The organism is Pseudoxanthomonas sp. PXM01 (genome assembly GCF_014851815.1).
GTDB lineage: Bacteria > Pseudomonadota > Gammaproteobacteria > Xanthomonadales > Xanthomonadaceae > Pseudoxanthomonas_A.
In genome coordinates this window covers 275,926-501,530 of sequence record NZ_JACVAJ010000002.1, presented here as the reverse complement: position 1 = coordinate 501,530, position 225,605 = coordinate 275,926, and the positions used below count along the sequence as shown (strand labels likewise).

The 225,605-nt window shown below is 67.3% G+C and carries 218 protein-coding genes and 2 pseudogenes (2 of these 220 only partly in view); 136 read left to right on the top strand and 84 right to left on the bottom strand.

Annotation, left to right across the window (positions count from 1 at the left end; translation table 11 throughout):
* Positions 1–1,319: the 5' portion of a translational GTPase TypA gene (typA, locus tag IB230_RS11725; RefSeq protein ID WP_192272421.1), read on the bottom strand. 511 nt of this gene lie to the left of the window's left edge; the window shows 1,319 of its 1,830 coding nt (coding positions 1–1,319); it begins with the start codon at positions 1,317–1,319; its stop codon lies beyond the left edge, outside the window.
* 359 nt (positions 1,320–1,678) lie between these two features.
* Between typA and IB230_RS11720 the strand changes: the two genes are divergently transcribed.
* The 6 genes from IB230_RS11720 to prpE all read left to right on the top strand — a co-directional run bounded on the left by IB230_RS11720 (position 1,679) and on the right by prpE (position 8,487).
* On the top strand, positions 1,679–2,176 hold the full coding sequence (locus IB230_RS11720) for a peptidylprolyl isomerase (protein WP_192272419.1): 498 nt from the start codon (positions 1,679–1,681) through the stop codon (positions 2,174–2,176).
* Between the two features lie 52 nt (positions 2,177–2,228).
* Positions 2,229–3,005 carry a hypothetical protein gene (locus IB230_RS11715; RefSeq protein WP_192272417.1) on the top strand — a complete coding sequence of 259 codons (777 nt, stop codon included), beginning with the start codon at positions 2,229–2,231 and terminating at the stop codon, positions 3,003–3,005.
* A gap of 129 nt (positions 3,006–3,134) precedes the next feature.
* A complete protein-coding gene (locus IB230_RS11710) occupies positions 3,135–4,337 on the top strand; it encodes a pyridoxal phosphate-dependent aminotransferase (protein ID WP_192272415.1) in 1,203 nt (400 codons plus the stop codon).
* A 79-nt stretch (positions 4,338–4,416) separates the two neighbouring features.
* The gene (locus IB230_RS11705; RefSeq protein WP_192272413.1) at positions 4,417–5,403 is read left to right on the top strand and encodes a malate dehydrogenase; all 987 of its coding nucleotides are present in this window, start codon (positions 4,417–4,419) and stop codon (positions 5,401–5,403) included.
* A 207-nt stretch (positions 5,404–5,610) separates the two neighbouring features.
* Positions 5,611–6,468: a hypothetical protein gene (locus IB230_RS11700; protein WP_343227311.1), complete on the top strand. Its 858-nt coding sequence runs from the start codon at positions 5,611–5,613 to the stop codon at positions 6,466–6,468.
* A 117-nt stretch (positions 6,469–6,585) separates the two neighbouring features.
* Positions 6,586–8,487, top strand: coding sequence for a propionate--CoA ligase (gene prpE / locus IB230_RS11695; protein ID WP_192272409.1), 1,902 nt, complete (start codon positions 6,586–6,588; stop codon positions 8,485–8,487).
* A 6-nt stretch (positions 8,488–8,493) separates the two neighbouring features.
* Here the strand turns inward: prpE and IB230_RS11690 are convergent, their stop codons facing one another.
* Both IB230_RS11690 and IB230_RS11685 read right to left on the bottom strand, forming a co-directional pair.
* Positions 8,494–9,897 (bottom strand): M14 family zinc carboxypeptidase, encoded by a 1,404-nt coding sequence (locus IB230_RS11690; protein WP_192272406.1) that lies wholly within the window; start codon positions 9,895–9,897, stop codon positions 8,494–8,496.
* Between the two features lie 87 nt (positions 9,898–9,984).
* Positions 9,985–11,211 (bottom strand): citrate synthase family protein, encoded by a 1,227-nt coding sequence (locus tag IB230_RS11685; RefSeq protein WP_192272404.1) that lies wholly within the window; start codon positions 11,209–11,211, stop codon positions 9,985–9,987.
* Positions 11,212–11,346: 135 nt separating this feature from the next.
* Here IB230_RS11685 and prpB point away from each other — a divergent pair, with 135 nt between their 5' ends.
* The 3 genes from prpB (at position 11,347) to IB230_RS11670 (ending at position 14,069) form a co-directional block, all read left to right on the top strand.
* The gene (gene prpB / locus IB230_RS11680; RefSeq protein ID WP_192272402.1) at positions 11,347–12,231 is read left to right on the top strand and encodes a methylisocitrate lyase; all 885 of its coding nucleotides are present in this window, start codon (positions 11,347–11,349) and stop codon (positions 12,229–12,231) included.
* Positions 12,232–12,245: 14 nt separating this feature from the next.
* Positions 12,246–13,400 carry a 2-methylcitrate synthase gene (gene prpC / locus IB230_RS11675; RefSeq protein WP_192272400.1) on the top strand — a complete coding sequence of 385 codons (1,155 nt, stop codon included), beginning with the start codon at positions 12,246–12,248 and terminating at the stop codon, positions 13,398–13,400.
* Between the two features lie 171 nt (positions 13,401–13,571).
* Positions 13,572–14,069: a hypothetical protein gene (locus IB230_RS11670; RefSeq protein ID WP_192272398.1), complete on the top strand. Its 498-nt coding sequence runs from the start codon at positions 13,572–13,574 to the stop codon at positions 14,067–14,069.
* Positions 14,070–14,085: 16 nt separating this feature from the next.
* Here IB230_RS11670 and IB230_RS11665 read toward each other — a convergent pair whose 3' ends face one another.
* The 3 genes from IB230_RS11665 to IB230_RS11655 all read right to left on the bottom strand — a co-directional run bounded on the left by IB230_RS11665 (position 14,086) and on the right by IB230_RS11655 (position 17,693).
* Positions 14,086–14,697 carry a glutathione binding-like protein gene (locus IB230_RS11665; protein ID WP_192272396.1) on the bottom strand — a complete coding sequence of 204 codons (612 nt, stop codon included), beginning with the start codon at positions 14,695–14,697 and terminating at the stop codon, positions 14,086–14,088.
* 105 nt (positions 14,698–14,802) lie between these two features.
* Positions 14,803–15,258: a cell wall hydrolase gene (locus IB230_RS11660; protein WP_093296426.1), complete on the bottom strand. Its 456-nt coding sequence runs from the start codon at positions 15,256–15,258 to the stop codon at positions 14,803–14,805.
* A gap of 392 nt (positions 15,259–15,650) precedes the next feature.
* Positions 15,651–17,693 carry an NADPH-dependent 2,4-dienoyl-CoA reductase gene (locus tag IB230_RS11655; RefSeq protein ID WP_192272394.1) on the bottom strand — a complete coding sequence of 681 codons (2,043 nt, stop codon included), beginning with the start codon at positions 17,691–17,693 and terminating at the stop codon, positions 15,651–15,653.
* Between the two features lie 170 nt (positions 17,694–17,863).
* On the opposite strand from IB230_RS11655, the gene IB230_RS11650 reads away from it, so the two are divergent.
* Genes IB230_RS11650 through IB230_RS11640 form a run of 3 tightly spaced genes read left to right on the top strand, consistent with a single transcriptional unit; the run spans position 17,864 to position 22,687 of the window.
* A complete protein-coding gene (locus IB230_RS11650) occupies positions 17,864–19,183 on the top strand; it encodes a hypothetical protein (RefSeq protein ID WP_192272392.1) in 1,320 nt (439 codons plus the stop codon).
* Positions 19,180–19,887, top strand: coding sequence for a hypothetical protein (locus IB230_RS11645; protein WP_192272390.1), 708 nt, complete (start codon positions 19,180–19,182; stop codon positions 19,885–19,887). Before IB230_RS11650 ends, IB230_RS11645 begins: the two co-directional genes overlap by 4 nt.
* On the top strand, positions 19,880–22,687 hold the full coding sequence (locus IB230_RS11640; RefSeq protein ID WP_192272388.1) for an ATP-binding protein: 2,808 nt from the start codon (positions 19,880–19,882) through the stop codon (positions 22,685–22,687). The genes IB230_RS11645 and IB230_RS11640 overlap by 8 nt, the downstream gene beginning before the upstream one ends.
* A gap of 110 nt (positions 22,688–22,797) precedes the next feature.
* On the opposite strand, the gene IB230_RS11635 is transcribed toward IB230_RS11640, so the two are convergent.
* Complete coding sequence (locus tag IB230_RS11635; protein ID WP_192272386.1) at positions 22,798–23,814, bottom strand: zinc-binding alcohol dehydrogenase family protein; 1,017 nt, start codon at positions 23,812–23,814, stop codon at positions 22,798–22,800.
* An 82-nt stretch (positions 23,815–23,896) separates the two neighbouring features.
* The gene (locus tag IB230_RS11630; RefSeq protein WP_225589499.1) at positions 23,897–25,105 is read right to left on the bottom strand and encodes an MFS transporter; all 1,209 of its coding nucleotides are present in this window, start codon (positions 25,103–25,105) and stop codon (positions 23,897–23,899) included.
* 99 nt (positions 25,106–25,204) lie between these two features.
* On the opposite strand from IB230_RS11630, the gene IB230_RS11625 reads away from it, so the two are divergent.
* On the top strand, positions 25,205–26,125 hold the full coding sequence (locus tag IB230_RS11625; RefSeq protein WP_192272384.1) for a LysR family transcriptional regulator: 921 nt from the start codon (positions 25,205–25,207) through the stop codon (positions 26,123–26,125).
* On the opposite strand, the gene IB230_RS11620 is transcribed toward IB230_RS11625, so the two are convergent.
* On the bottom strand, positions 26,126–26,932 hold the full coding sequence (locus IB230_RS11620) for a class III extradiol ring-cleavage dioxygenase (protein WP_192272382.1): 807 nt from the start codon (positions 26,930–26,932) through the stop codon (positions 26,126–26,128).
* A gap of 319 nt (positions 26,933–27,251) precedes the next feature.
* Between IB230_RS11620 and IB230_RS11615 the strand changes: the two genes are divergently transcribed.
* From IB230_RS11615 to IB230_RS11600, 4 genes are all read left to right on the top strand, one after another.
* Positions 27,252–28,328, top strand: coding sequence for an OmpA family protein (locus IB230_RS11615; RefSeq protein ID WP_192272380.1), 1,077 nt, complete (start codon positions 27,252–27,254; stop codon positions 28,326–28,328).
* 198 nt (positions 28,329–28,526) lie between these two features.
* Positions 28,527–29,030, top strand: coding sequence for a hypothetical protein (locus IB230_RS11610; RefSeq protein ID WP_192272378.1), 504 nt, complete (start codon positions 28,527–28,529; stop codon positions 29,028–29,030).
* 44 nt (positions 29,031–29,074) lie between these two features.
* Positions 29,075–29,869: a pseudouridine synthase gene (locus IB230_RS11605; RefSeq protein ID WP_192272376.1), complete on the top strand. Its 795-nt coding sequence runs from the start codon at positions 29,075–29,077 to the stop codon at positions 29,867–29,869.
* A 74-nt stretch (positions 29,870–29,943) separates the two neighbouring features.
* Positions 29,944–30,234 carry a hypothetical protein gene (locus tag IB230_RS11600; RefSeq protein ID WP_192273978.1) on the top strand — a complete coding sequence of 97 codons (291 nt, stop codon included), beginning with the start codon at positions 29,944–29,946 and terminating at the stop codon, positions 30,232–30,234.
* Between the two features lie 24 nt (positions 30,235–30,258).
* Here IB230_RS11600 and kbl read toward each other — a convergent pair whose 3' ends face one another.
* Entirely contained in the window at positions 30,259–31,458 is a 1,200-nt protein-coding gene (gene kbl, locus IB230_RS11595) for a glycine C-acetyltransferase (RefSeq protein WP_192272374.1), read from the bottom strand.
* 172 nt (positions 31,459–31,630) lie between these two features.
* Here kbl and IB230_RS11590 point away from each other — a divergent pair, with 172 nt between their 5' ends.
* The 6 genes from IB230_RS11590 (at position 31,631) to IB230_RS11565 (ending at position 37,910) form a co-directional block, all read left to right on the top strand.
* Complete coding sequence (locus tag IB230_RS11590; RefSeq protein WP_192272372.1) at positions 31,631–33,097, top strand: porin; 1,467 nt, start codon at positions 31,631–31,633, stop codon at positions 33,095–33,097.
* A gap of 16 nt (positions 33,098–33,113) precedes the next feature.
* Positions 33,114–34,130 carry a sulfate ABC transporter substrate-binding protein gene (locus tag IB230_RS11585; protein WP_192272370.1) on the top strand — a complete coding sequence of 339 codons (1,017 nt, stop codon included), beginning with the start codon at positions 33,114–33,116 and terminating at the stop codon, positions 34,128–34,130.
* 1 nt (position 34,131) lies between these two features.
* On the top strand, positions 34,132–34,992 hold the full coding sequence (gene cysT / locus IB230_RS11580) for a sulfate ABC transporter permease subunit CysT (protein WP_343227310.1): 861 nt from the start codon (positions 34,132–34,134) through the stop codon (positions 34,990–34,992).
* Position 34,993: 1 nt separating this feature from the next.
* Entirely contained in the window at positions 34,994–35,953 is a 960-nt protein-coding gene (gene cysW / locus IB230_RS11575; RefSeq protein WP_192272366.1) for a sulfate ABC transporter permease subunit CysW, read from the top strand.
* An 11-nt stretch (positions 35,954–35,964) separates the two neighbouring features.
* On the top strand, positions 35,965–37,032 hold the full coding sequence (locus tag IB230_RS11570; RefSeq protein ID WP_192272364.1) for a sulfate/molybdate ABC transporter ATP-binding protein: 1,068 nt from the start codon (positions 35,965–35,967) through the stop codon (positions 37,030–37,032).
* A 173-nt stretch (positions 37,033–37,205) separates the two neighbouring features.
* Positions 37,206–37,910, top strand: a complete 705-nt coding sequence (locus IB230_RS11565) for a TorF family putative porin (RefSeq protein ID WP_192272362.1) — start codon at positions 37,206–37,208, stop codon at positions 37,908–37,910.
* Positions 37,911–37,982: 72 nt separating this feature from the next.
* Here IB230_RS11565 and tdh read toward each other — a convergent pair whose 3' ends face one another.
* Positions 37,983–39,017 carry an L-threonine 3-dehydrogenase gene (tdh, locus tag IB230_RS11560; protein ID WP_062354788.1) on the bottom strand — a complete coding sequence of 345 codons (1,035 nt, stop codon included), beginning with the start codon at positions 39,015–39,017 and terminating at the stop codon, positions 37,983–37,985.
* Positions 39,018–39,198: 181 nt separating this feature from the next.
* On the opposite strand from tdh, the gene IB230_RS11555 reads away from it, so the two are divergent.
* The 9 genes from IB230_RS11555 to IB230_RS11515 all read left to right on the top strand — a co-directional run bounded on the left by IB230_RS11555 (position 39,199) and on the right by IB230_RS11515 (position 49,186).
* Positions 39,199–41,367, top strand: coding sequence for a S46 family peptidase (locus tag IB230_RS11555; protein ID WP_192272360.1), 2,169 nt, complete (start codon positions 39,199–39,201; stop codon positions 41,365–41,367).
* 110 nt (positions 41,368–41,477) lie between these two features.
* Positions 41,478–42,122, top strand: a complete 645-nt coding sequence (locus IB230_RS11550; RefSeq protein ID WP_192272358.1) for a histidine phosphatase family protein — start codon at positions 41,478–41,480, stop codon at positions 42,120–42,122.
* 76 nt (positions 42,123–42,198) lie between these two features.
* Complete coding sequence (locus IB230_RS11545; protein ID WP_225589498.1) at positions 42,199–42,960, top strand: energy transducer TonB; 762 nt, start codon at positions 42,199–42,201, stop codon at positions 42,958–42,960.
* An 80-nt stretch (positions 42,961–43,040) separates the two neighbouring features.
* Entirely contained in the window at positions 43,041–43,865 is an 825-nt protein-coding gene (locus tag IB230_RS11540; RefSeq protein WP_192272356.1) for an energy transducer TonB, read from the top strand.
* Positions 43,866–43,887: 22 nt separating this feature from the next.
* Positions 43,888–45,165 carry a bifunctional tetrahydrofolate synthase/dihydrofolate synthase gene (gene folC, locus IB230_RS11535; RefSeq protein WP_192272354.1) on the top strand — a complete coding sequence of 426 codons (1,278 nt, stop codon included), beginning with the start codon at positions 43,888–43,890 and terminating at the stop codon, positions 45,163–45,165.
* A 67-nt stretch (positions 45,166–45,232) separates the two neighbouring features.
* Positions 45,233–46,240, top strand: a complete 1,008-nt coding sequence (locus IB230_RS11530; RefSeq protein WP_192272352.1) for an SPOR domain-containing protein — start codon at positions 45,233–45,235, stop codon at positions 46,238–46,240.
* 43 nt (positions 46,241–46,283) lie between these two features.
* Positions 46,284–46,895 carry a CvpA family protein gene (locus IB230_RS11525; protein ID WP_192272350.1) on the top strand — a complete coding sequence of 204 codons (612 nt, stop codon included), beginning with the start codon at positions 46,284–46,286 and terminating at the stop codon, positions 46,893–46,895.
* A gap of 7 nt (positions 46,896–46,902) precedes the next feature.
* Complete coding sequence (gene purF / locus IB230_RS11520; protein WP_192272348.1) at positions 46,903–48,372, top strand: amidophosphoribosyltransferase; 1,470 nt, start codon at positions 46,903–46,905, stop codon at positions 48,370–48,372.
* Between the two features lie 16 nt (positions 48,373–48,388).
* Entirely contained in the window at positions 48,389–49,186 is a 798-nt protein-coding gene (locus tag IB230_RS11515; RefSeq protein WP_192272346.1) for a ferritin-like domain-containing protein, read from the top strand.
* 110 nt (positions 49,187–49,296) lie between these two features.
* Here IB230_RS11515 and lpxH read toward each other — a convergent pair whose 3' ends face one another.
* On the bottom strand, positions 49,297–50,034 hold the full coding sequence (lpxH, locus tag IB230_RS11510) for a UDP-2,3-diacylglucosamine diphosphatase (protein WP_192272344.1): 738 nt from the start codon (positions 50,032–50,034) through the stop codon (positions 49,297–49,299).
* An 89-nt stretch (positions 50,035–50,123) separates the two neighbouring features.
* Between lpxH and gltX the strand changes: the two genes are divergently transcribed.
* A complete protein-coding gene (gltX, locus tag IB230_RS11505) occupies positions 50,124–51,530 on the top strand; it encodes a glutamate--tRNA ligase (protein WP_192272341.1) in 1,407 nt (468 codons plus the stop codon).
* Positions 51,531–51,543: 13 nt separating this feature from the next.
* Positions 51,544–52,032, top strand: a complete 489-nt coding sequence (locus tag IB230_RS11500; protein WP_192272339.1) for a Fur family transcriptional regulator — start codon at positions 51,544–51,546, stop codon at positions 52,030–52,032.
* 164 nt (positions 52,033–52,196) lie between these two features.
* Here IB230_RS11500 and IB230_RS11495 read toward each other — a convergent pair whose 3' ends face one another.
* The 3 genes from IB230_RS11495 to IB230_RS11485 form a co-directional block, all read right to left on the bottom strand.
* The gene (locus IB230_RS11495) at positions 52,197–53,432 is read right to left on the bottom strand and encodes an MFS transporter (RefSeq protein ID WP_225589497.1); all 1,236 of its coding nucleotides are present in this window, start codon (positions 53,430–53,432) and stop codon (positions 52,197–52,199) included.
* Positions 53,429–53,884, bottom strand: coding sequence for a MarR family winged helix-turn-helix transcriptional regulator (locus tag IB230_RS11490; RefSeq protein ID WP_192272337.1), 456 nt, complete (start codon positions 53,882–53,884; stop codon positions 53,429–53,431). The genes IB230_RS11495 and IB230_RS11490 overlap by 4 nt, the downstream gene beginning before the upstream one ends.
* Positions 53,885–53,993: 109 nt before the next feature.
* The gene (locus tag IB230_RS11485) at positions 53,994–56,165 is read right to left on the bottom strand and encodes a TonB-dependent receptor (protein WP_192272335.1); all 2,172 of its coding nucleotides are present in this window, start codon (positions 56,163–56,165) and stop codon (positions 53,994–53,996) included.
* A gap of 89 nt (positions 56,166–56,254) precedes the next feature.
* Here IB230_RS11485 and IB230_RS11480 point away from each other — a divergent pair, with 89 nt between their 5' ends.
* Positions 56,255–56,662: a MerC domain-containing protein gene (locus tag IB230_RS11480; protein WP_192272333.1), complete on the top strand. Its 408-nt coding sequence runs from the start codon at positions 56,255–56,257 to the stop codon at positions 56,660–56,662.
* A gap of 140 nt (positions 56,663–56,802) precedes the next feature.
* Positions 56,803–56,979: a 30S ribosomal protein THX gene (locus tag IB230_RS11475; RefSeq protein ID WP_055941418.1), complete on the top strand. Its 177-nt coding sequence runs from the start codon at positions 56,803–56,805 to the stop codon at positions 56,977–56,979.
* Positions 56,980–57,044: 65 nt separating this feature from the next.
* Here the strand turns inward: IB230_RS11475 and hutI are convergent, their stop codons facing one another.
* On the bottom strand, positions 57,045–58,289 hold the full coding sequence (gene hutI, locus IB230_RS11470) for an imidazolonepropionase (protein ID WP_343227309.1): 1,245 nt from the start codon (positions 58,287–58,289) through the stop codon (positions 57,045–57,047).
* A complete protein-coding gene (locus IB230_RS11465; protein ID WP_192272331.1) occupies positions 58,279–58,500 on the bottom strand; it encodes a hypothetical protein in 222 nt (73 codons plus the stop codon). Before IB230_RS11465 ends, hutI begins: the two co-directional genes overlap by 11 nt.
* Before the next feature lie 66 nt (positions 58,501–58,566).
* Here IB230_RS11465 and IB230_RS11460 point away from each other — a divergent pair, with 66 nt between their 5' ends.
* The 4 genes from IB230_RS11460 to IB230_RS11445 all read left to right on the top strand — a co-directional run bounded on the left by IB230_RS11460 (position 58,567) and on the right by IB230_RS11445 (position 63,586).
* Positions 58,567–59,823 carry a formimidoylglutamate deiminase gene (locus tag IB230_RS11460; RefSeq protein ID WP_192272329.1) on the top strand — a complete coding sequence of 419 codons (1,257 nt, stop codon included), beginning with the start codon at positions 58,567–58,569 and terminating at the stop codon, positions 59,821–59,823.
* Positions 59,824–59,967: 144 nt separating this feature from the next.
* Positions 59,968–61,599, top strand: a complete 1,632-nt coding sequence (locus IB230_RS11455; RefSeq protein ID WP_192272327.1) for a serine hydrolase — start codon at positions 59,968–59,970, stop codon at positions 61,597–61,599.
* On the top strand, positions 61,596–62,828 hold the full coding sequence (locus IB230_RS11450; RefSeq protein WP_192272325.1) for a histidine kinase: 1,233 nt from the start codon (positions 61,596–61,598) through the stop codon (positions 62,826–62,828). The genes IB230_RS11455 and IB230_RS11450 overlap by 4 nt, the downstream gene beginning before the upstream one ends.
* Complete coding sequence (locus IB230_RS11445; protein WP_192272323.1) at positions 62,825–63,586, top strand: LytTR family DNA-binding domain-containing protein; 762 nt, start codon at positions 62,825–62,827, stop codon at positions 63,584–63,586. Before IB230_RS11450 ends, IB230_RS11445 begins: the two co-directional genes overlap by 4 nt.
* A 5-nt stretch (positions 63,587–63,591) precedes the next feature.
* Here IB230_RS11445 and IB230_RS11440 read toward each other — a convergent pair whose 3' ends face one another.
* From IB230_RS11440 to IB230_RS11430, 3 genes are all read right to left on the bottom strand, one after another.
* Positions 63,592–64,089: a methylated-DNA--[protein]-cysteine S-methyltransferase gene (locus IB230_RS11440; RefSeq protein ID WP_192272321.1), complete on the bottom strand. Its 498-nt coding sequence runs from the start codon at positions 64,087–64,089 to the stop codon at positions 63,592–63,594.
* 77 nt (positions 64,090–64,166) lie between these two features.
* Positions 64,167–65,663 (bottom strand): DNA-3-methyladenine glycosylase 2, encoded by a 1,497-nt coding sequence (locus IB230_RS11435; RefSeq protein WP_192272320.1) that lies wholly within the window; start codon positions 65,661–65,663, stop codon positions 64,167–64,169.
* Between the two features lie 49 nt (positions 65,664–65,712).
* The gene (locus IB230_RS11430; protein WP_192272318.1) at positions 65,713–66,978 is read right to left on the bottom strand and encodes an ectonucleotide pyrophosphatase/phosphodiesterase; all 1,266 of its coding nucleotides are present in this window, start codon (positions 66,976–66,978) and stop codon (positions 65,713–65,715) included.
* Between the two features lie 57 nt (positions 66,979–67,035).
* On the opposite strand from IB230_RS11430, the gene IB230_RS11425 reads away from it, so the two are divergent.
* A complete protein-coding gene (locus tag IB230_RS11425) occupies positions 67,036–67,557 on the top strand; it encodes a nuclear transport factor 2 family protein (RefSeq protein ID WP_192272316.1) in 522 nt (173 codons plus the stop codon).
* Between the two features lie 87 nt (positions 67,558–67,644).
* A complete protein-coding gene (locus IB230_RS11420; protein WP_192272314.1) occupies positions 67,645–67,986 on the top strand; it encodes a hypothetical protein in 342 nt (113 codons plus the stop codon).
* Positions 67,987–68,037: 51 nt separating this feature from the next.
* Here the strand turns inward: IB230_RS11420 and IB230_RS11415 are convergent, their stop codons facing one another.
* Positions 68,038–68,766: a ThuA domain-containing protein gene (locus IB230_RS11415; RefSeq protein WP_192272312.1), complete on the bottom strand. Its 729-nt coding sequence runs from the start codon at positions 68,764–68,766 to the stop codon at positions 68,038–68,040.
* Between the two features lie 107 nt (positions 68,767–68,873).
* Between IB230_RS11415 and hutU the strand changes: the two genes are divergently transcribed.
* Positions 68,874–70,541: a urocanate hydratase gene (hutU, locus tag IB230_RS11410; RefSeq protein ID WP_192272310.1), complete on the top strand. Its 1,668-nt coding sequence runs from the start codon at positions 68,874–68,876 to the stop codon at positions 70,539–70,541.
* Positions 70,542–70,754: 213 nt separating this feature from the next.
* Here the strand turns inward: hutU and IB230_RS11405 are convergent, their stop codons facing one another.
* Entirely contained in the window at positions 70,755–71,483 is a 729-nt protein-coding gene (locus IB230_RS11405; RefSeq protein ID WP_192272308.1) for a glutathione S-transferase family protein, read from the bottom strand.
* Positions 71,484–71,616: 133 nt separating this feature from the next.
* Between IB230_RS11405 and IB230_RS11400 the strand changes: the two genes are divergently transcribed.
* A complete protein-coding gene (locus tag IB230_RS11400) occupies positions 71,617–72,510 on the top strand; it encodes a LysR substrate-binding domain-containing protein (protein ID WP_192272306.1) in 894 nt (297 codons plus the stop codon).
* A gap of 8 nt (positions 72,511–72,518) precedes the next feature.
* Here IB230_RS11400 and IB230_RS11395 read toward each other — a convergent pair whose 3' ends face one another.
* Positions 72,519–73,025, bottom strand: coding sequence for a MarR family winged helix-turn-helix transcriptional regulator (locus tag IB230_RS11395; protein WP_192272304.1), 507 nt, complete (start codon positions 73,023–73,025; stop codon positions 72,519–72,521).
* An 89-nt stretch (positions 73,026–73,114) separates the two neighbouring features.
* Between IB230_RS11395 and IB230_RS11390 the strand changes: the two genes are divergently transcribed.
* Together IB230_RS11390 and IB230_RS11385 are read left to right on the top strand one after the other, a co-directional pair.
* Positions 73,115–74,410, top strand: coding sequence for an alpha/beta hydrolase (locus tag IB230_RS11390; RefSeq protein WP_225589496.1), 1,296 nt, complete (start codon positions 73,115–73,117; stop codon positions 74,408–74,410).
* 50 nt (positions 74,411–74,460) lie between these two features.
* On the top strand, positions 74,461–75,015 hold the full coding sequence (locus IB230_RS11385; protein WP_225589495.1) for a GNAT family N-acetyltransferase: 555 nt from the start codon (positions 74,461–74,463) through the stop codon (positions 75,013–75,015).
* A 52-nt stretch (positions 75,016–75,067) separates the two neighbouring features.
* Here the strand turns inward: IB230_RS11385 and IB230_RS11380 are convergent, their stop codons facing one another.
* A complete protein-coding gene (locus IB230_RS11380; protein WP_192272300.1) occupies positions 75,068–75,517 on the bottom strand; it encodes a DoxX family protein in 450 nt (149 codons plus the stop codon).
* Positions 75,518–75,730: 213 nt separating this feature from the next.
* On the opposite strand from IB230_RS11380, the gene IB230_RS11375 reads away from it, so the two are divergent.
* On the top strand, positions 75,731–78,682 hold the full coding sequence (locus IB230_RS11375; RefSeq protein WP_192272298.1) for a TonB-dependent receptor: 2,952 nt from the start codon (positions 75,731–75,733) through the stop codon (positions 78,680–78,682).
* A 45-nt stretch (positions 78,683–78,727) separates the two neighbouring features.
* Here the strand turns inward: IB230_RS11375 and IB230_RS11370 are convergent, their stop codons facing one another.
* Positions 78,728–79,465: a LytTR family DNA-binding domain-containing protein gene (locus IB230_RS11370; RefSeq protein ID WP_192272296.1), complete on the bottom strand. Its 738-nt coding sequence runs from the start codon at positions 79,463–79,465 to the stop codon at positions 78,728–78,730.
* Positions 79,462–80,535, bottom strand: coding sequence for a histidine kinase (locus IB230_RS11365; protein ID WP_192272294.1), 1,074 nt, complete (start codon positions 80,533–80,535; stop codon positions 79,462–79,464). The genes IB230_RS11370 and IB230_RS11365 overlap by 4 nt, the downstream gene beginning before the upstream one ends.
* Positions 80,536–80,780: 245 nt before the next feature.
* Between IB230_RS11365 and IB230_RS11360 the strand changes: the two genes are divergently transcribed.
* The 4 genes from IB230_RS11360 (at position 80,781) to IB230_RS11345 (ending at position 84,554) form a co-directional block, all read left to right on the top strand.
* Positions 80,781–81,683 carry an AraC family transcriptional regulator gene (locus IB230_RS11360; RefSeq protein ID WP_192272292.1) on the top strand — a complete coding sequence of 301 codons (903 nt, stop codon included), beginning with the start codon at positions 80,781–80,783 and terminating at the stop codon, positions 81,681–81,683.
* On the top strand, positions 81,680–82,666 hold the full coding sequence (locus IB230_RS11355; protein WP_192272291.1) for an alpha/beta hydrolase: 987 nt from the start codon (positions 81,680–81,682) through the stop codon (positions 82,664–82,666). Before IB230_RS11360 ends, IB230_RS11355 begins: the two co-directional genes overlap by 4 nt.
* A gap of 84 nt (positions 82,667–82,750) precedes the next feature.
* Entirely contained in the window at positions 82,751–83,047 is a 297-nt protein-coding gene (locus IB230_RS11350; protein WP_192272289.1) for a DUF6506 family protein, read from the top strand.
* Positions 83,048–83,165: 118 nt separating this feature from the next.
* Positions 83,166–84,554 carry an amidohydrolase family protein gene (locus IB230_RS11345; RefSeq protein ID WP_192272287.1) on the top strand — a complete coding sequence of 463 codons (1,389 nt, stop codon included), beginning with the start codon at positions 83,166–83,168 and terminating at the stop codon, positions 84,552–84,554.
* A gap of 121 nt (positions 84,555–84,675) precedes the next feature.
* On the opposite strand, the gene IB230_RS11340 is transcribed toward IB230_RS11345, so the two are convergent.
* From IB230_RS11340 to IB230_RS11315, 6 genes are all read right to left on the bottom strand, one after another.
* Entirely contained in the window at positions 84,676–85,116 is a 441-nt protein-coding gene (locus tag IB230_RS11340; RefSeq protein ID WP_192272277.1) for a hypothetical protein, read from the bottom strand.
* Positions 85,117–85,491: 375 nt separating this feature from the next.
* Entirely contained in the window at positions 85,492–86,484 is a 993-nt protein-coding gene (locus tag IB230_RS11335; protein ID WP_192272276.1) for an alpha/beta hydrolase, read from the bottom strand.
* 60 nt (positions 86,485–86,544) lie between these two features.
* Positions 86,545–87,381 (bottom strand): alpha/beta hydrolase, encoded by an 837-nt coding sequence (locus tag IB230_RS11330; RefSeq protein ID WP_192273905.1) that lies wholly within the window; start codon positions 87,379–87,381, stop codon positions 86,545–86,547.
* A gap of 311 nt (positions 87,382–87,692) precedes the next feature.
* Complete coding sequence (locus tag IB230_RS11325) at positions 87,693–88,073, bottom strand: helix-turn-helix transcriptional regulator (RefSeq protein WP_192272273.1); 381 nt, start codon at positions 88,071–88,073, stop codon at positions 87,693–87,695.
* Between the two features lie 41 nt (positions 88,074–88,114).
* Entirely contained in the window at positions 88,115–90,019 is a 1,905-nt protein-coding gene (locus tag IB230_RS11320) for a S8 family serine peptidase (protein ID WP_192272271.1), read from the bottom strand.
* A gap of 58 nt (positions 90,020–90,077) precedes the next feature.
* Positions 90,078–92,375: a hypothetical protein gene (locus tag IB230_RS11315; RefSeq protein ID WP_192272269.1), complete on the bottom strand. Its 2,298-nt coding sequence runs from the start codon at positions 92,373–92,375 to the stop codon at positions 90,078–90,080.
* Positions 92,376–92,601: 226 nt separating this feature from the next.
* Between IB230_RS11315 and IB230_RS19940 the strand changes: the two genes are divergently transcribed.
* Positions 92,602–94,014 (top strand): ATP-binding protein, encoded by a 1,413-nt coding sequence (locus tag IB230_RS19940; protein ID WP_192272267.1) that lies wholly within the window; start codon positions 92,602–92,604, stop codon positions 94,012–94,014.
* Here the strand turns inward: IB230_RS19940 and IB230_RS11305 are convergent.
* Both IB230_RS11305 and IB230_RS11300 read right to left on the bottom strand, forming a co-directional pair.
* Positions 94,004–94,708: a response regulator transcription factor gene (locus IB230_RS11305; RefSeq protein WP_192272265.1), complete on the bottom strand. Its 705-nt coding sequence runs from the start codon at positions 94,706–94,708 to the stop codon at positions 94,004–94,006. The genes IB230_RS19940 and IB230_RS11305 overlap by 11 nt on opposite strands.
* Before the next feature lie 52 nt (positions 94,709–94,760).
* The gene (locus IB230_RS11300; RefSeq protein WP_192272263.1) at positions 94,761–95,666 is read right to left on the bottom strand and encodes a LysR family transcriptional regulator; all 906 of its coding nucleotides are present in this window, start codon (positions 95,664–95,666) and stop codon (positions 94,761–94,763) included.
* Between the two features lie 98 nt (positions 95,667–95,764).
* Here IB230_RS11300 and IB230_RS11295 point away from each other — a divergent pair, with 98 nt between their 5' ends.
* Complete coding sequence (locus IB230_RS11295) at positions 95,765–96,601, top strand: SDR family oxidoreductase (protein WP_192272261.1); 837 nt, start codon at positions 95,765–95,767, stop codon at positions 96,599–96,601.
* A gap of 15 nt (positions 96,602–96,616) precedes the next feature.
* On the opposite strand, the gene IB230_RS11290 is transcribed toward IB230_RS11295, so the two are convergent.
* Positions 96,617–97,522 carry an AraC family transcriptional regulator gene (locus IB230_RS11290; protein ID WP_192272259.1) on the bottom strand — a complete coding sequence of 302 codons (906 nt, stop codon included), beginning with the start codon at positions 97,520–97,522 and terminating at the stop codon, positions 96,617–96,619.
* Between the two features lie 89 nt (positions 97,523–97,611).
* Between IB230_RS11290 and IB230_RS11285 the strand changes: the two genes are divergently transcribed.
* Positions 97,612–98,589 (top strand): SDR family NAD(P)-dependent oxidoreductase, encoded by a 978-nt coding sequence (locus tag IB230_RS11285; protein ID WP_192272257.1) that lies wholly within the window; start codon positions 97,612–97,614, stop codon positions 98,587–98,589.
* An 84-nt stretch (positions 98,590–98,673) separates the two neighbouring features.
* Here IB230_RS11285 and IB230_RS11280 read toward each other — a convergent pair whose 3' ends face one another.
* Positions 98,674–99,153, bottom strand: a complete 480-nt coding sequence (locus tag IB230_RS11280; RefSeq protein ID WP_192272256.1) for a carboxymuconolactone decarboxylase family protein — start codon at positions 99,151–99,153, stop codon at positions 98,674–98,676.
* A gap of 206 nt (positions 99,154–99,359) precedes the next feature.
* On the opposite strand from IB230_RS11280, the gene IB230_RS11275 reads away from it, so the two are divergent.
* From IB230_RS11275 to IB230_RS11245, 7 genes are all read left to right on the top strand, one after another.
* Positions 99,360–100,988 (top strand): alpha/beta hydrolase, encoded by a 1,629-nt coding sequence (locus IB230_RS11275; RefSeq protein ID WP_192272254.1) that lies wholly within the window; start codon positions 99,360–99,362, stop codon positions 100,986–100,988.
* A 106-nt stretch (positions 100,989–101,094) separates the two neighbouring features.
* Positions 101,095–101,748 (top strand): hydrolase, encoded by a 654-nt coding sequence (locus tag IB230_RS11270; RefSeq protein WP_192272252.1) that lies wholly within the window; start codon positions 101,095–101,097, stop codon positions 101,746–101,748.
* A 12-nt stretch (positions 101,749–101,760) separates the two neighbouring features.
* Entirely contained in the window at positions 101,761–102,219 is a 459-nt protein-coding gene (locus IB230_RS11265) for a DoxX family protein (RefSeq protein WP_192272250.1), read from the top strand.
* 88 nt (positions 102,220–102,307) lie between these two features.
* Complete coding sequence (locus tag IB230_RS11260; RefSeq protein ID WP_192273903.1) at positions 102,308–104,164, top strand: amidohydrolase; 1,857 nt, start codon at positions 102,308–102,310, stop codon at positions 104,162–104,164.
* Positions 104,161–105,798 (top strand): MFS transporter, encoded by a 1,638-nt coding sequence (locus tag IB230_RS11255; protein ID WP_192273904.1) that lies wholly within the window; start codon positions 104,161–104,163, stop codon positions 105,796–105,798. Before IB230_RS11260 ends, IB230_RS11255 begins: the two co-directional genes overlap by 4 nt.
* Complete coding sequence (locus tag IB230_RS11250; RefSeq protein ID WP_192272248.1) at positions 105,795–106,025, top strand: XapX domain-containing protein; 231 nt, start codon at positions 105,795–105,797, stop codon at positions 106,023–106,025. Before IB230_RS11255 ends, IB230_RS11250 begins: the two co-directional genes overlap by 4 nt.
* Complete coding sequence (locus tag IB230_RS11245; protein WP_192272246.1) at positions 106,022–106,177, top strand: DUF1427 family protein; 156 nt, start codon at positions 106,022–106,024, stop codon at positions 106,175–106,177. The genes IB230_RS11250 and IB230_RS11245 overlap by 4 nt, the downstream gene beginning before the upstream one ends.
* Here the strand turns inward: IB230_RS11245 and IB230_RS11240 are convergent.
* Positions 106,174–106,797 (bottom strand): response regulator transcription factor, encoded by a 624-nt coding sequence (locus IB230_RS11240; RefSeq protein WP_192272244.1) that lies wholly within the window; start codon positions 106,795–106,797, stop codon positions 106,174–106,176. The two genes, IB230_RS11245 and IB230_RS11240, sit on opposite strands and share 4 nt — an antisense overlap.
* 210 nt (positions 106,798–107,007) lie before the next feature.
* Between IB230_RS11240 and IB230_RS11235 the strand changes: the two genes are divergently transcribed.
* From IB230_RS11235 to IB230_RS11205, 7 genes are all read left to right on the top strand, one after another.
* Positions 107,008–107,523 carry an AraC family transcriptional regulator gene (locus IB230_RS11235; protein WP_192272241.1) on the top strand — a complete coding sequence of 172 codons (516 nt, stop codon included), beginning with the start codon at positions 107,008–107,010 and terminating at the stop codon, positions 107,521–107,523.
* A gap of 152 nt (positions 107,524–107,675) precedes the next feature.
* Positions 107,676–108,437 carry an SDR family oxidoreductase gene (locus IB230_RS11230; RefSeq protein ID WP_192272239.1) on the top strand — a complete coding sequence of 254 codons (762 nt, stop codon included), beginning with the start codon at positions 107,676–107,678 and terminating at the stop codon, positions 108,435–108,437.
* Positions 108,438–108,455: 18 nt separating this feature from the next.
* The gene (locus IB230_RS11225; RefSeq protein WP_192272237.1) at positions 108,456–108,875 is read left to right on the top strand and encodes a cupin domain-containing protein; all 420 of its coding nucleotides are present in this window, start codon (positions 108,456–108,458) and stop codon (positions 108,873–108,875) included.
* Positions 108,876–108,930: 55 nt separating this feature from the next.
* Positions 108,931–109,320 (top strand): DoxX family protein, encoded by a 390-nt coding sequence (locus IB230_RS11220; protein WP_225589494.1) that lies wholly within the window; start codon positions 108,931–108,933, stop codon positions 109,318–109,320.
* A 158-nt stretch (positions 109,321–109,478) separates the two neighbouring features.
* Positions 109,479–110,222 (top strand): hypothetical protein, encoded by a 744-nt coding sequence (locus IB230_RS11215; protein ID WP_192272235.1) that lies wholly within the window; start codon positions 109,479–109,481, stop codon positions 110,220–110,222.
* An 18-nt stretch (positions 110,223–110,240) separates the two neighbouring features.
* Positions 110,241–110,651: a Rid family hydrolase gene (locus IB230_RS11210; protein ID WP_192272233.1), complete on the top strand. Its 411-nt coding sequence runs from the start codon at positions 110,241–110,243 to the stop codon at positions 110,649–110,651.
* Between the two features lie 169 nt (positions 110,652–110,820).
* Positions 110,821–111,156, top strand: coding sequence for an AraC family transcriptional regulator (locus IB230_RS11205; protein WP_192272231.1), 336 nt, complete (start codon positions 110,821–110,823; stop codon positions 111,154–111,156).
* Positions 111,157–111,235: 79 nt separating this feature from the next.
* On the opposite strand, the gene IB230_RS11200 is transcribed toward IB230_RS11205, so the two are convergent.
* Together IB230_RS11200 and IB230_RS11195 are read right to left on the bottom strand one after the other, a co-directional pair.
* A complete protein-coding gene (locus IB230_RS11200) occupies positions 111,236–111,862 on the bottom strand; it encodes a response regulator transcription factor (protein WP_192272229.1) in 627 nt (208 codons plus the stop codon).
* A complete protein-coding gene (locus tag IB230_RS11195) occupies positions 111,855–114,890 on the bottom strand; it encodes a sensor histidine kinase (RefSeq protein ID WP_192272227.1) in 3,036 nt (1,011 codons plus the stop codon). The genes IB230_RS11200 and IB230_RS11195 overlap by 8 nt, the downstream gene beginning before the upstream one ends.
* 139 nt (positions 114,891–115,029) lie before the next feature.
* Between IB230_RS11195 and IB230_RS11190 the strand changes: the two genes are divergently transcribed.
* Positions 115,030–115,419 carry a hypothetical protein gene (locus IB230_RS11190; protein ID WP_192272225.1) on the top strand — a complete coding sequence of 130 codons (390 nt, stop codon included), beginning with the start codon at positions 115,030–115,032 and terminating at the stop codon, positions 115,417–115,419.
* A 364-nt stretch (positions 115,420–115,783) separates the two neighbouring features.
* Positions 115,784–115,927, top strand: a complete 144-nt coding sequence (locus IB230_RS11185) for a hypothetical protein (protein ID WP_192273977.1) — start codon at positions 115,784–115,786, stop codon at positions 115,925–115,927.
* 72 nt (positions 115,928–115,999) lie between these two features.
* On the opposite strand, the gene IB230_RS11180 is transcribed toward IB230_RS11185, so the two are convergent.
* The 8 genes from IB230_RS11180 to IB230_RS11145 form a co-directional block, all read right to left on the bottom strand.
* Positions 116,000–116,527 carry a lipocalin family protein gene (locus IB230_RS11180; protein ID WP_192272223.1) on the bottom strand — a complete coding sequence of 176 codons (528 nt, stop codon included), beginning with the start codon at positions 116,525–116,527 and terminating at the stop codon, positions 116,000–116,002.
* 1 nt (position 116,528) lies between these two features.
* Positions 116,529–117,608 carry a cyclopropane-fatty-acyl-phospholipid synthase family protein gene (locus tag IB230_RS11175; RefSeq protein WP_192272221.1) on the bottom strand — a complete coding sequence of 360 codons (1,080 nt, stop codon included), beginning with the start codon at positions 117,606–117,608 and terminating at the stop codon, positions 116,529–116,531.
* On the bottom strand, positions 117,605–118,402 hold the full coding sequence (locus IB230_RS11170) for a DUF1295 domain-containing protein (protein ID WP_192272219.1): 798 nt from the start codon (positions 118,400–118,402) through the stop codon (positions 117,605–117,607). Before IB230_RS11170 ends, IB230_RS11175 begins: the two co-directional genes overlap by 4 nt.
* Positions 118,399–119,652, bottom strand: coding sequence for a cyclopropane-fatty-acyl-phospholipid synthase family protein (locus IB230_RS11165; protein WP_192272217.1), 1,254 nt, complete (start codon positions 119,650–119,652; stop codon positions 118,399–118,401). The genes IB230_RS11170 and IB230_RS11165 overlap by 4 nt, the downstream gene beginning before the upstream one ends.
* Entirely contained in the window at positions 119,649–120,425 is a 777-nt protein-coding gene (locus IB230_RS11160; RefSeq protein WP_192272215.1) for a DUF1365 domain-containing protein, read from the bottom strand. Before IB230_RS11160 ends, IB230_RS11165 begins: the two co-directional genes overlap by 4 nt.
* Positions 120,422–121,708 carry an FAD-dependent oxidoreductase gene (locus IB230_RS11155; protein WP_192272213.1) on the bottom strand — a complete coding sequence of 429 codons (1,287 nt, stop codon included), beginning with the start codon at positions 121,706–121,708 and terminating at the stop codon, positions 120,422–120,424. Before IB230_RS11155 ends, IB230_RS11160 begins: the two co-directional genes overlap by 4 nt.
* A 2-nt stretch (positions 121,709–121,710) precedes the next feature.
* Positions 121,711–122,664 carry an acyl-CoA desaturase gene (locus IB230_RS11150; protein ID WP_192272211.1) on the bottom strand — a complete coding sequence of 318 codons (954 nt, stop codon included), beginning with the start codon at positions 122,662–122,664 and terminating at the stop codon, positions 121,711–121,713.
* A 67-nt stretch (positions 122,665–122,731) separates the two neighbouring features.
* Positions 122,732–123,523, bottom strand: coding sequence for a hypothetical protein (locus IB230_RS11145; RefSeq protein WP_192272209.1), 792 nt, complete (start codon positions 123,521–123,523; stop codon positions 122,732–122,734).
* A gap of 246 nt (positions 123,524–123,769) precedes the next feature.
* Between IB230_RS11145 and IB230_RS11140 the strand changes: the two genes are divergently transcribed.
* The 5 genes and pseudogenes from IB230_RS11140 to IB230_RS11120 all read left to right on the top strand — a co-directional run.
* The gene (locus IB230_RS11140; RefSeq protein WP_225589573.1) at positions 123,770–124,294 is read left to right on the top strand and encodes a sigma-70 family RNA polymerase sigma factor; all 525 of its coding nucleotides are present in this window, start codon (positions 123,770–123,772) and stop codon (positions 124,292–124,294) included.
* The gene (locus IB230_RS11135) at positions 124,291–124,962 is read left to right on the top strand and encodes a ChrR family anti-sigma-E factor (protein WP_192272205.1); all 672 of its coding nucleotides are present in this window, start codon (positions 124,291–124,293) and stop codon (positions 124,960–124,962) included. Before IB230_RS11140 ends, IB230_RS11135 begins: the two co-directional genes overlap by 4 nt.
* 220 nt (positions 124,963–125,182) lie before the next feature.
* Positions 125,183–126,100: a TIR domain-containing protein gene (locus IB230_RS11130; protein WP_192272203.1), complete on the top strand. Its 918-nt coding sequence runs from the start codon at positions 125,183–125,185 to the stop codon at positions 126,098–126,100.
* A 154-nt stretch (positions 126,101–126,254) separates the two neighbouring features.
* On the top strand, positions 126,255–127,505 hold the full coding sequence (locus tag IB230_RS11125; RefSeq protein WP_192272201.1) for a putative DNA modification/repair radical SAM protein: 1,251 nt from the start codon (positions 126,255–126,257) through the stop codon (positions 127,503–127,505).
* Between the two features lie 9 nt (positions 127,506–127,514).
* A pseudogene (locus IB230_RS11120) lies at positions 127,515–128,309 on the top strand (TIGR03915 family putative DNA repair protein); the annotation flags it as partial.
* Between the two features lie 55 nt (positions 128,310–128,364).
* Here the strand turns inward: IB230_RS11120 and IB230_RS11115 are convergent.
* Together IB230_RS11115 and IB230_RS11110 are read right to left on the bottom strand one after the other, a co-directional pair.
* Positions 128,365–129,375: an aldo/keto reductase gene (locus IB230_RS11115; protein WP_192272196.1), complete on the bottom strand. Its 1,011-nt coding sequence runs from the start codon at positions 129,373–129,375 to the stop codon at positions 128,365–128,367.
* Positions 129,376–129,421: 46 nt separating this feature from the next.
* Entirely contained in the window at positions 129,422–130,519 is a 1,098-nt protein-coding gene (locus IB230_RS11110; protein ID WP_192272194.1) for an alkene reductase, read from the bottom strand.
* Between the two features lie 154 nt (positions 130,520–130,673).
* On the opposite strand from IB230_RS11110, the gene IB230_RS11105 reads away from it, so the two are divergent.
* Positions 130,674–131,591 carry a LysR family transcriptional regulator gene (locus IB230_RS11105; RefSeq protein ID WP_192272192.1) on the top strand — a complete coding sequence of 306 codons (918 nt, stop codon included), beginning with the start codon at positions 130,674–130,676 and terminating at the stop codon, positions 131,589–131,591.
* Positions 131,592–131,639: 48 nt separating this feature from the next.
* On the opposite strand, the gene IB230_RS11100 is transcribed toward IB230_RS11105, so the two are convergent.
* The 3 genes and pseudogenes from IB230_RS11100 to IB230_RS19710 all read right to left on the bottom strand — a co-directional run.
* Positions 131,640–134,210: a TonB-dependent receptor gene (locus IB230_RS11100; RefSeq protein ID WP_343227308.1), complete on the bottom strand. Its 2,571-nt coding sequence runs from the start codon at positions 134,208–134,210 to the stop codon at positions 131,640–131,642.
* 493 nt (positions 134,211–134,703) lie between these two features.
* Positions 134,704–135,093: a DUF1428 domain-containing protein gene (locus IB230_RS19715; protein ID WP_225589571.1), complete on the bottom strand. Its 390-nt coding sequence runs from the start codon at positions 135,091–135,093 to the stop codon at positions 134,704–134,706.
* Positions 135,082–135,441, bottom strand: a pseudogene (locus IB230_RS19710) (DUF1428 domain-containing protein); the annotation flags it as partial. The pseudogene IB230_RS19710 and the gene IB230_RS19715, both read right to left, overlap by 12 nt.
* Before the next feature lie 138 nt (positions 135,442–135,579).
* Between IB230_RS19710 and IB230_RS11090 the strand changes: the two are divergent.
* Complete coding sequence (locus IB230_RS11090) at positions 135,580–136,311, top strand: hypothetical protein (RefSeq protein ID WP_192272186.1); 732 nt, start codon at positions 135,580–135,582, stop codon at positions 136,309–136,311.
* Positions 136,312–136,318: 7 nt separating this feature from the next.
* Here the strand turns inward: IB230_RS11090 and IB230_RS11085 are convergent, their stop codons facing one another.
* Entirely contained in the window at positions 136,319–137,419 is a 1,101-nt protein-coding gene (locus IB230_RS11085) for a DUF1615 domain-containing protein (protein ID WP_192272184.1), read from the bottom strand.
* An 82-nt stretch (positions 137,420–137,501) separates the two neighbouring features.
* Between IB230_RS11085 and IB230_RS11080 the strand changes: the two genes are divergently transcribed.
* Together IB230_RS11080 and IB230_RS11075 are read left to right on the top strand one after the other, a co-directional pair.
* On the top strand, positions 137,502–138,182 hold the full coding sequence (locus tag IB230_RS11080; protein WP_192272182.1) for a GNAT family N-acetyltransferase: 681 nt from the start codon (positions 137,502–137,504) through the stop codon (positions 138,180–138,182).
* Between the two features lie 95 nt (positions 138,183–138,277).
* Positions 138,278–138,667, top strand: coding sequence for an STAS/SEC14 domain-containing protein (locus IB230_RS11075; protein ID WP_192272180.1), 390 nt, complete (start codon positions 138,278–138,280; stop codon positions 138,665–138,667).
* Between the two features lie 193 nt (positions 138,668–138,860).
* Here the strand turns inward: IB230_RS11075 and IB230_RS11070 are convergent, their stop codons facing one another.
* The 7 genes from IB230_RS11070 to IB230_RS11040 all read right to left on the bottom strand — a co-directional run bounded on the left by IB230_RS11070 (position 138,861) and on the right by IB230_RS11040 (position 143,756).
* Positions 138,861–139,418, bottom strand: coding sequence for a redoxin domain-containing protein (locus IB230_RS11070; protein ID WP_192272178.1), 558 nt, complete (start codon positions 139,416–139,418; stop codon positions 138,861–138,863).
* 53 nt (positions 139,419–139,471) lie between these two features.
* A complete protein-coding gene (locus tag IB230_RS11065) occupies positions 139,472–140,230 on the bottom strand; it encodes a hypothetical protein (protein ID WP_192272176.1) in 759 nt (252 codons plus the stop codon).
* A gap of 91 nt (positions 140,231–140,321) precedes the next feature.
* Positions 140,322–140,963 (bottom strand): MarR family transcriptional regulator, encoded by a 642-nt coding sequence (locus IB230_RS11060; RefSeq protein ID WP_192272174.1) that lies wholly within the window; start codon positions 140,961–140,963, stop codon positions 140,322–140,324.
* Positions 140,964–141,037: 74 nt separating this feature from the next.
* Complete coding sequence (locus IB230_RS11055) at positions 141,038–141,571, bottom strand: hypothetical protein (protein WP_192272172.1); 534 nt, start codon at positions 141,569–141,571, stop codon at positions 141,038–141,040.
* A gap of 21 nt (positions 141,572–141,592) precedes the next feature.
* Positions 141,593–142,099, bottom strand: a complete 507-nt coding sequence (locus tag IB230_RS11050) for a hypothetical protein (RefSeq protein WP_192272170.1) — start codon at positions 142,097–142,099, stop codon at positions 141,593–141,595.
* Between the two features lie 10 nt (positions 142,100–142,109).
* Positions 142,110–143,198: a hypothetical protein gene (locus tag IB230_RS11045; RefSeq protein ID WP_192272168.1), complete on the bottom strand. Its 1,089-nt coding sequence runs from the start codon at positions 143,196–143,198 to the stop codon at positions 142,110–142,112.
* A 144-nt stretch (positions 143,199–143,342) separates the two neighbouring features.
* Positions 143,343–143,756: a DoxX family protein gene (locus tag IB230_RS11040; protein ID WP_192272166.1), complete on the bottom strand. Its 414-nt coding sequence runs from the start codon at positions 143,754–143,756 to the stop codon at positions 143,343–143,345.
* A gap of 113 nt (positions 143,757–143,869) precedes the next feature.
* Here IB230_RS11040 and IB230_RS11035 point away from each other — a divergent pair, with 113 nt between their 5' ends.
* Entirely contained in the window at positions 143,870–144,766 is an 897-nt protein-coding gene (locus tag IB230_RS11035; protein WP_192272164.1) for a LysR family transcriptional regulator, read from the top strand.
* Between the two features lie 21 nt (positions 144,767–144,787).
* On the opposite strand, the gene IB230_RS19935 is transcribed toward IB230_RS11035, so the two are convergent.
* Positions 144,788–147,991 (bottom strand): bifunctional diguanylate cyclase/phosphodiesterase, encoded by a 3,204-nt coding sequence (locus IB230_RS19935; protein ID WP_192272163.1) that lies wholly within the window; start codon positions 147,989–147,991, stop codon positions 144,788–144,790.
* 319 nt (positions 147,992–148,310) lie between these two features.
* On the opposite strand from IB230_RS19935, the gene IB230_RS11025 reads away from it, so the two are divergent.
* Both IB230_RS11025 and IB230_RS11020 read left to right on the top strand, forming a co-directional pair.
* Complete coding sequence (locus tag IB230_RS11025; RefSeq protein ID WP_192272161.1) at positions 148,311–148,700, top strand: MAPEG family protein; 390 nt, start codon at positions 148,311–148,313, stop codon at positions 148,698–148,700.
* Between the two features lie 339 nt (positions 148,701–149,039).
* Positions 149,040–149,975, top strand: a complete 936-nt coding sequence (locus IB230_RS11020) for a hypothetical protein (protein ID WP_225589569.1) — start codon at positions 149,040–149,042, stop codon at positions 149,973–149,975.
* Positions 149,976–150,235: 260 nt separating this feature from the next.
* Here the strand turns inward: IB230_RS11020 and IB230_RS11015 are convergent, their stop codons facing one another.
* From IB230_RS11015 to IB230_RS11005, 3 genes are read right to left on the bottom strand one after another with little or no spacing between them, the layout of a single operon-like run.
* Positions 150,236–150,457, bottom strand: a complete 222-nt coding sequence (locus tag IB230_RS11015; protein WP_192272157.1) for an RNA-binding S4 domain-containing protein — start codon at positions 150,455–150,457, stop codon at positions 150,236–150,238.
* A 20-nt stretch (positions 150,458–150,477) separates the two neighbouring features.
* The gene (locus IB230_RS11010; protein WP_192272155.1) at positions 150,478–151,149 is read right to left on the bottom strand and encodes a serine/threonine protein kinase; all 672 of its coding nucleotides are present in this window, start codon (positions 151,147–151,149) and stop codon (positions 150,478–150,480) included.
* Between the two features lie 30 nt (positions 151,150–151,179).
* Positions 151,180–151,695 carry a sigma-70 family RNA polymerase sigma factor gene (locus IB230_RS11005; protein ID WP_192272153.1) on the bottom strand — a complete coding sequence of 172 codons (516 nt, stop codon included), beginning with the start codon at positions 151,693–151,695 and terminating at the stop codon, positions 151,180–151,182.
* Positions 151,696–151,873: 178 nt separating this feature from the next.
* On the opposite strand from IB230_RS11005, the gene IB230_RS11000 reads away from it, so the two are divergent.
* The 6 genes from IB230_RS11000 to IB230_RS10975 all read left to right on the top strand — a co-directional run bounded on the left by IB230_RS11000 (position 151,874) and on the right by IB230_RS10975 (position 160,576).
* Positions 151,874–153,772 carry a DEAD/DEAH box helicase gene (locus IB230_RS11000; protein WP_192272151.1) on the top strand — a complete coding sequence of 633 codons (1,899 nt, stop codon included), beginning with the start codon at positions 151,874–151,876 and terminating at the stop codon, positions 153,770–153,772.
* Between the two features lie 141 nt (positions 153,773–153,913).
* Positions 153,914–155,572, top strand: a complete 1,659-nt coding sequence (locus IB230_RS10995; protein ID WP_343227307.1) for a diguanylate cyclase — start codon at positions 153,914–153,916, stop codon at positions 155,570–155,572.
* Positions 155,573–155,707: 135 nt separating this feature from the next.
* Entirely contained in the window at positions 155,708–158,143 is a 2,436-nt protein-coding gene (locus IB230_RS10990) for an EAL domain-containing protein (protein WP_192272149.1), read from the top strand.
* A 37-nt stretch (positions 158,144–158,180) separates the two neighbouring features.
* Positions 158,181–158,900 (top strand): pseudouridine synthase, encoded by a 720-nt coding sequence (locus tag IB230_RS10985; RefSeq protein WP_192272147.1) that lies wholly within the window; start codon positions 158,181–158,183, stop codon positions 158,898–158,900.
* An 89-nt stretch (positions 158,901–158,989) separates the two neighbouring features.
* Positions 158,990–160,060, top strand: a complete 1,071-nt coding sequence (locus tag IB230_RS10980) for a sensor domain-containing diguanylate cyclase (protein ID WP_192272145.1) — start codon at positions 158,990–158,992, stop codon at positions 160,058–160,060.
* Between the two features lie 93 nt (positions 160,061–160,153).
* Positions 160,154–160,576 carry a universal stress protein gene (locus tag IB230_RS10975; RefSeq protein ID WP_192272143.1) on the top strand — a complete coding sequence of 141 codons (423 nt, stop codon included), beginning with the start codon at positions 160,154–160,156 and terminating at the stop codon, positions 160,574–160,576.
* Between the two features lie 21 nt (positions 160,577–160,597).
* On the opposite strand, the gene IB230_RS10970 is transcribed toward IB230_RS10975, so the two are convergent.
* The gene (locus IB230_RS10970; protein WP_192272141.1) at positions 160,598–161,545 is read right to left on the bottom strand and encodes a DMT family transporter; all 948 of its coding nucleotides are present in this window, start codon (positions 161,543–161,545) and stop codon (positions 160,598–160,600) included.
* Positions 161,546–161,845: 300 nt separating this feature from the next.
* Between IB230_RS10970 and IB230_RS10965 the strand changes: the two genes are divergently transcribed.
* Positions 161,846–163,147 (top strand): MFS transporter, encoded by a 1,302-nt coding sequence (locus tag IB230_RS10965; protein ID WP_192272139.1) that lies wholly within the window; start codon positions 161,846–161,848, stop codon positions 163,145–163,147.
* A gap of 9 nt (positions 163,148–163,156) precedes the next feature.
* Here the strand turns inward: IB230_RS10965 and IB230_RS10960 are convergent, their stop codons facing one another.
* Positions 163,157–163,981: a DUF72 domain-containing protein gene (locus IB230_RS10960; RefSeq protein WP_192272137.1), complete on the bottom strand. Its 825-nt coding sequence runs from the start codon at positions 163,979–163,981 to the stop codon at positions 163,157–163,159.
* Positions 163,982–164,050: 69 nt separating this feature from the next.
* Between IB230_RS10960 and rraA the strand changes: the two genes are divergently transcribed.
* The gene (gene rraA / locus IB230_RS10955) at positions 164,051–164,533 is read left to right on the top strand and encodes a ribonuclease E activity regulator RraA (protein ID WP_192272135.1); all 483 of its coding nucleotides are present in this window, start codon (positions 164,051–164,053) and stop codon (positions 164,531–164,533) included.
* Between the two features lie 76 nt (positions 164,534–164,609).
* Here the strand turns inward: rraA and IB230_RS10950 are convergent, their stop codons facing one another.
* A complete protein-coding gene (locus IB230_RS10950; protein ID WP_192272133.1) occupies positions 164,610–166,421 on the bottom strand; it encodes a DUF885 domain-containing protein in 1,812 nt (603 codons plus the stop codon).
* A gap of 113 nt (positions 166,422–166,534) precedes the next feature.
* Between IB230_RS10950 and IB230_RS10945 the strand changes: the two genes are divergently transcribed.
* Both IB230_RS10945 and IB230_RS10940 read left to right on the top strand, forming a co-directional pair.
* A complete protein-coding gene (locus tag IB230_RS10945) occupies positions 166,535–166,885 on the top strand; it encodes a GFA family protein (protein WP_192272131.1) in 351 nt (116 codons plus the stop codon).
* Positions 166,882–167,664 (top strand): DUF4349 domain-containing protein, encoded by a 783-nt coding sequence (locus IB230_RS10940; RefSeq protein WP_343227306.1) that lies wholly within the window; start codon positions 166,882–166,884, stop codon positions 167,662–167,664. Before IB230_RS10945 ends, IB230_RS10940 begins: the two co-directional genes overlap by 4 nt.
* Positions 167,665–167,686: 22 nt before the next feature.
* Here the strand turns inward: IB230_RS10940 and IB230_RS10935 are convergent, their stop codons facing one another.
* Positions 167,687–168,631, bottom strand: coding sequence for a LysR substrate-binding domain-containing protein (locus IB230_RS10935; protein ID WP_192272129.1), 945 nt, complete (start codon positions 168,629–168,631; stop codon positions 167,687–167,689).
* A gap of 125 nt (positions 168,632–168,756) precedes the next feature.
* Between IB230_RS10935 and IB230_RS10930 the strand changes: the two genes are divergently transcribed.
* Positions 168,757–169,635 carry a DMT family transporter gene (locus tag IB230_RS10930; RefSeq protein WP_192272128.1) on the top strand — a complete coding sequence of 293 codons (879 nt, stop codon included), beginning with the start codon at positions 168,757–168,759 and terminating at the stop codon, positions 169,633–169,635.
* A gap of 89 nt (positions 169,636–169,724) precedes the next feature.
* Here IB230_RS10930 and IB230_RS10925 read toward each other — a convergent pair whose 3' ends face one another.
* On the bottom strand, positions 169,725–170,630 hold the full coding sequence (locus IB230_RS10925) for a peptidylprolyl isomerase (RefSeq protein WP_192272126.1): 906 nt from the start codon (positions 170,628–170,630) through the stop codon (positions 169,725–169,727).
* 83 nt (positions 170,631–170,713) lie between these two features.
* Positions 170,714–172,024 (bottom strand): MFS transporter, encoded by a 1,311-nt coding sequence (locus IB230_RS10920; protein ID WP_192272124.1) that lies wholly within the window; start codon positions 172,022–172,024, stop codon positions 170,714–170,716.
* Between the two features lie 158 nt (positions 172,025–172,182).
* On the opposite strand from IB230_RS10920, the gene cyoA reads away from it, so the two are divergent.
* The 9 genes from cyoA to IB230_RS10875 all read left to right on the top strand — a co-directional run bounded on the left by cyoA (position 172,183) and on the right by IB230_RS10875 (position 180,418).
* Positions 172,183–173,244, top strand: a complete 1,062-nt coding sequence (gene cyoA, locus IB230_RS10915) for a ubiquinol oxidase subunit II (RefSeq protein WP_225589493.1) — start codon at positions 172,183–172,185, stop codon at positions 173,242–173,244.
* Positions 173,245–173,322: 78 nt separating this feature from the next.
* Positions 173,323–175,296: a cytochrome o ubiquinol oxidase subunit I gene (gene cyoB / locus IB230_RS10910; RefSeq protein ID WP_343227341.1), complete on the top strand. Its 1,974-nt coding sequence runs from the start codon at positions 173,323–173,325 to the stop codon at positions 175,294–175,296.
* Entirely contained in the window at positions 175,289–175,921 is a 633-nt protein-coding gene (gene cyoC / locus IB230_RS10905; RefSeq protein WP_192272118.1) for a cytochrome o ubiquinol oxidase subunit III, read from the top strand. The genes cyoB and cyoC overlap by 8 nt, the downstream gene beginning before the upstream one ends.
* Positions 175,921–176,322 carry a cytochrome o ubiquinol oxidase subunit IV gene (gene cyoD, locus IB230_RS10900; protein ID WP_192272116.1) on the top strand — a complete coding sequence of 134 codons (402 nt, stop codon included), beginning with the start codon at positions 175,921–175,923 and terminating at the stop codon, positions 176,320–176,322. Before cyoC ends, cyoD begins: the two co-directional genes overlap by 1 nt.
* Positions 176,319–177,116 carry an SURF1 family protein gene (locus IB230_RS10895; RefSeq protein ID WP_343227305.1) on the top strand — a complete coding sequence of 266 codons (798 nt, stop codon included), beginning with the start codon at positions 176,319–176,321 and terminating at the stop codon, positions 177,114–177,116. Before cyoD ends, IB230_RS10895 begins: the two co-directional genes overlap by 4 nt.
* A 31-nt stretch (positions 177,117–177,147) precedes the next feature.
* Positions 177,148–178,443, top strand: a complete 1,296-nt coding sequence (locus tag IB230_RS19930) for an ATP-binding protein (protein ID WP_343227304.1) — start codon at positions 177,148–177,150, stop codon at positions 178,441–178,443.
* Positions 178,430–178,969 (top strand): response regulator transcription factor, encoded by a 540-nt coding sequence (locus IB230_RS10885; protein ID WP_192272112.1) that lies wholly within the window; start codon positions 178,430–178,432, stop codon positions 178,967–178,969. The genes IB230_RS19930 and IB230_RS10885 overlap by 14 nt, the downstream gene beginning before the upstream one ends.
* A gap of 166 nt (positions 178,970–179,135) precedes the next feature.
* Positions 179,136–179,501, top strand: coding sequence for a PadR family transcriptional regulator (locus IB230_RS10880; RefSeq protein ID WP_062355736.1), 366 nt, complete (start codon positions 179,136–179,138; stop codon positions 179,499–179,501).
* A complete protein-coding gene (locus tag IB230_RS10875; RefSeq protein ID WP_192272110.1) occupies positions 179,498–180,418 on the top strand; it encodes a sensor domain-containing protein in 921 nt (306 codons plus the stop codon). Before IB230_RS10880 ends, IB230_RS10875 begins: the two co-directional genes overlap by 4 nt.
* Before the next feature lie 134 nt (positions 180,419–180,552).
* Here the strand turns inward: IB230_RS10875 and phaZ are convergent, their stop codons facing one another.
* Both phaZ and IB230_RS10865 read right to left on the bottom strand, forming a co-directional pair.
* A complete protein-coding gene (gene phaZ, locus IB230_RS10870) occupies positions 180,553–181,800 on the bottom strand; it encodes a polyhydroxyalkanoate depolymerase (RefSeq protein WP_192272108.1) in 1,248 nt (415 codons plus the stop codon).
* 80 nt (positions 181,801–181,880) lie between these two features.
* Positions 181,881–182,489, bottom strand: a complete 609-nt coding sequence (locus IB230_RS10865; protein ID WP_192272106.1) for a class I SAM-dependent methyltransferase — start codon at positions 182,487–182,489, stop codon at positions 181,881–181,883.
* A 99-nt stretch (positions 182,490–182,588) separates the two neighbouring features.
* Between IB230_RS10865 and IB230_RS10860 the strand changes: the two genes are divergently transcribed.
* Complete coding sequence (locus IB230_RS10860; protein WP_192272104.1) at positions 182,589–183,005, top strand: CopD family protein; 417 nt, start codon at positions 182,589–182,591, stop codon at positions 183,003–183,005.
* Positions 183,006–183,042: 37 nt separating this feature from the next.
* Here IB230_RS10860 and IB230_RS10855 read toward each other — a convergent pair whose 3' ends face one another.
* Positions 183,043–184,737: an alkaline phosphatase gene (locus tag IB230_RS10855; RefSeq protein ID WP_192272102.1), complete on the bottom strand. Its 1,695-nt coding sequence runs from the start codon at positions 184,735–184,737 to the stop codon at positions 183,043–183,045.
* Between the two features lie 140 nt (positions 184,738–184,877).
* Here IB230_RS10855 and IB230_RS10850 point away from each other — a divergent pair, with 140 nt between their 5' ends.
* Together IB230_RS10850 and IB230_RS10845 are read left to right on the top strand one after the other, a co-directional pair.
* Positions 184,878–186,155, top strand: coding sequence for a dicarboxylate/amino acid:cation symporter (locus IB230_RS10850; RefSeq protein WP_192272100.1), 1,278 nt, complete (start codon positions 184,878–184,880; stop codon positions 186,153–186,155).
* On the top strand, positions 186,152–186,589 hold the full coding sequence (locus tag IB230_RS10845; protein WP_192272098.1) for a GNAT family N-acetyltransferase: 438 nt from the start codon (positions 186,152–186,154) through the stop codon (positions 186,587–186,589). The genes IB230_RS10850 and IB230_RS10845 overlap by 4 nt, the downstream gene beginning before the upstream one ends.
* On the opposite strand, the gene IB230_RS10840 is transcribed toward IB230_RS10845, so the two are convergent.
* From IB230_RS10840 to IB230_RS10830, 3 genes are all read right to left on the bottom strand, one after another.
* Positions 186,586–187,440 carry a bile acid:sodium symporter family protein gene (locus IB230_RS10840; protein WP_225589492.1) on the bottom strand — a complete coding sequence of 285 codons (855 nt, stop codon included), beginning with the start codon at positions 187,438–187,440 and terminating at the stop codon, positions 186,586–186,588. The two genes, IB230_RS10845 and IB230_RS10840, sit on opposite strands and share 4 nt — an antisense overlap.
* A gap of 188 nt (positions 187,441–187,628) precedes the next feature.
* Positions 187,629–188,408, bottom strand: a complete 780-nt coding sequence (locus IB230_RS10835; RefSeq protein ID WP_192272094.1) for a C40 family peptidase — start codon at positions 188,406–188,408, stop codon at positions 187,629–187,631.
* 119 nt (positions 188,409–188,527) lie between these two features.
* Positions 188,528–189,085, bottom strand: a complete 558-nt coding sequence (locus IB230_RS10830; RefSeq protein WP_192272092.1) for a C40 family peptidase — start codon at positions 189,083–189,085, stop codon at positions 188,528–188,530.
* An 83-nt stretch (positions 189,086–189,168) separates the two neighbouring features.
* Here IB230_RS10830 and IB230_RS10825 point away from each other — a divergent pair, with 83 nt between their 5' ends.
* The 6 genes from IB230_RS10825 (at position 189,169) to IB230_RS10800 (ending at position 195,492) form a co-directional block, all read left to right on the top strand.
* A complete protein-coding gene (locus IB230_RS10825) occupies positions 189,169–189,648 on the top strand; it encodes a peptidylprolyl isomerase (RefSeq protein ID WP_142124432.1) in 480 nt (159 codons plus the stop codon).
* 113 nt (positions 189,649–189,761) lie between these two features.
* On the top strand, positions 189,762–191,009 hold the full coding sequence (locus IB230_RS10820) for a DUF418 domain-containing protein (RefSeq protein WP_192272090.1): 1,248 nt from the start codon (positions 189,762–189,764) through the stop codon (positions 191,007–191,009).
* A gap of 74 nt (positions 191,010–191,083) precedes the next feature.
* Positions 191,084–192,334: an FAD-dependent oxidoreductase gene (locus tag IB230_RS10815; RefSeq protein WP_192272088.1), complete on the top strand. Its 1,251-nt coding sequence runs from the start codon at positions 191,084–191,086 to the stop codon at positions 192,332–192,334.
* Positions 192,331–193,686, top strand: a complete 1,356-nt coding sequence (gene gorA, locus IB230_RS10810; RefSeq protein WP_192272086.1) for a glutathione-disulfide reductase — start codon at positions 192,331–192,333, stop codon at positions 193,684–193,686. The genes IB230_RS10815 and gorA overlap by 4 nt, the downstream gene beginning before the upstream one ends.
* Before the next feature lie 35 nt (positions 193,687–193,721).
* The gene (gene hutG / locus IB230_RS10805; protein ID WP_192272084.1) at positions 193,722–194,498 is read left to right on the top strand and encodes an N-formylglutamate deformylase; all 777 of its coding nucleotides are present in this window, start codon (positions 193,722–193,724) and stop codon (positions 194,496–194,498) included.
* Between the two features lie 106 nt (positions 194,499–194,604).
* A complete protein-coding gene (locus tag IB230_RS10800) occupies positions 194,605–195,492 on the top strand; it encodes a DMT family transporter (RefSeq protein WP_192273898.1) in 888 nt (295 codons plus the stop codon).
* An 8-nt stretch (positions 195,493–195,500) separates the two neighbouring features.
* Here the strand turns inward: IB230_RS10800 and IB230_RS10795 are convergent, their stop codons facing one another.
* The 3 genes from IB230_RS10795 to IB230_RS10785 all read right to left on the bottom strand — a co-directional run bounded on the left by IB230_RS10795 (position 195,501) and on the right by IB230_RS10785 (position 199,369).
* Positions 195,501–196,637, bottom strand: a complete 1,137-nt coding sequence (locus tag IB230_RS10795) for a carboxylate-amine ligase (protein WP_192272082.1) — start codon at positions 196,635–196,637, stop codon at positions 195,501–195,503.
* Positions 196,638–196,750: 113 nt separating this feature from the next.
* Positions 196,751–198,640 (bottom strand): DNA topoisomerase IV subunit B, encoded by a 1,890-nt coding sequence (gene parE / locus IB230_RS10790; protein ID WP_192272080.1) that lies wholly within the window; start codon positions 198,638–198,640, stop codon positions 196,751–196,753.
* 15 nt (positions 198,641–198,655) lie between these two features.
* A complete protein-coding gene (locus IB230_RS10785) occupies positions 198,656–199,369 on the bottom strand; it encodes a hypothetical protein (RefSeq protein WP_192272078.1) in 714 nt (237 codons plus the stop codon).
* Between the two features lie 162 nt (positions 199,370–199,531).
* Here IB230_RS10785 and IB230_RS10780 point away from each other — a divergent pair, with 162 nt between their 5' ends.
* The 9 genes from IB230_RS10780 (at position 199,532) to IB230_RS10740 (ending at position 206,724) form a co-directional block, all read left to right on the top strand.
* Positions 199,532–199,786 (top strand): hypothetical protein, encoded by a 255-nt coding sequence (locus IB230_RS10780; RefSeq protein ID WP_192272076.1) that lies wholly within the window; start codon positions 199,532–199,534, stop codon positions 199,784–199,786.
* Positions 199,787–199,926: 140 nt separating this feature from the next.
* On the top strand, positions 199,927–201,588 hold the full coding sequence (locus IB230_RS10775; RefSeq protein ID WP_192272074.1) for a CTP synthase: 1,662 nt from the start codon (positions 199,927–199,929) through the stop codon (positions 201,586–201,588).
* Positions 201,589–201,641: 53 nt separating this feature from the next.
* Positions 201,642–202,475, top strand: coding sequence for a 3-deoxy-8-phosphooctulonate synthase (kdsA, locus tag IB230_RS10770; protein ID WP_192272072.1), 834 nt, complete (start codon positions 201,642–201,644; stop codon positions 202,473–202,475).
* Positions 202,476–202,492: 17 nt separating this feature from the next.
* Positions 202,493–203,779, top strand: coding sequence for a phosphopyruvate hydratase (gene eno / locus IB230_RS10765; protein WP_192272070.1), 1,287 nt, complete (start codon positions 202,493–202,495; stop codon positions 203,777–203,779).
* Positions 203,780–203,782: 3 nt separating this feature from the next.
* Complete coding sequence (gene ftsB / locus IB230_RS10760; protein ID WP_192272068.1) at positions 203,783–204,127, top strand: cell division protein FtsB; 345 nt, start codon at positions 203,783–203,785, stop codon at positions 204,125–204,127.
* Positions 204,124–204,822 (top strand): 2-C-methyl-D-erythritol 4-phosphate cytidylyltransferase, encoded by a 699-nt coding sequence (ispD, locus tag IB230_RS10755; protein WP_192273897.1) that lies wholly within the window; start codon positions 204,124–204,126, stop codon positions 204,820–204,822. The genes ftsB and ispD overlap by 4 nt, the downstream gene beginning before the upstream one ends.
* Before the next feature lie 18 nt (positions 204,823–204,840).
* On the top strand, positions 204,841–205,332 hold the full coding sequence (gene ispF, locus IB230_RS10750) for a 2-C-methyl-D-erythritol 2,4-cyclodiphosphate synthase (RefSeq protein WP_192272066.1): 492 nt from the start codon (positions 204,841–204,843) through the stop codon (positions 205,330–205,332).
* The gene (truD, locus tag IB230_RS10745) at positions 205,329–206,384 is read left to right on the top strand and encodes a tRNA pseudouridine(13) synthase TruD (RefSeq protein ID WP_192272064.1); all 1,056 of its coding nucleotides are present in this window, start codon (positions 205,329–205,331) and stop codon (positions 206,382–206,384) included. Before ispF ends, truD begins: the two co-directional genes overlap by 4 nt.
* Before the next feature lie 115 nt (positions 206,385–206,499).
* A complete protein-coding gene (locus IB230_RS10740) occupies positions 206,500–206,724 on the top strand; it encodes a hypothetical protein (protein ID WP_192272062.1) in 225 nt (74 codons plus the stop codon).
* Between the two features lie 45 nt (positions 206,725–206,769).
* Here the strand turns inward: IB230_RS10740 and IB230_RS10735 are convergent, their stop codons facing one another.
* Positions 206,770–207,312, bottom strand: coding sequence for a Smr/MutS family protein (locus IB230_RS10735; protein WP_192272060.1), 543 nt, complete (start codon positions 207,310–207,312; stop codon positions 206,770–206,772).
* An 89-nt stretch (positions 207,313–207,401) separates the two neighbouring features.
* Here IB230_RS10735 and surE point away from each other — a divergent pair, with 89 nt between their 5' ends.
* From surE to IB230_RS10715, 4 genes are read left to right on the top strand one after another with little or no spacing between them, the layout of a single operon-like run.
* A complete protein-coding gene (gene surE, locus IB230_RS10730; protein ID WP_192272058.1) occupies positions 207,402–208,181 on the top strand; it encodes a 5'/3'-nucleotidase SurE in 780 nt (259 codons plus the stop codon).
* Positions 208,178–208,855, top strand: coding sequence for a protein-L-isoaspartate(D-aspartate) O-methyltransferase (locus IB230_RS10725; RefSeq protein ID WP_192272056.1), 678 nt, complete (start codon positions 208,178–208,180; stop codon positions 208,853–208,855). Before surE ends, IB230_RS10725 begins: the two co-directional genes overlap by 4 nt.
* Before the next feature lie 5 nt (positions 208,856–208,860).
* The gene (locus tag IB230_RS10720) at positions 208,861–209,517 is read left to right on the top strand and encodes an exopolysaccharide biosynthesis protein (protein ID WP_343227302.1); all 657 of its coding nucleotides are present in this window, start codon (positions 208,861–208,863) and stop codon (positions 209,515–209,517) included.
* Between the two features lie 39 nt (positions 209,518–209,556).
* Positions 209,557–210,357 carry a peptidoglycan DD-metalloendopeptidase family protein gene (locus tag IB230_RS10715; RefSeq protein ID WP_192272054.1) on the top strand — a complete coding sequence of 267 codons (801 nt, stop codon included), beginning with the start codon at positions 209,557–209,559 and terminating at the stop codon, positions 210,355–210,357.
* A gap of 24 nt (positions 210,358–210,381) precedes the next feature.
* Here IB230_RS10715 and IB230_RS10710 read toward each other — a convergent pair whose 3' ends face one another.
* From IB230_RS10710 to yhbY, 3 genes are read right to left on the bottom strand one after another with little or no spacing between them, the layout of a single operon-like run.
* Positions 210,382–211,002 carry a D-Ala-D-Ala carboxypeptidase family metallohydrolase gene (locus tag IB230_RS10710; protein ID WP_192272052.1) on the bottom strand — a complete coding sequence of 207 codons (621 nt, stop codon included), beginning with the start codon at positions 211,000–211,002 and terminating at the stop codon, positions 210,382–210,384.
* Between the two features lie 16 nt (positions 211,003–211,018).
* A complete protein-coding gene (locus IB230_RS10705) occupies positions 211,019–211,396 on the bottom strand; it encodes an Mth938-like domain-containing protein (RefSeq protein ID WP_192272050.1) in 378 nt (125 codons plus the stop codon).
* A 23-nt stretch (positions 211,397–211,419) separates the two neighbouring features.
* A complete protein-coding gene (gene yhbY / locus IB230_RS10700) occupies positions 211,420–211,725 on the bottom strand; it encodes a ribosome assembly RNA-binding protein YhbY (RefSeq protein ID WP_192272048.1) in 306 nt (101 codons plus the stop codon).
* A 101-nt stretch (positions 211,726–211,826) separates the two neighbouring features.
* Here yhbY and rlmE point away from each other — a divergent pair, with 101 nt between their 5' ends.
* The 4 genes from rlmE to folP all read left to right on the top strand — a co-directional run bounded on the left by rlmE (position 211,827) and on the right by folP (position 215,604).
* Positions 211,827–212,459: a 23S rRNA (uridine(2552)-2'-O)-methyltransferase RlmE gene (gene rlmE / locus IB230_RS10695; RefSeq protein WP_192273895.1), complete on the top strand. Its 633-nt coding sequence runs from the start codon at positions 211,827–211,829 to the stop codon at positions 212,457–212,459.
* A 49-nt stretch (positions 212,460–212,508) separates the two neighbouring features.
* A complete protein-coding gene (gene ftsH / locus IB230_RS10690; protein ID WP_192272038.1) occupies positions 212,509–214,440 on the top strand; it encodes an ATP-dependent zinc metalloprotease FtsH in 1,932 nt (643 codons plus the stop codon).
* 67 nt (positions 214,441–214,507) lie between these two features.
* On the top strand, positions 214,508–214,705 hold the full coding sequence (locus tag IB230_RS10685; RefSeq protein WP_192273976.1) for a hypothetical protein: 198 nt from the start codon (positions 214,508–214,510) through the stop codon (positions 214,703–214,705).
* Positions 214,705–215,604 carry a dihydropteroate synthase gene (gene folP / locus IB230_RS10680; protein WP_192272029.1) on the top strand — a complete coding sequence of 300 codons (900 nt, stop codon included), beginning with the start codon at positions 214,705–214,707 and terminating at the stop codon, positions 215,602–215,604. The genes IB230_RS10685 and folP overlap by 1 nt, the downstream gene beginning before the upstream one ends.
* Positions 215,605–215,687: 83 nt before the next feature.
* Here folP and IB230_RS10675 read toward each other — a convergent pair whose 3' ends face one another.
* On the bottom strand, positions 215,688–218,129 hold the full coding sequence (locus IB230_RS10675; RefSeq protein ID WP_192272027.1) for a PD40 domain-containing protein: 2,442 nt from the start codon (positions 218,127–218,129) through the stop codon (positions 215,688–215,690).
* A 489-nt stretch (positions 218,130–218,618) separates the two neighbouring features.
* Here IB230_RS10675 and miaA point away from each other — a divergent pair, with 489 nt between their 5' ends.
* From miaA to IB230_RS10635, 8 genes are all read left to right on the top strand, one after another.
* A complete protein-coding gene (gene miaA / locus IB230_RS10670; RefSeq protein WP_192272024.1) occupies positions 218,619–219,575 on the top strand; it encodes a tRNA (adenosine(37)-N6)-dimethylallyltransferase MiaA in 957 nt (318 codons plus the stop codon).
* A 166-nt stretch (positions 219,576–219,741) separates the two neighbouring features.
* Complete coding sequence (gene hfq, locus IB230_RS10665) at positions 219,742–220,020, top strand: RNA chaperone Hfq (RefSeq protein WP_192272022.1); 279 nt, start codon at positions 219,742–219,744, stop codon at positions 220,018–220,020.
* 34 nt (positions 220,021–220,054) lie between these two features.
* Positions 220,055–221,395, top strand: a complete 1,341-nt coding sequence (gene hflX, locus IB230_RS10660) for a ribosome rescue GTPase HflX (protein ID WP_192272013.1) — start codon at positions 220,055–220,057, stop codon at positions 221,393–221,395.
* 231 nt (positions 221,396–221,626) lie between these two features.
* Positions 221,627–222,751: an FtsH protease activity modulator HflK gene (gene hflK, locus IB230_RS10655; RefSeq protein WP_192272005.1), complete on the top strand. Its 1,125-nt coding sequence runs from the start codon at positions 221,627–221,629 to the stop codon at positions 222,749–222,751.
* On the top strand, positions 222,748–223,611 hold the full coding sequence (gene hflC, locus IB230_RS10650; protein ID WP_192272004.1) for a protease modulator HflC: 864 nt from the start codon (positions 222,748–222,750) through the stop codon (positions 223,609–223,611). Before hflK ends, hflC begins: the two co-directional genes overlap by 4 nt.
* Before the next feature lie 96 nt (positions 223,612–223,707).
* A complete protein-coding gene (locus IB230_RS10645) occupies positions 223,708–223,893 on the top strand; it encodes a DUF2065 family protein (protein ID WP_192272002.1) in 186 nt (61 codons plus the stop codon).
* 191 nt (positions 223,894–224,084) lie between these two features.
* On the top strand, positions 224,085–224,468 hold the full coding sequence (locus IB230_RS10640; protein ID WP_225589490.1) for a DUF559 domain-containing protein: 384 nt from the start codon (positions 224,085–224,087) through the stop codon (positions 224,466–224,468).
* Positions 224,469–224,802: 334 nt separating this feature from the next.
* Positions 224,803–225,605, top strand: the 5' portion of a protein-coding gene (locus IB230_RS10635) for an adenylosuccinate synthase (RefSeq protein WP_192271998.1). Its footprint extends 490 nt past the window's final position; only the first 803 of its 1,293 coding nucleotides appear in the window; the start codon lies at positions 224,803–224,805; the stop codon falls past the right edge of the window.

Here is a 225,605-nt window from a genome sequence, read left to right as displayed (position 1 = left end):
CCCTTGCCGTCCGGCTCCATGTTCTTCAGCTGACCCTTGCGGACGCCGAGCTTCTCCATCACGCCGCCCTGGTGGTTTTCTTCCACATCGACGACGAGCTGCTCGATCGGCTCCATCTGCTGGCCGTCGATCTCCTTGATGATCACTTCCGGGCGCGATACGGCCAGTTCATAGCCCTCGCGACGCATGTTCTCGATCAGCACCGACAGGTGCAGTTCGCCACGGCCGGAGACCAGGAACTTGTCCGCGTCTTCCAGCTGTTCGACCTTCAGCGCCACGTTGTGCACGGTCTCGCGCTCCAGGCGCTCCTTCAGCTGGCGGCTGGTCAGGAACTTGCCGCCCGACAGGTCCTTGTTGCCGGCGAACGGCGAGTTGTTGACCTGGAAGGTCATCGAGATCGTCGGCTCGTCGACGGTCAGCGCCGGCAGCGCTTCCGGGGTGTCCAGCGCGCAGACGGTGTCGGAGATCGTCAGGTCCTGGATGCCGGAGATGGCGACGATGTCGCCGGCCTCGGCGCTGTCCTGCTCGATGCGCTCCAGGCCCAGGAAGCCCAGCACCTGCAGCACCTTGCCCTGGCGCTTCTTGCCTTCGCGGTCGATGACGGCGACCGGCATGTTCTTCTTCAGCGTGCCGCGCTGGATGCGGCCGATGCCGATGACGCCGACGAAGTTGTTGTAGTCCAGCTGGCTGATGCGCATCTGGAAGGCGCCTTCCGGATCCACTTCCGGCTTCGGCGCGTGCTGCATGATCGCTTCGTACAGCGGGGTCATGTCGCCACCGCGCACGCTGTCTTCCAGGCCGGCGTAACCGTTCAGCGCCGAGGCGTAGACGATCGGGAAGTCCATCTGCTCGGGCGTGGCGCCCAGGCGGTCGAACAGGTCCCACACCTGCTCCACGACCCATTCCGGACGCGAGCCGGGGCGGTCGACCTTGTTGATCACCACGATCGGCTTGAAGCCCATCGCGAACGCCTTCTGGGTGACGAAGCGCGTCTGCGGCATCGGGCCGTCCATCGCGTCGACCAGGATCAGCACGGTGTCGACCATCGACAGCACGCGCTCGACCTCGCCGCCGAAGTCGGCGTGGCCCGGGGTGTCGACGATGTTGATGCGGTTGCCCTGCCAGGTGATGGCGGTGTTCTTGGCCAGGATCGTGATGCCACGTTCCTTTTCCTGGTCGTTGCTGTCCATCACACGCTCGGCCAGCACGGTGCGCTCGGAGAGGGTGCCGGACTGCTTCAGCAGCTGGTCGACGAGGGTGGTCTTGCCATGGTCGACGTGCGCGACGATCGCGATATTGCGGAGGTTTTCGATGGACATGGATTCTGGGATCGGAAAAGCGCACCCGGATACCCCCTTGCAAAGGGGCAGGGCGCGAGGACGTGGGCGGAAAGAAGCGGCGTATTATAGCGGGCTGCGGTGCGCTAAGCACCTGATTTATCGAAAAACGCCAGAATGAACGCCGCCGTGGGGGCCAGCCCTTGAAATCCCGGTCCGGCGCCGTGATCTGGCAACAGGGCCGGACCTGCCTGGCAGACCCGGCGCTCCCCCTTCGCCATCCCGGTCGTCGCCGACCGGGCTGACGGGCCCGCTGCATCCGCCCCGCGAGTGCCCCGCGCACGCAGGAGGCTGCCGGCAGTGCCCCGCCGTTCCCTCAATCACCCCTGGAGAACCGTTCCATGAGTCAGCTGACCGCCACCTTCGACACCTCGCACGGCCCGATCACGATCGAGCTTTACCCCGACAAGGCCCCGCTGACGGTGGCCAATTTCGTCAACCTGGCCAAGCGCGGCTTCTACGACGGCCTGAACTTCCACCGCGTGATCCCGGACTTCATGATCCAGGGCGGCTGCCCCGAGGGCTCCGGCCGCGGCGGTCCGGGCTACCGCTTCGAGGACGAGACCAACAACGGCGTGCGCCATGAGCGCGGCGTGCTGTCGATGGCCAACGCCGGCCCGAACACCAACGGCAGCCAGTTCTTCATCACCCACGTGCCCACCCCGCACCTGGATGGCCGCCACACCGTGTTCGGCAAGGTCCTGGAAGGTCAGGACGTCGTGGATTCGGTCAAGCAGGGCGACCTGATCACCAAGGTGACCATCGCTGGCGACGCCGATGCCGTGCTGGCCGCCAAGGCCGAGCGCGTGGCGGAGTGGAACCGCTTCCTGTCCGCGTGATGGAATGAAAGGGCCGGCCACTGACCGGCCCTTTTTCTTTGGGAGCACCATCTTGAAGGATCGCTGCCTGCGCTTCGTGCGCCTGGCCCTGCTGCTCATGGCTGTCATGATGCTGGCGTCCTGCCGTCAGGACACCGATATCGACCCCATCGAGGCGGCGCCGGAAGTGGAGCCGCCGTCGGCGGAAAGCTTCCAGCGGAGCCTGGAAGGTCTGTGGAGCACGGAAGAAAGCGAGGGGGACGACGCGGAAACGCTCTATCTCTTCGAGTGGCAGGCGAGTGGAGGGCTGCGCGTGGTGCGTGACGGCGTCTGGCTCAACGGTACCGTCGAGGATGTCGACCTGGACAACGGCACGCTGGCCCTGCACGTGACCTCGGACAGCGGGCCGAGCGAGACCGTCACGGTGCGCAAGGTGCCGGACTCGACGACGGAAGGCGCCTTCACCCTGCGGATTACCTGGGGTGGCGGTCAGACCGAGGACCTGGGTTTCGTGCGCCGTCTGACCGCGCGCGACCGCGAGGGCGTGGCCGAAGCGATCCGCGCCGCCGGGCAGGATGAGGGCGGTCCCTGCGAGACCGATGCGCCCGCCGGCAGCGTGCGTGCCGCGCTGGTCTGCGGGCACGAGGAGTTCGGTGCGCTGGATGCCGGCATGCGCAAACAGTTCAAGGAACTGGCGGACCGCTATCCCGACGGCGACAGGACGGTGGCCGCGGCGACCCGCCAACTGGATGCCTGCGACTCGCCGTCCTGCCTGCGCGCGGCCTATGCCCAGTGGCAGGCCTATTTCGACGAGAACTACGACCTGGGCGACGTCGTCGACTACCAGTGACCGGGCGCCGGTGATGCCCGCGGCCTAGACCATGGGCTAGTCGGTCGCGGCGGGGTGCCGTGATACCATTTTGCGCCGCAAAAACGACGGCGACGACGCTCCCTAACCGTTCCCACGCGAGGTTGTGCAATGCCCCTGCTTGCCCGGCGCATCGGTCGCGCCAAGCCAAGTGCGATCATGGCGGTGGCCGAGAAGGCCAAGAAGCTGAAGGCCGAAGGCCGCGACATCATCAGCTTTTCGATCGGCGTTCCGAATTTCCTGCCCGGTGACCACGTCTACCAGGCTGCGCGCGACGCGCTGGCGAAGGACTCCGGCCAGTACGGCAGCAACCGCGGCACCGATGCGCTGCTGGATGCGTTCCTGCAGCACATCGAAGCGCTCGGCCTGACCGGCTACACCCGCGCCAACCTGTCCACCGGCATCGGCGCCAAGCACATCCTGTACAACCTGGCCGAGTCGCTGCTGGACGAAGGCGGCACCATCGCCTATCCGTCGCCGTACTGGACCACGTACGCCGACATCGCCGACATCGTCAACGCGAAGGCCGTGCCGCTGCCGTGTCCCGCCAGCCAGGACTACAAGCTGACACCGGCGCAGCTGGACGATGCGCTGGCGACGCACAAACCCAAAGTCTTCCTGTTCAACAACCCGTCCAATCCGACGGGCATGGTCTACACGCGCGACGAGATCGCTGCGCTGGCCGACGTGCTGGTGAAGTATCCGGACACCTGGATCATCACCGACGACATCTACAACCGCATGCTGTTCGACGGCCTGGCCTACACCAACTTCGTGCAGGCGCGGCCGGAACTGCGCGAGCGCACGGTGTTCGTCGACTCGCTGTCGAAGACCTACGGCATGCCGGGTTGGCGCGTCGGTTTCATGGCCGGTCCGGAGTCGGTCGCGAAAGCGCTGACCACGATGAACTCCAACCACATCACCAACGTGCCGGAAGTGGTCACCGCCGCGGCGATTGCCGCGCTGACCGGTCCGCAGGACGTGCCCGCGCAGAAGAACGCCGAGTTCCAGGCCAAGCGCGACCAGGTGCTGGCGGCGATGGAAGCGATCCCGGGCGTGGTCTGCCCGCGTCCGCAGGGCGCGTTCTATGTGTTCCCCGACATCAGTTGCGCATTCGGCAAGTCGCACAACGGCGTGAAGATCGAGAACGACGTCGACTTCTGCAGCGTGCTGCTCGATGCCAAGGGCGTGGCCTGCGTGCCGGGTTCCGCGTTCGGCGAGCCGCGCGCGCTGCGCATCAGCTACACCTGCCCGACGCCGCAGCTGGCGCCGGGCCTGCAACGCTTCCAGGAATTTTTCGCCGAGTTGAAGTAATCGCACTGTGGGCCACGGCCCACGCTGTCCCCACGCGGCGGGCCGACGCCCGCCCTACGAAACCCCGAGGATCCGCATCATGAAAACCCCCGTCCGTGTTGCCGTCACCGGCGCTGCTGGCCAGATCGGCTACGCGCTGCTGTTCCGCATCGCCTCCGGCGAAATGCTGGGCAAGGACCAGCCGGTCATCCTGCAGCTGCTCGAGCTGCCGCTGGAGAAGGCCCAGGCCGCGCTGCAGGGCGTGATCATGGAGCTGGAAGACTGCGCGTTCCCGCTGCTGGCTGGCATCGTCGGCACCGATGATCCGGAAGCCGCGTTCAAGGACGTCGACGTGGCCCTGCTGGTCGGCGCGCGTCCGCGCGGCCCGGGCATGGAGCGCAAGGACCTGCTGCTGGAGAACGCCAAGATCTTCACCGCCCAGGGCGCCGCGCTGAACAAGGTCGCATCGCGCAACGTCAAGGTGCTGGTGGTCGGCAACCCGGCCAACACCAACGCCTACATCGCGATGAAGTCGGCGCCGGACCTGCCGGCCAAGAACTTCACCGCCATGCTGCGCCTGGATCACAACCGCGCGCTGTCGCAGCTGGCCAACAAGGCTGGCGTGGCCGTCGGCGACATCGAGAAGCTGGTCGTGTGGGGCAACCACAGCCCGACCATGTACCCGGACTACCGCTTCGCCACCGTCAACGGCCAGTCGCTGAAGGACAAGATCAACGACGCCGACTGGAACGCGAACGAGTTCATCCCGAAGGTCGGCAAGCGTGGTGCCGCGATCATCGAGGCGCGCGGTCTGTCGTCGGCCGCTTCGGCCGCCAACGCCGCCATCGACCACGTGCGCGACTGGGTGCTGGGCAGCAACGGCAAGTGGGTGACGATGGGTATTCCGTCCGACGGCAGCTACGGCATCCCGGAAGGCGTGATGTTCGGCTTCGCGGTGACCACCGAGAACGGTGAGTACACGATGGTGAAGGACCTGCCGGTCGACGCCTTCAGCCAGGCCGCGATCGACAAGACGCTGGGCGAGCTGGAAGAAGAGCGCAGCGGCGTGGCGCACCTGCTGGGCTGATCCGCCGGCATCTGCCGTGAGTCCAGGAACGCCGGGCATGTCCCGGCGTTCTTGTTTCGATCCGTCCAGTTGAAGGGAGTCGACATGATCGTTCCGAAATATTGGGCCGAAGGACGGCTCCAACACCGCGCGAAGGGAAGGCAGGTCACGGTCCGTCGCTTTGGCTGGTCCGACCTGAGCCTGGATGATGCGCAAGCATTAGCGGATGTGCGTACGCGCGAAGCGTTCGAGCGTGTGCTGGCAGGCGAGCCGCTGCCGCGCCGCGAAGGCAAGCAGCCGTACAACGGTGCCGTGGGCGTGCCGATCCGCGAGGAGATCGTCGCGCGGGAAGGCGACTGCGTCATCACGCGCAACTCTTATGGCGCGCTTTGCCTCAACACGCCGAGCGCATTGTTCGTGGACATCGACCTGCACGATCCAGGGCCGGAGCCGGCGCTCAAGCGCAAGGTCCGATGGCCGCTGCTGGCCTTAGCCCTGTTGGTCGGTCTGGCAGCTTCGTCGTGGATGGTCGGCATCGTGGCGGTCACCTTTGCGCTGTGGCTGGCCGCATGGATCAGTCGTCGCATCCACGCATCACGCATGGGCAGGGACGGTGGTCCGGAGGCACGGGCGGATCGTCGGATAGAGACCTTTGTCGAGCAGCATCCGGACTGGCAGCTGCGTCAGTACCGCACCCCCGCGGGTATCCGGCTGCTGGCGATGCATCGCGCGTTCGATCCGCACGAGCCGGCGGTCGAAGCCTGTTTCACCGCGTTGCAGACCGATCCGGTGTACGCCGTGATGTGCGTGCGCCAGCATTGTTTCCGCGCACGCGTCAGCCCGAAGCCGTGGCGCATCGGCATCAACCGGCATATGCGGCCACGTCCGGGCACCTGGCCGATCAACCCGGAGCGCATGGCCGACCGCATGCAGTGGGTGGCCGACTACGAGCGGCGTTCAGATGGCTTCGCGGCGTGCCGCTACGTACGCACGCTGGGCGACGGGCGCACCGACGCCGGCATCGACACCGTGCGCACCCTGCACGACCGCCTGTGCCGCGCGGACAGCGCGTTGCCGCTGGCGTGATGGACGGCCGGCCGCCGCGCCTGCATGCGACCGCGTGTCCCATGCGACCAAGGTAGGAGGGCCGCTGCCACAGCGCGGGACTATGCTCGTCCCAGTCGCTGCATCTGGGAGGATCGCATGGCATACGAAGACGTCTATCGGCGCTCGATCGAGCAGCCCGAGGCCTTCTGGGGCGAGGAGGCCAAGGCGATCCACTGGCACGTCCCGCCGCAGCAGATACTGGACTATTCGACGCCGCCGTTCCGCCGCTGGTTCGTCGGTGGGCAGACCAACCTCTGCTACAACGCGGTCGACCGTCATCTCGCCGAGCGCGGCGATCAGTTGGCGCTGGTGGCGGTATCCACCGAAACCGACGTCACCCGCGAGCTGACCTACCGCGACCTGTATCGCGAGGTGAATGCGTTCGCGGCGGTGTTGAAGAAACTCGATGTCGGCCGCGGCGATCGTGTCGTCATCTACATGCCCAACATGGCCGAAGCGGTTTTCGCAATGCTCGCCTGCGCGCGCATCGGTGCGGTGCACTCGGTGGTGTTCGGTGGGTTCGCTGCGCACAACCTGGCGCTGCGCATCGACGACGCACAACCGAAACTTCTGATCGCCGCCGATGCCGGCAGCCGGGGCGGCAAGGTCATTCCCTACAAGTCGCTGGTAGACGAGGCCTGTGCACAGGCGGTGACGCCGCCACCGAAGGTGTTGATCGTGTCGCGAGGGCTGGATCCCGCCGAACCGAAGGTCGCCGGGCGCGACGAGGACTACGCCACGCTGCGCGCCGAGGTTGGCGATGCGGAGGTGCCGGTGGAATGGCTGGAGTCGAACGAACCCAGTTACCTGCTCTACACCTCCGGCACCACCGGCAAGCCGAAGGGCGTGCAGCGCGATGTCGGCGGCTATGCGGTGGCGATGGCGCTGTCGATGCGCACCGTGTTCGATGTCGGGCCGGGGCAGGTGATGTTCTCCACCTCCGACGTCGGCTGGGCCGTCGGCCATTCGTACAACGTGTACGGGCCGCTGATCGTCGGTGCGACGTCGGTGCTGTACGAAGGTCTGCCGATCAATCCCGACGCCGGCATCTGGTGGGCGCTGTGCGAGCAGTACGGCGTGCGCACGATGTTCTCGTCGCCGACGGCGGTGCGTGTGCTGAAGAAGCACGACATCGATTTCATCAAACGCCACGATCTGTCCGAACTGAAATACCTGTTCCTCGCCGGCGAGCCGCTGGACGAACCGACCGCGCACTGGATCACCGATGCGATCGGCAAGCCGGTGATCGACAACTACTGGCAGACCGAAACGGGTTGGCCGGCGCTGACGCTGCTGCCCGGCCTGGACATGAAGCCCGTGCGGTTCGGCTCACCCGGCTTCCCGAATCTCGGCTACCGGATGAAGGTGATCGACGAGGCGTCCGGTGAGGAAGTCGGTCCCGGACAGAAGGGCGTGCTGGTGATGCAGCCGCCGCTGCCGCCGGGCTGCATGACCACCATCTGGAACGACGATGCGCGTTTCCTGTCCAGCTACTTCAGCCACTTCAAGGAGCTGCTGTACAGCTCGCTGGACTGGGCGATCCGCGACGAGGACGGCTACACCTTCATCCTCGGCCGCACCGATGACGTCATCAACGTCGCCGGCCACCGCCTGGGCACGCGCGAGATCGAGGAGTCGGTGTCGGGTTTCGCCGCCGTCGCGGAAGCGGCCGTCATCGGTGTTGCGGATGAGCTGAAGGGACAGGTGCCGGTGGTGTTCGCCACGCTGCGCCAGGCGACGGAAGAGCCACACGAGCGCGTACAGGCCGCCGATGGGATGCGTCGCACGGTCGAGCAGCGCCTGGGGGCGGTGGCGCGGCCTGCGCGCGTCTACATCGTCAACGCGCTGCCGAAGACCCGCTCGGGCAAGCTGTTGCGACGCTCGCTGCAGGCGTTGGCGCAGGGCGCCGATCCTGGCGATCTGTCGACGCTGGACGATCCCAACGCGCTGGAGGAAGTGAAGCGCGCGCTGCTGCGCGGACCAGAGGTCGGCAGCTGAGACGCGTCAGCGGACCGGCGGCGAGGGCGTCGCCGGATCCACGTCGCCGTCCAGCGTCCACACCACGTCGCGGCCTTGCGGGTCGCGGCTGAGCACGAAGCGCGCCGAAGCGCCTGGCGTAAGCGGCATCGGCGAGCCTGCGTCTTCATCGTTGTCGTCATTGGCTTCGATGACGGTGCGTTCGCCCGCATGTCCTGCAATCGGCACGATGAACAGGCCGCGTGCATCGATGGTGCGGCGCGCCTTCTTCGTGCCGAGGTCGCCGACGTCTGCGATCGCACCACCGGTCTCGGTCAGCGGATTGCGGAAGTTGACCAGCAGGTCGGCGCGCGTCGGCGGATGGCCGGGCACGGAAAGGGTGCCGCCGCGCAGCGCCAGGTCCGGCCAGACATCGCCGTTCTCCGGCAGGTCGCGATACAGCGCGGGCGAAACGCCCGCATGCTTGCCGGTGGCGATGCTGTCCAGTGCCGCCACCAGACCGAGGAAGTAGAGCTTGCGCAGGCGCTGCTTCTGCACGTCGCCTTCGATGCCGCCCGCTTCGATCAGCACGGTGCTGGCGCCCCACTGCGTGGTCAGGTCGCCGAACGCGCGCGGGTCGAACTCCTCGTCCCAGCGCGCGATGTGGCCGGCGAGGTAGGGCTCCAATGCCGTGCGGATGACGCCGGCCACTTCGATGGCGCGCGTGCGCACGTCGTTGACGTCGGCGGCGTGGTTGTAGGGCGGCGACAGCAGCGCGATGGCCGTGCCGCGATCCGAGTTGCCTGCGCGGTAGCCGACGCGCTGGTCGTGCAGGTTGAAACCGTAGGTCGGCTTCACCTGGTCGAACAGGGCTTTCAGCGTGCGAGCCTCGGGCGTCGCCAGCATCCGCGCATCACGATTGAGGTCGATGCCTTGCGCGTTGCGGCGCTGGAAACGCGCGGCACCGTCGGGGTTCACGATCGGAAAGATGTGCAGCGTGGTGTTCGCGTGCAGTTGTTTCACCAGCGGATGGTCCGCGTGTTCGCCAAGGAAGCGGAACAGGTCGGCCAGCGCCATTGACGCCGTGCTCTCGTCGCCATGCATCTGCGACCACAGCAGCACGGAGGTCTTGCCGGTTCCCCAGCGCACGTGGCGCAGTGGACGGTCCTCGACGCTGCGTCCGATCTCGTCGATGCGGAAGCCATGATGTTTGTCCAGCAGTGGCGTGGCGACCGACCACCAGTGCTCGGCATTGAACGTGCGGTCGTCCAGGCCGACCGCACGCAGGTCGGTGTCGTACAGCGCATCCAGATCGGACAGCCAGCTCGGTGGCGGTGGAACGGGCGTCGTGGCGCGCGACGTCGCGGTCACGTCGGGCGCGTCGGTGTCCCGGGCGATGGTGGTGGGGGTCATCATCGTCAGCAGCAGGCACAGGGCAAGGGCAGGGCGCATTGCAGCAGCAGGAGAAAGACGGGCCCGGGCAGGGTCCCTGCATGCGTCGGTGATGTCAAACCCACGCATCCGCGGGATGCCAGTCAATCACGCCGATGTTGCAGGCGGCGTCACGCCCGTATAGCTCGCCCGCGGACGGATCAACCGGCCCTGCGCCTGCTGTTCCAGCGCATGCGCCAGCCATCCCGCGAGACGGCCGGCGGCGAACATCACCAGTGCCGGTGTCGCCGGCAGGCGGTTGAGGTGGCAGATGGCGGCAAGCATGAAGTCGATGTTCGGCCGCAGGCCGCTGATGTCTTCCGTCGCGGCGATCAGTGTCTCCAGCGCGGCCATCTCGCGCTCGCCGGCGTGGCGCGCACGGGCACGCGCCAGCAGTTCGGCGCCCCGCGGATCGCCTTGTGGATACAGCGCATGTCCGAAGCCGGGCAGGTCGTCGCCACGCTGCCAGCGCTGCGCGATGAAGGCGCGCGGCGAGCGTGCTTCGCTGGCGTCGGCGATCAGGGCGTAGGCGCGCGCGGTGGCGCCGCCGTGGCGCGGGCCGGACAGCGCCGCCAGGCCGCTGCAGACGGTGGCGTGCAGATGCGCGCCGGTGGAGGCGACCACGCGCGCGGCGAACGCGGAGACGTTGAGTTCGTGGTCCGCGCAGACCACCAGGGCGGCACGCACGAGTTCGGCGAAACCGTCGTCATCGGGATGCCAGGCCTGCGCCAGCACGCGATGCACCGGCGCGTCGGAGGGTGGTCGGGCGACGAGCAGTGCTGCGTTGTGGCGCAGCAGCCCCGCCGCGATCTCATGACGTACGCGCGGCGCCGAGCTGAAGGAATGGCGCACGTCGAGTGCGAGCAACGGAATGGCCGCCATCGCGCGTTCCAGCGGCGGCAGCGAGGCGTCACTGGCGAGCGGTGCGACGACCGTCGGCCATTGCGTCAGTGACGGCTCGGCGAACGGGTCGTCCTCGCCGCCGCCCCACAGCTGCCGGGCGACGTCTTCCAGCGTGGCGCCGTCCTGCACCATCGCGATCGCCGAGCGGCCGCGGTAGTAGGGTCCATCGGGACGGATCAGCGAGATGCGCGTTTCCAGCACCGGCAGCCCACGGTCCAGGCTCTGCGCCGCGCCACGGGCCGCCCCGCGCCCCACCTGTTTGCGCTGCGCCAGCCGCTCCACGTCCTGCAGCAGGTACAGGCGGCTGCGTTGGTCCTTGCCCGGACGCGACTCCAGCAGGCCGCGGCTGACATAGGCGTACAGCGTGGCCTGGCTGATGCCCAGCAGGCGGCAGGTCTCGCGCGCGGTCAGCAGGTCGGTGGAGGACGCCATGCGAAAATATTGATTGATTCGATCAAGATTGATCAACCCTGCGGATAGTGCCAGATTTGCGACCCGAAGAGGGGCGTACCCTTCACGCACCTCCGGCGGCCGGCACGTCCGGGCGCCAGATCGACAGGAGTTCCCATGAGTTCCGTTTCCGCAGGTGCGAAATTCCGCGCCGCCCTCGCCGCCGAATCGCCGCTGCAGGTGATCGGCGCCATCAACGCCAACCATGCCCTGCTGGCCAAGCGCGCCGGCTACAAGGCGATCTACCTGTCGGGCGGCGGTGTCGCCGCGGGCTCGCTGGGCCTGCCCGACCTGGGCATCAATACGCTGGAAGACGTGCTGATCGATGTCCGTCGCATCACCGATGTTTGCGACCTGCCGCTGATGGTCGACATCGACACCGGCTTCGGCCCCAGTGCGTTCAACATCGAGCGCACGGTGAAGTCGTTGATCAAGGCCGGCGCGGCCGCCTGCCACATCGAGGACCAGGTCGGCGCCAAGCGCTGTGGCCATCGTCCCGGCAAGGAGATCGTGTCGGCCGGCGAGATGGTCGACCGCGTCAAGGCCGCCGCCGATGCCAAGACCGATCCGGACTTCTTCCTGATCGCGCGCACCGACGCCATCCAGGTCGAGGGCGTCGATGCTGCCATCGAACGCGCCATCGCCTGCGTCGAGGCCGGCGCCGACGGCATCTTCGCTGAAGCCGCCTACGACCTGCCGACCTACCAGCGCTTCGTCGACGCGGTGAAGGTGCCGGTGCTGGCCAACATCACCGAGTTCGGCAAGACGCCGCTGTTCACCCGCGACGAGCTGGCCTCGGTCGGCGTGGCGATCCAGCTGTATCCGCTGTCCGCATTCCGCGCCATGAACAAGGCCGCCGAGAACGTCTACCAGGCGATCCGCCGCGACGGTCACCAGCAGAACGTGGTCGATACCATGCAGACGCGCGAAGAGCTGTACGACCGCATCGGCTACCACGCCTTCGAGCAGAAGCTCGATACCCTGTTTTCCGCAAAGAAGTGAGTAGGGAGTCCACCATGAGCGAAACCACGCCTGCCCCCGGCTTCAAGCCGAAAAAATCCGTCGCGCTGTCGGGTACCGCCGCCGGCAACACCGCGCTGTGCACGGTCGGCCGCAGCGGCAACGACCTGCACTACCGCGGTTACGACATCCTCGACCTGGCCACGACCAGTGAGTTCGAAGAAGTCGCCTACCTGCTGGTGCACGGCAAGCTGCCCAACCGCGCCGAACTGGCCGGCTACAAGGCCAAGCTGAAGTCGCTGCGCGGCATCCCGGCCGCAGTGAAGGCCGCGCTGGAAGAACTGCCGCCGTCGGCGCACCCGATGGACGTGATGCGCACCGGCGTGTCCGTGCTCGGCTGCGTGTCGCCCGAAAAGGACGACCACAACCATCCCGGCGCACGCGACATCGCCGACAAGCTGATGGCCTCGCTGGGCTCGATGCTGCTGTACTGGTACCACTGGAGCCACAACGGCCGCGCCATCGACGTGGAGACCGACGACGATTCCATCGGCGGTCACTTCCTGCATCTGCTCCACGGCGAGAAGCCGAAGGACAGCTGGGTGCGCGCGATGCACACCTCGCTGATCCTGTACGCCGAGCACGAGTTCAATGCCTCGACCTTCACCTGTCGTGTCATCGCCGGCACCGGCAGCGACATGCACTCGGCCATCGCCGGCGGCATCGGCGCGCTGCGCGGTCCGAAGCACGGCGGCGCCAACGAGGTCGCGTTCGAAGTGCAGAAGCGCTACGAAACGCCGGACGAAGCCGAGGCCGACATCAAGGCGCGCGTGGAGCGCAAGGAAGTGGTGATCGGCTTCGGTCATCCGGTCTACACCACCGGCGATCCGCGCAACGACGTCATCAAGAACGTGGCGAAGGAGCTGTCGGTCGAGCAGTCGAGCACGAAGATGTACGACATCGCCGAGCGGCTGGAGTCGGTGATGTGGGACATCAAGAAGATGTTCCCGAACCTCGACTGGTTCAGTGCGGTCAGCTACCACATGATGGGCGTGCCGACGGCGATGTTCACGCCGCTGTTCGTGATCGCCCGCACCAGCGGCTGGAGCGCGCACGTCATCGAACAGCGCATCGATGGCAAGATCATCCGTCCCAGCGCCAATTACACGGGCCCGGAAGACCTGGCCTTCGTGCCGATCGACCAGCGCTGAGCCGCGCCGACAGGTGTCCGCGGGGCCGCTTCGACGAAGGTCGGGCGGCCCCGTGTCGTTTGTGTGACCCGCGTGGCAGCCCGGAACGGGTCCGGCGCGGTACTACTGGCGGACGCTAGGGGTGCATCGCGACCGTCGGGAGAGGCCCGTCGTGCGATGCAGGGGGACGCCATGCAGACGATGTGGTGCAAGACCGAGGCCGGACGCAACGAGATCCAGCAGCGCACGCGCAAGCTGCCGGCGGTGCTGCGTTCGATCCTGTTGCTGGTGGATGGCCAGCGCAACGACGATGAACTGCGGACGATGATGAGCGGGCTGCATGCGCCCGACGACGCCCTGCAACAACTGGAAGCGGAAGGACTGATCGAACGGCGTTCGGGCGCGGCGTGGGTGCTGGCCGCCGTGTCCGCCCCCAAGCCGGGCGATACGCTGCAGGCGGCCACGCGCACGGCGGCCGACCGCTACAACCTGCTCTACGCACGCATCACCGACGACATCCGCTCACATATCGGGTTGAAGGGATACTTCCTGCAGCTCAAGGTCGAGCGCTGCGCCGATGCCGACGAGCTGGTGGCGCTGCTGCCCGACGTGGCCACCGCGCTGACGAAGGCGCGCGACCACACTTTCGCCACCCGCTGGCTGGAGGAAGTGCGCGCGTCGGTGGCCTGACGCGCGCGCATCGCGGTCAGCTCAGGCCTTCGGCCTTCAGGGCGGCCTGCACACCGGCATCGGCCTCCATGCGCTGCGTGAACGCTGCGATGTTCGGCAAGCCGGAAAGATCGACGCCGGTGCGCGCCGCCCAGCGCAGCGTGATGTAGAAGTACGGATCGGCGAAGCTGCGGAAGCCGGCCAGCCAGTCGCGGCCTTCCAGCTGTTTTTCCGCGCTTTCGAACAGGCCGCGCAGCCGCTTGCGGGCGGCGTCCTTCACCGCGTCGAACTGCGTTTCGTCGCCGATGAAGCGTGCCGGCCCGAACAGCGGGTGGAACGCCGGATGCAGGTCCGAATTGACGAACGCCAGCCACTTGGCGGCCAGCGCGCGCTGCTGCGGCGAACCGTCGCCGGCGAGATGCGCCTGAGGATACGCGTCGGCGATGTAGCCCATGATCGCGGCGTTCTGCGTGAGCACGAAGTCGCCGTCGACGATGGCCGGCACGGCGCCGGTCGGATTGATCGCCAGGTAGGCGGGTTCCTTCATCTCGGTCGCCGTCATCACCTGCACATCGAACGGTTGTCCGGTCCACTGCAGTGCGATGTGGTCGGCGGTCGAGCAGGCGCCGGGCTTGGTATAGAGCTTCATGCAGTGTCCCCTGGAAAAAGAAAGGCCCGCGATTATCGCGGGCCTCGAATGTTTCCAGCGTGATGCGCGGTGCAACGGACCGTCGCATCATCACGACTTGCCGTCTCAGGAACGCGGCTTGAGCTTCTGCACGCGCAGGAACGTGTGGTCGCCGATGGTGGCCACGTGATACGCGTTGCGCCAGCTCGGGCTGGCGATCTGGTGCGCCATGAAGTGGCTGGCGCCCGGCACGATCTCCTTGCGCTGGCCGGGCGGCAGGGCCCAGTTGCGCTCGGCGTTCAGGGCGACGCTGACCGACTTGGCCCAGGCGTCCGGGTTCTTCAGGCGGGTGTTCGGGCCCACGATGGTCGGGGCGAACTGTTTGCGGGCGGTGACCACGGAGCAGACGGAATCGCCCCACAGGCCGCTGTCGCGACGGCGCAAGGCTACTTCGGCGACGGCTTGCTGGCCGCGCAGGGTCTGGTCGCGGGCTTCCAGGTAAACGGTGGTGCTGAGGCAAAGCGAATCGGCGGCCGGCTGCGGCAACATCTGCGACAGCCATAGGATCCAGGCCAGTTTCATGGGAACTCCTTGCTCCGTCTTTCCCGCACCCCTGCCTCTCCCGTCACGATGGGAGCGGCAAACCTGGGACATGCGGCAGGGCGTCATGGGGAGGCAGCCTTCACACGGGCTGCCCGGGGACCGGCAAGGCCGGACCAAGAGGGGGTCCGAGCGCCGGGCTCAGCCCGCCTGAACTGGGCGGCGGGCCGGAAAGTCGGCGCAAGGTAGGGGGGGCAGTCCCAACTCGGCCTGAACGGGTCGGCTTGACGCCGGGGGTGTCCGTCTGGCTGGAAACTGTGAGGAACGTCGCAGCCGCAAGGGCAAATCGACGCCCGGAACAGGGTCGTAGAGCGGAGCTTGCTCCGCTGTTTTGAGTGGCTCACCCACCCGTGCGGCGTCGAGCAAGCTCGACGCTACAGCCTCGCTGCCAGCCGGCTGCCCTGGTCGATCGCGCGCTTGGCGTCCAGTTCCGCGGCCACGTCGGCGCCACCGATCAGGTGCGGCGTCTTGCCGGCGGCGATCAGGTCGGCCTGCAGGTCGCGGCGCGGCTCCTGGCCGGCGCAGACCACCACGTGGTCGACCGGCAACAGCTGCTCGGCGCCCTCCACCTTGATGCGCAGGCCGGTGTCGTCCACGCCCAGGTACTCCACGCCGCCCAGCATCTTCACCTGCTTGGCCTTCAGCGTGGCCCGGTGGACCCAGCCGCTGGTCTTGCCCAGGCGGGCACCCGGCTTGCCGGCACTGCGCTGCAGCAGCCAGACCTCGCGCACCGGCGGCTCCGGCTGCGGCTTCACCAGGCTGCCGCGGGCTTCGAAGGTCGGGTCCACGCCCCATTCGGCCATCCAGCGGGCGGGGTCCAGCGAGGGCGAATGGCTTTCGTGGGTCAGGTACTCGGCCACGTCGAAGCCGATGCCGCCCGCGCCGATCAGCGCCGCGCGGGCGCCCACGGTGACGCGACCCGACAGCACATCCACATAGCTGACGACCTTGGCGTGGTCGGCGCCGGGGAAGGCGACCTTGCGCGGGGTGATGCCGGTGGCCAGCACGACCTCGTCGAAGCCGGTCAGCTCGGCGGCCGTCACCGGCGTGGACAGCTTCACGTCGACGCGCGTTTCCTCCAGCCGCTGGCGGAAATAGCGCAGCGTCTCGTGGAACTCCTCCTTGCCCGGGATCCGCTTGGCGTAGTTGAACTGGCCGCCGATCTCGTCCGCCGCATCGAACAGGGTCACCCGGTGGCCGCGCTCGGCGGCGACGGTCGCGCAGGCCAGGCCGGCCGGGCCGGCACCGACGACCGCGACCGTCTTCGGTGCGAACGTCTTCTTGTAGAGGAGGTCGGTCTCGTGGCAGGCGCGCGGATTGACCAGGCAGCTGGCGAGCTTGTTCTCGAACACATGGTCCAGGCAGGCCTGGTTGCAGGCGATGCAGGTGTTGATCGCCTGCGGCGTGCCGGCGCGTGCCTTGGCAGCCCACTGCGGGTCGGCCAGCAGCGGGCGCGCCAGCGACACCATGTCGGCCTTGCCTGAGGCGAGGATGCCCTCGGCCACGTCCGGCATGTTGATGCGGTTGGTCGCCACCAGCGGCACGCGCACATGCGGCTTGAGCTTGGCGGTGACGTCGACGAAGGCCGCGCGCGGCACCGAGGTGACGATGGTCGGTACGCGCGCCTCGTGCCAGCCGATGCCGGAATTGATGATCGTCGCGCCGGCCGCTTCCACAGCCTTGGCCTGCTGGACGATTTCCTCCCACTGGTTGCCGTCCTCGACCAGGTCCAGCAGCGACAGGCGGTAGATGATGATGAAGTCCGGACCGACCGCCTCGCGCACGCGGCGGACGATCTCCACCGCGAAGCGCATCCGCTTCTCCGGCGTGCCGCCCCAGGCGTCGTTGCGCTGGTTCGTACGCGGGGCGGTGAACTCGTTGATGAAGTACCCCTCCGAACCCATGATCTCGACGCCGTCGTAGCCGGCATCGCGCGCCAGCTTCGCCGCGTTGGCGTAGGCGCTGATCTGGCGCTCGATGCCACGGGCGGACAGCGCGCGCGGGGTGAAGGGGTTGATCGGGGCCTTCAGCCTCGACGGCGCCACGGTCAGCGGGTGGTAGCCGTAGCGGCCGGCGTGCAGCAGTTGCGCGCAGATCTTCACGCCGTGCTCGTGCACGGCCGTCGTCACGAACTTGTGCGGGCGCGCTTCCCACGGCCACGACAGCTTGCCGCCGAACGGTTTCAGCCAGCCCACCAGGTTCGGCGAGAACCCGCCGGTGACGATCAGCCCCACGCCACCGGCCGCGCGTTCGGCGAAGTAGGCCGCCAGTCGGGGGAAATCCTTCGCCCGGTCTTCCAGTCCAGTGTGCATCGACCCCATCAGCACGCGGTTGCGTACGGTGGTGAAGCCCAGGTCCAGCGGGGTGAACAGGTGCGGGTAGGCGGAAGAGTCGGTGGCGGCGGCGGTCGACGTCATGCGGGCTGTGGATACGCGTGCGTATGGAAGGAGCGAACGATGCCGCGCCCGGGCGTCCGGCGCAAGCGGCATCCGCGGCGCGAAGCAGGGCACAGACCCGCCCGCCTTGCAAGAGTTGTCCGGCGCGGGCGGCTCGGGGACCATGGGGGCACCCAGGTTCCCGGCCTTTCATGGACACCGCCTCACCGCCCCTGCACGACTACCTGCGCGCCGGCTTCGCCGCCGCCGACCTGCCGGACCTCCACCCCCTGCTCAACGCCCGTGACCTGCTGCGGGCCTTCTCGACGCTGTTCCATGGCGGCGAGGAGAGCGTCATGGTGCGCCTGCTGGTCCTGCGCACCCTCGGCGAGCGCGGCGAAGCGCCGGACTGGTCGCCGCAGGAGCTGCGTGACCAGTTCGCCTACCTGGACCCGGTCAAGTTCGACACCGTGCTCGGCCGCCTGCGCGAGAACGGCCTGCTGCTGTGGGACGCCGCCAGCCAGCGCTACCGCATCAGCCCGGTCGGCCGCCAGGCGCTGGCCTCGATCGGCCTGCTGCTGCAGTTCCAGCGCGAGGGCGACGAACTCGCCTACGTCACCGCCCAGCTCGCCGCCGGCCAGGCCGTCGGCCGGGTCAAGGCGGACGACCTGCAACACCTGCTGTCGCGATTGAACGAGCTGCGCGAGGACTTCGACCAGGCCGTGCTCAGCGGTTCGGAACACCGCATCCAGCGCGCCGCCGACACCCTGCAATCGGTCTGGCAATGGGTGGAGAAGGGCACCGAGCTGATCCGCGATATCGCCGCCGACGGCGACCTCGATACCGCCACCCACCGCGTCGCGCAGCAGATCGGCCGCGCGCAGAGTGCGCTGCTGCGGCAGGCGTCGGTGTTCCAGCGCGCGCTGAACCAGCTGGACCGCCACCGCGTGCACCTCGGCGCGAGCGGATTGTCGTCATCCGACGTCAACCGCTATTTGCGCGTGCTCGACACCGCGGCACTGACCGCGCTGGCCGACGACGTGCTGGCGCGCATGCCGCAGCCGGCGTTCGCGCTGGGGCCGATCGCACTGGACGTGGCCGAATACGAACTGGTCGAACGCGAACGTGCCGCGCAGGACGACGCCTCGCTGCCGCCGTCGCAGGCCGCGCCGACCGAGACGCAGGCGCCGGTCGTGCAGAACGACTACGGCCATGCCGAACGATGGTTCGACCAGCTCGCCGCGCTCGACACCGAAGCGCCGCTGTCGGACTGGGTGCCGCAGGACGGCTTCGCGGTCAGCGCCTACCGCCTGTCGCTGCTCGGCCTGATCGGTGATGCCGGTGCGGAGAACCGCAACGGCGTGGCGGCCTCGCTGGCGCAGCTGCCGATGCAGTGGCATGTCGATGCCGAATTCGAATCCGTCCAGCGCGCCGGCGTGGCCTACATGAGCCGCGGCCGCCTGCTGCCGCAGACCCCAGAGACGCAGGCTGCGCCTGCGCCTTCCCGCAAGAAGAAAGCCCGTACCGCATGAATGACCCCATCGCTTCCCTGATCGCGCGGCTGCTGGCCGAGCGCTGGCTGCCGCGCGACGACCGCGCCGTGCGCCAGGTGCTTGTCGACGCCGAACTGCGCGACGACCTCGACCGCCGCCTCGCTGCCGCCGGCCTGCGCCTGCTCGAACACCCCTACGCCGCCCACGTCGCCGTCGGCATCGCGCGCGCGCAGGAGAGCGAGGTGTTCGGCCATGGCGACGCCTGGGCTGCCAGCAACCTGTCGCTCGGCCGCGACACCATCGCGCTGCTGGTCGTGCTGTGGGCGCTGCTGGTGCTGCCGAAACGCCAACGCCAGATCGCACGCCAGGAGGGCGATCGCCAGCACGAGCAGGAGCAGATGTTCGCCGAGCTGAAGCCGGTGCCGGTCGGGTCCGAACTGATCGAACCGATCAACGAGCGCACGCTGCTGGCCGACTTCGCCGACAAGCTCGGTGGCAAGGGGCGTTTGCAGATGAATCTCGGCACGCTGCAGCGGCACGGCTTCATCGTGCGCCGCCGCGAGCGCATCCAGGAAGGCCCGCTGCTCGACCTGGCGTTCGACTACGAACGCATCGCCAGCCGCGTGATGGACGGTGCGCTGGCGTACGTGATCGAGGAGGCGCGCGCCTCGCAGGCGAATGCCCCTGCGTTGCCCGCGGACGACAGCCTGGACGAAGTGAACGAGGAGCCGGCCGATGTTTGAGTTCCGCAGCCTGGAAGTCGTCCACTGGGACTACTGGCAGCGCTACACGCTGCCGCTGGACGCGTCGGTCATCACCGTGGTCGGGCCGAACGGGTCCGGCAAGACCACCCTGCTTGATGCGCTGCGCACGCTGCTCGCCATCGACGACCGCGACATGGCGCGCGACTACAAGACCTACCTGCGCCACAACGGCAAGCCGTACGCCTGGCTGCGCGCGGTGGTCAGCAATCCGGTCGACCGCCGCGGCAAGCGCGCGTTCTTCCCGCACATGGACGAGCAGGTCACCATCGCCTGCCGCATTCGCAAGCGCGGGGGCGACTGGTCGCGCGACTACCAGATCGTCGCCGGCGACGTGCCGGTCGAAACGCTGGACCAGGGCGGCGATTGGCTGGGCGTGCGCGACTACCGCGTGCGCCTGGCGGGTGCCGGTCTGAGCCGCGCGATCTGCCGCGTGCTGACGCTGGAGCAGGGCGCGACCGACAAGCTGTGCCAGTTGTCGCCGCGTGAGCTGCTGCAACTGGTGTTCGACGTGTTCGAAGACAAGGCGGTGCTGGACGACTACCAGCGCGCCCGCAGCGAGCAGTTCGACGTGGAGAAGGAGATCGGTCAGCTGCAGCAGGGCTTGGCCGAGTTGCACGTGAAGCTGGAGTCCGCACGCGCCGACGTGCGCTCGTTCGAGGATGGCCTGTCGCTGCGCTCGCAGCGCAACCGTCTGCAGACCGAGATCGCGCCCAAGGTGGAACTCGCCGACCTGCGCGCCACCGTCGAAGGCGCGCGACCGCGCCTGACTGGCCTGCGCCGCGCGCTGCGTGAGCGGGAACGCGCGCATGCCAGCCTGCTGGCGCAGGAAGTGGCCGCCCAGTTGCAGCGCGATCGCGCCGGTTCCGATCTGGTCGACACGCGCGCGCAGCTCAAGCAGGCCGAAGCCGCCTTCACCCAGGCGCGCGACCACGCGCGCGATGCCGAATCGCTGGTGCGCCGCCATGATGAACTGGCGAAGCTGCAGGCCGAACGCGGCGGCGCCGATGTCGACGCCCTGAGTCGTGAACTGGAGGACGGTCGCCGTCGCCAGGCCGAACTGAAGCTGGAAGCCGAGCGTGACCGCCAGCGAACCGGCGAGATCGTCGCGCAGGTCGCTGCGCTCAGCGGCGGTGGCCGGGTGATCGAACCGTTCGAGCGCGACTTCCGCGCTGCGCTGGACCGGCAGGGCATTGCGCATCGGGTACTGACCGAGCTGGTCGACGTGGTCGATCCCGACTGGGCGACGGCCGTGGAAGCGGTGCTGGCGCCGTACCGTCACCTGGTGCTACTGGAACATCCGAAGGACGCGCGCGAGGCGTGGCGCCTCGGCGAGCAGCTGCAGTACCGGCATTTCGTCGTCGCCGACCGCGCACCCGTCGAGAAGGCGACCCGGGGTTCGCTGCTCGAAGTCGTGCGCTTCTCCGACGATCCGCCCGCGTGGCTGCCGCGCCATCTGGACCGCATCCAGCGCGTGGCCGACGTCGAGGCCGGTCATCGCTTGTCGAAGGGCCAGGACTGGATCACCGCCAAGGGCTACCTGCGCGAACAGCGCGGTGGCCGCCACATCGGCGGTGGCGCGCATCACTTCGGCGCCGGTGCGCGTCAGGCGCATCTGGCATCGCTGCGGTCGGAGCAGGCCATGCTGCAGGACCGTGCGCAGGTTCGCGAGGACGCCCTGGCGACCTTGCGCCGACAGCTGGACGGGGCGCAGTCGCGCCTGCTCGGTCTGGACGCCGGTCAGGAACTGGTCACGCGCGCGGCGGAGTTCGCCGATGCCGCCGAGCGCCTGCCTGCCTTGGCGGATGCCGCCGCCGAGGCGGCCGCGGCACTGGCAGAGGCACGTCAGCGGCTGGATGGTCTGGAAGCGCTCGACAAGGCGGAAGGCATCGCGGCCGCCAGCCGTGCCGGCGAAATCAAGGCGCTGGCCGGCGAGCTGAAGGAGCGTGGCCAGCAGATCGGGCAGGAACGTCTGGCGCTGGCGCAGCGGATCGTCGACTTCCGTCGCCGTCGTGCGCAGATGCCGGCGGCGTGGCGCAGCGCCGCCGTGCTGCGCGCGGCACGCGAGGAATACGAAAGCAGCAGTGCCGTGCGCCGTGAACTCGAGCGCATCGATGAGCGCATCGCACGCGGTGGTTATGTCGAGGACGAAGGCTGCGTCGCCCTGCGCGACAAGTTCGGCGCCGACCATGCGGGATTGGAAGCCGCCATCGGCAAGCGCGAAACGCATCTGCATCGTGCCCGTCGTCTGACCGAGGAGGCGCGTGGCGCGTACATCAACGTGCTGCGCGCTACGGTACGTCGCTACAAGCGCAACCTGGCCGCCCTGGGCGATCTCGCCGGCATCGGCGTGGACGCGGAACTGCCCGAACTGGTGAACGAGGATACGGCGCTGGCGCAGGCCGGCCTGACCGTGCGCTTCGACTTCGACCGCAAGGGCTGGATCGGCCTGGACGACGGCGAAGCCTCGGGTGGCCAGCAGGTCATGAAGTCGCTGCTGCTGCTGGTGGCGCTGCTGCGCGACGAGGAGCAACCGGGCGGCTTCGTCTTCATCGACGAACCGTTCGCGCACCTCGACGTCGCCAACATCGAGAAGGTCGGCCGCTTCCTGCGCTCGACCGATGCGCAGTACATCCTGACCACGCCGATCACGCACAACGTCAACGTGTTCGAGCCGTCCGACCTGGTGCTGGCGACCAGCAAGCGCCGCGCGGCGAGCACGTGGGCCGAGCCGGTCGCGGTGCTGAAACGCGACCGCAGCGGGGATGCCGCAGCCGCGTAAGGCAACATAATGCTGTGGGAGCGACGTAAGTCGCGATGGAGTCGTCAGGAGATGAAGATGTCTCCGCCGTCCAGTCGCGACTTACGTCGCCCCCACAGCTCTTTTCGCCTTTACCAGCCGGCGAGCACCAGCTTGCCGATGGTGGTGCCGGATTCGAGACGGCGATGTGCTTCGCGCAGGTTCGCCGCGTCGATCGGTGACAACGTGTCGGTGAGCGTGCCGCGCAGCTGACCGGCATCGATCAGGTCGGCGACGCGATCCAGCAGTGCGCCCTGTTCGCCCATGTCGGCGGTGCGGAAGCGCGGGCGGGCGAACATCATTTCCCAGTGGATGCCGATGCTCTTGGCCTTGTAGGGGTCGCCGATGCGCAGCTCGCCGCGCGGTTCGACGATCAGGCCGACATGGCCGAGCGGCGACAGCAACTCGCCCAGCTCGGTCCAGTAGCGGTCGGTGTCGGCGAGATTGAGCGCCGCGTCGATGGTGTCGAAGCCCAGCGCCTTCAGCTGCGGGCCGAGCGGTTCGCGATGGTTGATCACGTGGTCGGCGCCGAGCGCCTTGCACCAGTCGATGGTGTCGTGGCGCGAGGCGGTCGCAACGACGGTGAAGCCCGCGCGCTTGGCCAGCTGGATCGCGATCGAGCCGACGCCGCCGGCACCGGCGATCACCAGCAGCGACTTGCCGTTGCCGCCGCCATCGATGACGTACGGCATGCGGTCGAACAGGAGCTCCCAGGCGGTGATCGTGGTCAGCGGCAGCGCGGCGGCCTGCGCGAAATCCAGCGAGGCGGGCTTGCGGCCGACGATGCGTTCGTCGGCCAGCTGGAACTGCGCATTGCTGCCGGGACGGGTGATGTCGCCGGCGTAGTACACGGTATCGCCGGGCTTGAAGCGGGTGACGGCATCGCCGACCGCTTCGACCACGCCGGCGGCGTCGTAGCCCAGCACCTTCGGCTGCGCTTCGACCTGCGGCTTGGGCGAGCGGACTTTGGTGTCGACCGGATTCACCGACACGGCTTCCACGCGCACGAGGATGTCGTGGCCGGTGGCGGTGGGTGTCTCGAGTTCGACATCGACCAGTGACTGCGGATCGTCGATTGGCAGGTAGCGGGTGAGGGCGACGGCTTTCATGGTGGATCCTCGTGGGAGAGTCGGGAGGCGTGCCGCGATGATGCGGCGCGCGCAGTAAAGAGGCGATGCGACGAAGGGCGGATCAGGCGCAGTCCGCTTCCGGAACCAGCGGGAAACGCTGGCGACGCTCGAGCGCCAGCGCCCAAAGCGCGACGGCGAAGGCTGACGCAGGCACCAGCGCGGCGACCCAGGGCAGCGCCGAGAGGCCCAGGCCTTGCGAGATCACCACGCCACCGAGCCAGGCGCCCAGTGCATTGCCGAGATTGAAGGCGCCGATGTTGAGGCTGGACGCCAGGCTCTGGGCATCGCTGGCCTTCTGCAACACCCAGAGCTGCAGCGGCGAGACCGTGGCGAATGCAGCCGCGCCGAGCAGGCCGGTGAACGCGATCATCGTCCACTGACTGTGCAGCACGAAGGTCATCGCGCCCATCACCAGCGCCAGCAGCGCGAGCGTGCCGAGCAAAGCAGGTGCCAGGCGACGGTCGGCGAAGCGGCCGCCGAGCAGGTTGCCGACGATCATGCCGACGCCGAACACCAGCAGGATCGGCGAGACCGCCGCATCGGCGAAGCCGGTGACCTGCGTCAGCAATGGCTGGATATAGGTGTACACGGTGAACATGCCGCCGAAACCGAGCACGGTCATCAGCAGTCCCAGCACTACCTGCGGACGCGCGACCACGCGCAGCTCGTCGCGGAACGGCAGTGGCGCGGGCGCGCTGCGGTCGGCTGGCACCAGGGTGGCGATGATGATCGTGGCCAGCACGCCGATGGCGGTCACCGCCCAGAACGTCGCGCGCCAGCCGAACTCCAGGCCCAGCCACGCGCCCGCCGGCACACCGAGCAGGGTGGCGACGGTCAGGCCGGTGAACATGATGGAGATGGCCGAGGCCTTGCGGTCTTCGCTGACCATGCCGGTGGCGACCACGGCGCCAACGCCGAAGAAAGTGCCATGCGCGAGCGAGGTCACCACGCGCGCCGCCATCAGCAGTTCGTAGTTCGGCGCCAGCGCGCAGGCCAGGTTGCCGAGGGTGAATACGATCATCAGTGCCACCAGCACCGCCTTTCGCGGCATGCGGCTGGTCGCGGCGGTCAGCAGCGGCGCACCGACGAACACGCCCAGCGCATAGCCGGAGATCAGCAGGCCGGCGGCGGCGATGGAGACCTGCAGGTCGGCGGCGACCTGCATCAGCAGGCCCATGATGACGAACTCGGTGGTGCCGATGCCGAAGGCGCCGGCGGTCAGGGCGTAAAGCCCCAGCGGCATCCGGGAAGAGGAGGAGACGGGCGACATGGAAGAGGGCGGGGTGGGAAAGAAGGCGTGCAGCGTGCCCCTTCCCCCGCAGATGAAAAACCGAGAAGATGACGAATCACTTTCAATGAATTATTGAAAATGGATCGTGTCGGTGACCTGACCCTGTTCCTGCGCGTGCTCGACCTCGGCTCCATCACGGCGGCGGCCCACAGCCTGGACCTGTCGGTGGCGGTGGCCAGTCAGCGCCTGAAGCGGCTGGAGAAGGAGCTGGGCGTGCGGCTGCTGCACCGGACCACGCGTAGTCTGCATCCCACGCCTGAAGGCCTGGCCCTGGCGCAGCAGGGGCGGGTACTGGTCGAGGAGCTGGAGTCGCTGGGCAGCGGCCTGCGCGAGGCTGCCAATGAGGTTGCCGGCACGCTGAGGGTCACCATGTCGGCCTCGTTCGGGCGCCAGTACGTGTCGCCGCTGCTGCCGGCCTTCCTGGCGCGCCACCCGAAGGTGCGGCTCAGCGTCCACCTCAGCGACAACGTGGTGGATCTGGTGAGTGAGGGCTTCGACCTCGCCATCCGCATCGGGGCGCTGGACGACTCACGGCTGGTCGCGCGGCGCATCGCCCCCAACCGTCGCGTGCTGTGCGCGTCGCCGGACTACCTGCGCAGGCACGGCACCCCCCGGACGCCCGAAGAGCTGGCCGACCATGATTGCCTGTTGCTGTTCGGCAGCGGTGGACGCCAGGACGTCTGGCGGCTGAGCACGCCGGAGGGCGGCGAGGTCGCGGTTCGCGTGCACGGGCGCTTCGAAAGCAACTTCGGCGAGGTGCTGCGCGATGCGTCGCTGGCGGGGGAGGGCATCGTCGTGCATTCGCTTTGGCACGTGGCGGACGACCTGCGCACCGGGAGGCTGCAGGTCGTGCTGCCGGACTTTCCGCTGGCCACGACCGCGATCAGTGCTGTCATGCCGCAGCGCCGGCTGGTGCCGCCGCGGGTGCGTGCGTTCGTGGAATTCCTGACCGACCAGTTCGGTGACGATCCGCCGTGGGAACGCGGACTGGCGGTGTAGTCAGGCTGTGTCGAACGCGAAGGCGTCCAGCGCCAGTCCACCCATTTCCACGTCGCGATGGAGCAATCGTCCCTTCGCGCCCTCGCCGCCCGCACCGAGCGCCACGTAGAGCGGATAGAGGTGCTCGGTGGTGGGATGGTTCTGGGCCGCATGCGGCAGCGAGATCCAGTCGAGCGCGGCGGCCGCGTCGCCTTCCAGCAGCGCAGCGCGCAACGGATCGGTGAACGCCGTCACCCACGGGTATGTGTTGGCTCGCGCGTGCTGCCAATCCAGTGCGCGCAGATTGTGGGAAAAGCCGCCGGAGCCGACCATCAGCACGCCCTCGTCCCGCAACGGCGCAAGTGCCCGGCCCAGCCGGTAGTGCCACTCGGCGCTTTGGGAGGGGTTTACGGACAGCGCGACCACCGGGATGTCCGACGCTGGATACATCCGCCTCAACGGGACCCAGACGCCATGATCCAGTCCATGGTGGTCGTCTTCGTGCGCTTCGAATCCGGCGGCGTTCAGGCGCGCTGCGATGTCGTGGGCGAGTGTCGGCGCACCGGCCGTCGGATACTGGATCCGGTAAAGCGGTGCCGGGAACCCGCCGAAGTCGTGGATCGTCTTCGGCGCAGGCGTGGCCGTGAGCGTCGGGCGCGCGTGGACGAAATGCGCAGAGGCCACCAGGATGGCGCGAGGCCGGGGCAGGAGGCCTCCCAGCTGGTCGAGGAATCGGCCGGTGGGCGAGTCCTCGATCGCCAGCATGGGGGAGCCATGCGACAGGAACAGGCTCGGGAGACGGTGTACGGCGGGAGCAGGCAGGTTCATGATGCGAGCATCGGCCCCCGAGGGAGACTTACCAAGGGTCTTGGATGGACCGGTGTGTTGCCGTTACTGGACTTGCCCGGCTGCTGTGATGGTCGGCGGCCACGGCGCTTGGAACAGGGCGGATCTGCGCGAGTTCTCTTACAGAGTGTTAACCTTGGCCAACTTGTTATGGTACCGTTAACACAGTCTTCACATACCCCCGCATAATCTGTTCAGCAAGGCGACGGCAGCCTGTCGCCTCGAATAACAACTAGAACTGCCGTAAGCGAAGCACTTCGGTTTCTCTACTACTGAACTTTTACAAGGAAAGGAGCTGCAAATGAACAAGAAGATTCTCTGCGCCGCGCTGCTGGGCGGCCTGAGCCTCGCGAACCACGCGATGGCGCAGGAGTTCGATGACCGCTGGTACCTGACGGGTTCGGCTGGCTTCAACCTGCAGGACGATGACCGCACCACCCGCAATGCCCCTTTCCTGGGCCTGGGCCTGGGCAAGTTCATCAGCCCGAACTGGTCGCTGGACGGTGAGCTGAACTATCAGAACCCGAAGTTCGAAGACAACCGTGATGCGCTGTGGAGCCAGTACGGCATCTCGCTGGACCTGCGTCGCCACTTCGTCCAGGAAGGCCGCGGCTGGAACCCCTACATCGTGGCGGGCCTGGGCATGCAGCGTTCGGAAGAAGAGTCGCTGATCAACGCGTCCAACCAGCGTCGTGACAACAACCTCGCCGCCAAGCTGGGCGTCGGTCTGCAGACCACGCTCGACAAGCGCGTCGGCGTGCGCGCCGAAGTTGCCTATCGTGCCGACTTCGACGACCAGAGCGCTGCCGCTCCGCAGGAAGACTGGTTCGGCGACGTGCTGGCTTCGGTTGGCGTCGTGATCCCGCTTGGCCCGAAGGCCGAAACCGCTCCGCCGCCGGCCCCGCCGCCGGCTGCCCCGAGCTGCGCCGACCTGGATGACGACGGCGACGGCGTCAACAACTGCGACGACAAGTGCCCCGGTTCGCAGGCTGGCCAGACCATCGGTCCGGACGGCTGCCCGGTGCAGGTCTCGATCGACCTGAAGGGCGTGAACTTCGACTTCGACAAGTCGACCCTGCGTCCGGACGCGATCGCGATCCTCAGCGAAGCCGCCGAGATCCTGAAGCGCTACCCCGACCTGCGCGTCGAAGTGGCCGGCCACACCGACCTGTGCGGTGCGGACGCCTACAACCAGTCGCTGTCGCAGCGTCGTTCGCAGACCGTGTACGACTACCTGACCAACAATGGCGTCAGCGCCTCGCGTCTGGTGGGTCCGATCGGTTACGGCGAGAGCCGTCCGCTGGAGCCGACCGCGCAGACCCTGCCGGGCTGCAAGAGCGAGCGCAACCGTCGTACGGAACTGAACGTCCAGAACTGATCGGACGCTCTTCCCGCAACACCCGAAGCCCGGCCTCGCGCCGGGCTTCTTTTTTACGGCACGGTGCGCGGGTTTTGCGTGACCGCGCTTCCGTCTTTCCGCATTGACGCGTCACGCAACGGGCAATTTCTTGCCATGCCCTGGCGCGCTGCCTACACTCCGGGCACGTCCAGCTGTAAACCGTCAGGAGTTGTGCCGATGCGTCGTCATGTGTTCGCCAGTGTGCTGTGCATCGCCGCGATTCCCGCCGCCCATGCGGCCCCGGACTGCAGTGGCAGCCTGGTGCCGCCGCCGCTGAAGACGCCCGCCACGGTGATCGCACCGGTCGCACCGGAATTCACCGCTGCCGCCACGCAACTGGGTGCGCCCTCGGGCGTGCTGGCGTCGCATGCCTTCGACGAATCGCAGTCGGTCGAGCGCGTGCTGATGCGACTGCGCATCGAAGGTTGCCGCAACATCGCCAAGGCATTGCCGGCCGCGCCGTCGGCTGCGGCCGCCACGTCCAGCTCGGCGGCGTACCAGCCGAAGACCGCGCACGACAACACGCCTTGGCGCTTCGATATGAGCCAGAACGGCAAGCGCATGACGGCCGACGAATTCGATGCGTGGATGAAGTCGCGCGGCGTGCGCGTGGTGAAGGCGCCGGGTACTCCGGCGGCAGCGCCCGCACCGGCACCTGCCGAGCCTGCCAAGAAGAACTGATCCACGAACGGCCGGTCTCCCGGCCGTTCTCCTGTCGGTCCCCGATGAGTACGCGCAGACCTCCTTTTCGCGAAACCTCGCGTGCCGCGCGCTCCCGTGTACCGTCCGGGCAGGGAGTGCGTCATGGCCTGGCCCGCGTGCTGTCCAAGCAGGGCGTGTGTTCGCGTAGCGAAGCCGCGCGCTGGATCGTCGAAGGGCGGGTGTCCGTCGATGGGCGCATCGTGCGGGATCCCGAGTTTCCGGTGGTCGTCGGCCGGGCCGTAATCCGCGTGGATGGCCTGGCGAGCGCTGCGCCGGAGCGCTGCTACCTGATGCTCAACAAACCGCGTGGCCTGGTGACCACGGCACGCGACGAACAGGGACGCGACACGGTGTACCGGTGCCTGGATGGCGCGGAACTGCCCTGGGTCGCGCCGGTCGGCAGGCTCGACAAGGCCAGCGAAGGCCTACTGCTGTTCACCAACGATCCCGAGTGGGCGGCCCGCATTACCGATCCCGCGCTGGGGCCGGAAAAGACGTACCACGTGCAGATCGACACGCTGCCGGATGATGCGCTGATACACCGATTGAAGACCGGCGTAAGCGCAGATGGCGAACACCTTTCCGCCCGTTCGGCACAGGTGCTCAGGAGCGGCGAGCGCAACGCATGGCTGGAAATCGTGCTGGACGAGGGGCGCAACCGGCAGATCCGACGCCTGTTGGCCGCGTTCGACATCGGGGTTCTGCGGCTCGTACGCGTCGCCATCGGACCACTGGCGTTGGGGGGGCTGGGCAAGGGCGCATGGCGCATGCTCGAACCGCACGAGCGTGACGTGCTCGCGCCGACGACCGGCCGCTGATTGCGAGACGGCGGTCCGGGTTCGTGGCGAGGGGCCTGCCTACACTCGTCCGCGCTGACCTTGGGGAAATCACCATGCACCGTTCGATCCCGCGCCTGCCGTTGTGCTGCGCCGTGCTGCTCGTCTTTGGCCTGACGACAGGCTGCGCTACAAAACCCTCATCCACTGCAGCGAAGCAGGCCGCCACGGACGAGGTGGTCACCGTCAAGGTCGGTCCGCACGGACACCGTTTCGACATGCAGCAGAACGGCCGCAGCATGACGGCCGAGGAATTCGATGCGTGGATGAAGGCCCGCGGCATCCGCGTGGCCAAGGGGGCGCCGGCGAAGCCGAAGACCGCCAGCACCGCCAAGCGCGCCCGCTGATACGCAGGCGCGCCGGCGTCGCGATCAGGCCTTCACCACGCCCAGTTCGCGGCCGATGCGGATGAAGGCGTCGATCGCACGGTCCAGGTGTTCGCGCGTGTGCGCGGCGCTGATCTGCGTGCGGATGCGCGCCTGTTCCTTGGGCACCACCGGGAAGAAGAAGCCGATCGCATAGATGCCTTCTTCCAGCAGACGCTCGGCGAAGCGCTGCGCCAGCGGTGCGTCGTACAGCATCACCGGGCTGATCGGGTGCACGCCCGGCTTGATGTCGAAACCGGCGGCCGTCATCTTCTCGCGGAAGTAGCGCGTGTTCTCCTGCAACTGCTCACGCAGGTGGCCGGCGGCGGACAGCATCTCGAACGCCTTGATGCCCGCAGCCACCACGTGCGGCGGCAGCGAGTTGGAGAACAGATAGGGCCGTGAGCGCTGGCGCAGCAGTTCGATCACCTCCCTGCGCGCCGTGGTGAAGCCGCCCAGCGCGCCGCCCATCGCCTTGCCCAGCGTGCCGGTGATGATGTCGATGCGGTCCAGCACGCCCTTCACCTCGGCCGACCCGCGGCCGGTGGCGCCGAGGAAGCCGGTGGCATGGCATTCGTCGATGTGCACCAGGGCGTTGTACTTCTTCGCCAGCGCGGTGATCTCGTCCAGGGGCGCAATGAAGCCATCCATCGAGAACACGCCGTCGGTGGTGATCAGCTTGGTCTTGCAGCCTGCTGCGTCGGCCGCCTGCAGCTGCGCCTCGAGGTCGGCCATGTCGCAGTTGGCGTAGCGGAAGCGCTTGGCCTTGCACAGGCGCACGCCGTCGATGATCGAGGCGTGGTTCAGTGCGTCGGAGATGATGGCGTCGTCTTCGCCCAGCAGCGGCTCGAACAGGCCGCCGTTGGCGTCGAAGCAGGCGGCATAGAGGATCGTGTCTTCGGTGCCGAAGAAGTCGGCGATCGTCTGCTCCAACTGCTTGTGCAGGTCCTGCGTACCGCAGATGAAGCGCACCGACGCCATGCCGAAGCCATGCGTGTCCAACGCGTCCTTGGCCGCCGCGATGATGTCCGGATGGTCGGCCAGGCCCAGGTAGTTGTTGGCGCAGAAGTTCAGCACCGTCCGTCCGTCGGCCAGGGTGATCTCTGCCGACTGCGGGCTGGTGATGATCCGCTCGGCCTTGAACAGGCCTTGTGCGCGGATCTCATCGAGGGTGGTGGCGTAATGGGCGGTCAGCGGGTTGGCCATGGCGGTGCAATGAGCGGGAAAGGCGCCATTCTACCCGTCGCTCGCAACACCCCTGCCGCGTCATGCGGATACGGCATAAGCGACCCCAGTTTCGTCATTTCCCTGCTTGGATGTGCGCACGCAGCATCGCGTCTCCGGCCCACGACGGGCCTTCACGCGGGGAAATGCGGTCATGCGGACACACTCGGGCCCACGCAAGCGGAAAGGCAGCGGCGTCGCCATCCTCGGCGCGTTGGCCTGTTCGCTGGCCCTCCCCGTATCCGCACAGAGCCAGCCCAGCGTGCAGGAACTGCTGCAACGACTGGAAGCCCTGGAGCGCCGCGTCGGCGACGCGCCGGCGCCCGTGGCGGCGGAGGGCGAGTCGGGTCCTGCGACCCTGGGCGACCTGGACCAGCGCCTGCGCATCCTGGAACGTCGTCTCGAACTGCAGCAGGAGGAAACCGCCGCCAAGGCCAAGGACGCGCCGGTGGTCGCGGTGAACGACAAGGGTGCATCGCTCAGGTCGGCCAACGGCGAGTTCGAGTTCAAGCTGCGCGGGCTGGTGCAGGGTGACGCGCGCTTCTTCCTCGACGACGACGCTTTGCCGCAGAACGACACGTTCCTGTTCCGTCGCATCCGCCCGACCATCGAGGGTTCGCTGGGCAAGCTGGTGTCGTTCCGCCTGACGCCGGAGTTCGCCGGCGACAGTGCGACGATCGTCGACGCCTACGTCGACGTGAAGCTGGATCCGGCCTTCACGCTGCGCGCGGGCAAGGTCAAGGGCCCGATCGGGCTGGAACGGCTGCAGTCCGGCAGCGCGATCGGCCTGATCGAGCGCAGCTTCCCCACCGAACTGGCGCCCAACCGCGACCTGGGCATCCAGGCGCAGGGCGAGTTCGCCGAAGGACGGGTGAGCTACGTGGCGGGCGTCTACAACGGTGCGCCCGATGGCCGCGATGCCGCGACCACCAATCCGGACAACGAGTTCGAGTACGCCGGTCGCATCTTCTTCGAGCCGTTCAAGAACACCAGCAGTTCGTGGTCCGGCCTTGGCTTCGGCATTGCCGGCAGCATCGGCGACAAGCAGGGCGCGGGCAACAACTTCCTGCCGCGCTATCGCACGCAGGGACAGGCGCAGTTCTTCAACTACCGCAGTGCGATCGCGGCGGATGGCGAGCACAGCCGCTTCTCGCCGCAGGGGTATCTCTATCGTGGCCGTTTCGGCCTGCTGGCCGAGTACATCGCCTCGAAGCAGGAACTGCTGGTCACCAGCGGTGCGGCGGCAGGCACGCGTGCGGACCTGGAGAACACGGCGTGGCAGGCAACTGCCAGCTGGGTGCTTACCGGCGAAGACGCCAGCTATCGCGGTGTGGTCAAACCGTCGAGCCCGTTCAGCCCCGGCGGCGGTTGGGGTGCATGGGAACTGGTAGGCCGTTACGGCGAACTCGACATCGACGATGGCGCATTTCCGCTGTTCGCTGATCCCGCGGTGTCCGCCCGTCGAGCAAAGGCGTGGACGGTCGGCGTCAACTGGTACCTCACCAGCAACCTGAAGCTGGTCGTCAACTACCTGGACACGCAGTTCGAGGGCGGTGCCGCGGCAGGCGCGGATCGCGAAGACGAAAAGGCCGTGTTCTCGCGACTACAGGTCGCCTTCTGATTCCCGGAGACATCGCATGAAGACTTCCATCCGACGCCATACACGCAACGCACTGCTCGCTATCGGCCTGACCCTGGCGGCGGCGGCGGGCGCCAAGGACATCAAGCTGCTCAATGTATCGTACGACCCGACGCGCGAGTTCTACCGCGAGTTCAATGCCGCGTTCGCCGCCGACTGGCAGAAGACGAAAGGACAGAAGGTCAGCATCGAGACCTCGCACGGCGGTTCGGGCAAGCAGGCACGTTCGGTCATCGACGGCCTCGAGGCCGACGTGGTCACGCTCGCGCTGGCGTACGACGTCGACTCCATCGCCCAGCGCGCCAAGCTGTTTCCGGCGAACTGGCAATCGCGGTTACCGGAGAACAGCGCGCCGTACACGTCGACGATCGTGTTCCTGGTGCGCAAGGGCAACCCGAAGAAGATCCGCGACTGGCACGACCTGGTGAAGCCGGGCATTTCGGTGATCACGCCGAATCCGAAAACCTCCGGTGGTGCGCGCTGGAACTACCTGGCGGCATGGGCCTACGGCCTGAAGATATTCAAGGGCGACGAGGCGAAGACGCGCAACTTCGTGCGTGGGTTGTTCCGCAATGTGCCGGTGCTCGATACCGGGGCACGCGGCTCGACCACCACCTTCGTGCAGCGCGGGATCGGCGACGTGCTGCTGGCGTGGGAGAACGAAGCCTTCCTGTCGATCGAGGAACTGGGTCCGGACAAGTTCGACATCGTGGTGCCGTCGCTGTCGATCCTCGCCGAGCCGCCGGTGGCCCTGGTCGACCGCAACGTAGACAAGCACGGCACGCGCGAGGCGGCGCAGGCCTACCTGAAGTACCTGTATTCGCCCACGGGCCAGCGCCTGGCCGCCAAGCACTACTACCGTCCGCGCCATCCGCAGTACGCCGCGCCGGAAGACATCGCGCGGTTCCCCAAGCTGGAGCTGGTGACGATCGATGGCGTCTTCGGCTCCTGGGCGAAGGCGCAGGCCACGCATTTCGCCGACGGTGGCGTGTTCGACCAGATCCAGGCGAAGTAACGTGGCGGCAGTGCATCCCTGGCCGGGAAAGGCGCGCGCCAAGCGCGTCATTCCCGGTTTCGGCCTCAGCCTGGGCTATACGCTGGCCTGGCTGGGGCTGATCGTCCTCATTCCCCTGGTGGGGGTGTTCGCCAAAGCCAGCGGGCTGGGGCCGGCCGGCATCTGGTCCATCTGGACCGAGCCGCGCGTGCTGGCGGCGTTGCGCATCAGCTTCGGCACCGCATTGGCGGCGGCCGCGTTCAACGCAGTGATGGGTACGCTGGTCGCGTGGGTGTTCGTGCGCTATCGCTTCCCGGGCAAGCGCCTGTTCGATGCGATGATCGACCTCCCGTTCGCGCTGCCCACGGCGGTGGCCGGCATCGCGCTGACGGCGCTGTACGGGCCGACCGGCTGGATCGGGCAGTGGCTGGAGGCCGCCGGCGTCAAGGTCGCTTACACGCCGCTCGGCATCAGCGTGGCGCTGGTGTTCATCGGCCTGCCGTTCGTGGTGCGGGTGGTGCAGCCCGTGCTGGCCGAAATCGAAACCGAACTGGAGGAAGCGGCCGCCACGCTCGGCGCGAGTCGCTGGCAGGCGGTGCGCCATGTGGTGTTGCCGACGTTGTGGCCTGCCGTACTGGCGGGTTTCGCGCTGGCGTTCGCGCGCGGCGTGGGCGAGTACGGCTCGGTGATCTTCATTGCCGGCAACTTGCCGGGCGTCTCGGAGATCGCGCCTCTGCTGATCACCATCAAGCTGGAGGAGTTCGATTACGAAGGCGCCACCGCGATCGCCGCGGCGATGCTGCTGCTCTCGTTCGCGCTGCTGCTGCTTATCAACACCCTGCAAGCGCGCCTGCAGCGCACCGGCAAGCGGGCAGGGGGCTAACATGGGCGACACCATCTCCGCCGTCATCGCCATTCCCCCGGAGTCGTCCGCCGTGGAAGTGCCCGCACGTCCCGTCCGTCGCCATGCCGCCACCACCGAGCCTGTGTGGGTGCAGGTGCTGCTGGTGCTGGGTGCGCTGGGGTTCCTGCTGTCGTTCCTGCTGCTGCCGTTGGCACTGGTGTTCGTGGAAGCGCTGCGCGGCGGTTGGACCGCGTTCGTCGCCGCCATTCTCGAAGCGGATGCGCTGGCGGCGGTACAGCTGACGCTGCTGGTGACCGCCATCGTCGTGCCGCTCAACCTCGTCTTCGGCGTGGCCGCCGCCTGGGCCGTCAGCAAGCACGAGTTCCGCGGCAAGCGCTGGCTGGTGACGCTGATCGATCTGCCGTTCGCGGTGTCGCCGGTGGTGGCGGGCCTTATCTACGTGCTGATCTTCGGTGCGCAGGGCTGGGCGTACTCGTTGATCGACGAGGGCTGGCATGTCACCTTGCCGCTGCTGGGCGATCTGCACCTGCAGCTGCCGAAGATCATCTTCGCGCTGCCGGGCATCGTGCTGGCGACGATCTTCGTGACGTTCCCGTTCATCGCGCGCGAACTGATGCCGCTGATGGAGCAGCAGGGCACCGACGAGGAGCTGGCTGCGCTCAGCCTGGGCGCCAACGGCTGGCAGACGTTCTGGCGGGTGACGTTGCCGAACATCCGCTGGGCGCTGCTGTACGGCGTGCTGTTGTGCAGTGCGCGCGCGCTGGGCGAGTTCGGCGCCGTATCGGTTGTGTCCGGCCACATCCGCGGGCGCACCAATACGCTGCCGCTGCACGTGGAGATCCTTTACAACGAGTACGCGTACAGCGCCGCGTTCGCGGCCGCGTCGCTGCTGGCGCTGACCGCGCTGCTGACACTGGTATTGAAGACTTGGCTGGAATGGCGCCACGGCGAAGCGCTGGCCGCCAACCACCGTCACTGACAGGGCATTTCATGGGCATCAAGATCGAACACCTGGTCAAGCGCTTCGGCAGCTTCGCCGCCTTGGACGATGTATCGCTGGACATCCGCAAGGGCGAGCTGCTGGCGTTGCTCGGCCCGTCGGGCTCCGGGAAGACCACGCTGCTGCGTGTGATCGCCGGCCTTGAGCAGGCGGACAGCGGGCGCGTGCTGTTCGATGGCGAGGATGCGACACGCCTCACTGTGCAGGCGCGTCGCGCAGGCTTCGTATTCCAGCATTACGCGCTGTTCCGTCACCTGACGGTGGAGGAGAACGTCGCGTTCGGCCTGCGTGTGCGCAAGGGGCGTGACCGCGTGCCCGACGCGACCATCCGTACGCGCGTTGCCGAGTTGCTCTCGCTGGTGCAGCTGGAAGGCTTCGGCACCCGCTATCCGGCGCAGCTCTCCGGCGGCCAGCGGCAACGTGTGGCATTGGCCCGCGCGCTGGCCATCGAGCCGCGGGTCCTGCTGCTGGACGAACCCTTCGGCGCACTCGATGCGCAGGTGCGCCGCGATCTGCGCCGCTGGCTGCGCGAACTGCACGACCGCACCGGACTGACCACGATCTTCGTGACCCATGATCAGGAAGAGGCGTTGGAACTCGCCGACCGGGTGGCCATCCTCAACCGCGGCCGCATCGAACAACTGGGCAGTCCCGCCGATGCCTACGATATGCCGGCGTCCCCCTTCGTGTACTCGTTCGTGGGCGCGGTGAACCGCGTGCCGGCGCAGTGGGACGGAGGAGCCCTGCATGTTGCGGGACTGCCCCTGCGGCCGCGTGGCCAGGCAGGGCGGGGGGAGGCGGAGGTCTACGTGCGTCCCGAGGATCTCCACCTGGTGGATGCGACCCATCCTGAAGCGTGGCCGGCGACGATCATCGGCGCCCAACGCACCGGGCCCCGTCTGCGTCTGCGCACACGTGTCGCCGGCAGTGAGGTCGAGCTGGATGTCGAGCTGCCGGCCGAGCGCGAGGGACCCACCACCGCGCCGGGGCAGACGGTCCGCTTGGCACCAAAACGGTTCGGCTGGTTTCCCCGCGACGGTGCAACGGCACCAGCGTGATGCGACGTAACCTGCTGAATTAATTGAAAAAGAAACCAATTTCAGGGGAAGTCAACCAGCACTTGACGCGAGCGATTGGTGCGGCGCACTATCGGGGCGCAGTTAAAAAACCGTGAAGTCGTGATGACGGTTTAACTCACGGCCAACGCCCCAACCGCCCAGGAGAACCCCGGATGACGCCCGCCAAGCTCTGCACCGCCCTTGCCACCGCCCTGCTGCTGTCCCTGCCCATGGCGGCCTTTGCTCAGGACGCGGAAGAAGAAACCCCGCTGATCAACTGGTCGCTCGCGGCGACGTCCGACTACGCCTGGCGCGGCGTGTCGCAGTCGGACGAGAACCCGACCGCCCAGGCCGGTCTGACCTTCAACATCCCCGGCGGTTTCTATGCGGGCGCGTGGGCTTCGGGTGTCGATTTCGGTGGCAACAAGCCGGACTTCGAAGTCGACTACTTTGTCGGCTATAACGTGGATTTCAGCGAGAACGTCAACTTCGACGTGATGGTCAATCGCTACACCTATCCGGATGCGGCCGATCTCAACTTCGCCGAGCTGATCACCAAGACCACGTTCGCCGAGACCTACAGCCTGACCGTGGCCTACAGCGACGACTTCGGCGGTACCGATGAAGACGCGTGGTACTTCAATGCCGGTGGCGAGTGGGGCCTGCCGAACGACTACAGCTTCAACGCCGGCGTGGGCTACAACAAAACCGAAGACGCGCTGGGTGAGAACTACGTGGACTGGAACCTGGGCTTCAGCAAGAGCTGGGGCGCGGTGTCGGCTTCACTCGGCTACGTCGGCACGAACGGCAAGGGCGACGACCTGTTCGGCAAGTTCGCCGACGATCGCGTGGTGCTGACGCTCAGCGTCGGCAATTGATCGCAGCCGCATAGCAACGGAAAAGGGCGCCGCAAGGCGCCCTTTTCTTTTCGCCGCGGGGGGCGTGCGGAATCAGTTCCAGCTCAACACGACCTTGCCGGCCTTGCCCTGTTCCATCAGGTCGAACCCCTTCTGGAAATCGTCGATCGGCAGCTGGTGGGTCAGCACCTTGCCCAGCGGGAAGCCGCTCAACACCAGCTGCGTCATCTTGTACCAGGTCTCGTACATCTTGCGGCCGTAGATGCCCTGCACGGTGAGACCCTTGAAGATGATCTTGTCCCAGTCGCAGCCGGCGCCCTTGGGCATGATGCCGAGCATCGCGATCTTGCCGCCGTGGTACATGCAGTCGAGCATGTCGTTGAAGGCGCGCGGGTTGCCGCTCATCTCCAGGCCCACGTCGAAGCCTTCCATGTGCAGGTCGGCCATCACGTCCTTCAGTGAGGTGTTGGCGACGTTGACCACGCGCGTGGCGCCCATGTCGGCGGCCAGCTTCAGGCGGAAGTCGTTGACGTCGGTGACCACCACATTGCGCGCGCCGATGTGCTTGCAGATGCCGGCGGCGATGATGCCGATCGGACCCGCGCCGGTGATCAGCACGTCTTCGCCCACCACGTCGAACTCCAGCGCGCAGTGCGCCGCGTTGCCGTAGGGGTCGAAGAAGGCGGCCAGTTCGGACGGGATCTGGTCGGGAATCGGCCACAGGTTGCTGGCCGGCATCACCATGTATTCGGCGAAGGCGCCGTTGCGGTTCACGCCGATGCCGACGGTGTTCGGGCACAGGTGCTGGCGACCACCGCGGCAGTTGCGGCAATGGCCGCAGACGATGTGGCCTTCGGCGGACACGCGCTGGCCGACCTCGTAACCGGTGACGGCGGAGCCCAGCTGCGCGATGCGCCCCACGAACTCGTGGCCGATGGTCAGGCCGGGCTTGATGGTGCGCTGGCTCCACTCGTCCCACAGGTAGATGTGCAGGTCGGTGCCGCAGATGGCGGTCTTCTCCAGCTTGATCAGCACCTCGTTGGGGCCGGGCTGAGGGACGGGCAGTTCCTCCATCCAGATGCCTTTGCCGGCCTCGCGCTTCACCAGCGCCTTCATCGTCTGTGCCATCGGGCGTCGATCCAGGGAATGAGGGCGCGGATTATACGCCCCGCCTCCACGGCGCCCTGTTGCAGGGCGCCTTGACACGCCGGACCCTGCGGGCGTCCGTCTTCCTAGGACGAAAGTCATGGGTCGGCCGCGGTGACAGGTTCATTACAATCGGAACTTTCCTGCCAGACCCGGGGTTTCCATGCGTCCGAACCTGCTCGCCGCCGCCATCGCGGTTCCCTTGTCCCTGCTCGCCGCCCAGTTCGCCCATGCCGGCGAGGGCATGTGGGTGCCGCAGCAGCTTCCCGAAATCGCCGGGCCGCTGAAGAAGGCGGGCCTGAAGCTGTCGCCGCAGCAGCTGGCCAACCTGACCGGCGATCCGATGGGCGCGGTGGTCGCGCTGGGCGGCTGCACCGCCAGTTTCGTGTCGCCCAACGGCCTGGTGGTGACCAACCACCACTGCGCCTACGGTGCGATCCAGCTGAACTCGACCGCCGAGAACAACCTGATCAAGAACGGGTTCAACGCGCCGGCCACCACGGACGAAGTCAGCGCCGGTCCGAATGCGCGTGTGTTCGTGCTTGATGACATCACCGACGTGACCAAGGATGCGCAGGCCGCCATCGCGGCTGCCGGCGACGACGCACTGGCGCGCACGAAGGCGCTGGAAGCGTTCGAGAAGAAGCTGATCGCCGACTGCGAGGCCGATGCCGGCTTCCGCTGCCGCCTGTACAGCTTCTCCGGCGGCAACACCTACCGGCTGTTCAAGAACCTGGAGATCAAGGACGTGCGCCTGGCGTACGCGCCCCCGGGCAGCGTGGGCAAGTACGGCGGCGACATCGACAACTGGATGTGGCCGCGCCACACCGGCGACTTCGCCTTCTACCGCGCTTACGTCGGCAAGGACGGCAAGCCGGCGGCGTACTCGAAGGACAACGTGCCGTACCAGCCGAAGCACTGGCTGAAGTTCGCCGACCAGCCGCTGGGCGAGGGCGACTTCGTGATGGTCGCCGGCTATCCGGGTTCGACCAACCGCTACGCACTCGCGGCGGAATTCGACAACACCGCCGCGTGGACCTACCCGACCATCGCGCGCCACTACAAGAACCAGATCGCGATGGTGCAGGACGCCGGCAAGAAGAACGCCGACATCCAGGTGAAGTACGCCAACACGATGGCCGGCTGGAACAACACCAGCAAGAACTACGATGGCCAGCTGGAAGGCTTCAAGCGCATCGACGCCGCCGGCCAGAAGCAGCGCGAGGAAGCCGAGGTGCTGGCCTGGCTGAAGGGGCAGGGCGCCAAGGGCCAGCCCGCGCTCGACGCGCACGCCAAGCTGCTGGCGCTGCTCGAGCAGAACAAGACCACGCGCGAGCGCGACCTGACGCTGGCGATGTTCAACAACACCGCGGTGGTCGGTTCCGCCGCTCAGCTGTACCGGCTGTCGATCGAGCGCGAGAAGCCGAACGCCGAGCGCGAGTCGGGTTACCAGGAGCGCGACCTGCCGTCCATCGAGGGCGCGCAGAAGCAGCTCGAGCGCCGTTACGTGGCCGCGATGGACCGCCAGCTGCAGGAATACTGGTTGAACGAGTACCTCAAGCTGCCGGCCAACCAGCGCGTGGCCGCCATCGATACCTGGCTGGGCGGCAACGATGCCGCCGCGGTGAAGCGCGCGCTGGATCGTCTCGCCGGCACCCAGCTCGGCAGCACCGAGGAGCGGCTGAAGTGGTTCGCCGCCGACCGCAAGGCGTTCGAGGCCAGCAAGGATCCGGCCATCCAGTACGCGGTGGCGGTGATGCCGACGCTGCTGCAGCTGGAGCAGGAGCGCAAGACGCGCGCCGGCGAGAACCTGGCCGCGCGCCCGGTGTTCCTGCAGGCGCTGGCCGACTACAAGAAGAGCCAGGGCGAGTTCGTCTATCCCGACGCCAACCTGTCGCTGCGCATCACCTTCGGCAACGTCATGGGTTACGCGCCGAAGGACGGCGTGGAATACACCCCGTTCACGACGCTGGAAGGCGTGGTCGCCAAGGAAACCGGCGAGGATCCGTTCGATTCGCCGAAGGCGCTGCTCGATGCGGTGGCCGCCAAGCGCTACGGCGGGCTGGAAGACAAGCGCCTCGGTTCCGTGCCGGTGAACTACCTGTCGAACCTGGACATCACCGGCGGCAATTCGGGCTCGCCGGTGCTCGACGCGCACGGCAAGCTGATCGGCCTGGCCTTCGACGGCAACTGGGAATCGGTGAGCTCCAACTGGGTGTTCGATCCGAAGATGACCCGCATGATCGCCGTGGACGGTCGCTACCTGCGCTGGATCATGCAGGAGGTCTACCCGGCGCCGCAGTTGCTGACGGAAATGGGCGTCGGCAAGTAACACCTGCAACTTAGCGGCAGGCACGGGACGGGAGCGGGTATCATCCGCTCCCGTCTTCGTTTCCGGCTGCCGGAAGCAGGACCGCTTACCCCGAATGGACACACTGACGCATGCGCATCCTGCTTGCCCGCCATGGCGAAACGCCGTGGAACGCTGAAGGCCGTTACCAGGGCCAGATCGATATCCCGCTGTCGCCGGTCGGCGAAGGCCAGGCCAAGGCGCTGGGCCAGCGTTTGGAGGAGGTTCGCATCGACCGGGCGGTGGCGTCGCCGCTATCGCGTGCGCAGCTCACCGCGAAGCTCGCCCTGGGCGATGCGCGCGCAGAGATGCTGCAGACCGATCCGGATCTGCAGGAGATCGCGCACGGCGAATGGGAAGGCCTGCTGGCCAGCGAGATCCAGGACAAGGATCCCGCACGCCTGCTCGCCTGGCGCGAAGAGCCTGACACCGTGCTGATGCCGGGCGGCGAATCGCTGCGCCAGGTGCTCGACCGCTCGTGGCGCGGCCTCGCGCGTGCCGCCGAAGGCCTGGGCGACGACGATACGTTGCTGATCGTCGCGCACGATGCGGTCAATCGCGTCCTGCTGTGCCGCATCCTGGGCCTGCCGATCGCCAAGCTGTGGACGTTCCGTCAGGCGCCGACCACGCTCAACCTGCTGGAAGGCCCGTCGGTGGACCAGCTTGAAGTCGTGCGCCTCAACGACTGCGCGCACCACACGCCGTTCTTCGGCGAAGCGAAGCATCGGGCGCTGTAAGGGCGTCGGGGTTTACGGTCCACGGGGAATGACGATGAGGCGACTGGCGATGCATCGCCTGCTCCTGCTGGCCGCCATGCTGACCGCCGTGCCGGTGGCGTGGGCGGTCGAAGACGTCTTCCCGGCGGTGATCGAATCGCCACCGCCGCGGTATCCCGCCGAGGAGTTTTATCTCGGCATCACCGGCACCGTGGTGCTGATCATGGACGTCGGCCTGGATGGCGCGGTTGAGCAGGTGTTCGTCGAGCAGAGTTCACGCAACCGCGCGCTCGACAAGGCGGCTATCGAAGCCGCCAGGACATGGCGCTTTTCGTCTGCGGTCGTGAATGGCGTTCCAGCGCGGGGCAGGGTACGTATTCCCGTGTCGTTCGCGTGGGAGCCCGGCGATGCCGAGGATGAAGCAATGCGGGAGCGCGCGCTCACCCTGCCGTCGCGGCTGCAGATGCCTGCATCGTCGGTGGAGCTCGATGCCGATGGTACGGTGCCGGGATACATCGAGGATCCGGTTCCGCTTGAGGTGGGCAACGTGGCGGATGCCATCGCCATGCTGAAGGCACGCGGTAGCCAACGCAGTACGGCAGGCATGCCGCCTGGCGTCGCCATCTACACGCTCGATGGCGAGAACGACAGGACCCGTTGGCTCGTATACGAAGGCGCGCACTACTATGCGCCGGCCCTGGTCCGTAAGCGCGTGGCGCACGACGGGCGCCATGCCTATCTGGTGACGCGTGTACTGTGCGAGGCGATGGAGGCCGACGTATGCGCGCGCCTTGACCGGGGCGTGCAGCGCCCTTACCGGCAACGTGCTGTTCCGCTGGAGCCCGGACCCGGGCGATGAGGCACGCATCGCGCCGTTCCTCGGCGCAGTGCTGAACGGACTACGTTGCGAAGCTTGTCGCGTCACTCCAGGGGAAAGGAATGAAGATCGCTGCACCGGTGTGTCTGGGTCTCGTGCTGATGTTCGGGCGGGTGGCGTGCGCGACGGCCGAGGCGTTGCCGCCTCTGCCAGCGGAATGCGCCGGCCGCGAGATAGTCGAGCCGCGTCCGCCTTCGCTGCCCGAGGGCCTGAAGGAAGGCGACCGCGGCATCGTCACGCTGGTGATCGACCACGACGCATGCGGCATGGCGACCCGGGTGATGGTCGAAAAGAGTTCGGGCATCCCTGCGCTCGATGCCGCCGCCAGTGAAGCGGCCCGTACCTGGCGGTTCACTCCTGCGGTGCGCGACGGCAGGGCGGTGGCGGGCAGGGTGCGTATCCCCGTCGACTTCAACACCGATGCGACGTACTCGCACTCGCCCTCGCGTTCGGCCGGTTTCGAGCGCGATCTGGAGCAATGGCGTCGCATGCAGGTGCCGGAGGTCCAGGCCGACGCGGATGCGACCGTACCGTCCTACTTGCCGGATCCCCAGGCGATGCCGATGGACAGCGTAGATGAAGCCGTCGCGCTGCTGTCGTCCAAGGGCGAGCAGGTACAGGCGCCATCGAACGGCGTCAGCGTCTATCGGCTCCACGATGGCCTCGATATCTCGACCTGGGAACTGCATCAGGCCGGTTCTGCGCTCGCGCCGTCGGTGATCCGGCGCAGGCTCGTCAGCGACGGCAAGAAGGCGTTCTGGGTCAGCAGTGGGCTCTGTGGCTCGCAGGAGGCGTCGGTATGCGAGCGTTTCGACGCCGCGATGCGTGCCGAAGGCAGGCAGCGCATCATCCCGCCACCGCCGACACCGCCGGGCGAACACCGCTGATCCGGACCCGCCGTAGGGGATAATGCGCGCCATGCGCACTCTCGACGACTGGCTCTCCCATATCGAGCAGCAACACACCAGGTCCATCGAGATGGGCCTGGACCGCGTGCGCGCGGTCGCGACGCGGTTGCCGCTGGGCAGGCCGGGTGCCCGCGTCATCATGGTCGGTGGCACCAACGGCAAGGGCTCGACCGTGACCTTCATCGACGCCATCGCGCGCGCCGCCGGCTGGAAGGTGGGCGCCTACACCTCGCCGCACCTGCTGCGCTACAACGAGCGCGTGCGCATCGATGGCAAGGAGGCCGATGATGCATCGCTGGTGGCCGCATTCGAATCGGTCGAGGCCGCGCGCGGCGACACGCCGCTGACCTATTTCGAGTTCGGCACGCTGGCGGCGCTGTGGTTGTTCGAACGTGCCGGGCTGGACCTTGCGGTGCTGGAGATCGGCCTGGGCGGGCGCCTGGATGCGGTGAACATCGTCGACCCCGATGTCGCCGTCATCACCACCGTCGACATCGACCACACCGACTGGCTGGGCAACGACCGCGAAGCCATCGGGGTCGAGAAGGCCGGCATCGCCCGCGCGTGGAAGCCCCTGGTGCTGGGCGAAGTGGACTCGCCGTCCAGTGTGCTGCGGCATGCCTACACGCTGGGTGCGAACGCATTGCGGCTCGGCAGCGACTTCTTCCACGAGCCGATCGACAGCCAGCGCTGGCGCTGGCGTGAAGTCGGCGCCGAACTCGAACTGCCGTCGCCGGCATTGTCCGCGCCGTCGCAACGCGCGAACGCGGCGACGGCGATCGCCGCGCTGCGCGCCTTGCCGGGCGAGCCGGTGCCCGACGGCGCGTTCGCAGAAGGCGTAGCCGGGGCGGCATTGCCAGGGCGGCTGCAGCGGTTGGAACGCGACGGCGTGGACGTGGTGCTGGATGTCGGCCACAACCCCCAGGCGGCACGCGAACTAACCGCGTGGTTGCAGACGCACCCGATCGCGGGCGCGACCCGCGTGGTGTTCGCCGCGCTTGCCGACAAGGACGTGGTCGGCGTGGTGGAAGCATTCGCCGGTGTGCCGGTGCACTGGTTCCTCGCTGGCCTGGCGATCGGACAGCGCTCGCAGACCGCCGAACAACTAGCCGCCCGCCTGGAAGGCGCATTCAAGCAAGACGCGCCGGACCTGCACGCCACCGTGTCCGACGCATTGCAGGCGGCGCGCGACGCGTCGGTGCCGGGCGACCGCGTGCTGGTGTTCGGCTCCTTCCACACCGTGGCCGACGCAATGCGGGTCCTGCATTCAGGTCGATGACGGAAAGCGCGCGAGGGCGCGCCGTATAATCGCCGCGGCATTCCCGCCGCAGCAGCCGTGGACCTGGATGGATACTGCCCTGAAACAGCGCCTGATCGGCGCGGTCGTGCTGGTGGCGCTGGCCGTCATCTTCCTGCCCATGCTGGTCAAGGGACCCGCGCCCGACAGCGGCGTGTCCGACGTGCCACTGGACGTACCGCCCGCTGCCGGCGGCGAGTTCGAGACGCGCGAGCTGCCGCTGGTGACACCGGGCAATGCGCCCGCCACCGGTGCGGTGGGCCTGCAGGGCCAGGTCGCTGCGCCTGCCGCGGAGCCGGCACCTGCCGACGGCGTGCTGCAACCGGCCGCCACCGCGGGGGGCAACTTCGCTGTCAGCTTCGGCGCCTATGCCACGCAGTCCGACGCGGACGCCGTGCTGGTCCGCGTGAAGCAGGCGAAGCTCCCGGGCTTCGTCGAGCCGGCGACCATCAATGGCAAGCCGGCCTTCCGCGTTCGCGTCGGCCCCTACGTCGACCGGCCGCAGGCCGAAGCCGCGCGCCTGGACGCGATCAGGGTCCGTAGCGACGTCAACGCGCAGGTGGTGACGCTGGACGTTCCCGCCGCGGCGCCGACGGCGACGGCGCCCGTGCCTGCGGCGTCTGTCGCCGCGCCCGCCGCACCGGCGGTCACCACCCAGGCGCTGCCGCCGGAGCCGGCCAAGCCCGCACCGAAGCCCGCCGCAACCGAAGCCAAACCCGTCGCCACGACGACGGCCGAGACCAGGCCGGTACCGCCGCCCGCCGTCAAACCTGCAGCCCCGGCGCCCAAGCCGGCTGAAACCGCCAAGCCGGCAGCCTCCGGTACCGGTTTCGCGGTGCAACTGGGCGCCTTCTCGAATGCTGCCGATGCCAACGCCTTGCGCGATCGTGCACGTGGCGCCGGGTTCAGCGCCTTCGTCGAGCAGGTCCGCACCGACAAGGGCACGCTCAGCCGCGTGCGCATAGGCCCGGTCGCCAGTCGTGCCGATGCGGACCGGTTGAAAACGCAGGTCGCGTCGAAGATCGGCGTCGACGGCATGGTGCGCCCGCACCCTTGATGGCATCGCCCGAGCGCATGACGGATAGCCCCGGGCGCGCTGCGTGAGCGCGCTCGACCTGACGCTGCTGGCCATCGTCGGCGTGTCGACCCTGTTCGGCCTGATGCGCGGCTTCATCAGTGCGCTCGCCTCGATGGTCGCCTGGCTGCTGTCGGGCTGGGTGGCGTTCCATTACGGCGGCGATGTCGCGCACCTGCTGGCCAGCGACGGCCAGCCATCGGCGAGCGAGCTGCTGGGCGGCTACGTGCTGAGCTTCGTCGGCGTGATGATCTTCGTCGGGCTGACCGGATGGGCCATTCGCCATCTGGTCACATCGGTCGGCCTGTCGGGCCTGGACCGTGTGCTGGGACTCGCGCTCGGGCTGGCGCGTGGGGTACTCGTCGCCTGCATCGTGCTGCTGCTGACCGCATTCACCGATCTGCCACGCGAACCTGAATGGCAGCGTTCATCCGTCGTGCCCGTCCTGCTGCCTGGCGCGCAGTGGCTGTCGCAATGGCTGCCGGAATGGACTGTGCAGGAACTGGACTTTGGCAACGGCCGGCCGGCGGGCGATAATGCGCGCCTGCAAAACCTCTTGCCCCTGCCGCTGGACGACTCCGGCGCACCGCAGGAGCACGTCCCACCGCCCGCCTCGCCCGCGTCGAAACCGGAGTAGATCCCCCATGTGCGGCATCGTCGGAATCGTCGGCAACCAGAACGTTGCCGGCCAGCTTTATGACGGGCTGACCGTCCTCCAGCATCGCGGACAGGACGCCGCCGGCATCGCCACGGCCGACGGCACGCGCCTGCGCGTGCACAAGGACAACGGGCTGGTGCGGGACGTGTTCAACGCCAAGGCCATGAGCGTGCTGGAAGGCCGCGTGGGCATCGCCCACTGCCGTTATCCGACCGCCGGCTCCGAAGGCATGGACGAGGCGCAGCCGTTCTACGTCAATTCGCCGTACGGCATCGCGCTGGCGCACAACGGCAACCTGATCAATACCGAATCGCTGCGGCAGGACGTGTTCGCGCAGGACCGCCGCAACATCAACACCGACTCGGACAGCGAAGTGCTGCTGAACGTGTTCGCGCACGAGCTGGACCTGCAGCGCACGCTGACGCCGGAAGCGGCGATCCGCGCCGTCGCCGGCGTGCACCGTCGCGTGAAGGGCGGCTATGCCGTCGTCAGCGTCGTGCTGGGCCTGGGCCTGGTGGCGTTCCGCGATCCGCACGGCATCCGTCCGCTGGTGCTGGGCAAGCGCGAGCACGGCGAGGGCACCGAATACATCATCGCGTCGGAATCCGCCGCGCTCGACATCCTCGGTTTCGTGCGCATGCGCGACGTGCAGCCGGGCGAAGCGATCGTGATCACCGCGCGCGGCGAACTGTTCAGTGAGATCGTCGCCGACGCGCCCGAGCATGCGCCGTGCATCTTCGAATACGTTTACTTCGCGCGCCCGGACTCGATGATCGACAACGTGTCGGTGCACAAGGCGCGCATGCGCATGGGCGTGAAGCTGGGCGAGAAGATCCTGCGCCTGCGTCCCGACCACGACATCGACACCATCATCCCGATCCCGGATACCTCGCGCGACGCCGCGCTGGAGATCTCCAACGTGCTGGGCGTGAAGTACCGCGAGGGGTTCATCAAGAACCGCTACGTCGGCCGGACGTTCATCATGCCGGGGCAGGGCGAGCGCGTGAAATCCGTGCGCCGCAAGCTCAACCCGATCAACCTGGAATTCCGCAACCGCGTCGTGCTGCTGGTCGACGACTCCATCGTGCGTGGCACCACCTCCAAGCAGATCGTGCAGATGGCGCGCGATGCCGGTGCGCGCAAGGTCTACCTGGCCAGCGCCGCGCCGCCGGTGCGTCACCCGAACATCTACGGCATCGACATGCCGGCCGCCGACGAACTGGTCGCGCACAACCGCACCGTCGAGGATATCGAACGCGAACTGGGCTGCGACTGGCTGATCTACCAGGACCTCGAGGATCTGGAAGCGGCCGTGCGCGAGGGCAACCCGAACCTGGCGGAGTTCGATTCGTCGTGCTTCGACGGGAAGTACGTCACGGGCATCGAGCCGGGGTACTTCGAACGTATCGAGCAGGCCCGCTCCGACGAAGCCAAGCGCAAGCGCCGCGTCGGCTGACGCGGTTCGCGCCGGCATGACCACGCTGTTCGAGGCCGCCCGCATCTGCCTGGATGCGGCGGAGGTCGACACCAAGGTCGCGCTGACGCAGCAGTACGCCGCCGCATTCGCGCGTGGCGAGTTACTGATTCCTGACGACGCGCCGTTGCCTGATCCCATCCGGATGCCGGGGCGACCGACGAAGCCCACGCTGGTGCATCCACGCGACCTGCCGCGCCGTGGCCTGGGCAGCGTGCAGGGCAGGGCGGCCTTCATCCATGCCATCGCGCACATCGAACTGAACGCCATCGACCTGGCCTGGGATGCGGTGTACCGCTTCCGTGGACTGCCGGCGGCGTTCTACGCCGACTGGGTGCAGGTGGCGCACGATGAGTCGCGCCATTTCGTGCTCTTGCGCGATCGCTTGCGTGAGCTGGAGCACGACTACGGCGACTTCGACGCCCACAACGGCCTGTGGGAAATGACCGAGAAGACCGCACATGACGGCCTGGCGCGAATGGCGCTGGTGCCGCGCGTGCTGGAGGCGCGCGGCCTGGACGTGACGCCCGGGATGATCGTCAAGCTGCGTGACCTGGGTGATGAGGCCACTGTGGCGATCCTCGACCTGATCCTGCGCGAGGAAGTCGCGCATGTCGCCGCCGGTTCGCGCTGGTACCGTTGGTACTGCGCCCAGCGGGGCATCGAACCGCGCGCACGCTTTCGCGAACTGCTGAAGGAATACGCCGGCGGCTACCTGCACGGGCCGTTCAACATCGAAGCGCGCCTGCTGGCCGGCTTCGACGAGGACGAACTGGCGGCGCTCGAGGCGCCATGACGTCGACGGTGGGGTCGGTGTGGGAGCGACGTAAGTCGCGATGAACTGCCGCGGCGCCCTCATCGCGACTTACGTCGCTCCTACAGACGACATTCCTTCCGAGCCGGCGCTCAGAGCGAGTCCAGCGCCATCCCGTCCGGCTCCACGCGCAGCACCGATCCCTGTTCGTACCAGTCGCCCAGCACAATGCGCCGACAGGCATGGGTGCCGACCGTGAGGTCGTGGATCGCGGGCCGATGCGTATGGCCATGGATCATCGTGTCGATGCCGAACTGCGCGAAGGTTGCGTCCACGGTGGCCGGCGCCACGTCGGTCAGCGTCTCGAACTGCGTCCTGTCGTTCTGCTTCATGCCGCCCTGGTGGGCGGCGCTGGCCGCACGTGCCTGGGCCGCGAAGGCCAGTCTGGCGGCGAGTGGCTGCGACAGGAACTGCGCCTGCCAGGCCGGGTTGCGGGTCTGTGCGCGGAACGCCTGGTAGGCGGTGTCGCCGGTACACAGCAGGTCGCCATGCATCAGCAGGACCGGCTTCCCGTACAGCATGACCACGGCCGGATCGGGCAGGATGCGCATGCCGGCGCCTCGCGCGAACGCATCGCCCAGCAGGAAATCGCGGTTGCCGCGGATGAAGAACACCGGTACGCCAGCGTCGGCGACCTCACGGATGCGGGCGGCCACGTAGGCGCCGGTATCGGACGGATCGTCGTCGCCGACCCAGGCCTCGAACAGGTCGCCGAGGATGTAGAGCGCGTCGGCCTGCGTGCCTTCCTTCTGCATGAACGCACCAAACAGTTCGGTCACGGCCGGCCGTTCGGCGTCCAGGTGCAGGTCGGAGATGAAGAGCGTGGTCATGGCCGAATTCTAAGCCCTGCCCCGGAACGGGCAGGGAAATACGGCCCATGCAGGTTAAAATTGGCGTCATACCGTTCATCGAGTCCACCATGGCCTGCCGCACCCGCTTCGCCCCCAGTCCCACCGGCTACCTGCATATCGGCGGCGCCCGCACGGCGCTGTATTGCTGGCTGGAGGCGCGCCATCGAGGCGGCGATTTCATCCTGCGCATCGAGGACACCGACCGCGAGCGCAGCACGCAGGCCGCCATCGACGCGATCCTCGATGCGATGGACTGGCTGGGCCTGGGATACGACGAAGGCCCGGTCTATCAGACGCAGCGCATCGATCGCTACCGTGAGGTCGCGGAGCAATTGGTCGCATCGGGCAAGGCCTATTACGCCTACGAAACGCGCGAGGAGCTGGATGCCATGCGCGAGGCCGCGATGGCGAAGCAGGAGAAGCCGCGCTACAACGGCGCCGCGCGCGAGCAGAACCTGCCGCACCGCGACGATCCGAACCGGGTGATCCGCTTCAAGAATCCGCTCGACGGCGTGGTCGCCTTCGACGACCTGATCAAGGGTCGCATCGAGATCGCCAACAGCGAGCTCGACGACATGGTGATCTTCCGTCCGGACGGCTACCCGACCTACAACTTCGCCGTCGTGGTCGACGACTGGGACATGGGCATCACCGAGGTGATCCGCGGCGACGACCACATCAACAATACGCCGCGCCAGATCAACATCTACGAGGCGCTGGGCGCGCCGGTGCCGAAGTTCGCGCACATGCCGATGATCCTGGACGAGGAGGGCGCCAAGCTGTCCAAGCGCACCGGCGCGGCCGACGTGATGCAGTACAAGGACGCCGGCTATCTGCCGCATGCGCTGATCAACTATCTGGCGCGCCTGGGTTGGTCGCACGGTGACCAGGAGCTGTTCTCGCGGCAGGAGCTGATCGATCTGTTCGACGTGAAGGACGTGAACTCCAAGGCCGCGCGCCTGGACATGGCCAAGCTGGGCTGGGTGAACCAGCACTACCTGAAGACGGATGCGCCTGCGGACATCGCGCCGCACCTCGTCTTTCAGTTGGAGAAGCTGGGTATCGACCTGACGATGGGTCCGGCGCCGGCCGATGTGGTGGTCGCGCTGCGCGACCGCGTGCAGACGCTGAAGGACATGGCTGAGAAGGCCGTGGTCTGGTTCCAGCCGCTGACCGCGTACGACGACGCGGCCGTGGCGAAGCATCTGGGGGCTGCCGCCCAGGCTCCATTGGCCAAGGCCCGCGAGTGCCTGGCGGCGCTGGCGGAGTGGACCGCGGAGAACGTGTCGGCGGCGCTGCACGAAGCCGCGGCGGCGCTGGAACTCGGCATGGGCAAGGTGGCACAGCCGCTGCGCGTGGCCATCACCGGTACCCAGGTCAGCCCCGACATCTCGCAGACCGTCTACCTGGCCGGTCGCGACGAGGCCTTGAAACGCATCGACGCCGCACTCATCAAAGTAGGCACGTCCGCCTGATTCCGGATCGCCCATGCCGCACGCCCATACCTGCACCGACCCGCACCACCATGTCCACGACGCTCAGGCGTTCGTGGCCGCGGTGGAACACGCGTGCCAGGAGCGCGGCCTGCGGCTGACGCCGATCCGCGCGCGCGTGCTGCAGCTGATTGCCGAAGCCGGAAAGCCAGTGAAGGCGTACGAGCTGCTGGAATGGGTGCGCGCCACCAAGGGTGTCGGCGCCGATGCGCCGCCGACCGTCTATCGCGCGCTCGACTTCCTGATGGCCAACGGCTTCGTGCACAAGCTCGAATCGGTGAACGCCTTCGTCGCCTGCCATCACCCCAACAGCGCCCAGCATTCGGTGCCGTTCCTCATTTGCGACCGCTGCCACAGCGCGGTGGAGCTGGAGGACCGCGAGGTGGTCGCGGCCCTCGATGCGCGCGCGAAGGCGCTGGGCTTCCAGCCGCAGGCGCAGACACTGGAAGTGCATGGGCTGTGCGCGCGGTGCGCGGCTGCATAAGGCTGCTGCTGTAGGAGCGACGTAAGTCGCGACTGCTGACTTGTAGCGTAGTGAATCGTTGTCTCGCGAAGGATGAGGCAGCTTTCGTCAATGGCCTCTTATTGGTGTATCCGGCGCCGGATGGCGTGCGGTCGCGACTTACGTCGCTCCTACAGGGGCACCGCTCAAGCCGTTGCTGGCACCGCCTTGGGTGAACGTTCGCGGATCGGCAGGTTGGCGACCGCGGCGATCAGCGCCAAGCCCATGTCGAGATACCACATCCACGTGTAGTCGCCGGAGCGTTCCAGCGCCAGGCCGCCAAGCCAGGCGCCGAAGAAGCCGCCGATCTGGTGCGACAACAAGGTCAGTCCGAACAGTGTGCCCAGGTAGCGCGGGCCGAACAGTTTTCCGACCAGGCCCGCCGTCGGCGGGACGGTCGCCAGCCAGGTGAAGCCCAGCGCGGCCGCGAAGATGTAGAACGTCAGCGGGGTAGGGGGCGCCATCAGGTACAGCGCGATCATCACCGCGCGGCTGGCGTACATCACCGCCAGGATCCACTTCATCCGCACACGCTGGCCCAGTGCACCTGCGATCAGGCTGCCGGCCACGTTGAACAGGCCGATCAGCATCAGCGCAGCCGCCGACACGCTGGCTGGCAGGCCGCACAGCGCGACTTCGCCCGGCAGATGCGTGACCAGGAAGGCGATGTGCACGCCGCAGGTGAAGAAGCCGAGATGCAGCATCCAGTAACTGCGATCGCGCAGGGCGATGGCGATCTGTTGCTTCAGGCTGATGTCGCCGATCGCGGTGGCCGTCGGCGTGCCGGATGCCGCCACGGCCTTCTTGCGCAGTGGAAAAGCGAGCGGGATCGCCAGCAGCGAGGCGACCGCCAGCGTATACATGGCGCTGGCCCAGCCGGCGAACGCGATGACCGCCTGGACCAGCGGTGCGAACACGAACTGTCCCAGCGATCCGCCCGCGTTGATGAAGCCTGCGGCGAAAGAACGTTTCTCCGGTGCGAGCTGTTGCGCCGTGGCGCCGATCAGGATGGAGAAGCTGCCGGCGCCCGCGCCTGCGGCCGTCAGCAGGCCCAGTGTGAACATCAGACCCCAGGGCGAGGTCAGCTGCGGCGTCAGCGCGAGGCCAAGCGATAGCAGGATGGCCCCGAATACCAGTACGCCCGTGGAGCCGCGCTTGTCGGCAAGCGCGCCGAACACCGGCTGCACCGCTCCCCAGGTGAACTGGCCGATGGCGAGCGCGAAGCTGATCGCCGCGATGCCGATGCCGGTGTCCTGGTGGATCGGCGCCACGAACAGGCCGGTGGTCTGCCGAGCACCCATGGTGATCATCAGCGTGGCCGAGGCTGCAAGCAGGAGGCCCCAGTGCATGCGTGGGGCAGGCGCGGCAACAGTGGCGTTCATGGGGCCTCTCCCAGATGCTGGCGCAGCCGTTCGTCCAGGCGATCGAGATCTCCATGCAGGGTCTGGATGCCGGTTTCACCCAGCATCGTGTCGATGAGGTCCTGTGCACGCCGCCAGTACGGCTTCGCGGCGGCGAGTCGGTCGCGACCGGCCTGGGTGAGACCGATCATGCGCTGGCGGGCATCGCGGCCGCGGACCGTTTCCACCAGGCCAGCGTCGACCAGTGGCGACAGGTTGCGGGTGAGCGTGGTGCGGTCCATGCCCAGCTCATCCGCCAACCCGCCGAGCACGCGGGACTCGCGCTCGGTGCGGCGCAGGATCGAATACTGGTTGAGGCTCAGCCCGACGGCGGCAAGTTCATGGTCGTACACCTGGGTCACCCGGCGACTGGCGCGGCGCAGGCGGAAGCAGGTGCACAGGCTGGGCGTGACGGGGGCGGCAGGCGGCGTCATGGGGGAGGGTGGGTGATGGCGTGGTGATTATGTGTATATGCACATAATTGTTGTCAAGAAGGGCGGCTGCCATGCCGGCCAGCCGCCCCGGGGGGAGGAACTCAGGGGATCAGAAGTAGGCGCGGATGCCGAACGCCACGCCGCGACCCGGCAGCGGTGCATAGTCGCGCAGCAGCGAGGTGTGCGGGCGCGCTTCTTCGTCGGTCAGGTTGCTGCCGTCCAGGAACACCTCCCAGCTCGATGCCGTGCGATCCCAGCGGTAGGCCATGTGCGCATCGACCAGCGTGTAGCCGTCGCTGGCGTGCTCGTTCTGCGCCACGTCGTCCTGCTTGCTGTAGCGCACCGCGCCGAGCGAAGCGCGCCAGCCACCCAGCGACCAGCCAAGGTCGGCGCCCACGCGCATCGGCGAGATGCGGGGCAGATAGCCGCCCTGGGCGACATCGACCTCATAGCCATGCGTGTGGTCGCCGTGCGGGACTTCGAACGCGACCGTGCGCAAGCCGTTGCCGTCGAGCTTCGCCCGCACGTAGTCACCATAGAGGCGAAGGTCCCACGCGCCGGCCGCCGTGTCGGCGAGCTGGATCTTTGCCTCGGCCTCTGCACCGGTGAAGGTCGCATCGTCCTGCGTCCACAGGCGTACCGGGTAGCCGTGCTCTTCCACGCCGGTGTCGGTGAGGTAGATGAAGTCCTTGAACTTCGTCTGGTACACCGCGAGCTTCAGGTCCACGCGGTCGGTATGCCAGTGCGCGCCAATCTCAGCACGCACGCCCTTCTCAGTATCGAGCGTGGTATCGCCGATCTCGATCGACTGCGTGGCCACGTGCGTGCCGCCCGCGAACAGTTCCTCGTTCGTCGGCGCGCGCTCGGAGCGGTCCAGGCCGAATCGCAGGTCGAAGCCGTCGCTCAGGCGCCAGATGGCAGCGGCCGACAGGTTGATCGCGTCGAAATCGGTGGAGGGGCGGTCGTCGGGCTTCAGCTTGACCTGGTCGTAGCGACCGCCAAGTTCCAGCTTCCACGGACCGAAATCCTTTTCCTGCACGACGAACAGGCCCAGCGTGTCGGTGATGGTGGCGGGTACGAAAGCCTCGGCGCCGACCGCGTTGAAGTCGGTGCTGCCGAACTGCAGGCCGAACGCGCCGCGCCAGCCGTTCCACGTCTTCTGTACGGCTTCCAGGCGTGCGTCGTAGCCCTCGTTGGTGAAGCGCGTGCCGATCTCGTCGCCTTCCAGTTCGAGGTGCTCGTAGTCGTTCCAGGCGGCGCGCAGGTTGATGCTTTCCAGGAACGACACCGGGTTGTAGAGGCCTGCCTTCATGTCCAGCCGGTTCTGCACCATGTCGATGCGCACGGGGCCTTCCTCGTGCTCCTCGTGGCCGTGGTCTTCTTCGCCGTCATGGTCATGATCGTGGTCTTCCTCGCCATGCACGTGCGCGCCGGCGGGAATGCCGTAGTTGCTGCGGTAGGTGCTCGCGGCCAGACCGAAGTAGCCGCGGTCGCCCAGATAGGTCGCACCGATCGCGCCGGCCTTGGTTCGGACCGAGCTGTTGGGCAGCGTGCCGTTGGGCTGGGGCTCTTCTTCGTGCTCCTCGCCTTCCTCGTGGTCGTGCAGGATGGCGACACCGGGGATGTCGTAGTCGTCGGTATCGCGCACCAGACCGTCGACATGCAACACCCAGTTCCGGTTCACGCCGTCAAGACGGAACATGCCGGTGCGCTCGTCGTTCACCGTGTTGCCACGGACTTCGGCGCGGCCGCTCAGGGGCTGGTCGGGAATCGACTCGGCAAGCCGTCCATCCACCACGTTGACCGCGCCGCCGATGGCGCCGCTGCCGAACAGCAGGGTGGCTGGACCCTTCAGGACTTCGATCTGGTCGGCGAGGAAGGGTTCGATGCTGACCGCATGGTCGGCGCTGACCGTGGACGCGTCCATCGAGCCGATGCCGCCGGACAGCACCTGCACGCGGGGGCCTTCCAGACCGCGGATGATCGGGCGGCCCACGCCGGTGCCGAAGTAAGTGGTCTGCACCCCGGGCAGCTTGGCGACGGTCTCGCCGAGGGTGCCGGCCTTGGCTTTGTCCAGGTCCTCGCCGTACAGCACGTCGACCGGGGTCGCCACGGATTCGGCATTGCCCTTCAGCGGCGAAGCGGTCACCACCACGGCGTCCAGATCCTTGGGGGTCGCCCCGGAGGCGTCGTCGGCCGACGCCAGCGGAGAGATCAGCGCAAGGGCGAGGGCAACGGCAAGGGTCGAGGGGACGGGAGACAGGCGGTGTGCGTTGGGCATGGGGGTGGTGCGCTCGTGAGGGTGAAGAATGATGTTATATTATACCAATAGTGACAATATAACCCTCCCAGAAGTCATACTTGTTTCCCATGAAGTCTTCTTTCCGCTCCCTGCTCGACCGCTTCGCCGCTGCCGGTTCGCTGGTCTGCGCATTGCATTGCGCCATCACGCCGTTGCTGTTGGCCGTCATCCCGTCGCTGGGGTTGTCGGTCTGGCTGGGCGATGGCTTCGAACGCGCCTTCGTGGTGTTCGTGACCGTGCTTGGCCTTTTCAGCCTGGTCTGGGGCTACCGCCGCCATCGCGCCTTCCGCGCGCTGGGCATGTTGCTGTTCGGCCTGGCCGCGCTGTGGGCAGGCGTGCTGTATGCGCCGCTGCACGAGTCGGTGGTGCCCCACGCCATCGTGATGACGGTCGGCGGCATGCTGGTGGGCCTTGCCCATCTGTTGAATCTGCGCCTGAACCACTGGCACGTGCACGACGCCAGCTGCGCGCACTGACCCCGTTCCGGGACTCGGCAGCGGCCGGGAAGGCCCTGCTGTGATAGGCTTTGCGGCCTCGCGCGCGGTCCCCGAACCGGTGGACGCCCGCGCAGCCGCCCAGACCCGGGCGGACTTTTCATCGAATCAGGAGAACAGAGATGGGCAAGGGTGATCGCAAGACGGCCAAGGGCAAGCGCTATTCGTCGAGCTACGGCAATGCGCGCAAGAGCACCGTCGCCAAGGCCGCCGTGGCTGCTACTGCCACCGCCAAGAAGGCCGTGGTGAAGGCGCCGGTCAAGAAGGCCGTCGCCAAGAAGGCCGTCGCCAAGGCGTAAGCCATCCGCGCCGGCTCGGCCGGCAGCGAACACGGAACCCCGGCCCCGGCCGGGGTTTTCGTTTTTTACAGGTCCGTCGCCACCGCGCGTCCGCCTGCGTGCACGGCAGACACCAGGTCGCCGCCGAGCCAGTACGCCAGCTGCGCAGGCTGGCCGATGCGCCAGCGCACGAAGTCCGCGCGCTGTCCGGCGACCAGGCGTCCGCGGTCCGGCATTCCCAACGCCTGCGCCGCATGCACGGTCGCGCCGCGCAGTGCTTCCTCGGGCGTCAGACGGAAATGCGTGCAGGCCAGCGACATCGCCAGCCGCAGCGACTGCAGCGGTGACGTGCCCGGATTGCAGTCGGTGGCCACCGCCATCGGCACGCCGTGCGAACGGAACGCGTCCAGCGGAGGCAGCGTCGTTTCGCGCAGCACATGGAATGCGCCAGGCAGCAGCACCGCCACGCTGCCGGCCCGCTTCATCGCGGCCACGCCGGCTTCCGAGGTGTATTCGACATGATCGGCGGACAGGCCACCGAAGCCGGCCACCAGCGCCGCGCCGCCGCCGTCGCTGAGCTGGTCCGCATGCAGCTTCACCGGCAGTCCGAGCGCCCGCGCCGTTTCGAACACACGCTGCGTCTGCGCAGCAGTGAAGCCGATGCGCTCGCAGAACGCATCCACGGCATCCACCAGTCCTTCCGCATGCAAGGTCGGCAGCCACGCGCAGACCGCAGCGATGTAGTCGTCCGCGCGCCCGGCATACTCCGGTGGCAGCGCGTGGGCACCGAGGAACGTGGTACGTATCGTGATGCCGAGCTCCCCGCCGATTCTGCGCGCCACGCGCAGCATCTTGCGCTCGTTCTCCAGGTCCAGCCCGTAGCCGGACTTGATCTCCAGCGTGGTCACGCCGTCGTCGCGCAGTGCGCGTGCACGTGGCAGCGACTGGGCGAATAGTTCGTCTTCATCGGCCTCGCGGGTGGCACGTACGGTCGACACGATACCGCCGCCGGCGCGTGCGATCTCCTCGTAACTCGCCCCTTGCAGGCGCTGCTCGAACTCGCCCGCGCGGTCGCCGCCAAACACGACGTGCGTATGGCAATCGATCAGGCCGGGTGTCACCCAGTCGCCCTGCGCATCGACCACCTCGTCCGCCAGCGCGTCGGGTGCTGCCGGCAAGGTGGCGCGAGGGCCGGCGAAGGCCAGCATGCCGTCGCGCCAGCCCAGCGCGCCATCCTCGATCACGCCATATCCCGCATCACCGGTGAGGGTGACGAGGCGGGCGTTCACCAGTACGCCGTCCCACCGCACGTCCACTGCTTCAGTCGCCACCGCCGCCTCCATCGCAACCACCGCCGCTGTCCGCATCGCAGCCGGCATCGCTGTGCTGGCCGGCACTTCCTTCGCCACCGCCCGCAGCCCCTGCTGTCGCCCGCGCGTTCTTCTTCTGCGCGTGAACGGCGATGGCTGCCACCGTCAACGAAACCGCGACGGCGGACAGCGCAAGGGCGATCGCGATGAGCGGTGTGGACGACGGATCCATGCAGGTGCCTTGGCGGTGGCGACGCGGTAGCCTAACGCACCCCTGTCGCCGGCCGTAAGCACCGCCATGTCGAACCCCGATTCCACCGCAGGCTTGGCTACCGCTGTCGAAGGCGGCTGGCGTGTACCGGGCATCGCCAATCTGCATTCGCATGCCTTCCAGCGCGCCATGGCCGGTCTGGCGGAACGGCAGACGCATCCGGAGGACAGCTTCTGGACCTGGCGCGAGATCATGTACCGCTTCGCGGCGCGGATGGATCCGGACAGCACGTACGCCGTGGCGACGCAGCTCTATGCCGAGATGCTGGAGGCCGGATACACGACCGTCTGCGAATTCCATTACGTGCACCACCAGCCCGACGGCACGCCGTACGCCGATCGGGCCGCCATGTCGAAGGCGCTGATCGCCGCTGCGCGCGACACCGGCATCCGCATGACGTTGTTGCCGGTGCTGTACATGACGGGCGGTTTCGACGGGCGGGCGCTGTCGGCACGGCAGCAGCGCTTCGGCCACGGTGTCGGGGACTTCCTCCGGCTGCTCGAGGACCTGCATCCGTTGCAGGACGCGCAAGTGCGCATCGGCTGCGCGTTCCACAGCCTGCGTGCGGTGCCGGAATCCGCGATGCGCGAGGTGCTGGCGGCGCTGCCGGCCGACGCGCCGATCCACATCCACATCGCCGAACAGGTGGGCGAAGTCCAGGACAGCCTGGCGGTCCGCAACGCGCGACCTGTCGAATGGCTGCTGCGGGAGTTTGCCGTCGACCGTCGCTGGACGCTGGTGCATGCCACCCACCTGACGCAGGAAGAGACGCGCGGCATCGCATCCCGCGGCGCCACCGTCGCGATCTGTCCGACCACGGAGGCCAACCTCGGTGACGGCCTGTTCCCGTTGCGCGACTACCTTCAGGCGGGCGGGCGCTGGGGCATCGGCTCGGATTCGCACGTGTCGGTGTCGCCGGTCGAGGAGTTGCGCTGGCTGGAGTACGGCCAGCGCCTGGTCACGCGTCACCGCAACATCGCCGTGACCACGCATTCGCCGAGCGTCGGCGAAACGCTGCTGGGGGGCGTGCTGGACAGCGCATCGGATGCCACGGGCTTCCAGTCCGTCAGAGAAGACGCGGTGCTGCTGGATGCCGCCGCTCCGGTGCTGGCGGGCGCCACGGTCGACGACGTCGTCGACCGCTGGCTGTTCGCCGGCAATCGGCCGCTGGTGAAGCAGGTCCGCGTGGCGGGACGCACCGTCGTTTCCGAGGGACGGCATGCGGACGGCGAGGCCATCGCGCGCCGTTACGGCGAAACACTCCGGCGACTGCTGCGTGATTGAGGCCGGCCGGCGATGACCCGCCTGTGCCATCGGTCATCGGCCGGATCGGGGGTTCCATCGCCGGCATTCCAGGTCCCATCCGATAGGCGCATACCGGTTAAGCGCCTGCGGCAGCATGGCTCTTGTCCCTACAGGAGCTTCGCCATGCCCTACTCGCACACCCTTGCCCTGACGCTGGCCGTCGCCAGTGGTTCCGCCCATGCCATGACCGACGCCACGCTGGCCGACACGGTCGCCAGGCGCCTGCAGGGCGACCGCACCGGCGCCTGCATGGCGGTGGCGGTGATCGAGAACGGATCCGTGGCCCGCACGTTCCAGTGCGCGGATCCGAAGGATGCCGCCCGCATCGGGCCGGATACCGCGTTCGAGATCGGTTCGGTCAGCAAGACCATGACCGCCGCGCTGCTGGCCGACCTGATCGGGCACGGCAAGGGGTCGCTGGACGATCCGCTGTCCGCCTGGCTTCCCCCGGGCACGAAGCTGCCGGACTACCAGGGCAAGCCCATCCTGCTGCGGCAAATCGTCACCCATACCTCCGGCCTGCCGTCGTTGCCCTCGCGCATGGGCGCGCCGGACATGACCGACCCGTACGCGAAGCTGGACGAAGCGGCGTTGCTCGCGTCGCTCGGCGACGTCACGTTGGCGGCCGCACCGGGCACGACGTTCGAATACTCCAACTTCGCCTCGATGGTGCTGTCGTATGCCGTGGCGCGGCGCGCCGGCACGGACATGGAAACGTTGATGAAGCAGCGGCTGTTCGCGCCACTCGGCATGCAGCACGCCTATATCAACACGCCGCCGGCCGGCGTACGCGCTGCGGTCGGACACACGCCGAATGCAAGGCCAACGCCTGCGTGGCGCTTCCAGACCAATCTCGCCGGTGTCGGTGGCGTGCGCGCCACGCTCGATGACATGGTCCGCTACGTGCAGGGTCAACTGGGTGCGGAAGCGAGCATCATCGCCCCGGCGCTGAAGCTGTCGCAGCAGAAAGTGTCCGATGCACCGCCGATGGCGATGAACTGGATGCTGATGCCGGTCGGCGGCCGCACGGTGCACGTGCATGAAGGCGGCACGGGGGGCTTCTCGTCGTTCGTCTCGTTCGACAAGGACCAGCGACGCGGTGTGGTGATCCTCTCGGATACGACATGGAACTCGATCGGCAGCCTGGGCTCGCTGGGGTTGCACCTGGTCGACACCAGCTTCCCGCTGGGCAAGCCGCGCGTCGAAGTCAAACCCGATGCCGCGTTGCTCGATGGGCTGGTGGGCGACTATGCGTTGGCCGGCGGCATGAAGATGACGCTGCGCCGCCAGGGCGACGCCCTGGAGATCCATCCCGCCGGGCAGGGCGCGTACAGGATGGGCCACGACAGTGCCGGCGATTTCTACCCGCGCGATTTCGATGCCGTGCTGCGGCCGCAGCGTGGTGCGGATGGCTACACGTTCATCTGGATGCAGATGGGAGCCGCAGTGCCGGCCACGCGCATCGACAAGGCGACGACCCGGCCGGCCTTTGCCGTCGAAGCCGCCACGCTGCCCGACTACGAAGGCGAGTATCCGCTGGTGCCGGGCTTCGGCCTGACCGTCAGGGTGCAGGGTGATGCGCTGACGGTGCAGGGCACGGGTCAACCCGCGTTGCCCGTGAAGGCGGTGCAACGGGATGTCTTCGTCATGGACGCGGTGGGCGCGGAGATCAGCTTCGAGCGTGATGCGGCAGGCAAGGTGGTGGCACTGACGCTGAAGCAGGCGGGCCAGCAGCTGCGGGGTGAAAGGAAGTGAGCGGATCGCGCGACAACTACCTGCTGGGTGATCCGCTGCCTGCGGACGTGCTGGTGGGCGGCACCACCGTCCTCAGCCGCTATCGCCGGTATCCGGTGTTCGGCCTGCGCTGGTTGGCAGGACGCAGCCTGCTGTTCTGCAGTGTCATCGCCGTGGTGGCCGTGTTCATCGGCGCGGGCACCGGGATCGCCGTCCGCGACGTTGCGGTCGCGTCGAAGGTCACGGTCATCCAGTTCGTTGCGTTCAGCCTGATGGCGACCCTGGGCCCCGCGCTGGCCACGGCGGTGCGCCATGCACGCTGGCCGGAGGCGCGTGAGCGCAAGGCCGTGGTGATGGCGGTATTGGCCGGCATGGTGTTGAGCTTCTTCGTGGATCGCGTTGCTTCGTCATACATCGAGCAGCTGATCAGGCCGGGCATGGTGGCCGCCGGCCTGCCGACGGCCGAACAGATGGCGCCGGTCGCGCCGCTGCTGAAAGCGATCGGGCTGGCGATCAATGTGGCCGCGCTGGTGCTCATCTACGGCCTGTTCGGTGGCGGTCTGGCCTTGCGCGCCTATTTCAGCGAACGGCGCCGCTGGGACGATCACCACCATGCGCGTGAAGTGCACGCCCTGGAAAGTCGTGTGCACGAAGCGGACCTGCGCCTGGGCGTACTCCAGGCACAGGTGGAACCGCACTTCCTGTTCAACACGCTGGCGTCGGTGCGCGCGCTGGTGCGGCAGGATCCCGCGCAGGCCGAGGCCACGCTGGACGCGCTGGTCGATTTCCTGCGCGCGACCATTCCCAAGCTGCGCGACGACCGCGGCCTGCATGCGACGCTGGGCCAGCAACTCGATATCTGCGCGAGTTATCTCGTGCTGATGCAGGTGCGCATGGGCGGGCGGCTGACGTACACCGTGCGGGCCGAGGAGCCACTGCGTGCGTTGCCTTTCCCGCCTTCGCTGTTGATCACACTGGTGGAAAACGCGATCAAGCACGGCATCGAGCCACGTCCCGGCCCGGGCCGGATCGAGATCGACGCGTCCCGTGATGACGGCGTGCTGCGCGTCCAGGTGCGCGACGATGGCGCCGGCCTGCAGCCCGGTCTGAGCACCGGCGTCGGCCTGGCGAACGTGCGCGAACAGCTGGCGGCACGTTACGGTACGAGTGCCGCCTTCGCGTTGACGCCCAATACGGCCGGTCGCGGGGTTTGCGCCGAGATCCGGGTGCCGGTAGGTTCACCGGAATGAATACCGTGACCGCCCTGATCGCCGAAGACGAGGCGCCGCAGCGCCGCGCGTTGCAGCAGCAGTTGCGCGCAGCGTGGCCGGAGCTTGACGTGGTCGCGATCTGCGAAGACGGCGTATCCGCGATGGAGGCGGTCGCGCAGCATCGACCGCAGGTCGCCTTCCTCGACATCCGCATGCCGGGTGTCAGCGGGCTGGATGTCGCACGCCAGGTCGTCGCGCAGGGCGGCCTGGTCGTCTTCACCACCGCCTACGAGGACTACGCGATCCGCGCGTTCGAGGCCGGCGCCGCCGACTACCTGCTCAAGCCGGTGCAGGATGCGCGGCTCGAACAGGCGGTCGCCCGCGTGCGCGAGCGGCTTGCTGATGCGCGTGCTCCGGACCTGCGCACGCTGATCGACGATCTGGAGGCGCGCCTGCGCCCGCAGGGCGACCGGCTGATCCGCTGGATCACCGCCAGTGTCGGCGACAGCGTGCGGATGATCGCCATCGACGATGTGCTGTTCTTCCAGGCACAGGACAAGTACGTGCGCGTCGTCACCGCCGGCGACGAGGCGATCATCCGGATGACGCTGAAAGAACTGCTGGGCGGGCTGGACCCGGAGGTGTTCTGGCAGGTGCACCGCGGCGTGCTGGTTCGTGTGCAGGCGATCGATCGCGTACGCAAGGACGAACTCGGCCGCCATCACCTCAGCGTCAAGGGGCGCACCGACGTGTTGCCGGTCAGCGCCGCGTTCCAGCAGCGATTCCGCGGCATGTAGGCGCGTCAGCCGAACAGGTCGTCGGCCTTCTTCAATGCGCCTTCGAGTTCCAGCAGGAACTGCTTGGTCGGCAGGCCGCCGCCGAAACCGGTCAACGAGCCGTCCGCGCCGATCACGCGATGGCAGGGCAGCACGATCGGCAGTGGGTTGCGCCCGTTCGCCGCGCCGACCGCGCGCATCGCCGTGGGTTTGCCCACGCGCTGCGCCAGTTGCGCATAGCTGATCGTCTCGCCATAGCCGATGCCGGCCAGCGTCATCCATACCGTGAGCTGGAATTCTGTACCGCGGGGTGCCAGCGGCAGGTCGAAGGCATGGCGTTTGCCTGCGAAGTACTCGTCCAGTTGCCGGGCCGCCAGGCCGATCAACGCGTGGTCGCCTTCGGTCCAGCTGTGCCGATCGGCAGGATGCCGATTGCGCGGGAACTCGATCGCATGCAGACCGGCATCGGTCGCGGCGACGGTGAGCAGGCCGACGGGGCTGTCGAGGTGGCGGTAGAGGATCATGGGGGCAGGATAAGGGTGATGTGTCCTGTGGGAGCGACGTGAGTCGCGATGGGTTATCGGTAAAGCTTCATCGCGACTCACGTCGCTCCCACAACAGCCGCGGGTTTCGGCGCCGCCATGCTGCCCTTCCACACATGGATCACCGCATACGCGCGCCACGGCCGCCAGGCTTCGGCGCGAGCGGTCAGCGCCTTCGCGGTCATGCGTACGCCATCGGTGGGTACGGCTTTCTGCAGCACCAGGTCGTCGGCGGGGAAGGCATCCGGATGGCCGAGCGCGCGCAGCGCCATGTAGTGCGCGGTCCACGGACCGATGCCGGGCAGGGCCACCCAGCGTGCAGTGAAATCGTCCAGCGTCCGTTCGGGATGGAAGTCGACGCGACCGTCCAGCAGCGCGCGCGACAGTCCGCGGATCGTGTCGGCGCGCGCGCGGGTCAGGCCGATCTCGGTCAGGTCGACGTCGACCAGTCGATCCGGCGTCGGGAACAGGTGCGTCAGTCCCTCGGTTCCCATGTCCAGTGGCGTGCCATGCCGTTGCGCCAACCGCGCGGTCAGCGTGCGCGCGGCCGCCACGCTGACCTGCTGGCCGATCACCGCGCGCACCGCGATCTCGAAACCATCCCAGCCGCTCGGCAGGCGCAGGCCGGGACGTGCCTCCAGCAGTGGACGCAGGCGGGGATCGCCGCCGAGCGCCTGCGCGATGACGTGCGGATCCGCATCCAGGTCGAACATGCGGCGCAACCGATGCACGATGCCCAGCAAGCGCGCGGGTGCGGCGCCATGCAGTTCCAGCTTGAGCGCATGCGCATCCGCGCCCCACGCGCTGACGCGCAGCCAGCCCGGCGCATCGGCCGTGCCGATCACGCGCAGGTAACTGGCGTCATCGACCACTTCCACGCCCGGCAACGCGCGCCCGCGCAGGAAATCCAGCATCGCAGCCAGATCGTAGGGGGGGCGATAGCCCAGCCGCAGCGTCATCACGTCATGCGAAGGCGTCGCTTCGCGCTTGCGCAGTTCGCGCGGCGCCATGCGGTACTCCTCGCGGAACGTGGTGTTGAAGCGGGTCAGGCTGCCGAAGCCGGCCGCCAGCGCCACCTGCGTGATCGGCAGCGCGGTCTCGGTCAGCAACTGCTTGGCGAACAGCAGCCGGCGCGTGCCATGCACTTCGGTAGGGGTCGCGCCCAATCGTTCGCTGAAGAGACGGCGCAACTGCCGTTCGCCCAGCCCCACCTTGTCGGCCAGGCTCGCCAGCGGCGCATCGACCAGTGCGCCCTGATCGATCATCTTCAGCGCACGCGCGACCACATCGTCGCCGCGCCGCCATGCGCCGTCGCCGGGCGCGAGCTCCGGGCGGCAGCGCAGGCAGGGACGGAAGCCGGCCGCTTCGGCCGCCGCCGCATGGCGGTAGTAGACGATGTTGGACGGCTTCGGTGCCGGCGCCGGGCAGACCGGCCGGCAGTAGATCCGCGTGCTGGTGACGGCGGTGAAGAACAGCCCGTCGAAGCGGGCATCGCGGCTCAGTCGCGCCTGTTCGCAGACGCGCGGATCGGGCAGGGCGGTGGCATCGGTGACCATGCGGGCAGGCTAGCACCGCCCCTGCGCACGGACTCACCGGTTCCGGACATCAATGGGAGGCGCCTGTCCGCGGCATCAGCGCGGGCGTGAACACGTCCGTCGAACCGTCGTTGTGCGCCGGCGTGATGCCCAGCAGCGTGGCCAGCAGCGGATAGACATCCACGTTGTCGAACGCGGGCAACGTGATGCCGTGGCGAAAGCTCGGGCCTGCGGCCACGAACACCGCGCGCATGGAGGGCAGCGTGTTGTCGTAGCCATGCGAACCGCGGTTCAGGCGGTCGGTCGGCACCCGCGCCAGTTGCTCGGCGGGCACACCGTTCCAGCCCTCGTCGAACTGGCAGACGATCGCGGGCACGCGCGGATGCGCGCCGTAATGCCAGCGCGCCGGCAGGTCCTGCTTGCGCCAGCATTCGTAATGGTCGTGGCGGCCGAGCAGGCGCTTTGCGGTGGACGCCTCATGACCCGCACGCGGATTGAAGCCGATCACCTGGCCGGTGCTGACCGCTTCGGCCTGCTCGATCGTGGCCATGTCCTCGATGGCGATGTACTGGTCCGGACGCACCGGCGCCATCCCGTGATCGGAGACCACCACGATGTCGGTCGATGCCCTCAGGCCGTGCGCGTCCAGTGCCTGCACGATGCGGCCGACGGCCGCGTCCACTTCGCGGATCGCCGCGCGCGTCTCCGGTGCATCGGGCCCCTTTTCATGGCCGACGTTGTCGACGCGCTCGATATACAGCGCGGCCAGGTGCGGGCGGGTGGCCGGCGGTTCTGTCATCCAGGCCGCGACCTGGTCGGCGCGCGCGGCGGAATCGATCTCCGGCGAGTACGGTACCCAGCGCGTGGGGCGCAGGCCGTTGATCGGTGCGGCATTGCCCGGCCATGCCCAGACGGCGGTGCGCAGCCCGGCCTGGCCGGCGGTGTTCCAGATCGGTTCTCCCTGCCACCAGCGCGCATCGGCGCCGGCCGCCTTGTCGGTCACCTTGAAGCCGCCGACGGCGTCGTCGCGCATGCTGTTGTGGATGATCCCGTGGCGGTCCGGGCGCAGGCCCGTGACCAGGGTGAAGTGGTTCGGGAACGTCAGCACCGGGTAGGAGGGATTCATCCAGTCGGCGCGCACGCCCTCGCGGGCGAGCCTGTCGAGCGTGGGGGTGTTGCCGCGGCCCAGGGCGCTGGCCGGCAGGCCGTCGATGGAGATCAGGACGACGCTATGCGGTGCGGGCGGCGTCGTGGAGGGAGCGGAGGGGGTGGTGGTGCAGCCGGCCGTCCACATCAGGGCGGCCAGCACCGTCACCCTGACCAATGGCAGGCGCATGCGGTAGGTGCAGAAGCTGAAATCGCGTACAGCTTGGCAGACTCAGGGAGCATCCGCATGACACAGGTCGTCCGACTTTCGTCCGTGCTGCTGCTGGCGTGCGCCATCGCGCCTTGCCGCGCAGGCGCCACCGATGCCATCCGCGGGGCCGAATGCGCGGTCTGGCAGCGTGAACAGAGCTTCGCCCGCTCCGTCGCCGAGCACGACGCCGCGGCCTTCGCCGAGCACCTGCACCCGGATGCCGCGTTCGGCGTCAGCGGAAAACCGACCCGTGGCCGCGAGGCGATCACTCGCGAGTGGGCTGGCCTGATCGACGGCACCGCACTTGTCCTGCGCTGGTACCCGGCTGTCGTCACCTTGGGCGGCGACGGCCGCACCGCCTATTCGAGCGGTCCCGCGCTGTATGAGGACCCGAAGACCGGGGCCACCCGGATCGGGCGGTTCGGCTCGGTCTGGCAGCGTGGCGATGATGGCGTCTGGCGGGTGCTGTTCGACGATGGCATCCCGCCGCAACCGGCCGACGCCGGAGCCGTGCAGCGCTTCCGCGACGGTGAAGGCGCCGCCTGTCCCGCTGGCTGAGGCTGGCCTAAACGCAGGGCGTTGCCGAGGTGCTGTCCGCAGGCGGCAGGCGTATCGTGAAGTCACATTCACGCCCGGGAGCCGCCCATGAAACGCCTTCCCCTGATGCTGGCCCTGGCGGTCAGCCTGGCCGCCGCGACCGCACAGGCGCAGACCACCACCGAACAGGTGACAACCGCTGCGCCAACCCCCGCAGAACGGGTCCCGCAGGCGGCCCCCGACGGGCAGACCCCCGTGGCAGCCGATGGCAAGAAGCGTCTGTCCGAGGAGAACTGCCTGCGCCACACCGGCAGCCGCATCACCCAGCGTGACGGCAAGCCGCGCTGCACCGGCCAGCCTGGTCGCGTCTACAGCAAGGACGACATCGACCGTACCGGCCACACCAACCTCGCCGATGCGTTGCGCGCGCTCGATCCGGCGATGAACTGAGGCCGGGCCCCTGCGCCCGCTTCCCGCGCGATATGCGGGAAGCGGCCAGGCTCAGCAATCGTCCGAACGTCCGGCGGCGTAACGCAGCCCGCCCAGGAGGTGCGCGACGACGTTCGCATCGGCGTAGACAGCCGCTTCGTGGCCCCACCCGGTGTACCAGCTGCGGCCCCCATCGAAAGCGTGGCACCAGGCGATCGGGTGGTCGTCACCCATCTGTCCGCCCTCGTACTCGCGTTCGTCCACCGTGGCGATGACGCGTACCTGCGGCCGCGGATTCGCGCGGTAGTTGTACAGCTCGTCGGTGATCGGCCAGCGTGCGCCGACGGGCTGGCCGTCGTGCTCCGGCTGCACGTGCGTGGACTGCAGTCCCGGTGGGTGGTTCTTGAAGTAGGCGCCTACCAGCCGCCCGTACCAGGGCCAGTCGTACTCCGTGTCCGCGGCGGCATGCACACCGACGAAGCCGCCGCCGCCGCGCACGAACCCTTCCATCGCCGCCTGCTGGGCCTCGTTCAGCACATCGCCCGTGGTGCTGGCGAACACCACCACGCGGTAGCGCGCCAGATTGGCGGCGGTGAACACGTCGGCGTCCTCGGTCGCATCCACCGCCATGCCCTCGGCAGCCGCCAGGCGCTGCAGCGTCGCCACGGCTACCGGAATGGACTCGTGGCGGAACTTCGCCGTCTTCGAGAACACCAGTACGCGGTCCTGTGCTGCAGCGGCCAGCGGCGCCGTTGCCAACAGGCCGGCCAGCAGCAGGGCAGGGAAGCGGAGGGGCGTCATGGTCCGATTCTGCCATGCCAGCGATCACGCACTGCAGCATCGCCCCGGCTCGCGCCCGACCGCGGGCCGCCGCGATAATGGCGGCCAATCTGCATCTGGAACCCGCCATGTCCGATCCCCGCCACGACCCGTCCCGCGTCATCCGCGCCCCGCGCGGCGCCACGCTCACCTGCAAGTCCTGGCTCAGCGAAGCGCCGTACCGGATGCTGCAGAACAACCTGGATGCGGAAGTGGCCGAGGATCCCACCGCGCTGGTCGTCTACGGCGGTATCGGTCGTGCCGCGCGCGACTGGGCCTGCTACGACGCCATCCTGAAGTCGCTGCGCGAACTCGACGACAACGAAACCCTGCTGGTGCAGTCGGGCAAGCCGGTCGGCATCTTCCCCACGCATGCCGATGCGCCGCGCGTGCTGATCGCCAACTCCAACCTGGTGCCGCACTGGGCCACATGGGAGCACTTCAACGAACTCGACAAGAAGGGTCTGGCGATGTACGGCCAGATGACCGCCGGCTCGTGGATCTACATCGGCAGCCAGGGCATCGTGCAGGGCACCTACGAAACCTTCGTCGAGATGGGTCGCCAGCATTACGGCGGCAACCTGACCGGCAAGTGGATCCTCACCGCCGGCCTCGGTGGCATGGGCGGCGCGCAGCCGCTGGCCGCGGCGCTGGCCGGCGCCAGCTCGCTGAACATCGAATGCCGCCAGTCCAGCATCGACATGCGCCTGCGCACACGCTACGTGGACGAACAGGCCACCGACCTCGACGACGCGCTTGCGCGCATCGCGAAGTACACCGCGGCAGGAGAAGCGAAATCCATCGCACTGCTCGGCAACGCCGCCGAGATCCTGCCGGAACTGGTGAAGCGCGGCGTGCGTCCGGATGCCGTCACCGACCAGACCAGCGCGCATGATCCCGTGCACGGCTACCTGCCGATCGGCTGGACGGTCGAGCAGTGGTTGGCCGCGCAGAAGTCCGACCCCGAGCGCGTGCGCGATGCCGCCAAGCAGGCGATGCGCGTGCACGTGGAAGCGATGCTGGCGTTCCAGACGATGGGCGTGCCGACCTTCGATTACGGCAACAACATCCGCCAGATGGCGTTCGACCAGGGCTTGAAGAACGCGTTCGACTTCCCCGGTTTCGTGCCGGCCTACGTACGCCCGCTGTTCTGCCGCGGCGTGGGTCCGTTCCGCTGGGTCGCGCTGAGTGGCGATCCGGAGGACATCTACAAGACCGATGCCAAGGTCAAGGAACTGATCCCCGACGATGCCCACCTGCATCGCTGGCTGGACATGGCGCGTGAGCGCATCAGCTTCCAGGGTCTGCCGGCGCGCATCTGCTGGGTCGGCCTGGGTCTGCGCCACAAGCTGGGCCTCGCGTTCAACGAGATGGTGCGCAACGGTGAACTGAAGGCGCCGGTGGTGATCGGCCGCGATCACCTGGACAGCGGCAGTGTGGCCTCGCCGAACCGCGAGACCGAAGCGATGAAGGACGGCAGCGATGCGGTTTCCGACTGGCCGCTGTTGAACGCGATGTTGAACGTCGCGGGTGGTGCCACCTGGGTATCGCTGCACCACGGCGGCGGCGTCGGCATGGGCTACTCGCAGCACTCCGGCGTGGTCATCGTCTGCGACGGCACCGAGGAGGCGGACAAGCGCATCGCCCGCGTACTGTGGAACGACCCCGGCACCGGCGTGATGCGCCATGCCGATGCCGGCTACGACATTGCCGTGCAGTGCGCGAAGGAGCAGGGGTTGAAGCTGCCGATGGTGTGAGGATTGTAGTGACGATGACTGCTGAACGGCCCGCGATTGCGGGCCGTTCCTGTAAGCGCTGCCGGGATGGCGAGGCTGTTTGCGACCCAGCGCGGACTTTCGGATCGGATCCTCCACCGTGCGGCGCGACCGCACGCGTGCGTACTTCGGAGGCGATGGTCAGCCTTGAGGTGCGATGCATCCACAGGCTGCAGTCCAGTGATCGGCCTTCGCTCACTTGGCGGACAAAACCTGCTCCAATACCTCTTCGAGCGCGATGTGGCCGATGAGGCCGACTGCACCGATCGGAGGCTGCTGCCGTTCGATCGCATGTGCGAAGACGACCGCTGGATCGGCCTCCAACTGGTCATAGATGCGCTGCAGGTTCGGGTACTCCCGGCGGTCGACGACCTGATGATATTCATTCCATCGAGCGATCCCGATGAAGTACGCATCAGCGAGCGTGCGGTGCTCGCCCAGCAGCCAAGGCTTCTCGCCCACCATCGCCTCAAGATCGGTATGCGCCTTGAGCACCTTGGCTTGGCCATAGTCCGTCAGCACTTTCTTATCGCTGGGGTCGAGCTCATGTTCCAAGGTGTACCAAAACGGGGCGTACGCATCGAAAAGGCTGGTGTTGAGATACGCCAGCATCTGGTTGAGCCGGTCGAAGCCCGGTGTTCCCTGTGCGAAAGCGATTCCACGATCGAGATCCGATGCCCCGATGTGGTTGAGGATTGCGATGCTCTCGCTGATGAAGTCACCTGCCGCGGTCCGCAGCGTGGGCGTTTCGCCGACCGCGTTGATGCGCTTGTAGGCGTCGCTGCTGACGACGCCGGGCATCTCGATGCGGCAGAGGTGGTAGGGCAGGCCGAGCCATTCCAGGGCAACGATGGAGCCGAATGAACATCCCGAAGGCACGCCGTAGAACAGAACGGGAGGGTGGTTGTCACGGGAGGTCTGCATGGCGTGGATTCCTGTCTGGGAGGGTGGTCGACCGGTCATGGCCGTCCCGGACAAGGTAGTTTCATGGACTTTGGCTTACTAGTCGGCAAAAAATGGACTTATCATCCACATGTGTAGACTTTGATCGGCCTGCATGCTCAATCTCAATGATCTGGTGCTTTTCGTCGCGGCCGTCGAAAGCGGGGGCTTTGCCGCAGCCTCGCGCCGGCTTGGTCTTCCCAAATCCACCATCAGCAAACGTGTCGCCGAGCTCGAGGATGCGCTGTCGACGCGACTGATCCAGCGCACGTCGCGCAGCTTCACCCTCACCGAACTCGGACGGGACTTCTACGACCATGCGCGCGCGGCCCTGGTCGAAGCCGAGGCTGCCGAGGCCATCGTCCGCCGGCGTCAGGCCGAACCCAGCGGCACCGTGCGCATCAGTGCATCCGTTCCGGTCGCGCAGCGTGATCTCGCCGCGCACCTGCCGCGCCTGGCGCGTGCGTATCCGAAGGTGCGGGTGGAGCTCGACGTCACCGACCGCTTCGTCGACGTGTTACAAGAAGGTGTGGATATTGCGGTGCGCAGCCATTTCGCACCGCTGCCGGATTCGGGCCTGGTGCAGCGGCAGCTGCTCGTCGAACCGATCATTCTGGTCGCGGCGCCCGGGTATATCGATCTGCAGGGGATGCCGCAGTCCCCTGCCGATCTGCAGGATCATCTGGGCCTGCTCGCCGCGCCCTCCGCGGGGGTATGGCGCCTGTTCGGCGCGCACGGTCAACACGCGGAGGTCTCCCCGCAGCAGGCGATGGTGGCGAACGAAACCGTGGTACTTATCGCCGCCGCCATTGCGGCGCTCGGCGTCGTCTGCCTGCCGGAGCGGATGTGCCGTGATGCGATCGCCTCTTCACAACTGGTGCGCGTACTTCCGGCGTGGAACGCCGGTACCGTGACGACGTCGCTGGTGATGCCGCATCGGCGGGGCCAGCTGCCCGCCGTGCGTGCAACGTTGGAGTTTCTCGTCGAGTGCTTCAGGGAAATCACGTAGCCAGTGCTTCAGCCCTGGGGCGTGATGTCCCCGCTCTGACGTTCTTTCTCCTGCAGGCGCTGCAGGAACGGAAGCTTCCGGCAGTTCTGTTCCAGCGCCCACAGCACCTGGAACGAATCGGGCCCGGCCAGCGCCAGCAGTTCGGTGGATGCTTGCTCCATCACCACCAGGGCGTTGCGGATTCGGACCAACTCGTCGCGCCCTTTCTTCGTCAGCGCCACCAGAGTCCTGCGACGGTCGGACGGATCATCGCGCGACTTCACCAGCGACAACCTGGTCAGCTCCTTGATCCAGATGATCACCAGCGGATGCGACTGTCGCAGCAGGCCCGCCAGCTCCGTGACGCCCAATGGGCCATGCTCGTCCAAGGCCAGCAGCGTGGATATCGTGCGCGGCGGTGCCGTTACGCCGACCGTCGGATACCACTCCGTCGCGCCCTGCACGAGCTCGTCGGCAAGGCGCCGCAACAGGTGGGCGAGGAACGCGGGCCCTTGTCGTTGGATGAAGTCGGTCATGTTGTGGTCGATCTCCCGGGGTTGACGCGCCAACCCAAACGCGACAGCATTTACGTAAATACTAACGTAAATGGCCCGTTATGCACAGATTGTCGATCACCGTGGGCCTCGCCTTGGCCGCATTCCATGCAGGCGTGCTGGCGGCCGGACCCGCGGCATCCGAGGCGCCCGCCGCTCCCTGCCATACGGGCGGCTATCGCTTGGTCGACGGCAGTGCGCTCGATCTCGGGCCAGGTGCAGCCGGCGCGCTCCGTTGGCGCCGACCCGACGGTCAGACCGGAGCATTGGCACGGCAAGCGGACGGTGTGTGGACGAGCACGCTCGGCTGGACCGATCGTCCGGATGGTCATCGGCTGACGGTGGTGGACTGCGAGCGCGGCGAGATCCTGTTCGACGGGATGCCGGGAAAACGGCGACCGCTCATGCAGATCGATACGCGCTTCCAGGGAAGCGGGACCACGCTGCATGGACGGCTGACGCTCCCGCCGGGTGACGGCCGCGTGCCGCTGGTCGTGCTGGTCCATGGCGCGGAACGCTCCTCGGCGGTGGAGTCATACTCCCTCCAGCGCGAACTGGCGAGCCAGGGCATCGGCGTCTTCGCCTACGACAAGCGCGGTACCGGGAAATCGGGTGGGCGCTACACCCAGAACTACCTCACGCTGGCCACCGATGCGGTCCACGCCATGCGCGAGGCCAAGCGTCTCGCCGGCAGGCGCGCAGGCGGGCGCATCGGATACCAGGGCGGCAGCCAGGGCGGCTGGGTGGCCCCCTTGGCCGCGAAGATCGAGCCGGCGGACTTCGTGATCGTCAGCTTCGGCCTCGCGGTCTCACCGCTCGAGGAAGATCGCGAGGCGATCGCCTTCGACATGGAGCGCGCAGGCTTCGATGCGGGCGTGCAGCGCAAGGCAAGCGACATTGCGGACGCGACCGCCGCCATCGTCGAAAGCGACTTCACGGACGGGTTCGAGCAGCTCGAGGCGGTGAAGGCGAAGTACGGGAATGAGCCCTGGTTCCCATTCGTCCGCGGGAACTTCACGTCCTACCTCCTCACTACGCCCGAGTCCGTAGTGCGCCGGGATTTTCCGGCACTCCTGGAAGGGGTGCCGGCGCACTACGATCCGATGCCGGTGCTGGCCAACCTGGACGTGCCGCAGCTATGGATCTTCGGCGGACAGGATCGCGATGCGCCGCCCTTCGAGACGTTGCGGAGGCTGGACGTACTCAAGCGCGCGGGCCGCCCCATCACGACGGCGACGTTTCCGCAGGCGGACCATGGCATGTACGAGTTTGAAATAGACTCGAAGGGCGAGCGTGTTTCGACCCGCCAGCCGGAGGGCTACCTGCAGATGATGGTGAACTTCATCAAGCAGGGGCCAGCAGACTGATGCGAGGGTCGCGCAGCGAAATTCCTAACAACCTTGGGCCGTAGCCTGACATGGCCGACGCCGCTTTACGGCGCGGCTTGACCCGGGCCGTATTGGGTGTCTTTTCAATCTCCATGGGAATACGACAAGCAACAGCCAACGATCTGAGTTCAATGTGGGACATCTTCCGGTCGATCATTTCCGCTGGGGATGCTCTGCCATTCTCCGAGCAGTTCACTCGGGAGACATTCCAGTCGCATTGGTTTGGCTCCCATACCGCCTACGTGGCGGTCATCGGAGCTGATGTTCTCGGCATGTACAAGCTTGGCGCCAATTACCCCGACAGCGGCAATCACGTTGCAAGTGCCACCTATCTTGTGCGTCCTGTCGCTCAGGGCAGCGGCGTTGGCACAGCTCTTGTCCAGCACAGCCTTGCCCAAGCCAGAAAAGAGGGCTTCATGGCAATGCAGTTCAACTACGTCGTCAGCTCAAACCGGGCTGCTGTTGAGTTGTACAAGCGATTCGGGTTCTTTATCGCTGGAACACTTCCAAAGGCTTTCCGGCACAAGCAGCTTGGCCATGTGGATGCGTACGTCATGTATCGGTTTCTGGAATCAGAAACCTAACTCGTCAAGCCCTGGCTACTGCGCTGCGTGCAGATTCGGGTGGGCTTGCGTGCTACTTCCTTGAGCCGGCCCACACGCGACGCAAACGCAAGGCTGCGCGACCAGGACCGCGTGCTGAGAAATACAGTCCAGTCACAGCCAGCAGCGCGGCAGGGAACGCCCCGCGTATGCCGAACTTGTAGTCCACCATCACGACCGCGACCGTGAAGTTGAGTGCGCAAACCGCGCCGGCCAGCCGGAACCCTACGCCGCTCAGGAATGACAGGCCGCACAGGAACTGCGCCCATACCGATACACGTGCGCTCAATCCCGGCCATGGAAAGCCGTGGGTCTCGAGGAATGCTTCGAAGATGTCCATCTTTGCCGGAAAGATGATGTTGTCGGTCACGCCCCATACGAGGAAGCTTCCGACGAGGACGCGCAGACACAGCAGCGCCAGCGTCTCCCAGCGTGAAGTGGTGCCCTCATCCCCGATCGGCTGCCCTGGTTGAGACGCTTGCATCATCAACTCCTGCCGTTTTGAAGCGGAGATACTCACGCCAGCCGGGACGTGGTGTTGTGCATGGATTGGCAAGAACCGCGAGCGAATCCCCTGGCGTGGTGAGTTGACGGATCGTGCCAAACGGGCTGGCGGCGGGTGCGTAAATCGGATGGTTAAGAATTTGTAGGTTCGCAGGGCCGGTATCGCCGCGCATCTCATCCATCCGGAGTCATCATGCAGACCCAACCACTCGCATCGGCCATTCGCTACGCTCTCGCCACTGCCGCAGGCATGTCTGGCTTGTTCGCAGCCTCACCGGTCACGGCCCAGGAGCAGGCCGATACCACCACGCTGGACCGGATCGAAGTCACCGGCTCGCGCATCCGCCAGGTCGACGTCGAGAACGCCGCTCCCGTGCTGACCATCAGCCGCGCGGACATCGAAAAGCAGGGCTTCCAGTCGGTCGCCGACATCCTGCAGAACATCTCCGCCGTCGGAGCGCCTGCCATCAGCCGCGCCCAGCCGCTGTCGGCCGGCGAGAACGTGGGAGGCCAGTTCATCGACATGCGTAACCTGGGCCCAACGCGCACCCTGATCCTGGTCAACGGCAAACGACTCGGAATCGCGACGAATGGCCTGCAGGACATTTCGCTGATCCCGACCGCCGCGGTCGAGCGCATCGAAGTGCTGAAGGACGGCGCCTCGTCGATCTACGGTTCCGACGCCATCGCCGGCGTAATCAATATCATCACGCGTTCCAATTTCGAAGGCGCCACCGCTCAGACCTACTACGGTCAGTACAGCGAAGGTGACGGCGCAACCACCCGTGCCGACTTCGTCATGGGCTTCACCGGTGACCGTGGCTCGCTGACCGCTGCCGTGGAGTACCGCAAGGAAGAAGAGGTGATGGCGGCCGATCGGCCGTTCTCGCAGTATCCGCAAGGTCAGTGGCACCCGACCCGCGGCTGGACCACGGTCAGCCAGTGGGGCGTGATCAACCTGCCCGCCGGTTTGGGCGGCAACCGCGTCCTGAATCAGGGTGCGGACTGGCGCAACATCAACAACTTCCACGCGCTGAACACCAACACGGGTACCGGCGCCGCTGATCCGAACGGTTCGACGGTCGACAAGAGCAACACCAACCAGCAGACCCACCTACGTACGCCGCTGGAAAGCCGCTCGCTGTTCGTCGATGGCGTCTTCGACATCAATGACGCAATGCGCTTCCGCGGCAACATGATGTACAGCCAGCGCGACGCCGAGCGCCAGGTTGCCGGTTATCCGTTCCAGAGCGGCGCGTTCGCCGGCACCACCATGGCGATCAACAGCTACTACAACCCGGTCGGCACGCACCACGGCTACGCCACGCCGCAGGCCGTCAACTACTGGCGCCGTACGTGGGAGATCCCGCGCGTGGATCGTCCCACGTCCACCACATGGCGGTTCTCTGCCGCGCTGGAAGGCAGCTTCGACGTGGGAGAGCGCATCTTCGACTGGGATGTTGGCTACCTGTACAACAACAACAAGGTCACCCAGGAGAACTACGGCAACCTGAACGTCGCGCGCGTCGGTCAGGCCGTGGGTCCGTCCTTCCTCAACGCCCAGGGCGTCGTGCAGTGCGGTACCGCCGCTGCCCCGATCCCGCTGGCCAGCTGCGTGCCGTGGAATCCGTTCATCCCCTACGGTCGCGTGGGTGATGGCGGCCTGACCGGCAACCAGGCGCTGATCGACTTCCTGTTCCAGACGCTGAACTCCTCGGGCGAGACCGAGACCGAAGTCTTCACCGCCAACATCGCGGGTTCGCTGTTCGCCCTGCCGGGCGGCGACCTGGGCTTCGCGGTCGGCGTGGAAAGCCGCAAGGAATCGGGCGAGTTCATCCCGGATGCCATGGCGGTCACCGGCAACTCGACCACCCTGTCGGCCGGTCCGACGGACGGCAGCTACAAGGTCGATGAAATCTACGCCGAGTTGGCGATCCCGCTGCTGTCGGACCTCCCGGGCGCGCAGGAGCTGAGCTTCAACATCGCTACGCGTTACTCGGACTACGACACCTTCGGTGACACGTTGAACAGCAAGTTCGGTTTCAAGTGGAAGCCGATCGACTCGCTGCTGTTCCGCGGCACCTACGCCGAGGGCTTCCGCGCCCCGACGATCGCCGACCTGTACGGCGGTGGTTCGCAGACGTTCTCGTTCTTCACCGATCCCTGCGACACCAACTTCGGTAGCTCGGCCACCAATGCGACGACGCGTGCGAACTGCGTTGCTGCCATGGGTGCCGCGCTCGCCAACACGTACCGCCAGCTGGGCCAGGGCCTGACCCCGGTGGGCTCGGGCAATGCGCAGACGCCGGTGGCGTTCTTCTCCGGCGCCAACGAGAACCTGATTCCGGAAACCTCGGAGTCCAAGACCTTTGGCGTGGTGTGGAGCCCGGGCTTCGCAGAAGGCCTGAACATCAGCCTGGACTGGTGGAACATCCGCATCGACGACACGATCGTTGCCGACAGCCCGACGCAGATGCTGAACGACTGCTACATCCTGGGCGTGGCTTCGCGCTGCACGGACTTCACGCGTGACGCAACGCTGGGCTTCGTCAACAGCCTGCGTTTCACCGGCATCAACGCCGGCTTCCGCGAAACCGAAGGCTTCGATCTGGACCTGAGCTATCGTCTGGCGACGGAAGGTTTCGGTACCTTCAACCTGACCTGGCAGACCACCTACACCAGCAAGGATGAAATAAAGACCGACACCAGCCCGACCACCCTGCCGCAGCAGCTGGTGGGTTACGCCACCTCGCCGGGCTTCCTGGGGACGCACCGTATCCGCTCCAACGCGAACGTGACCTGGAACATGGGCAGCTTCGGTGCTACCTGGGGGGCGCGTTACTACTCGTCGCAGAAGGAAACCTGCCTCTCGGCCACGCTGTTTCCCGATGAGTGCACAAATCCGACGTTCCGCGCCGCCAATCCGGCACAGACGCGTGCGATCAACGAGATGGGTTCGATCACGTTCAACGACCTGGAGCTCCGCTGGAGCGCCCCGTGGAATGCGACCATTGCGATCGGTGCGAACAACGTGTTCGACCGCCAAGGCCCGCAGTTCTACAGCCAGCCCAGCGCCAACGTGTCCTACCACGGTCAGTACGACATCGGCCGCTTCGTTTACATGAAGTACCAGCAGAAGTTCTGACCGGGTGCTCGCCTTGGGTGCTCACGCATCCAAGGCACCGACCGACTACCCGAGGCCGAACGCGGAGCGTACGGCCTCGCGGTAGCTCCTCCCACTCAGCACGGTGTATCCGCCGCGCATGTGCAGTCTGTATCTCGCGCTGCCGTCCGATTCGAGGCTCTCGACCGCCGCGATGCGGACGAGGCTGGAGCGGTGCACGCGCATGAACTCGCTGGGGTCCAGACGGAGGGCGAGGTCGCCGATTGTGCTCCGGATCAGGTATTCGCGGCCATCGACATGGACTTCCACGTAGTTCGCCTGCGCACGTACGTGGTCGATCTGGTCAACGGCGATGATCCTGACCCGGCGCCCAACCGTGGCGGAGATCCGGGACAGGTACTCGCGTGCGCCACCGTCCGCTTTCTCCAAGGGCGCAACACCTTCGAGGCGCTGGCGCACCCGCTCCATGGCTGTCGCCAACCGTTCTGCGGTATAGGGTTTGACCAGGTAATCGACGGCATGTTCATCAAAGGCCGTCGTGGCGTACTCGGCGTGCGCCGTCACGAACACGAACAGGGTGCCGTGGGCGCGCACCGCCGACAGCACGTCGAAGCCGGTGGCATCGGGCATGCGGATGTCGAGGAAGGCGACGTCCGGTGCATGCGCTCCGATGGCATCGATGGCCGCACGTGCATTGCTGCACACGGCCACGACCTCTGCACCCGCCATGTGTCCGATGAGGCGTTCCAGTCGAAGGCGTGCCATCGGCTCGTCGTCCGCGATCAGGACTCTGAGCGGCTTCATCGCGGCATTCCTCTATCCCCGATCGGCAGCACAACGCGGGCCATCGTGCCGATACCCCCGGGTGCCGGCAGCAGTTCGAGCACGCAATCGGCGCCGTAGAGTGCCTCCAGCCGTTCCCGGGTGTTACCCAGCCCGATGCCTTCGACGCTGTCGGGGCGTAGCCCGGCACCGTCGTCGCGGATCTCCACGAGCATCCGGCGGTCGATGCGCCGGATCGACACGGTGACGTTGCCAGGCTCAATGCGCTGGCCGATCGCATGGTGCACCGCGTTCTCGACCAGGGGTTGCAGGAGCAGCCTGGGTACCGGCTCGGACAGCAGCGACGGGTCCACGTCCCATCGAAGCCGGAGCCTGTCCTCGAGGCGAAGCCGTTCCAGGCTGACGTACTGCTCCAGCAGGGACAATTCCTCGCGCAGCGGTACCTCCTGCTTACCCGAGCCATCCAGGCTTTCCCGCAACAGCTTGCCGAGCGCGACCAGCATCCGGTCGGCTGCATCCGGGTTGTGGTGTACCAGCTCCGCTACGGAGTTGAGCGCATTGAAGAGGAAGTGCGGATTCAACTGGTTCGATAGCACCTGTAGGCGCGCGGTAGCCAGCCGTGCTTCCAAGGCGATCGCCTGTCGCTCCCGTTCCCTGGACCGCCTGTGGAACAGCAGGGAGTGCGCAACGCCCACAATGAGCCAGGCGGTCAGGAAATTGTTCACCAGGCTGGCGATGAGCACGGTGCCTAGCCGCGGCTGCTGCGGGTACCAGTCGATGAAGGGATTGAGCACGTAGACCGCGATCGCCCGGAAGACAATGACGCAGGCCACCGCGACGAAGTGCACCAGCAACGCACGGTGCAGGGGGCGCTGTTCGAGCGGCATCCGCTCGGACAGCGCGACGAGGCCGGCGGTAAGCGGTATCCACAGCCAAGCGCTCACGAGGCCGGCGGCGAGCGCGTGCATGAAACCGCGCAGCGGCTCGCCCGCGGCACTGCGCATGGTCATCCCCTCGATAGCCAGGATGAGGCCGTGGAGGGTCCACCATGCCGTCACGGCGAGCCAGAAGCGCGGGTTGCGTACGACCATGGCGAAAGGGTAACAGCCCATTCCGCCGCTTCGGCACTGCGGTCCGGTCGTTCATCCCGGAGTGCTGACAGTTCGTCCCCAGGGTCCTTGTGGCGGTTTCCAAGACTGGCCACGATCCAGTGAATCCTCTGTCAGGACGAATGATGGATCTCCAGCCGACAGGTCTCCACCTCTTCCCCGCTCACCCTCGCTCAGTGCGGCACGGGGTAGGCCGGGGCAGCTTCGTCCCACCGCGCTTCGCACGGTTGAAGTTCAATGCGGCCCACCGCGTCAGCCAAGAGGATCCTCCCGGCCTGCAGATGGTGCGCGGGTGTGCCAATGGCGCGATCCTGGAGGTACCCAACGGATGGGTCTCGGTCACGCTGGCGCTCGATGGCTGGCTGCATGCATCGTCGCAAGCGGTGGAGTGGAGCATTCCGCGGGGGCGCGTGCTGGTGTGGGACAGTCCCCTGCAACTGCGTTCATTCAAGGACGCGAGTTGGCTGACGCTGTGCGGCACCCCGGAGGCGTGGGTGGATGCAGGTGCATGCGGCCGCAAGCTGTCGACGCTGTTTCCGGACGAAGCCGTGGCATCCCGGCACGTGGCGCGCCACCTTATCCATCTTGCGCGCGCGTCGCGTGGAGGCCCCGCCATGCCGGAAACCGGGGTAGGTGACCTCATCGACCGCATCACCGGGGACCAAGATGCACTCCGGCTGCTGATGCAACGCTGCACCGGAAGAACACAGCAGAACCGGCGCAGGATGCTGCTGCGCCTGCTCAAGCTGCGCCACATCATCCTCGCCCATCCGGACCGGTCGCTGGACATGGCGATGATGTCGCGGCTCGCCAACTACTCGGTCTGGCATCTCGCCAGGTCGTTCCGGATGGTGTTCGGCATGACGCTGTCTGAATTCAGCATCCACCGTAGGCTCGAGCACGCCCTGGAACTCGTCCGCCATACATCCATGCCGTTCGCGGACATCGCGGAAGCTACCGGGTTCGAGTGCCAGAGTTCCTTCAGTCGGGCGTTCCGCCGCTGCTATGGAACGACTCCGACGCTGGCGCGCACCGGTGCCGCCCCGACTCACGCTCGGCACAGTGTGCCAGGCCCGACTGGCGCGGGTCTTGCTCCATCCATTCAAGTACCCCAGAGGAGGGCGGTATGACATTCCTGAAGATCATTCTGTTGGCGGGCGGCCTGCTGGTCGCAGATGTGCATGCAGAGGCATGCCAAGTCTCCGCCGCTGCGACAACCGGTGTAGCCAAGGTCAACGACATCGACATGTCTTATGCGATCGAGGGCTCGGGCGAGGGCACTCCCGTGCTGTTGCTTCCCGGCATCGGCATGCAGCGCATCGACTGGCCGCGTGAACTGGTGGACGGCTTCGTCGACCGTGGTCATCGCGTGCTCATGCCTGACTTGCGCGACGCGGGCGAGTCGACGCATTTCGCAGACGCGGGAGCGCCGGATTTCGCAAAGCTCTTCGCCGCGATGGCAGAGGGGCGCGAGCCACCGTTGCCCTACACCGCAGGGCAGATGGCAGCGGACGTCATCGCCTTGCTCGATTGCCTGCAGATGGACCGGGTGGCCATCGTCGGCTTCTCCGGAGGCGCCACGATCGGCGCGCTGGTCGCACTCGAGCGACCCGAACTCGTCGCGACGTTGACCCTGATCGCTGCCAACAGCGGAACTCCCGGCGTGGCGATCCCTGCAAAGCCCGATCTGTTCGTGGGTCTGCCGCAACCGGCGCCAGGGGAATCGCAGGAGGCGATGCTCGAACGGCGAATGGCCTATGCGCGTGCGTTCGCAGCGCCGGACGCGCCGTGGGATGAGCCACGTGCGCGCCGCGAACTGGAACGATCGCTCAGCAGGGATCGCGACGCCGATGCCCCGCAGCGGCAGGGTGCCGCGCTGCTGGCTCTCGGCGACCTGCGTGGGCGCTTGTCCGCGATCCGCTCCCCCACGCTGGTCCTGCATGGGGCGCATGATCCCCTGCTTCCCCGCCAGCTTGGCCAAGATGTCGCCAAGGTAGTCCCCGGCGCGCGCTTTGTCGTCATGGACGGCATGGGCCACGATCTGCCGGCCGTCCTGATGGACAAGATCGTGACGATGACGGCGGAACTTCCGCAGGCCGGGATCCGTGAGTAGTGCAAGCCGTTCTCTCCTGGGGATGGACGAGTACGACTGCCAGCCAGCAGCCGAGCCAGGCTGCCTCATGACAAACGGAATCGTATGATTACCTGGGCATTTATCTTCGAAGCGCCAGAGACCGACCCCAAAACAGATCGGATGGTGATTGAACGTGGCGGGATGCGAAGCATGGTGGTGGCCGTTCCAGAGCAAGCGGCCGTCGTGCAGGTTGCCGTCGATCTTGTTGCAGAGGGTGCACAGTTCATTGAGCTATGCGGAGGTTTCGAGCCTTTCTGGGCTGGCCGGGTGATCGAGGCGACCAACGGCAAGATTCCGATCGGCACTGTCGGATATGCGGGAGGGCACTCCATTCCCGCTATGGCAAAGATTTTTTCCTAACCACTTTGGACCGCGGTCTGACATGGCCGACGCTGCTCTGCGGAGCGGGTCAGGCCTAGGGAAATGTCCGATGCAGGCAAGTAGGAAACGGCTCCACACAGTGGCACACCCAAACAGCATGGACAAGCGACACCTTGCGACCATGCCAAGAAGACTTATCGTGCTCTGTCTGGCCATGCTGTGGCCTATCGCGCATAGCGAACCTCAAGGCGATTTGCCATCCGCCAGCGGAACCGTCGCGTTCGTTCGCGTGAACGTCGTACCGATGGACCGCGAGCGGATCCTGGGCAACACGACGGTCCTCGTGCGGAACGGACGCATCGAGGCCATCGGCCGCTCGGTGTCAGTCCCGACGGGGGCGCGGATCATTGATGGGCTGGGTAAAGCGTATCTGTCACCGGGGCTGACCGACCTTCACGTGCATTCAGATACGCGCGGAGATCTGACCAACTATCTCGCCAACGGCGTTACGCGCATTGTCAATATGGGCGATGCGCGCCCAGGCTTTGTCGCGCGCGTGCGACCGCGTGCCAATCGCGGCGAGATCCCGGGACCACAGGTCGATGCCGCCTTCATCGTCGATGGTTCGCCGCGCTATGCGCATCTGTTCGTGGAGACGCCGGAGCAGGCACGTGCGGCGGTTGGAATCGCGAAGACCAACGGCTACCGCTTCATCAAGGTGTACAACGATCTGAGTGCGGAAGCCTTTGCCGCGCTAGTCCGGGAGGCGCGCGGGCAGGGCTTGCCGGTAGTCGGGCATGGCGTCACGTCCGTGGGGCTGGAGCGACAGATCGAAGCCGGTCAATCGCTCATTGCGCACGCTGAAGAGTTCCTCTACACGGTCTTCGACGAAACCGGCCCGGACGCGTTGCCATCGGATGCAAAGATAAAGCGCACCGCGGCATGGCTCCGGCAGCAGGGCACTTACGTCACCGCCGACCTCAGTACCTACGCCACCATCGCCGCGCAATGGGGTAGACCCGATGTCCTTGCCTCCTATCTGGATGCGCCCGAGGCCCACATGCTTACGCCGGAGCAGCGCGTCGCATGGGAGAACTCTGGCTATGCCAAACGCACCGGCCCCGGCATCGAGGACAACCGACGGTTCCTTGCTGATTTCATCAAGACGCTCAATGACTCAGGCGTGCCGCTCGTGATGGGAACCGACGCGCCCTCGATACCCGGATTGGTACCCGGGTTCGCCGTGCACGACAACCTGCGTGCGTTGCATGACGCGGGACTGACGCGCTACCAGTCGCTGTCGACCGCCACGACCCAACCCGGTGCATTCTTCAGGCAACACGTCCCGGACATCGAGCCGTTCGGCACAGTGGAAGTGGGGAGTAGGGCCGATCTGGTTCTGAGCGCCGGCAACCCGCTGGAGGATCTGTCGCGCCTTCGCGAGCCGCAAGGGGTCATGGTGTCCGGGCGCTGGTACCCGGCCGAAGAACTCCGCGCCATGAGTAGAGCGCTGATGGATGAGTACGCGGGTTCCGTACCACGATAGGGTTGGATATCGGTGGCGCCACCAGACCGTGGTGCTAGGGTCCGCGCGGAAAGCGAAGAGATGTCCATCTCCAGATGGTCAATGCGTGCGGCCAATCCACTGCGGTAAGCAGCGCAGCCACCTATGCTTGCACGTCGACAAGCTGGCCGACGTTGGATGGGGGAGAGGCTGAGTAGTTGGGGGATGTACCAACGGTTGTGGGCGCGGGGACGGAAGCCTTTTCTGGCGCAATGTCCTCCGAGCCGGTCTGCGTCTCCTCCGCACGTTCCGAGGCATGGGGGCCTTCGGGCGCAGCAGGCGTCGCATTTTCCACGCCCATGGACTCTGCAATCTCCTGCCCGGACGTCTGGATTGCATCGGCACGCCTTTCGGCGGCCTCGACAATCTGTGATTTCTCCTCTTGCTCTGCCTTGGCGTCAGCTATCAGGACGGCATTCTGGTTGGCCAGCTCCAAAGGCTTAAGCAGCTTTCTCTTGGCCTCCTCCGGGATGCTCGAATCGTTGCGTATCGACTTCATTTTCAAGGACGTCTTCAGCATGGCGTCGAGCTGGTCTGCGCTCATGCCTGGAGCACTGACCGAGCGGGAGAGCCTTGATAGCCCTGCTGACATGGAGTGGGCTTGCGCTCCATGCCCAGGCTCAGCGTCTTGACGGATCTTGTTGTGCGAATTCAGCCCACTGTGCGGCCGTGGTTCTGCCTTGCTTCCGGTGCTGCCCGCAGCCACCAGAGGGTTGGGTGAGATTCGCATGGCGTATCGGGTACGGTCGATAGATCACGGTATCGGCGCGTGCCTGGAATAGTTGAACCGGGTTGCAGGCTTCAACCAGATTCCACGCTTCGTGCGAAGCGGGTCCGCCAACCGCATGGCATCCCAGTCAGGACTAGCGCATTGAAGATTCAATAGCTGTGCGGTCTGTTAAAGCGGGAGCTTGTGCCCTCACCAGTCACGCCGAATGAGATCCATCACCGCTGTGATGAAAGCGGCCGGCGTTTCCTGCGGAAGGTTGTGACCCGCGCCTTCGACGATGCGGTGCTCGCGCTGTCCGAACAGCACCCGGCTCGCGCTTCCATCGGTGGCGGCAACCACGCCGTCCTCCGCGCCGTCCAGCGTGATCGCAGGCACCCGGATGACAGGTTTCATCGCCAACGCTTTCTCGATCGCGTCATAGCGGGCGTAGCCCTCGGCGAGTCCCATCCGGTGCCGGTAGGAGTGGATGACGACGTCGACGTAGTCCGGGTTGTCGAAGGCGGCGGCGGATCGCTGGAACGTCTCGTTGTCGAACTGCCAGCCTGGCGAGTTGTTCTTCCACAGGATTTCCGCGATCTCTCGGCGGTGCGCGGCCAGGCCGGCGCGGCCTCTTTCCGTCTGGAAGTAATGCTGGTACCACAGGCCGTGCTCGACCCTGGCAGGCAAAGGCGTTGCGGCCTGCGCTATGTCCTGGATCAGATAGCCGTTCACCGAGACCAGGCCAGTGCAGCGCTCGGGCCAGAGCGCGGCGGCCACGCAGGCGGCACGTCCGCCCCAGTCATAACCGGCGACCAGCGCCTGCTCGATGTGCAGGGCATCGAGCAGATCAATCACGTCCTGACCGATGGCGCCCTGTTGGCCCGAGCGGGGTTCGCGAGCATTCAGGAACGTCGTTGGCCCGTGGCCGCGAAGGTGGGGGACGAGTACGCGGCACCCCTCGGCAGCCAGAGCGGGCGCGACGTCGACATAGCTGTGGATGTCGTACGGAAACCCATGCAGCAGAAGGACGGGCTCTCCATGGGGAGGGCCGAGCTCGTGGTAGCCGACGTGGAGTTGGCCGGCATGCACCCGGCGGAGCGGACCCCACGTCGGGGTCGCGGTGTTCCTGTCGCCGAGCGCGCTGGTCGCGGTGGCCCGGTTATGCGCGGCCAGCAGGGGCAGGCCGAACGCTGCGAGCTTCATGAACGCTCTCCGGATGGCATCCGCTTCGCCGTGTGTGTCCACCGCCGTCTCCGTCGCCTGTCAGCGCTTGATGAACGCAAGAAGATCCGCATTGATCACGTCTGCGTGCGTCGTGCACATGCCATGCGGATAGCCCGGATACACCTTCAGCGTGCCGTTCCTGAGCAGCTTCGCAGACAGCGGCGCCGAGTTCGCGATGGGTACGACCTGATCATCGTCGCCGTGCATGACCAGCGCCGGCACCGTCACGGACTTGAGGTCCTCGGTGAAGTCCGTTTCCGAGAACGCCTTGATGCCGTCGTAATGCGCCTTCGCACCTCCCGCCATTCCCTGGCGCCACCAGTTCTGGATCACCCCCGGGATGGACTTCGCACCAGGACGATTGAAGCCATAGAACGGTCCGGTGGGCAGGTCCAGATAGAACTGCGCGCGGTTGGCTGCCAGCGCACTGCGGAAGCCGTCGAAGACTTCCATCGGCAGGCCGCCGGGATAGGCGGCCGTCTTCAGCATGATGGGAGGAACCGCGCCGATCAGGACGAGCTTTGCGACGCGTCCCTGTTTCTGGCCGTGCCGCGCGACGTAGTGCAAGGCTTCACCGCCGCCGGTCGAATGCCCGATGTGGACCGCATTGCGCAGATCGAGGTGTTCCACGACTGCAAGAACGTCGTCGGCGTAGTGGTCCATGTCATGGCCTTCATTGACCTGCGACGAACGGCCATGACCACGCCGGTCATGCGCGATGACGCGATAGCCCTTGCCGACAAAGAAGAGGATCTGCGCGTCCCAGTCATCGCTGCTCAGCGGCCACCCGTGATGGAACACGATCGGCTGGCCCGAGCGGGGACCCCAGTCCTTGTAGAAAATGTCTACACCGTCTTTCGTGGTTACATGCGACATGGTGGCGTCTCCGGTCATGGGGGAAAGGTCGCCGGACGCGGCGACGGAAGGGAACGGCAGTGCACTGGCCAGCATCAGGGTGGCAGCGCCCACGCCAAGCGCCAGCACGTCCCGGCGGCCGGGATTGCTGGGTGCGGAATGGTCAAGTTCGCTCATTGCGTACGCCCTGTTCGTGGTGACAGGGTGACTATCTCTCCGGTGCCGGAGGCACGGATAGCAATTGTTTGCGGGCGAACCGCCATGGACGGTTCGCCACGTGCGAGGGCGGCATCCTGTGCGCCCGATCCGCGCGCTTCGGTGCGTGAGCGTCGCTAGCGTGTGAGCTCCTCGAGGAGCTTGCACAGTGTTTCCTGCCGCTTGATGCTGACTCTTCTCAGGGCATTCACCACCCGCAGCTCCAGGACATTCAGATCAGCGCCAGTCTGTGTCCTGTTGCTGGCGATGGATGTCGCATCCCGATCGCCACGACCCGTGGCGAGCCACTCGAACGCGACACGTGTGAGGGTCGCTACCCGGACCAGATGGTCGACATTGGGGTACGTACCGCCCGGTTCCCGCTCCCATTGGGCCACGGCACTTCGATGCACGCCGATGATGCGGGCGAGGTGGGCCTGAGAGAGGCCTGCGCCCAGGCGTGCCAGCCGCATCCTGTGCGCCAGCGAATCAACGGGCTTTGCTATGGGGATCGTCATGGAAAGGATGCGCGGCGCAGACGCTGCGCCGCGCGATTCATTCAGAAGGTCGCGATGACGCTGACTTCATGCGAGGCCGCGACACCCAGCAGTTTCAGGTAGTAGGTTCCTGGCGTAGGGTTGGTGATCACCAGTGCTTCGGTGTTCCCGGCACGCGCCGAGCGGCCGATGTTCTGCGTTGTGGTGGGAACCGCATTGCGACCTGCCAGCAGCGTCACGTCGCCCGTCCCGCCGTAGCTGCGCAGGGTGACGCTGCGGGTGCCGGACGGCACCTCGATTCGGTACGAAGCGGACTCTCCCGCGCCCAACGCCTGACCATTGAGCGCGACCCTGTTCGTCAACGGGATCGCCAGGCTGGTCTCACTGATGCCCAGTGACGCCGCTTTCACCGCGGCTGCTGCATCCACGATGCCTGTTCCGATGGCCGCGGAGGCCGACGGCTGGCGAGTGAAGGGTTTGACGGATGCCCTGATGGCCGAGCGGATGAGTTCCGGACGCAACGCCCCGTGCCCCGCAGAAACCGATGCGCTCTGCATCAGCGCGGCGATGGCGGCGACGTGCGGCGCGGCCATGGACGTGCCGATCTTTCCACCGATGACATCGCCTGCCGGACTGGGCGTGGGGGAGGTGGTGCTGGCATTGACCGGGGACCAGATCCATGCGTCATCACCGTCGCTGCTGTACACCGCGTTTCCGCCGGGTGCCGCCACCGTGACCACGCTGCCGTAGTTCGAGTAGTAGGCCTTGGCGCCATCCACGCCGGTGGCGCCCACCGTGATGACGCCTGCGCAACTTGCCGGACTGAAGCTTGCGGCGTTCATGTTGTTGTTGCCGGCAGCGACCACGACGGTGACACCGCGTGAGATGGCGCCGTTGATCGCGTCCTGGGTAGCGGGATCCGCCGTGCAGGCGCCGTAGCTGCCAAGGCTCAGGTTGATGACCTCCGCAGGCGTCGGGTTGTCGGCAACGCCCTCGATACGTCCACCCGAGGCCCAGATGATGCCGTCCGCGATGTCGGACGTCAGGCCGCCACAGTGGCCCAGTACACGGATCGGCTGGATCTTCGCGCCATGAGCCAGACCGGCGATGCCGATCGCATTGTTGGCGACCGCTGCGATCGTTCCCGCCACATGGGTGCCATGCCACGAACTGGGGGAGGTCGCACTTCCGCAGAAGTCTTCCGTACCGTCGAGCCAGTCGCCGGTGTCGCGTGCATCCGCGTCGCGTCCATTGCCATCGCCCGCGATGTCCGGATAGCGGACGCCATCGATTTCCTGACCGTACCAGCTGATGAAGTCGTAGCCGGGCACGATGTTCGCGTCCAGGTCCCGATGGTTCACGTAGCCGGTGTCGAGGACGGCGACGACCGTGCCGCGACCGGTCGACACGTTCCACGCCTCCAGCGCGCCCACGCCCGCGGAGGGATGGGTGAAGTCCCACTGGAGATCCGCAAAGCGGGGGTCGTTCGGTACGGGAGCGGTTGCGTACTTCATGACGTCGGGCTGCACATAAACGACGTCCGGATCGGCGCGGAGCTGATCGAGCAAGGCGTCAGCCTCGGTGCGATCGAGCTTTCTCGACGGCTGCAGGATATCGGCGCCGCTTCCCATCCGCCGGATGTGCTGGAAAGACAAGGCAGCGCCACCCGGCGCTCCAACCCGTGCACGAAGGCCCGCTTGTGTGGCGGCCTTGGCCATCCCGGAGATCGCTGCGCCACGCTGCCGGAAGGCGGTGCTTTCCGCTCGATACTTGACGATGAAACGGGTGATGCCTGGCTGGCCCGTTGATACCGCGTCCGGTCGATAGGACGGGGCCGTCGGTGATGATGGCAGCGACGTGTTGGGACGCTTGCTGGCCTTGCTTACCCCGACAGGTGCCGCGGCGGAAAGATCGCAGGCGAGGCTGGCGAGAAGTAGGGCGATGAAGTAGCGGGTATGGCTGCGCATGTTGGTTTCCGATCAGGGATACGCTGGGGCGCCTTGAGGGCGCCCAGGAGAGGCTGTCCTAGAGGTCGATGCCGAAGCCGGCACCGAGGGAGCTGTCGTCGTTCGTGAACGCGCCACCGATGCTGAAAGAAGCGCGTTCTCCGACTGATTTGGCATAGCCGACGGAGAGCGCACTCTCACCGTTCTGCCAACCCGCGCCCACCGCGATCCTGCCGCGTGGGCTGCGACTGCCCGCCGCGTTGATCGACATGCTCATCATGGCCGAGCTCATCGCGCCGAGCCGGTCCATGCGCTTGTCCTGGTTGACGAGGCGCTTCTCGATGTCGCGCGTGAATGCCATGAAGTCGTCGCTCAACGCTTCGACACGGCGATCGGTATAAGCGTTGGCCGAGCTGAGCGTGCGAGTGGCCACCGTGTCGGTATAGCGGTTGGCAGAGTCGAGCGTGGCGGCGTCACCGGCGTCCATCTGCCCCTTGTTGACCGCATCGGTGGGCGCAACACCGTTGGCAACGTTGCGGATCTGCGTGCCGTTGGCACCACCCAACGTCAGACTGGACCGGTCTTCTCCGTCATACGCGACGTTGCCGGAACCTGAGGTGGGCGGCGGATCGCCGGTCGGCGGCTCTGGCTCACTGGGTGGGCCTGGAGGACCTGGCGGGCCCGGAGGGCCGGGAGGACCCGAGGGGATGCCATCAATGGCGCCCTGCAGCTGGTCCAGCCGGCTATCGACGGCAGCAAACGCAGCACCCACGTCGTAGTAGTCCGAGCCCTGGATGCGATAGGTCGGCGCGTTGAGCATGCCGAACTGAACCGACGCTCCGCCGCCCAATGCTTCGGCGAACATCTTCATCTGGGCCACGTTCACGGCATCGTGGTCTTCCGTGCCCGCCGCGACATTGGTGATCTGACGCTGGAAGGCGGCGACAAGCGTCCCGTCCTTGCGGTACCAGTCGACGGCGGCGCCGACAGAGATCGTGTTGTCCCTGTCCGCCAGTGATCCCGCGCCCAGCGCGACACTGTTCTCGCTCAACGTCAGGGATCGATGGCCCAGCGCAATGCTGCCCGTGCCGAAGGCGTGGGCATCCTCACCGATCGCGATGGCAAACGCCGGCTTCTCCACGGCACTGGTGTTGAAGGGGCCGACCTCACAGCCATCCTCTTCCCCGGTTTCGCACGTCGGTGGAGGCAACTCGCCCGGCGGGCGGTCGCCGCCGGTCTGTGCACGGGATCCGAAGGCGATGCTGCCGTCTCCCCAGGTGTGTGCCTGGAATCCGATCGCATTGGAGGAAATGCCATCGGCCAGTGCTGCATTGCCCATCGCGAGTGACTGGTACGCCCACGCACGGGCGAAGTACCCGACTGCCGTACTCTGGTCGGACTGGGCGAGCGAGGCGGACCCCAGCGCGACGGAATTCTGTCCACGAGACGTAGCGGCTTCGCCCATCGCTACGGAAAAGTGCCCTTGCGCGGCGCTGAAACTGCCGATCGCGACCGAGCTGTCAGCGCGTGCGGACGCGAATGTACCCACGGCGATCGAAGAAAAGTCAGCCTGGGCGCGGAAGCCCAGCGCGACACTCATGTCGCCCAATGCCTCGGCGCCGGATCCCAATGCTATCGAGACAGCCCCGTAGGACGCAGCGCCCGGGCCCAGCGCGGTGGAGAGCTGACCATCAGCGCGCGTGGTGAACCACGCCGTCTCGCTCTCGCCCGGATTCAATGTCAGCAGCGCCTGACCGCCGATGGCGACGGCGCCGTCACCTGCAGCGCTGCTCTGATGGCCGAACGCCATGGCCGCATAGCCCGCCGCGTTGGCGCCATAGCCCATCGCGGTGCTGTAGTCGCCCAGGGCGACACTGCCGAAGCCGAAGGAGGATGATCCTTGCCCGGCGGCCAGCCCGAACGCGCCCACCGCGGTGCTGTCGTCGCCCAGCGCCATGGCACCATGACCGACGGCCGACGCACTGGCGCCTTCTGCGTAGGCTCCCACACCCACCGCGAGTGCGTTGTCGCCTACGGCCATCGCGGCGTCGCTTCCGTCGCCGGCACCGTTAGCGTGCAAATAGTGCTCTGCGGATGTCGCATCGGTCGCCTCGACCAGCGTCGATGTCGAGGCGATATCGTCCTCGGTCGAGTCCGCGGTCAGAACGTCTGCATCCCCAAGCGAGGACGTGACAGACGGTGCCAGAGACCGGATGTCTGTCGCGCGTGCAGGATTCGCGAACGGTGACGCGAGGGCGAGGCCAATGGAGACCATCAGCACATGCCGCAAGGGCAGGCGCGTGGCACGGGCGGGGGATGACGTACGTGTGGGCGAAAGCCCGCCGGAAATCCGGCGGACGGGAAGCGTCTTGTCCATGAATCAGCTCAAGTGAGTTGCGTGGATCTGGAGCAGTCAAGCGATGGTTCGCGCTGCACCAGCGTGGATGCCGTTTCCCTGGCAGCCTGACGAGCCGCGCTGTTCGCGTTCCCGTGATCGTCCGACGAATCGGGAGCGACACTAAGTGGCACGTCGATGACTTGTCACACACTTGGTCTCACCTACTTCTCACAGACTTCTCACCGCGACAGGGCATGGATTCGATGTGGTGCATCAACATCGTTCGACGGTGCGCTATCGTGCGGGGATGTCAGGCGCGCTCTACAAATGGCTACGGAATGTTCCCGTTGTCGATCCCATCGATCGGCGAAACGCGCCGATCATGCAGATCCTGTTTTTCGTGGTCGGAACGACATTGCCGATCAACTGGGCACGACATGTTGCATCGATAGACGTGTCGACTGGCTGGCAGCACGTGATGGTGGCGGACATGGCGGTAGCGCTGTGTGCCTTCGCGGGCATCTTCGCGATCCGTCGCGGCCTGCTTCGCGTCGCGGTCACGACGTTCTGCGGCAGCCTGCTGGTCGGCCTGTTGGTCGGCTACCTGTCGTTGGGCTTCGAGAAGCACATGGTCGACCAGACCTCGCAGATGCTGGTGCTCATCGTCAGCGGGCTGGTGATCGGAAGGCGGGCGCTGTGGTGGGTCTTCTTGACGCTGATGACGATCTTCGTTCTGGGCTCGTTCGTCGACGAGGCGGCTGGCCGTAGCGATCCTTTCCATTTCCTCCCTTCGGCGGCGTTCGCCTACTTTGTCGTGACCATCGTGCTTGACCGCTGCATCACGGCGCTGCGAGCCAGCCTGACGGAGTCCGATGAGCGCCTGCAGCGTCTGGAGCGCGAGATTGCGGAGCGTGAGCGCGTCCAGATCCAGTTGGTGCATGCGCAGAAGATGGAGATGGCGGGGCGAATGGCCAATGGCATCGCCCATGACTTCAACAACGTGCTCGGGATCATCTCCGGTCTGGCGCGAGAGCGTCATCGACTGGACGAGCCGTCAGGGAGCCTCGCGAATGACGCAGCCGCGTTGGCGGATGCGCTGTACTGTGTGGAGAAGAGTGCGGAGCGTGGCATCGAGATTGCGCGGAAACTTCTGCAGTTCAGTCGCACCGATCCCTCGAGGCCCAGGATCGTGGAGCTTGGGCAGGTCCTGCGGGGGGTGCAGCCCCTGATCAAGCAGATGTTTCCGCCGGCGGTCCTGCTGCGATTCGATGCGGGCGAGCAGCCGTACTGGGTGACCATCGACCAGCCGCAGTTCGAGCTGGCGCTGCTCAACATTGCGGCCAACGCCAGGGACGCGATGCCACATGGCGGAACGTTCCGGATCCAGTTGCAGGACGGACACACGCATGCCGTGGTGAGGCTGTCCGATACCGGCGAGGGGATGAGTGAGGCGGTGCGCGCCCAGGCGTTCGAACCCTTCTTCAGTACCAAGCCGCCCGGCAGCGGAACCGGGCTGGGCTTGGCTACGACTCATGCCTTCGTGACGGCGGCCGATGGAACGATCATGCTTGAGAGCGAGTCAGGCCGTGGCACCTGCGTGATCATCCGTCTGCCACGTGTGCCGGCGGACCCGGGGCCGGGTGGGGCAAGCATCCCCGATGGGGTTGTCACGGCGTGATCATGTAGCCTTCCCCGTGGACGGACGTCAACGGGAGCGAGAGGCCGCAGGCCTCCTGCACCTTGCGGCGCAGCCGGTGGATCAGCGAGTCCAGCCTGTGTGGATCGAAGTCGTGGATGTTGTCGGTCATCGACTCGATCAACTGGTCGCGCGTCACGACAGTGCCCGCACCGGCCATCAGCCGGACCAGGACCTTCCGCTCGCTTCGCGTCAACGCCAGACGGCGCTGGTCGGGCGACACCAGACACCAGCCTTCGGCATCGAGGTGCCAGCGTGCAACAGGCGCCCCCACCTTGCCGGTGGCCGTGAGCTGGAGCCGGCGAGCCAGACTGTGCAGCGTCGCGGCGAGAAGCTCTGGCGCCACGGGCTTGGCGAGGTACGCGTCGGCCCCCTCGTTCAATCCCCGAACATGGTCCGGCACATCCCCCCGTCCGGTGAGCATGACGATCCCCGTGGTCGGGAACGCGGACCGTAGCCACCGCGCAGCGGAGAATCCATCCCCATCCGGGAGACCGACATCGAGTACCACGATCGGGGGGAGCATCATCGCCGCCTGCCGATAGAGCTCGCGCACGGTCTCGACGCCGGTGACGGAAAAGCCGTATTCCGACAGTCTCGGTATCAGTACGCGGTCGCGCAGGACGGCGTCGTCTTCGACCAGCAGTACGGTGGGCAAAGGGCTCTGCGTCATCATGTTCCTGTGGTGCGATGGGATGGGAGTGGGGAACGCGGCGTTGGCATCGGCATTACTGCGGCCAGTGGTCGGGTGACTTGGCGTGATCGATGAAGGCACGCAGGGCCGCGGTGATGGGTCGTCCCGGCGGGTAGAAGAGGGCCAGGCCCGGGAACGGCGGCGTCCAGTCGTCGAGCAGCGTCACCAGCGCCGCTCGCTCCAGATGGGGTCGTGCAACGTGTTCCGCGACGAGCGCCACGCCGTGTCCTGCGATGGCACCTTGCAGGGCGAGATCATGATGGCCGCTGAGTGTCAGCTGTCCCCGGACATCGATCTCCTTGGTGACACCGTCCTTCGAGAACTCCCACTTGTAGATGCCGCCGTTGGGGAATCGAAGCCTGAAACACGCATGTCCAAGCAGGTCCTCCGGCACGTGGGGGGCTCCATGCGCGGCGACATAGGCGGGTGACGCCACCGCGACCAGTCGAAGCGGTGGACTGCACAGGACCGCGACCATGTCCTTGGGAACGCTTTCGATCAATCGCGCTCCGATGTCGAACTCGTGGTCGACGATGTCGATCAGGCCATCGTCCAGGGCAAGCTCCACCTGTACCTCCGGATAGAGGGCGAGAAAGGGCAACAGGATCGGAGCAAGCAGCAAGTGGGCGCCGCCCACGGAGGTGTTCAATCGAATCCTGCCCGAAGGCGTCTCCCGGTGCTGGTTCATCGCCTCAAGCGCCAGCGCAAGCTGTTGCAGTGCGGGTTCCACCCTGTGGATGAACTCCTCGCCCGCAGGTGTCAGCGACACGCTGCGGGTCGTGCGATTGAACAGCCTTACACCGAGGCGGTCTTCCAGATCCGATATCGCATGGCTGACAGCCGACGGCGACATGCCAAGTTCGGCGGCGGCGCGCCTGAAGTTGCGATGGCGTGCCACCCAGAGTGCGGTGTTGAGATTCGCTATGTCGGGTCTTGCCATTGTCCTGTTTCTTTCATGGGTGCATGCGGCGCACGGCGCCTTGTCGTCCTGAGGAGACGCACCTAGATTTCCTGCCTCTTCCACACGCAGGAGTTTCCATGTCGACCGTCCTCATCACCGGTGCGTCCTCGGGCTTTGGCCTGGAGAGCGCCCGGCTGTTTGCTGCCAAGGGCTACAACGTCGTTGCCACAATGCGGAACACCGCGGCTGTCCCGGAACTGGACGGACAACCGAACGTGCTCGTGACACATCTCGATGTGCAGGACCCGGAGAGCATTCAGGCGGCATTGAACACCGCCATCGACCGGTTCGGCCATATCGATGCGCTCGTCAACAACGCGGGATTCAGTTTGTGGGGGGTGTTCGAGTCGCTCCCCCGCAAAAAGATCCAAGAACAGTTCGACGTCAATGTGTTTGGCGTCATGGACGTCACGCGGGCCATCCTTCCGCACTTCCGCCATCGCCAGCAAGGCGTCATCGTCAACGTCAGTTCCGGTGCGGGTGTTTTCGGCCTGCCGATGATCTCCGCCTACAACGCCAGCAAATTCGCCCTCGAGGGATTCTCGGAATCGCTGTCGTACGAACTCCTGTCGCAAGGCATCATCGTCAAGATCGTGGAACCGGGTGGCGTGCTGGACACGCAGTTTTCCAAGCGCCTGGCACAGGAGGCCGCAGCGGCGCCCGCCGCGCCCGATGACTATGCGGCGTTCATCGCCGGGGCCGAAGAGGTCTTTGCGGGCCTGCGCGCCAACCGGCTGGCCAGCTCCGCGGACGTTGCGAAGGTCATCTTCGACGCGGTGACGGATGGCACGACGCAGTTGCGCTACGTGGCGACGGAGGACATCAAGCCGCTGGTCGATGCCAGGCGATCGACATCGGAGGCCGACTACATGCAGATGATGCGTGGGAAGTTCCTGCCACGCCTCCCGCGTTGAGTATGGCTATCCGGATCAGGAGGTCCGCTGACCGCGCGGAGTGTTTCCAGTCACCCGTCGGTACGCGCTTCCGAATGCGCTTTCCGAGCTGTATCCCAGCGTCTCCGCGACCTCTGCCACGGTGACGCCGGGACGCGCGAGCTGGCGCCTGGCCAGTGCCATGCGCCAGTGCAGCAGGTAGTCCATCGGGGGACGGCCGACCATGTCGTGGAACCGGCGTGCAAAGCGGGATCGCGACATGTGGGCGGCCTCCGCCAGATCCGAGAGTCGCCAGGGCTTGCCGGGATGGCGGTGGATGGCCTGCAGGGCAAGGCCCAGCCGGGGATCTGCGAGCGCGGCCAGCCAACCGCTCGCCTGGATGTCGGGGAGGCCGCGAAGAAGCTCGATGAAGACCAGCTGCATCAGTGCCGCCGCAACGGCGGCACTGCCTGGCGCCGTCTGCCTGGACTCTTCTTCGAAGCGATCGAGCAACCAGCCCACGCGACTCGTCGCCTGGTTACCCGCACGCAGGATCGCCACCGGTGGCAACGCAGTCGTCAGCACCTCGGCCGCATCCGGGAGTTCCATTCTCCCGCCGATACACCGGAATTCGCCGCCCGCACCTGCATCCAGCCTGGCGAACGGCATTGATCCACAGGCGGCGAACACGTGCTCGGCAGGTACGGGCGGCAATGACAGATCCGTCGCCAGCACGAACGCCTGGTCGGGCGCGACCAGGAAACAATCTCCTGCTCTCAACAGCACCTGTGTTCCACCCGCGTCCAGCCAGCATTCGCCTCGCCTCACTGCATTGCACTTCAGCAGGTGCGTCGGCGGAACGCTTATCGCCCAGTGTCCATGCGCTTCCAGGCCCGTGGAGACCGCCGCACGTGCCTCCGACAGGAACAGGACCTGCGACAGCGGATCATCGGGCGCACTCATGGGACGTTCGCGACAGGAATGGGGACGATCCAGTATGGAGTGCCGTCGTCACCCGCGACATCCTGTGCCACTCCAATCAGGTGCCACGCATGTCCATCGACAACAATCTCCAGCAACCGCTGGGAACAGGGTTCGGTCCGGCCACCACCGCGGATGAAGTCGCCGCAGGCATCGACCTGTCGGGAACCACCGCCATCATCACCGGCGGCGCGTCCGGGCTGGGGCGTGAAGCCGCTCGAGTCCTCGCATCCCGGGGCGCACATGTGATCGTGCCGGCCCGGGACGAACAGGCAGCGGCGGCAGCACTGGCCGCCGTGCCCTCGGCCGAGGTGATGCCAATGGATCTGTTGGACAGGGCGTCGATCGACGCCTTTGCGAAGACGTTCCTCGCTCGGCGCTCGCCGCTGCAGCGCCTGGTGTTGAGTGCCGGCATCATGGCGCCCCCTTTGTTCCGTGATGCCGACGGGCATGAGGGGCAGTTCTCCACCAATCATCTGGGACACTTCAGGCTTGTATGCAGGCTCTGGCCGGCCCTTGCGGCGGCCGGAGGTGCGAGGGTCGTGGTGCTTTCCTCGCGGGGACACATGTTGGGAGACATCGATTTCGACGATGTCGATTACCGCGAGCGGCCCTATGACGCGATGCAAGCCTATGGACAGTCCAAGACCGCGAACAGCTTGTTTGCGGTGGCATTGGACAAGCGGGGCCGTGATCTTGGAGTGCACGCATATGCCGTCCATCCGGGTGCCATCCTCGGCAATCTGGCCAAGCATTTCAGCCGGGAGGACATCGAAGCCTATGGGGCGATCCATCCCGATGGATCGCCTGTGATCGATCCGGCGCGCGACTTGAAGAACGTGGCGCAAGGTGCGGCGACCACCGTGTGGTGCGCCACCGCACCTGCGCTTGAGGGGCAGGGAGGCGTCTATTGCGAAGACTGCGACATCGCGCCTGTCGAACCCGAGCGGTTGCGCGGCGTGCGCGCCTATGCGGTCGACACCTCCCGGGCGGAAAGGCTGTGGCAGCTGAGCGCCAGGCTGGAGGGCATCGACCTTCCTGATGCCTGACCGCGTTTGCGTGCACGTGTCAGGCCACGAGCGAGCGGGCACGTGTGCGGATGGGGCGTCGAGCACGTGGCGCCTTCCAGCGCATCAACTCAGATTGGCCTTGTCCAGCCCGAATGCCTTGTCCGCCGAACCCGGAACCGCTCTGAAGGCGATACCCAGGCGGTTCCAGCCATTGATGGCGACGACCAGCATGGAGATGTCGGCAATCTCTTCTTCCGTGAGGTGCTGCAAGGCCCGAGCATAGAGATCATCGGAGATTCCGGCAGGCGTGAGTTGCGTCAGTGCCTCGGTCCACTCCAGCGCCACGCGTTCGCGCTCGGAGAACAGGGGGGATTCCCGCCAGACGGGCAGGTGGTACAGGCGCAGTTCCCGTTCGCCGTGCAGCTTGGCTTCCTTCGAATGCATGTCGACGCAGAATGCGCATCCGTTGAGCTGGGATGCCCGCAGGGTGATCAGGTGGGCCAGCTCATTGACGACGGCTTTCTTGTGCACCGTGGCGTTGAACTCCATGAGTTTCCTGGAGGCGTCATGCGCCACTTTGAAGTAATCGATTCTCTGGCTCATGACATCTCCCAATGGTAGGTGGCAAGGACTCCCGGGGCGTGGAAACCGCCAGGGCAGATGCGAAGCGTCGGCCTGGCGGTGTTCCGGGTATAGAAAAAGTGTGCGGTTGGCGCCTGCCGCACAGGCGCACAACCATCCAAGCGCAATGATGTTCGCGTGCTGGAGGATGGCTGTCGCGTTGTCCTCGCCAGAAGACGATCTACTCCATGGACTCCTGCTCCAGACTCCTATGGCGCCTGTGCGTCATCGTCGTGATCACGGTGCCGCTCGCAGGGTGCCTCCGGGCCACAAGCGGGGGCGGATCTGCGGCGCTGGAAGGACACGCCGGTCTACGGCGCCAAGGTGAGCGGACGGACGTCCAGCTGAGGAAAGACTGGCTGCGGTGTGCGGCGCTGGCCAGCCGCCTGCTGCCCACGGTCAGGCAGGAGTATCGCGATGCGCTGGTCAGCCAGGCGAACCGATGCACACGACGCTATCTGTCCAGCGTTGACGGAGAAGCCCCGATTGCTTACGGAGCTCCGCATGTGCGATTCGCCGGGCAGGATTTCGAGCTCGAGATGCGCGGTCTGTCGCCTTACCTCGCACCCTCGTTCCGGTTCCATGTCGCCAGCGACGTGGCCATTCCTCCCTACCAGGGCAATCCCCGGCCGCAGGAAGGATTCGGTGTGCCGGTGGCGCTGTGGGCACAGCGCTGCACCGATGCGCCGCACTGCGACCTGTTTCCTCCGGAAGGGGTCTTCAGGCCCGCCACGGCATGGATAGAAGCAGGACATGAAGGTGCGCGCCCCAGACTGATCATTGCAGACGCGGATCGGCACGGGCCTCTCAACCGTGGCGACGCTTCCTATCCGCTGGCATCGGATCACGCGGCGTTCTATGCGTGGGGTACGCGGAGCAGCCCCTTGCGAAGGCTTGGCGTATACGGCCTGTTGGGGGGCAGGGAAGTCGGAAGAAGGGCAGGTCTCTACCTGCTTGAAGACTACGATCCCGGCAAGAGGCCGCTGATCATGATCCATGGGTTGGGAAGCAACCCGTTGACGTGGGCGAAGCTGTCGAGCGCGGTCTGGAACGATGCCGAGCTGAGAGACAGATACCAGGTCTGGCACATGGTCTACAGCACGGATGCGCCGCTGCTCGTCCTCAGGCGGCGCCTGCAGCAGCATCTCGATCACGCATGGGGCGTCCTCGATCCGGGAGGGGACGACCCGGCAAGGAGGCATGCCGTGCTGGTCGGGCACAGCCTGGGAGGTGTAGTGGCTCGTCTGCTGTGCGCGGACAGCGGCGACGCATTGTGGGATGCGGCCTTCTCCCGGCCGCCGGCATCGCTCGATGCCGACCCAGCCGATATCGAAGTGCTGCTGGAGCTTTTCCGTTTCATGCCTTACGACGGGGTATCCCACGCCATCTTCATGGCGGCACCACATCGGGGCAGTCCGTTGGCGGATGCCACACTGGGACGGGTTTTCCACCGCCTGGTCGGTCGCCGGGCGGAGGAAGTACATGCCCTGCGGCGGGTGACCCGGGCCAATCCTGCCGCGGTGAGGGAGGGGCTCAGGACCTCGTATCTCAATGGCGATCTGAACAGCATCGTGACGCTACGGCATTCGCAACCCATCAGGCTGGCCGCCGAGTCGTTACTGCCTGCGCCTGGTGTTTCGTACCACACCATCGCTGCGCGCAAGCGCGGAGCCGTGCCTGAGGGGGACGGGATCGTTCCGTTGTCGAGTGCGGTGCTACCAGGCGCCGCATCGACGCATATCGTGCACGGAGGGCACGACCTTCATCTCAATGACGAGGCCATCGCCGAAGTGATCCGACTGCTTCATGCGCTGTGAGTCCCGTATTACGCGAGCTTGTCGGGACGGAAAAGCAAGGCCATCCAATACCGGCGTACCGGGCGCTGGATAGGGTTCCCAACTCCCCCTGCGAGAAGGTGCCTCCATGCCCAGTGCAACCGCTGCCGCCGCCAAGACGCTGCTTACGCCATCCGACCATACGCTGCTCCTGATAGACCACCAGTCGCAGATGGCCTTCGCCACGCAGTCGATCGACCACGTTACGTTGCGGAACAACGTCGCACTGGTCGCCAAGGGCGCTGCAGGATTCGGAGTCAGTTCGATCGTAACCACCGTCGCATCGAAGTCCTTCTCGGGCCCGCTGTTTCCGGAAGTGGTGGCTGCGTACCCCGACAGCCCCGTGCTCGACAGGACGACGATGAACGCATGGGAAGACGCGCAGGTGATCGATGCGGTCAACGCGATCGGCAAGGGCAGGGTTGTGATGGCCGGACTCTGGACCAGCGTGTGTATCGTGGGCCCCGTGCTGTCCGCCATCGACCAGGGCTTCGAGGTGTATGTAATTGCCGATGCCTGTGGTGACGTGACCAACGAAGCCCATGATCGCGCGATGGACAGGATGGTGCAGGCCGGAGCGATTCCCATGACCAGCGTGCAGTACCTGCTGGAACTCCAGCGGGACTGGGCGAGGGCAGAGACGTACGAGCTCACGACGGGGATTGCGAGGATTCATGCGGGTGGTTACGGCCTGGGCATCCAGTACGCCTACAGCATGTTCGGCGCGTCTGAAGGCCATTGACGGGAGACCGCGATGGTCGCCGGCCCCGTGTCCTTTGAGCGCCCGCACACCGCAGCCGCCGGACTGTTGACCTTGCGGCTGGCGGCGGGTGGTTTCCTGCTGCCGCATGGGCTGGGGAAGTTGTTGGGATGGTTCGGCGGACCTGGCATCGCAGGGTTCGCCGCCGAACTCGCGCACTTCGGCCTGCCCTCCGCGGCACCGCTGCCGTTGCTGCTCGCCACGCTGCAGACCGCCGTCGGCCTGATGGTGGTCATCGGTGCATGCACGCGCGTCGCCGCACTGGGCTCGGCGGCGTTCCTCGGCGTCACCGTCGCCTTGAACCTGCCGCATGGCTGGTTCTGGATGCACGGCGGTATCGAGTATCCGTTGCTGTGGTTGCTGGCCAACCTCGCGGTTGCGCTGACCGGTCCTGGCGCCCTGTCCCTGGATGTCCTGCGTGCGTCGCGCGCGGGGAGCACGCATGGCCGTTGACGATACGCGCCGCCACCTGCTGAAGGGCGTGGCGGCCGCCGCCACGCTCGCGGCGCTGCCTGGCAGCGCCCGACCCGGAGATCCCCGCATGGCCGACCTGATCCTGCGCAACGCGCGCATCACCACGCTGGATGCGTCGCTGCCTTCCGCCAGCGCCATCGCATTCGCCGACGGTCGCGTGTTGGCGGTGGGCGACGAGGCGCAGGTGATGGCGCACTCCCGCGATACCACCCGTGTGATCGATGCCGGCGGCCGTCGGCTGGTGCCCGGTCTCAACGACAGCCACACGCACCTGATCCGCGGCGGCCTAAACTACAACCTGGAGCTGCGCTGGGACGGTTTGCGCTCGCTGGCCGATGCCATGGCGATGCTGAAGGCGCAGGTCGCCGTCACCCCGGCGCCGCAATGGGTGCGCGTGGTCGGGGGTTTCAGCGAATCGCAGTTCGCCGAAAAGCGCTTGCCGACGCTGGAGGAGTTGAACGCCGCCGCACCCGACACGCCGGTTTTCATCCTGCACCTGTACGACCGCGCCCTGCTCAACCGCGCCGCATTGCGCGCGGTGGGCTACACCAAGGAAACACCGAACCCGCCCGGCGGTGAGATCCAGCGCGACAAGGCAGGCAATCCCACCGGCCTGCTGCTGGCGAAGCCCAACGCGTTGATCCTCTATGCGACGCTGGCGATGGGGCCACGCCTGCCGGCGGACTACCAGCTCAACTCCACGCGGCATTTCATGCGCGAGCTCAACCGGCTGGGCATCACCTCGGTGATCGACGCCGGCGGCGGCTTCCAGAACTATCCGGAGGACTACCGGATCATCGAGCAGCTGCACGCCGACGGACAGCTGACGGTGCGCATCGCCTACAACCTCTTCACCCAGAAGAAGGGCGAGGAGCTGGCCGATTTCCAGCGCTGGTCGACGATGCTGAAGCCCGGCCAGGGCGACGATCTGCTGCGCCACAACGGCGCCGGCGAGATGCTGGTGTTTTCGGCGGCGGACTTCGAGGACTTCCGCGAGCCGCGCCCCGACCTGCCGGCGACGCTCGAGGGCGAACTGGCGAACGTGGTGCGCTTCCTCGCCGAACAGCGCTGGCCGTTCCGCATCCACGTCACTTACGATGAGAGCATCACCCGCGTGCTCGACGTCTACGAGCAGGTGAACCGCGAGGTGCCGTTCGACGGCCTGCACTGGATCGTCGATCACGCGGAAACCATCTCGCCGCGCAACATCGACCGCGTGCGTGCGCTGGGCGGGGGCATCGCCATCCAGCATCGCATGGCCTACCAGGGCGAGTTCTTCGCTGCGCGCTACGGCAAGGATGCGCTGCGACATACGCCGCCGGTGCGGCGGATGCTGCAGGCCGGCGTACCGGTCGGCGCCGGCACCGACGCCACCCGCGTCGCCAGCTACAACCCGTGGGTGGCCCTGTACTGGCTGGTCAGCGGACGCACGCTCGGCGGCCTGCAGATGTACGGCGACGACAACCGGCTGGAACGCGAAGAAGCCCTGCAACTGTGGACGCACGGCAGCGCGTGGTTTTCCACCGAGCAGGCGCGCAAGGGCCGACTGGCGCCCGGTCAGTTCGCCGACTGCGCACTGCTGTCGGCCGACTACTTCGCCGTGGCCGAAGACGACATCCCCGACATCACCAGCGTGCTGACGGTGGTGGGCGGCCGCATCGTGCACGGAACCGGGCCGTTTGCACCGCACGCACCGACGCTGCCGGCGCCGATGCCCGACTGGTCGCCGGTCAACCGCTTCGGCGGCTACCAGGGCGGCACGCTGGCGCAGGCCAGTGCGGCACTGGCCCATGCGCACGGCCCGGCATGCCGCGTGCACGCGCACGACCCTGCCGGCCACCACCACGCGGCCCATCACGCCGTGCCGACGCGCGACCTGCAGGCGTTCTGGGGCACGCTCGGCTGCGCCTGCTTCGCGTTCTGACGATGTCCACGCCCGCTCCGCACGGCCCCTGGTCCCCGTTGGGACAACCGACGTTCCGCGCGCTCTGGCTCGCGATCCTGGTCGGCAACATCGGCACCTGGGTACACGATGTCGCGGCCGCCTGGATCATGGCCGAAACGACGAACTCGCCGTTGATGGTCGCCGCCGTGCAGTCGGCGACCACCCTGCCGGTGGTGGTGCTGGCCATCGTCGCCGGCACGCTGGCGGACATCGTCGACCGTCGCCGCTACCTGATCGTCGCGCAGCTGTGGATGCTGCTGGTGGCCAGCACGCTGGCGGTGCTCGCGCACCTCGACGCACTGGGCCCATGGACCCTCATCGCCCTGACGTTCGCGCTCGGCATCGGCGCGGCGATGGCGATGCCGGCGCAGCAGGCCACCACGCCGGAGCTGGTGCCCAAACCCATGCTTGGACCGGCCGTGGCGCTGGGCTCGCTGAGCATGAACATCGCGCGCGCGACCGGTCCCGCGCTGGGCGGCCTGATCGTGGCGCAGGCCGGCATCGCCTGGGCATTCGCGGTCAACGCACTGACCTTCCTTGCCGTGGCGATCGTGCTGTGGCGCTGGCGGCGCACGCCGACGGTGTCGGTGCTGCCGCCCGAGACGTTCGGCGTCGCCCTGCGCGCCGGGCTGCGCTATGCCACCCAGGCCAGCGTGCTGCAGGCGGTGCTGGTGAAGGCCGCCTGCTTCTTCACGTTCGCCAGCGCGCTGACGGCGCTGCTGCCCATCGTCGTGAAACAGGACCTGGCCGCGAGCGCCGGCACCTACGGGCTGTTGCTCGGATGCATCGGTGCCGGTGCCATCGGCGGCGCGATGCTGCTGCCCGGGCTGCGCGCACGTATGGATCCCGACCGCATGGTCATGGTGGCGACGCTGGCCTATGCGTTGTGCATCCTGGCCATCGCCTGGCTGCGCTGGATCCCGCTGCTGTATGCCGTGGCGCTGCTGGCCGGCTTTGCCTGGATCACCGTGCTGTCGTCGCTGCAGATCGCCGCGCAGACGGCGGTGCCCGCCTGGGTGCGCGCCCGCGCGCTCTCGTTGTACATCGTGGTGTTTTCCGCCGGTATGGCGATCGGCAGCCTCGGTTGGGGCTGGCTGGCGCAAGCCATCGGGTCGCCGCAGGCGCTGATGGCCTCCGCGCTGGGCACGGCGGTGGCCGCCGTGGCCAGCGTCCGCTTCAGGCTGGGGGCGGCCGCGCACGTCAACGTCACGCCTTCTGGCCACTGGCCGCAGCCGGTGATCGCCGAGGACATCCACGATGACCGCGGTCCGGTGCTGGTGACGATCGAGTACCGGGTCGCGCCGACGCAGCGTGAGGAGTTCCTGCGCCGCCTGCAGCCGCTCGGACACGCGCGTCGCCGCAACGGTGCGCTGCAATGGGGCGTCGCCGAGGACAGCACCCAGCCCGGACTGTACCTGGAGTATTTCGTCGACAGTTCGTGGCGCGAACACCTGCGCCAGCACGAACGCGTGACCGAGGACGAACGCGCGATCCAGGACGCCCTGCTGGAAACGCTCGACGACCCTGCGCAGCGGCCGCTCGTGCGCCACTTCATCGGTGGCGCGCCAGGCGTGGCTCCACTCTCCATCCCCTCCCACGGGGCTTTGGCATGAACGTGAAATTCGTCGCCGGGCTCCTGCTCGGCTTCGGCATCGGTTTCGGCTGCCGCGCTTTCGGCGTGCCCGTGCCGGCACCGCCTGTGCTGGTCGGCGCACTGCTGGTCGTCGCGATGACCAGCGGTTACATGCTGGCGGACCGTGTGCTCGTCCGCCGCGAAGCGCAGCACCGGCGCGACTGCGGCGGTCCCACCGGACGGACGCCACGGAGCGACGCGCCATGATCACCGCCCTGGTCGGCATCGTACTGGCGCTCTGCATCGGCGTCGCCTGCCGCTGGTTGGATATCCCGGTGCCGGCACCGCCGCGTCTGCAGGGTGCGTTGCTGGTGGTGGCGATGACGGCGGGATTCCTTGCCGCAGACCGGCTGTTCTAGATGGCGATGAAGCCGAGCTTTATCGCGATGGTCACGGCGTGAGTCCTGTCGCTTGCCGACAGCTTGGCAAGGATGTTCCGCATGTGCGCCTTGACCGTCATCTCGCTCAGCTCGAGCTGGTTGGCGATCGCCTTGTTGGAATTGCCCGATGCCACAAGTTGCAGGATCTCGGCCTCCCTGCGTGTCAGCCTGGCGTCGACGGCCGATGACGTCTTCTCTTCCGCGCTGACGCGTGAGGCTACGGAGGCGAGCGGTCTGGCGGAACGGATGGCGGCGACAAGATCATGGCCCAAGCGGCCTTCGAGCACGCATCCCGAAACACCGGCCGCGGAAGACACGGGTGGCTCAGGGCCGTCGACATCGGGAGCCAGCGCGATGATGCGGGTGCCGGGGAGCTGGTGATGCAGCGCTTGCGCCAGCGCATGGTCATTCATGCAGAGCCGATTCAATTCGACGATCGCCACGTGCGCCTGGCGTGTGACGAGAGAGGCGCTGGCGTTCGTCACTGCGGATGTGTCCACAACCGTGGACAGGTCCTGTTGCTGAGACAGTACTGTCAGGACCTCCTCGCGAAGTATTGCGTCGTCGACGATCACCAATACCCGGATCGGGTCGTCCATGGCGTTTTCCTTGCCTCCCTGCACCCCGGCGGGGAAGGACGCAGGTTACTCAAGGGAGCCTGACCTCCCCATAGTCCGAAAGGCGTAGAAAAAAGCACCCCGAACGAGAGTGCCGGGGCGATGCCATCGGGGGATTCACAAACCTCCCTGTACAGCCATCCTCACCAGGCAGCCGATCGCAACATCCGATCCATGGCCTGGGAATGACCAATGTCGATACGTCCCGATGATGCCTGCGCGACACCGCGCCTCACCCTCGTCAGGGAACCAAGCAGTTCCCGGGGGCTGAGAAAAGGGGCGCTTGCGCGCGCTCACGCCTACATCGATGGCCATCTCTTCTGCCCGCTGCGGCTTGAGGGTGTGGCCAATGCGGCGGGCGTGAGCCGGTACCACTTCTCACGATGCTTCACGTTGTCCATGGGCATGACCTTTGTGGAGTACGTGGCTCGGCGCAGGATCGAGGCAGCACAGCATGCGCTGTGCCAGGACCCCTGGCTCGACCTGGCCGCGCTTGCCGCGGACCTCGGCTTCTGCGACCAGGCGCATTTCAGCAACGTCTTCCGGCGTGTCTCGGGAACTACGCCCAAGAGATTTGCCAATCAGGCAAGGCATCCCCGGATGGATGCAGCGCGACACGCTCCGCATCAGGACCGCGTAACGGCACACGAACTCGGTGCGTTCGGGGAGCTGTCCACACGCGATGCAAACAACTCGGCCTCTTGCTGAGAGGTGGGAAGGCGATACAACCCTCCATCGGCGGCATGCCGAGGTTGGCAACATTGTTCAAGAACATGACGTTCGCCCCGTCGATGATTCGAATCCATCGGAGTGCCTGGCCTGAAGTTGCACTCCCCACCTGAAGTTCGAGGAACAAGAAAATGAGTGCTAAGCGAGTGGTGGTCGTGGGGGGTACCGGTCTGATCGGATCGAAGCTGGTGAGTCTGCTGCGCGCAGCCGGTCACGACGCAGTGGCCGCCGCCCTGGATACGGGCGTCAACACGGTGACCGGTGCCGGGCTGTCCGAAGCGATGCAGGGTGCCGAGGTCGTGGTCGACGTCTCCAACGCACCGTCCTTCGAGGAACAGGCGGTGCGTGCATTCTTCGAGCAATCCGGTCGCAACATCGCACGCGTGGAGGCGGACGCGGGCGTCAGGCATCACGTGCTGTTGTCCATCGTGGGTTCGGATCGCATGCCCGGGAACGGATACTTCAACGCCAAGGTGGCGCAGGAGAATGTCGTGAAGAACAGCGGCATCCCCTTCACCATCGTGAGGTCCACCCAGTTCTTCGAGTTCCTGGGTGGCATTGCCGACGGCAGTGTCGTGGAAGGCGTCGTACGGCTGGCCGGCGGTATGTTCCAGCCCATTGCAGCAGACGATGTCGCCGCAGCCCTGGCCGACGTGGCGACGGGTGGGCCGCTGCAGGGCACGGTTGAGATCGCGGGTCCGGAGCGAGAGCCTTTCAACGTCTTCGTGCGCCGATACCTGCAGGCCGTGGGCGATCCGCGCGCGGTCGAGCGCGACCCGGCAGCACGCTACTTCGGCGGTGAAGTACTGGACGACTCGCTGGTACCGCTGGGACAGACACGACTCGGAAAGATCGATTTCGAAAGCTGGATCCGCCGCCGGCTGGCGGCCTGACACGAAGGAGACAAACCCATGAAGACCATGCTTGCCGTGCTGTTGTTGTCGACCATCGGCTTGGTCGCCCCCGTTGTGGCGCAGGAATACAAGGGCACCAAGGTTACGCAGGTGTACGAGCACGAAGTGCCCGGCCTGCCCGACAAGGTGGTCCGGGGAATCCTCGTTGAATACGAGCCGGGTGGTGTGAACGCGCCGCACTACCATGCGAAGTCCGCCTTGATCTATGCGACCGTCCTGGAAGGCGCGGTGCTGAATCAACTCAACGGCGGACCAGTGCGGACGTTCACCAAGGGTCAGAACTTCACCGAACTCCCCGGCGATAGGCACGACGTCAGTGCGAATGCGAGCAAGACCGAGCCGGCGAGCCTGCTGGCGGTGTTCGTCGTGGACAAGACGGATACCGTGCTGACCACGCCCATCAAGCACGGACATTGAGATGGGCACCGCATCGATGGGCCTGGCACGCACGCCTCGGCGCGCGGAGGACCACATGGTTCTGCTGGCGAGGGTACTGCTGGCGACACTTTTCCTCGTGTTCGGCTGGAGCAAGCTGATGGATGTCGCCGGGACGAGCGCCTACATGCAGCAACTCGGCGTCCCGGCGAGCCAGTTCGCCGCCGTGGCGGCCGTGGTGATCGAACTGGGGGGCGGCGCACTCATCGTTGTCGGTCTGTGGACCCGGTCGGCGGCTTGCCTGCTTGCGATCTACACCATCGCCGCCGGCCTGATCGGTCATCCGTTCTGGCTGACGGAAGGTGAGCAGCGCTACATCGACACCGTCAACTTCTACAAGAATCTTTGCATTGCCGGTGGATGCCTGCTGTTGCTGGTCACCGGGTCGGGCCGCTTCGCCGTCGACGCGAAACGGTCGTCCGACTGAGCTTTCTCTCGGGTCTGCCGTGCTTCTCCCCCTCCCTGGGCACGGTGACCCGTCCACGCGGCGCCGGCATCCCCTCCGGCGCCGCGTGGACCCTATCCGACTGTGGTAACCCATGGGCCGGCAACAGTGGCTCGGCAAAACAGGACGCGGCTGCCGCCATGCTTGTCTCGATCATCGCAACCGACCCGACGGTCGCCCGTCCGCTGCACGGCATGCTGTCCGTGAACGGGCACCGGGTTGCAGTGAGCCGGGGATGGAAAGCCGTGGCGGAGCGCTTCGATCGCCATGGCGAACCACCGCAGGTCGTCATCGATCTTTCCCTCGATGACGAGGACCATGGTTGGCTGGAAGGGCAGCGGCTGATCGACTGGCTCTGGCATCCGGCGGCGGCCGACATCAGGCACTGCGTCTCTTTCTCGGGCATGGGCGCGGGACGCGACGACAACGATCTCGTCAGGCGGGTGCGTCAGCGCGAGTTCGACCTGCGCAACGCGGACATTCCCACCACGATCGTGCGCGGCACCCATCTCTACGAACAGATGGCCGATCTGATCCGCCGACAGTCGGCGCGCGGCGTCGTCACCGTTCCGGAGACCTTGTTCCAACCCATCGCGGCGTTCGACGTCGCTTATCTGCTGGCGGCGATGATCGATGAGGACCCTGACGGAGCCGCGGTGGAAATCGCGGGTCCGGAGTGCGCACCCTTGTCCTATCTGCTGCAGCGTTTCATGGACCTCAGCGGTGACACGCGCACTGTTGTCGAAGCGGCGGGCGCCCTGCTGCTCGGCGCATCGGTGGGGAAGAGCTCCCTGGTGCCGGCCGTCATGCATCGGCGTGGGCACATCGGACTCGCGGCCTGGTTCCAGCGCGAGTCTTCGTACGATCGATCAATGGTGCATTGACAACAGGAGGTTTCAGCGATGGCAATCGAGAAGGAAGTCTTTGGTTTCGGGCATGCCTGGGAAAGCGAGTACGGCTATGCACAGGCCGTACGAGCGGATGGCACGCTGTACATCGCAGGCCAGGTCGGACACGACGAGCGCGGCAGCTTCGAAGGGATCGAGACCACGCACCAGCAGATGGAAGCCGCTTACGCGAATACCGCACGCATCCTGACGAGGTTCGGCGCCGGCATGGAGGATCTGGTGGACGAGATCATCTTTGCCACGGACATGGATGAAGCCTTCTCGGCAAGGAAAGCCCTGGGTTCTCGTGTATTCGGCAGCCACTCGATGGCGATCGCGAGCACGATCGTCCAGGTGCAACGCCTGGCTTTCCCGAACCTGAAGGTCGAAATCCGCAGCGTGGCGAGGTTGGGCCGCGCGGGCTGATCCGGCCGTCCTAACGGATGTGCGGGTTCCCCATCAGACTGGAGTTCACGAAATGCCTGTCGATTCCACGATTCCTGCGAACCACGCCGTCGGAGCAAGCGCGGCCCTCCGCACCGCCAGAGGTCTCGCTGCGTCGGACGCCAAGCCGCATGGACGAAGGAGTGCACGAGTGAAATGCCTGGCGAGAGCGATCGTCTACATCGAGGAACGCTTTCGTGAGCCGCTGTCCCTTGAGGCGATCGCGGGCGTGGCCTGCATGAGCCGGTTCCACTTCGCACGGACATTCCGCGACGAGATTGGAATGAGCCCCATGCAGTATGTGCGATGGCGGCGCGTCATCGAAGCGGAGCGGCGGCTGGCGGCGGGCGAGGGCTCCCTGTTGAAACTGGCCGGGGAGCTCGGCTACTTCGATCACAGCCACTTCTCGAGGTCATTCAAGGCCGCGACGGGAATGAGGCCGAACCAGTACGCCGCCACCGCGCTGGACGGCAGCGTGGCCGCGTGATCGGGGCTCCGTCCTGGACGTGATGGGCCAGCTTTCGGTGCGCTGCGCTGTGCCCCGTGCTCGCGTGGGGCATCGCTGATCAGAGGTCGATGATGCCGCGGCGCGCCGCGATGGTCACGGCATGGGTCCTGTCGGCAACATTGAGCTTCGCAAAGATGTTCTTCAGATGCCCTTTCACCGTCGCTTCCGACAGGTCGAGATCGGCACCAATCTGCTTGTTGGCTTTCCCGTTGGCAACGAGCCTGAGAATGGCGACTTCCCGTTCGCTGAGCGTCTCTTCGCCGATGTGGCGTGCGATCTCATCGGCCACATCCCGGTGGACATGGCGTTGCCCCCGATGGACGTTCAGGATGGCATCGACCAGCTCGGTCCTCAGCCCACTCTTGAGCAGATACCCCATCGCCCCGGCCTTCAGGGCACGAACGGCCTGGCTGTCCCCGTGATACGTCGTCAGTACGATGATGCGGGCGCCCGGATGTTCGGCACGGATGGCCAGGATGGCGTCGAGGCCGTTCGTTCCCGGCATCTGCAGGTCCATCAGGACGACGTCCGGCCTGAGCGTGCGGAATGCGGTGATCGCCTCCTGCCCGTTGCTGGCCTCGCCGACAAGCACGACGTCGGTCCGGTCCTCGAGCAGCGCGGCTACGCCGGATCGCAGGACCGGATGGTCGTCGACCACCAGCACACGCGCAGGAACGTCAGTCATTTCGGTGCTTCCCCATGAATCGCTTCCACCATGCCACTTTCCTGGGACTTCGTCTGCCATACGCAAGGCGCGCTGGAATGAGCAACGTCACTTCGGTTCCTTGTCCCGTGACGCTTGTGATGTTGAGTGCGCCACCCATTCGCTCCGCGCGCTCCCTCATGCCGACCAGGCCGAAATGGCCATCCTTGCGGCCGGCTTTCAGTACCTGGGCCGGAATTCCGACGCCATCGTCGCGAAGCCTGATCGCCAGCTGCCTGGATTCGAACCCGACCGCGATTTCCGCAGACGAGGCGCGCGAATGGTGAGCCACATTCAACAGGGCTTCGCTGAAGATCTTGACAGTCTCGGCTGAAACCAGCGGGTGAAGCGGACGTGGCTGGCCTTCTATGAGCAGGCGAACGGGAACGGGCGGGGAAAATGGCGTTTCGGCCGCCACCCGCCGGAGTGTGGAGAGAAGGTCTGCGGCCTCGTCTGCACCACGCAAGTCCCGGACACGATTGCGGGCATCCACCACGACGGCATCCGCGGCCGCGAGCGCTGTATCCAACTGCTTGCCGAGAGCGGCTTCGCTGGACACGCGATTCGCTACCGCCTGGAATCGGAGGATGAGCCCCATGACGCCCTGCAGCAACGTGTCGTGAAGCTCGCGGGCGATACGCTCACGCTCGGCATTGCGCTCTTCGAGACGCGAGCGTATGCGATTGCCCGCCTGGACAATGCGCAGACGGTGCAGCGCGAACAGGATCGTCAGTACCGTGGCCGTGCACAGCAACAGGAACCAGCCGGACTGGTAGAAGGTTTTCGGAATCTCGAACTCGAGCGCGGCGGGGGCCGGGTTCCACACGCCGTCCAGGTTGGCCGCCATCACCTGGAAACGATACTTCCCCGGAGGGAGATTCGTGTAGAAGGCCTGGCGTCGCTGGCCCGGATACACCCAGTCCTGGTCGAATCCTTCCAGCCGGTAGCGGACCTTGATGCGCTGCTGGTCGACGAAGCTGAGCGCCGCGTAGTCGATTTCGATCTTGGGGGTGGCAGGCGGCAGCCGAACGGCGGCAGGGTCCCGGAAGGAAAGCGCTTCGGTCCTCAGCGCAGTGATCGCAACGCCCGGGATCGTCCGGTCGCGAATGATGTCTTCCGGATCCATCCAGAGCGTGCCGGTCTCGGTCGCGATCCACAGGCGTCCATCACCGCCTCGCACCATGGCGCGCTGGGAATGCGAATGTGGCCTGCTCGTCAGGCCATCACCGCGCCCCAGCGCGAACGTCGAAGAGGGGAGTTTCCGATCACGGAATGCACGTTCGAGTTCCCCGGCAGACAGCCGCACAAGCATTCTCGGGTAGGCCAGCCAGAGGTCGCCGGCCGGGGTTTCGACAACACCGTTGATTCGACTGCCAGGCGAGATGTCGGGCGACCACGCGGTCTCCACCTTGTCGCCAAGGTAGCGGGACAGGCCGAACGCCCCTGCAACGTACAGGCTCTTCCCGGTCTGCTGCATCGTCAGCACCTTGAGCTGGCTGTCGCCGAAGCCAAGCCTGCTCGTCGACAAGCCCGTGTCTTCCACCCAGACCAGACGATCCCCCGACTGGAAGACCACGCTGCCGGTCGGTGTCGTCGTCAGGGTGGTCGGGTAGAAGTTGGCATCCCGCCCGCCCTCGAACACCTGCTCCCAACGACCTTTGCGATATCGATGCACGCCACCGCCTGCGGCGGACATCCAGAAGCTGCCGCCGGCATCGATAGCGCAGTCGTAGGCGATGTTGTGCCTGGCCTGACGATCCGGGCGTTCGATCCTTTCCCTTATCCCGTCCGGCGACCAGACGATGACTTCATGGCGCAGGGCCACCCATAGCGAGCCGTCATGCGCTTCGCACATCGCTTCCGGCTCAACGATGCCGCGGATGATCGGTGCGGGGTCGCCCTGCGGCGGCACCCGGAAGATGGTGCTTGCCTGGCCGATGTAGATGGCTCCATCGGCTCCGGCGAGCAGCTTGTCCCCGAAGCGCGCCGGCGATGACAGTGCAGGATGGCGGACGAGGGTGGCCGCACGCAGCCGGTCCAGCCCACCTTCCGTGCTCACCCACAGGTTGCCCTCCCTGTCCTCGAAGAGCCCGTTCGTCACGTCGGATGACAAGCCCTGCTTGCCCGTGAAGGTCTCGGGCAAGGCGTCGTCGGCAACGCCGGAAGGCCCTGGCCCAGGAAAAAGTTTCAGTCCTTGGTAGCGGGTCGCAATCCAGAGATTGCCGTGCCGATCGAAGATCGGTCCGCCGCGTATGTCCAGCTCTCCGGTGGGGAAGCGCGGCTTCGGGCCAGGGGTCGCCAGGGCTTCCCCGGTCATGGTGGCGGGGTAGGTACCGGTCCTGTCGGAAATCCATATCTTCCCGTGCGGATCCTGCGACACGCGAGCGCTCGATTCCGTGCGAAGGAACGCGAACCTCTCCGCACCCGGCTCAAGCCAGGCGACGCCCTCGCTGCCTGCAATCCACAGCGTGCCATCTCGGGCCATGATCATGTGGGAGGCATTGCTTTCCGGCAGTCCCTGCCGCGCGTTGAATGTCTGCCAGGCGCCGTCCTTGAACCGCAGGACCTCAGCGTTGTAGTTCGAAGTAAGCGCCCATATGGCGCCATCCAGACCTTCGACCATGCCCACGATCCGGCTCGGCGCCGGCGGGCCGTCCAGCAAGCGCAGCGCACCTCGGCTGTAGAAGGCAAACCGGTGCGAGGCCTCGAAGCTTATCCAGACATCGCCGCTACGGGTCATCAGGAGCGCGCTGGGTGGGTCGTTCCTGAGAGGCACCTCGGCGTCGAGTCGCTCGAAGCGAACGCCATCGAAGCGGAACAGGCCGTCTCCGGTGGCCAGCCAGATGAAGCCGTCAGGGCCTTGCGCCATGGAAACGACGGGTATGGGGGCTTCGGTTCCTTCCAGCCAGCGCTGGTGCACGTAACGTCCGAGCACCTGCGCCTGCTCCGCCAGTACGGGGCAGGGCAGCGATACGAGCGCGCCGAGGACGAGTGTCTTGAGAAACCGCATCAATCACTACCGTCTGTTGGGAATGGCGTTAGCCAGCGGTGCAGGCCCGGGTTGCTCGGCGCGAGTTTACCTTCGATCAGGTTGTCCGGCTCCCCTCTTTCGGGTCTGCCACTTCAGCCCGGACGGGCTACGGTGGCGCATGGCCGGATACGTATGCAGATTCCCCGACGGCGTGGTTGGCGCCGGATTGCTGGTCCTTCGCGTGGGCGGTGCGCTCGCCATCGTGGGCCACGCGATGGCAACGCAATCCACCCGCGGTGGGGCGGCGATGCTCTACCTGCTGGTGACGTTGCTGGTGATCGCGTTGCTGGCGGGAATAGTGTGCCGCGCTGCCGCGCTACTGGCGTGCGGGGTTGTCATTGCACTGCTTGCGGGTTCAGGACATCCAGTGATGTCAGCCGGACATCTCGCATTGTTGGTCGCGATGGTGCTCCTGGGTCCAGGCGCCTTCTCGCTGGATGCCCGGCTGCATGGACGCCGCGTCATCCACATTCAGGCAGACAAGCGGGATAGCGACGACGGCATCTGAGGCTCCTTCCAGATCGGCGGGGCACAGGGTTCCCGGAGCCCACTGGGGCGACTGGAACTGGATGCAAGACGTGGCGCTGCAAGCGAGCAGGCGCGGGACCTGCCTCGGTTGATCAGTGCACCACCCAGCCAGCGGGACGCAGCAGCGCAACGCCCGTCAACGTACGCCTCTTCCCGAAAAACAGTCCAACGTTCCCTCTCCTTTTGCCTGTTCTTCCCGCCCGGTGTGGGTCGGGGCTACTTCGCGGGCCGGCCCCGGGTCTCGCAGGGTGTCGCGGTCGGAGCGCAGGCGGTGCTCGCCGGCCGATCGGACAGTCCGGCGGTACGGCGTTTCGACGCGCATACCGGTCGTCGATGGATGTGTCATGCTCGCCGCCGTCGCAGCGACCATGGGAGTGCACGTGATGGCGAAGGGCCTGGACAAGAAGAAAGAGCAGAAGAAGAAGCCCGCGAAAACGCTGAAGGAAAAGCGTGCGGACAAGAACGAGAAGAAGGCGACGCGCGGCTGACGTCGATGATGGTACGGCGGCCGGCCCTCGCGGGCCTGCCGCCTGCCTGCGGGGCGGGTCGCCGTTGCGCCGTCAGTGCGGCACGCGCCGGAGCTTCGAGATGTCGTACCCCATCGCCTCGATCTGCTTCACCCGCATCTGGTAATCCGACTCCGGGATCCGTGGCGTGCGTGCCATCAGCCACACGTAGTCGCGCTTGCTGCGCCCGACGATCGTCTGCCGGTAGTCGGCATCGACCCAGGCGATGACGTACTCGGCCTGGATCGGCCAGACGAACTGCATGCCCCAGACCGCGCCACCGCCCTCCGGACGCACGGTGCCGACGGGGTGCATCGTCTTCTCCGGACCGTCGAGTGCGCCCTTGCGGTAGCGGAACGTGGTCTGGATGCGGCCATCCGGTCGCTGTGCATACGATTCGACCGCCGCGTAGGCGTCGCGTTCGGGAAACGACGGAATATGGGCGATGACGTACCAGTCGCCCATGAAGCGCGCCACGTCCACCGGCGCCGCGGTGGCGATCGATGGTTTGACGTTGCCCTGGCGGCAGGCGGCGGTGGTGGCGACGATCAGCGCCAGCAGGGCGAAGGGCAGGGTGCGCATGTCAGTGTCCTCCAGGCCGCTGGAACCGGTAGTGCGCGACCAGCCATTCCTGACCGTCGCGGTAGCCGAACAGTTCGGCGCAGGCCATCCAGAACATGCGCCAGCGCTGGTTCCACAGCGGTGCCGCATCGCCATAGGCCTGTCGCAGCACCGCCATCACGGCGTCGCGGTTGGCGTCGTGATTGTCCAGCCAATGATTCGCGGTGCGCTGGTAGTGCGTGCCGTCCAGCAGCCAGCGCTGCTGCAGGTGCAGATGGTCCTGGAAGAACAGCAGCAGGTCGGCCGACGGCATCATGCCGCCGGTGAAGAAGTGCCGACCCATCCAGTTGTCCTCGCCCTGCGTCTCGAACGGATACATCAGGTGGCGATGGACGAAGATGTGCACGAACAGCGCGCCGCCCGGGCGCAGCGCATCGTGGATACGCCGCATCAGCGCGGCATGATTGCTGACGTGCTCGAACATCTCCACCGACACGCAGCGGTCGAAGGCCTGCTCGTCCAGCTGCAACTGGTTGACGTCGCAGGTGATGACGCGGACGTTGTGCAGGCCGCGTTCGTCGCACCGTGCTTCGATGAACCGGCGTTGCGAGTGCGAATTCGATACCGCGGTGATGCGTGCGTCCGGATACCGCTCGGCCATCCACAGCGTCAGTGAACCCCAGCCGCAGCCGAGTTCCAGGATGTCCTGTCCGTCGGCCAGGCCGGCGCGTTCGCCGTACAGCGCCAGCATCGCGTCCTCGGCCTGGTCCAGCGTCTCGTCACCGGCGGGGTAGTAGCAGCTGCTGTACTTCAGCCGGTGGCCGAGGCAGTGGCGGAAAAAATCCGCCGGCAGTTCGTAATGCTGGCGATTGGCCGCATCGGTGTGCATCGCCAGGGCGCCTTGGCGTAGCGCCCACAGCCGGTGGGCCAGCTGCGCCGACTGCGCCGCCTGCCCGCCGGCGCCCTCGTCGCGCAGCCGTTGTGCGCAGAGTTGGCGGATGCCGGCGCGGATCAGCGCATCGGGCAGCAGTCCGCGCTCGGCCAGGCCGAGCAGGCCGGGGGCCGCGCGGTCGGCGGCGAGTTCGTCGACCATGGCATTCATCGCGTCGCCTCCCGGGCGGCAGGTTTGGGAAACCAGGGGAACAGCATGGGTGTGGTGCGCTGGTAGTCGCGGTAGTCCTCGCCGCGCGTGCGCAGCGCCTGCGCTTCGGTGAAGGGAATGCCGCTGATCCAGCGCAGGAACACGAACATCACCAGCGGACCGCTCAACGACAGCCAGAACCACGGTGAACCCACCGCCAGCGCGATGTACGCGAACCAATGCAGCCATTCGAAGAAGTAGTTGGGATGGCGCGAGTAGCGCCACAGCCCTTCGCGGCAAGTGCGGCCGCGGTTCGCCGGATCGGCGCGGAAGCGGGCGAGCTGGCGGTCGGCGAGGGACTCGCCCACGACGCTGGCGATGCCGAGCAAGGCGGCCAGCGCGATCCACGGCCAGAACGTCGCGACCGGGCTTCGCGCCACGGCGGCGAACGGCAGGGCGAACAGCAGCACCAGCAACGACTGCCCGGCAAAGAACAGGTAGAACTTGCCCTGGTGGCCGCGCCAGTGCGCGCGCAGATACTGGTAACGGCCGTCTTCCGGTTCGTGGGTGACGCGCTGCCACAGGTGCAAGGCCAGGCGCAGGCCCCAGCTGCCGCCCAGCACCGCCAGCGCGACGCGCGCCTGCCAGGCGCCATCGCCGCACGCGGCCAGGAAGATCGCGGCGAACCCCACGCACGCCGTCCACACCACATCGACCATGCCGGCATTGGTGTGGCGACGTTGCCACCCCCAGCCGACGGTCATGGCCAGCAGCGACACGCCCCAGACGATCGCGATCGCAGGCAGCAGGTTCATCGTGCCCCCTCGCCGGCATGCGGCGGGCGTTGCATCAGCAGGTGCGACACGCCGATGGAACGCTCCAGGAAGCCGCCTTCGCAATAGGCCAGGTAGAACTCCCACAGGCGGATGAAGCGTTCGTCGAAACCCTGCGCGCGCACGTCGTTCAGGCGGGTCAGGAAGTGGCGGCGCCAGGCCCGCAGCGTGTAGGCGTAGGACAGGCCGAAGTCCTCCTGGTGCAGCACCTGCAGGTCGCTGGAACGGGTCTTCGCGCCATACATCGCTTCCAGCGATGGGATGAAGCTGCCGGGAAAGACGAAGCGCTTGATGAAGTCCACCGAATCGCGCGCCTGCACGTAGCGGTGGTCTTCGATGGTGATGGCCTGCAGCAGCGCCTGGCCGCCCGGTCGCAGCAGCGCGCCGAGTTTTCCGAAGAAGGTGTCGAGGTAATGCGCGCCGATCGCCTCGATCATCTCGATGGAGACCAGCTTGTCGTACGTACCCTGCAGGTCGCGGTAGTCCTGCAGCAGCAGGGTGACGCGGTCCTGCAGGCCGGCCTCGGCCACGCGCTGGGTAGCCAGCGCATGCTGCTCGCGCGAGATCGTGGTGGTGGTGACGTGGCAGCCGTGGTGGCGCGCGGCATGCAGAGCGAAGCCGCCCCAGCCGGTGCCGATCTCGACGACGCGGTCCTCCGGCGACAGCGCCAGTTTCCGGCACACGGCGTCGAGCTTGCGGAACGAGGCCGTTTCCAGTTCCTCCTCCGGCGCGGCGAACATCGCCGACGAGTACATCAGATCCGGCGAAAGGAACAGCGCGAAGAAGTCGTTGCCCAGGTCGTAATGCGCGGCGATGTTGCGGCGGCTGCCTTCGCGCGTATTGCGGCGCAGCGCATGCCAGCTGCGCAGCGCCCAGCCGCCCAGCCGCGCGATGCCGGTCTCCATCCCGTCCAGCAGGGCGCGGTTGCGCACCAGCAGGCGCACCAGCGTGACCAGGTCGTCGCAGCGCCAATGTCCGGCGATGTACGCCTCGCCCGCACCGACACTGCCCTGCGCGGCAACGGCGCGGTAGAAGGCGGGGTCGTCCACCCACAGGTGCACGGGAGGCAACGCATCACCGTTCGCATTGCCGAAGCGGTGTTCGCCCAGCGCATCGCGCACCACCAGCGTGCCGTGGTCCAGGTCGTCGAGGCGGGCGAGCAGCTGCGTGCGCAGCGAGCGGTCCAGCGCGCCGAAGACAACGGGGGTGGAAACGTGGGCGATCTCGTTCATGGGGTTTCGCGGGAGAGGGAAGGGTGGTCGTGGACCGGCGTTCGCTTCAGCCACAGGCGCAAGGCCTGCCAGTGGATGCCGCCGACCACCTGCGCGGTCATCAGCGGATAGCGCCACAGCACGCGCGCGAGCGAGGCGCCCTGCAAGGGTCGCCTCACCAGTGTCAGCGTGGCGTCGAAGGCGCGCCGGCCCTCGCGGTCCACCTGCATGTGCACGCGCAGTGCGTCGTCGGGCGTGCCGAAGCGCCAGCGGTAGGCGCAGTCCATCGGCAGGAAGGGCGAGACATGGAAGGCCTTGTCGAAACCCCATTCCCAGCCATCGCCATGCGGCACGCCCTCGCTCACCGGCAGCACGTAGCTGTGCCGCTCACGCCAGGGCGTGTTGGTGATTTCCGCGACAACCGCGTCCAGCGTGACGCCGTCGGGCTGGAAGCAGTAGTAGAAGCTCACCGGGTTGAAGACCAGGCCGCCGTAGCGCAGATGCGTCAGCAGACGAATAGGGCCCGCCGGGCGCCGGCCCAGCTGCCGTGCCACGCGGTCGCGCACGGCATCGGTGAGTGGCAGGTCGTGCGGCGCGAGATAATCGCTACGACGGAACTCGGCCAGGTTGCGACGATCCATCGACCACAGCCAGCGCCGGTCGAACACGCGGTCCAGTTCGTCCAGGTCCAGGTAGAGCTGCGCCATCCGGTACCGGAACGCATGCGGCCGCGGCGTGTGCCGGCGATGGCGCACCCAGCCTTCGTAGACCGCGCTGGCCAATGGTGCGGTCATGCCGACGCGAACTCGATGCCGAGATCGACGCCTTCGCCGTGATGCCGGGCAAGGAAGGCGTCGACCAGGTCGTGCGCGCTGCGGATGCCGTCCTCGTGGAAGCCCCAGCCCCAGTACGCACCGGCGAACCAGGTGCGCCGGCGGCCCTGGATCTCGGCCTTGCGGCGCTGCGCCGCCACCATCGCGTGATCGTGTACCGGATGGCGGTATTGCATGCGCCGCAGGACGCGCGCGGGATCGATCGCCTCGCTGCGGTTGAGCGTGACGATGAAGGGCTCGGGCGCGTCAACGCCCTGCAGCAGGTTCATGCAGTAGCTGACGGTGCAGGGCGCGTCCGGATCGCGGGGTATGTGCGCATTCCATGCCGCCCAGGCCTTGCGCCGGCGTGGCAGGAGGGACGCGTCGGTGTGCAGCACGGTGTCGTTGGTCTGGTAGCGCATCGCGCCGAGGATCTCCCGCTCGCGTGCGTCGGCATCGCCCTGCAGCAGGGCGAGCGCGGTGTCGCTGTGGCAGGCGAGCACGGCGTGGTCGTAGCGCTCGCGCCCATGCTCGCTGACGACTTCGACGCTGCCCGCATCGCGCCGCACGGCATAGACCGGGCACGACAGACGTTCCTGAACGCGCCAGCGCTCGCGCAGTGCACGCACGTAGGTGGCGGACCCACCGCTCACGACGCGCCACGGTGCGCGCCGGCCCAGCGTCAGCATCCGGTGATTGGCCATGAACTGCACCAGGTAACGCGCAGGGAAATCAAGGATCTGCTGCGGTGGCGACGACCACAGTGCGGACGCCATCGGGATCAGGTGTTCGTTGCGGAACGCCGCGCCATAGCGACCGCTCTGCAGGTAGTCGCCGAGCGTCGGGCCGGGCTCGCTGGTGCTCAGCAGGGCAGGCGCCTCGCGGTAGAAGCGCGCCAGGTCCCGAAGCATGCCGAGGAAGCGCGGCGACACCAGGTTGCGGCGCTGGCAGAACAGCGTGTCCAGGGTGGTGGCGTTGTACTCCAGGCCGGTGCGCTCGCTGTGCACGGAGAAGCTCATCGTGGTGGGCTGCGAGGCCACACCAAGGTCGTCGAACAGGCTGCAGAGACGCGGGTAGTGGTCCTGGTTGAAGACGATGAAGCCGCTGTCGATGGCGTAGCGCCGGCCGGCCTGTTCGACGTCGTGCGTGTGCGTATGCCCGCCGAGATAGTCGTTGGCTTCGTACAGCACGACATCGTGGTGGTGCGACAGCCACCAGGCCGATGCCAGCCCGGCGATCCCCGATCCGATGACGGCGATGCGCATGCTCAGCGCCTCGCCTTCGCCAGCACCCAGGCGGGCACCGGCTTGAGGTCGTGCACAAGCCCGAGCATCGCCAGCAGGCGCAGGCCGTACCAGGTGAGGTCCACTTCCCACCAGCGGAAGCCCTGGCGCGCGGTGCCCGGGAAGAAATGATGGTTGTTGTGCCAGCCCTCGCCGAAGGTCAGCAACGCCAGCCACAGGTTGTTGCGGCTGTCGTCGCGCGTGTCGAAGCGGCGCTTGCCGAAGCGATGTGCCAGCGAGTTGATGGTGACGGTGGCATGGAACAGCACCACCGTCGAGATGAAGAAGCCCCACACCAGCAGTTGCGGGCCGCTGGTGCCGAGCGCAGGCGCGACGCGTTCCAGCCCCTCGCCGAGGCCGTAGAGGCCGGCGGCGAGCAGCACCGGGATCACCGTGTCGTAGCGGTCCAGCCAGCGCAGTTCCGGATAGCCGGCCAGATCGGGAATGCGCGACCAGTCTGTGCGGAAGCCCTCACGGGTCAGGAACCAGCCCGCATGGCTCCACCAGAAGCCGTGCACGTTCGGCGAATGCGGATCCGCCGCGGTGTCGGCATGGCGGTGATGGTTGCGGTGGTGCGCGGCCCACCACAGCGGTCCGCGCTGCACGCTGGCCGCACCGATCAGCGCGAACACGAACTGCACCACGCGCGAGGCGCGGAACGTGCGGTGCGAAAAATAGCGGTGGTAGAACGCAGTGATGGCGAACATGCGCAGCGCGTACAGCGCGACCGCCACGATCACCGCGATCGGCGACACGCCGACCCATAGCACCGCCACGCAGGCCAGGTGCATGCCGAGGAACGGCACGGCACGCAGCCAGTCGATGCGGCGGCCGACGTCGGCATGCCCGTCCACGCGGGCCTCGGTATCGAACCAGCGACGCAGCGTGGCGAGCGCGCGGGTGGCCAGCGGAAGGGAGGGGGAAGCAACTGCCGGCATCGCATGTTTCTCCGCTGCGTTCAGGAGACATACGCAGCGGCGAGCGGATCGGATGCAGCGATATCCTTCAGGACGCGCACTGCGACACCAATGGCGTCGCCAGCGCGGCCTGCAGGGCGCGTGCATCGGCGGGTACCGCCGGCGCGGGGAACGCGATGCGCACGTCCTGGTGCCGTCCCGCCGCATCGCGGATCGTCGCGATGCCGGCGAACTCCAGCAGTCGCCGGTCCGCGCTGGCGTAAGTCAGCTGCATCGTCGGTGCGATGAAGCCGTACCAGCGGTCCAGCCGCATCGACAGGCGCCGCGCGGGGATGCCGTTCCAGCGCACGGCAGGCCCCGGCTCCAGTCGCACCGGCTCGAACGCCATGCGGCTCGGCAGCAGGAAGGGCTGGGTCACCGGGCGGCCGCCCTGCAATGTCGCCCAGTGCAGGCGGACGCTGGCGTCGAAGCCGGCATCGATCACGCCGGCGGCCGGCACCGCGAGCGGTCGTTCCTTCAGCGCGGCTTTCGCACTCGTCCGGACGTAGACCACGCGTCCCTGCGGTCCGCTGCGCACGCCTTCGCGGTAACCATCGCGGGCGTCCTCGAAATCGAAGTCCGGGGCCTGCGCCGTCGTCCGTTCGACCACGGTCTTGCGCGCGAATGCGCGCCCGTCCGGGCAGCGGTACAGCACCAGCCTTCGTGCGGCGCCGTCCTGCCGGTAACGCCAGTGGGACTCGTGGTAGAGCAGTGTCTCGCCTTTGCGGGCATAGGCACGGGCTTCCTGCTGCTGGATCTCAGTGGTCGCCATCGCGGCGTGGCTCAGGGCGATCAGGATCGCCGCACCGACCAGCGCGTGAGGGGAGGGACGTGCGGGCATGCGACCGGTCTCCGGGGGCTTGGTCCGGCATACGGCGACATCGCGCGTCCGGATGCAGATCCGGTCGCGATCCGTCCTGCATCCAAATCGCACGGTGCCCCGTAGAGCCTGCCGTCACGAGCCGCAGCAGGAGCTGGCCTTACCATGCCGTCCGACTTCACCAGGAGACTGTCGCCCCCCGGGGCGGCCCGGACGGTGTCCACGCCCACGCCCGCCCCGCGCGACACCCACGACTGGACCGGCGAGATGGTCGCGGTGGCCCGGCTGCGCGACCGCGCCAGCTTCATGCGCCTGTACGACCACTTCATGCCGCGCCTGTGCCTGTACCTGCGCGGGCTCGGCAGTCCCGAGGCGGTCGCGGAGGAACTGTCGCAGGAGGCGCTGCTGCGCCTGTGGCAACGCGCGTCGATGTATGACCCGCAGCAGGGGGCGGTGTCGACCTGGCTGTTCCGGATCGGCCGCAACCTGCATATCGACCGGGTGCGTCGCGAACCGGGCTGGGTGCAGATACTCGAAGAGGCGCTGCCCGCCAGCGACGAGGAACTGGCGCGTCCCTTCAGCTCGGCCGAGGACTATGCCGAACACGTCCACCTGCAGCGTCGCATCGAGGAGCTGCCCGCCGTGCAGGCGCGACTGATGCGCATGTCGTACTTCGAAGCCAAGAGTCACCAGGACATCGCCGATGAATTGCAGATGCCGCTGGGCACCGTGAAGTCCCACCTTCGGCGCGCGTTCCTGCGCCTGCAGGGTCTGGTAAGAGGTCAGTCGTGAATCCGCACCATCATCTCGATGCGTCCACCGTGGTCAGCTACGCGGCCGGTGCGCTGGCAGTCGAAGTGGCGACCGTGGCCGCCACCCATCTGGAGACCTGCGCGCATTGCCGCGCGCGGGTGGCGGAAGCCGAGCGCGTCGGCGGCCAGCTGATTGAGCACCAGCAGCCGGCCGGCATCGTCCCGGACCGCTTCGCCGACCTGCGCGCGGAGATGCTGCAGCGATTGGACGATGCACCGCCGGCGATCGCGGCCCCGGAGCCGCGCAGCGCGCCCTACGAGGACGACGACCGTTTGCCGACACCGCTGCATCCGTACTTCGGCAGTTCCTATCGCGCATTGAAATGGCGCTGGATGGCGCCCGGCGTGCACTGCATCCGGGCCCCCAACACGAAGACCGGTACCTTGCTGTTGCTGAAGATCGGTCCCGGCCGCAGCATGCCGGTGCACGGCCATGGCGGTACCGAGCTGACCCAGATCCTGCGCGGCGCGTACCACGATGCGCTGGGCCAGTTCGCCCCCGGCGACGTCGCCGACCTCGACAGCGACGTCGAGCATCAGCCCGTTACGGTCCCCGGTGCGGCCTGCATCTGCGTATCCGCCCTGGATGCGCCGCTGCGGTTCCCGGGCTGGCTGGCGCGGAAGCTGCAGCCGCTGTTCAAGCTGTAGGTCTGCGGCACGACGGTGGATCGGGGACACACCGCCGGCCTGCGGAACAGGCGAACGGAAGGCACTGGCCTGGGCTCCGGCTCGCTGGGCGGCCGGCATCTTCCGCTTCTCTGGCACCGTAGATCGGCGCAACACGACATCCGCACAGACCTGCCAGAGTGCCAGGCCGGAATGGCGGTACGCTGCCCGCCCCGGGTAATCCCGCCGCCGGACGCGCGCCATGGCAAAGCCACGCATTTTTCTCGGTTCGTCGGGCAAGCAGGCCAAGCTGCTGCAGGCGCTGACGCGCGGACTGGAAGACGTTGCCGATGTGGAGCCGTGGACCACCACGTTCAATCCCGGCACCACCACATTGGGACGGCTGCTGGAACTGACGCGGCAGGTGGATTTCGCCGCGTTCGTGTTCGCGCAGGACGACTGGACCACGCGCACGCCGGCGGCGGACGAAGCGCTGCCCGGACAGGCATCGCCCCGCGACAACGTGGTGTTCGAAGCGGGTCTGTTCGGTGGCGTGCTGGGCATGCGCCGCACGTTCATCCTGCACGCCAGCGGCGCGAAGCTGCCGACCGACCTGCTGGGCCTGACCTGCGTGCGCTACGAAGGCGCCGGCACCGCTGCGGAAACCAAAGCGATCTGCCAGAAGCTGCGCAGTGCCATCGTCAGCGAAGGCCAGGCGTCGCGCGTCGAGGGGGCATGGTGGCAGTTCTCGCTCACCCAGCGCAGCGAAAAGGAGCCATCGGCGCTCGGGCTGGTGCGCCTGACGCGCAACCGCGTTGGTGCGCTGGAGATGAAGGGCAGTGGCTGGCACGCGGACGGCACGCTGTCGGCGCGCTACTGGAGCGAGGCGGTACGCGAAAAGGAGGACGGCTCCGCCGTCTTCTATTACTGGAGGGGCGAGCGACCGCTGCATCCCGACGCGCCGCAGTTGGAAGGCACGGGCGAGATCCGGCTGGAGTCGGCCGAACGCGCCAGCGGCTACTTCACGACACGTGGCGACGACGTCAACGCGCGGACAGCGGGCGTCTACCTGCGTGCCGAAGCGGACGAGGTCGCGATCCTGGACGGACGCGACGATCGCCAGCGCGTGGCGCTGATCGCGGACAGGCTGGCGCACTGGAAGTCGATCCTCAGCGTGTAGCGGTGCGCAGTCAGGCGCGCGTTGCCGTCTTCACGGACACCCATGGCGCGGCGCTGCCCTCGATGGCGCGCTTTCCGTTCAGATTATCCAGGCCGTGCATTCCGGCGCGCCGTTTCGTCTCATCGCTTGAGCGCGCGCCGGATACCATGTCGCCATGCAACTGAAAGACAAGCTCGCGATCCTCGCCGATGCGGCCAAGTACGATGCATCGTGTGCGTCCAGCGGCGCAGGCAAGCGGCATTCGCTGGGCAAGGGTGGGATCGGCAGCACCGAGGGCATGGGCATCTGCCACTCGTACACGCCGGATGGACGCTGCGTGTCGCTGCTGAAGATCCTGCTGACCAACTTCTGCATCTACGACTGCGCCTACTGCGTCAATCGCGTGTCGAGCAACGTGCCGCGCGCGCGTTTCGCCACCGCCGAAGTCGTGCGGTTGACGCTGGAGTTCTACAAGCGCAACTACATCGAGGGCCTGTTCCTCTCCAGCGGCATCATCCGCAACGGCGACTACACGATGGAGCAGATGGTCGAGGTCGCGCGCAGCCTGCGCGAGGATCACCGCTTCGCCGGCTACATTCACCTGAAGACGATTCCGGAAGCGTCGCCTGAACTGCTCGCGGCGGCTGGCCGCTATGCCGATCGCCTGAGCATCAACGTCGAGCTGCCGACCGAGGCCGGCCTGAAGCAGCTCGCGCCGCAGAAGGAGGCGCAGGGCATCCGCGATGCGATGGGCGAGCTGCATTGGCGCATCCAGGCGGCGAAGCCCGACAAGAAGGAGGCACAGCCGAAGCGGAAGCGCCCCCCCAAGTTCGCACCCGCGGGGCAGAGCACGCAGATGATCGTCGGCGCGGATGCCGCCGACGACCGCGCGATCCTGGCCAGTAGCGATGCGCTCTATCGTCAGTTCCGCATGCGCCGCGTCTACTACTCCGCCTTCAGTCCGATTCCGGACGCATCGACGCAGCTGCCGTTGCGCGCGCCACCGCTGCAGCGCGAGCACCGCCTGTACCAGGCCGACTGGCTGCTCCGCTTCTACGAGTTCGACGTGAAGGAAATCGTCGAAGAGACCGGCACGCAGGGCGGCATGCTCGACCTGGACATCGATCCGAAGCTGGCCTGGGCGCTTCGCCATCCGGAGCGGTTCCCGGTCGACCTCAACAGCGCGCCGCGCGAGATGCTGCTGCGCGTACCGGGCCTGGGTGCACGCAACGTGCAGCGCATCGTCGATTCGCGCCGGCAGGGCAGGTTGCGCGTCGCGGATTTGGCGCGCCTGCGCGCGCCGCTGCAGAAGGTCCTCCCGTTCGTCATCCTGCTCGACCACCATCCGCGTCAGCGCCTCGACGATCCGGTGCGGCTGCGCAGCGAACTGGCGCCGGCGCCGCGCCAAGCCGACCTGTTCGGTTGAGGCGTCGGGATGTTCCGTGCGACCGTGATGCCTGCGTGGGACCTGGATGCGTGGCGCGTGCAGGCGCGTCATGCCTGGGAAGCGGAGCTGCCGCCGGAATCCGTGGAGTGGCAGGCCGATGCGCAGGGCGAGTTGCTCGCGGCGTCCGCCGTGACAGACCAGCCGGTGATCCGGAAGGGACTGTCGGTGCCGGCGGAGTTCATGGCGTTCGCGGCGTCGGTGCTGTGTCATCGCGATGTCGGCAGGCACGCGTTGCTCTATCGCCTGCTGTGGCGGATCGGCAACGGCGAGCGTGCGCTGCTGGATCGCGCCACCGATGCCGACGTACATCGCGCCACCCGCTGGTCACAGGCGGTGCGCCGCGATAGCCACAAGATGAAAGCGTTCGTGCGTTTCCGCCAGGTCGACGGCGAGGACAACACCTACATCGCCTGGTTCGAGCCCGACCACTACATCGTTGATCGGGTTGCGCCGTTCTTCATGCGCCGCTTCGCCGGCATGCGCTGGGCGATCTTGACGCCGTACCGCAGCGTGCAGTGGGACGGTGCCGATTTGTGGGCCGGCGAGGGTGCGCAGCGTTCCGATGCACCGGCCGACGATGCCGAGGACGCGCTGTGGCGTACCTACTACGCCAACATCTTCAATCCGGCACGACTCAATACCCGGATGATGCGGCAGGAGATGCCACAGAAGTACTGGAAGCACTTGCCGGAGGCCCATCTGCTGCCGGACCTGATCCGGGAGGCCGGCCGTCGCGTGCGCGATATGGACGAGCGCGAAGCGCAGGCACCGCGTCGGCGCATCCAGGAACGCAAACCGCCCTCGCGTTGACGAGGGCGGTGGGGAACGGACGGTCGGATCAACCTTCGGGCAGCGGCGCCTCGGGATGCACCAGGCCCGCGCTGCGCATGTCGCGCCAGAAGCCGGCGGGGACGACTTCCTTCAGTGCCGCGCTGTCCTCGGCGATGCGGTCGGGCTTGCTGGCGCCGGGAATGACGGCCGCGACGGCGGTATTCGCCAGCGCGAACTGCAGGCCGGCGGCCTTCATGCTGATGCCGTAGCGGTCGGCGAGCGCCTTGATGCGCGCCACCTTGTCGAGGATCTGTGGCGTGGCCGGCGCGTACTCGAAGTTCGGACCGCCGACCAGCGCGCCCGAGCTGTAAGGGCCGCCGACCACGATGCCGAGGCCGCGTTCCGCCACCTTCGGCATCACCCGCTGCAACGCGCGTGCGTGGTCGAGCAGGGTATAGCGGCCGGCGAGCAGGAAGCCGTCGGGACGCGGTCCTTCCAGTTCCAGCAGCAGTTCGATCGGCTCGACGCGGTTCACGCCCAGGCCCCACGCCTTGATGGCGCCTTCATCGCGGAGACGATCGAGCGCCCTGAAGGCACCGGTGCGCGCCTGCTCGAACATCGACAGCCAGTCGTCGCCGTAGAAATCCTGCGCGATGTCGTGCACCCATGCGATGTCGATGCGGTCGGTCTTCAGCCGCTTCAGGCTGTCGTCGATCGAGCGCAGGGTGGCGTCGTAGGAATAGTCGTTGACGATCCTGTTGGGACGTCCGTACTTGAAGACGTCGCCTTTCTCGCCGAGGTCGCGGGCGCTGATCTCCTCGACTTCGTCCAGGATCAGCCGGCCGACTTTGGTGCTGATGACGTACTGGTCGCGTGGCTTGTCGGCCAGCGCGTCGCCCATGCGGATTTCCGCCAGCCCGGCGCCGTAGAAGGGCGCGTTGTCGAAGTAGCGGATGCCGTCGTTCCAGGCGGCCTCGACGGTGGCGCGCGCTTCGGCTTCCGGAATGTCGCGGAACATGTTGCCGAGCGGTGCGGTGCCGAAACCGAGCTTGCCGGGAAGCAGGTCGTGGAGGGACATGGTGGACTCCTGAGGGATCGAGATGGAGGGGATAGGGATGTCGGGATCAGGCCGCGTGCGCCTGCGGGGCAGTGAACTGCGTATAGCCTTCCGCACCGCCGCCGAAGTAGCCGGCCGTCGGCGCGTCGAACAGCGGAGCGTCTTCGCGCAGGCGTTCGACCAGGTCGGGGTTGCCGATGAAGGGCTTGCCGAACGCGATCATGTCGGCGCGGCCGCTGGCGGTGGCGTCGAGCGCGCGCTGACGGTCGTAGCCGTTGTTGGCGAGGTAGGCGCCGCCGAACGCATCACGCAGCGCCTTCACATCGAAGTCATCGGCGCCGTTGCCGGCGTGCAGCTGGCCTTCGACCACATGCAGGTAGGCCAGGCCCATTTCGCCGAGGCGGCGCGCCACGTAGAGGTGCGTCTCCATCGTGCGGCTGTCCAGCGGCGTGTCGCCGACCGCGGTGGACAGCGGCGACAGGCGCAGGCCCACGCGATCCGCGCCCCAGACGTCGGCGACCGCAGCGGTAACCTCAAGCAGCAGCCGTGCGCGGTTCTCCAGCGAGCCGCCGTAGCGGTCGTCGCGATGGTTGGTACTGTCGCGCAGGAACTGTTCCAGCAGGTAGCCGTTGGCGGCGTGCACTTCCACGCCATCGAAGCCGGCGCCCTTCGCCCGCTGTGCGGCCTGGCGGTAGTGGCCGATGATGCCGGCGATCTCGTCGGTGGCCAGGGCGCGCGGCATCGACGGCCGCACGTGGCCGGCTTCGGTGAAGACGCTGCCGCCGGCCTGGATGGCCGAGGGGGCGACAGGATCGGCGCCGCCTTCCTGCAGGCTGCTATGCGACATGCGGCCGACGTGCCAGAGCTGCACCACGATGCGCCCGCCCCGGGCATGCACGGCGTCGGTGACCGGCTTCCACGCCTCGACGTGGGCATCGGTGTAGAGGCCCGGCGTGTAAGCATAGCCGCGGCCCTGACGGGAGATGTTGGTGGCCTCGGTGATGATCAGCCCGGCCGAGGCGCGCTGGCCGTAGTAGTCGATGGCCAGCGGCGTCTGCACGCCATCCATGCCGGCGCGCGAGCGGGTGAGCGGCGCCATGGCGATGCGGTTGCGGACCTCGATGGCGCCGAGGCGGGTGGGGGAGAACAGGGCGGCGGATGACATGGCAGGCTCCAGACGGGCGGTGTAGTGAGGAGAGCGGAGGCGCCTTCGGTTACCGGTCCGGCGCCTCGCCGGGATGGATACAGCCTGCGCGCCGCCAAGGCATTCGGCCAATTTATTTGTTGAATTCCAGATATATGGAATTCAATATGACTGCATGCGCTACGACCTCAACTTGCTGCCCGTGTTCCTGGCGCTGATGGACGAGCGCAACGTGACCCGTGCGGCCGAACGGCTGGGCATCACCCAGCCCGCGCTGTCGAACGCATTGGTGCGGTTGCGCGAGATGCTGCAGGACCCGCTGTTCATCCGTGAGCGCTACGGCATGCAGCCGACGCAGAAGGCCATCGAGCTGGCGCCCGGCATCGCCGCGGCGCTGGCGCAGCTGGATGCGGCGGTGCTCGGTCAGCGCCACTTCGATCCGGCGAAGGAAGAGCGGCTCTTCACCCTGGCGCCGAACAGTTATTTCGAGTTCGTGCTGGTGCCCGCCATTGCGGCGCGGCTGCGCGCGCGCGCGCCGGGCATTCGCCTGCGCCTGGTCCCGTTCGGTACCGACCTGGCCGAGACCGGGGCGATGTCAGGCGAAACCGCGATGGTGTTGGGGCGGTTCGTCGAGCCCCCGGACAATCTGGTGGTGCAGCACCTGGGCGACGATGGTGTCGCCTGCGTGGTGCGGGCCGATCATCCGGTGGTCAACAAGCGCCTGTCGAAGGCGCAGTACGAACAGTTGCGGCACGTCAACGTGGTGCCGCCGGGCAAGCTGCGCGCCGGCCTGTTCCAGGCCCTGGAAAAGCAGGGGCTACGGCGCGACGTCGCCGTGTCGGTGACGCATTTCCTGTCGATTCCCGAACTGGTGGCGGCCACCGACTACTGCGCCACGCTGCCGAAGCTGATCTGTGCGCAGCTGGCGCGCGATCCGCGCCTGAAGGTACTGCCCACACCGGTGGATCTGGGCACGTTCCCGCTGGAGATGGCGTGGCATGTGCGCTACCGCCACGATCCGGCGCACCAGTGGCTGCGCGCGCTGGTCGCGGAGGTGGCGAAGGATGTCGCGCGAGGGGCGACGCCCGGCTGATCCGGAAGCCGGTGCCCACGCGGACACCGGCTCCGGTCTACTGCATTGTCAGAACTTCCAGCCCACGCGGGCGTAGTAGAAGCCGCCGTTGAAGCCGTACGGCGAATGCACCGGATACGCCGCACCGGCGACCGCCGCGCCCCACGGATTGTCGTCCGGGGTCTCGTCGAACAGGTTCTGCGCACCGACGTTGACGTACAGGCCCGACGGGAACGTCCAGCCCACCTCGGCATCGACGATCACCTTGCTGTCTTCGTAGATCGGTAGGCCGCCGTCTTCGACCAGGATGGCGCCGCTGTCCAGATGATCTTCGTACCACGAGCCGTAGTAGCTGAGGCGCAGGTTGGCGTGGAAGATCTCGCGCTGGTGGTTGACGCTGAAGTAGCCCTTGGTCTTCGGCAGCGACTCCTCGATCTTGTAGACGCGGGCCTCGTTGATGAAGTTGGCGTCGTAGCGGTCCACCTCGGACTTGTTCCAGTTCGCCGCCAGCGCATACGTCGTCTTGCCGCCGAAGTGCCCGGTCTCGACGCTGGTCACCACGTCGACGCCGGTGGTGGTGGTGTCGAAGGCGTTGCCGAAGTAGGTCACCGAGTTGAGCGAGGCCGCTTCCGGATTGCCCGAGGCCACCAGCGCCGCGCGCTCGGCGTCGGTCAGCTCGAAACTGGTGCTCAGCGCGATGCGGTCCTCGACTTCGATGTGGTAGCCGTCCACCGTCACCAGCCAGTCGCCACTGCTCCATACCAGCCCCAGCGACGCGCTCCTGGATTCCTCGGGCGTGAGCGCGCGGGATCCCTTCAGCTGGGCGATGGGATTGGTCGGCGGCAGCGTGGCGATGTCGATCAGCGCGCTGCCTTCGAACGCCGTGGTGATCTGGCTGATGTTGGCCTGGCCGGGCGTGGGCGCGCGGAAGCCGGTGTTGAGGGCGCCACGCAGGGCGAACGTGTCGGTGACGTCGAAACGACCGGTCAGCTTGCCGTTGGTGGTGCTGCCGAAGTCGTCGAAGTCCTCGCGACGCACGGCGGCGGCCAGCAGGAACTGCTCGGTGAACTGTGCTTCCAGATCGAGGTAGACCGCCCAGTTCCTGCGATCCCATTCGCCGGCCGTGCGCGGGCTGAAGCCGTTGAAGCCGTTGGAACCCAGCGCGAAGCCCTGCTGCGTCAGCGGGCCGATGGCGGTGGACGGACCGTCGCCGGACTTCACCTCGAAGCTCTCCTCGCGCCATTCCGCACCGGCCGACAGGCGCAGCGGTTGTGCGGTGAACGTGGTCTCGATGTCGGTGCCGACGTCGAAGTTCACGCCTTTCTCGGTCTGTGAGTTGCCGCCGGGATGGAAGCGCAGGCCGTCGGGCTGCGCCGCGCCGAGCGACGCGTTGACCGTGTTGTAGATGGTGAAGTCGATGTCGTTGCGGCCGTAGGTCACGCTGGCATCCCAGTGCCACGCGTTGCCCCACGTGCCCTTGACGCCGCCGACCACCGAGACGTCCTCCAGCGAGCCGCCGAAGCGTGGCGTGAAGCCGCCCGGCAGCGACGACAGGAAGGTGAAGCAGTTCGACGGCAGGGCCGCCACGGCCGTGCTGACCGTGCTGTACGGGATGAGGTTGCCTGCGCCGTCGCGCAACGCAATGGTCGGACAGGTGCCGACCCCCGTGGTGTTGCCGATCAGCAGCGTTTCGCCGCCATCGTTGGAGTACACGCCGGAGCGCGCGGTCGGGTCGCGGAAATAGAAGCCGCCATCGATGTCGCGCTGCGCGTAGTTGCCGAACAGGTAGACATCGACGCTGTCGCCGCTGATGCCGAGGTTGGCGACGAACTTGATGTCGTCGTTGACCTCCGGCGAGCCCCAGATCTGTGCAGGGTCCGGCACGCCCGGATAGCCCGCGGCGATGGCGGCTGCGGCGTCGTTGCGCTGCACGCTGCGCGAGGTGTCGTCGGCATTGCGCCATTCCGCGGTCAGCGTGGCGTAGCCGCGTGCGGTCAGCGGCAGGCCGATCTGCGCGGTGTACTGGGTGGTGAAGCCGTCGCCTTCGTAGTACTGGCCGGCGAACGCCTCGAACGCGCCGCCTTCGCTGATCTTCTTCAGGCCGAAGTTGATGACGCCGGCGATGGCGTCGGAGCCGTACTGCGCCGCCGCACCATCGCGCAGCACTTCCACCTGTTCCAGCGCCATCGACGGGAATACCGACAGGTCGGGGCCCTGCGAACCGTCCGACAGGCCATGGCCGAGGAACGTGATGACGGCCGAGCGATGGAAGCGCTTGCCGTTGACCAGCACCAGCGTGTTGTCCGGCGGCAGGCCGCGCAGGTTGGCGGGACGCACCAGGCTGGCGGCATCGTCGATCGGAATGGTACTGACGTTGAACGACGGCACCAGCACGCGCAGCTGGTCGAGCGCATCGGTCGCGCCCTGGTTGCGGAATTCCTCGGCGCTGATGATGTCGATCGGCACCGCGGACGTGGACACCGAACGCGGCAACCCACGGCTGCCGAGCACGGACACGGTGTCGAGCGTGGTGGCCTCCTCGGCCGGTGGCGTGGCGGCTGGCGCGGCCGCCGGTTCCGCCGTCTGGGCGGCGGCATGGCTGCTGCCGACCACGGTGGCGGCGATCAGGGCCCATCTCACTGCGGACGCCAGCGGCGTCCTGGAAACACGTGCGTACGGCTTCTCTCTCTTGCCCATGCGTTGCGCCCCTGAATAGTGCGTTGGAAGTGGTGGATCTCTCTTGTGTGCGGGCAGCAATGGATGGCGTGCTGTCCCAGGCACAGCGGTAACCGGCGTAACGCCGTCGTACGACGGCGTCGCGTTACCGCAATCACCTTAGGCGGCAGCGAAGTGCTTGAAGTGAGTCGACGATCACAGGGCGAGGCGCAACGACGCGAAAGTAATTCGCGTTATGTCCTGAATGCCGAAGTTTCCATACGCTTTTCGCGCTGCGCACTGGCGTGGTGCACGATGCGCCAGCATCGTGCATGTGTCAGGAAATGCGGGGATACACGTGTACGCGAACGTGCAGCGATGGCATCGGTCGTGAGCGACGTGATGACAGTGTGAAGTTTTACGCGCGAGTACCACTAGGGATGCCGGGGCGACATCGGCGCCCACGGCATCCTTCGGGTCATGCGTGCAGTTCGACCACCGGCGTAAAGCCGCCGAAGATCATGCGCTTGCCATCGAACGGCATCGGCGGATTGTCCTGGTTGGCCGGATCCATGCGCGGGTCTTCCATCATCTTCTTCATGCCGGCATCGCGCGTGGCCTTGTCGGGCCATTCGACCCACGAGAACGCGACGGTCTCGTCGTCCTTCGCCTGGACGGCACGATAGAAGTCGGTCTGCTTGCCGCGCGGCACATCATCGCCCCAGCCTTCGATGATGCGGGTCGCACCGAAGTCCATGAAGACCTTGTCGAACAGCGTGGCGTGCTCGGTGAACGCGGCCTTGGCCTGGGTGGGAACGGCAAGCACGAATCCGTCCACATAGGGCGAGCGCGCACCGTTCTTGCCCAGTTCCAGTGCCGGCACGAAGCCGCCGTAGATCAGCCGCTTGCCGTCGAACGGCATCGGGTTGTTCTCCGGCGACATGCGCGGGTCGTCCATCATCTTCTTCATGCCGGCATCGCGGGTGGCCTTGTCGGGCCATTCGATCCACGAGAACACCACGCTCTCGTCTTCCTTTGCCTGCACGGTCTTGCGGAAGTCGGTGACCTTGCCGTCCGGCACGTCCTCCTCCCAGCACTCCATCACGCGCGTGGCGCCCTGCTCGATGAACACGGGATCGCCGAGACTCGCGTGGTCGATGAACTTCTGCTTGTTGGCGGTGGGCACGGCGGCCACGAAACCATCGATGTACGGCATGGAAACCTCCGGGAATGCGGCACCGGAATGGCGCCTTCCTGAACGCGACGAGCGGGCGACGCGGAATTCGACAGGCGGCTGTCCGGTGCCGATCCGGTGGGGCGTTCAACCTGCCACGATCAACAGGAAGGTGGCGTGATGGCGGTTTCTTCAACAGGCGCGGTCCCGCGCCGGCCGGGTCTTTGGGGCGTCGGCAGTGGTGTGTGGATGTGGGGCCTGCTCGCGCTGGCGGGACTGGGCTTCTGGAAGACGTACTTCAGCCGGCTGGGCCTGGCCGATGCGGTCACCCATCTGCATGCCGGCCTGATGCTGGCATGGATGGCGATGCTGCTGGTGCAGTCTTGGCTGATCCGGACACGGCGCGTGGCGCTGCACCGGCAGATCGGCCAGTTCTCCTATGGGGTGATGCCCGGCGTAGTGCTGACCGCGTTGTGGCTGTCGCATCTGCGCATGGCGGCGGCGCCCGCGGAGATGTTCGGATTGCAGGCCATGTTGCTGTACCTGGGCATGGCGGCATCGCTGATGCTGGCGCTGTTCTGGGGGCTCGCCATCCGCCATCGGCGCGACCCGGCACGGCACGCGCGTTACATGGTCGCCACGGCGCTGGTGATGATCGATCCGGCGATGGCGCGCCTGGTGCTCGCGCTGTTGCCGGAAGGGGTGCGCTTCAATCCTTCGTGGGGCGGTTACGCAGTGACGTTCGTCGTGCTGGGGTTGTTGATGGGGTTCGAACGCCGGACGCCACATGGACGCGGCGTGTTCCCGTTCGTCACCGCGGTCTTCGCGATCAACTTCGTCCTGATGCACCTGGTGCCGGGTACGCAGGAATGGCAGACGTTCGCGCGCTGGTGGGGTACGTTCGGCGGCTGACGCGCCCTCAGCGTTGCAGGCAGTTCCGGTAGCGTTCGTCCACCCGCGTGGCGAACCAGGCGGTGGTCAGTTCGCGGGTGATCTTGGGGCTTTCCAGCCGGATGCCCGGGATGATCGCGCGCGGCAGCGGTTTTCCTGCGCGCGCTTCGGCCAGGGCGTAGACCCGCGCGTACAGATCGGTGTCGTCGAAATCGAGCCGGCTGCCGCGCTCCAGTGCGTCGCGGATCGCGCGCTCGTCCATGCGCAGTGCGCCGGCCAGCTGGCGTACGGCACGTTCGGTCTGGCCCGGTTTGTCCAGCGGCGCACCGGGCGTGAGCAGGTCGCCATCGAGCGCGAGCGTGGCGCCGGCCGCGACGCCGACCGCGCTCTGGAACGCCGCATTGCGGCTGGCGTACCAGCCAGCGTTGTAGTCGGCGAAGCGGTGCACCTTGCGCGTGTAGGGCGTCTGGTAACCCAGCAGATGGGCGATGCCGAAGTACAGGCCGCCGCGCCGGGTGAACACTTCGTCGCGGATGCTGCCGTCGACCGGATAGGGATAGCCGGCGGCCTTCGATTCGGCGAACGGAATGCCCACCTGCATCGGTCCGCCGGTCTGCACCGGGTTGTAGTCGGTGAACAGGCGCTTGCCCAGCGGCACGCTGCCGATCATGTCCTCGTAGATGTCGCTGAGGTCGCGCTCGGTGCGCACCACGCGCAGGCGTTCCGCGTAGGTGCGTCCGTCCGGTGAGCGCAACGCCAGCGCGGCGTCGCCGAGGAACCTCGGCACGTGCATGGCCGCGGCGCGACGGTCGATCTCGCCGCGCGCGATCTTCGGCAGGTTGGCGACGGCGGGATTGGCGACGTAGCCCGACTCCTGTTCGGTGACCGCCAGCACCGCGCAGATGTTCTCGCTGTTCGGTGCGATCCGCTGCGCGGCAAACGCGGTCTCGATGTCGGCCGCCCACCGTTCGCGATCAGCGACCTTGGCGGGCATACGTCGCACGATCTCGCTGCGGGTGTCGGCAGGCGGTCGCGTGGGTGCAGGCGGGGCGGTCACGCAGCCGGCCAGCAACAGGACCGAGGCAATGGACACGGCGCGAAGGGACCGGAGAACGGGCGAGGTCGTCATGCGCGCAGCATACGGAGCACCATTGCCGGATGCACCACAGGTCCACGCGTGGATAATCGTGGTTCCCCCGGCACACACGCCCATGACCACCACCCTCGACAACCCGTTCTGGTCCGCTCTGGATTCCATCCACGGCGACATCGCCCTGCATGCCGGCGACGTGGCGCGCTACCCGGCCGTCTATGCCCCGTTCCTGGGGGTCGCGTCCGCCGACGTCCCGACGGAACGCGCGCTCGACACGCTGGTGGCCCCGGGCGAGTCGGTGTACCTGATCGGGATCGCGCCATCGCGACACGAAGGCTGGAATCTGCAGGCCTTCCGCCCGCTCGCGCAGATGGTGTGCGACGCGCCGCTGGTGGTGGGCGAGGGTCCGGACATCGTGCCGCTCGGCGATGCGCAGCGCAACGAGGTGCTGGCGCTGACCGCGCTGGTCTATCCGCACTACTTCCGCGAACGCACGATGGAATTGGGGCGCTACTTCGGCATCTACGAGGACGGCCGACTCGCGGCGATGATCGGTGAACGACTGGGCAATGCGGACAGCCGGGAGATGAGCGCCATCTGCACGCATCCGGACTTCAACGGCCGCGGCTATGCGCGCCGCCTGACGACGTGGCTGACCAATGAAACGCTGGCGCGCGGCGTGCAACCGTTCCTGCACGTCAGCCACGAGAATCCGCGCGCGAAGACGCTGTACGAACAGCTCGGCTACCGGGTGCGTCGCGATATCGGCTTCTGGTCGCTCACGCGCGAGGAGCGCTAGCGCGTGCCGGCACGGTGCAGCTTCGTGAAGCGGATTTGACGCACGGTGCCGCCGGCACGGGCTAAGGTCGCGGCTGGTTTTCATGGAGCCCGCGCATGATCGACATCCTGGCGAGCCCGCCGCACGTCGCGGCATACCGGTTTACCGACGAACTCACCGGCGCAGATTACGACGCTTGCATCTCCGACATCGAATCGCGGCTGGCGCGCTTCGAGCGCATCGCCGTGGTCAGCGACATCAGCGATCTGCATGGGCTGGCGCTGGAAGTGATCGGCAAGGACCTGCGCTACGCGCTGTCCAAGCGCGGCGAGTACGACCGCTTCGCGCGCGCTGCGGTGGTCACCGACAAGCGCTGGCTGGTGACGGTCACCGGACTGGCCGACAGGGTGATGCCGAGGACGGAGATGCGGACTTTTGCGCCCGAGGAGCGGACCATGGCCCTGTCGTGGGCGGCGGAGCTGGATCCGGCGGCGCCGGCGTCCTGACAGCTCAGGGAAACAACGCCCCGCTGAGCACCGCAAGCGTCATCCCCAGGCCCATGAAGGCCAGGCGGTGCAGCAGCGAAAAAGGGGCCGGGGCGCGGTGCATGGTGCTATCCAAACCTGAGTGGCGCGAACGCGCCGTGAAGCCCCTGTGACCACTTGAACGCGGCGGTCACGGAGGACCGGCCAACAGGCCTCAGCCCGGGATCGCACAACCATTCGCATCGCAGCCGGCGTCCGCCCGCGGGGGCGATTGCGTCTCTTCGCTGGCTGCGAAAGCTTCCGCTTCGTGCACCAGCGATGCGATCTGCGCGCCCAGCACCAGATCGCTGACCTGGCCGAAATGCTGGTGGCGAAGGCGGCCCTGCGCGTCGATCACCAGCAGGGTCGGCGTGCCGCGCATGGCGTAGGCCTCCATCGTCTGCGGAATCGGTCCGCGCATGCCGGGCCGATCCACGCCGACGGGGAACGCGATGCGGTACTCGTGCAGGAAGGCTTCCAGGGCGACCGGCGTCATCGCCGCGTGGTGCTCGAAGACGGTATGCAGCCCAATGACGGCGACCTGGTCGTGCGGGAACGTGGCGTGCACGCGCGCGGCTTGGGGCAGGCCGTGCGCGACGCATCCGGGGCAGAGCATCTGGAAGGCTTCCAGCACGACGACCTTGCCGCGCAGGGACTCCAGGGTGATGGCGTGGGGCGTGTTGAACCAGCGGTCCACCTGCCAGGGTGGCGCCGGACGATCAATGAGGTTCATGGGGGTTGTCCGGTAGGGTCGCGCCGGCCCTGTGCAGGCCGGCGCGGGAGCGGTTACTTGTTCGGCTTGCCGGGCAGGCTGAGATTGCCGGAGGCGACCTTGAACACGTCCACCACGCACAGCAGCGGTGCATGCACGCTGGCATTGACGCGCAGGCCGGAGGTCACACCGTCGAAGCTGCCGGCGGTGACCACGCCGATGTCGTCGAACGGCACTTTCACTTCCACCGTCTCCGCGTTGAGCGTCGGGCTCCAGCCCGGGCTGTCGAGCAGGATGGGGAAGCCCGGCCACGTCTTCGGCAGGCGCGGCTTGCTGCCTTCCGGAATGTCGACCACGCCTAGCGCACCGGGACCGCAGGCCTCGTTCGGCTGCAGCACGACCCAGTGGCTGTGCCAGAGGTCGCCATCGTTGTCGAGCTTGCCGTCGCCGTTCTCGTCGTACAGCGGCGTGTCGTCGAAGTCGGGATGTGCGGTGACCGCCATCGCTAGGATGCCGGCGCCTTTCTCGAAGCCGACTTCGTAAGGGTCGATGGTGGTCGGCCACACGTAGGAAAACACATCGCTGCCGGCCAGTTTGCCGGTCGCCGCCGGCGTGGTCTTGCCGGCCTTGCCGGAGACGGCCATGTGAAAGGTGGCGATGTTCTTTTCGGTGGTGATCTTGGTGTGGACGATGTCGAAGTCGGCCGTCACGGCCTTGTTCGCGGCGGATGCGATGCCGCCGGTGTGGGCTTTGCCGTCGTGGGCGTGCACGCCGCCGATGGCCAGCGCGAGCGCGGCGGCCAACGCGAAACGTCGGGAGATGTTCTGGCGCATAATCGAATTCCTCTTGCTTGCTCTCGTAGGGTGGGTGGGGGGTACCGGGCGGCGTCCGATGGCAGTCGGGCGCCGCCCTTCTTGTTTCCGCCTAGGGCGGAGTCGGTTGCCGGAAGCGCAGCACGCGCTCCTGGCGGGATTCGTCGTCGGGCTGCTGCTCCGCGCAATCCACGCGCAACTCCGCGTCGCCGAACGCCTTGTCCAGGAACGCGCAGACATGCGGTGCATCGCGCTGGCCGGAAGCGAAGGGGCGGAAAAAGGTGCAACCCAGGCAGGTGCGCAGGCCGGTGGCCAGGCCCTGTTCCTGCGCTTCGTTGATCAGCAACTGCGTCACGCGCAGCAGCGCGCCGAGATCGGCTTCGCCCAGCGATTCGACCAGAGAACCCATGCCCTGGTCGGGGCGCTGCAGTTGCGTGGCCATGCGCGAGCCGGACGAGGTCAGGCGCACGCGTGCGGCGCGGGCGTCGTCGGGATCGGGCGTGCGGCGGATCCATTGTTTGCCTTCCAGCGCCTTCAGCGAATCGCTGAGGCTCGCCGCCGACACGCCCAGGCGCTCGGCGATCTGGCGTGCTCGCAGGCCGTCCTGTACGCCCTGCAGCATGCGCAACACCGCAGCCTGGGTCGGCGGCAGCGACGGCGTGCCGTCCTGGCGCCATGACTGCGCACGGACCAGCGCGGACAGCTGCTCGAGTCCGCGCGTGGCCTGCCTGCGTTGGAAGGGGGTATCGATCATGGCGAATAAGTTAGGAGTCCTAACTATATAAGTCAATGACCGTCCGTCGGCGCGATTCAGGGCGATCCCCATCGTCACCACCGCATCATCGGCAGGGGCGAGAACGGGTGTCGCCGCAGCCGCTGCAAGGTGAGATGCAGCAGGCGACGATGGAAGCCCGCGTCGGGGAACGCAGCCCTGACGTCGCGAACGACGTCGCGGGTCAGGCCGAAACGCAGCACGCCGTTGCTGACGTCGATCCAGTCCGCGCGCCGGAACGTCTCCACGCTCGCATGCGTCTCCGGTGGCATGCGCCGGCACCGGTGGTGGTGGGCGATCATCGCGTCCACATCGCGCTGCCATCCCGCCCGGCCGATCGCGCGCAGGTGGTCACGCGCCAGCGCGCGCGAAGGCGGCAGATAGTCGAACGTGCCTGCCGTCCAGATGCCGAGATCATGGAAAGCCACCGCGATGCTCAGCTTCTCCAGCATGTCCGCATTGCCGGGCAGCAACCGCCAGTAGAAGTTCGCCACCCGGTAGGCGTGATTCCGATAGCCCATGGCATCACCACCCAGCGACGACGCGTGCGCGTCGAGCAAGGTGTCGAGCAGCGGCAATGCGGTGAGCATCGCGCCAGGTATTCCTCAGGCTCAGGTCGCAGGATGCGGCACGTGGAGGCGGCCGCGCCGCAGATACCTCACCTGCAGGATCATGCCCACCAGGAACACGAGGAACGTCGCGCCTACCAGCTTCTGCAGCAGCGGATCCTGCGGACCAGACACCAGCGGCGCGCCGATCGGCACGCGCGTCAGCGTTTCGGTGAAGCCCGGGATGAAGTGGAAGTACACGGTCAGCGTGAAGGCCAGCGAGGCCGCGACATGCCGCCACGAACCAAGCACGGCGTTGCGGCCCAGCAGCACCGCGGCGGCCAGCACGATCAGCGTCAGCACGGTCAGCCCGTGCGCTTCGCTCAGCTTGCCGGTTCGCATCAGGAAAAAACTGGTCAGGCACGTGGCGACAGTGAACCAGGTGTAGGTCTTGCCCAAGGCGGTCGCGTAGCGGATGTCGTGGTAGCGCAGCAGCGCGTACAGGCCGCCGAACAGCGAGACCAGGCTGATGGCGGTATGGAACCAACCGAACGGGGTGATGTTGAGCATGCGATGTTCCTCACGGGGCAGGCGGTGGCGGATCGGGAAGATCGAACTGCATGAGGTTCCAGCGGGTGACGTCCTCCTCCCACTCATCGCCGACGGCCGGCGTGAGCGGCAGGGCGAGATTGGCGACGATCATGCGATGGCCCTGCACGGCGCTCGCCGCCGGAAACAGCAAGCCGCGCGGTGCGCCGTCCGCGGTCACGCCGAGGAAATCCCCCGCGCGGTGGCGCACGCGTCCGCGCTCGTCGAGCGCGACGAGAGTGTCGATCTGGTTCGCCGCCACCCACAGCAGTCCCTGGTGGAACAGCAGGCCGTCGGCGCCGTAGACGCCGTCGGCGAGGATCTCGATGTCGCCCTGCGGCATGCGCCGCCGCAGCACGCGGCCGTCGCCGGCATTGTTGATGTACAGGATCGATTCGTCCGCGTTGAACGCCAGTCCGTTCGCACCGAACGGCAGCGCCCCGGTGGTCGCCAGCAGCGGATCGCGCGCGAACACCTCGACGCGGCACGGCTTGCACGTCGCGGCCTGGGCGATGCGGTAGATGGCGCCCTGGAAGGAGTCCGACACATAGAGTGCGCCGGTACGGTCGAAGACCAGCCCGTTGATCGCCGGGAATCCCTGCGACCCGTAGGTGACCAGGTCCTGGCTGCCATCGGGATTGGCGATGGGCCGCGGAGGCGGTGCCGCAGGCACCAGCGCGGCGAACGTCGCCAGGTCCTCGATCGGCGACGTGGCGGTGAACGCGGCGTCGAGCCGTTGCAGCGTCGACGCGCCGAAGTTCAGCACGTACAGCTTGCCCTTGAAGAATCCGATGCCCGTCAGCGGCGTCGCGCCGAAGCTGCGTTGCGCCAGCAGGCGACCGTCGGCATCGAAGCGCAGCAGCTGGTTGTTGCGCGACGACGCGGGCTCGCGTGCGTCGAACGTGCCGACATAGACCTCACCGCTGGCCGGGTCGACCGCCAGGCTCTCCGGATGACGGACATCGGCGGGCAGCGCGGCGAACAGTGTCGCCGGCAGCCGCTCCATCCCCGTCGCCGATGCCGCGGCCGCGCAGGCGAACAGGCCCGAGAGACACAGAAGGGGAAGATAGCGGCCGGGCATGCTGGACTCCAGCGGCGGGGGCAGCCTGCACGCTCGCATACCCCTGCCGGTGGGGCTTGTACCGGCGTGCGGGCCGCGCCCGTCGCGGACACGGAAACGCCGGCGCAAGGCCGGCGTTTCCGTGATGCCGGGTGAGATGCTGGATCAGCGGTTGTCGACGCTCCAGCCGCCGGCGCCGCGCGCCGCCAGCGTGATGAAGCCACCGGCGATGGCGATGTTCTTCAGGAACATGATCTGCTGGATCTGGTCGCCGAGGTTGCTATGGAACAGCACCGCACTCGCAATCGAGAACGCGGCGAGCAGGCTGGCGACGATGCGCGTCTGGTAACCGGCGATGATCGCCAGGCCGCCGACGACTTCCAGTGCGATGACCAGCGGCAGCAGGGCGCCGGGGACGCCGACGGATGCCATGTAGCCGGCGGTGCCGGCATAGGCGGCCAGCTTGCCGAGGCCGGAAATGACGAACAGCGAGGCGAGCAGCGTGCGGCCGGTCAGGTCGGCGGCGCCACGCAGGGCGGGAACGCGAAGAGTGCTGGGGGTGGCGGTAACGGTGGACATGGTGGGCTCCGGGGAATGGGGTGGGTGCAGCAGGTACGGAGTGCAGGTTAGGTCGTCGCCATCTATGGCGGAAGCCTATATATTTCGATGAAATCCATCGTCTGGAGCGATATATGCTCGACGCCGTCACCCTCGACCAGCTGCGCACCTTCATCGCGGCGGCAGAGCAGGGCAGTTTTTCCGCAGCGGGACGCAAGCTGCGACGCGCGCAATCGGTGGTCAGCCAGACGCTCGCCAACCTGGAGTTGCAACTGGGCGTGACGCTGTTCGACCGCAGCGCCCGTTATCCGCAACTCACCGATGCCGGCCGCGCACTGCTGGTGGAGGCGCGCGCGGTGGCCGAGCACATGGACACGTTCAAGGCGCGCGCCCGTAGCGTCGCCGAAGGCCTGGAGCCGGAGCTGTCGGTGGCGGTGGACGTCATGTTCCCGATGCAGGCGCTGACCCGCGCCGCGGCGCACAGCGGCACGGCGTTTCCGCACACGCCCTTGCGGCTGTACGTCGAAGTGCTGGGTGGCGTGGTCCAGCCGGTGCTGGACGGCACCTGCCGGTTGGGCGTCGTCGGCTCGTTGCCGGAGCTGCCGGACGAACTCGATACCGAGCCCCTGCAGCCGGTGCCCTTCGTCACCGTTGTCGCTCCCTCGCACGCGATGGCGGCGGTGCGCGGTGCCGTGCCGGCGAAGGTGCTGGTGAAGCAGGTGCAGCTGGTGCTGACCGACCGCACGCCGTTGACCTCGGGCCGCGACTTCGCAGTGCAGTCGCCGCTGACCTGGCGGCTGGCGGACCTCGGCGCCAAACATGCCTTCCTGCGCGCCGGTCTCGGCTGGGGCCACATGCCGCTGCACATCGTCGAGGACGATCTCGCCGCCGGCCGCCTGAAGCGCCTGCGCCTCGCGGAGGCGGACCCACGCTATGCGCAGATGCCGATGCGCGCGGTGTGGCGCAAGGATACGCCGCCCGGTCCCGCCGGCCGCGCGTTCGTCGAGCAGCTGCGCGACGGCGTGCGCTGACGCAGGGCGCCCGTCGCGCCTTCAGGCCTGCGCGTGACGCAGTTCGCCGCGCGCCAGCGTGGTGGCTTCGTCGACCTCCATCGGGCGGCCGAAGAAATAGCCCTGCATCTCGTCGCAGCCCATCTGCTGCAGCGCGTGCATCTGTTCGGAGGTCTCCACGCCCTCGGCGATCGTGCGCATGCCCATTTCGTGCGCCAGCACGAGGATGGTGCGCGCGATGGCGCGGTCGGTGCTTTCCGCCGCGATGCCGTCGACGAAACTGCGGTCGATCTTGAGGATGTCCAGCGGCAGGCGCTGCAGGTACGCCATGCTGGAGTACCCGGTGCCGAAATCGTCCAGCGCCAGCCGTACCCCGAGTGCATGCAGGGTCTGCAGCATCTGCTGCGCGGCGCCCATGTCCTCCACCAGCACGCTTTCGGTCAGCTCCAGCGTCAGCGCGTCGGGCGGCAGGTCGTGGCGTTGCAGGCAGTCGGCGATCCACGGCGCCAGCGTGGGCTGGCCGAGCTGGCTCGGCGACAGATTCACCGCCATGCCCAGCGTGCGCAGGCCCATGGCGCGCCATCGCGCCAGCTGCTGGCAGGCCTGTTCCAGGACGAAGTGGCCGATGTCTTCCATCAGCCCCGCGCTTTCCGCCAGCGGAATGAAGACCGACGGCGGCACGTCCCCCCAGGCGGGATGGCGCCAGCGCGCGAGCGCCTCGAAGCCGGTGAGCTGCGACGAGTCACCGGCCACCACGGGCTGGTAGACCAGCCTCAACTGGCCCCGGGCGACGGCCTCGCGCAGGGCGGTGACGCGGCTCAGGCGGTCGCTGGTTTCCTGCTGCGTGGTGGCCGACGGCAGGCGCACCTGGTTGCGCCCCGCGCGCTTGGCCAGGTGACGGGCGTCGTCGGCGCAGCGCAGCAGCGTCTGCAGGTCGGCACCGTGTTCGGGCGCATGCGCCAGGCCGATGCTGGCGGTGACGGTGAACGACGGATGGGTGGAATACAGCGCGACCGGCTGCCCCACCGCGCGGCGGATCTCTTCCGCGCACCGGCTGAGCTGGTCGATGTCGATGTCGGGGAAAAGCACCAGGAACCCTTCGCCGCCGTAGCGGTACACGGCGCCTTGGCCCTCGCACGCCGCGGAGATCCGCTGGCCCATCCTGCGCAGCACTTCGTCCCCGCCGTCGTGCCCGAAGGAGTCGTTGACCATGCCGAATCCATCGAGGTCGACGATCGCCAGGCCGTGACCGTGCGCCGACGGCGCGGCGATCCGCTCGGTAATGAGGCTGGCCTGCGCCGAGAAGCGCGGCAGGCCGGTGGCGCTGTCCATCGCGGCGGCATCGTTGAGGCGCCGCTGCGCATCGAGGCGGCGCTCGGTTTCCAGCAGCAGCGAGCGTGCGGTTTCCGCCGCCTCCGAAGATCGGCGCCGCGAGATGTCCAGAAGGAACAGCACGAACGCGATCAGCAGACCGCTGCTGAGGCCGCCGACGACGAGCGCGCGCGGCAGCGTGAACGAGTTCAGGGCCGGCGGCGCCCACAGTTCGAGTTGCACATCATGGCCGGGCAGGGGCACGCGCTCCACCGACAGCGGCGACCCCTGCGGCTCGCCCTGCTCCAGCGTGTCCATGCCGTCCGCGGTCGCGCGCACCGGGCGATCCGAGAGCACCGCCTTGACCAGCGTCTTCACGAAACCGTCCAGCGCGATGAACCCCTGCGTGCGGCGGCCCGCGGTATCGACCGTCAGCCACCACCCGCCCGGGACCGCGTGCAGATGGCCCGTCTGCGCGACCGGCGCGGGCGGCGAGGGTGCGACCGGGGCGTCGAAACCAGGCTCCACCCACCGGAACTCGCCGCCGTCGCCCACGCTGCGGACCACGCGGAAGCCGGCGTACGCGCTGACCATGTCGTCGACGTAGTGGTGGAACAGGCCTTCGGCGGCGTCGGGTGCCGCGGCGGTCAGCGACGCGGACAGCTGGCGCAGGGCGCCGCGGCGGAGTTCCATGCCACGCAGGAAGGTCGGCGCCGCGCTGGCCGTCTGCGTCTTCATGACGTTGCGCGCCATCGCATCGCGGTCGGCCGTCGCGGCCCCCCAGTACATGCCGCCCAGCATCAGCGCCGCCGCCATCGGCAGCACGCCGAACAGGCGCTCGCGCAGCGAGTTCTCGCCAGCGACCGCCAGCGCCAGGCCCATCGCCACCAGCTGCGCGGAGGACGTCAGCGAAATCTGGTAGATCGACAGGCCTTCGCGGTGGTACGGCAGCTGGATCAGCAAGCCGAGCGTCGCCATGCCGGCGACGGAGGCCAGCGCGATGCCGAAGCCGCGGGTGATGCCCCAGCGGATGCTTTCCCAGCGCTGCAGCGCCTGCGGCAGCATCGCGACGGCCAGCCAGCCAGTGAGCACCGCATAGTCGGTGTAGCCGCCGATCAGCGGTGTCGAGGCGCGCGGCAGCCAGCCCAGCTGATGCAGCAGCGCGTTGACCGGCGTGGTGACGCCGCCCAGCGTCTGCAGCAGTGTGAGCAGCAGCGGCACCGCGATGAGCGCGAGCAGCGCCCATGCCGGGCGTTCCCGGTCGCGCTGGCGCAGCAACAGCGCCAGCGCCACACCGGCGACGCACAGCGTGGAGAGGGGGCGCATCGGCGGAAAATTCACGCCCATCTTGCCGACCAGGCTGCCGGGGACATGCCAGCCGACCAGCGCGATCAACGCGAAGGCCATCACGAAGGCGACCAGTTCGGTACTGGTGTCCAGCGTGCGTCCTTCCCGTAGCGCGGGGGTGTAGACCAGCAGGAACATCGCCAGCGCCGACAGCGACAGCGACCAGCCGATCTCGGGCTGGACCGCGCCGGGTTGCAGCGCACCCAGCACCGGCTGCACGGCGAGGAGCAGCAGGGTGGCGGCGAAGATGCGCATGACGAATTCCGGCCAGAAGCCGCGCCAGACCCGCATCCAGGCGATGACGGTCGCCGCCGCCAGCACCAGGCAGATGCCGAGCGCGTGGAACTGCCACAGGTGCATGAGGAACAGGCTCGTCAGCAGGCCCGCCACGGCCAGCCGGACCGGACGCTGTGTGCTGCGCCAGGTGGCGATGGCCACCAGCACGCCGACGACCGGCACGCTGTCGTCCAGGAAGTGGCCGCTGCCCGCATCCACCAGGGTCAGCGTGGCGGCCAGCAGCCACGCAAGCGCGGCCGCAAAGCGCTGTGCCCACTGGACAGGCCGCCAAAGGTCCTGGTGTATCGCCACTGCATTCCCCTGCGGAGCCGACACTCCGTAGCAATGTGATACCGAAATCACCGACAGGCCGCAAGCGCGGCTGCTTCGTTCAGGGAGCGCCGTCGTAGGTTTCCGTATGTACGTCATCGTTCGTGCTGCGAGCACCAGAACGACGCTGGAGCGGACTTCGCGCAGGGGCATGCGGGCAGCAGGGCGGAGGCCGCACGCGCCACGCGCGTGATGGCGCGATCGGCGAGACAAGCGGGATGCATGGCCCCATGCCTGCGGCACGCAGGCCGCGTGCCGGCTGCGCTAGAGTGCACGGCACCATCCGCGGGGAGTCGTCGTCATGCCGGTCGAACTGAAGATGCTGGCCTGGTCCATTGCCCTGGGCCTGGTGCACGTGCTGGTCGGCGCCGCACTGACCACCCACCAGCGCGGGCTGAAGTGGAACGTCGGCGCGCGCGATGCCGCGTTGCCGCCGCTGACGGGCGTCGCCGCGCGGGTGGACCGCGCGTTGCGCAACTTCCTGGAGACGTTCCCCTTCTTCGCTGCCGCCGTTCTCGCGGTGGTGGCGCTCGGGCGCGGCGATGCCAACACCGCGCTCGGCGCGCAGTGCTACTTCTGGGCGCGACTCGCCTACGTACCCGTGTATGCGGCGGGCATTCCGTACCTGCGCACGCTGATCTGGGCCGTGTCGCTGTGGGGGCTGCTGCAGGTGCTGTGGGCGCTGTTGTGAGGCGGAATGCGGCCCCGGGTTCATCGCACGGTGGGCCCCCGCGCTCGATTTGACCCTAGACTAGGCCGACCCCCTCCAAGCCAGGCCCTCGCGGCCTGGCGTCGTGCTGTGATCGACCGGATGCTGTCCCGCAATCCCCACCTTCCCCTTGCTGCGCTGCTGATTGCCGTCCTGCTGGCTGCCTGTGGTCCGGGCGCTCCCGAGAGTGCGTCCGATGCGGTGGCCGAAGCGCCGCCCGCGCTGCCGGCCGATACGCCGGCCAGGCAGGCCGAGCGCGGCGATGGTGCCGTGTCGACCGGACCGGTGGTGTCGCCGCCGGCCGACGCCCCGGGCGAGGGCATGCCGACCGACTGGCCGGTGTCGAAAGTGACCTCCGGCCAGGCCTGGGTCAGCTGCCAGGCCGAATACAACACCGGCGAAGGCGATGGCGCCGCACTGGAGTCGCTGGCGTTCTTCAGCGTGGTCGACGCGCTGTCGCCGTGCCAGAAAGGCGGTGTGCTGCGCTTGCGCTACCAGGGCAAGATCGCCTCCGATTTCACCGATCTGGTTGCACGGGTCGCCGACATCGCCGGGCGCATGGGCATCCACAAGCGCATCCTGGATCTCGATTCCGCCGGTGGGCAGGTCGAAGACGCGATCAAGGCCGGCGACGTCATCGGCGCCGGCGGTTGGACGATCTGGGTGCGCGAGGGCTCGGTCTGCCACAGCGCCTGCGTGTTCGTGCTGGGTGCGGGCGACAACCGGATGATCTCCGGCAAGGTGGGCGTGCATCGCATCATCCGCATGAGTTCCACCGCCACCACACGCGCCGAGCTCAACGAGGAACTGCGCGGTGTTTACGGACGGGTGAAGGACTACCTGGAGCGCAACGGCGTCGCCGTCGCGGTCGCCGACCTGATGATGACCGTGCCCAACCGCCGGCTGCGCCTGCTGAGCAAGGACGAACTGCAGGAATACGGCCTGGATGGCACCAATGCGGCGCAGGACGACCTCGATCGCCTGCAGTTGATGCGCCGCTGCGGGGGCGACTTCGTGATGCGCCGCGATGCCTTCATGCGCAGCTTCGACAGCACGTGCAAGAAGGCGGGTGCAGGGCTGGACGACATGCAGGCCTGCGGTCTGGAGCTGCGCACGCAGTTCGGGTTCCCCGATACCAAGTGCCCGGCCGACAGCCCGCTGTCGGAGTTCGATCGCATGGCCGATGTGGAAGCCGTGCCCGATGACGCGGGTGCGCCGCCGGATGCGGCGCCGCTGGACGCCGGCGCCGCACGCTGAGTGCCGGCTGCGCGAGGCGGGCGCTCGCGCGCCAGCCGGATTCCGTCACGGGCGAGTCTCTGTGTGGGTAGAGCGGCGTGCTGCATTCACGCGACAGGCGGGAGGCGCGACGGGAGCTGGCTGCTCCTGGTCCGGCAGCCGCGGACAAGGGCCAGCCGCATGGCGGCCTTCATGCGTGCGTCAGGAGCAAGAAACGGGTCGTGATGAAGGAAGGCGCGCGGGAGGGGCCGAGGCCGTGGCACGGCTGCATCCTGGCTCCGTCAGCCCAGCACCCGGATCTCGGTGTCGTCGATCCGCACCACCTGGCCGGCGCGGATCTTCGCGGTCTTGCGCAGTTCCACCGCGCCATCCACCGACACGTCGCCGCTGGCCACGATCGCCTTGCCCTGGCCGCCGCTGTCGGCGATGCCGACCAGCTTCAGTAGTTGGTTGAGTTCCACGAAGTCGTGGCCGGCGTCCAGGTCGAAGTCGATGCGTTGCATGCGCGCAGTGTACCGCCCGCTCACTCGGTCTCGAAGCGCGCGACCTCGTCGATCTGGGCCTGCGCGCGGCGCAGGCTGCCGCCGGTCACGCTGTCTTCCATCGCCTTGGCGAGCCGCGGGCGCGCGGGATCGCGCGACCAGCGATGGAACCACGCCGTCGCCGCCAGCCCGGCTGCGCCGACACCCAGCCCGATCCAGACCACGCTCGGCGCGCGGGCATACAGGTTGGTGCCGCCGAGTCCGGCCAACACCATCAGCAGTGGCACCCACAGGAACCACCACGGCAAGCCGGCCAGCATGCCGTTGACGAGGTAGGTGCGGCGCAGCGTCGCCAGCCGCTTCTGGATATCGACGATGGGCTGCGCGTAATCGATCTCGCGGATGCGCAGCAGCGTCTGCCCGGCCATCGCGATGGTCGCGATGCCGTAGAGCTGCACGACGATGCCGGCCACGATCGTCGTCCACGGCAGACCGTCGGCGGATTGTCCGCCGTGGATCCACAGCAGCGAGGCCAGCAGGATGAAGGGGATGCCGAACAGGGTCTGCACCACCTGGCCCCAGAACAGCGGGCGCAGGCTGTTCAGTGCCTTCTGCTTGCGCTGCTCCAGCAGCACATGCGTCTGCAGCGCATCGTGGCGTTCGAGGCGGCGCGACAGCGTCTGCCAGGCGAGTTTCAGGTCATCGGGTTCCATGGCGGTCGTTCCGTAAGAAGGGTTCATCGGTCAGAGTTCCTGGCGCAGCCGCTGCTTCAGCCGGCCGATCTTGGTGGCGACGTTGGTTTCGCTCAGGCCGAGCACGTCGGCCATCTCGCGGTAGCTGTGGTCTTCCAGGTAGAGCAGCAGCAGGGCGCGGTCGAGCGGCGGCTGCGCCTGGATGAAGCGGTACAGCAGGTCGACCTGCTGGCGGCCTTCGTGGTCGTGCGCGCGCGGGTCGGCCACGTCGTGGTGGTCCTCATGCCAGGCCTCTGGCTGCACGCCGCGGGTGCGGCTGCGGACATGCGAAATGGCCACGTTCAGCGCGATCCGGTACATCCAGGTGGAGAACGGCCGCGCCGGGTCGTAGTCCCGCCAGGCGCGCCACAGCTGGGTGGCGATCTCCTGCACCAGGTCGTCGCGGTCGTCGGGGTGCCAGGCATACGTGCCGGCGACCTTCATCAGGACGCCGCGGTGCTGTTGCAGCAGGCGCGGGAAGTCCGTGGAGGCGTCAGTGGAGGCGTCCGTGTCCGTCAGGGGGTTCATGATCGTGATCGTTTCCATCCCGGCACCCGTCGATTGTGCGGTCTGGAAGGTGATTCGCCGGGGTGGCGGAAAAATCACGGCCGCGGCCCCCGGATCGTGCTGCAACGCGACAGGAGCCGCCCGAAAGCGCACAATATGCGGCTCGGCGTGCGGCTCCGCGACGCCCCGGAGTGTCCGCATGTCTACCGAATCCCCCTCGCCAGCCCCCCTCCTGTTCGCCGATCTCGGCCTGCCCGCGCCTGTCATGGCGGCGGTCACCGAGGTGGGCTACGAGAGTCCGTCGCCGATCCAGGCGGCCACCATCCCGGCCATGCTGGCCAAGCGCGACGTGCTGGGCACGGCCCAGACCGGCACCGGCAAGACCGCCGCGTTCGCGCTGCCGGTGCTGTCCAACATCGACCTGAAAGCCGGCAGCCCGCAGGCGCTGGTGCTGGCGCCGACGCGCGAACTGGCGATCCAGGTGGCCGAGGCGTTCCAGAAGTACGCCGGCAAGATTCCCGGCTTCCACGTGTTGCCGATCTACGGCGGACAGAGCTACTACCCGCAGCTGCAGGCGCTGAAGCGCGGCGTGCATGTCGTGGTCGGCACTCCCGGCCGCGTGATCGACCACCTGGAGCGCGGCTCGCTGGACCTGTCCGGCCTGACCACGCTGGTGCTCGACGAAGCCGATGAAATGCTGCGCATGGGCTTCATCGACGACGTCGAGACGGTGCTGAAGAAGACCCCGGAAACGCGCCAGGTGGCGCTGTTCTCCGCCACGATGCCGCCGGCGATCCGCCGCATCGCGCAGACCTACCTGAAGGAACCGGTCGAGGTGAACATCGCCTCGAAGACCACCACCTCGGCCAACATCCGTCAGCGCTACTGGTGGGTCAGCGGCATGCACAAGCTGGATGCGCTGACCCGCATCCTGGAAGTCGAACCGTTCGACGGCATGATCATCTTCGCGCGCACCAAGGCGGCGACCGAGGAACTGGCCGACAAGCTGCAGGCCCGCGGCCTGGCGGCGGCGGCGATCAACGGCGACATGCAGCAGGCGGCACGCGAGAAGACCATCCAGCAGCTCAAGGACGGCAAGCTGGACATCCTGGTCGCCACCGACGTGGCCGCGCGCGGCCTGGACGTGGAGCGCATCAGCCACGTGCTGAACTACGACATCCCGTACGACACCGAAAGCTACGTGCACCGCATCGGCCGCACCGGCCGTGCGGGCCGCGCCGGCGACGCGATCCTGTTCGTCACCCCGCGCGAGAAGGGCATGCTGCGGTCGATCGAGCGCGCCACGCGCCAGCCGATCGAGGAAATGCAGCTGCCCAGCGTGGAAGCGGTCAACGACCGTCGCGTGGAGAAGTTCCTGGCGCGCATCACCGACACGCTGGCGTCCGGCAAGGCCGGCGAATTCCGCGCGCTGATCGAGCGCTACGAGCGCGAGCAGAACGTGCCGGCGGTGGACATCGCCGCCGCGCTGGCGCAGCTGGTGCAGGGCGACACGCCGCTGCTGCTGTCGCAGGAGCGCACGCCGCGCGAACAGCGCCCGGTGCGCAGCGAGACCTACGGCAACGCGCCGCGCCGCGAGCGCGACGAGCGTCCGCGCCGCGACGACGGCCCGGGCGAGCGTCCGGCACGCAGTTTCGACAAGCCGGAACGCTCGAAGATCGAACGCCCCGACACCGACCGTCCGCGCGCCGACAAGGCTCCGCGCAGTGCGCCGGACGTGGGCATGGAGACGTACCGCATCGAAGTGGGCCACGCGCATGGCGTGAAGCCGGCCAACATCGTCGGCGCGATCGCCAACGAGGCGGGGCTGGAGAGCCGCTACATCGGCCGCATCGACATCCAGCACGACCACACCACACTGGACCTGCCCGAAGGCATGCCGCGCGAAGTGCTGATGCACCTGAAGAAGGTCTGGGTGTCCGGCCAGCAGCTGCGCATCCACAAGCCGGGCGAGGGTGGTGGTGCCGGCGCAGGCGCGGCGCCGCCGCGCAAGTTCGGCGGCCCGGGCAAGGGCAAGCCGCGCGGCGACAAGCCGTTCGGCGCCGGCAAACCGCACCGCAAGGGGCCGCCACGCGAGTGAGGGTGGCAGCCTCCGGCGCGGAAGCGTCGGCGCAATGAGGCAGATCCGGCGTGGGATGCCGGCACGTGGCACAGATATTGCATTTCGCAGACGCAAGCCAGCACACCGGATGTCGGGACGCGGCGACGTATCGGAGTGTTGGTGAAGTCGATAGGGGGACGGGCAGGCGGGATCGCGGGGTGGCTGTTGCTGCTCGTGGCCCTGTCGTGCCCGGCACTGGCGGCCCCGCAGGTCGGCCGTGACTATCTGGTCACCGGCGAACCGACGTCCGAACAGGCCCCGCAGCGTCACTGTACGCCCGGGATGCAGGCGGAACTGACCGAACGCGTCGAGATTCCCGCGCCGCCCGAGGGCTGGTCGGGCGCGCCGCAGGCGATCAATGTCTTCAACATCTTCGCCGGCGAAGTGCGCGTGCACCACGGCGACCGCGAGATCTGCGGACGCATGCACGATGCGCGCACGCGCGACTCGCGCTTCCGCGCCGGCGTCGGCATGGTGGTGGTACCGGCGGCCGGCAACCGCGAACCGATCCAGGTCGCGTGGGAAAAGCCGCTGAAGCCGGGCTGGATACCCACCGTGCGCATCGGCGCACCGAGTCCCGTGCAGCAGTTCGATACCGCACGCCTGCTGGTGCGTACCGCCTGCGTGGCCATCGCCATCGCCCTGGCCTTCATGGCCTTGATGGGCTTCCTGAGCACGCGCGACCGCGTCTTCCTGGGCTACACCCTGCTGTGCGCGTTGAGTGTGCTGGGGCAGTCCGTGCTCAGCGGCCTCAGCGGCTACCCCGAACCCTGGCTGCCGGTGGACGGACAGGAATCCCGCTGGCTGGTGGCGTTCTCCTGCGTCGGCTTGCCGATCCTGCTGTACGTGATGTGGCTGCTGGTCGGCGGTGCACGCATCTGGCCGAAGACGCAGCGCTGGCTGCCCTGGTTCACCGCCGGCCTGTGCGCGCTGGCCGTGGCGACGGCGTGGTTGCCGACCGCCGGCCTGTCGCAACTGGCGACGGCGATGGACAGCGGCTTCGTGATGGGCTGTGTGGTGGTGCTCGCGCTGGGACTGGGCCTGCTGCGCCACCACCGTGCCGATGCCGTGCCGGCGATCGCCGCCGTGCTGCCGTTCCTGGCGATGGCGGCGATGGACCTGGCCGACAGCTGCCTGCTGATCGAATACCGCGTCGAAGCGATCCAGCTCTCGATCACCTGGTTCCTGACCGTCAGCGCCTACGTGCTGAACCTGCGCCTGGGCCAGTTGCGCCGCCAGCGCGACGAGATGCGCGCACTCGCCGACACCGACGAACTGACCGGCCTGCCCAACCGCCGTGCCGGCCTGAAGCGGCTGGAGCAGCACATGCGCGACGCGCGCACCGGCGACGACACGCTGGCGGTGGGCTTCCTGGACATCGACCTGTTCAAGCGCATCAACGACGTGCACGGACACGAAGCCGGCGACCGCGTACTGGTCGCCGTCGCGGCGACGCTGACCGGCGCCGTACGCGATCCGGCGGACGTGATCCGCATGGGCGGCGAGGAGTTCCTGGTGCTGCTGCCTGGCATCGGCGGTGCGACCGCGCGTGCGCGGCTGGAGGCGATGCGGGGCCAGGTCAGTGCCGCGGGCGCAGGCCTGGGTATCGATGGCCTGGTCGTCACCGCCAGCATCGGCCTGGCCACCCTGATGCCGGAGGATGCCGATCCCGCGTCGCTGCTGCGCCGGGCCGATGGCGCCATGTACCGCGCCAAGCACGCGGGACGCGACCGCGTGGTCGACGCCGGGACCGTCGACGACGGCGATCTGGACCGCTGACGCGGCACGACCATTGGTCGGCAGGACATCCCCGGACCGGAGCGTGGTCCTCAAGCCATGCGCTCCACGGCCGATGAACGACGGCAGAGGCCGGCGCGGATGCCTTCCTTCCGCGCAGACCGACAGGAGCGATAGGTGGAAAACGGAGTAGCCAGGGCACGGGGACGACCCGGCCGTCAGGACGACGACCGCGGGCTGCACCGGCTGCCCGCGCGGGTGGCCGCGCTCATCCTGCTCTCCGCGCTGGGTGCGCTGCTGACGGCTGCCGTGCTGGAAACCCAGGCCGGCGCCACTGCCTACATCATCGGCGAGAGCCATTGGTCGAAGGCGCACCAGCGCGCCGTCCTGGCGCTCTACCGATACGCCGGCCATGGGCGCCAGGCCGACCTGGAGGCCGCGCGCGAGGCGTTGCGCGTGCCGCTGGGCGACCGTGCCGGCCGGCTCGCGCTGGAGCGGGATCCGGCGGATGTCGAGGCCGCACGCGCAGGCTTCCTGCAGGGGAACAACGCGCCGGACGACATCGGCCGGCTGATCTGGATGTACCGGGCGCTGGGACAGGCGCCGTACTTCCGCGACTCCGTCCGCCTGTGGCGTGAAGCCGAGGTCGAGGTCGACCAATTGGTGGCCATGGCCGATACGCTCGAGGCGCAGGTCGCACGGGGGCCGCTCGATGCGGCCAGCGTGCAGGCCCACCAGCGGCACCTGCTGGCCATCGATGCCCGGCTGCGGCCCAAGGAACTGGCGTTCTCGCGCTCGCTGGCCGAAGGCGCGCACTTCATGCGGCGGATCCTGCTGGGTCTGAGCGCGCTCGTCTTCGTGGCGCTGTGTGCCTACGCGTTGCGGGTGATGCGCGGGACCCTGCGCCACGTGCGCGAGACCGAGAGCGAGTTCCGCATGGCGTTCCATCAGTCGGTGGTCGGGATGCTCAAGCTGGACCGGGAAGGGCGGTTCGCGCAGGCCAACGAGGCGCTGGCGCAGATCCTGTCGCGGCCGCTGCAGGAGCTGCGCGAACTGCGCCTGCAGGACGTGCTGCATCCGGACGACCTGCACCGGGACGCGGCCGGTGCGATCGACTGGACGCGCATGCGGGAGCCTGGCGAACGCCGCTTCCTGCGCCCGGACGGGGAGGTGCGCTGGGTGCGCTGGACGGCCTCCGTGGTGGACGCGCGGGCGGGACGGGGCGAGCAGGTGTTCGTGCTGGCGGAAGACGTGTCCGAGGCGCACGAACTGGCCTGCGAGATCGCGTACCAGGCCAGCCACGACGAACTGACCGGCCTGATCAACCGCCGCGAGATCGCGAGGCGGCTGGGCAGCGCCCTGGGCAGCGCGCGCGGATGCCGTCAACGGCACACGCTGTGCTTCATCGACCTGGACCAGTTCAAGCTGGTCAACGACACCTGTGGCCACGAGGCCGGGGACCGCTTCCTGTGCGAGTTCGCGCAGCGCGTGGCGGCGCAGCTGCGCCGCGGCGACTGGGTGGGGCGCTTAGGGGGCGACGAGTTCGCCGTGCTCCTGCACGACACCACGCTGGAAGAAGCGGAAACGGCGATGGCGCGGATCCATGCCGCGCTCGGCGAGGACGCCTTCCGCTGGAACGGCCGCATGTTCGGCCTGAACTGCAGTATCGGCGTGGCCGAGATCAACGACGACGCGGTCGACGTCGACTGGTTGCTGCGCGCCGCCGACGCCGCGTGCTACGTGGCCAAGGAAGAGGGCCGCAACCGCATCCGCTGCTACCGCGATTCCGACCCCAGTCTGTCGCGCCGGCGGCGCGAACTGGAATGGGTTGCCCACACGCAGCTCGCCATCGCCGAACAGCGCCTGCTGCTGTACGCGCAGCGGATCGTTCCGCTGGCAGGCGGGGAACGCCTGCAGTACGAAGTGCTGGTGCGCCTGCTCGATCGCGAGGGCGAGGTGCATGCGCCGGGCGTCTTCCTGCCGGCGATGGAGCGTTACGGGCAGGGCATGGCGGTGGACCGCTTCGTGGTGGATGCGGTGTGCGGGTTCCTCGCCCGGCACCCGGGCCATCTTGCGCAGGTCGAGCTGTGCCACGTAAACGTGTCCGCACAGTCCATCGCCGATCCGGCGTTCCTGGAACACGTTGGCCTGCTGCTTGACCGGCACCCGGGCGTCGCGACGCGGCTGTGCTTCGAGATCACCGAGACCGCGGTGATCGCCAATCTGGACGATGCCTGCCGTTTCATCGATGCGATGCGCGCGCGCGGTTGCCGGATCGCACTGGACGATTTCGGCAGCGGCCTGTCGTCGTTCGCCTACCTCAAGCGCCTGCCGGTGGACATCCTCAAGATCGACGGCGCCTTCATCCGCGATCTCGCCCGCGGCGAGTCCGACCTGGCGCTGGTCCGTTCCATGAGCCAGATGGGCCAGGCACTGGGGAAGGTCACGGTGGCGGAATGGGTGGAGAACGACGCGGTGCTGGCGCAGCTGCGCGAGGTGGGCATCGGCTATGCGCAGGGCTATGCGGTCCATGCCCCGTGCCCGATCGGTGAACTCATGGCGGGCGCGAGCGTGGACACGGTGTCCGCCGAGGCGTTGGCCGAACCCGCCTGACGCGCACGCCGGGCGGCCGATCCCGGATAATGGCGGCATGACCACCCGCCTCAACAAACACATCGCCGAGACCGGCTTCTGTTCCCGCCGCGAGGCCGACCGCCTGATCGCCGAGCGCCGCGTGACCGTCAACGGCATTGCCGCCGGCATGGGCGCGGTGGTCGGCGAGGGCGACGAGGTGCGCGTCGACGGCCAGTCGATCAAGGTGCGCGCCGCCAAGGCCGGCAAGCGCAAGCACGTCTACATCGTGCTGAACAAGCCGGTCGGCGTGACCTGCACCACCGAGTCGTCGGTGAAGGACAACATCGTCGACTTCATCGGCCACGAGCAGCGCATCTTCCCGATCGGTCGGCTGGACAAGGATTCGGAAGGGTTGATCCTGCTGACCAGCAACGGCGACATCGTCAACCAGATCCTGCGCGCCGAGAACCGCCACGAAAAGGAATACCTGGTGGCGGTGAACAAGCCGGTGACCGACGAGTTCCTGCGCGGCATGGCGCGTGGCGTACGCGTGCACGGGCAGATGACGCTGCCGTGCCGCACCAGCCGGATCGCCAAGTTCGGTTTCCGCATCACCCTGACCCAGGGCCTGAACCGGCAGATCCGCCTGATGGCCGCGGCCTTCGATTACCGCGTCACCCAGTTGCGGCGCGTGCGCATCGACAACGTGAAGCTGGGCGACCTGAAGGCCGGGCGCTGGCGCAACCTCACCGACCAGGAACTGCGCGGTCTGCTGCCGCAGCAGGAGACCTGGTAGCGGTAGCGTGACCGACGTCGCGTCAGTGGTGCTTACCTGCTAAGCGGACGCGGGCATACTCTGCCCATCCCCGGTACAGGACTGCCGGCATGAGCCGACCGCCGAAGCCCGACAACGAAGAAGCCCGTCTGGCCGCGCTACGCAGCTTCGACATCCTCGACAGCGAACCCGAGCGCGCGTTCGACGACCTGGTCCGCATCGCCGCCGGCATCTGCGGCGTGCCGATGGCGGCGGTGACGCTGATCGACGGCGACCGCCAGTGGTTCAAGGCCCAGGTGGGCATGGAAAGTCCGGATCCGTCGCTGGACACCTCGTTCTGCGCACACACGGTGCTGGATCCGGGCGCTGCGACGGTGGTGCCGGATGCCACGCTCGACCAGCGTTTCTCGTCCAATCCGCTGGTGGCCGCGGCGAACGGCATCCGCTTCTACGCCGGCGCGCCGCTGGTGACGCAGGAGGGGTTCGCGCTGGGCGCGCTCTGCGTGGTGGACGACCGCCCGCACGCGTTGGCGCCGTTCCAGTTGCAGGCGCTGGATGCGCTGTCGCGGCAGATCGTGCAGCTGCTCGAACTGCGTCGCGTCAGCAAGCAATTGCGGCACCAACTGCACGAGCGTACGTGGTACGAGCAGCAGATGCAGCGGTACCAGGACGAGCTGGAGCAGCAGAATGCCGATCTTTCGGAACAGACCAGGACCGATCCGCTGACCGGGCTTCCGAACCGCCGCGCGTTCACGGCGGCGCTGGACGGCGCCATGCAGAAGGCCGCGCAGAGCGGCGATCCGCTGGCCGTTGCGGTGCTCGACGTGGACCACTTCAAGACGGTCAACGACCTCCACGGCCACGACGAGGGCGACCGCGTGCTGGTGGCGCTGGGCGACATGCTGAAGGCGCAGGCGGCGGGCCGTGGACTTGCGGCGCGCCATGGCGGCGAGGAGTTCGTCATCCTGATGCCCGGCGCCACGCTGGAAGAGGCGCGCCTGCAGTGCGAGTTCATGCGCCAGAGCGTGGGCCTGCTGCCGATCGGCCTGCCGGTCTCCGTCAGCATCGGCGTGGCCGCCCGGCAGCGGGACGACAGCGCCGAGGCCATGTTCCGCCGCGCCGACCAGGCCCTATACGAGGCCAAGCGCAGCGGGCGCGACCGGGTGGTGGCCGCCGCCTGATTTGATCGCGATCAATGCGCGCTGCGACCCGCGGACGCATTGTGTCCGTGTCGGCGGCGCATCGTGCGCTCGCCCTGCATGCGGAGCACGACGATGAAGATCCTGGTGGCAGTGGATGGAAGCGAGGTCGGCCTGGCCGCCGTGCGGCAGCTGGTCGACTTCAGTGCGGCGCTGGCGGAACCGCCGGACATCACCCTGTTCTATGCCGATCCGCCGCTGCTGCGCTCGGTCGCCCTGAACCTGGGCAAGGACGGCGTGGTGAGTTACCACGCGGAGAACGCCGCGTACGCGATGAAGAAGGCACGCACCGCGCTCAAGCGCGCGCGGCTGCCGTTCCGGGAGACCTATCTGGTCGGCGAGCCCGCGGAAAGCATCGTCAAGCAGGCGAAGGCATCGAAGTCCGACCTGGTCGTCGTCGGCACGCATGGCCGCGGCGCGCTGAAGCAGCTGTTCGTGGGTTCGGTCGCGCTGAAGGTCATCGCGCTGAGCCCGGTGCCGGTGCTGGTCGCTCGCTGACCGGCTTCGGTCGACGATGTTTCAGTCGACGACGTTCTTGGCCTCGGAGGTGCCCAGCATCTCCGGGTGCTCGATGCGCTTCGGGCGCTGCACCAGCGGGTGCAGGAACACGGCGGCCAGGATGATGCCCACGCCGAGGTAGAACAGCGGCGTCAGTTCGCGCTGTTCCCCCAGCAGCACGATCGCCAGCACGATGGCGTAGACCGGTTCCAGGTTGGTCACCAGCTGCACGCCGTACGCGCTCAGATGCTTCAGCGCCACCAGCGACAGCGCGAACGGCAGCAACGTGCAGGCCAGCGACAGCACCACCAGCAGCGCGCCGTCCTTCAGGCCGGGCAACACGAACAGGTCGCCGGCGAAGGCGGGGAACAGCATCGGCATCAGCGGTGCGAGCAGGGTCAGCAGCAGCGTGCCGGCGCCCAGTTCCAGCCCGGTGATCGTCAGCGGTTCGCCATGGTCGATCAGGCGCTTGTTGAGCGGGCCGAACACCGCCACCAGCAGCGCCGAGATCGCACCGACCAGCACGCCCAGCCGCATGCCATCCGGGATGCCGCCGACCACCAGCGCCACGCCCGGCAGCACCGCGACGCCGAACAGCAGCTCGCGCCACGAGAAGGGCCGCCGCGTCAGCCAGGGCTCGATCACCGACGTGAAGGCCGGCGCCAGGGCGATACAGGTCACCGCCACCGAGGCATTGGACAGCTTGATCGCGCCATAGAAGGTCAACCAGTGCAGCGCCACGATCACCCCGATGCCGCAGTAGGCCAGCACCAGTTTCGGCGACATCGCGCGCAGCCCGCGCCACACGCGCGGCAGGAAGGCGAGGGCGACCACCACGATCAGCATGCGCCACCACACCAGCGGCAGGGCGGACAGGCTGATCAGCTTGCCCAGGATCGGGGTGAAGCCCCACAGCAGCACGCACAGGTGGATCTGCAACTGGGTCTTGGCGGTCGGGGTCATCGGCATCCGTGCATTGTCGCCGAAGCCTTGCGGGGCTGGCGATGGGACCACTCGCGACCACCGGGCTCGGAACCTGTCTTGTGGGAGCGACGTAAGTCGCGAGCTTTTCCCGGCTTCGACCGCAATGCCCTTCGCCCTCGACACCTTGCCCTTGGGGGCTTCACGAGGCCGGCCGGCAATCGCGACTTACGTCGCTCCCACAGGAAGGTGGCTGGCTCCTACCGGAAGGATGGTGGAGGCTGGACGCGTACCGCGCGCCATGCGATGTTCGCGCGCCATGGCCGTACCGGGCCGCAGGATTCCCGCATGAGCACCGGCGACGCACTGCCCCAATCGCAACGCCCATTCGACCGCCGCGATGCGAAGACGCTGGGCCTGTCGGCGCTGGGCGGGGCGCTGGAGTTCTACGACTTCGTCGTCTTCGTGTTCTTCGCCAAGACCCTCGGCGTGCTGTTCTTCCCGCCGGGCACGGAGCCGTGGCTGGCGCAGCTGCAGGTGTACGGCATTTTCGCGGCCGGCTATGTGGCGCGGCCGCTGGGCGGCATCGTGATGGCGCACTTCGGCGACCGGCTGGGGCGCAAGCGCATGTTCACCCTCAGCGTCTTCATGATGTCGGTGCCTACGCTGCTGATCGGCCTGTTGCCGACGCATGCGCAGGTCGGCGTGCTGGCGCCACTGCTGTTGCTGGCGATGCGGCTGGTGCAGGGCATCGCCGTGGGGGGGGAGGTGCCGGGCGCGTGGGTCTTCGTCGCCGAGCATGTGCCGCGCCGCCGCGTCGGCATCGCCTGCGCGACGCTGACGGCGGGACTGACGGCCGGCATCCTGATCGGATCGCTGCTGGCGGCGTGGATCAACGCGAACTACACCCCGGACGAGGTGCAGGCCGGGGTCTGGCGCGTGCCGTTCGTGTTGGGCGGCGTGTTCGGCTTTGTGGCCGTGTGGCTGCGTCGCTGGCTGGAGGAAACGCCGGTCTTCGTGGAGATGCGCGAGCGCAAGCAGCTGGCACGCAAGCTGCCGGTGAAGCAGGTGCTCGGCGAACACCGTCCGGCCGTCGTGCTGTCGATGCTGGCGTCGTGGCAGCTGACGGCGGCCATCGTGGTCATCGTGCTGCTCACGCCGACGCTGGTGCAGACCAGCTTCGGCATCGATGCCGCCATCGCCTTCCGCGGCAACAGCCTGGCGACGCTGGCACTGATCGCCGGCTGCCTGGTGGCGGGCTGGGCGGTGGACCGTTTCGGCGTGGGACGCGCGCTGTTGGCCGGTTCGCTGGGATTGGGCCTGTCCGCCTATGCGCTGTACGGTGCACTGGTGTCGGGTAACCACGATCAGTTCGTCGCGTGGTACGCGCTGGCCGGCTTCTGCTGCGGCGTGACCGGCGTGACGCCGGCGCTGATGGTGGTCGCGTTCCCGCCCGAGGTGCGCTTCACCGGCCTGTCGTTCTCGTACAACGTCGCGTACGCGGTATTCGGTGGACTCACGCCGCCGATGATCGCCTGGCTGTCGACGTCGTGGGGCGCGATGGCGCCCGCGCACTATGTCGCCTTTACCTGCCTGGTGGGCGTAGGCGTCGCGGTGTTCGTGCTGATGAAGCGCCCGCTGCAATACTGAGCGTGGACGTCAGCTGCCCAGCCGGCGGATCAGTTCCATCGCGGCAGCGGGATTGCGTTCCTTCGCACTGCTGATGAAGTACACGAACACATCGCGTCGCGGCAGCGCCGGTGCGGGTTCGCCCACGTGCGGCAGCCCGGCGATGTCTTCGCCGCGCGACCAGGCGCGCGCGCGTTCGGCCCACAGCGCGAGTTCCTTCGGCGGGTAGCCGGTGTCGATCGGCTGCGAGCGCATCAGCCGCGCGTAGACGAAGTCGGCGGTGAGGTCGCCGAACGATGGATAGTCGCCGGAATCGGTGAAGACGGTGGCGACCTGGTGGCGTCGCGCCAGATCGACCAGGTCCGCCGTCACGGCCGCCGGATCGCGCACTTCCAGCGCATGCCGCAGCGGACGTCCGTCGATCTCGCGCGGCAGCAGCGAGAGGAACGCATCCAGTTCCTCCGCATCGACGCGGCGGCCCGCCTCGAACTGCCAGACCAGCGGCCCCAGCTTCGCGCCGAGTTCGGCGATGCCGCCGACGAAATCCTCCACCTGCGCTTGCGTCGACGCCAGCGAGCGCGACTGCATGATGCGCTTGGGCGCCTTGGCCGAGAACACGAAGCCGTCCGGGGTCTGGTCGCGCCAGCTGGCGTAGGTCGCCGGCTTCTGCGCGCCGTAGTAGGTGCCGTTGATCTCGATGGCGGTCAGCTGGCGGCTGGCGTATTCCAGCTCGCGCCGCTGCACCAGACCGGCCGGATAGAAGTTGCTGCGCCAGGGCGCGAAGGTCCAGCCGCCGATGCCGACGCGAATGCCCGCGGTCGCGGTAGGGGGAGCCGAAGCGAAGAGATCGTCCATGCCGGCAGCATAGCCCGGCCGTCGTCGCGGCCGCGTTACCATCGGACCATCCCACGCCGGAGACCTCGCATGACCTGGACCACGCCCGACCTCTGCGACCAGTTCCCCGACGTGCAGGTGGCCGAACCGGTGTTCCGCAGCTTCGGCGGACAGGCGCGTTTCGCCGGGTCGGCGGTGACGGTGAAATGCCTCAACGACAACTCCCGCGTGCGCGAACTGGCGATGACGCCGGGCGAGGGCCGGGTGATCGTGGTCGATGGTGGCGGGTCGCTGCGGCGCGCGCTGCTGGGCGACCTGATCGCGGGCAATGCGGTGAAGAACGGCTGGTCCGGCCTGGTGATCTTCGGCTGCGTGCGCGATGTCGAGGTGCTCGCCACGTTGCCGTTGGGTGTGCAGGCGCTGGCCTCGCACCCGATGAAGACGGACCGGCGCGATCTGGGCGAGGTCGATGTACCGGTGTCGTTCGCCGGCGTCTCGGTCGCGCCGGGCGACTGGGTCTATGCCGACGCCAATGGCGTGCTGGTCGCCCATGCGCGCCTGCACGACGCATGAAAAAAGAAGGGCAGGCGATGTGCCTGCCCTTCGTCGTTGAAGCGTAAGTCGCTGGATCCCCGCGTTCGCCGGGAGGTCACTTGATCGGTTCGTCCAGCATCAGCTGGCGCACGAAGCGCACCGGTGGGGCGCCGTAGGACAGCACCTGGTCGTGATAGGCCTTCAGGTTGAACTGCGCGCCCTGCTTGGCCTCGGCGGCCTTGCGCAGGTCGAAGTGTTCCTGCACACCGACGAAGTAGGTGGGCAGCTGCGCCGAGGTCAGTTGCGCGCGCGTCCACTTGCCGGCGGCTTCACGCTCCTGCTGGAAGGTCTGGCGCACCATCAGGTCCATCGCCTGCTCGCGCGTCCAGCCGTCCACCTGCACGCCCTGGTCGAGGATCGCGTTGGCGATCGTGCGCAGGTAGAACTTCATCTGCACCAGGTGGAACAGGGGATCGTTGTCCAGGTAGCCGGCGTCGGACATCATCTTCTCGGTATAGACCGCCCAGCCTTCGGCGAACATGCCCGAGCGCAGCACGGCGCGCAGCGTCGACGGGAACTTGGCCGAGTGCCAGCCTTCCAGGTAATGACCCGGCGTGCCTTCGTGGATGCTCAGCAGGTGGATCATCCGGCTGTTGTATTCGCGCAGGAACGAGTCGACCTGCGTCTGGTCCCAATCTTCCGGAATCGGCGAGACGGCGTAGAACGTCTTCAGGTGCTTGTCGAGCGGGCCCGGCGAATCGCAGTAGGCCACCGCCACGCCGCGCTGGAATTCCGGCATCTCGATGATTTCCACCGGTGCGTCGGGCAGCGTCACCAGGTCGTGCTTGCGGACGAACTCGGTGGCCTGCGCCAGCGCGGCTTCCGCGTCCGGCACCACCTTGTCGCGCGCGGGTCGCTCGGCGTAGGCCAGTTCCAGCGCCGCTTCGATGGCCTTCTGCTGTTCATCCGCCGTCGGCGTCTCGGGCAGCGCCGGGGCGCCGGGCTTGTCCTTCAGCACGGTGCGGGCGATGCCGTACATCTCATCGCGCACGCGCTTGAGTTCGCCTTCCGCGCGCTGCTTGATGTCGGCGCGCGACAGCGACGAGAGCAGGGCGAACTGCAGCTTCTGGTCGTACAGCGTCTGGCCGATGCGGAAGTCGCCCTTCGCGTTCGGTACCAGGGTCTTGTCCAGCCAGGCCTGGTGTTCGGCGACCGCCTTCTTCAGGCCGTCGATGGCGGCCTGCGCCTGCTGGCGGTCGGCCTCGGGCAGGTCCTTGAGGTTCGGTGTGATGAACGTGTCGACGATGCTGAGGATGCCGGCGTTCTGCTTGGCGACGGTCTCGGCATGGATCTTCGGCACACGCGCCGGGTCGAGGTTCTCGCGTGCCTGCGCCAGCAGCGCGGGGATCTTCTGCATGCGCGCGGTCGCGGACTTCAGGCGCTCCGGCAGCGGCGCGAACTCGCGCGCCATCAGCCCATAGATCGCGCCGCCAGCGACGTTGTTGTAGACCTGCGGATCCCACGCCCAGCTCTCCAGCGTTTCCGCGGTCCAGATGTCGTACTGCAACTGGTTGCGCAGGATGGCCGCATCGACCTGGTTCTCGCGCGACAGCGCGGTGACATCCATCGCGTCCAGTTCGCCGAGGGTCTTCTTGCTGAAGGCGAGGCTCTTCTGGCGGCCGTCGGCGCTGAGGTCGTCCAGCTCACCGTCGTACTTGTGTTCGCCGATCTGGGTGGCGCTGACCGGCGACAGCTGCAGCCAGCCCTCGAGCGCGCGCTTGGACAGGTCGGCGAAGGCGGCGTCGGCCTTCGCGGTATCCGTGGCCGTGGCGGCGGTTTCCGCACCGGAGGCGGCGACGGGAGCTTCACTCTTCTGGCAGGCGGACAGCGAGGCCAGCAGAGCGGCGGCGAGCAGGGTCTTGCGCATGGGAATCCTGTTGCGGTGCAAGGTGGTCGGGAACGACAGCATAGGCCGAAGGTCATGCCCGGACCCGTGCCATTCGATATACGCTGGCGCCCCCGGGGCCAGGAACCGCTGTCATGAAGCATGAAGGAAGCTGTCATTGCGGTCGCGTCGCCTTCGATGTCGAGGGCGACATCGGCGACGTGATCGATTGCAATTGCTCGCTGTGCCGTCGCCGTGGCGGCCTGCTGTGGTTCGTGCCGCGCGAGGCGCTGGTGCTGAAGACGCCGGAGGGCGACCTGTCCACCTACACGTTCAACAAGCACCACATCCGTCACCACTTCTGTGCCGTGTGCGGCATCGCACCGTTCGGGGAAGCCGCCCATCCGAAGACCGGCACGCAGATGGCGGCGGTGAACGTGCGTTGCCTGCCGGAGGTGGACCTGGCTTCGCTGACGGTCGTGGCGTACGACGGAGCTGCGCTGTGAGCTTGCCGGGCATGCTGCGGATGGCCGTGGTGGTGCTGGCCGCGGGCGGTGCGCTGGCGGGATGCGCCAAGCAGGAGAGTGGCAGCCGGCCGCGTGCCGCGCTGGTCATGAAATCCTCCGCAGGCGAGTTCCTGGCCTACGAACACGACGTCACGCTGCGACTGGAGGCGGAGCGGATCCCCGCGCGCGTACAGGCGCTGCAGGAGGCTTGTCTGCGCAAGCAGCACGGCGACTGCACGGTACTGGAGGTAAGCCAGCGCGGAGGCGACGAGCCTCGCGGCATGCTCATGGTCCGGATCGTGCCGTCGGGGGTCGAACCGCTGATCGCGGCCGCCAGCGAGGGCGCCGACCTGGGTGACCGCAGTACGCGCGCGGAAGATCTGGCGGAAGCGGTGCGCGACAACGCGTTGACGCGCTCCCGGTTGCAGAAGGAGTTGTCCGGTCTGCAGGCGTTCCAGCAGCGCCGCGACCTCTCGGTGGCGGACATGATCGCGCTGTCGCAGCAGGTCTCGAAGCTGGAGGCGCAGGTGGAGGCAGCCGACCAGGAAGCCGCGCAACAGCAGCGCAGGATCCAGACGCAGAAGCTGTCGTTGCGTTTCGAAACGCCGGGCGGAGAGAGCGGTCGCGGCGAAATCCGGCAAGCCGTCCGTGATTTCTTCTCGACGCTGGCCAGCGGCACCGCGTGGACGATCCGCGCCGTCGCATTCCTGATCCCCGTGCTGATCGTGCTTGCGATCCTGGTCGCGGGATGGCGCCGGTTGCGCCGACGCCGCACGTGATCGCTCCGCTGCGCTTGCCGTGTTACGGCACGGCAGGCGCGGCGCGGCCGAGGAAATCGTCCGGCATTGGCGGCAGCGGCGTACGTTCGTCGCGTGCCTCTTCCTTCAGCCAGTCGATGAAGGCCTGTGCGGCGGCGCTGGGCGGCCGGTGCGCCGGATGCACGGCGTAGTAGGCGAAGCGGGCTTTCAGCGCGGGGCCGGGTAGCCGCACCAGTTCGTAGCGCTGCAGGTACGGTTGCGCCACGTGGCGACGCGCCAGTGCCGCGCCCACGCCGTAGACGGCGGCGCGCATCGCATCGGTGCTGTCGTTGAAGCTGTGCATCGGCGGCAGGCGCAGGCCACGCACGCCGGCGGCGCGGAACCAGTCGCGCCAGCCCTGCAGGGCCAGGTCGGTGACCAGCGGCAACTGCGCGATCTGGCGCGGCGCCTGCACCGCATCGAGTCCGGGCAGCGCGGGCGAGGCGACCGGGAACAGTTCGTCGTCCATCAGGTGATGCGACGTCAGTCCGGTCCATTGGCCGGGACCATGGCGGATGCCGAGTTCGGGGCCGTCGTCGTCGAAACGGGTCAGCGCGATGCCGGTGTCCACGTGCAGGCGCACATGCGGATGGCGCGCGCAGAAACGGGGTAGCCGCGGCAGCAGCCAGCAGTACGCCAGCGAGTGCAGCGTGGTGATGCGCAGGGTCGCGATCCTGCCGGCCAGCCGCAGGTGCGAGGCGACGGCATCGATGTCGCCGAGTGCCGCATTGGCGGCGTCGGCCAGCTGCCGCCCTTCGGCGGTGAGCTTCACCCCGCGCGCATGGCGCTGGAACAGCACCACCCCGAGCAGTCCCTCCAGCTTGCGCACGTGGTGGCTGACCGCGCTGGCGGTGAGGTGCAGTTCGTCGGCCGCGTGGGCGAAGTTCTGGTGGCGTGCGGCGGCGGCGAAAACACCCAGGGCGGGCAGCAGGGCGGGGCGCAGGCTCATGGTCGTTCCAGACACAAGCGAGATTTGTGGCTTGCCCGCATGCTACGCGCTTGTGGGCGCCCCCGGGTGGTCCAGAATGGCCGCAGGCACGAACGAGGGCTGCCGCGATGGCGCAGGGAGACAGCATGGCTATGACACCTCCGCAAGCGCTGGAGCGCGACTGGCGCACCCCGCTGGAGTTGCTGGTGCTCGGTGCGATCTGGGGCAGTTCGTTCCTCTTCATGCGCATCGCCGCCAATCCGTTCGGCCCGTTCGCGCTGGTCGAGGTGCGGCTCGCGCTGGGCGCCCTGGTCCTGCTACCGTTCCTGTGGCGCGAGCGCGCGCATTTCCGTGCCGGTATGTGGCCGAAGCTGGCGATCATCGGCGCGATCAACTCGGCGATCCCGTTCCTGCTGTTCGCGTGGGCCGCGCAACGTTCGCCGGCCGCGATCGGCGCGATCTGCAACGCGATGACGGTGCTGTTCGCCGCAATGGTCGGCTTCCTGTTCTTCGGCCAGAAGATCGGTACGCGCCGCGCGCTGGCGCTGCTGGTCGGCTTCATCGGCGTCGTCGTGCTGGCGACCAGCAAGGCCGGCGGATTGAGTGTCGGTGGCGCGGTCATCGCGGGTTCGACCGCCGCGCTGCTGTACGGCGTCGGCGTGAACCTGGTGCGCAAACACTTGGCCGGCATCCCACCCGCGGCAGCGGCCGCCGCCACGCTCAGCTGCGCGGCCCTGCTGGTGCTGCCGTTCGCGGCGACGCACTGGCCCACGCATGCGATCAGTGCGGGCGCGTGGGGCGCCGCCATCGCCATCGGCGTGGTCTGCACCGGTTACGCCTTCCTGCTGTACTACCGCCTGATCCACCGTATCGGCCCCGCGCGTGCGGCGACGGTGACCTATCTGGTGCCGCTGTTCGGCGCCGGCTTCGCCTGGCTGTTCCTCAATGAGCCGGTGACGCCGGCGATGCTGGCGGCGGGTGCGCTGATCCTGGGCAGCGTGGCGGTGAGCCAGCGGGCGGCGTGACGATTGTTGTGGGAGCGACGTCAGTCGCGATCACGGCGTCATGGCAGCGTCATCGCGACTGACGTCGCTCCCACAGGAAGATCAACGACTCAGCGCTTCGCTTCACGCACCGGCAGGGGCACGTTGCACAGGTCGATGTGGCCGGCCGTCCGCACGTACCAGTCGTCGCGACGATTGCGACGCGCTTCGGTGGCGGCGGCAAAGGTCTTGGAATCCGTACGCAGTACCTGCAGCGGCACGCGTTCGCTTTCCGGGACGTCGCGGGCCAGGCGGATGGCGGTGATCGGCGTGCGCTGCTCGGCGTTCTCGTAGAAACCCATCGGTTCCGGGCCGCGCGGGATCGCGCTGAGCAGTTCCATGCCCTTCACCACGCGGCCGACAAGGGTGATGTTGCGGTCGAGCTGGCGCGGCGACTGTCCGGTGACCACGTACAGCTCGCTGCCGTTGCTGCTGTCCGGTGGGCCGCCGCGGCCGGCGCCCAGCGCGCCGTAACAGTGCGCAAGCCAGGCTTCGCCGGCCTTCCGGTCGCGGGCCGCGGGAAAGCCATCGACGAAACCCACCTGCCGCGCCCAGCCGTCCACGTCTGGCAGGCGGGTGAAGTTCAGTCCAGCTGCCTTGCGCGCGAACTCGGCCGGCAACTTCGTCTTCGCCGTGCCGAGCGACTTGGCCTTGGCGGCGTCTTCCGCATCGGCATCGCCGAACTGCACGACGAAGTTGTCGTGCGAGCGGTAGATGCCCAGGCCGTTCCAGAAACCTTCGTGCGCGAGCGTGCGGATGTTGGCGACGTGCTCGGGCGCGAACGCCGGTGCCAGCTCGATCACCACGCGGCCGCCGGGCACGTCCATGTACAGCGTGTTCGCGGGATCCAGCGTGCGCCAGTCGGCGTCCGGCGAAGCGTCGAGGATGTCCTTGGCCGTCAGCGGCTTCGGCGGTTCGGCCGCATGGGCGACGGGGAGGGCGAGCAGGCAGGCGAGCAGCAGCGGCAGACGGCGCATGGACACTCCGGGGCACGGGATGCCCCGATTGTAGTGCGCCTGGCGTGCGGGTAGCCGGCCCCGGGCTACGGAGCCGTGGCCGATCAGGTCTTGTAGTTCTTCGCGCGGTTGATGCCCAGCGCGATCAGCGTGCCCAGCGCGCCGGACAGCAGGTAGGCGCCCAGCCACGACAGGCCGAAGTTGGCGCACAGGCCCAACGCGACCAGCGGGGCGAAGCCGGCGCCGATCAGCCACGCCAGGTCGGAGGTCAGCGCTGCGCCGGTGTAGCGGTAGCGGCGGCCGAAGTTGGCGGTGACCGCGCCCGCGGCCTGGCCGTACGACAGGCCGAGCAGGGCGAAGCCGATCAGGATGAAGGCGCCTTGGCCGACCGGACCGCCTTCCATCAGCGTGGGCGCGAAGCCGCTGAACATCGCGATGCCGACGGCCAGGCCGCCGAGCGTGCGCGCACGGCCGACGCGGTCGGCGATCAGCCCCGACACCACGATGGCACCGGCGGCGATGAACGCGCCAAGGATCTGCACCAGCAGGAAGCTGACGACCGACTGCTGCGAATACAGCAGGATCCACGACAGCGGGAAGATGGTGACGATGTGGAACAGCGCATAGCTGGCGAGCGCGGCGAACGCGCCGATCACCACATGGCGGCCCTTGGCCTGGAACAGCTCGCGGATCGGCGTGGGTTCCAGTTCCAGCTCGCCCATCTTGTCCTGATACTCGTCCGCGACCACGATGCGCAGTCGCGCGAACAGCGCCACCACGTTGATCGCGAAGGCGACGAAGAACGGATAGCGCCAGCCCCAGGTCAGCAGGTCGGCTTCTTCCAGGCTGGCGTAGAGGAAGGCGAACACGCCGGCGGCGACGATGAAGCCGACCGGTGCGCCCAGCTGGCCGAGCATGGCGTACCAGCCGCGGCGTTCTTTCGGTGCATTCAAGGCGAGCAGCGACGGCAGGCCGTCCCACGAACCGCCCAGCGCCAGGCCCTGCAGCACGCGCAGGATGGCCAGCAGCACGATCGAGACCACGCCCAGCGAGCCGTAGCCCGGCAGGAACGCGATGCCCGCCGTGGCGGTGCCCAGCAGGAACAGCGACACGGTCAGCTTGAGCCCGCGGCCCCAGCGCGACTGGATCTTCATGAACAGCATGGTGCCGAACGGACGCGCGACGAACGCCAGCGCGAACAGCGCGAACGACCACAGCGTGCCTTCCAGGCGATCCACGAACGGGAAGAACACCGACGGGAAGATCAGCGCCGAGGCGATGCCGAAGACGAAGAAGTCGAAGTATTCGGACGCGCGCCCGATCACCACGCCGACGGCGATCTCGCCCGGGGCGACATCGGCATGGGCCTTGGTGCCATGGTCGTGGGTGGAAGTCGTGGGGCTGATGGACGCCATGGGAACGGGGCTGCCGGGTCGGACCAGGGGAAAGGTACGCCCATAGGGTCGCAGACCGCACCCGCCGTCGCGATAGGACAAAACGTCCAATACTCCGCGCGGGGCCGGCCGACTACATTGATCCAGATCAATTTGTAAGCCCCACGCCCATGTCCCTCATGCGCAGAGCCCTGCAGGCCGCCGTGGCGATCTCCGCCGCCGCCGTGCTGTCGGGGTGCAACCTGCAGGTCCTCAATCCCGCCGGCGACATCGCCGCCCGCCAGGGCAATCTGATCCTGGTGGCGACGGCGCTGATGCTGATCGTGATCATCCCGGTGATCGCGCTGACGTTCTGGTTCGCCTGGCGCTATCGCGCGTCGAACACGCAGGCCACCTACAAGCCCGACTGGGACCATTCCACGCAGCTGGAACTGGTCATCTGGGGTGTGCCGCTGCTGATCATCATCGCGCTGGGCGCGGTGACCTGGATCGGTACGCACCTGCTGGATCCGTACCGTCCGCTGGGCCGCATCGCCGAGGGGCGACCGGTGCCGGAAGAGGTCAAGCCGCTGGAAGTGCAGGTGGTCGCACTCGACTGGAAGTGGCTGTTCGTCTATCCGGAGTACGGCGTCGCTTCGGTCAACCAGATGGCGGCGCCGGTCGACCGTCCGATTACCTTCCGCCTGACCTCGTCGTCGACGATGAACGCGTTCTACGTGCCGGCGCTGGCGGGCATGATCTACACGATGCCGGCGATGGAGACCAAGCTCCACGCGGTGATGAACAAGGAAGGCGATTACGAGGGCTTCTCGTCGCACTACAGCGGCGAAGGCTTCTCGCACATGCGCTTCCGTTTCCATGCGCTGTCCGATGCCGGCTTCGACCGCTGGATCGAAGAGGCACGCGCCGACGGCAAGGCGCTGACCCGCGCCGAGTACCTGCAGCTCGAAGTGCCCAGTTCCCGCGAGGCGGCGCGCCTGTATGCGTCGGTCGATCCGGGTCTGTTCGATGCGGTGGTCAATCGCTGCGTCGATACCGACCGCCTGTGCATGGACCAGATGATGGCCTATGACGCGATGGGCGGACGTGGCCTGGACAGCACCGACCCGTTGCAGCGTCCGCGCCGCGGCAACCTCGCAAGCGGTCCCTTCGTGCGTTCCGACCTCTGCACGGTCGAGACCGCGCAAGCGGCGGCCCGCGTTTCACCCGTTCCGACCGCTGGCGGCCTGAAAGCGCCCTGACGCGCCCTGCCGCCACACCCCTGGATACACCGGATTCGCCCGATGGCTTTTGATACCAGCACCGTCACGCACTCTCCGATCACCGGTCGTCTGGCCTGGGACGCGATTCCCATGCTGCACGACCCGATCATCGCCGCGACCTTCATCGGCACCTGCCTCGGTGGCCTTGCGCTGCTTGCGGTGATCACCCGATACAAGCTGTGGGGCTGGCTGTGGCGCGAGTGGTTCACCAGCATCGACCACAAGAAGATCGGCATCATGTACATGGTGCTGGGCCTGGTGATGCTGCTGCGCGGCTTCGCCGACGCCATCATGATGCGCCTGCACCAGGCGATGGCCTTCGGCGACAACATGGGCTACCTGCCGCCGCACCACTACGACCAGATCTTCACCGCCCACGGCGTGATCATGATCTTCTTCGTGGCCATGCCGCTGGTCACCGGCCTGATGAACTACCTGGTGCCGCTGCAGATCGGCGCGCGCGACGTGGCGTTCCCGTTCCTCAACAACTTCAGCTTCTGGATGACCACTGCCGGTGCGGTGCTGGTCATGCTGTCGCTGTTCCTGGGCGAGTTCTCGACGTCCGGTTGGCTGGCGCTGTCCAACCTGGGCAACCAGGATCCCGGGGTGGGACTCGACTACTACATCTGGGCGCTGCAGATAGCCGGCGTCGGCACCTTGTTATCGGGCGTCAACCTGCTGGTGACCATCCTGAAGATGCGCGCGCCCGGCATGGGCATGATGAAGATGCCGGTGTTCACCTGGACGGCGCTATGCACCAACGTGCTGATCGTGGTGTCGTTCCCGGTGCTGACCGCGGTGCTGGTGCTGATGACGCTGGACCGCTACGTCGGCACGAACTTCTTCACGACGGACTTGGGCGGCAACGCCATGCTGTACGTCAACCTGATCTGGATCTGGGGCCACCCGGAGGTCTACATCCTGATCCTGCCGCTGTTCGGCGTGTTCTCGGAGATCGTATCCACGTACTCCGGCAAGCGCCTGTTCGGCTACTCGTCGATGGTGTACGCCACGGTCTGCATCACCGTGCTGTCGTACCTGGTGTGGCTGCACCATTTCTTCACCATGGGCTCGGGCGCCAGCGTCAACTCGTTCTTCGGCATCACCACGATGATCATCTCGATCCCGACGGGCGCGAAGATCTTCAACTGGCTGTTCACCATGTACCGCGGCCGCATCCGCTTCGAAGTGCCGATGCTGTGGACGATGGGCTTCATGGTCACCTTCGTGGTCGGCGGCATGACCGGCGTGCTGCTGGCGGTGCCGCCGGCGGACTTCGTGCTGCACAACAGCCTGTTCCTGGTCGCCCACTTCCACAACGTCATCATCGGTGGCGTGGTGTTCGGCCTGTTCGCCGCGATGACGCACTGGTTCCCGAAGGCGTTCGGCTTCAAGCTCGACGACTTCTGGGGCAAGGTCTCGTTCTGGTTCTGGCTGGCCGGCTACTGGTTCGCGTTCACCCCGCTGTACGTGCTGGGCCTGATGGGCGTGACCCGCCGCATGAGCCACTTCGACGATCCGTCGCTGCAGATCTGGTTCCAGATCGCCGCGTTCGGTGCAGTGCTGGTGGCGATCGGCATCGCCGCGTTCCTGTTCTGCATCTACATCAGCTTCCGCCGCCGCGAACAGCTGCGCGACCACACCGGCGACCCGTGGCATGGCCGCACGCTGGAGTGGTCGACGTCCTCGCCGCCGCCGGACTACAACTTCGCCTTCACTCCGGTCGTGCACGACACCGATGCGTGGACGGACATGAAGCAGCGCGGGTTCGAGCGTCCGACCAGCGGCTTCAAGGCCATCCACATGCCGCGCAACACCGGTGCCGGCGTGATCCTGTCGGTGTTGAGCACGCTGTGCGGTTTCGCGATGATCTGGCATGTCTGGTGGCTGGCGGGCGTGTCGCTGCTGGCGACGATCGTCTACGCAATCTGGCACAGCTTCGACCGTGACCGCGATTACTACATCCCGGCCGACGAGGTCGCCAGGACCGAGCAGGCGCGCACCGCACAGCTGGAGCAGGTCCATGTCTGAGGCCATCGCACTGAACCGGCCCGACGGCTCGCCGGTGTTCCTCGACATCGAGGGCAAGCATCATCCAGAGAACGGCACGCTGCTGGGGTTCTGGATCTACCTGCTCAGCGATCTGATGATCTTCGGCAGCCTGTTCGCCACCTTCGGCGTGTTCTCGGGCAGCTACGCCGCCGGTCCGTCGGGCCGTGACCTGTTCTTCCCGAACCTGCACCTGATCGCGATCAACACCGCGATCCTGCTGGTGTCGTCGATCACCTACGGCTTCGCCATGCTGGCGATGATGAAGCGCAACAGCCGCGCCACGATCGGCTGGCTGCTGGTCACCGGGCTGCTGGGCCTGGGCTTCCTGGCGATCGAGATCTACGAGTTCCACCACCTGATCCACATCGGGGCCGGCCCGCAGCGCAGCGCGTTCCTGTCGGCGTTCTTCACGCTGGTCGGCACGCACGGCCTGCACGTGCTGTTCGGCGTCGTCTGGCTGGTCGTACTGTGCTTCCAGGTGCGCAAGTGGGGCCTCAACCGGACCACCACGCGCCGCATCGCCTGCCTCTCGATGTTCTGGCACTTCCTCGACGTCGTCTGGATCGGCGTCTTCACCTTCGTCTACCTGATGGGCGTGCAGTGATGAGCCATCCTTCCTCCGATTCGCACCACGACGACTTCCTCGAGGACGGCATTCCGCACGTCAGCGTGAAGGAGTACGTGACCGGTTTTGTGCTGTCGGTCATCCTGACCGCGATCCCGTTCTGGCTGGTGATGGGCAAGGTACTGCCGACGCCCGCCATCACGACGCTGGTGATCCTGGCCTTCGCCATGGTCCAGGTGGTGGTGCACATGGTCTATTTCCTGCACATGAATCCGAAGTCGGAAGGCGGCTGGAACCTGTTCGCGCTGATCTTCACCGCGGTCCTGCTCGTCATCGTGCTGATCGGCACCCTGTGGGTCATGCACAACATGAACACCAACATGATGCCCGGCACGCACGACATGCATCAGATGCAGGAAGCGGCGCAGAGCCTGCCGTGACCGATCCGGCCGCCGCGATCCCGCCCCATGTGCCGCGCAGGCGGTGGCGGGTCGCGTTCGGCGCGCTGCTGACCGTCGCCTTCTGCGGATTCGTCGCGCTGGGCGTCTGGCAACTGCAGCGGATGGCGTGGAAGCACGACCTGATCGCCCGCGTCGACGCCCGCATCCATGCGAAGGCCGTGCCTGTGCCCGCGCCCGCGCAGTGGCCGGCGATCACCGAGGCGGCCGACAGCTATCGGCGTGTCGCGGTGACAGGGCGCTTCGTGCCTGACAGTGAAGCGCGCACGCAGGCGGTCACCGAGCTCGGTGGCGGCTTCTGGGTGCTGCAGCCCTTGCAGACCGATGAAGGCGACTACGTGCTGGTGAACCGGGGGTTCGTACCGATTGGTGGCACCGTCGCGCCAGCGCCGGCAGACCGCGTGGCGGTGGAAGGCCTGCTGCGCATCAGCGAGCCGGAGGGCGGCTTCCTGCGCCACAACGTGCCGGACCAGGATCGCTGGTACTCCCGCGACGTCGCCGCCATCGCGCGGAAGCAGGAATTGCCTGCCGGGCAGGTTGCGCCGTTCTTCATCGATGCCGACCGCGACCAGGCCTCCCGGGAGTGGCCGCGTGGCGGCATGACGGTGGTGAAATTCCGCGATTCGCACCTGTCCTATGCGCTGACCTGGTTCGGCATGGCCGTGCTGACGCTGCTGGCGGGCGGCTATGTGGTCGCGTCGGAGCGCCGATTGCGCCATGATCGGCGCCGGAAAGGCACGCACCCCGATCATGCACGCACCCACGAGCCAGGATGAGGTTGCCGGTAGCGCACGCAGGATCTTTGCGGTGAGCAATTCCCGCGACCGCGCAGGCGTTCGCAACATGCAGCAGCTGATCCAGCTGCGCTGGATCGCCGTGGTGGGGCAGGTGGCCACCATCCTTGTCGTGCAGTACGGCCTGGACATCGCCCTGCCGCTGGGCCTGATGTGCGGCGTGCTGGCCGCACTCGCCGTCTTCAACCTGGTCAGCCACCTGTGGTGGCGACGCAGTGAGCAGGTGTCGAGCGTCGCATTGCTGGTGGGCCTGCTGGTCGACGTGGCGTCGCTGACGATCCAGCTTTATCTGTCCGGCGGCATCACCAATCCATTCGTCTTCCTCTACCTGCTGCAGGTCGTGCTGGGCACCGTGCTGCTGCGTGCACCGCTGAGCTGGGTGATCGCCGCGGCGGCGGCGGTGTGCGTGACCGGGCTGACGCTGGTGCGCACGCCGCTCGAACTTATGGTGGCGCCCGCGCGCGGGCTGGCCGACCACTATGTGCAGGGGCTGCTGATCTGCTTCCTGCTGATCGCGAGCCTGCTGGTGGTCTTCATCACGCGCATCGGCCGCATCCTGCGCGAGCGCGATGCACGCCTGGCGGAGCTGCGCCAGCGTGCGGCGGAAGAAGACCACATCGTCCGCATGGGCCTGCTGGCCTCGGGTGCGGCGCACGAACTGGGCACACCGCTATCCACGCTCTCGGTGATCCTAGGTGACTGGCAGCACCTGCCAACGATGGCGTCCGATGGCGAGCTGCACAACGACGTGCTGGAGATGCAGGCGCAGGTGGCGCGCTGCAAATCGATCGTCACCAACATCCTGCTCGCGGCCGGTGGGCCACGCGCCGAGGCGCCGACCGAAACCACGTTGCACGCGATGCTCGACGACCTGGCGGACGAATGGCGCGACGCGCGCAACCCGCCGTCGTTCCGTTACAGCAACCGGTGCGACGTGGATCCGGACATCGTCTCCGACGTCGGCCTGCGACAGATGGTCTTCAACGTGCTGGACAATGCACTGGAATCGTCACCGCACTGGGTGGCGATGGACGCGCGCTGCGACGGCGACATGCTGGTGATCGAGATCAGCGACGCGGGCACGGGCTTCGTGGCGGACGTCCTGCAGCGGGTGGGCACGCCCTACAACACCAGCAAGGGCCGGCCGGGCGGTGGCCTGGGGCTGTTCCTCTCGGTGAACGTCGCGCGTACGCTGGGTGGCAGCCTGACGGCGAAGAACCGGCCGCAGGGCGGTGCCATCGTCACGCTGGCGCTGCCGCTGGCGGCCATCGCGATCGAGGAGGGCGACGATGATGATGAGCAAGACTGATCGCCGGTTGCTGATCGTCGAGGACGACGCGGCATTCGCGCGCACGCTGGTCCGCTCGTTCGAACGCCGCGGTTACCAGGTGCGTCATCTCGCGGGCGAAGACGGCATGCCGGCGTTGCTGGAGGAATTCGCCCCGACCCACGCTGTCGTCGACCTCAAGCTCGCCGCCGGTGCATCCGGCCTGTCCAGCGTGAAGCACCTGCACGCGTTCGATCCGGAGATGGTCATCATCGTGCTGACCGGCTACGCGAGCATCGCGACCGCTGTGGAAGCCATCAAGCTCGGCGCCCGCCACTACCTGGCCAAGCCGTCCAATACCGACGACATCGAGGCCGCCTTCCAGCGCGCCACCGGCGACACCGACGTCGAGCTGACCGAGCGCACCACGTCGATCAAGACGCTGGAGTGGGAGCACATCCACGAGGCGCTGGCCGCCAGCGACTTCAACATTTCCGAAGCCGCCCGCCGCTTGGGTCTGCACCGGCGCACGCTGGCGCGCAAGCTCGAGAAGCGCCGGGTCAAGTAGTCGCCCCCCTCGCTACCTCCTGACGTAGCTCCGCGGCCTCCCGGCGCCCGGGGGCGGCCTCTCCGTGGGCAGCCCAAGCGTCAGAGTGACTACTGGCACATTCGCTATATCAAACTTCGTAATAGCATCGTCTCCAACCTAGCGGGGGTCCCGCAGAGGGGGAGCGATGAACGAGCCCGACATCCACCTGAAGAAGTTCCAGAAAGAGCTCAGTGCCGGCACCGTGTCGCTGGCGCTGCTGGCGGTCCTGGCCCGCGCCGGCGAGCCGCTGTACGGCTACCTGATCGCCAAGCAGCTGGAGCGCGTCGGCGACGGCGTCCTAAGCGGCAAGCAGAGCGCGCTGTACCCGGTACTGCGCAATCTGGAGGGCGGCGGGCTGCTGGACAGCTTCGTCGAACCCTCGGTAGCCGGGCCACCCCGTCGCTACTACCGCATCACCGAGGCAGGGCGGCAGACCCTGCAGTCCTGGGCCGCCGCCTGGCGTGCCACCCGCGATTCCGTCGATTCCGTGCTTGAGGGGATTCCTGCATGAACACCACCACCGCCCCGGGCAGCCGCCTGCCCACCTCCATCCCCGAATACCTGGACCAGCTGCGCGCCGCGTTGGCAGGTGCCGACAAAGCCATGATCCAGGACGCCGTCTACGACGCGGAGGAGTACCTGCGCTCGGAACTGGCGGAGAACCCCGGCAAGTCCGAAGCCGAGGTCATCGCCTCGGTCGCCGGCAGTTACGGCGCGCCGGACGAGGTCGCCGACATCTACCGCGAAACCGAGGTCACGGTCGCCAAGGCGCTGCGCCCGCCGGTGCCGCCGAAGCGCAAGTCGCTGCTCGGCCGGTTCTTCGGCGTCGCCGCCGACCCGCGCACGTACGGCGCGCTGTTCTACATGCTGCTGTCGCTGGCGACCGGTACGTTCTACTTCACCTGGGTCGTGACCGGCGCCAGCCTGTCGGCCGGTCTGCTGATCCTGATCATCGGCATTCCGCTGCTGCTGCTGTTCCTGATGTCGGTGCGGCTGCTGTCGCTGGTCGAAGGTCGCATCGTCGAAGTCCTGCTGGGTGAACGCATGCCGCGTCGGCCGCTGTACACGCAGCGCGACAAACCGTGGATGACGCGACTGAAAGAGCTGTTCACCGATGGTCGCACCTGGACCGCGATGCTGTACCTGCTGCTGCTGCATCCGCTGGGCATCCTGTACTTCTCCGTCGCCATCACGCTGCTGGCACTGTCACTGGGGCTGATCGCCGCACCTGTGGCGTTCTTCCTGCCCTACGGCTACGTGATGAATTTCGGCGACTGGAACCTCGTCACCGAGGCGCCCTGGCTGCTGCCGCTGGCGTCGGTGGTCGGCATCGTCCTGCTGTTCGCCACGCTGCATCTGGCGCGCGTGGTCGGCCTGTTCCACGGCTGGCTGGCCAAGCACCTGCTGGTGCGTATGCCGGTGGTGTGACGTCAGATGTGGGAGCGACGTCAGTCGCGAACGAAAAGGCCGCCTGCGAGGGCGGCCTTTTCATTTTGCCGGTGAGCGCGCGGCGGTGCAGGGAAAGCATCGCGACTGACGTCGCTCCCACAGGAAAGACTGCGTCAGCCCGCGTATTTGGCGATGAAGTCGCGTACCTGCGGATAGACCTGCTCGCGCCAGCGGCGGCCGCTGAAGATGCCGTAATGGCCGGCGCCCTCGACCGTCAGGTGCCTGTGGTGCGCCTTCGCGATGCCGGTGCACAGGTCGTGCGCGGCGGCGGTCTGGCCCTGGCCGGAGATGTCGTCGAGTTCGCCCTCGATGCTCATCAGCGCGGTCTTCTTGATCGCCGCAGGCGTCACCAGCTCGCCGTTGACCTTCCACTTTCCGCGCGGCAGCAGGAATTCCTGGAACACGGTGCGGATGGTGTCGAGGTAATACTCGGCCGGCATGTCGAGCACGGCGTTGTACTCGTCGTAGAACTTGCGGTGCGATTCCGCGTCCTGCTGGTCGCCCTTCACCAGGTCGGCGTAGAAATCCCAGTGCGACATGAAATGGCGGCTGGGGTTCATCGCGATGAAGCCGGCGTGCTGCAGGAAGCCGGGATACACGCGACGGCCTTCGCCCGGGTAGGGCATCGGTACCGTGTGGATGACGTTGTTCTCGAACCACGACAGCGGATTGCGCGTGGCCAGGCTGTTCACTTCGGTGGGGCTGCGGCGGGCGTCGATCGGGCCGCCCATCATCACCAGCGAACGCGGCGTGGCTTCGCCGCGCGCGGCCATCAGCGACACCGCCGCCAGCACCGGCACGGTCGGCTGGCAGACGCTGATCACGTGCAGGTTATCCGCGCCGATGTGGCGGATGAACTCTTCGACGTAGCCGACGTAATCGTCGAGGCTGAAAGCGCCTTCGCTCTCCGGCACCATGCGTGCGTCGACCCAGTCGGTCACGTAGACCTTGTGGTCGCGCAGCAGCGTGCGCACGGTGTCGCGCAGCAGGGTGGCATGGTGGCCCGACAGCGGCGCGACCACCAGCACGGTGGGATCATCCTTCAATGCCGTGATGGTGCCGGCGTCGTCGGTGTAGCGCTTGAAGCGCAACAGGCGGCAGAACGGCTTCTTGACGATCTCCTGCTCGACCACCGGCACGGTGCGGCCTTCGACCTCGACCTCGTGGATCTCCCACGCCGGCTTTTCGTAATCCTTGCCGATGCGGTAAATCAGTTCGTTGCCGGCGGCGATGCGCTCGGCGCCCGGCACGTTCGACAGCCAACTGGTGGGCGCGGAGAAGATGCGCGCGTTCGCTTCGGCCATGTAGGCCAGCGGCGCCATCCATGCGCGTCCGAGTTCGTGCAGTTGGTACAAGGTCATGGCAGTCCTGAATCCCACTTTTGGTGCGTGGTGCTGCGCCGCAGCATACCGGAAAGCCGGGGTCGCCGCGCGTAGCCTGTTCAGGTTATCGGCCGGTAGTCCGCCGCCTCCAGTACGGCGACGTCGCCCGCCAAACGCGGACCCAGCCAGCAGTGGTTGCCGATGGACTGGAAGCCCTCGCCGTTGAAGGCCTGCCGATACCACGCCGCCTTGCGGGGCTGGAAGCCGTCGTGGTCACCCTCGAACTCGTCTTCCTTCGCAAACGTCTCCAGGAACGCCACGCCGCCGCACAGTTCCGCCAGCCCGGGCAGACCGCGCTTCAGCTCGCGCGTCGGCACATAGTGCAGCACGTCCGAGCACACCAGTAGGTCGACAGGTTCACAGGGGCGCAGGTACTCGAAATCCTCGAAGCGTGCGTAGTGCAGGTTGCGCGTGCGTCCGAAACGGCGGATGGCGTACTCGCTGGCGTCGAAGCCGAGGTACTGCAGCTTCGGCCGCAGCTTCAGCAGCGGTGCGCGCCAAGCCCCTTCGCCGCAGCCGATGTCCAGCACGGTGCGGATCGGACGCTCCAGGTGGTACTCGGCCACCGCGACGGCCAGCGCCACCTTGCGCGCGAGGCGCGGGGCGCCGCCGATGTCGCCTTCGCGGTACCAGCGCTGGAAGTAGTCGGCGTCGTACTGCTTGGTCATGCGTGTGTCCGGCGTGCGGAAAGGCGGGAAGCTTACGCGATGCGGCGCGCTATCCTATGCGCCGCACGCCATCCTGCGCAGCCAGACGGAGCCAGCCGCATGTACCTGTGGGTCAAGACCTTCCACCTCGTCTTCGTCATCGCCTGGATGGCGACGGTGTTCTACCTGCCGCGCATCCTGGTCAACCTGGCAGAGACCACAGGGCAGGCCGATGTGCAGGCACGGCTGCTGCTGATGGGTCGCCGGCTGTACGGCTTCGGCCACAGCATGTTCGGGATCGCGGTGATCCTCGGCGGCGTGCTGTGGTTCCACTTCGGGATCAGCGGTGGCTGGCTGCACGCCAAGCTGACGCTGGTGGCGCTTATCCTGGCGCACTTCATCGTCACCGGCCGCTGGCTGAAGGGCGCGGCGAAGGGCAAGTCACTGCCTTCGCCGACGGCACTGAAGTGGTTCAACGAACTGCCGCTGTTCGCGTTGATCGCGGTGATCTGGCTCGTACTGGCCAAGCCGTTCTGATCCGCGTGCTCCGGCATTGGCCGGAGCCTTGTTTCTTTTACTTCTTCTCGAAGTCGACCGGCTTCGGCAACTCGACCGGCACGCCGTTCGCATCGCACGTGCCAGCGGCGCACAGGCGTGCACGCAGCGCCGGTGTCGCCTGTACGACGAAGTGGTAGATCGTGTTCTGCTCGACGGTGCCGCGTACCGCGTCGCTGCCCGGGCCGATGGCCCAGATGCCGACGTCTTCGCCGCCGTGCGACTCCGACTTCAGCGGCACCAGCGCCTCCTGCAGGTAGTCGGGGTGCTCGGTATCGACATGGCTCAGGTCGGGCCGGCCTTCCGAGGGTTCGACGCTGCTGGGCGCATGCAGGAAATGCTTCGGGCCTGCGGGCTGACGGTTGCTTGCGCCGGTGTAGCCGGGACCGTTGGCGTAGGTGAGCGTGGTGAAGGTCTGGCCATTCTGGTCGCGGGCGAGGTCGCCCGGCGTATCGTCTTCGCCTCCCTGGCCGCGCACCTTGCCGAGGATGGGGTTGCCGCGCACCGGATAGCCGACGAAGTTGAGCGTGTGCGAGTGGTCGGCGGTGACCAGGATCAGCGTGTCGTCGCGCGAGGTCGCATCCACTGCTGCCTGCACGGCGTCCGACATCGCGACGGTCTCGTCGAGGGCGCGGTAGGCGTTGCCGTAGTGGTTGGCGTGGTCGATGCGCGCGCCTTCCACCAGCAGCACGAAGCCTTCCTGGTTGTGCGACAGGTTGCGGATGGCGACGCGCGTCAGTTCGGCCAGCGATGGCTCGCCCTGGGCGTCCTTGCGGCGATCGTGCTCGAACTGCATGTGGTCGTATTCGAACAGGCCGAGCAGTTGCGGTGCGTTGGCCGCCGCCTCCAACTGCTGCGTGTTCCATACGTAGGCACCCTGCGGATGCGCCTGCTGCCACTCGGCGACGAGGTTGCGGCCGTCCAGGCGCTGGCCGACCTTGTCGTCCTCTTCGGGATCACGCACGTCGATCGGCAGGAATTCGCCGCGACCGCCACCCAGCGCGACGGTGGGGCCATGGCCGAAACGCGCTGCGGTCAGCAGCTGCTGCGCGATGTCCTTGCAGCCCGCCTCGATGGCTTCGGGCGGCAGGTCGGTGTCGTTTTCCCAGTCGCGGTGCGAGACGTGCGCATACGTCGCCGCAGGCGTAGCGTGGGTGATGCGCGCGGTGGTGACGATGCCGGTGGACAGGCCCGCACTGTCGGCGAGCGTCAACCAGCTGAGCAGGTCCTTGCTGCCGTCGGGCGTGCATTCGCCCTTGTGGCCCGCCGACACGCCGATGGCGCCCATGTGCGACTTTACGCCGGTGGCGACCGCGGTCATCGTGCCGGCGGAGTCGGGCGTCTGCGAGTCGGTGTTGTAGGTCTTGCTGAAGGCGGTGTGCGGGAAGCGCTCCCAGCTCAGCAGGTTCTCTTCGCCGGGCGTGCCCTTGCGCTGGCCTTCGAAGATGCGCGCCGCAGCCACGGTGGTCAGGCTCATGCCGTCGCCGAGGAACACGATGACGTTCTTCGCGCGGCCCTGCATCGCACCGTTCGCGGCGGCCTTCGCCGCACCATTCCGATACCACCACTGGGGTGTTTCACCCTGCGGGTGCGCGACCGGCGGGACGTCGACGTGGAGCGCGGAAGCCGGGGAGGGCGAGATGCTGGCGCAACCGGCCAGTGCAGTGAGCAGGGTCATGCCGACGAGCGGCGAAACGAAAGAACGCAAGGGCATGGCAAACGGGGGGAATGATGGACGCGCCATTATGACGCCAGCGCAGTGTCCTGTTCATGACACCCGGCATTCCGCGTGAAGGCTCGCTGCACGAGGGGCCTTGGGCTAAGGTGTCGCGTCCGCTTATGTGAGTCGTCTGGATGAAGCTGGTCTCGGCCTGGTTGAAGATCCCGTTCTGGCAGCGCGTCGTCGCCGGCTTCGTGCTGGGTGCGCTCGCGGGCTGGCTGATGGGGCCGGCCGCGGGCGTCTGGCTCAAGCCGCTGGGCGACCTGTACGTCACGCTGATCAAGATGATCGCGGTGCCGCTGGTGTTCTTCGCGGTGATCAACGCGGTCTCCAGCCTGCATGGGCAGAAGTCGGTGGCCGCGCTCGGTGGACGCACCTTCATGTGGTTCGCCATCACGGCTGCGCTCGCGGTCTGCGTGGGCCTGGCGGTGGGCTGGATTGTGCAGCCCGGCAAGGGAATCACGGGCCTGATGACCGCGCCGGACTATCAGGTGCGCGAAGTCCCCACGCCCGTGCAGGTGCTGCTGGACATCGTGCCGGCCAATCCGTTCAAGGCGCTGACCGACGGCAAGATCCTTCAGGTGATCTTCTTCGCCGGCCTGCTCGGGTTCGCGCTGGTCAAGCTGGGTGAGCGCAGCGCCGGCCTGCGCAAGTTGGCCGGCGAGGCCAGCGACACGATGGTGCAGGTCACACGCTTCGTGCTGGAAATGACCCCGATCGGCACGTTCGGCCTGATCGGCAGCCTGGTCGGTACCTATGGGTTCGAAAAGTTGCTGCCGCTGGGCAGCTACATCGGTGCGCTGTACGTCGCCTGCGCGCTGCACATCGTTGTGGTCTACGGCAGCCTGCTGCTGGCGCATGGCCTGAATCCGTGGAAGTTCTTCCGCGGCGCCGCGCCGGGCATGCAGGTGGCGTTCGCCAGTTCGTCCAGCTTCGCCTCGATGCCGGTGGCACTGCGCAGCGTCACCCACAATCTGGGCGTGGACAAGGATTACGCCGCGTTCGCCGTCCCGCTCGGTGCGAGCATCAAGATGGATGGCTGCGGGGCGATCTATCCCGCACTGACCTCGGTGTTCGTGGCGCAGTATTTCGGCCTGGACCTGTCGGTCAACCAGTACTTCCTGATCCTGCTGGCCTCGGTGCTGGGCAGCTTCGGCACGGCCGGCGTGCCGGGCACGGCGACGGTGATGGTCACCGTGGTGTTGACCGCAGCCAACCTGCCGCTGGAAGGCATCGGCCTGCTGGTGGCGATCGACCGCATCCTCGACATGATGCGCACGATGACCAACGTCACCGGCCAGATGCTGGTGCCCGTCCTGGTGGCGAAGGAAACCGGCCTGCTGGATCGCGAGGTCTATGAGCGGGCGTCCAGCAACGTGGGTCTCGCGGATGAAGCCGCTCCGTCGCCATGAGTGACGCCCGGACGATCGAACTGGTCGCCTCGTTTCCCGACGCAACGACCTATCGCCGTCTCCGCATCGAAACCGGCCTGTCGCCCAAGTCGCCCGAAGCCGCCGAGCGCGGCCTGGCGAACACGCTGTACGGCGTCAGCCTGGTGAAGGCGGGCGAGGTCATCGGCATGGGACGGCTGGTCGGCGACAACGGCACGGTGTTCGTCGTCGTGGACATCGCCGTGCAACGGGAGCACCAAGGCCAGGGACTGGGCAGGCGCATCATGGCGGCGCTCGATGCCTGGCTGCGCGCCAACGCGCCGCCCTCGGCCTACGTCATGCTGGTTGCGGACGGAGGAGCGAAGCACCTCTATGCGCAGTTCGGTTTTGCCGACACGGCGCCCGCGTCGATCGGCATGGCCTATGTCGCGCGCGGACCCGGCGCCGACCGCTAGGCGCTGGCCTCGCGCGTGCCGCGCGACACCCACCAGGCGAACACCGCCGCGGTGACGAACATCAGCAGGCTGTAGACCGCCGCCGGTACCGAGACGGTCGGGTTCTGCAGCACGTTGAGCGCAATGAAGATCGCCAGCGTGCCGTTGTGGATGCCGATCTCCATCGCGATGGCGATGGCCTGCTTCTTCGGCAGCCGCAGCGCCAACGGTGCGGCGTAGCCGAAGCCCATGCTGGCGAGGTTGAACAGCAGGCAGGCCAGGCCGACGATGGCGAAGTAGCTGGTCAGCGTCTTCCACTCCTGCGCGACTGCGGCCACCACCAGCAGGGCGAGCACCAGCACGGAGAGCAGGCGGATCGGCTTCTCGGCCCGCGCGGCGAAGCCGGGCGCCTTCGCGCGTAGCAGCATGCCGATGGCCACGGGCAACAGGATGATCGCGGCGACCTCGACCACTTTCTTGGTCGGTGGTGGGACGTACTGGCCGGCGCCGAGGAAATACTCCAGCGACAGGTTGAGGATCACCGGCAGCGTCAGCAGGCACAGCAGGCTGTTGATCGCGGTGAGCGTGATGTTCAGGGCCACATCGCCGCGGGCGAGGTGGCTGTAGATGTTGGCGGTGGCGCCACCAGGTGAGGCGGCCAGCAGCATCAGGCCCACGGCGAGTTCGGCAGGCAGGCCGAATCCGATCGCCAGGCCGAACGCCACCCATGGCAACACCAGCGTCTGCAGCACGAGGCCGATCAGGACGGCGCGCGGATAGCGTGCGACGCGACGGAAATCCTCCAGCGTCAGGCCCAGTCCCAGCCCGAGCATGATGATGCCCAGGGCCAACGGGAGCATCAGATTGGTCAACAGTGAAGCCTGCATCGCGTACGACTCCCCTTCGGCGCAACGGTCAGGTGATGCGCGAAGATCGACGCGCCCCCGGAGAATGGCGGCAACGCGCCGCTCGACGCAAGCTGCGGCGCACCGCGATCACCGGAAAACACGAAGGCCGCACGAGGCGGCCTTCCTTTGGTGCAGCACCGGCGTGCGGCGCGTTACATCGCGACGCGGCGGCCGCTCAGGTAGCGGTTGGCCCAATAGCCGGTGATCAGGCTGTCCACGCGAACGTCCTTGCCGCTGCTCGGCGAATGCAGGAAGCGGCCTTCACCGACATAGATGCCGACATGGTTGATGCGGCCCTTCAGACCGAAGAACACCAGGTCGCCCTGGCGCAGTTCGTCGCGTGCAGCGACCAGTTCCGCGTCGGCCTTGGAGGCCATGTCGCGGGACACGCGCGGCAGTTCGATGCCCAGTGCGGTGCGGAAGACGTAGCCGACCAGGCCACTGCAGTCGAAGCCGCTGTCGGGTGAGGTGCCGCCCCAGCGGTACGGTGTGCCCATCAGCGCGAGCGCGCGCTGCAGGACGGCCTGGACCTTGCCACCCTGCTGTTCCTGCGAGACCACACCTTCCTTGCTCAGGTCGTACGCGGCCAGCAGCTTGCTGATGTCGCCGGCCACCATCGCCGAACGGTCGACCAGCGGCAGCGTGTCGCTGGCCGCCAGGCGCGGGAGCAGGGCGGAGAGCGTCGCGGTGGCGGCTTCGGCTGCCTTTTCCTTGACGCTGGTGATGACGGGTTTGCTGGCCGGTGCCGGCGTGGTCGCCACGACATCGGGCGAGGCCGGGATTGACGCCGCGTCGACGTCGGCAGGCGCAGTCTGGGCCTGCACGACGGACGCCATGGCGCACAGGCCAAGGCTGATGAGGAATCGGGAAACCCTCCGCGGCAGGCGGTGGGTGGCGGCTGGCTGGCCTGTCGGCAGGTCGTCGGTCGTCACGCGCGGGTAGGGTTTAACAAGTCAGGGGCGATAATGCCGGCTGATCGGCCCGATTTGGTTCATAAATCGTTATTTATTCGTTAAGCGTGAATGTTCGCTGTCACAGACTTGACCGAATCCTAACGAAGCACGCGTTTCGCGCCGCTGTAATGGTCCCGCCAGTAGGGACCGTCGAGATGGTCCAGCCGGACTGTCCCTCCGGTGCTGGGGGCGTGGACGAAGCGGCCTTCCCCCACATAAATGCCGACGTGGGTGACGTTGCCCTTGCTGCCGAAGAACACCAGGTCGGCCGGTGCCAGGCGGCGTGGCTCGATCTTTGGCCCTTGCACCTGCGCCAGCTCGCGCGAGGTGCGCGGCAGGCGCAGATCCAGCATGTCCCGGTACACGTAGGTCACCAGGCCGCTGCAGTCGAAGCCCGATTCCGGTGTGTTGCCGCCGTAGCGGTAGGGCGTGCCAACCAGGCCGATCGCGCGCATCAGGACGGAGGTGGCGGCGGCCGGATCATCGGCCTCCACCACCGGCCAGTCGCGTTGGCTGGGTGGGGGCGATGGCTTGTGAGCCTGTGGCTTGGAGCCGCCGCAGCCGGCCAGCGCCAGCAGGCCGGCGCAGAGCAGGGACAGGCCCCAGGGCCGAAGTGGCGCGGGCGCGGGCAAGCCGGGATAATGTCGGGCCTTCATCGCGGCGCATCTTCGCCGCATTCCCTTGCGGCCGACAAGCCGCGCCTGTCCTGCCGCCTGGTAGGCCCCGTCCAGAGTCCCGCATGAAAATCGCAAAAGACAGCGTCGTCCGTTTCCACTACACCGTGTCCGAAGCCGGCCAGGAGCCGATCGAAAGCTCGAAGGACCGTGAGCCGCTGGCGATCCTGATCGGCCACGGCAACATCATCCCGGGCCTGGAAAACGCCATGCAGGACCGCGAAGCCGGCGAGAGCTTCGGCGTGGACGTGGCGGCGGCCGATGCCTACGGCGAGCGTCGCGACGGCCTGAGCCAGCGCGTGCCCAAGAAGCATTTCGGCAACCAGCGCCTGGTGCCGGGCCAGCAGGTCGTGCTGCAGACCAACTTCGGTCCGCGCGCGGTGACCATCCAGAAGGTCGGCATGAGCGTGGTGGACGTGGACCTCAACCACCCGATGGCCGGCAAGGATCTGCACTTCGACGTGGAGATCGTGGAAGTGCGCGAAGCCAGCGCCGAAGAACTCGAGCACGGCCACGTGCACGGCGACGGTGGCCACCACCACTGAGCCGCACGACATCGTGTGATCCGGACGGCCCGCGCAAGCGGGCCGTTTCTTTTGGCACGCAGGAGGCGGCAGCACACGTGGTCTAATCGGACGGACCAACTCGGGGGAAAGGAATGACGGCGACGATCACGGAGAACCTGGCACCGATCGCGGTGACCGAACGCATAGAAGCGATGGACGTCCTGCGTGGATTCGCGCTGCTGGGCATCCTGCTGATGAACCTGGAAGGTTTCGTGGGGCCGGTGATGGCCTCCGGCAGCGGGTTGGATCCGGCGCTCACCGGCATGGACCGCACTGTCGACCTGCTTATCTACGTGCTGGTGCAGGGCAAGTTCTATACGCTGTTCTCGCTGCTGTTCGGCATGGGGTTCGCCGTGATGTCGCAGCGCGCCGAGCAGGCGGGGCGCCCGTTCGCCGGCGTGTACTGGCGCCGCGGACTGGTGCTGCTCTGCATCGGCGTGATCCACGCGCTTTTCATCTGGGCGGGCGACATCCTGATGATGTACGCGCTGTGCTCGTTCCTGCTGCTGGCGTTCCGCACGTTGCCATACCGCTGGTATGTGGGGATGGGACTGGTGGCCTACGTGATGCCGATCGGGTTCATGTACCTGATGGGGGCGATGGGGTCGCTGATGGGCGGCACCGAGGGATGGGACAAGATGATGGGCGAGATCGGCAAGCAGATGCAGGTGCTGATCGAGGCCGAGCGGACCGCCTACGGCAGCGGCACCTACGCCGAGGCCACGCTGCAGCGCCTGAAGAGTACAGGGATGGCACTCAGCAACATCACCATGTTCGGTTTCATCGTATTCGGCATGTTCCTGATCGGCGCCTGGTTCGTGCGCAGTGGCGCGATCGCGCGTCCGCAGGAGTTCCCGCGCCTGTATGCGGGCCTGCGCTGGGTGGCCTTGCCGGTTGGCCTGCTGGCGATGCTGGGGTCGGTGGCGCTGGAACCGACGATGGACTTCGCTTCGTTCGACCTGCGCATCGCCACCGCCTTCGCGCTGCAGATGACGGCAAACCTGCTGATGTGCCTGGGCTACGCGGCCTGGGTAGTACGCGCGCTGGGCTCTCCCCTGTGGCGGCGGCCGCTGTCCGCACTGGCGCCGGCAGGGCGGATGGCGCTGACCAACTACCTGATGCAGTCGCTGGTCTGCACCTGGATCTTCTACGGCTACGGGCTGGGCTATTTCGAGCAGTTGCCGCGCGCCTGGCAGCCGGTGTTCGCATTGGCGCTGTTCGGCCTGCAGGTGCTGGTGAGCCATCTGTGGCTGGCGCGATTCCGGTTCGGTCCGATGGAATGGCTGTGGCGGTCGGCGACGTATCTGAAGCCGCAACCGCTGCGGCTGCGCACGGCGTGATCCGGCCAGGGCGCGTCATCGCTCTTTGATCCAGGTCAGGGGTCAAGAGCGGTGACAGGCCCTAAACTACCGGGGTGACTTCTCCCCACGACGACGTCCTCATCATCGGCGGTGGCGCCATCGGCCTGGCGACCGCACTGGCGCTGCTCGAAGCCGGACGCGGTGTACGTGTGCTCGACGCCGGCGCCGTGGGCGACGGTGCCTCCCATGGGAACTGCGGCACCATCACGCCCAGCCACGCGCCGCCACTCGCGGCGCCAGGCGTGGTGGCGCAGGCGCTGCGCTGGATGTTCACCCCGGACGCGCCGCTCTACCTCAAGCCCCGCGTCGACCCGGCCCTGTGGCACTGGTTGCTGCGTTTCGCTGCACGCTGCAATGCGCGCGACTGGCGGCAGAGCACGCAGGCGCGGGCGGCGCTGCTCAATGATTCGCGAACGCGGCTGTCCGATTGGGTTGGGCGATATCGGTTGGCGTGCGAATTCGAGGAAGAAGGACTCGATTACGTGTTCCGCGATCCGCGCAAGTTTCAGCAGTACGTGGACGAAGCGAAGGTGCTGGCGGAATTCGGCATCGCGACGCAGGTGTTCGACGGCACCGCCTACCTGCTTGAAGAGCCTGCGATGCTGCCCGGTATCACCGGCGCGATCCGCTTCCCCGGCGATGCCCGCCTGCGGCCCGATCGCTACGTGGCCGAACTCGCGCGCGTGGTGCGCGAGCGCGGCGGCGTCATCGAAGAGCACTGCCGCGTGGATCGCCTGGAGACGGCCGCGGCCGGCGTGCGGCTGACGACGGAGCAGGGTCCGCGCGAAGGCCGCGATGCGGTGATCGCGCTGGGCGCCTGGACACCCGATTTCGCACGCAAGCTCGGCCTGCGCGCGCCGATCCAGCCGGGCAAGGGCTACTCGATCACGTATTCGCGCCCGGCGGTGGTGCCGCGGCACCCGATGGTGCTGAAGGATCGTTCCGTGTGCGTGACGGTGTGGGAGAGCGGATTCCGGCTCGGCAGCACGATGGAGTTCTCCGGCCATGACGACACGCTCAACGAAACACGGCTGGCCGCGCTGGAACGGGGTGCGCGCGAGTTCCTGCGCGAACCCGTCGGCAGCGAAGTGCACGAGCGCTGGTGTGGCTGGCGACCGATGACGTGGGACGATCTTCCTCTGTTGGGGCGTGCGCCGGGCCACGCGCATGTCTGGATGGCCGCGGGTCACGGGATGCTCGGCATCAGCATGAGCAGCGCGACCGGCCAGCTGATGGCCGACCTGATGACGGGCCGCACACCGGCCTTCGATCCTTCGCCGTACCGACCGGAGCGATTCGCATGAAACCCCAGGCGTTCGACCTCATCGTGATCGGCGGCGGCTCGGGCGGCCTGGCCGGTGCATTCCGCGCGGCGTCGTACGGCGCGAAGGTGGCGTTGCTGGAGCCGAAAGAGCTCGGCGGCACCTGCGTCAACGTCGGCTGCGTGCCGAAGAAGGCGATGTGGCTGGCGGCGGAGCTGTCGCAGAAGATCGCGCTGGCGTCGTCGCTGGGCTTCGACACGTCACCGCCCACGCTGGACTGGAAGGAGTTCATCGTCCATCGCCAGCGCTACATCGCCGGCATCCATGCCAGCTACATGAAGCGGCTGGACGAGAGCGGCGTCGTACTGATGCCGTGCCGCGGACGACTGCTGGATGCGAACACCGTGGTCAATGCGGACGGCGTTCCGCTCACCGCCAGGCATCTGCTGATCGCCACCGGCGGGCACCCGGTACGCCCGGATATCCCCGGTGCCGAACTGGGCAAGGTGTCCGACGATTTTTTCAACCTGTGTGCCGCGCCCGCACGCGTGGCGATCATCGGCGGCGGTTACGTCGCGGTCGAGCTGGCGGGCGTGCTGCAGGCGCTGGGCAGCCAGGTGGAGATGTTCGTGCGCGGGCCGCGCGTGCTGGACGGCTTCGACACGCAGATTACCGACGAACTGGTCGCCGACATGCGCCAACACGGTGTGCGGCTGCATTTCGGTCATGCGGTGGCCGCGCTGGAGCGCGCCCCGGACGACGGCGTGGTGTTGCTGGCGGAGGACGGCACGCGGACGGGACGTTTCGACACGGTGATCTTCGCCACCGGGCGTCGCGCATCGACCCAAGACATGGGACTGGAGGCCGCCGGCGTGGCGCTGGACCCGAAGGGTTTCGTGCAGGTGGATGCACGCCAGGACACCTGCGTTGCCGGTGTCCATGCCGTCGGCGACGTCACCGGGCAGGCGGCGTTGACGCCGGTCGCCATCGCGGCGGCGCGCCGGTTGATGGATCGGCTGTTCGGCGGGCAGGCCGACGCCCGGTTGGACTACACGCAGATCCCGACCGTGGTGTTCTCGCACCCGCCGGTCGGACAGGTAGGCCTGACCGAGGCCGAGGCGCGCGAGCGCCACGGCGATGACGTCCATGTGCTGACCGCGCGCTTCCGCCCCATGCTGCATGCATTGGCCGATTCGCCCCAGCGCAGCCTGTTCAAGCTGGTCCTGGTAGGCGCGGACAAGCGTGTCGTCGGTCTGCATCTGCTGGGCGAGGGCGCGGACGAGATGCTCCAGGGCTTCGCGGTGGCGCTGAAGAAGGGCATCACCCTGGCCGACCTGCACGATACCGTCGCCATTCACCCGACCAGCGCCGAGGAAGTCGTGCTGATGCGGTGAGCCGGCTTCTGTGGGCACGGCGATACAATGGCGGCATGGAGACCTTCACCCTGCATCGCGGCACGGCGCCGCTGTTCATCAGCCTGCCGCACAACGGCACGTCGGTGCCTGACCACATCGCGGCGCGCCTGACGCCGGAGGCGCGGCGCGTGCCGGATACCGACTGGCATGTCGCCGAGCTGTACGACTTCGCGCGCCAGCTGGGCGCCTCGATCATCGTGCCCGCGTACTCGCGCTACGTGGTCGACTTGAACCGGCCGGAAGACGACGTCTCGCTGTATCCGGGCCAGAACACCACTGGCCTGTGCCCGATCGTGCGCTTCAGTGGCGATCCCGTGTATCTGCCGGGACGGGAGCCGACACCCGACGATATCGCGTCGCGCGTGGACACCTACTGGCGGCCGTACCACCGCGCGCTGCAGGAAGAACTGGCGCGCATCCATGACGTGCATGGGCGTGCAGTGCTGTGGGAGGGTCACTCGATCCGCAGCGTGGTGCCGTTCCTGTTCGATGGTCGCCTGCCGGATTTCAATCTGGGCACGGCGGCCGGTGCGAGCTGCTCGCCCGCGCTGCAGCAGGCGCTGGAAGACGTGCTGGCCTCGCAGACGGACTTCAGTTCCGTGGTCAACGGACGCTTCCGTGGTGGTTACATCACCCGTCACTACGCCGATGTCGAACGTGGTATCCAGGCCGTGCAGCTGGAGCTCGCCCAACTCAACTACATGGACGAGGACACGTTCGCGTACGTGCCGGACCGCGCAGCGCGTACCCAGGTGCTGATCCGGCGCCTGCTGGAATGCACGCTGGCCTGATGTCGCCGCAATGACGCGCCCGCAGGCGGAAGACGAACTGGCGCAGCCGCTGGACGTGGCGCCGGCCGAAGCGGTAGATGCGCCTGCGTCGCGGCCGGTCCTGCAGATGGTCAGCCGCTCCGGCCTGGTGCTCGCGGCGTTGGGCGCCATCGCGTTTTCGGGCAAGGCGATCATCGTCAAGCTCGGTTACCGGTACGGCACCGATGCGGTCACGTTGTTGGCGCTACGCATGCTGGTGGCCTTTCCGTTCTTCCTGCTGATGGGGTTCTGGGCCGCCCGCCGCAGCGCGCCGTTGTCGAACGCGGACCGCGTGCGGATCCTGCTGCTGGGTTTCCTCGGCTACTACCTCGCGAGCTTCCTCGATTTCGCGGGCCTGGCCTACATCACCGCCACGCTGGAGCGGCTGATCCTCTATCTGACTCCGACGCTGGTGGCACTGATCGGCTGGCTGGCGTTCGGCAAACGCATCTCGCGCCGCCAGGCGATCGCGCTACTGGTCAGTTATGCGGGCGTGGCGTTGGCCTTCGGCCACGATCTGCAAGCAGGCGGATCGAACATTCTGCTGGGCGCTGTGCTGGTCTTCGGTAGCGCCTTGGCCTATGCGCTCTATCTCGTGGGCAGTGGCGAACTGGTCGCACGCGTGGGCGCGGTGCGGCTGACCGCGTACGCCAGCAGCGTGGCCAGCGTACTGTGCCTGCTGCAGTTCGTGGTGCTGCGCCCGATGCAGGCGATGGTGCTGCCTTGGGAGGTCTACGCGCTGTCGCTGGTCAACGGCACGCTGTGCACGGTACTCCCGGTGCTGGCCGTGATGATGGCCGTGGCGCGCATCGGCTCCGCGCTCGCCGCGCAGGTCGGCATGATCGGCCCCGTGTCGACCATCGTACTCAGCCTGCTGCTGCTCGGAGAGCCGATGGGCCCCTGGCAGGTCGCGGGCACCGTGCTGGTGATGGCGGGCGTGTTCGTGGTCTCGCAGCAGAAGACCATCGCGCGCTGACCGGCCGGTCAGGCGACCACGCTCGCGTCGGCAAGCCACTGCACCACCTGCGACAACGCGTCGGCGTGGCTTTCGCCAGCCTGCCTGCATGCGCGATACCGCTCCAGCTGTCCGTGCGCGCTGGTGCCATTCTCCAGGATCTTCCATACCCGCTCGACCTGCAGCGTGCAGTCGAGCGCGCGGATGTCGTCGTCCAGCGCCTCCAGCGTGTTCTCCAGCATCTCGCGCACTGACACCAGGCGACGGCTGCCCAGGTCGATCAGCCCGGCATCGAATCCATAACGCTGCGCCCGCCACAGGTTCTCCGCCACGATCGCCTGGTCGCCCGCCTGCAGGTCGGCATACAGCGTGGGCCTGCGCTCGAGGTGCCGCACCAGGCAACGGTAGATCTGCGCGATGGCCAATGCGTCGCACAGGTCCGTACAGGCGTCGGTGACGCGCAGCTCCAGCGTGGGAAACGCGAGCGACGGTCGCAGCGCCCACCAGAGGAAGCTCGCATCCTTGATCGCGCGGCCGTCGACCATGCGCTGCACGTAGTGGTCGTACTCGGCCTGGTTGCGGAACAGCGGCGGCAGTCCGGTGCGCGGGATCTCCTGGTAGGCCGTCTGCCGGTAGCCCATCAGGCCGGTGGCATGCCCCATCCAGAAGGGAGACGACGTACTGAGCGCCAGCAGCAGCGGAAGGAACGGTTGCATGCGCGCCATCAGGGCAACACGCTGGCCGGGATCGGCTGGCTGCACATGCACATGCAGGCCGCACAGCAAGTTGCGCTGGCCCAGCATCTGCAGCTCGCCCATCACCTGGTCGTAGTGGGGCTTGTCCGTGCTGCGCTGTCCGCGCCATTGCGCCGAGGGATGCGTGCCGGCCGACAGGATGCCGAGCCCATGCCGATGCGCGATCTCGCCGACGGTACGACGCAGCGTGCGCAGGTCGGTTTCGGCGGCTCGCGTGTCGTCGTGCACGCCGGTCTGCACTTCCACCTGGGTCTGCAGCATCTCGCTGCCGAAGCGCTCGCCCAGCGCTTCGCGGCAATCACTGAAGAATCGCCGCGGCATATGCCGCAGGCGACGGCCGTTGCGGCGGACGAGGAAGTACTCCTCTTCCAGCCCGAAGGTATAGGGGTGCGCGTCGCGATCCGTTGCCATGCGCCGGTTATCGCATCGGGGAAGTGAACGACGCGTTCAACCGCGCCTCGCGAAGAATCCGATCCTGTCATGATGAGGCCGTCGCAACGGCCCCATGCAACGGATTTCCGCTATCAGGCTTCCAATGAAGCCAGGTCGCCCTTCGTCTCCAGCCACGCCTTGCGGTCCGACGCACGCTTCTTCGCCAGCAGCATGTCCATCAGGCCGCGCGTCTGCGGCTCGTCGTCCACCGTCAGCTGAACCAGGCGACGGGTATCGGGATGGATGGTCGACTCGCGCAACTGGGACGGGTTCATTTCACCCAGGCCTTTGAAGCGGGTGACGTTGACCTGGCCACGGATCTTCTCGCGCTCGATCTTCTCCAGCAGCAGGCGCTTTTCTTCCTCGTCCAGCGCGTAGAACACCTGCTTGCCCACGTCGACGCGGAACAGCGGCGGCATCGCGACGAACACGTGGCCTGCATTCACCAGCGCAGGGAAATGGCGCAGGAACAGGGCCGTCAGCAGCGTAGCGATATGCAGGCCGTCGGAGTCCGCGTCGGCGAGGATGACGACCTTGCCGTAGCGCAGTCCGCTGATGTCGTCCTTGCCTGGATCGCAGCCGATCGCGATGGCAAGGTTGTGGACTTCATCGGAGGCGAGCACCGACGTGCTGGCGACTTCCCAGGTGTTGAGGATCTTGCCGCGCAGCGGCAGGATCGCCTGGAAATCCTTGTCGCGCGCTTGCTTGGCGCTGCCGCCCGCCGAATCGCCTTCGACCAGGAACAGCTCGGTGCGCGACAGGTCCTGGCTGATGCAGTCGGCCAGTTTGCCGGGCAGGGCGGGGCCTTGGGTGACTTTCTTGCGGACGACCTGCTTTTCCGTCTTCAGGCGCGCGCTGGCGCGTTCGATGGCGATCTGCGCGATCTTCTCGCCGAGGTCGACGTGCTGGTTCAGCCACAGGCTGAAGGCATCGTGTGCGGCGCCCTCGATGAAGCCCGCGGCCTGGCGCGAGGACAGGCGTTCCTTGGTCTGGCCGCTGAACTGCGGGTCGGTCATCTTCAGTGACAGCACGAAGGTCACGCGGTCCCACACGTCTTCCGGTGCCAGCTTCACGCCGCGCGGCAGCAGGTTGCGGAAGTCGCAGAACTCGCGCAGCGCATCGGTCAGGCCACTGCGCAGGCCGTTGACGTGCGTGCCGTGCTGGGCGGTGGGAATCAGGTTGACGTAGCTTTCCTGCACCAGCTCGCCTTCCGGCACCCAGGCCACGGCCCAGTCGACGACCTCGCTGTCCTTCTTCAGCTGGCCGACGAACAGCTCCGGCGGCAACAGCTCGCGGCCGGCCATCTCGCCGCGCAGGTAGTCGCGCAGGCCGTCCTCGTAGTGCCAGCTGTCGCGCTCGCCCGTGGCTTCGTCGAACAGGGTGACGTTCAGGCCCGGGCATAGCACGGCCTTGGCGCGCAGCAGGTGCCTGAGCGCGCGCACGTTGAATTTCGGCGTGTCGAAGTACTTGGGATCGGCCCAGAAGCGCACGCGCGTGCCGGTATTCTTCTTGCCGACGCTGCCGACCACTTCCAGCGGCGTGGCGCGGTCGCCGTTGCGGAAGGTGATGCGGTGCTCGCTGCCTTCGCGCTTGATGTGCACTTCCACCAGTGTGGACAGCGCGTTGACCACGCTGACACCCACGCCATGCAGGCCGCCGGAGAACGTGTAGTTCTTGTTGCTGAACTTGCCACCCGCATGCAGGCGGGTGAGGATCAATTCGACGCCCGGAATCTTTTCCTCGGGATGGATGTCGACCGGCATGCCGCGGCCGTCATCGCTGACTTCGCAGCTGCCATCCTTGTACAAAGTGACCTCGATGCTGCCGGCGTGCCCGGCCAGCGCCTCGTCCACCGCGTTGTCGATGACTTCCTGCGCCAGATGGTTGGGGCGCGCGGTGTCGGTGTACATGCCGGGCCGGCGCTTGACGGGGTCAAGGCCGGAAAGGACTTCGATGTCGGCGGCGTTGTAGCGGCTGCTCATGGTGCGTGCGTGTTCTCAGCGGGGCTGCGCGGAGTCCTGCAGGGCTCCGCCGGTGTAGGGATTGTAGTGATAGTCGCCGGGGAAGCTTTCACCGGTCTTCGGGTCGTGCTGGGGCGGCAGCACGCTGCCCAGCGGCGCGCGGAACGGGTAGCTGTTGTTCGCGGTGCGCACCTGAAGACGGCCGTCCACCAGAGGGTCGAACAGTTGCTTGCCCTTGGCGTCGCGCGCATTGAATACAGCGAAGTGCATGTTGTCGCCCATCGGGCCAAGCATGTTGGCCATCACCGGTCGCAACACGGCGAGCAGGTTCTTCAGTTGCGACGGAATGCGCGCCGGCGAAAGGGGGGAATACGAGGTGCCCGCGGCGTCGACGATGCGGAGGTCTTCCAGCAGTGCGTCCGAACCCGCGAACTCGTCGATGCCCATCAGGCCGACTTTGCCGCGCACGGCGGCGATCAGCAGGTAGTCGTCCAGCTGCCCCAGGAAGCGCTTCCTGTCGCCCTCGCTCAGCTCCTGCTGCTGGGTTGCGGACACCTGCCAGTAGAGCGACGGGATCAGCCAGACCAGTTCGATGGTGTCGTCGTCGATCTTGGTGCGCTGGGTGTCCTGCGCCATCTGGTCCAGACGGATGTCCTTCAAGGGGAGCGGCGCGCGCTGCGCCCATGCCGCCGCGGGCAGCAGGGCCAGAACGACGAGGGGGGTGGCGAGCAGCCGGAGGGAGAAGCGCATGCGACGTCCTCTGTCGGAATCGAAGGGTGCGGCAGTGTGCCGCCTGGGCCGGATTTTTGCCATGTTCAGTCGCACAGCCTGAAACTGCGCGCGTGGACAGGGATGCCCTTGGAATGCGCCGACCGGCGCCCCATGTTTCCATCATCCTCGAGGAGCATCGCCATGAAGTCCCGCAACCTGTTGCTGCTGTCCGCCGCCACCGTGGCTGCGCTGTTCGCGGTCCAGGCCTTCGCCCAGTCCCGGACCGGCAACGATGCCGACAAGCCGAAGCAGGACCAGTCCCAGACCAGTGATCCTTCCGATCCCGAGGCCAAGGCGCGCCGTCGCGCGGCCAACGAGGCCGCCGCCAAGCAGCGCAAGGCCGCCGAGGGTCAGCAGAAGAAGGCCGGTGACGAGGAAGAAGAGCGCAAGCCCTGAGTCCCGGAGGTCCGCTGGAAGCCTTGCGGTACAAGGGTTTTCGGCGACAAGGCCACTGACAGACGCCCCGCTTCGGCGGGGCGTCGCGCTTCCGGGCGACACGCGTTGCCTGTAGACTATGGCTTTCCGGAGCCCCGCCCATGACTCCCCTGATTTTCGTTACCGGCGGCGTTGTGTCCTCGCTAGGCAAGGGCATCGCCGCCGCTTCGCTTGCGTCCATTCTCGAAGCACGTGGCCTGAAGGTCACGATGATGAAGTTGGACCCCTATATCAACGTCGACCCGGGCACCATGAGCCCGTTCCAGCACGGTGAGGTGTACGTCACCGACGACGGCGCCGAAACCGACCTGGACCTGGGCCACTACGAGCGCTTCGTGCGCACGCGCCTGAGCCGCAAGAACTCCGTCACCACCGGCCGGATCTACGAGAACGTGATCCGCAAGGAGCGCCGCGGCGACTATCTGGGCGCGACCGTGCAGGTGATCCCGCACATCACCGACGAGATCCGCCGCTGCATCGACGAGGCCACCGAAGGCTTCGACGTAGCGCTGGTCGAGATCGGCGGTACGGTCGGCGACATCGAGTCGCTGCCGTTCCTCGAGGCGATCCGCCAGATCCGCACCGAGCGCGGTCCGGAGAAGGCGCTGTTCATGCACCTGACGCTGGTGCCGTACGTCGCCGCCGCGGGTGAGCTGAAGACCAAGCCCACCCAGCACTCGGTGAAGGAACTGCGTTCGATCGGTATCCAGCCCGACGTACTGCTGTGCCGTTCCGAGCAGCCGATCCCGGACTCCGAGCGTCGGAAGATCTCGCTGTTCACCAACGTGCCGGAGCGCGCCGTCATCAGCGTGCCGGACGTGGACGTGCTGTACCGCATCCCGATGGGCCTGCATGGCCAGGGCCTGGACGAGATCGTCCTGCGCCAGTTCCGCATCGAGAACGCGAAGTCTGCGGACCTGTACGAGTGGGAAGCCGCGGTCGACGCGACGCTCAACCCGCTGGACGAAGTGACCATCGCGGTCGTCGGCAAGTACGTCGATCACCAGGACGCCTACAAGTCCGTCGGCGAGGCGCTCAAGCACGGCGGCCTGCGCCAGCGCACGCGCGTCAACCTGAAGTGGATCGAAGCGCAGGAGCTGGAAGACACCGACATGGCCCTGCTGCAGGGCGTGGACGGCATCCTGGTGCCGGGTGGATTCGGTGATCGCGGTTTCGAAGGCAAGGTACTGACCTCGCGCTTCGCCCGCGAGCAGAAGCTGCCGTACTTCGGCATCTGCTACGGCATGCAGGCGGCGGTGGTCGACTATGCGCGCCATGTGGCGGGCCTGGACGAGGCCAACAGCACCGAGAACGACAAGCAGTCGCCGCATCCGGTGATCGGTCTGATCACCGAGTGGCGCACGGCCAGCGGCGATGTCGAGAAGCGCGACGAACGTTCCGACCTTGGCGGCACCATGCGGCTCGGCCTGCAGGAGCAACGCCTGAAGCCCGGTACGCTGGCGCGCGATCTCTATGGGAAGGACGTCGTGGCCGAGCGTCACCGCCATCGTTACGAGTTCAACAACCGCTATCGCACGCAGTTGGAAGACGCCGGCCTGGTGATCGCCGCCAAGTCGATGGATGACCTGCTGGTGGAGATGGTGGAACTGCCGCGTGCCGTGCACCCCTGGTTCCTGGCCTGCCAGGCCCACCCGGAGTTCCTGTCCACGCCGCGCGACGGGCATCCGCTGTTCGTTGGCTTCATCCGCGCCGCGCGCGAGAAGAAGGCCGGCGGCAAGCTGTTGAAGGAAGCGCGGGCCTAACTGTCATGCATCGGCGCCGCGGTATGCGGCGCCCGCAACGAAGGAGTTGAGGAATGAAGCTCTGTGGTTTTGACGTCGGCCTGGACCAGCCCCTGTTCCTGATCGCCGGCCCCTGCGTGATCGAGTCGATGCAGTTGCAGATCGACGTCGCCGGCCGCCTGAAGGAAATCACCGGCAAGCTGGGAATGAACTTCATCTTCAAGTCCAGCTTCGACAAGGCCAATCGCACCTCCGGCACCAGTTTCCGCGGTCCCGGCATGGAAGAAGGCCTGAAAGTGCTCGACGCGGTGAAGAAGCAGGTCGGCGTACCGGTCCTCACCGATGTACACGAATACACGCCGATGGACGAAGTCGCCGCCGTGGTCGACGTGCTGCAGACGCCGGCGTTCCTGGTGCGCCAGACCGACTTCATCAAGAAGGTCTGCTCGGCCGGCAAGCCGGTCAACATCAAGAAGGGCCAGTTCCTGTCGCCATGGGACATGAAGCCGGTCGTCGAGAAGGCCAAGGCCACCGGCAACCAGGACATCATGGTTTGCGAACGTGGCGCCTCGTTCGGCTACAACAACCTGGTCAGCGACATGCGCTCGCTGAGCGTGATGCGCGATACCGGCTGCCCGGTGGTGTTCGACGCGACCCATTCGGTGCAGTTGCCGGGCGGGCAGGGCAGCAGCTCCGGCGGCCAGCGCGAGTTCGTGCCGGTGCTGGCGCGTGCGGCCGTCGCGGTCGGCGTCGCAGGCCTGTTCGCCGAGACCCACCCGGATCCGGCCAAGGCGCTGTCCGATGGCCCGAACGCATGGCCGCTGGACAAGATGGAAGCGCTGCTGGAAACGTTGCTGGCGCTGGACAGCATTACCAAGAAGAACGGTTTCCTCGAATCCACTCTCTGAGCTGAGCACACGACACGATGACCCAGATCGCCAAGATCCACGCCCGCGAAATCCTCGATTCCCGCGGCAATCCTACCCTCGAAGCCGAGGTCACGCTGGAAGACGGTTCCTTCGGTCGCGCCATGGTGCCGTCCGGCGCCTCGACCGGCACCAAGGAAGCGGTCGAGCTGCGTGATGGCGACAAGACCCGCTATCTGGGCAAGGGCGTGCGCAAGGCGGTGGAGAACGTCAACACGACGATTGCGTCCGCGCTGAAGGGCTTCGATGCCGCGGACCAGGAGGGTCTGGACCGTCGCCTGATCGATCTGGATGGCACCGAGAACAAAGGCCGCCTGGGCGCCAACGCGCTGCTCGGCGTGTCGATGGCCAACGCACATGCCGTGGCCGCTTCGAAGAAGGTCCCGCTGTGGCAGCACCTGGCCAACGGCAACGACGTCACCCTGCCGGTGCCGATGATGAACATCATCAACGGCGGTGCGCATGCCGACAACAACGTGGACTTCCAGGAGTTCATGGTGCTACCGGTGGGCTTCGACTCCTTCGCCGAATCGCTGCGCGCCGGCACCGAGATCTTCCACTCGCTGAAGTCGGTGCTGAAGGGTCACGGCCTGAGCACGGCCGTCGGCGACGAGGGCGGCTTCGCCCCCGATTTCCGCAGCAACGTCGAGGCCCTGGACACCATCCTGGAAGCCATCGGCAAGGCCGGCTACACCGCCGGCGAAGACGTGCTGCTGGGCTTGGACGTGGCTTCCAGCGAATTCTTCGACAACGGCAAGTACCACCTGGTCGGCGAGAACAAGCGCCTGACCAGCGAGCAGTTCGTCGACTTCCTGGCCGATTGGGCCGCGCAGTACCCGATCATCACCATCGAGGACGGCCTGGCCGAAGACGACTGGGCGGGCTGGAAGCTGCTGACCGACCGTGTCGGCAGCAAGGTGCAGCTGGTCGGCGACGACCTGTTCGTCACCAATCCCAAGATCTTCAAGGAAGGCATCGAGTCCGGCACCGCCAACGCCATCCTGATCAAGGTCAACCAGATCGGCACGCTGACCGAGACGTTGGAAGCGATCGCGATGGCGCACCACGCGAACTATGCCGCCGTGGTGTCGCACCGTTCGGGTGAAACCGAGGACACGACGATCGCCGACATCGCCGTCGCCACCACCGCGACGCAGATCAAGACCGGTTCACTGTGCCGCAGCGACCGCGTGGCCAAGTACAACCAGCTGCTGCGCATCGAAGAGGCGCTGGGCGGCAAGGCGCGTTACGCCGGTCGCAACGCCTTCGTGTCGCTGAAGAAGTAATCCATGCGCAAGGCGCCCTGGCTCCTGCTGGTGCTGGTACTGCTGCTGGGATGGCTGCAGTACAAGTTCTGGTTCGGCGTCGGCAGTTCGGGCCAGGTCGTCGCGCTGGAGCAGCAGGTCGAGGTGCAGAAACGCGAGAACGCGGGCCTGCAGGAACGCAACGACGCCCTGGCCGCCGAAGTCGAGGACCTCAAATCCGGCGAGTCGGCGGTGGAGGAACGCGCGCGCAGCGAACTGGGCATGATCAAGCCGGGCGAGAAGTTCTACCGCGTGGTCGAACCGGTCCCTCCGGTGGCCGCCGCCAGCGAAGACGGCGGCGACAGCGATGTCGCAGAGCCTGCACCCTGATGGCCCGTATCTGGGCCGTCGTGCCCGCGGCGGGACGTGGCACCCGCTTCGGCGCTGAACTCCCCAAACAGTATCTGATGGTGGACGGCGCGCTGTTGATCGCGCACACCCTGTCGGCGCTGTTCGCGCATGATGCGGTGGAAGGTGCGGTCGTGCCGGTATCGGAGAACGATCCCGACTGGCCCGGCTGGGTGTCATTCGCCGACAAGCCCGTGCAGGTCTGTGTGGGTGGCGCGACCCGGGCGGCGTCCGTGCTGGCCGGCCTGCGCGCACTGCCCGAGCACGTGCGCGCGGACGACTTCGTGCTGGTGCACGATGCGGCACGTCCGAATCTGTCGCTGACGGACCTGTCCCAGCTGCTGGAGCGCGGTCGCAACGATCCGGTCGGCGCGATCCTCGCCGCCCCGGTCCGCGACACCCTGAAACGTGCCGGCGACGATGGCGGCATCGACGGCACCGAGCCGCGCGAGCGGCTGTGGCGCGCCTTCACGCCGCAACTTTTCCGCCGCCTGCAGTTGACCCGCGCGCTGGAAGCCGCGACCGCCGACGGCGTCGAGGTCACCGACGAGGCGATGGCGATGGAGCGCCTGGGCCTGCGCCCCTTGCTGGTGGAAGGCTCCGAAAGCAACTTCAAGATCACCACGCCGGCGGACCTGGCGCGGTTCGCCTATGAACGTGCGCAGCGGACCCGCTGACGCGCTAACGGAAGAAGCATGTCCAACCCATTGAACATCCGCATCGGCCAGGGCTTCGACGTGCACGCCTTCGGCGACGGCGACCACATCATGCTGGGCGGCGTACGCGTTCCGCACGAGCGTGGCGTGCTGGCGCACAGCGACGGTGACGTCGTGCTGCACGCGTTGTGCGATGCGATGCTGGGTGCGCTGGCGCTGGGCGACATCGGACGGCACTTCCCGCCGTCCGACGATCGCTGGAAGGGTGCAGACAGCCGAGCCTTCGTCCGTCATTGCGACGCGCTGATCGGCGAGCGTGGCTGGCGGGTTGGCAATGTCGATGTCACCGTGATCTGCGAGCGGCCGAAAGTCGGGCCCCACGCCGACGCCATGCGCGCCTGCGTGGCCGAGGACCTGCGCATCGATCAGGATGCGGTGAGCATCAAGGCGACCACGACGGAAAAACTGGGTTTTACCGGGCGGGGCGAAGGCATCGCGGCACAGGCCGTGGTGTTGCTGGTACGCGCATGAGCGAGGCGTTGCCGCGTGCGTTCGGCGCGCCGGTCCTCTCCGCACGCATACGCAGCGTGCCGGAAGACTTCGTCGTCGAGGAGTTGCCCGGCTTCGAACCTTCCGGCGAAGGCGAGCACCTGCTGCTGACTGTCGAGAAGCGAGGCATGAATACGGCATTCGCTGCCAAGCGCATCGCCGCGTGGGCGGGGATCACCGAGATGGGCGTGGGCTATGCCGGCCTCAAGGATCGCCATGCGGTCACCCGGCAACGGTTCAGCGTGCACTTCCCGCGCAAGGTGGCCCCGGATCTGGCAACGCTCGTTTCCGATGACCTGACGGTGCTGGCGTCGACCTGGCATTCGCGCAAGCTGCCGCGCGGCGCGCTTGCCGGCAATCGGTTCGAACTGGTGCTGCGGGGCATGGAAGGCGATGCCGGAACCATCGAGGCGCGGTTGCGCGATATCGCCGCACATGGCCTGCCGAACTGGTTCGGCGAACAGCGCTTCGGGCGCGACGGCGGCAACGTGGCGGCCGCACTGGCGATGTTCGCGGGACGGCGCGTGCGGCGCGAGCAGCGCTCGTTGCTGATATCGGCCGCGCGATCGGAGCTGTTCAACCGGGTACTGGCCGCGCGGCTGGCCGATGGCAGCTGGAATCGTGGCATCGACGGCGAGGTCTGGATGCTCGCGGGCAGCCGCAGCGTGTTCGGGCCCGAACCGTGGAGCGAGCAACTGGCGCAGCGACTCGAAGACTTCGACATTCATCCCACCGGACCTCTATGGGGTGCCGGGGAACCGCGCACGCAGGCAGTCGCCCGCGAGCGCGAGGTGCTCGCGCTGCAGGATGACGATGCACTGGCGTTGCGGCAGGGGCTTGAGCGGGAAGGGTTGCGGCAGGAGCGCCGTGCGCTGCGCCTCCGGCCCGACGGGCTGGCGTGGTCGTGGCTGTCGCCCGATGCGCTGCGCCTGGTGTTCTCGCTGCCGCCGGGAAGCTACGCCACCGCGGTGCTGCACGAGCTGGGAGAGGTTGCCGACGCATCGCAGGGCGACCGTCCGTCGGAACACCGCTGACGGCACTGGAAGCGTCCCACCGCAGGCGTATAAGCGAGATCAGGCCCGCCGCGTGGCCTTCTTCGAAGTGCATCGGCGAGGTCGGACCATCTTCCCCTGTGTCGGAGGGATCGCCATGAACGTCGTGATGCGTCTTGCCGTCGTCGTTTCCACCTGTGGCCTGCTCGCTGCGTGCGCCAGCACGGGCGGAGCGGCCTCCGCACCGCCGCCGGAGCAGCGCACGCTGACCGCCGAGCAGCAGTACATCGCCTATGTGGAGCGCATCGCCAAGCGGCGCGGCATCCAGCTGACGTGGGTCAATCCGCCCCGCATCGAAGAAAAAGCCGGCAGCCAGCAGTAGACACGCTGGCGTCGCGGGCGCGGTCCAACGCAGGCCGCGACCGCGTCAGCGGTGCGCCAGCAGCACCAGCACCGCGCCCGTGCCGCCCTGCGTGGGCGGTGCCGAGTGGAAGGCCATCACGTCGGAACGCTGACGCAGCATCCGGTCGACCAGGTTCTTCAACGCCGGCGCCTCGCTCCCCGACCGCTGCCCCTTGCCGTGGATCACACGCACGCAGCCATGGTCGTGCGCATGCGCGTCCGCGAGGAACCGCCGCAGCAATCCTTCCGCCTGCAGGGCTGTTGCGCCGTGCAGGTCCAGTTCGTCCTGCACCGAGAACTGTCCGCGCTTGAGGCGCTGGAAGGCGCGCGGCGACAGCGCTTCGCGGCGATAGCTCAGGACGTCGCCAGCCGCGTGCGGATCCAGCGCATCCAGGCCACGCTGGAACTCGCTGCGCGCATCGTGTTCGTCTCGATCGGCCATGCGCGCGGCTGGCCGGGGTGGTGCCTTGCGCGGCGGCGGGGGCGCCTCCTGCAGCCTGCGCACGTCGCCTATCGCGTCGCGGAACAGCGCGGCGTCATCGTCATCGGGCGGCATGGAGCGGGACATGCCCTCAGCGTAGCGGCATCGCGACATGACGCAAGCGCGGGAAGCCTCGGCGCGGTTCCGGTATCATGGGGCCGTTCTCGAGGAAACCCATGCGCGTACTGGTCAGCAACGACGACGGCGTCGACGCCCCCGGCATCCGAATCCTGGCAGAGGGCCTGCGCAGCGCGGGCCATGAAGTGTACGTGGTCGCGCCCGACCGCGACCGCTCCGGTGCCAGCAACTCGCTGACGCTCGACCTGCCGATCCGGCTGAAGCGCATCGATCACTACACCTGCAGCATCGCCGGCACACCGACCGACTGCGTGCACCTGGCATTGACCGGCATGCTGGAGTTCGAGCCGGACATCGTGGTGTCGGGCATCAACAACACCGCGAACCTGGGCGACGACGTCATCTATTCCGGCACCGTGTCCGCGGCGATGGAAGGCCGCTTCCTGGGGCTGCCGGCGGTGGCGATGTCGCTGGTTACCAAGAACCACGATGCGAAGCACTACGAAACCGCAGCGCGCGCCGCCGTGGAGATCGTGGCGCGACTGAAGGCCGATCCACTGCCGGCCGACACCATCCTCAACGTCAACGTGCCGGACTTGGCATGGGCCGACGTGCGCGGCTTCGAGGTCACGCGTCTTGGCAACCGGCACCGGTCAGAGCCCTGCGTTCCGCAACCGGATCCGCGTGGCCACACGGTGTACTGGATCGGTCCGGCCGGGCGTGAGCAGGATGCGGGGCCGGGCACCGACTTCCATGCGGTGCGCACCGGCCACATCTCGATCACGCCCATCCACGTCGACCTGACCCGCTACCAGGCGCTGGAAAAGGTGGCGGGCTGGGTCGGTGGCCTGACCGCCGCGCTCGAGGGCTCGGCATGACGCCACGGTTGCGGTTGCAGCCCGAGGCGGTAGGCATGGGCATGACCTCGCAGCGTGTGCGCGATCGTCTGGTCGAGCGCCTCCGTGAGTCAGGCATCGCCGACGAGCGCGTGCTCAATGCCATTCGCACGCTGCCGCGACACCTGTTCGTCGACGAAGCGCTCGCCACGCGCGCGTACGAAGACACCGCACTGCCGATCGGGCACAGCCAGACCATCTCGCAGCCCTGGGTGGTGGCGCGGATGACCGAGGTGCTGCTGGAGACGGAACCCAGGAAGGTGCTGGAGATCGGCACGGGCTCGGGTTACCAGGCCGCGGTGCTGGCCGTGCTGGGGCTGGAGGTCTACACCGTCGAGCGCATCGGCGACCTGCTGCGGCAGGCCCGCAAACGGCTGCGCCAGATGGGCATGAACGTGCGCAGCAAGCACGACGACGGTCGCATCGGCTGGGCCGAGCATGGCCCTTACGACGCCATCATCGTCACCGCGGCCGCGCCGGCGCTGGTGCCGGTGCTGGTGGAACAGCTCGCTGTCGGCGGGCAACTCGTCGCGCCCGTCGGCGGCAGCGGCTCGCAGTCGCTGGTGCGGCTGGTGAAGCGCGCTGATGGCAGCGTCGAGGAAACCACGCTGGCGCCGGTGGTGTTCGTGCCGCTGCTGTCCGGCACGCTGGATTGAACGACGTGACGAATTCCCCGCAACACGATGGGCTTCCCAACAGCGCTGTCTCGCTGGGCGAGCAGGTGGCCGGCATCATCGAACGGCTGCCGCCTGACAAGTTGAGCCTGGGTGAACTGCTGGATGTCTTCAGCGACGAAGGTCTGCTGCTGCTGACCATCCTGCTGACGCTGGTGTTCCTGATCCCGGTCTCGATCCCTGGCGTGAGCACGGTGTTCGGTGCGGCCATCCTGCTGGTCGGCGTCAGTCGCCTGTTCAACCGGCCGCTGTGGTTGCCGCAGCGGATCAAGGACAAGGCCTTGCCGGCCGATCGCCTGCGTCCGGGGCTGACGGCGGGCCTGGTCTGGGTGCGTCGCATGGAGAAGATCAGTCGCCCGCACCGGCTGCGTTTCTTCGTCGACGGTCCAGGGCAGGGCGTCATCAACAACCTGGCTTTCATCCTCGCGGCGCTGCTGTTGATGGCGCCGTTCGGATTCGTGCCATTCAGCAACACCCTGCCAGCCTTGGCGCTGCTGCTGTATGCCATCGGCTTCATCCAGCGCGACGGGGGGGCGATCCTGCTGGGCCACCTGGCCAACATCGGCACGATCATCTACTTCAGCGTGCTGATCGGCGGCGGCGGTGTCGCCGCCCGCGAGCTGTTCCAGCGACTGACCGGTTGAGCCTTGCGGTTCCGCCTTGTTGAGGAAACGACCGAACGCATGACCACGACGCTCCGCTCCGGCCATCGCATCACGCGCGCCTTCCTGATCGGCATCGCCATGGCGGTGCTCGGCGCCTGCTCCACTACGGTGGTCCGTGAACCTTCCGGATCGTCGCCGCCGATGCGGCAGACATCCCAGGGCAAGCCCGGCGCCACGGTGCGTGTGCAGCGCGGCGACACGCTCTACGGGATCGCGTTCCGCAACGGCGTGGACGTCAACGACCTGGCCCGCTGGAACAACCTGGCGGCGCCGTACACCATCTATCCCGGCCAGTCGCTCAAGCTGTTTCCGGGCAGCAGCGGCAGCCGCCCTACGGCGAACACCGCCACCACGCCGACGAAGCCAGCCACCGGCACGACCACGAGGCCGACGCCGCCTCCGGCAACGGTCACGCGCCCGGCCACCACGCCGGCGCCCGCAAGCAGCGGATTCTCCTGGCGCTGGCCGGCCGACGGTCATCTGATCGGCCGCTATGTCGCGGGCGACGCCACCAAGCAGGGCGTCGACATCGCCGGCAGCAGCGGACAGGCGGTGCGCGCCGCGGCGGACGGCGTCGTGGTGTATTCCGGCGCAGGCCTGGTGGGCTACGGGGAGCTGATCATCGTCAAGCACAGCGAGGCCTGGTTGTCGGCGTATGGCCACAACCGCAAGCGACTGGTGAACGAAGGCCAGAGCGTCAAGGCCGGGCAGCAGATCGCGGAGATGGGCAGCAGCGGCGCGTCGCGCGAGATGCTGCACTTCGAGATCCGCCACAACGGCAAGCCGGTGGATCCGCTGCTGTACCTGCCGGCGCGCTGAGCGGCATGACGTGTGGGTGGGGCGTTAGGGGAGCCGTCCGCTGGCGGGGCTCCCGGTGCGATCCTGGGGCCTGACGCACAGCGAGGTACCTCTGCGGTAGTCCGTACCCCATGTACGGTGGCCGGCGGTGTCGATGTGGATCCTCGTCGGCGTGTAGAAGCCCAGCCCCATGTGCAGCGAAGGACCCTGCTTGCGCCAGAAGTCGCATAGCACCTCGGTGCGCGTGTCGTCGGCCAGGTCGAAATCCAGGGCGTTGTTGCGCAAGTGCCGGCTGCGGGTGCTCCCGCCGGCGCACTGGTTCACTTCGGCAGAACGGTAGCCAGAGCGCACGTTGCCGCCCTCGACGATACCCATGCGCTCCAGCTGCGCGACCAGGCGCAGCGTAGGCACGATCCCACTCGCATGCTCGCGTGGTGGTAGCAGGAACTCGGGGCCGCACATGCGCCAACGACGGTTGGACCGCAACAGGGCAGACATCGGAACCACCCCGCCGACACCGGCCCGGGCCAGCATGCGTTCGTAGTCGTCCAATGCCTCGGCGTCGCTGCTGCGTCGCCACGCCTCGTAACGCTGGGTGGCATCCGGCAGAACAGGGGCGCAGGCGGTGGTGGACAGGACGATGAGCAGCAGGAGCAGGCGCCGCATCGTCACGCCGCGATGGTCAGCGTGGCGCCAGCAGGAATCCGGCCACAACCTTGCGCGACTCACTGGCCAGTACGTTGAACGTGCGGGCGGCGGCCGCATTGGTCATGACTTCGAGGCCCACGCCCCGGCGAAGGCAGGCGGCCATCACGGCGGCAGGCGGGAAGATCTGGCGTTCGCCTGTTCCCAGCAGGATCACTTCCGGTTGCAGGTCGAGCAGCGGGGCCAGATCGTCCGGGGTCAGCGCAGCGCTGTCCTGGACCGGCCAGGTCTCGATGAGCTGCTGCGGCGAGAGTATGAAGCTGGCTGCCAGCGTCCGGTCGTTCACCCGTGCGACCTGTCCGTCTGCGGACCGCAGGGTGAAGGCGTAGTCGGGAAGCTCGTGGTTCAACTGCATGGCGGGCGGCCTGCGCGCCGGGCTCAGCCGCGCGGCAGCACGATCTGCCGGCGTTCCTTGCTGGGACGGTACAGCACGGCGGTATGCCCGATCCGCTGCACGAGGGCGGCATCGGCCTGGTCGGCCAGTTCCCCGATCATGGCGTCGCGTGCCTCTCGGTCTTCGCCGGCGACCTTGACCTTGACCAGTTCGTGCTGCTCCAGCACGGCGTCCAGCTCGGCGATGAAGGCCTGCGTGATGCCCTTGTTGCCGATCTGCAGCAGCGCCTTCAGGTCGTGGGCCTGGCCGCGCAGGAAACGGGTCTGGGCAGCGGTCAGGACTACAGGCATGCGGCACGGTACGGGTCGAAAAGGGGGATCAGGGTATCATGGCAGCCCCCACGAACGGCTCCGGCGGCTCCCGTCGCAGCGTGCCCGGAGACCTCGCCGACATGGCCACCCGCAGCAAGAGCAGCCAGCGCTGGCTCAAGGAACACTTCTCCGATCCTTACGTGAAGAAGGCCCAGGCCGAGGGCCTCCGGTCCCGTGCGGCCTACAAGCTGGAGGAACTGCTGGAGCGCGACCGCCTGCTCAAGCCGGGCATGGTCGTGGTCGACCTGGGTGCGGCGCCGGGTGGCTGGTCGCAGTTCGTCCGGCAGGCGCTGGGCGACAGCGGGCGGGTGGTGGCGATGGACATCCTGGACATGCCGCCGCTGGCCGGGGTGGAGTTCCTTCATGGGGATTTCAGGGAGGACAGCGTCCTATCCCAACTGGAGGCGATGCTGGACGGGGCACGCGTGGACCTTGTGCTGTCGGATATGGCCCCCAATAAGAGTGGTGTGGATGCGGTGGACCAGCCACGGATGATGCACCTGGCGGAGTTGGCGATGGAGTTCGCCGACAGCCACCTGAAGCCGGGCGGAGCGTTCCTGATCAAGTTGTTCCAGGGCGCCGGCTCCGACGACTACATCCGCGAGCTTCGCCGCCGCTATGACAAGGTGGCGATCCGCAAGCCGGACGCGTCCCGCAAGCGCTCTCCCGAGGTGTACGCCCTGGGACAGGGCAAGCGGACCCAGATCAAGTAAGGTGGCGTAACGTGCGAATGAGCAAAGAGGAACAGCGGAGCCGATGCGGATGAACGACCTGACCAAGAATCTGCTGCTGTGGGTAGTCGTCGCCGTCGTGCTGATGGTCGTCTTCCAGAGCTTCTCGCCGAAGGGCGGCAATACTGCGGCCATGGCCGGCGGTACTACGTATTCCACGTTCCTCGACCAGGTCGACAGCGGCAATGTCCAGCGTGTCGAGTTCGGGGGCGACGCCCGCAGTGGCGTGGGTGAGATCACTTACACCTTGCGCAACGGCGACGCCAAGACCATCAACGCGCCGTTCGACCGCGACCTGATCAATGACCTGCGCACCAAGAAGGTCGAGATCATCCAGAAGGATCCGCCCAGCGGCCTCAGCCTGACCACCATCCTGCTGAACTTCCTGCCGGTGCTGCTGATCATCGGCTTCTGGATCTTCATCATGCGCCAGATGCAGGGCGGCGGCGGTGGCGCGAAGGGCGCGATGTCCTTCGGCAAGTCGCGCGCCAAGCTGCAGGGCGAGGACCAGGTGAAGGTGACCTTCGCCGACGTCGCCGGCTGCGATGAAGCGAAGGAAGAAGTCGGCGAACTGGTCGAGTTCCTGCGCGATCCCGGCAAGTTCCAGAAGCTGGGCGGCAAGATCCCGCGCGGCGTGCTGATGGTCGGCCAGCCGGGTACCGGCAAGACGCTGCTGGCCAAGGCCATCGCGGGCGAGGCCAAGGTGCCGTTCTTCAGCATTTCCGGTTCGGACTTCGTCGAGATGTTCGTCGGCGTTGGCGCGAGCCGCGTGCGCGACATGTTCGAGCAGGCCAAGAAGCACGCGCCGTGCATCATCTTCATCGACGAGATCGACGCCGTCGGCCGCCATCGTGGCGCCGGCCTGGGCGGCGGTCATGACGAGCGCGAGCAGACCCTCAACCAGTTGCTGGTCGAGATGGACGGTTTCGAAGGCGGCGAAGGCGTCATCGTAATCGCCGCGACCAACCGCCCCGACGTGCTGGATCCGGCGCTGCTGCGTCCGGGCCGCTTCGATCGCCAGGTCACCGTAGGCCTGCCCGACGTGAAGGGCCGCGAGCAGATCCTGCGCGTGCACATGCGCAAGCTGCCGCTGGCCGACGACGTGGAGCCGATGGTGATCGCCCGTGGCACGCCCGGGTTCAGTGGCGCCGACCTGGCGAACCTGTGCAACGAGGCCGCATTGTTCGCCGCGCGCGAGAACGCCAAGGAGGTCCGGATGGATCATCTGGACCGCGCCCGCGACAAGATCATCATGGGTACCGAGCGTCGCTCCATGGCGATGAGCGAGGAGGAAAAGCGCAACACGGCTTACCACGAGTCCGGCCACGCCATCGTCGGCCGTCTGGTACCCGAGCACGACCCGGTCTACAAGGTGACCATCATCCCGCGCGACCGCGCGCTGGGCGTCACCGTGTACCTGCCGGAAGGCGACAAGTACAGCATCAACCGCACCGGCATCGAGAGCCGGCTGTGCACGCTGTATGGCGGCCGTGTCGCGGAAGAGCTTATCTTCGGTGCCGACAAGGTCACCACCGGTGCGTCCAACGACATCGAGCGGGCCACCAAGATGGCGCGCAACATGGTCACCAAGTGGGGCCTGTCCGAGGAGTTGGGGCCGATTACCTATGCCGAGGAAGAAGAGGAAGTCTTCCTGGGGCGCTCGGTGTCGCAGCACAAGAACGTCTCCGACGACACCGCGCGCAAGATCGACGAAGTGGTGCGCGGCATCCTGGACAAGGCCTACTCGCGAACGACCCAGATCCTTACGGACAACATCGACAAGCTGCACATCATGGCGGACGCCCTGATGCAGTATGAAACCATCGATGCGCCGCAGATTGACGCCATCATGGAAGGCCGCGAAGTGCCGCCGCCGCTGGGTTGGAGCAAGGCTGGCAAGGACGACGACAAGCCCGAGTCGCGTCCGCTGCCGCCGATCGGCGGGCCCGCCGCTCAGACCTGAGGCGCGTTGCCAGTGCGCTGATGAAAGGCCAGACTGATGTCTGGCCTTTTTCTTTGCGCGGGGTTCCATGGCAGACAACGACAAGCGTCCGAAGTATCCGATGCTGCCGGTCGGCATTGGCGCGGGCGTCGCGATCGGTATCGCGATCGGCACAGCGATGGACAACCTCGGTGCGGGCATCGCCATCGGCCTTGGCCTGGGCGTCGCGTTCGCCGTCAGCTCGGGCGCGGTCTCGCGCGACGACGACCCGAAGGGGAAGAAGTGATGTTCGATACCACCCCTGTGCTGGACTGCGGTGGTCGTGTGCTGAAGCTGGATCGCCCGCAGGTCATGGGCATCGTCAACGTCACCCCGGATTCGTTTTCCGATGGCGGTGCGTACGACACCACCGACGCCGCCATCGCGCATGCGCTGGCTTTGGTGGAGGAGGGCGCCGACCTGCTCGACATCGGCGGCGAGTCGACGCGGCCGGGTGCTGACGAGGTATCGCTGGAAGAGGAACTGCGCCGCGTGGTTCCGGTCATCGAGCAGCTCGCTGCGCGCGTGGCCGTGCCGATCAGCATCGACACCTACAAGCCCGAGGTGATGCGCGCCGCCGTGGAGGCGGGCGCAGGCATGATCAACGATGTCTGTGCGCTGCGCCGCGAGGGCGCGCTCGACGCGGCGGCCGCGCTCGGTGTGCCGGTGGTGCTGATGCACATGCAGGGCGAGCCACGTTCGATGCAGGTCGCGCCGGAGTACGGTGACGTCGTCGGCGAGGTCCACCGTTTCCTCGCCGAGCGCATCTTCGCCGCCGAGATGGCGGGTATTCCGAAGAAGCGCATCGTCGTCGACCCGGGTTTCGGCTTCGGCAAGGACACCGCACACAACCTGCAGTTACTCGCGCAGCTGGAGCGCTTCGTCGAACTGGGGGTGCCGGTGTTGGCTGGTCTGTCGCGCAAGCGCAGCATCGGCCAGCTCACCGGCCGCGACATGCCGGCGGCGCGGGTATCCGGCTCCGTGGCCGCCCACCTGATCGCCGCGCAACGCGGCGCCCGCATCGTGCGCGTGCATGACGTGGCTGCGACGGTGGACGCACTGAAGGTCTGGAGCGCCGTCGCCGCGGTGCCGCTACCGCGGCAGGCGACCGCCGCGCCAACGATCCGCTGGCCCGACGACGACTGAAAGCCGCCCAACAAAAACCCGCCAGGGCATGCGCCGCTGGCGGGTAGGGTGGGACATCCCCGGCGACAAGCGCCGGGTACCGATCAGCGGGTCAGGCTTGCGCGGGCGGTGCGCTGCGGCGTGCCGGCGGTACCGCGGGACAGCGGACGCGTCTGTTCGATGACCGACGTGGACAACGTGGACACCGTCGGGGTGACGGCGGCGCTGCCGGCCGCGACCGGCTGCGACGTCGCGCTCGTGCTGCGGGTCGGGGTCAGCGGCTGCGAGCCGTTGACGAGCGTCGGGCTGCCGCCCGTCGCCTGCTTCCACTGCCGCAGCAGCGCACGCAGGGCCTCAGGCTTGTTGGTGGCTTCCGCGCCGTTGGCCTGGTTCACGCTGTTCTCGCCATGGCAGCCGGCGCAGGTGCGGATTTCGCCGGGCTGCATCGTCACCCACACGCGCTCGCGCACGATCGCTTCGCCGTTGGCATCCGTGGTCTGCCAGGTCAGCGCGCGATTGGCCGGCACGAACACGGCCGTCGAGCCGTCCGCGGCGATCTTCACGCTGCCCGCCGGACCGCTGGGGTTGGCGACATTGTTGCTGTTCGCCGCCATCGGCTGCGCGATCACCCGGCGGCCGCTGTTGAAGTTGCTGTAGGCGCGGACTTGGTTGCCCTGCAGGACCTGGTAGTGGGAGATGTCGTAGACGCGCCCGCTGGCCTTGGCGGTCTTCGCACCGCCGGGGACCTGCAGGTTGAACGGCTGCTGCGTGTCGCCGCGATCGCGGCTGGTCTGGTTGCGGGTGACGATCAGCGACAGATTGTTGGTCTTCAGCCACTGGCGCAGGGCCGCCTCGTTGACCTGCTCTTCGGCCAGCACCGCGCGCTCCGGCGCTTCCAGCGCAGCGGCGGCGGCGCTTCCGGTCGGACGCGTACGCGCCACCACCTCGACGGCCTCCAGTTCCCACAGCACGCCGTTGAAGGACGACAGCGAGTCGGGATTCCACCAGGTGATGGACTTGCTGATGCCGGGCGTCAGCGGGCTGCCGGCGATCAGCATGCCGGAGGCGTCCGTGCGCAGCTGGTACAGGCGGAACGAGGTGTTGTTGCCGGTGGTCGCGCTGGCCGTGTAGGTGGACACCATGTGGCCGGTGCTGGTCGGCAGCGGATTGCGGAACCGGCCGCCGGACAGGCTGTTGTTGACCGCGGCGGGCGAAGCGTCTTCGACCTTCATCTGCTCGGCGTTCAACGTGGGCGCACCGGTGAAGCGCACGATCTGGTCGCTGGTCATCGAGCCGAACTCGCGCGCATAGATGCCGTAGTACGTGCCCGGCGTGCGAGGATCTTCGCGGATCTGGAAGATGCCGCCGTCGTTGCGGATGTACTTCTTGTTGGCGATGATCGAGGTGTTCGTGTTGTCGGACAGCGCCGAATCGGTGGCGAACGAGCGCGTCAGATAGCCGAACGACAACTCCTGCCGGCCGATATGGTTGAGCGTCAGCTCTTCGGTGCCGTCCTGGTTCATCTGCCAGGGAGAGAACAGGTTGAAGGTGAATCCGTTGATACGGCCGTAGGCCGCCGACGTCATGCCATTGCGGGACTCGGGGAAGACTTCCGCCTGGCGCCCGACATTGGCCGCGCCCACGGCTTCGCTGGCGTAGTTGAAGTCGCCGAAACTGCCGGCGTCCGCCTGCTGGTCGCGCTGCAGGTGGTCCCAGCGGGTGAAGATCACGCGGCCATAGCTGTCGATGGTCGGCGAGAACGCGCCGCTCGGGGCATGGTTGAGCAGGCGCAGTTCGCCGGTGGACGGCGTGAGGCTGTAGATGCCGACGACGGTGGGCGTGCTCTCGTACTCGTCCAGCTGCGGATACAAATGCGCCTCGCCGCTGCGGGGGCGGTCGGAGGTGAACAGGATGCGGTCGTCGCTGCTGTAGAGCGGCGAGATGTTGTTGTAGCCGGTGGGCTGGTTGGCCACCTTGGTGATCACGGCCGTCTGGCCCTGGGCGAGGTTGGTCACCTCGTACAGCTGCCACTTGACGTTGACCGTGCCGTACTGGCGCGTCGGCGCTCCGACCACCATGCTGAAGACCGCCTTGCGGCCATCCCAGTGCACGGTGGGTTCGCGCACGGCGATCGCGTTGGCGCCCTGCTGGCCTTCCATGCCGTAGCCGGCTTCCTTCGTCAGGTTGCGCAGCGAACCGTCCGGGTAGCGGATCATCAGGTCGCCGCCACGGGGCGCAGAGCCGAGGTCGCCCATATGGTTGGCGAACGCGGCAAGACGGCTGGAGAAGCGGTCGGCGCCCGCGGTCGGCACCTGGGTGACGAACATGACGGGTGTGGACACTGCCGAGGATTCCACCGCGGCGGCCGCGACGGCCGATGCGGTCACCCGCGCGGCAGGCGCCGGTGAGGTCAGGGCGGCGCTGTCGGCGGTGACGGCCGATGCATCCTCGAGGGAGGACTGGCTACCGTCGCAGGCGGACAGCAGAAGGCCGAATCCCAGAGCCAGGGAAGGGATACGGAGAGTGCCGAGGGCATTTCGGATCATGCGGATGTGCGTCTTCGGGGGAATGACGTGCATGCCTCCAGCGTCCGCGGCCATGCCATGCGGCACGCCGGAGATGCAGGTCTCATGCGGTGGGTATGCGGCGGATCGTCACGCACCCCGCAGGGCGCCCCCGTCGATCCGTGTGGAGAAATCCAAACATCGGACCCTTCACGCGCGATGGAAGGATATCCGGGTTCATGGAAATAGCCAGACGCAGTTTTCGATATCGAGTACTGCGCCACACTTAATCGACACAGGCATCCCGGTAGTGCGACGACAGTTCGATTGCAGGGCTGCGCGTCCTCACACTGCATTAAGCCAGTCACCTGTGCGGATCGTGCGTCGCCCGCATGACAACAGGATGTTCCGGTGATTCCACCGCGCTCCCGGTGAGGCGTGGTCGCACTGGCGCAACGCGGGGAGGCGAATGTGCGACAAGGTGACGCGGGCCTTGCACGGCACACCCCGAAGGGGATGCGAGAATGCCGCATGCCACTCGACCTTCGTCCGCCTGCCATCGCCATCATGGGTCCGACCGCCTCGGGCAAGACGGCGTTCGCACTGGAGGTGGCCGAACGTTTCGGCGGCGAAATCGTCAGCGTGGATTCGGCGCTGGTCTATCGCGGCCTGGATATCGGGGCTGCCAAGCCGACCGCCGCCGAGCAGGCCCGCGTGTCGCACCATCTGCTCGACGTGCGCGAACCCTGGCAGGCGTACTCCGCTGCCGAGTTCGCGCAGGACGCACGGCGTGCACTGGACGACATCGCTGCGCGTGGCCGTCTGCCCATCCTGGCGGGCGGCACCGGCCTCTATTTCCAGGCCCTGCTCGAGGGGTTGGCGGCGATGCCGGCGGCGGACACTGCCGTGCGCGCCGACCTTGCCGTGCAGGCGGCGACCCGCGGCTGGCCTGCGCTACATGCTGAGCTGGCCCAGGTCGATCCTGCGGCCGCGGCCCGCATCCATGCCACCGATCCCCAGCGCATCCAGCGGGCGCTGGAGGTGTATCGGCTGACCGGCACGCCGATCAGCCAGTGGCAGCGAGAGTCGCGCGGCGCACGCCTGCCGTTCCGGGTGATGAAGCTGGTGCTGGCGCCCGGCGACCGGGCCGTGCTGCATGACCGTATCGCACGCCGTTTCGACCTGATGCTCGAACAGGGCTTCCTCGACGAAGTCCGTCGCCTGCGCGCGCTGCCCGGCATGCAGGCCGTGGTCGCGCCGCTCGACCTGCCCGCGGTGCGCGCCGTGGGCTATCGCCAGGCCTGGGAGTTCCTGGACGGGCAGGGTGACGCGGCGGCGTTCCGCGAGCGTGCCATCGCCGCCACGCGCCAGCTCGCCAAGCGTCAGCTGACCTGGTTGCGGGGCGGGCTGGACGCGCGCTGGTTCGATCCCGCCACCGATCACGCCGCCCTGGACGATGCGCTAGCGCTGTTTTTGCCGCGATCGTGAGCCGTTCGGGCCGGATTCTGCGGAATTGGGACCAGATGCCGGACTTGGCAACGCCCCGCCGGGCCGATGTTGTGTAACATCGGGGTTCCGGGACGACAGGGGAGCAGGTCGTCGGCCCGGCACGGCACCACTACATACCTATAAGAACGCAAGGCGGGAGTACGTCATGTCCAAGGGGCAATCCCTGCAGGATCCTTTCCTGAATGCACTGCGGCGCGAGCGCGTCCCGGTGTCGGTCTACCTGGTCAACGGCATCAAGCTGCAGGGCACCATCGAATCCTTCGACCAGTTCGTGGTCCTGCTGCGCAACACGGTCAGCCAGATGGTCTACAAGCACGCCATTTCCACCGTGGTGCCGGCACGCAACGTGCGCGTGGGTCCGGGTGGCGGCTACGTGCAGCAGGGTGACGAGGACGCGGAAGGCGGCGAAGACGAAACCGCGTGATAATGCGTGCCTCGCTTGAAGAGGCACGACCCCATTGTTTGAAAGATCCCGCAAGGGCGAGCATGCGCTGCTGATCCAGCCGCATGCCGGCGGCCGTCCCGACGACGGCATCACCGAGGAATTCAGCGACCTGGCGCGCTCGGCCGGCGCCACCATCGCCGCGCTGCTCACCGCGCGCATTGATCGCCCCAATCCCTCCACGCTGATCGGCAGCGGCAAGCTGGAGGAAGTGAAGGCGGCCGCCGATGCCACCGGCGCCGACCTGATCCTGGTCAATTTCGCGCTGTCGCCGGGCCAGGAACGCAATCTGGAAAAACTCCTGCAGCGTCGCGTGCTGGATCGCACCGGGTTGATCCTCGACATCTTCGCCCAGCGCGCGCGCAGCCACGAAGGCAAGCTGCAGGTAGAACTGGCGCAGCTGCGGCACATGGCCACGCGCCTGGTGCGCGGCTGGACCCACCTGGAGCGCCAGCGCGGCGGCTCCATCGGCCTGCGCGGTCCCGGCGAAACGCAGTTGGAAACCGACCGCCGCCTGCTGCAGAAGCGGGTCGAGCAGCTGCAGAAGCGGCTGGAGAAAGTCGAAGTGCAGCGCACGCAGATGCGCCGCGCCCGCGTGCGCAGCGAGCTGCCGCGCGTGGCCCTGGTCGGCTACACCAACGCCGGCAAGTCCACGCTGTTCAATGTGCTGACCGGTGCCGAGGCCTACGCGGCCGACCAGCTGTTCGCCACGCTGGACCCGACCGTGCGCCGCATCGACCTGCCCGGCGGAGCGGTGGTGCTGGCCGACACCGTCGGCTTCGTGCGCGATCTGCCGCACGAACTGGTCGCGGCCTTCCGCTCCACGCTGAGCGAGGCGCGCGAAGCCGACCTGCTGCTGCACGTCATCGATGCGGCCGACCCGCACCGCGAGGAACGCATCGCGCAGGTCGACGAGGTACTGCAGGAGATCGGCGCCGGCGACCTGCCGCAGATGCTGGTCTTCAACAAGATCGACCGTATCGACGGCGCCGCTCCGCGGCACGACCAGCCCGATCCCGGCGTCGACGAAGGCGAGGCGCCCAGTGCCGGCATGGGCCGCGAGCGCGTGTGGCTGTCCGCGCGCGATGGCGTCGGCATCGACCTGCTGAAGGGTGCGCTGGCGCAGCGGCTGGGCTTCCAGCGCGTGCGCGGCGAACTGCACCTGCCGGCGAACTCCGCGCGCCTGCGTTCGCGCCTGCATGCACTGGGCGCCGTGCTGGCCGAGGATTTCGAAGAAAACGGCTGGCGCGTCACCGTCGACCTCGCCTTGGCCGACGCCCAGCGCCTGGCCTCGCAGGCCGGCGGGCATCCGCTGGAAGCCCTGCTGCCGCAGGCGGAACGGGAGGAGTGGCAGTAGGAGCGGAGTCAGCGACGGGGGGTAGGTGTGGGAGCGACGTAAGTCGCGAATCTTTTGCCGGGCAAGCTGGGCGCCGCATGCACGGCCCGTTCGCGACTTACGTCGCTCCCACAGGACAGGGCGTCGCAGGCATGACCTCCCGGCCTTGCCTCCCGGCCAGGCCGCCCCTATCTAGTAGAATCGAAACCTGCGCCGGCCCCGGCCGCGCGAATCTTTCAGAATGGAGTGGGCATGGCCTGGAACACCCCTGGCAGCGGCAGCGGCGGATCTGGCAACAACGGCAACCGGAACAACAGTTGGAAGCCGCGCAACCCGCAGGGAGGCGGTGGCATCGGTGACGTGATCGAACGTCTGCGCAGCCTGTTCGGCGGTGTCGGCGGCGGTGGCAATCCGCTGCGCTGGGTACTGCTTGGTATCGGCCTGCTGGTGCTGTTCTCCAGCTTCCAGCTGATCGGCGAACAGGACCGTGGCGTCGTACTGCGCTTCGGCCAGTACGCGCGCACCATGCAGCCGGGCCCGAACTTCAAGTTCCCCTGGCCGATCGAGAGCGTCACCAAGGTCAACGCCACCGGCGTGCGCACCTTCAGCAACAGCCTGCCGGTGCTGACGCGCGACGAGAACATCATCACCGTATCGTTCAACGTGCAGTACCGCGTCGGCGACCCCAAGCTGTTCCTGTTCGGTACCACCGACGCCACCCGCGTGCTGGAACAGACCGCCCAGAGCGCCGTGCGCGAAGTGATCGGCCGCTCCGACCTCGACGCCGCACTGAACAACCGTGGTCCGCTGTCCGCCACCGCCGGTACCGCGCTGCAGGCCTCGCTCGAGGCCTACCGCACCGGCCTGGTCGTCACCGAACTGAGCCTGCAGGACGCGCGTCCGCCGGAAGCCGTCAAGCCGGCGTTCGACGAGGTCAACAGCGCCCAGCAGGAAAACGAGCGCCTGGTGTCGCAGGCGCGTGCCGTCGCGGCCCGCATCGTGCCGGAGGCGCGCGGCGACGCGCAGCAGATCCGCACGCAGGCCGAAGGCTACAAGACCGCCGCCATCGCCAAGGCGACCGGTGACGCGACCCGCTTCAGCCTGCTGCTGGACGAGTACCGCAACGCCCCGGAAGTCACCCGCAAGCGCCTGTGGCTGGATACCGTGCAGGAAGTGCTGGCCGGCAACCGCAAGATCGTCGGCAGCGATAGCCGCCAGGTGCTGTACGTGCCGATGGGCAATGCCCCGGCACCGACGCAGCCGCCGGCGGGCGTCCTGCCCACCCAGGTGCTGCCGCAGGTGGAGAGCACCCCGACCAGTTCCCGCAATTCGGCGCGTAGCCCACGCCCGGCCGGCCGTGAGGAGGCGCAGCCATGAGGAATTCCCTGATCGTCGGCATTCTCGTGGCCGTGCTGCTGGGCCTGATGGGTTCGGTGTACGTCGTGCGCGAAGGGCAGGTGGGCCTGGTGCTTAACCTCGGCCGCGTGGTGCGCAGCGAGATCGGCCCCGGCCTGCATTTCAAGCTGCCGCTGGTGGAAACCGCGCGCGTCTTCGACCGCCGCTTCACCGCCAACGAGTTCCCGCCCGAGCGTTCGCTCACCTCCGAGCGCAAGGACGTCAGCGTCGACTTCATCGCCATCGGCTTCATCGTCAACGCGGCGGATTTCTACCGCGCGACCGGCGGCCAGGCCGAACTGGCCACCGAGCGCCTGGCGCCGATCATCAAGGAATCGCTGCGCAACGAGATCAACTCGCGCACGTTGACCCAGCTGGTGTCGGGCAACCGCAACGAGCTGATCGAGAAGCAGCTGCCGGGCATCAACGCCGGCGCCAAGAACCTGGGCATGCAGGTGGTCGATATCCGCTTCAAGCAGATCGACCTGCCGACCGACAGCGAAGTCATCGACCAGGTCTACAACCGCATGCGCGCCGAGCGCACGCAGGTGGCCAGCGCGTTGCGCGCGCAGGGCGCGGAGCAGGCGCGCATCGTCGAGGCGCAGGCCAACCGCGATGTCGCGGTGCTGCTGGCCGAGGCCGAGCGCGATGCGCAGAAGCTGCGCGGCGAAGGCGATGCCGAAGCCGCCCGCATCTACGGTGCCGCCGCCGGCCGCGATGCGTCGTTCTACGCCTTCCAGCGCAGCCTCGAGGCCTACCGCACCTCGTTCAAGGACGGACAGGGCGTGATCGTGCTGGACAAGGACGATCCGTTCCTCCAGTACATGCGCAGCGATCGCTGAGCAGTCCCGCACCGGCCGCCCACGAGGCGGCCGGTGCCGTTTCAGCCTCCTGTCTTCATCGCCTCGCCGTTTGCTGGCACGCCCGGAACCCCACTCATGTCCGAACTCTGGTCCGCCCTCTGCCTGGTCGCCATCCTCGAAGGCCTGGTGCTGTTCGCCATCCCGGCCAGTTGGAAGCGTGCTGTCGTGCAACTGCTGCGGATGTCCGACGGCCAGGTGCGCGCGGTGGGCGGTTTCATCCTGATCTTCGGGTTGACGCTGCTGTGGTGGGTGAAGCACTGAGGCTCGTTGAACAACACCGTCCGCTGACACGAAACCCGTATTCCTTCTCCCTGCGAAGCGGGGAGAAGGTGCCCGAAGGGCGGATGAGGGGTGCTTTCCTATCCGTCTCCATGCCTTTATCCGATCCCCCTCGCGATGCGTAAAAGCCAGGCTGTTCTCCATCCGTCGGAGACCGCCACATGCGAAGCACCTTGGACCACGAACGCGAGCGTTACCTGCGTCAGGAACAGACGGAAGCCGAAAGGGTGTTGTGGTGGCAGTTGCGCAATCGGCGCCTGCTGGGATGGAAGTTCCGACGCCAATATCGCATCGGCCCGTATTTCGCCGACTTCGCTTGTCCGGAAGCAGGCCTGGTGATCGAGCTGGATGGCAGCCAGCATCTGGAGCAGATTCGACACGACGTACTGCGTACCGCCCGCCTGCGACGAGAAGGCTTTGAGGTCCTGCGATTCTGGAACGATGTGGTACTGCGTGAAACGGATGCGGTACTGATGGCGATCACCACCGCGCTCGCCCCTCATCCGCCTTCGGCACCTTCTCCCCGCTTCGCAGGGAGAAGGGGAGATGGGGGCTAGGCTGTTCTCCTTTCTCCGTTCACGGGAGGGGGCATCCGAAGAGCCCGCCCCGGACCGGATACACGGGCCGATGAGGGGCCGCCTCCCACCTCCTTCCTGAACGCCCAGGCCGCCAGCCCGGGCCGCCCAGGGTAGCCCCCGTCCCCATAAACCCGGATAATGCACAAAAGCCGGACGGGCTCCCTGCGTGGGAAGACCGCCGGCTTTTTCCGTGTCTGGGCCCGGCGTGGCGGGCGGCTCCCCGATGGAGTCTGCCGGCGGCAACGGCGCCGTGGACCAGCGCGACCCCTTCCGGCGGCCCCGATGGCCGCCAACAATCGAGGAGTTACCCGTCATGGGTCAGTCAGTCGTCGTTCTCGGCGCCCAGTGGGGCGATGAAGGCAAGGGCAAGATCGTCGATCTGCTCACCGAGGAAATCGGTGCCGTCGTCCGCTTCCAGGGCGGCCACAATGCCGGCCACACGCTGGTCATCGGTGGCAAGAAGACCGTTCTTCACCTGATCCCGTCCGGCATCCTGCGTCCCGACGCGCTGTGCCTGATCGGCAACGGCGTGGTGCTGTCGCCGGCCGCGCTGATGAAGGAAATCGCGGAGCTGGAAGCGGCGGGCGTGGAAGTGCGCTCGCGTCTGAAGATCTCGCCGGCCACGCCGCTGATCATGCCGTACCACATCGCCCTCGATCAGGCCCGCGAGAAGGCCGCCGGCGGCAAGGCCATCGGCACCACCGGCCGCGGCATCGGCCCGGCCTACGAAGACAAGGTGGCGCGTCGCGGCATCCGCGTGGCCGACCTGCATTATCCGAAGCAGCTGGAAGAACTCCTGCGCACCGCGCTGGATTACCACAACTTCGTGCTGACCAAGTACCTCAACGTCGAGCCGGTCGATTTCCAGAAGACCTACGACGAAGCGCTGGCCTTCGGCGAGTACGTGCAGCCGATGAAGTCCGACGTCGCCGGCATCCTGCACGACCTGCGCAAGCAGGGTAAGCGCGTGCTGTTCGAAGGCGCGCAGGGTGCACTGCTCGACATCGACCACGGCACCTATCCCTACGTCACCAGTTCCAACACCACCGTCGGCGGCGCGTTCGCCGGCACCGGCGTGGGCGCGGACGCGATCGACTACGTGCTCGGCATCTGCAA

Coding starts and splice junctions, on each gene's coding strand:
- IB230_RS11720 (WP_192272419.1), top strand. CDS start 1,679: ATGAGTCAGCTGACCGCCACCTTCGACACCTCGCACGGCCCGATCACG.
- IB230_RS11710 (WP_192272415.1), top strand. CDS start 3,135: ATGCCCCTGCTTGCCCGGCGCATCGGTCGCGCCAAGCCAAGTGCGATC.
- IB230_RS11705 (WP_192272413.1), top strand. CDS start 4,417: ATGAAAACCCCCGTCCGTGTTGCCGTCACCGGCGCTGCTGGCCAGATC.
- prpE (WP_192272409.1), top strand. CDS start 6,586: ATGGCATACGAAGACGTCTATCGGCGCTCGATCGAGCAGCCCGAGGCC.
- IB230_RS11690 (WP_192272406.1), bottom strand. CDS start 9,897: ATGCGCCCTGCCCTTGCCCTGTGCCTGCTGCTGACGATGATGACCCCC.
- IB230_RS11685 (WP_192272404.1), bottom strand. CDS start 11,211: ATGGCGTCCTCCACCGACCTGCTGACCGCGCGCGAGACCTGCCGCCTG.
- prpB (WP_192272402.1), top strand. CDS start 11,347: ATGAGTTCCGTTTCCGCAGGTGCGAAATTCCGCGCCGCCCTCGCCGCC.
- prpC (WP_192272400.1), top strand. CDS start 12,246: ATGAGCGAAACCACGCCTGCCCCCGGCTTCAAGCCGAAAAAATCCGTC.
- IB230_RS11670 (WP_192272398.1), top strand. CDS start 13,572: ATGCAGACGATGTGGTGCAAGACCGAGGCCGGACGCAACGAGATCCAG.
- IB230_RS11665 (WP_192272396.1), bottom strand. CDS start 14,697: ATGAAGCTCTATACCAAGCCCGGCGCCTGCTCGACCGCCGACCACATC.
- IB230_RS11660 (WP_093296426.1), bottom strand. CDS start 15,258: ATGAAACTGGCCTGGATCCTATGGCTGTCGCAGATGTTGCCGCAGCCG.
- IB230_RS11655 (WP_192272394.1), bottom strand. CDS start 17,693: ATGACGTCGACCGCCGCCGCCACCGACTCTTCCGCCTACCCGCACCTG.
- IB230_RS11650 (WP_192272392.1), top strand. CDS start 17,864: ATGGACACCGCCTCACCGCCCCTGCACGACTACCTGCGCGCCGGCTTC.
- IB230_RS11645 (WP_192272390.1), top strand. CDS start 19,180: ATGAATGACCCCATCGCTTCCCTGATCGCGCGGCTGCTGGCCGAGCGC.
- IB230_RS11640 (WP_192272388.1), top strand. CDS start 19,880: ATGTTTGAGTTCCGCAGCCTGGAAGTCGTCCACTGGGACTACTGGCAG.
- IB230_RS11635 (WP_192272386.1), bottom strand. CDS start 23,814: ATGAAAGCCGTCGCCCTCACCCGCTACCTGCCAATCGACGATCCGCAG.
- IB230_RS11630 (WP_225589499.1), bottom strand. CDS start 25,105: ATGTCGCCCGTCTCCTCCTCTTCCCGGATGCCGCTGGGGCTTTACGCC.
- IB230_RS11625 (WP_192272384.1), top strand. CDS start 25,205: ATGGATCGTGTCGGTGACCTGACCCTGTTCCTGCGCGTGCTCGACCTC.
- IB230_RS11620 (WP_192272382.1), bottom strand. CDS start 26,932: ATGAACCTGCCTGCTCCCGCCGTACACCGTCTCCCGAGCCTGTTCCTG.
- IB230_RS11615 (WP_192272380.1), top strand. CDS start 27,252: ATGAACAAGAAGATTCTCTGCGCCGCGCTGCTGGGCGGCCTGAGCCTC.
- IB230_RS11610 (WP_192272378.1), top strand. CDS start 28,527: ATGCGTCGTCATGTGTTCGCCAGTGTGCTGTGCATCGCCGCGATTCCC.
- IB230_RS11605 (WP_192272376.1), top strand. CDS start 29,075: ATGAGTACGCGCAGACCTCCTTTTCGCGAAACCTCGCGTGCCGCGCGC.
- IB230_RS11600 (WP_192273978.1), top strand. CDS start 29,944: ATGCACCGTTCGATCCCGCGCCTGCCGTTGTGCTGCGCCGTGCTGCTC.
- kbl (WP_192272374.1), bottom strand. CDS start 31,458: ATGGCCAACCCGCTGACCGCCCATTACGCCACCACCCTCGATGAGATC.
- IB230_RS11590 (WP_192272372.1), top strand. CDS start 31,631: ATGCGGACACACTCGGGCCCACGCAAGCGGAAAGGCAGCGGCGTCGCC.
- IB230_RS11585 (WP_192272370.1), top strand. CDS start 33,114: ATGAAGACTTCCATCCGACGCCATACACGCAACGCACTGCTCGCTATC.
- cysW (WP_192272366.1), top strand. CDS start 34,994: ATGGGCGACACCATCTCCGCCGTCATCGCCATTCCCCCGGAGTCGTCC.
- IB230_RS11570 (WP_192272364.1), top strand. CDS start 35,965: ATGGGCATCAAGATCGAACACCTGGTCAAGCGCTTCGGCAGCTTCGCC.
- IB230_RS11565 (WP_192272362.1), top strand. CDS start 37,206: ATGACGCCCGCCAAGCTCTGCACCGCCCTTGCCACCGCCCTGCTGCTG.
- tdh (WP_062354788.1), bottom strand. CDS start 39,017: ATGGCACAGACGATGAAGGCGCTGGTGAAGCGCGAGGCCGGCAAAGGC.
- IB230_RS11555 (WP_192272360.1), top strand. CDS start 39,199: ATGCGTCCGAACCTGCTCGCCGCCGCCATCGCGGTTCCCTTGTCCCTG.
- IB230_RS11550 (WP_192272358.1), top strand. CDS start 41,478: ATGCGCATCCTGCTTGCCCGCCATGGCGAAACGCCGTGGAACGCTGAA.
- IB230_RS11545 (WP_225589498.1), top strand. CDS start 42,199: ATGCTGACCGCCGTGCCGGTGGCGTGGGCGGTCGAAGACGTCTTCCCG.
- IB230_RS11540 (WP_192272356.1), top strand. CDS start 43,041: ATGAAGATCGCTGCACCGGTGTGTCTGGGTCTCGTGCTGATGTTCGGG.
- folC (WP_192272354.1), top strand. CDS start 43,888: ATGCGCGCCATGCGCACTCTCGACGACTGGCTCTCCCATATCGAGCAG.
- IB230_RS11530 (WP_192272352.1), top strand. CDS start 45,233: ATGGATACTGCCCTGAAACAGCGCCTGATCGGCGCGGTCGTGCTGGTG.
- purF (WP_192272348.1), top strand. CDS start 46,903: ATGTGCGGCATCGTCGGAATCGTCGGCAACCAGAACGTTGCCGGCCAG.
- IB230_RS11515 (WP_192272346.1), top strand. CDS start 48,389: ATGACCACGCTGTTCGAGGCCGCCCGCATCTGCCTGGATGCGGCGGAG.
- lpxH (WP_192272344.1), bottom strand. CDS start 50,034: ATGACCACGCTCTTCATCTCCGACCTGCACCTGGACGCCGAACGGCCG.
- gltX (WP_192272341.1), top strand. CDS start 50,124: ATGGCCTGCCGCACCCGCTTCGCCCCCAGTCCCACCGGCTACCTGCAT.
- IB230_RS11500 (WP_192272339.1), top strand. CDS start 51,544: ATGCCGCACGCCCATACCTGCACCGACCCGCACCACCATGTCCACGAC.
- IB230_RS11495 (WP_225589497.1), bottom strand. CDS start 53,432: ATGAACGCCACTGTTGCCGCGCCTGCCCCACGCATGCACTGGGGCCTC.
- IB230_RS11490 (WP_192272337.1), bottom strand. CDS start 53,884: ATGACGCCGCCTGCCGCCCCCGTCACGCCCAGCCTGTGCACCTGCTTC.
- IB230_RS11485 (WP_192272335.1), bottom strand. CDS start 56,165: ATGCCCAACGCACACCGCCTGTCTCCCGTCCCCTCGACCCTTGCCGTT.
- IB230_RS11480 (WP_192272333.1), top strand. CDS start 56,255: ATGAAGTCTTCTTTCCGCTCCCTGCTCGACCGCTTCGCCGCTGCCGGT.
- IB230_RS11475 (WP_055941418.1), top strand. CDS start 56,803: ATGGGCAAGGGTGATCGCAAGACGGCCAAGGGCAAGCGCTATTCGTCG.
- IB230_RS11465 (WP_192272331.1), bottom strand. CDS start 58,500: ATGGATCCGTCGTCCACACCGCTCATCGCGATCGCCCTTGCGCTGTCC.
- IB230_RS11460 (WP_192272329.1), top strand. CDS start 58,567: ATGTCGAACCCCGATTCCACCGCAGGCTTGGCTACCGCTGTCGAAGGC.
- IB230_RS11455 (WP_192272327.1), top strand. CDS start 59,968: ATGCCCTACTCGCACACCCTTGCCCTGACGCTGGCCGTCGCCAGTGGT.
- IB230_RS11445 (WP_192272323.1), top strand. CDS start 62,825: ATGAATACCGTGACCGCCCTGATCGCCGAAGACGAGGCGCCGCAGCGC.
- IB230_RS11440 (WP_192272321.1), bottom strand. CDS start 64,089: ATGATCCTCTACCGCCACCTCGACAGCCCCGTCGGCCTGCTCACCGTC.
- IB230_RS11435 (WP_192272320.1), bottom strand. CDS start 65,663: ATGGTCACCGATGCCACCGCCCTGCCCGATCCGCGCGTCTGCGAACAG.
- IB230_RS11430 (WP_192272318.1), bottom strand. CDS start 66,978: ATGCGCCTGCCATTGGTCAGGGTGACGGTGCTGGCCGCCCTGATGTGG.
- IB230_RS11425 (WP_192272316.1), top strand. CDS start 67,036: ATGACACAGGTCGTCCGACTTTCGTCCGTGCTGCTGCTGGCGTGCGCC.
- IB230_RS11420 (WP_192272314.1), top strand. CDS start 67,645: ATGAAACGCCTTCCCCTGATGCTGGCCCTGGCGGTCAGCCTGGCCGCC.
- IB230_RS11415 (WP_192272312.1), bottom strand. CDS start 68,766: ATGACGCCCCTCCGCTTCCCTGCCCTGCTGCTGGCCGGCCTGTTGGCA.
- hutU (WP_192272310.1), top strand. CDS start 68,874: ATGTCCGATCCCCGCCACGACCCGTCCCGCGTCATCCGCGCCCCGCGC.
- IB230_RS11405 (WP_192272308.1), bottom strand. CDS start 71,483: ATGCAGACCTCCCGTGACAACCACCCTCCCGTTCTGTTCTACGGCGTG.
- IB230_RS11400 (WP_192272306.1), top strand. CDS start 71,617: ATGCTCAATCTCAATGATCTGGTGCTTTTCGTCGCGGCCGTCGAAAGC.
- IB230_RS11395 (WP_192272304.1), bottom strand. CDS start 73,025: ATGACCGACTTCATCCAACGACAAGGGCCCGCGTTCCTCGCCCACCTG.
- IB230_RS11385 (WP_225589495.1), top strand. CDS start 74,461: ATGGCCGACGCCGCTTTACGGCGCGGCTTGACCCGGGCCGTATTGGGT.
- IB230_RS11380 (WP_192272300.1), bottom strand. CDS start 75,517: ATGCAAGCGTCTCAACCAGGGCAGCCGATCGGGGATGAGGGCACCACT.
- IB230_RS11375 (WP_192272298.1), top strand. CDS start 75,731: ATGCAGACCCAACCACTCGCATCGGCCATTCGCTACGCTCTCGCCACT.
- IB230_RS11370 (WP_192272296.1), bottom strand. CDS start 79,465: ATGAAGCCGCTCAGAGTCCTGATCGCGGACGACGAGCCGATGGCACGC.
- IB230_RS11365 (WP_192272294.1), bottom strand. CDS start 80,535: ATGGTCGTACGCAACCCGCGCTTCTGGCTCGCCGTGACGGCATGGTGG.
- IB230_RS11355 (WP_192272291.1), top strand. CDS start 81,680: ATGACATTCCTGAAGATCATTCTGTTGGCGGGCGGCCTGCTGGTCGCA.
- IB230_RS11350 (WP_192272289.1), top strand. CDS start 82,751: ATGATTACCTGGGCATTTATCTTCGAAGCGCCAGAGACCGACCCCAAA.
- IB230_RS11345 (WP_192272287.1), top strand. CDS start 83,166: ATGGACAAGCGACACCTTGCGACCATGCCAAGAAGACTTATCGTGCTC.
- IB230_RS11340 (WP_192272277.1), bottom strand. CDS start 85,116: ATGAGCGCAGACCAGCTCGACGCCATGCTGAAGACGTCCTTGAAAATG.
- IB230_RS11335 (WP_192272276.1), bottom strand. CDS start 86,484: ATGAAGCTCGCAGCGTTCGGCCTGCCCCTGCTGGCCGCGCATAACCGG.
- IB230_RS11330 (WP_192273905.1), bottom strand. CDS start 87,381: ATGTCGCATGTAACCACGAAAGACGGTGTAGACATTTTCTACAAGGAC.
- IB230_RS11325 (WP_192272273.1), bottom strand. CDS start 88,073: ATGACGATCCCCATAGCAAAGCCCGTTGATTCGCTGGCGCACAGGATG.
- IB230_RS11320 (WP_192272271.1), bottom strand. CDS start 90,019: ATGCGCAGCCATACCCGCTACTTCATCGCCCTACTTCTCGCCAGCCTC.
- IB230_RS11315 (WP_192272269.1), bottom strand. CDS start 92,375: ATGGACAAGACGCTTCCCGTCCGCCGGATTTCCGGCGGGCTTTCGCCC.
- IB230_RS11305 (WP_192272265.1), bottom strand. CDS start 94,708: ATGATGACGCAGAGCCCTTTGCCCACCGTACTGCTGGTCGAAGACGAC.
- IB230_RS11300 (WP_192272263.1), bottom strand. CDS start 95,666: ATGGCAAGACCCGACATAGCGAATCTCAACACCGCACTCTGGGTGGCA.
- IB230_RS11295 (WP_192272261.1), top strand. CDS start 95,765: ATGTCGACCGTCCTCATCACCGGTGCGTCCTCGGGCTTTGGCCTGGAG.
- IB230_RS11290 (WP_192272259.1), bottom strand. CDS start 97,522: ATGAGTGCGCCCGATGATCCGCTGTCGCAGGTCCTGTTCCTGTCGGAG.
- IB230_RS11285 (WP_192272257.1), top strand. CDS start 97,612: ATGTCCATCGACAACAATCTCCAGCAACCGCTGGGAACAGGGTTCGGT.
- IB230_RS11280 (WP_192272256.1), bottom strand. CDS start 99,153: ATGAGCCAGAGAATCGATTACTTCAAAGTGGCGCATGACGCCTCCAGG.
- IB230_RS11275 (WP_192272254.1), top strand. CDS start 99,360: ATGGACTCCTGCTCCAGACTCCTATGGCGCCTGTGCGTCATCGTCGTG.
- IB230_RS11270 (WP_192272252.1), top strand. CDS start 101,095: ATGCCCAGTGCAACCGCTGCCGCCGCCAAGACGCTGCTTACGCCATCC.
- IB230_RS11265 (WP_192272250.1), top strand. CDS start 101,761: ATGGTCGCCGGCCCCGTGTCCTTTGAGCGCCCGCACACCGCAGCCGCC.
- IB230_RS11260 (WP_192273903.1), top strand. CDS start 102,308: ATGGCCGACCTGATCCTGCGCAACGCGCGCATCACCACGCTGGATGCG.
- IB230_RS11250 (WP_192272248.1), top strand. CDS start 105,795: ATGAACGTGAAATTCGTCGCCGGGCTCCTGCTCGGCTTCGGCATCGGT.
- IB230_RS11245 (WP_192272246.1), top strand. CDS start 106,022: ATGATCACCGCCCTGGTCGGCATCGTACTGGCGCTCTGCATCGGCGTC.
- IB230_RS11240 (WP_192272244.1), bottom strand. CDS start 106,797: ATGGACGACCCGATCCGGGTATTGGTGATCGTCGACGACGCAATACTT.
- IB230_RS11235 (WP_192272241.1), top strand. CDS start 107,008: ATGTCGATACGTCCCGATGATGCCTGCGCGACACCGCGCCTCACCCTC.
- IB230_RS11230 (WP_192272239.1), top strand. CDS start 107,676: ATGAGTGCTAAGCGAGTGGTGGTCGTGGGGGGTACCGGTCTGATCGGA.
- IB230_RS11225 (WP_192272237.1), top strand. CDS start 108,456: ATGAAGACCATGCTTGCCGTGCTGTTGTTGTCGACCATCGGCTTGGTC.
- IB230_RS11220 (WP_225589494.1), top strand. CDS start 108,931: ATGGTTCTGCTGGCGAGGGTACTGCTGGCGACACTTTTCCTCGTGTTC.
- IB230_RS11215 (WP_192272235.1), top strand. CDS start 109,479: ATGCTTGTCTCGATCATCGCAACCGACCCGACGGTCGCCCGTCCGCTG.
- IB230_RS11210 (WP_192272233.1), top strand. CDS start 110,241: ATGGCAATCGAGAAGGAAGTCTTTGGTTTCGGGCATGCCTGGGAAAGC.
- IB230_RS11200 (WP_192272229.1), bottom strand. CDS start 111,862: ATGACTGACGTTCCTGCGCGTGTGCTGGTGGTCGACGACCATCCGGTC.
- IB230_RS11195 (WP_192272227.1), bottom strand. CDS start 114,890: ATGCGGTTTCTCAAGACACTCGTCCTCGGCGCGCTCGTATCGCTGCCC.
- IB230_RS11190 (WP_192272225.1), top strand. CDS start 115,030: ATGGCCGGATACGTATGCAGATTCCCCGACGGCGTGGTTGGCGCCGGA.
- IB230_RS11185 (WP_192273977.1), top strand. CDS start 115,784: ATGCTCGCCGCCGTCGCAGCGACCATGGGAGTGCACGTGATGGCGAAG.
- IB230_RS11180 (WP_192272223.1), bottom strand. CDS start 116,527: ATGCGCACCCTGCCCTTCGCCCTGCTGGCGCTGATCGTCGCCACCACC.
- IB230_RS11175 (WP_192272221.1), bottom strand. CDS start 117,608: ATGAATGCCATGGTCGACGAACTCGCCGCCGACCGCGCGGCCCCCGGC.
- IB230_RS11170 (WP_192272219.1), bottom strand. CDS start 118,402: ATGAACCTGCTGCCTGCGATCGCGATCGTCTGGGGCGTGTCGCTGCTG.
- IB230_RS11165 (WP_192272217.1), bottom strand. CDS start 119,652: ATGAACGAGATCGCCCACGTTTCCACCCCCGTTGTCTTCGGCGCGCTG.
- IB230_RS11160 (WP_192272215.1), bottom strand. CDS start 120,425: ATGACCGCACCATTGGCCAGCGCGGTCTACGAAGGCTGGGTGCGCCAT.
- IB230_RS11155 (WP_192272213.1), bottom strand. CDS start 121,708: ATGCGCATCGCCGTCATCGGATCGGGGATCGCCGGGCTGGCATCGGCC.
- IB230_RS11150 (WP_192272211.1), bottom strand. CDS start 122,664: ATGCCGGCAGTTGCTTCCCCCTCCCTTCCGCTGGCCACCCGCGCGCTC.
- IB230_RS11145 (WP_192272209.1), bottom strand. CDS start 123,523: ATGCCCGCACGTCCCTCCCCTCACGCGCTGGTCGGTGCGGCGATCCTG.
- IB230_RS11140 (WP_225589573.1), top strand. CDS start 123,770: ATGGTCGCGGTGGCCCGGCTGCGCGACCGCGCCAGCTTCATGCGCCTG.
- IB230_RS11130 (WP_192272203.1), top strand. CDS start 125,183: ATGGCAAAGCCACGCATTTTTCTCGGTTCGTCGGGCAAGCAGGCCAAG.
- IB230_RS11125 (WP_192272201.1), top strand. CDS start 126,255: ATGCAACTGAAAGACAAGCTCGCGATCCTCGCCGATGCGGCCAAGTAC.
- IB230_RS11115 (WP_192272196.1), bottom strand. CDS start 129,375: ATGTCCCTCCACGACCTGCTTCCCGGCAAGCTCGGTTTCGGCACCGCA.
- IB230_RS11110 (WP_192272194.1), bottom strand. CDS start 130,519: ATGTCATCCGCCGCCCTGTTCTCCCCCACCCGCCTCGGCGCCATCGAG.
- IB230_RS11105 (WP_192272192.1), top strand. CDS start 130,674: ATGCGCTACGACCTCAACTTGCTGCCCGTGTTCCTGGCGCTGATGGAC.
- IB230_RS11090 (WP_192272186.1), top strand. CDS start 135,580: ATGGCGGTTTCTTCAACAGGCGCGGTCCCGCGCCGGCCGGGTCTTTGG.
- IB230_RS11085 (WP_192272184.1), bottom strand. CDS start 137,419: ATGACGACCTCGCCCGTTCTCCGGTCCCTTCGCGCCGTGTCCATTGCC.
- IB230_RS11080 (WP_192272182.1), top strand. CDS start 137,502: ATGACCACCACCCTCGACAACCCGTTCTGGTCCGCTCTGGATTCCATC.
- IB230_RS11075 (WP_192272180.1), top strand. CDS start 138,278: ATGATCGACATCCTGGCGAGCCCGCCGCACGTCGCGGCATACCGGTTT.
- IB230_RS11070 (WP_192272178.1), bottom strand. CDS start 139,418: ATGAACCTCATTGATCGTCCGGCGCCACCCTGGCAGGTGGACCGCTGG.
- IB230_RS11065 (WP_192272176.1), bottom strand. CDS start 140,230: ATGCGCCAGAACATCTCCCGACGTTTCGCGTTGGCCGCCGCGCTCGCG.
- IB230_RS11060 (WP_192272174.1), bottom strand. CDS start 140,963: ATGATCGATACCCCCTTCCAACGCAGGCAGGCCACGCGCGGACTCGAG.
- IB230_RS11055 (WP_192272172.1), bottom strand. CDS start 141,571: ATGCTCACCGCATTGCCGCTGCTCGACACCTTGCTCGACGCGCACGCG.
- IB230_RS11050 (WP_192272170.1), bottom strand. CDS start 142,099: ATGCTCAACATCACCCCGTTCGGTTGGTTCCATACCGCCATCAGCCTG.
- IB230_RS11045 (WP_192272168.1), bottom strand. CDS start 143,198: ATGCCCGGCCGCTATCTTCCCCTTCTGTGTCTCTCGGGCCTGTTCGCC.
- IB230_RS11040 (WP_192272166.1), bottom strand. CDS start 143,756: ATGTCCACCGTTACCGCCACCCCCAGCACTCTTCGCGTTCCCGCCCTG.
- IB230_RS11035 (WP_192272164.1), top strand. CDS start 143,870: ATGCTCGACGCCGTCACCCTCGACCAGCTGCGCACCTTCATCGCGGCG.
- IB230_RS11025 (WP_192272161.1), top strand. CDS start 148,311: ATGCCGGTCGAACTGAAGATGCTGGCCTGGTCCATTGCCCTGGGCCTG.
- IB230_RS11020 (WP_225589569.1), top strand. CDS start 149,040: ATGCCGACCGACTGGCCGGTGTCGAAAGTGACCTCCGGCCAGGCCTGG.
- IB230_RS11015 (WP_192272157.1), bottom strand. CDS start 150,457: ATGCAACGCATCGACTTCGACCTGGACGCCGGCCACGACTTCGTGGAA.
- IB230_RS11010 (WP_192272155.1), bottom strand. CDS start 151,149: ATGGAACCCGATGACCTGAAACTCGCCTGGCAGACGCTGTCGCGCCGC.
- IB230_RS11005 (WP_192272153.1), bottom strand. CDS start 151,695: ATGAACCCCCTGACGGACACGGACGCCTCCACTGACGCCTCCACGGAC.
- IB230_RS11000 (WP_192272151.1), top strand. CDS start 151,874: ATGTCTACCGAATCCCCCTCGCCAGCCCCCCTCCTGTTCGCCGATCTC.
- IB230_RS10985 (WP_192272147.1), top strand. CDS start 158,181: ATGACCACCCGCCTCAACAAACACATCGCCGAGACCGGCTTCTGTTCC.
- IB230_RS10980 (WP_192272145.1), top strand. CDS start 158,990: ATGAGCCGACCGCCGAAGCCCGACAACGAAGAAGCCCGTCTGGCCGCG.
- IB230_RS10975 (WP_192272143.1), top strand. CDS start 160,154: ATGAAGATCCTGGTGGCAGTGGATGGAAGCGAGGTCGGCCTGGCCGCC.
- IB230_RS10970 (WP_192272141.1), bottom strand. CDS start 161,545: ATGCCGATGACCCCGACCGCCAAGACCCAGTTGCAGATCCACCTGTGC.
- IB230_RS10965 (WP_192272139.1), top strand. CDS start 161,846: ATGAGCACCGGCGACGCACTGCCCCAATCGCAACGCCCATTCGACCGC.
- IB230_RS10960 (WP_192272137.1), bottom strand. CDS start 163,981: ATGGACGATCTCTTCGCTTCGGCTCCCCCTACCGCGACCGCGGGCATT.
- rraA (WP_192272135.1), top strand. CDS start 164,051: ATGACCTGGACCACGCCCGACCTCTGCGACCAGTTCCCCGACGTGCAG.
- IB230_RS10950 (WP_192272133.1), bottom strand. CDS start 166,421: ATGCGCAAGACCCTGCTCGCCGCCGCTCTGCTGGCCTCGCTGTCCGCC.
- IB230_RS10945 (WP_192272131.1), top strand. CDS start 166,535: ATGAAGCATGAAGGAAGCTGTCATTGCGGTCGCGTCGCCTTCGATGTC.
- IB230_RS10935 (WP_192272129.1), bottom strand. CDS start 168,631: ATGAGCCTGCGCCCCGCCCTGCTGCCCGCCCTGGGTGTTTTCGCCGCC.
- IB230_RS10930 (WP_192272128.1), top strand. CDS start 168,757: ATGGCTATGACACCTCCGCAAGCGCTGGAGCGCGACTGGCGCACCCCG.
- IB230_RS10925 (WP_192272126.1), bottom strand. CDS start 170,630: ATGCGCCGTCTGCCGCTGCTGCTCGCCTGCCTGCTCGCCCTCCCCGTC.
- IB230_RS10920 (WP_192272124.1), bottom strand. CDS start 172,024: ATGGCGTCCATCAGCCCCACGACTTCCACCCACGACCATGGCACCAAG.
- cyoA (WP_225589493.1), top strand. CDS start 172,183: ATGCGCAGAGCCCTGCAGGCCGCCGTGGCGATCTCCGCCGCCGCCGTG.
- cyoC (WP_192272118.1), top strand. CDS start 175,289: ATGTCTGAGGCCATCGCACTGAACCGGCCCGACGGCTCGCCGGTGTTC.
- cyoD (WP_192272116.1), top strand. CDS start 175,921: ATGAGCCATCCTTCCTCCGATTCGCACCACGACGACTTCCTCGAGGAC.
- IB230_RS10885 (WP_192272112.1), top strand. CDS start 178,430: ATGAGCAAGACTGATCGCCGGTTGCTGATCGTCGAGGACGACGCGGCA.
- IB230_RS10880 (WP_062355736.1), top strand. CDS start 179,136: ATGAACGAGCCCGACATCCACCTGAAGAAGTTCCAGAAAGAGCTCAGT.
- IB230_RS10875 (WP_192272110.1), top strand. CDS start 179,498: ATGAACACCACCACCGCCCCGGGCAGCCGCCTGCCCACCTCCATCCCC.
- phaZ (WP_192272108.1), bottom strand. CDS start 181,800: ATGACCTTGTACCAACTGCACGAACTCGGACGCGCATGGATGGCGCCG.
- IB230_RS10865 (WP_192272106.1), bottom strand. CDS start 182,489: ATGACCAAGCAGTACGACGCCGACTACTTCCAGCGCTGGTACCGCGAA.
- IB230_RS10860 (WP_192272104.1), top strand. CDS start 182,589: ATGTACCTGTGGGTCAAGACCTTCCACCTCGTCTTCGTCATCGCCTGG.
- IB230_RS10855 (WP_192272102.1), bottom strand. CDS start 184,737: ATGCCCTTGCGTTCTTTCGTTTCGCCGCTCGTCGGCATGACCCTGCTC.
- IB230_RS10850 (WP_192272100.1), top strand. CDS start 184,878: ATGAAGCTGGTCTCGGCCTGGTTGAAGATCCCGTTCTGGCAGCGCGTC.
- IB230_RS10845 (WP_192272098.1), top strand. CDS start 186,152: ATGAGTGACGCCCGGACGATCGAACTGGTCGCCTCGTTTCCCGACGCA.
- IB230_RS10830 (WP_192272092.1), bottom strand. CDS start 189,085: ATGAAGGCCCGACATTATCCCGGCTTGCCCGCGCCCGCGCCACTTCGG.
- IB230_RS10825 (WP_142124432.1), top strand. CDS start 189,169: ATGAAAATCGCAAAAGACAGCGTCGTCCGTTTCCACTACACCGTGTCC.
- IB230_RS10820 (WP_192272090.1), top strand. CDS start 189,762: ATGACGGCGACGATCACGGAGAACCTGGCACCGATCGCGGTGACCGAA.
- gorA (WP_192272086.1), top strand. CDS start 192,331: ATGAAACCCCAGGCGTTCGACCTCATCGTGATCGGCGGCGGCTCGGGC.
- hutG (WP_192272084.1), top strand. CDS start 193,722: ATGGAGACCTTCACCCTGCATCGCGGCACGGCGCCGCTGTTCATCAGC.
- IB230_RS10800 (WP_192273898.1), top strand. CDS start 194,605: ATGGTCAGCCGCTCCGGCCTGGTGCTCGCGGCGTTGGGCGCCATCGCG.
- IB230_RS10795 (WP_192272082.1), bottom strand. CDS start 196,637: ATGGCAACGGATCGCGACGCGCACCCCTATACCTTCGGGCTGGAAGAG.
- parE (WP_192272080.1), bottom strand. CDS start 198,640: ATGAGCAGCCGCTACAACGCCGCCGACATCGAAGTCCTTTCCGGCCTT.
- IB230_RS10785 (WP_192272078.1), bottom strand. CDS start 199,369: ATGCGCTTCTCCCTCCGGCTGCTCGCCACCCCCCTCGTCGTTCTGGCC.
- IB230_RS10780 (WP_192272076.1), top strand. CDS start 199,532: ATGAAGTCCCGCAACCTGTTGCTGCTGTCCGCCGCCACCGTGGCTGCG.
- IB230_RS10775 (WP_192272074.1), top strand. CDS start 199,927: ATGACTCCCCTGATTTTCGTTACCGGCGGCGTTGTGTCCTCGCTAGGC.
- kdsA (WP_192272072.1), top strand. CDS start 201,642: ATGAAGCTCTGTGGTTTTGACGTCGGCCTGGACCAGCCCCTGTTCCTG.
- eno (WP_192272070.1), top strand. CDS start 202,493: ATGACCCAGATCGCCAAGATCCACGCCCGCGAAATCCTCGATTCCCGC.
- ftsB (WP_192272068.1), top strand. CDS start 203,783: ATGCGCAAGGCGCCCTGGCTCCTGCTGGTGCTGGTACTGCTGCTGGGA.
- ispF (WP_192272066.1), top strand. CDS start 204,841: ATGTCCAACCCATTGAACATCCGCATCGGCCAGGGCTTCGACGTGCAC.
- truD (WP_192272064.1), top strand. CDS start 205,329: ATGAGCGAGGCGTTGCCGCGTGCGTTCGGCGCGCCGGTCCTCTCCGCA.
- IB230_RS10740 (WP_192272062.1), top strand. CDS start 206,500: ATGAACGTCGTGATGCGTCTTGCCGTCGTCGTTTCCACCTGTGGCCTG.
- IB230_RS10735 (WP_192272060.1), bottom strand. CDS start 207,312: ATGTCCCGCTCCATGCCGCCCGATGACGATGACGCCGCGCTGTTCCGC.
- surE (WP_192272058.1), top strand. CDS start 207,402: ATGCGCGTACTGGTCAGCAACGACGACGGCGTCGACGCCCCCGGCATC.
- IB230_RS10725 (WP_192272056.1), top strand. CDS start 208,178: ATGACGCCACGGTTGCGGTTGCAGCCCGAGGCGGTAGGCATGGGCATG.
- IB230_RS10715 (WP_192272054.1), top strand. CDS start 209,557: ATGACCACGACGCTCCGCTCCGGCCATCGCATCACGCGCGCCTTCCTG.
- IB230_RS10710 (WP_192272052.1), bottom strand. CDS start 211,002: ATGCGGCGCCTGCTCCTGCTGCTCATCGTCCTGTCCACCACCGCCTGC.
- IB230_RS10705 (WP_192272050.1), bottom strand. CDS start 211,396: ATGCAGTTGAACCACGAGCTTCCCGACTACGCCTTCACCCTGCGGTCC.
- yhbY (WP_192272048.1), bottom strand. CDS start 211,725: ATGCCTGTAGTCCTGACCGCTGCCCAGACCCGTTTCCTGCGCGGCCAG.
- rlmE (WP_192273895.1), top strand. CDS start 211,827: ATGGCCACCCGCAGCAAGAGCAGCCAGCGCTGGCTCAAGGAACACTTC.
- ftsH (WP_192272038.1), top strand. CDS start 212,509: ATGAACGACCTGACCAAGAATCTGCTGCTGTGGGTAGTCGTCGCCGTC.
- IB230_RS10685 (WP_192273976.1), top strand. CDS start 214,508: ATGGCAGACAACGACAAGCGTCCGAAGTATCCGATGCTGCCGGTCGGC.
- folP (WP_192272029.1), top strand. CDS start 214,705: ATGTTCGATACCACCCCTGTGCTGGACTGCGGTGGTCGTGTGCTGAAG.
- IB230_RS10675 (WP_192272027.1), bottom strand. CDS start 218,129: ATGATCCGAAATGCCCTCGGCACTCTCCGTATCCCTTCCCTGGCTCTG.
- miaA (WP_192272024.1), top strand. CDS start 218,619: ATGCCACTCGACCTTCGTCCGCCTGCCATCGCCATCATGGGTCCGACC.
- hfq (WP_192272022.1), top strand. CDS start 219,742: ATGTCCAAGGGGCAATCCCTGCAGGATCCTTTCCTGAATGCACTGCGG.
- hflK (WP_192272005.1), top strand. CDS start 221,627: ATGGCCTGGAACACCCCTGGCAGCGGCAGCGGCGGATCTGGCAACAAC.
- hflC (WP_192272004.1), top strand. CDS start 222,748: ATGAGGAATTCCCTGATCGTCGGCATTCTCGTGGCCGTGCTGCTGGGC.
- IB230_RS10645 (WP_192272002.1), top strand. CDS start 223,708: ATGTCCGAACTCTGGTCCGCCCTCTGCCTGGTCGCCATCCTCGAAGGC.